Annotated in this window: 206 protein-coding genes, 6 tRNA genes and 2 riboswitches (2 of these 214 cut by a window edge); of the genes, 113 read left to right on the top strand and 99 right to left on the bottom strand. The window is 66.2% G+C overall.

Annotation, left to right across the window (positions count from 1 at the left end):
- Positions 1–1238, bottom strand: the 5' portion of a protein-coding gene (locus QZ647_RS01910; RefSeq protein WP_291270552.1) for an HD domain-containing phosphohydrolase. 13 nt of this gene lie to the left of the window's left edge; the window shows 1238 of its 1251 coding nt (coding positions 1–1238); it begins with the start codon at positions 1236–1238; its stop codon lies off the left edge, out of view.
- A 232-nt stretch (positions 1239–1470) separates the two neighbouring features.
- Between QZ647_RS01910 and QZ647_RS01905 the strand changes: the two genes are divergently transcribed.
- Entirely contained in the window at positions 1471–2541 is a 1071-nt protein-coding gene (locus QZ647_RS01905; protein ID WP_291270551.1) for a VanZ family protein, read from the top strand.
- On the opposite strand, the gene yihA is transcribed toward QZ647_RS01905, so the two are convergent.
- The 3 genes from yihA to QZ647_RS01890 are packed head-to-tail and all read right to left on the bottom strand — an operon-like array spanning position 2538 to position 5044.
- On the bottom strand, positions 2538–3125 hold the full coding sequence (gene yihA / locus QZ647_RS01900; RefSeq protein WP_291270550.1) for a ribosome biogenesis GTP-binding protein YihA/YsxC: 588 nt from the start codon (positions 3123–3125) through the stop codon (positions 2538–2540). The genes QZ647_RS01905 and yihA overlap by 4 nt on opposite strands.
- A gap of 42 nt (positions 3126–3167) precedes the next feature.
- Positions 3168–3854 carry a cell division ATP-binding protein FtsE gene (ftsE, locus tag QZ647_RS01895; protein ID WP_286354042.1) on the bottom strand — a complete coding sequence of 229 codons (687 nt, stop codon included), beginning with the start codon at positions 3852–3854 and terminating at the stop codon, positions 3168–3170.
- A gap of 17 nt (positions 3855–3871) precedes the next feature.
- Entirely contained in the window at positions 3872–5044 is a 1173-nt protein-coding gene (locus tag QZ647_RS01890) for an acetyl-CoA C-acetyltransferase (RefSeq protein ID WP_291270549.1), read from the bottom strand.
- A 110-nt stretch (positions 5045–5154) separates the two neighbouring features.
- Between QZ647_RS01890 and QZ647_RS01885 the strand changes: the two genes are divergently transcribed.
- Genes QZ647_RS01885 through QZ647_RS01875 form a run of 3 tightly spaced genes read left to right on the top strand, consistent with a single transcriptional unit; the run spans position 5155 to position 9046 of the window.
- Positions 5155–6060 carry a DUF4097 family beta strand repeat-containing protein gene (locus QZ647_RS01885; RefSeq protein ID WP_291270548.1) on the top strand — a complete coding sequence of 302 codons (906 nt, stop codon included), beginning with the start codon at positions 5155–5157 and terminating at the stop codon, positions 6058–6060.
- Between the two features lie 26 nt (positions 6061–6086).
- The gene (locus QZ647_RS01880; protein WP_291270547.1) at positions 6087–7766 is read left to right on the top strand and encodes an insulinase family protein; all 1680 of its coding nucleotides are present in this window, start codon (positions 6087–6089) and stop codon (positions 7764–7766) included.
- Entirely contained in the window at positions 7763–9046 is a 1284-nt protein-coding gene (locus QZ647_RS01875; protein ID WP_291270546.1) for an insulinase family protein, read from the top strand. The genes QZ647_RS01880 and QZ647_RS01875 overlap by 4 nt, the downstream gene beginning before the upstream one ends.
- Here QZ647_RS01875 and QZ647_RS01870 read toward each other — a convergent pair.
- Together QZ647_RS01870 and QZ647_RS01865 are read right to left on the bottom strand one after the other, a co-directional pair.
- Complete coding sequence (locus QZ647_RS01870; RefSeq protein ID WP_291270545.1) at positions 9043–9918, bottom strand: phosphoribosylaminoimidazolesuccinocarboxamide synthase; 876 nt, start codon at positions 9916–9918, stop codon at positions 9043–9045. The two genes, QZ647_RS01875 and QZ647_RS01870, sit on opposite strands and share 4 nt — an antisense overlap.
- Before the next feature lie 107 nt (positions 9919–10025).
- Positions 10026–11069 (bottom strand): tetratricopeptide repeat protein, encoded by a 1044-nt coding sequence (locus tag QZ647_RS01865; RefSeq protein ID WP_291270544.1) that lies wholly within the window; start codon positions 11067–11069, stop codon positions 10026–10028.
- Positions 11070–11179: 110 nt separating this feature from the next.
- On the opposite strand from QZ647_RS01865, the gene QZ647_RS01860 reads away from it, so the two are divergent.
- Positions 11180–11770 carry a hypothetical protein gene (locus tag QZ647_RS01860; RefSeq protein WP_291270543.1) on the top strand — a complete coding sequence of 197 codons (591 nt, stop codon included), beginning with the start codon at positions 11180–11182 and terminating at the stop codon, positions 11768–11770.
- A 77-nt stretch (positions 11771–11847) separates the two neighbouring features.
- Positions 11848–12609: a 3',5'-cyclic-nucleotide phosphodiesterase gene (locus QZ647_RS01855; RefSeq protein ID WP_291270542.1), complete on the top strand. Its 762-nt coding sequence runs from the start codon at positions 11848–11850 to the stop codon at positions 12607–12609.
- Between the two features lie 10 nt (positions 12610–12619).
- Here QZ647_RS01855 and QZ647_RS01850 read toward each other — a convergent pair whose 3' ends face one another.
- The 8 genes from QZ647_RS01850 to QZ647_RS01815 all read right to left on the bottom strand — a co-directional run bounded on the left by QZ647_RS01850 (position 12620) and on the right by QZ647_RS01815 (position 19295).
- On the bottom strand, positions 12620–12976 hold the full coding sequence (locus QZ647_RS01850; RefSeq protein ID WP_291270541.1) for an Hpt domain-containing protein: 357 nt from the start codon (positions 12974–12976) through the stop codon (positions 12620–12622).
- Positions 12977–13048: 72 nt separating this feature from the next.
- Positions 13049–13471, bottom strand: a complete 423-nt coding sequence (gene atpC, locus QZ647_RS01845; protein WP_291270540.1) for an ATP synthase F1 subunit epsilon — start codon at positions 13469–13471, stop codon at positions 13049–13051.
- A gap of 62 nt (positions 13472–13533) precedes the next feature.
- The gene (atpD, locus tag QZ647_RS01840; RefSeq protein WP_291270539.1) at positions 13534–14955 is read right to left on the bottom strand and encodes a F0F1 ATP synthase subunit beta; all 1422 of its coding nucleotides are present in this window, start codon (positions 14953–14955) and stop codon (positions 13534–13536) included.
- Positions 14956–14988: 33 nt separating this feature from the next.
- Positions 14989–15870 (bottom strand): ATP synthase F1 subunit gamma, encoded by an 882-nt coding sequence (gene atpG / locus QZ647_RS01835; protein ID WP_291270538.1) that lies wholly within the window; start codon positions 15868–15870, stop codon positions 14989–14991.
- Positions 15871–15874: 4 nt separating this feature from the next.
- Positions 15875–17443, bottom strand: a complete 1569-nt coding sequence (gene atpA, locus QZ647_RS01830; RefSeq protein WP_291270537.1) for a F0F1 ATP synthase subunit alpha — start codon at positions 17441–17443, stop codon at positions 15875–15877.
- Positions 17444–17479: 36 nt separating this feature from the next.
- Positions 17480–18022, bottom strand: coding sequence for an ATP synthase F1 subunit delta (gene atpH / locus QZ647_RS01825; RefSeq protein WP_291270536.1), 543 nt, complete (start codon positions 18020–18022; stop codon positions 17480–17482).
- Positions 18019–18780, bottom strand: coding sequence for an ATP synthase F0 subunit B (locus tag QZ647_RS01820; protein WP_291270535.1), 762 nt, complete (start codon positions 18778–18780; stop codon positions 18019–18021). The genes atpH and QZ647_RS01820 overlap by 4 nt, the downstream gene beginning before the upstream one ends.
- Before the next feature lie 2 nt (positions 18781–18782).
- Entirely contained in the window at positions 18783–19295 is a 513-nt protein-coding gene (locus QZ647_RS01815; RefSeq protein WP_291270534.1) for an ATP synthase F0 subunit B, read from the bottom strand.
- A 193-nt stretch (positions 19296–19488) separates the two neighbouring features.
- On the opposite strand from QZ647_RS01815, the gene QZ647_RS01810 reads away from it, so the two are divergent.
- A tRNA-Val gene (locus QZ647_RS01810) sits at positions 19489–19564 on the top strand.
- Positions 19565–19592: 28 nt separating this feature from the next.
- Positions 19593–19669: transfer RNA gene (locus QZ647_RS01805), tRNA-Asp, on the top strand.
- Between the two features lie 121 nt (positions 19670–19790).
- Here the strand turns inward: QZ647_RS01805 and QZ647_RS01800 are convergent.
- Entirely contained in the window at positions 19791–20192 is a 402-nt protein-coding gene (locus QZ647_RS01800; protein ID WP_291270533.1) for a nuclear transport factor 2 family protein, read from the bottom strand.
- Between the two features lie 99 nt (positions 20193–20291).
- Between QZ647_RS01800 and der the strand changes: the two genes are divergently transcribed.
- The 3 genes from der (at position 20292) to QZ647_RS01785 (ending at position 25914) form a co-directional block, all read left to right on the top strand.
- A complete protein-coding gene (der, locus tag QZ647_RS01795) occupies positions 20292–21872 on the top strand; it encodes a ribosome biogenesis GTPase Der (RefSeq protein WP_291270532.1) in 1581 nt (526 codons plus the stop codon).
- 83 nt (positions 21873–21955) lie between these two features.
- The gene (locus QZ647_RS01790; protein WP_291270531.1) at positions 21956–23212 is read left to right on the top strand and encodes an amidohydrolase family protein; all 1257 of its coding nucleotides are present in this window, start codon (positions 21956–21958) and stop codon (positions 23210–23212) included.
- A 272-nt stretch (positions 23213–23484) separates the two neighbouring features.
- Entirely contained in the window at positions 23485–25914 is a 2430-nt protein-coding gene (locus QZ647_RS01785) for a M4 family metallopeptidase (protein WP_291270530.1), read from the top strand.
- Positions 25915–25957: 43 nt separating this feature from the next.
- Here the strand turns inward: QZ647_RS01785 and QZ647_RS01780 are convergent, their stop codons facing one another.
- The 3 genes from QZ647_RS01780 to QZ647_RS01770 all read right to left on the bottom strand — a co-directional run bounded on the left by QZ647_RS01780 (position 25958) and on the right by QZ647_RS01770 (position 29509).
- Entirely contained in the window at positions 25958–27655 is a 1698-nt protein-coding gene (locus QZ647_RS01780) for a DNA repair protein RecN (protein ID WP_291270529.1), read from the bottom strand.
- A 67-nt stretch (positions 27656–27722) separates the two neighbouring features.
- Entirely contained in the window at positions 27723–28175 is a 453-nt protein-coding gene (locus tag QZ647_RS01775) for a helix-turn-helix domain-containing protein (protein ID WP_291270528.1), read from the bottom strand.
- 140 nt (positions 28176–28315) lie between these two features.
- A complete protein-coding gene (locus QZ647_RS01770; RefSeq protein ID WP_291270527.1) occupies positions 28316–29509 on the bottom strand; it encodes an amidohydrolase family protein in 1194 nt (397 codons plus the stop codon).
- 118 nt (positions 29510–29627) lie between these two features.
- On the opposite strand from QZ647_RS01770, the gene QZ647_RS01765 reads away from it, so the two are divergent.
- Both QZ647_RS01765 and QZ647_RS01760 read left to right on the top strand, forming a co-directional pair.
- Positions 29628–30650 (top strand): cysteine synthase family protein, encoded by a 1023-nt coding sequence (locus QZ647_RS01765; protein WP_291270526.1) that lies wholly within the window; start codon positions 29628–29630, stop codon positions 30648–30650.
- The gene (locus QZ647_RS01760; RefSeq protein ID WP_291270525.1) at positions 30647–31609 is read left to right on the top strand and encodes a transketolase C-terminal domain-containing protein; all 963 of its coding nucleotides are present in this window, start codon (positions 30647–30649) and stop codon (positions 31607–31609) included. The genes QZ647_RS01765 and QZ647_RS01760 overlap by 4 nt, the downstream gene beginning before the upstream one ends.
- A 4-nt stretch (positions 31610–31613) precedes the next feature.
- On the opposite strand, the gene QZ647_RS01755 is transcribed toward QZ647_RS01760, so the two are convergent.
- The 3 genes from QZ647_RS01755 to QZ647_RS01745 are packed head-to-tail and all read right to left on the bottom strand — an operon-like array spanning position 31614 to position 36777.
- Complete coding sequence (locus tag QZ647_RS01755; protein WP_291270524.1) at positions 31614–33305, bottom strand: tetratricopeptide repeat protein; 1692 nt, start codon at positions 33303–33305, stop codon at positions 31614–31616.
- On the bottom strand, positions 33302–35869 hold the full coding sequence (locus QZ647_RS01750; protein ID WP_291270523.1) for a tetratricopeptide repeat protein: 2568 nt from the start codon (positions 35867–35869) through the stop codon (positions 33302–33304). The genes QZ647_RS01755 and QZ647_RS01750 overlap by 4 nt, the downstream gene beginning before the upstream one ends.
- On the bottom strand, positions 35866–36777 hold the full coding sequence (locus QZ647_RS01745; protein ID WP_291270522.1) for a polysaccharide deacetylase family protein: 912 nt from the start codon (positions 36775–36777) through the stop codon (positions 35866–35868). The genes QZ647_RS01750 and QZ647_RS01745 overlap by 4 nt, the downstream gene beginning before the upstream one ends.
- Positions 36778–36910: 133 nt before the next feature.
- On the opposite strand from QZ647_RS01745, the gene QZ647_RS01740 reads away from it, so the two are divergent.
- The 6 genes from QZ647_RS01740 (at position 36911) to metH (ending at position 45808) form a co-directional block, all read left to right on the top strand.
- Positions 36911–37315 (top strand): response regulator, encoded by a 405-nt coding sequence (locus tag QZ647_RS01740; RefSeq protein ID WP_291270521.1) that lies wholly within the window; start codon positions 36911–36913, stop codon positions 37313–37315.
- An 84-nt stretch (positions 37316–37399) separates the two neighbouring features.
- Positions 37400–38473 (top strand): HEAT repeat domain-containing protein, encoded by a 1074-nt coding sequence (locus tag QZ647_RS01735; RefSeq protein WP_291270520.1) that lies wholly within the window; start codon positions 37400–37402, stop codon positions 38471–38473.
- On the top strand, positions 38470–39900 hold the full coding sequence (locus QZ647_RS01730) for a glycosyltransferase (protein ID WP_291270519.1): 1431 nt from the start codon (positions 38470–38472) through the stop codon (positions 39898–39900). The genes QZ647_RS01735 and QZ647_RS01730 overlap by 4 nt, the downstream gene beginning before the upstream one ends.
- Before the next feature lie 53 nt (positions 39901–39953).
- Positions 39954–40058, top strand: a riboswitch (SAM riboswitch).
- Positions 40059–40124: 66 nt separating this feature from the next.
- Entirely contained in the window at positions 40125–41990 is a 1866-nt protein-coding gene (locus QZ647_RS01725; RefSeq protein WP_291270518.1) for a bifunctional homocysteine S-methyltransferase/methylenetetrahydrofolate reductase, read from the top strand.
- Positions 41991–42096: 106 nt separating this feature from the next.
- Positions 42097–42384: a 2Fe-2S iron-sulfur cluster-binding protein gene (locus tag QZ647_RS01720; protein ID WP_291270517.1), complete on the top strand. Its 288-nt coding sequence runs from the start codon at positions 42097–42099 to the stop codon at positions 42382–42384.
- A gap of 1 nt (position 42385) precedes the next feature.
- Positions 42386–45808 carry a methionine synthase gene (gene metH / locus QZ647_RS01715; protein ID WP_291270516.1) on the top strand — a complete coding sequence of 1141 codons (3423 nt, stop codon included), beginning with the start codon at positions 42386–42388 and terminating at the stop codon, positions 45806–45808.
- 15 nt (positions 45809–45823) lie between these two features.
- Here the strand turns inward: metH and bamE are convergent, their stop codons facing one another.
- A complete protein-coding gene (gene bamE / locus QZ647_RS01710; RefSeq protein ID WP_291270515.1) occupies positions 45824–46330 on the bottom strand; it encodes an outer membrane protein assembly factor BamE in 507 nt (168 codons plus the stop codon).
- A gap of 215 nt (positions 46331–46545) precedes the next feature.
- A riboswitch (SAM riboswitch) is annotated at positions 46546–46654 on the top strand.
- A 121-nt stretch (positions 46655–46775) separates the two neighbouring features.
- Here bamE and QZ647_RS01705 point away from each other — a divergent pair.
- From QZ647_RS01705 to QZ647_RS01695, 3 genes are read left to right on the top strand one after another with little or no spacing between them, the layout of a single operon-like run.
- Positions 46776–48065, top strand: a complete 1290-nt coding sequence (locus QZ647_RS01705; protein ID WP_291270514.1) for an aminotransferase class V-fold PLP-dependent enzyme — start codon at positions 46776–46778, stop codon at positions 48063–48065.
- Between the two features lie 2 nt (positions 48066–48067).
- Positions 48068–49003, top strand: a complete 936-nt coding sequence (metA, locus tag QZ647_RS01700; RefSeq protein WP_291270513.1) for a homoserine O-succinyltransferase — start codon at positions 48068–48070, stop codon at positions 49001–49003.
- Positions 49000–50364 (top strand): aspartate kinase, encoded by a 1365-nt coding sequence (locus tag QZ647_RS01695; protein ID WP_291270512.1) that lies wholly within the window; start codon positions 49000–49002, stop codon positions 50362–50364. The genes metA and QZ647_RS01695 overlap by 4 nt, the downstream gene beginning before the upstream one ends.
- Before the next feature lie 6 nt (positions 50365–50370).
- Here the strand turns inward: QZ647_RS01695 and QZ647_RS01690 are convergent, their stop codons facing one another.
- Positions 50371–50601 (bottom strand): hypothetical protein, encoded by a 231-nt coding sequence (locus QZ647_RS01690; RefSeq protein ID WP_291270511.1) that lies wholly within the window; start codon positions 50599–50601, stop codon positions 50371–50373.
- Positions 50602–50705: 104 nt separating this feature from the next.
- On the opposite strand from QZ647_RS01690, the gene QZ647_RS01685 reads away from it, so the two are divergent.
- Together QZ647_RS01685 and QZ647_RS01680 are read left to right on the top strand one after the other, a co-directional pair.
- A complete protein-coding gene (locus QZ647_RS01685; protein ID WP_291270510.1) occupies positions 50706–51458 on the top strand; it encodes an SDR family oxidoreductase in 753 nt (250 codons plus the stop codon).
- An 88-nt stretch (positions 51459–51546) separates the two neighbouring features.
- Entirely contained in the window at positions 51547–52095 is a 549-nt protein-coding gene (locus QZ647_RS01680; RefSeq protein WP_291270509.1) for a hypothetical protein, read from the top strand.
- 83 nt (positions 52096–52178) lie between these two features.
- On the opposite strand, the gene QZ647_RS01675 is transcribed toward QZ647_RS01680, so the two are convergent.
- Together QZ647_RS01675 and QZ647_RS01670 are read right to left on the bottom strand one after the other, a co-directional pair.
- Entirely contained in the window at positions 52179–55469 is a 3291-nt protein-coding gene (locus QZ647_RS01675) for a S41 family peptidase (protein WP_291270508.1), read from the bottom strand.
- A gap of 100 nt (positions 55470–55569) precedes the next feature.
- Positions 55570–55962, bottom strand: a complete 393-nt coding sequence (locus QZ647_RS01670) for a YidB family protein (protein ID WP_291270507.1) — start codon at positions 55960–55962, stop codon at positions 55570–55572.
- Positions 55963–56120: 158 nt separating this feature from the next.
- Here QZ647_RS01670 and QZ647_RS01665 point away from each other — a divergent pair, with 158 nt between their 5' ends.
- From QZ647_RS01665 to QZ647_RS01630, 8 genes are all read left to right on the top strand, one after another.
- Positions 56121–56375: a GlsB/YeaQ/YmgE family stress response membrane protein gene (locus tag QZ647_RS01665; RefSeq protein WP_291270506.1), complete on the top strand. Its 255-nt coding sequence runs from the start codon at positions 56121–56123 to the stop codon at positions 56373–56375.
- Between the two features lies 1 nt (position 56376).
- Positions 56377–57321 (top strand): DUF4126 domain-containing protein, encoded by a 945-nt coding sequence (locus QZ647_RS01660; RefSeq protein WP_291270505.1) that lies wholly within the window; start codon positions 56377–56379, stop codon positions 57319–57321.
- A gap of 116 nt (positions 57322–57437) precedes the next feature.
- Positions 57438–59498: a M13 family metallopeptidase gene (locus QZ647_RS01655; protein WP_291270504.1), complete on the top strand. Its 2061-nt coding sequence runs from the start codon at positions 57438–57440 to the stop codon at positions 59496–59498.
- A gap of 9 nt (positions 59499–59507) precedes the next feature.
- Positions 59508–60098, top strand: coding sequence for an isochorismatase family protein (locus QZ647_RS01650; RefSeq protein ID WP_291270503.1), 591 nt, complete (start codon positions 59508–59510; stop codon positions 60096–60098).
- Positions 60099–60154: 56 nt separating this feature from the next.
- Positions 60155–60706 carry a uracil-DNA glycosylase family protein gene (locus tag QZ647_RS01645; protein WP_291270502.1) on the top strand — a complete coding sequence of 184 codons (552 nt, stop codon included), beginning with the start codon at positions 60155–60157 and terminating at the stop codon, positions 60704–60706.
- An 83-nt stretch (positions 60707–60789) separates the two neighbouring features.
- The gene (locus tag QZ647_RS01640; protein WP_291270501.1) at positions 60790–63636 is read left to right on the top strand and encodes a pitrilysin family protein; all 2847 of its coding nucleotides are present in this window, start codon (positions 60790–60792) and stop codon (positions 63634–63636) included.
- A gap of 130 nt (positions 63637–63766) precedes the next feature.
- Complete coding sequence (locus QZ647_RS01635) at positions 63767–65599, top strand: pseudouridine synthase (RefSeq protein ID WP_291270500.1); 1833 nt, start codon at positions 63767–63769, stop codon at positions 65597–65599.
- Between the two features lie 44 nt (positions 65600–65643).
- Positions 65644–66099: a hypothetical protein gene (locus QZ647_RS01630; protein ID WP_291270499.1), complete on the top strand. Its 456-nt coding sequence runs from the start codon at positions 65644–65646 to the stop codon at positions 66097–66099.
- A gap of 26 nt (positions 66100–66125) precedes the next feature.
- Here the strand turns inward: QZ647_RS01630 and QZ647_RS01625 are convergent, their stop codons facing one another.
- Positions 66126–66434 carry a 4a-hydroxytetrahydrobiopterin dehydratase gene (locus QZ647_RS01625; RefSeq protein ID WP_286354094.1) on the bottom strand — a complete coding sequence of 103 codons (309 nt, stop codon included), beginning with the start codon at positions 66432–66434 and terminating at the stop codon, positions 66126–66128.
- 46 nt (positions 66435–66480) lie between these two features.
- Between QZ647_RS01625 and QZ647_RS01620 the strand changes: the two genes are divergently transcribed.
- Positions 66481–67239, top strand: coding sequence for a 3-oxoacyl-ACP reductase family protein (locus QZ647_RS01620; protein ID WP_286354095.1), 759 nt, complete (start codon positions 66481–66483; stop codon positions 67237–67239).
- Here the strand turns inward: QZ647_RS01620 and QZ647_RS01615 are convergent.
- The 4 genes from QZ647_RS01615 to QZ647_RS01600 are packed head-to-tail and all read right to left on the bottom strand — an operon-like array spanning position 67211 to position 71762.
- On the bottom strand, positions 67211–68419 hold the full coding sequence (locus tag QZ647_RS01615) for a hybrid sensor histidine kinase/response regulator (RefSeq protein ID WP_291270498.1): 1209 nt from the start codon (positions 68417–68419) through the stop codon (positions 67211–67213). The genes QZ647_RS01620 and QZ647_RS01615 overlap by 29 nt on opposite strands.
- A complete protein-coding gene (locus QZ647_RS01610) occupies positions 68416–68796 on the bottom strand; it encodes a response regulator (protein WP_291270497.1) in 381 nt (126 codons plus the stop codon). The genes QZ647_RS01615 and QZ647_RS01610 overlap by 4 nt, the downstream gene beginning before the upstream one ends.
- Entirely contained in the window at positions 68793–71156 is a 2364-nt protein-coding gene (locus QZ647_RS01605) for a response regulator (protein WP_291270496.1), read from the bottom strand. The genes QZ647_RS01610 and QZ647_RS01605 overlap by 4 nt, the downstream gene beginning before the upstream one ends.
- Before the next feature lie 60 nt (positions 71157–71216).
- Positions 71217–71762: a YfiR family protein gene (locus QZ647_RS01600; RefSeq protein WP_291270495.1), complete on the bottom strand. Its 546-nt coding sequence runs from the start codon at positions 71760–71762 to the stop codon at positions 71217–71219.
- A gap of 270 nt (positions 71763–72032) precedes the next feature.
- Here QZ647_RS01600 and QZ647_RS01595 point away from each other — a divergent pair, with 270 nt between their 5' ends.
- Positions 72033–73295, top strand: a complete 1263-nt coding sequence (locus tag QZ647_RS01595; protein WP_291270494.1) for a TonB-dependent receptor plug domain-containing protein — start codon at positions 72033–72035, stop codon at positions 73293–73295.
- A complete protein-coding gene (locus QZ647_RS01590) occupies positions 73195–74085 on the top strand; it encodes a TonB-dependent receptor (RefSeq protein ID WP_291271919.1) in 891 nt (296 codons plus the stop codon). The genes QZ647_RS01595 and QZ647_RS01590 overlap by 101 nt, the downstream gene beginning before the upstream one ends.
- Here the strand turns inward: QZ647_RS01590 and folD are convergent.
- Positions 74082–74990: a bifunctional methylenetetrahydrofolate dehydrogenase/methenyltetrahydrofolate cyclohydrolase FolD gene (gene folD, locus QZ647_RS01585; RefSeq protein WP_291270493.1), complete on the bottom strand. Its 909-nt coding sequence runs from the start codon at positions 74988–74990 to the stop codon at positions 74082–74084. The genes QZ647_RS01590 and folD overlap by 4 nt on opposite strands.
- Positions 74991–75436: 446 nt before the next feature.
- Here folD and QZ647_RS01580 point away from each other — a divergent pair, with 446 nt between their 5' ends.
- From QZ647_RS01580 to hppD, 4 genes are all read left to right on the top strand, one after another.
- Positions 75437–76006, top strand: a complete 570-nt coding sequence (locus QZ647_RS01580; protein WP_291270492.1) for a ribosome maturation factor RimP — start codon at positions 75437–75439, stop codon at positions 76004–76006.
- A 1-nt stretch (position 76007) separates the two neighbouring features.
- The gene (gene nusA, locus QZ647_RS01575) at positions 76008–77336 is read left to right on the top strand and encodes a transcription termination factor NusA (protein WP_291270491.1); all 1329 of its coding nucleotides are present in this window, start codon (positions 76008–76010) and stop codon (positions 77334–77336) included.
- A 57-nt stretch (positions 77337–77393) separates the two neighbouring features.
- On the top strand, positions 77394–80507 hold the full coding sequence (infB, locus tag QZ647_RS01570) for a translation initiation factor IF-2 (protein WP_291270490.1): 3114 nt from the start codon (positions 77394–77396) through the stop codon (positions 80505–80507).
- 181 nt (positions 80508–80688) lie between these two features.
- Complete coding sequence (hppD, locus tag QZ647_RS01565) at positions 80689–81798, top strand: 4-hydroxyphenylpyruvate dioxygenase (protein ID WP_291270489.1); 1110 nt, start codon at positions 80689–80691, stop codon at positions 81796–81798.
- A 213-nt stretch (positions 81799–82011) separates the two neighbouring features.
- Here the strand turns inward: hppD and QZ647_RS01560 are convergent, their stop codons facing one another.
- Positions 82012–82719 carry a hypothetical protein gene (locus QZ647_RS01560; RefSeq protein WP_291270488.1) on the bottom strand — a complete coding sequence of 236 codons (708 nt, stop codon included), beginning with the start codon at positions 82717–82719 and terminating at the stop codon, positions 82012–82014.
- Between the two features lie 123 nt (positions 82720–82842).
- Between QZ647_RS01560 and QZ647_RS01555 the strand changes: the two genes are divergently transcribed.
- The gene (locus QZ647_RS01555) at positions 82843–83244 is read left to right on the top strand and encodes a type II secretion system protein (RefSeq protein ID WP_286354107.1); all 402 of its coding nucleotides are present in this window, start codon (positions 82843–82845) and stop codon (positions 83242–83244) included.
- Between the two features lie 39 nt (positions 83245–83283).
- Positions 83284–83805 carry a DUF4149 domain-containing protein gene (locus QZ647_RS01550; protein ID WP_291270487.1) on the top strand — a complete coding sequence of 174 codons (522 nt, stop codon included), beginning with the start codon at positions 83284–83286 and terminating at the stop codon, positions 83803–83805.
- 29 nt (positions 83806–83834) lie between these two features.
- Here QZ647_RS01550 and hflX read toward each other — a convergent pair whose 3' ends face one another.
- Positions 83835–85025: a GTPase HflX gene (gene hflX, locus QZ647_RS01545; protein WP_291270486.1), complete on the bottom strand. Its 1191-nt coding sequence runs from the start codon at positions 85023–85025 to the stop codon at positions 83835–83837.
- Between the two features lie 81 nt (positions 85026–85106).
- On the opposite strand from hflX, the gene QZ647_RS01540 reads away from it, so the two are divergent.
- The 5 genes from QZ647_RS01540 (at position 85107) to QZ647_RS01520 (ending at position 90529) form a co-directional block, all read left to right on the top strand.
- Positions 85107–86435, top strand: coding sequence for a PilZ domain-containing protein (locus QZ647_RS01540; RefSeq protein WP_291270485.1), 1329 nt, complete (start codon positions 85107–85109; stop codon positions 86433–86435).
- A gap of 9 nt (positions 86436–86444) precedes the next feature.
- Entirely contained in the window at positions 86445–87671 is a 1227-nt protein-coding gene (locus QZ647_RS01535; RefSeq protein ID WP_291270484.1) for an ABC transporter permease, read from the top strand.
- Positions 87668–88318: an ATP-binding cassette domain-containing protein gene (locus tag QZ647_RS01530; RefSeq protein WP_291270483.1), complete on the top strand. Its 651-nt coding sequence runs from the start codon at positions 87668–87670 to the stop codon at positions 88316–88318. Before QZ647_RS01535 ends, QZ647_RS01530 begins: the two co-directional genes overlap by 4 nt.
- A gap of 145 nt (positions 88319–88463) precedes the next feature.
- Entirely contained in the window at positions 88464–88862 is a 399-nt protein-coding gene (locus QZ647_RS01525; RefSeq protein ID WP_291270482.1) for a BlaI/MecI/CopY family transcriptional regulator, read from the top strand.
- Complete coding sequence (locus tag QZ647_RS01520; RefSeq protein ID WP_291270481.1) at positions 88859–90529, top strand: M56 family metallopeptidase; 1671 nt, start codon at positions 88859–88861, stop codon at positions 90527–90529. Before QZ647_RS01525 ends, QZ647_RS01520 begins: the two co-directional genes overlap by 4 nt.
- A gap of 144 nt (positions 90530–90673) precedes the next feature.
- Here the strand turns inward: QZ647_RS01520 and ruvX are convergent, their stop codons facing one another.
- Positions 90674–91111, bottom strand: a complete 438-nt coding sequence (ruvX, locus tag QZ647_RS01515) for a Holliday junction resolvase RuvX (RefSeq protein ID WP_291270480.1) — start codon at positions 91109–91111, stop codon at positions 90674–90676.
- 17 nt (positions 91112–91128) lie between these two features.
- Between ruvX and QZ647_RS01510 the strand changes: the two genes are divergently transcribed.
- Positions 91129–91608, top strand: coding sequence for a methylated-DNA--[protein]-cysteine S-methyltransferase (locus QZ647_RS01510; RefSeq protein WP_291270479.1), 480 nt, complete (start codon positions 91129–91131; stop codon positions 91606–91608).
- Here the strand turns inward: QZ647_RS01510 and QZ647_RS01505 are convergent.
- The 3 genes from QZ647_RS01505 to QZ647_RS01495 all read right to left on the bottom strand — a co-directional run bounded on the left by QZ647_RS01505 (position 91565) and on the right by QZ647_RS01495 (position 94315).
- Positions 91565–92254, bottom strand: coding sequence for an NAD(P)H-binding protein (locus tag QZ647_RS01505; protein ID WP_291270478.1), 690 nt, complete (start codon positions 92252–92254; stop codon positions 91565–91567). The genes QZ647_RS01510 and QZ647_RS01505 overlap by 44 nt on opposite strands.
- The gene (locus QZ647_RS01500) at positions 92251–93303 is read right to left on the bottom strand and encodes an MBL fold metallo-hydrolase (protein ID WP_291270477.1); all 1053 of its coding nucleotides are present in this window, start codon (positions 93301–93303) and stop codon (positions 92251–92253) included. Before QZ647_RS01500 ends, QZ647_RS01505 begins: the two co-directional genes overlap by 4 nt.
- Positions 93304–93397: 94 nt before the next feature.
- Positions 93398–94315, bottom strand: coding sequence for an oxidoreductase (locus tag QZ647_RS01495; protein WP_291270476.1), 918 nt, complete (start codon positions 94313–94315; stop codon positions 93398–93400).
- Between the two features lie 89 nt (positions 94316–94404).
- Here QZ647_RS01495 and QZ647_RS01490 point away from each other — a divergent pair, with 89 nt between their 5' ends.
- Together QZ647_RS01490 and murB are read left to right on the top strand one after the other, a co-directional pair.
- Positions 94405–94986, top strand: coding sequence for a TetR/AcrR family transcriptional regulator (locus QZ647_RS01490; protein ID WP_291270475.1), 582 nt, complete (start codon positions 94405–94407; stop codon positions 94984–94986).
- A gap of 24 nt (positions 94987–95010) precedes the next feature.
- Entirely contained in the window at positions 95011–95898 is an 888-nt protein-coding gene (murB, locus tag QZ647_RS01485) for a UDP-N-acetylmuramate dehydrogenase (RefSeq protein ID WP_291270474.1), read from the top strand.
- An 85-nt stretch (positions 95899–95983) separates the two neighbouring features.
- On the opposite strand, the gene QZ647_RS01480 is transcribed toward murB, so the two are convergent.
- Together QZ647_RS01480 and QZ647_RS01475 are read right to left on the bottom strand one after the other, a co-directional pair.
- Positions 95984–96376, bottom strand: a complete 393-nt coding sequence (locus QZ647_RS01480) for a YciI family protein (protein ID WP_291270473.1) — start codon at positions 96374–96376, stop codon at positions 95984–95986.
- An 81-nt stretch (positions 96377–96457) separates the two neighbouring features.
- Positions 96458–97705, bottom strand: a complete 1248-nt coding sequence (locus tag QZ647_RS01475) for an RNA polymerase sigma factor (protein ID WP_291270472.1) — start codon at positions 97703–97705, stop codon at positions 96458–96460.
- Between the two features lie 82 nt (positions 97706–97787).
- Between QZ647_RS01475 and QZ647_RS01470 the strand changes: the two genes are divergently transcribed.
- From QZ647_RS01470 to ftsZ, 3 genes are all read left to right on the top strand, one after another.
- On the top strand, positions 97788–98576 hold the full coding sequence (locus QZ647_RS01470) for an FtsQ-type POTRA domain-containing protein (protein ID WP_291270471.1): 789 nt from the start codon (positions 97788–97790) through the stop codon (positions 98574–98576).
- 93 nt (positions 98577–98669) lie between these two features.
- Positions 98670–99884 carry a cell division protein FtsA gene (gene ftsA, locus QZ647_RS01465; protein WP_291270470.1) on the top strand — a complete coding sequence of 405 codons (1215 nt, stop codon included), beginning with the start codon at positions 98670–98672 and terminating at the stop codon, positions 99882–99884.
- Between the two features lie 35 nt (positions 99885–99919).
- Positions 99920–101188, top strand: coding sequence for a cell division protein FtsZ (gene ftsZ / locus QZ647_RS01460; protein ID WP_291270469.1), 1269 nt, complete (start codon positions 99920–99922; stop codon positions 101186–101188).
- A gap of 1 nt (position 101189) precedes the next feature.
- Here ftsZ and aat read toward each other — a convergent pair whose 3' ends face one another.
- The 5 genes from aat to QZ647_RS01435 form a co-directional block, all read right to left on the bottom strand.
- A complete protein-coding gene (gene aat, locus QZ647_RS01455; protein ID WP_291270468.1) occupies positions 101190–101867 on the bottom strand; it encodes a leucyl/phenylalanyl-tRNA--protein transferase in 678 nt (225 codons plus the stop codon).
- Complete coding sequence (locus tag QZ647_RS01450; RefSeq protein ID WP_291270467.1) at positions 101849–104098, bottom strand: AAA family ATPase; 2250 nt, start codon at positions 104096–104098, stop codon at positions 101849–101851. The genes aat and QZ647_RS01450 overlap by 19 nt, the downstream gene beginning before the upstream one ends.
- Positions 104091–104408 carry an ATP-dependent Clp protease adaptor ClpS gene (locus QZ647_RS01445; RefSeq protein ID WP_286354129.1) on the bottom strand — a complete coding sequence of 106 codons (318 nt, stop codon included), beginning with the start codon at positions 104406–104408 and terminating at the stop codon, positions 104091–104093. The genes QZ647_RS01450 and QZ647_RS01445 overlap by 8 nt, the downstream gene beginning before the upstream one ends.
- Positions 104409–104427: 19 nt before the next feature.
- The gene (locus QZ647_RS01440; RefSeq protein ID WP_291270466.1) at positions 104428–104781 is read right to left on the bottom strand and encodes a PqqD family protein; all 354 of its coding nucleotides are present in this window, start codon (positions 104779–104781) and stop codon (positions 104428–104430) included.
- A gap of 205 nt (positions 104782–104986) precedes the next feature.
- Entirely contained in the window at positions 104987–107101 is a 2115-nt protein-coding gene (locus QZ647_RS01435) for an oligopeptide transporter, OPT family (protein WP_291270465.1), read from the bottom strand.
- Between the two features lie 152 nt (positions 107102–107253).
- Between QZ647_RS01435 and QZ647_RS01430 the strand changes: the two genes are divergently transcribed.
- The 29 genes from QZ647_RS01430 to QZ647_RS01290 all read left to right on the top strand — a co-directional run bounded on the left by QZ647_RS01430 (position 107254) and on the right by QZ647_RS01290 (position 138323).
- Positions 107254–108201, top strand: a complete 948-nt coding sequence (locus QZ647_RS01430) for a patatin-like phospholipase family protein (protein WP_291270464.1) — start codon at positions 107254–107256, stop codon at positions 108199–108201.
- A 20-nt stretch (positions 108202–108221) separates the two neighbouring features.
- Positions 108222–108986, top strand: coding sequence for an RNA methyltransferase (locus tag QZ647_RS01425; RefSeq protein ID WP_291270463.1), 765 nt, complete (start codon positions 108222–108224; stop codon positions 108984–108986).
- The gene (gene lnt / locus QZ647_RS01420) at positions 108980–110491 is read left to right on the top strand and encodes an apolipoprotein N-acyltransferase (RefSeq protein ID WP_291270462.1); all 1512 of its coding nucleotides are present in this window, start codon (positions 108980–108982) and stop codon (positions 110489–110491) included. The genes QZ647_RS01425 and lnt overlap by 7 nt, the downstream gene beginning before the upstream one ends.
- Positions 110491–110991, top strand: coding sequence for a GNAT family N-acetyltransferase (locus tag QZ647_RS01415; protein ID WP_286354135.1), 501 nt, complete (start codon positions 110491–110493; stop codon positions 110989–110991). The genes lnt and QZ647_RS01415 overlap by 1 nt, the downstream gene beginning before the upstream one ends.
- The gene (locus tag QZ647_RS01410) at positions 110988–111617 is read left to right on the top strand and encodes a Maf family protein (RefSeq protein WP_286354136.1); all 630 of its coding nucleotides are present in this window, start codon (positions 110988–110990) and stop codon (positions 111615–111617) included. The genes QZ647_RS01415 and QZ647_RS01410 overlap by 4 nt, the downstream gene beginning before the upstream one ends.
- Positions 111618–111889: 272 nt before the next feature.
- Positions 111890–112453: a cytochrome c3 family protein gene (locus QZ647_RS01405; RefSeq protein WP_286354137.1), complete on the top strand. Its 564-nt coding sequence runs from the start codon at positions 111890–111892 to the stop codon at positions 112451–112453.
- A gap of 17 nt (positions 112454–112470) precedes the next feature.
- Complete coding sequence (locus QZ647_RS01400) at positions 112471–112665, top strand: hypothetical protein (protein WP_291270461.1); 195 nt, start codon at positions 112471–112473, stop codon at positions 112663–112665.
- A gap of 4 nt (positions 112666–112669) precedes the next feature.
- On the top strand, positions 112670–115672 hold the full coding sequence (locus tag QZ647_RS01395) for a TAT-variant-translocated molybdopterin oxidoreductase (protein WP_291270460.1): 3003 nt from the start codon (positions 112670–112672) through the stop codon (positions 115670–115672).
- A complete protein-coding gene (gene nrfD, locus QZ647_RS01390) occupies positions 115662–117068 on the top strand; it encodes an NrfD/PsrC family molybdoenzyme membrane anchor subunit (RefSeq protein ID WP_291270459.1) in 1407 nt (468 codons plus the stop codon). The genes QZ647_RS01395 and nrfD overlap by 11 nt, the downstream gene beginning before the upstream one ends.
- Positions 117061–118203 carry a quinol:electron acceptor oxidoreductase subunit ActD gene (locus tag QZ647_RS01385; protein ID WP_291270458.1) on the top strand — a complete coding sequence of 381 codons (1143 nt, stop codon included), beginning with the start codon at positions 117061–117063 and terminating at the stop codon, positions 118201–118203. Before nrfD ends, QZ647_RS01385 begins: the two co-directional genes overlap by 8 nt.
- On the top strand, positions 118200–119363 hold the full coding sequence (locus tag QZ647_RS01380) for a hypothetical protein (RefSeq protein WP_291270457.1): 1164 nt from the start codon (positions 118200–118202) through the stop codon (positions 119361–119363). The genes QZ647_RS01385 and QZ647_RS01380 overlap by 4 nt, the downstream gene beginning before the upstream one ends.
- Positions 119360–120067: a cytochrome c gene (locus tag QZ647_RS01375; protein WP_291270456.1), complete on the top strand. Its 708-nt coding sequence runs from the start codon at positions 119360–119362 to the stop codon at positions 120065–120067. Before QZ647_RS01380 ends, QZ647_RS01375 begins: the two co-directional genes overlap by 4 nt.
- Before the next feature lie 8 nt (positions 120068–120075).
- Positions 120076–120921 (top strand): SCO family protein, encoded by an 846-nt coding sequence (locus tag QZ647_RS01370; protein ID WP_291270455.1) that lies wholly within the window; start codon positions 120076–120078, stop codon positions 120919–120921.
- On the top strand, positions 120918–122537 hold the full coding sequence (locus tag QZ647_RS01365; protein WP_286354145.1) for a cbb3-type cytochrome c oxidase subunit I: 1620 nt from the start codon (positions 120918–120920) through the stop codon (positions 122535–122537). Before QZ647_RS01370 ends, QZ647_RS01365 begins: the two co-directional genes overlap by 4 nt.
- Positions 122534–123136: a cytochrome c oxidase subunit 3 family protein gene (locus QZ647_RS01360; RefSeq protein ID WP_286354146.1), complete on the top strand. Its 603-nt coding sequence runs from the start codon at positions 122534–122536 to the stop codon at positions 123134–123136. Before QZ647_RS01365 ends, QZ647_RS01360 begins: the two co-directional genes overlap by 4 nt.
- Before the next feature lie 10 nt (positions 123137–123146).
- Positions 123147–123449: a cytochrome C oxidase subunit IV family protein gene (locus QZ647_RS01355; protein WP_286354147.1), complete on the top strand. Its 303-nt coding sequence runs from the start codon at positions 123147–123149 to the stop codon at positions 123447–123449.
- Between the two features lie 17 nt (positions 123450–123466).
- The gene (gene coxB / locus QZ647_RS01350; protein ID WP_291270454.1) at positions 123467–124411 is read left to right on the top strand and encodes a cytochrome c oxidase subunit II; all 945 of its coding nucleotides are present in this window, start codon (positions 123467–123469) and stop codon (positions 124409–124411) included.
- Between the two features lie 89 nt (positions 124412–124500).
- Positions 124501–125388 (top strand): protoheme IX farnesyltransferase, encoded by an 888-nt coding sequence (locus QZ647_RS01345; protein WP_291270453.1) that lies wholly within the window; start codon positions 124501–124503, stop codon positions 125386–125388.
- A gap of 72 nt (positions 125389–125460) precedes the next feature.
- A complete protein-coding gene (locus QZ647_RS01340) occupies positions 125461–128868 on the top strand; it encodes a hypothetical protein (protein WP_291270452.1) in 3408 nt (1135 codons plus the stop codon).
- A gap of 120 nt (positions 128869–128988) precedes the next feature.
- Positions 128989–129930 carry a GDP-L-fucose synthase gene (locus tag QZ647_RS01335; RefSeq protein ID WP_291270451.1) on the top strand — a complete coding sequence of 314 codons (942 nt, stop codon included), beginning with the start codon at positions 128989–128991 and terminating at the stop codon, positions 129928–129930.
- A gap of 193 nt (positions 129931–130123) precedes the next feature.
- Positions 130124–130987: a 3-methyl-2-oxobutanoate hydroxymethyltransferase gene (gene panB, locus QZ647_RS01330; RefSeq protein WP_291270450.1), complete on the top strand. Its 864-nt coding sequence runs from the start codon at positions 130124–130126 to the stop codon at positions 130985–130987.
- 52 nt (positions 130988–131039) lie between these two features.
- On the top strand, positions 131040–131930 hold the full coding sequence (gene panC, locus QZ647_RS01325) for a pantoate--beta-alanine ligase (protein ID WP_291270449.1): 891 nt from the start codon (positions 131040–131042) through the stop codon (positions 131928–131930).
- Positions 131931–131984: 54 nt separating this feature from the next.
- Complete coding sequence (locus QZ647_RS01320; protein WP_286354154.1) at positions 131985–132362, top strand: hypothetical protein; 378 nt, start codon at positions 131985–131987, stop codon at positions 132360–132362.
- A gap of 12 nt (positions 132363–132374) precedes the next feature.
- Positions 132375–132872 (top strand): hypothetical protein, encoded by a 498-nt coding sequence (locus QZ647_RS01315; RefSeq protein WP_291270448.1) that lies wholly within the window; start codon positions 132375–132377, stop codon positions 132870–132872.
- Between the two features lie 94 nt (positions 132873–132966).
- A complete protein-coding gene (gene panD, locus QZ647_RS01310) occupies positions 132967–133365 on the top strand; it encodes an aspartate 1-decarboxylase (RefSeq protein ID WP_291270447.1) in 399 nt (132 codons plus the stop codon).
- A 72-nt stretch (positions 133366–133437) separates the two neighbouring features.
- Positions 133438–133959 (top strand): MarR family transcriptional regulator, encoded by a 522-nt coding sequence (locus QZ647_RS01305; RefSeq protein WP_291270446.1) that lies wholly within the window; start codon positions 133438–133440, stop codon positions 133957–133959.
- The gene (locus tag QZ647_RS01300) at positions 133946–135829 is read left to right on the top strand and encodes a chloride channel protein (protein WP_291270445.1); all 1884 of its coding nucleotides are present in this window, start codon (positions 133946–133948) and stop codon (positions 135827–135829) included. Before QZ647_RS01305 ends, QZ647_RS01300 begins: the two co-directional genes overlap by 14 nt.
- Positions 135826–136623, top strand: a complete 798-nt coding sequence (locus QZ647_RS01295) for a UbiA family prenyltransferase (protein WP_291270444.1) — start codon at positions 135826–135828, stop codon at positions 136621–136623. The genes QZ647_RS01300 and QZ647_RS01295 overlap by 4 nt, the downstream gene beginning before the upstream one ends.
- A 173-nt stretch (positions 136624–136796) precedes the next feature.
- Positions 136797–138323, top strand: coding sequence for an Rne/Rng family ribonuclease (locus QZ647_RS01290; protein ID WP_291270443.1), 1527 nt, complete (start codon positions 136797–136799; stop codon positions 138321–138323).
- 28 nt (positions 138324–138351) lie between these two features.
- Here QZ647_RS01290 and QZ647_RS01285 read toward each other — a convergent pair whose 3' ends face one another.
- The 4 genes from QZ647_RS01285 to QZ647_RS01270 all read right to left on the bottom strand — a co-directional run bounded on the left by QZ647_RS01285 (position 138352) and on the right by QZ647_RS01270 (position 142773).
- On the bottom strand, positions 138352–139032 hold the full coding sequence (locus QZ647_RS01285; RefSeq protein ID WP_291270442.1) for an HAD family hydrolase: 681 nt from the start codon (positions 139030–139032) through the stop codon (positions 138352–138354).
- 33 nt (positions 139033–139065) lie between these two features.
- On the bottom strand, positions 139066–139566 hold the full coding sequence (locus QZ647_RS01280) for an LEA type 2 family protein (protein ID WP_291270441.1): 501 nt from the start codon (positions 139564–139566) through the stop codon (positions 139066–139068).
- A 1-nt stretch (position 139567) separates the two neighbouring features.
- Positions 139568–139915: a 6-carboxytetrahydropterin synthase QueD gene (gene queD, locus QZ647_RS01275; protein ID WP_291270440.1), complete on the bottom strand. Its 348-nt coding sequence runs from the start codon at positions 139913–139915 to the stop codon at positions 139568–139570.
- Between the two features lie 62 nt (positions 139916–139977).
- The gene (locus QZ647_RS01270) at positions 139978–142773 is read right to left on the bottom strand and encodes an SLBB domain-containing protein (protein ID WP_291270439.1); all 2796 of its coding nucleotides are present in this window, start codon (positions 142771–142773) and stop codon (positions 139978–139980) included.
- Between the two features lie 124 nt (positions 142774–142897).
- Here QZ647_RS01270 and QZ647_RS01265 point away from each other — a divergent pair, with 124 nt between their 5' ends.
- The 9 genes from QZ647_RS01265 (at position 142898) to QZ647_RS01225 (ending at position 154086) form a co-directional block, all read left to right on the top strand.
- A complete protein-coding gene (locus QZ647_RS01265) occupies positions 142898–144874 on the top strand; it encodes a nucleoside-diphosphate sugar epimerase/dehydratase (RefSeq protein ID WP_291270438.1) in 1977 nt (658 codons plus the stop codon).
- 197 nt (positions 144875–145071) lie between these two features.
- Entirely contained in the window at positions 145072–147255 is a 2184-nt protein-coding gene (gene pnp, locus QZ647_RS01260; RefSeq protein WP_291270437.1) for a polyribonucleotide nucleotidyltransferase, read from the top strand.
- A 159-nt stretch (positions 147256–147414) separates the two neighbouring features.
- Complete coding sequence (locus QZ647_RS01255) at positions 147415–148632, top strand: DegT/DnrJ/EryC1/StrS aminotransferase family protein (protein ID WP_291270436.1); 1218 nt, start codon at positions 147415–147417, stop codon at positions 148630–148632.
- 20 nt (positions 148633–148652) lie between these two features.
- Positions 148653–149303: a NeuD/PglB/VioB family sugar acetyltransferase gene (locus QZ647_RS01250; RefSeq protein WP_291270435.1), complete on the top strand. Its 651-nt coding sequence runs from the start codon at positions 148653–148655 to the stop codon at positions 149301–149303.
- Positions 149304–149324: 21 nt separating this feature from the next.
- The gene (locus QZ647_RS01245) at positions 149325–149573 is read left to right on the top strand and encodes an acyl carrier protein (RefSeq protein WP_291270434.1); all 249 of its coding nucleotides are present in this window, start codon (positions 149325–149327) and stop codon (positions 149571–149573) included.
- Positions 149573–150304: an SDR family NAD(P)-dependent oxidoreductase gene (locus tag QZ647_RS01240; protein ID WP_291270433.1), complete on the top strand. Its 732-nt coding sequence runs from the start codon at positions 149573–149575 to the stop codon at positions 150302–150304. Before QZ647_RS01245 ends, QZ647_RS01240 begins: the two co-directional genes overlap by 1 nt.
- A gap of 34 nt (positions 150305–150338) precedes the next feature.
- Entirely contained in the window at positions 150339–151748 is a 1410-nt protein-coding gene (locus tag QZ647_RS01235) for an AMP-binding protein (protein ID WP_291270432.1), read from the top strand.
- On the top strand, positions 151742–152842 hold the full coding sequence (locus tag QZ647_RS01230; RefSeq protein WP_291270431.1) for a hypothetical protein: 1101 nt from the start codon (positions 151742–151744) through the stop codon (positions 152840–152842). Before QZ647_RS01235 ends, QZ647_RS01230 begins: the two co-directional genes overlap by 7 nt.
- Before the next feature lie 2 nt (positions 152843–152844).
- Complete coding sequence (locus QZ647_RS01225; RefSeq protein ID WP_291270430.1) at positions 152845–154086, top strand: acyl-CoA reductase; 1242 nt, start codon at positions 152845–152847, stop codon at positions 154084–154086.
- Positions 154087–154120: 34 nt separating this feature from the next.
- Here QZ647_RS01225 and QZ647_RS01220 read toward each other — a convergent pair whose 3' ends face one another.
- The 45 genes from QZ647_RS01220 to frr all read right to left on the bottom strand — a co-directional run bounded on the left by QZ647_RS01220 (position 154121) and on the right by frr (position 208952).
- A complete protein-coding gene (locus tag QZ647_RS01220; RefSeq protein WP_291270429.1) occupies positions 154121–154492 on the bottom strand; it encodes a transposase in 372 nt (123 codons plus the stop codon).
- A 149-nt stretch (positions 154493–154641) separates the two neighbouring features.
- Positions 154642–155250, bottom strand: a complete 609-nt coding sequence (locus QZ647_RS01215; RefSeq protein WP_366526148.1) for a sugar transferase — start codon at positions 155248–155250, stop codon at positions 154642–154644.
- Positions 155251–155323: 73 nt separating this feature from the next.
- Complete coding sequence (locus QZ647_RS01210) at positions 155324–156349, bottom strand: polysaccharide biosynthesis protein (protein WP_291270427.1); 1026 nt, start codon at positions 156347–156349, stop codon at positions 155324–155326.
- A 64-nt stretch (positions 156350–156413) separates the two neighbouring features.
- The gene (locus tag QZ647_RS01205; protein WP_291270426.1) at positions 156414–157652 is read right to left on the bottom strand and encodes a glycosyltransferase family 4 protein; all 1239 of its coding nucleotides are present in this window, start codon (positions 157650–157652) and stop codon (positions 156414–156416) included.
- A 12-nt stretch (positions 157653–157664) separates the two neighbouring features.
- Positions 157665–158792, bottom strand: coding sequence for a UDP-N-acetylglucosamine 2-epimerase (non-hydrolyzing) (gene wecB / locus QZ647_RS01200; protein WP_291270425.1), 1128 nt, complete (start codon positions 158790–158792; stop codon positions 157665–157667).
- Complete coding sequence (locus QZ647_RS01195) at positions 158789–159916, bottom strand: NAD-dependent epimerase/dehydratase family protein (protein ID WP_291270424.1); 1128 nt, start codon at positions 159914–159916, stop codon at positions 158789–158791. The genes wecB and QZ647_RS01195 overlap by 4 nt, the downstream gene beginning before the upstream one ends.
- 98 nt (positions 159917–160014) lie before the next feature.
- A complete protein-coding gene (locus QZ647_RS01190) occupies positions 160015–161223 on the bottom strand; it encodes a glycosyltransferase family 4 protein (protein WP_291270423.1) in 1209 nt (402 codons plus the stop codon).
- Between the two features lie 2 nt (positions 161224–161225).
- Positions 161226–161897, bottom strand: coding sequence for a CatB-related O-acetyltransferase (locus QZ647_RS01185; protein ID WP_291270422.1), 672 nt, complete (start codon positions 161895–161897; stop codon positions 161226–161228).
- Positions 161898–161939: 42 nt separating this feature from the next.
- Positions 161940–162878 carry an NAD-dependent epimerase/dehydratase family protein gene (locus QZ647_RS01180; RefSeq protein ID WP_291270421.1) on the bottom strand — a complete coding sequence of 313 codons (939 nt, stop codon included), beginning with the start codon at positions 162876–162878 and terminating at the stop codon, positions 161940–161942.
- Positions 162879–162996: 118 nt separating this feature from the next.
- On the bottom strand, positions 162997–164181 hold the full coding sequence (locus tag QZ647_RS01175; protein ID WP_291270420.1) for a glycosyltransferase: 1185 nt from the start codon (positions 164179–164181) through the stop codon (positions 162997–162999).
- A 167-nt stretch (positions 164182–164348) separates the two neighbouring features.
- Positions 164349–165464 (bottom strand): N-acetyl sugar amidotransferase, encoded by a 1116-nt coding sequence (locus QZ647_RS01170; protein WP_291270419.1) that lies wholly within the window; start codon positions 165462–165464, stop codon positions 164349–164351.
- Between the two features lie 3 nt (positions 165465–165467).
- A complete protein-coding gene (locus tag QZ647_RS01165) occupies positions 165468–166232 on the bottom strand; it encodes an AglZ/HisF2 family acetamidino modification protein (protein WP_291270418.1) in 765 nt (254 codons plus the stop codon).
- Positions 166229–166852: an imidazole glycerol phosphate synthase subunit HisH gene (gene hisH, locus QZ647_RS01160; RefSeq protein WP_291270417.1), complete on the bottom strand. Its 624-nt coding sequence runs from the start codon at positions 166850–166852 to the stop codon at positions 166229–166231. The genes QZ647_RS01165 and hisH overlap by 4 nt, the downstream gene beginning before the upstream one ends.
- Positions 166853–167080: 228 nt before the next feature.
- Positions 167081–168418, bottom strand: coding sequence for an O-antigen ligase family protein (locus tag QZ647_RS01155; RefSeq protein ID WP_291270416.1), 1338 nt, complete (start codon positions 168416–168418; stop codon positions 167081–167083).
- 75 nt (positions 168419–168493) lie between these two features.
- Positions 168494–169732 (bottom strand): glycosyltransferase, encoded by a 1239-nt coding sequence (locus QZ647_RS01150; RefSeq protein WP_366526118.1) that lies wholly within the window; start codon positions 169730–169732, stop codon positions 168494–168496.
- A gap of 14 nt (positions 169733–169746) precedes the next feature.
- Entirely contained in the window at positions 169747–171288 is a 1542-nt protein-coding gene (locus tag QZ647_RS01145) for an oligosaccharide flippase family protein (protein WP_291270415.1), read from the bottom strand.
- Between the two features lie 160 nt (positions 171289–171448).
- Complete coding sequence (locus QZ647_RS01140) at positions 171449–172579, bottom strand: DegT/DnrJ/EryC1/StrS family aminotransferase (protein ID WP_291270414.1); 1131 nt, start codon at positions 172577–172579, stop codon at positions 171449–171451.
- Positions 172579–173214, bottom strand: coding sequence for an acyltransferase (locus QZ647_RS01135; RefSeq protein ID WP_291270413.1), 636 nt, complete (start codon positions 173212–173214; stop codon positions 172579–172581). Before QZ647_RS01135 ends, QZ647_RS01140 begins: the two co-directional genes overlap by 1 nt.
- 2 nt (positions 173215–173216) lie before the next feature.
- Positions 173217–174263 (bottom strand): Gfo/Idh/MocA family oxidoreductase, encoded by a 1047-nt coding sequence (locus tag QZ647_RS01130; RefSeq protein WP_291270412.1) that lies wholly within the window; start codon positions 174261–174263, stop codon positions 173217–173219.
- The gene (locus QZ647_RS01125; RefSeq protein ID WP_291270411.1) at positions 174263–175156 is read right to left on the bottom strand and encodes a hypothetical protein; all 894 of its coding nucleotides are present in this window, start codon (positions 175154–175156) and stop codon (positions 174263–174265) included. Before QZ647_RS01125 ends, QZ647_RS01130 begins: the two co-directional genes overlap by 1 nt.
- 210 nt (positions 175157–175366) lie before the next feature.
- Complete coding sequence (locus tag QZ647_RS01120) at positions 175367–179539, bottom strand: beta-propeller fold lactonase family protein (protein WP_291270410.1); 4173 nt, start codon at positions 179537–179539, stop codon at positions 175367–175369.
- 180 nt (positions 179540–179719) lie between these two features.
- Complete coding sequence (locus tag QZ647_RS01115) at positions 179720–184867, bottom strand: multicopper oxidase domain-containing protein (protein ID WP_291270409.1); 5148 nt, start codon at positions 184865–184867, stop codon at positions 179720–179722.
- Positions 184868–185419: 552 nt separating this feature from the next.
- Positions 185420–187045, bottom strand: coding sequence for a kelch repeat-containing protein (locus tag QZ647_RS01110; RefSeq protein WP_291270408.1), 1626 nt, complete (start codon positions 187043–187045; stop codon positions 185420–185422).
- A gap of 63 nt (positions 187046–187108) precedes the next feature.
- Positions 187109–188779, bottom strand: a complete 1671-nt coding sequence (locus QZ647_RS01105) for an ABC transporter substrate-binding protein (RefSeq protein ID WP_291270407.1) — start codon at positions 188777–188779, stop codon at positions 187109–187111.
- A gap of 11 nt (positions 188780–188790) precedes the next feature.
- On the bottom strand, positions 188791–189378 hold the full coding sequence (locus tag QZ647_RS01100; protein WP_291270406.1) for an SCO family protein: 588 nt from the start codon (positions 189376–189378) through the stop codon (positions 188791–188793).
- A gap of 174 nt (positions 189379–189552) precedes the next feature.
- Complete coding sequence (gene rpoC / locus QZ647_RS01095; protein WP_286354195.1) at positions 189553–193776, bottom strand: DNA-directed RNA polymerase subunit beta'; 4224 nt, start codon at positions 193774–193776, stop codon at positions 189553–189555.
- Between the two features lie 42 nt (positions 193777–193818).
- Positions 193819–198213 carry a DNA-directed RNA polymerase subunit beta gene (gene rpoB, locus QZ647_RS01090; RefSeq protein ID WP_291270405.1) on the bottom strand — a complete coding sequence of 1465 codons (4395 nt, stop codon included), beginning with the start codon at positions 198211–198213 and terminating at the stop codon, positions 193819–193821.
- Positions 198214–198586: 373 nt separating this feature from the next.
- Entirely contained in the window at positions 198587–198964 is a 378-nt protein-coding gene (gene rplL, locus QZ647_RS01085) for a 50S ribosomal protein L7/L12 (protein ID WP_286354197.1), read from the bottom strand.
- A gap of 55 nt (positions 198965–199019) precedes the next feature.
- Positions 199020–199508 (bottom strand): 50S ribosomal protein L10, encoded by a 489-nt coding sequence (gene rplJ / locus QZ647_RS01080; protein WP_286354198.1) that lies wholly within the window; start codon positions 199506–199508, stop codon positions 199020–199022.
- A 10-nt stretch (positions 199509–199518) separates the two neighbouring features.
- Positions 199519–200211, bottom strand: a complete 693-nt coding sequence (rplA, locus tag QZ647_RS01075) for a 50S ribosomal protein L1 (RefSeq protein WP_286354199.1) — start codon at positions 200209–200211, stop codon at positions 199519–199521.
- A gap of 116 nt (positions 200212–200327) precedes the next feature.
- A complete protein-coding gene (rplK, locus tag QZ647_RS01070; protein WP_286354200.1) occupies positions 200328–200759 on the bottom strand; it encodes a 50S ribosomal protein L11 in 432 nt (143 codons plus the stop codon).
- Between the two features lie 64 nt (positions 200760–200823).
- Positions 200824–201462, bottom strand: coding sequence for a transcription termination/antitermination protein NusG (gene nusG / locus QZ647_RS01065; RefSeq protein ID WP_291270404.1), 639 nt, complete (start codon positions 201460–201462; stop codon positions 200824–200826).
- Between the two features lie 13 nt (positions 201463–201475).
- Positions 201476–201670 carry a preprotein translocase subunit SecE gene (gene secE / locus QZ647_RS01060; RefSeq protein WP_286354202.1) on the bottom strand — a complete coding sequence of 65 codons (195 nt, stop codon included), beginning with the start codon at positions 201668–201670 and terminating at the stop codon, positions 201476–201478.
- 66 nt (positions 201671–201736) lie between these two features.
- Positions 201737–201812: transfer RNA gene (locus QZ647_RS01055), tRNA-Trp, on the bottom strand.
- 54 nt (positions 201813–201866) lie between these two features.
- Positions 201867–202016: a 50S ribosomal protein L33 gene (gene rpmG, locus QZ647_RS01050; RefSeq protein WP_286354203.1), complete on the bottom strand. Its 150-nt coding sequence runs from the start codon at positions 202014–202016 to the stop codon at positions 201867–201869.
- A 33-nt stretch (positions 202017–202049) separates the two neighbouring features.
- The gene (gene tuf, locus QZ647_RS01045; RefSeq protein WP_286354204.1) at positions 202050–203243 is read right to left on the bottom strand and encodes an elongation factor Tu; all 1194 of its coding nucleotides are present in this window, start codon (positions 203241–203243) and stop codon (positions 202050–202052) included.
- A gap of 52 nt (positions 203244–203295) precedes the next feature.
- Positions 203296–203370, bottom strand: a tRNA-Thr gene (locus QZ647_RS01040).
- Positions 203371–203435: 65 nt separating this feature from the next.
- Positions 203436–203511, bottom strand: a tRNA-Gly gene (locus QZ647_RS01035).
- A gap of 52 nt (positions 203512–203563) precedes the next feature.
- Positions 203564–203650: transfer RNA gene (locus QZ647_RS01030), tRNA-Tyr, on the bottom strand.
- Positions 203651–203807: 157 nt separating this feature from the next.
- Positions 203808–204554: a 23S rRNA (guanosine(2251)-2'-O)-methyltransferase RlmB gene (rlmB, locus tag QZ647_RS01025; protein ID WP_291270403.1), complete on the bottom strand. Its 747-nt coding sequence runs from the start codon at positions 204552–204554 to the stop codon at positions 203808–203810.
- A 2-nt stretch (positions 204555–204556) separates the two neighbouring features.
- Positions 204557–205927, bottom strand: a complete 1371-nt coding sequence (locus QZ647_RS01020) for an outer membrane protein transport protein (protein ID WP_291270402.1) — start codon at positions 205925–205927, stop codon at positions 204557–204559.
- Between the two features lie 134 nt (positions 205928–206061).
- Positions 206062–206352, bottom strand: coding sequence for a hypothetical protein (locus QZ647_RS01015; protein ID WP_286354207.1), 291 nt, complete (start codon positions 206350–206352; stop codon positions 206062–206064).
- Between the two features lie 29 nt (positions 206353–206381).
- A complete protein-coding gene (locus QZ647_RS01010; protein WP_291270401.1) occupies positions 206382–207530 on the bottom strand; it encodes a HAMP domain-containing sensor histidine kinase in 1149 nt (382 codons plus the stop codon).
- A 68-nt stretch (positions 207531–207598) separates the two neighbouring features.
- Positions 207599–208372: a TSUP family transporter gene (locus QZ647_RS01005; protein WP_291270400.1), complete on the bottom strand. Its 774-nt coding sequence runs from the start codon at positions 208370–208372 to the stop codon at positions 207599–207601.
- A 4-nt stretch (positions 208373–208376) separates the two neighbouring features.
- Positions 208377–208952, bottom strand: a complete 576-nt coding sequence (gene frr / locus QZ647_RS01000; RefSeq protein WP_291270399.1) for a ribosome recycling factor — start codon at positions 208950–208952, stop codon at positions 208377–208379.
- 92 nt (positions 208953–209044) lie between these two features.
- On the opposite strand from frr, the gene QZ647_RS00995 reads away from it, so the two are divergent.
- Complete coding sequence (locus QZ647_RS00995) at positions 209045–209902, top strand: alpha/beta fold hydrolase (protein ID WP_291270398.1); 858 nt, start codon at positions 209045–209047, stop codon at positions 209900–209902.
- A 37-nt stretch (positions 209903–209939) separates the two neighbouring features.
- Here the strand turns inward: QZ647_RS00995 and aceA are convergent, their stop codons facing one another.
- Complete coding sequence (gene aceA / locus QZ647_RS00990) at positions 209940–211214, bottom strand: isocitrate lyase (protein WP_291270397.1); 1275 nt, start codon at positions 211212–211214, stop codon at positions 209940–209942.
- Positions 211215–211365: 151 nt separating this feature from the next.
- Between aceA and QZ647_RS00985 the strand changes: the two genes are divergently transcribed.
- The 3 genes from QZ647_RS00985 to QZ647_RS00975 all read left to right on the top strand — a co-directional run bounded on the left by QZ647_RS00985 (position 211366) and on the right by QZ647_RS00975 (position 213952).
- Positions 211366–212823 carry a short-chain fatty acyl-CoA regulator family protein gene (locus QZ647_RS00985; RefSeq protein ID WP_291270396.1) on the top strand — a complete coding sequence of 486 codons (1458 nt, stop codon included), beginning with the start codon at positions 211366–211368 and terminating at the stop codon, positions 212821–212823.
- A gap of 76 nt (positions 212824–212899) precedes the next feature.
- Positions 212900–213358, top strand: a complete 459-nt coding sequence (locus tag QZ647_RS00980; protein ID WP_291270395.1) for an SRPBCC family protein — start codon at positions 212900–212902, stop codon at positions 213356–213358.
- Between the two features lie 132 nt (positions 213359–213490).
- Complete coding sequence (locus tag QZ647_RS00975) at positions 213491–213952, top strand: cache domain-containing protein (protein ID WP_291270394.1); 462 nt, start codon at positions 213491–213493, stop codon at positions 213950–213952.
- Between the two features lie 49 nt (positions 213953–214001).
- On the opposite strand, the gene QZ647_RS00970 is transcribed toward QZ647_RS00975, so the two are convergent.
- Both QZ647_RS00970 and purM read right to left on the bottom strand, forming a co-directional pair.
- Complete coding sequence (locus QZ647_RS00970) at positions 214002–215054, bottom strand: acyltransferase (RefSeq protein WP_291271917.1); 1053 nt, start codon at positions 215052–215054, stop codon at positions 214002–214004.
- A gap of 163 nt (positions 215055–215217) precedes the next feature.
- Positions 215218–216252: a phosphoribosylformylglycinamidine cyclo-ligase gene (gene purM / locus QZ647_RS00965; RefSeq protein ID WP_291270393.1), complete on the bottom strand. Its 1035-nt coding sequence runs from the start codon at positions 216250–216252 to the stop codon at positions 215218–215220.
- A gap of 89 nt (positions 216253–216341) precedes the next feature.
- Here purM and QZ647_RS00960 point away from each other — a divergent pair, with 89 nt between their 5' ends.
- From QZ647_RS00960 to QZ647_RS00910, 11 genes are all read left to right on the top strand, one after another.
- The gene (locus QZ647_RS00960) at positions 216342–217034 is read left to right on the top strand and encodes a hypothetical protein (protein WP_291270392.1); all 693 of its coding nucleotides are present in this window, start codon (positions 216342–216344) and stop codon (positions 217032–217034) included.
- A gap of 90 nt (positions 217035–217124) precedes the next feature.
- Positions 217125–217601: a hypothetical protein gene (locus QZ647_RS00955; RefSeq protein ID WP_291270391.1), complete on the top strand. Its 477-nt coding sequence runs from the start codon at positions 217125–217127 to the stop codon at positions 217599–217601.
- A 72-nt stretch (positions 217602–217673) separates the two neighbouring features.
- Positions 217674–218237, top strand: coding sequence for a GTP cyclohydrolase I FolE (folE, locus tag QZ647_RS00950; RefSeq protein WP_291270390.1), 564 nt, complete (start codon positions 217674–217676; stop codon positions 218235–218237).
- Positions 218238–218245: 8 nt separating this feature from the next.
- Complete coding sequence (locus QZ647_RS00945; RefSeq protein WP_291270389.1) at positions 218246–218629, top strand: hypothetical protein; 384 nt, start codon at positions 218246–218248, stop codon at positions 218627–218629.
- A 70-nt stretch (positions 218630–218699) separates the two neighbouring features.
- Positions 218700–219104 (top strand): hypothetical protein, encoded by a 405-nt coding sequence (locus QZ647_RS00940; RefSeq protein WP_291270388.1) that lies wholly within the window; start codon positions 218700–218702, stop codon positions 219102–219104.
- Positions 219105–219172: 68 nt separating this feature from the next.
- A complete protein-coding gene (locus tag QZ647_RS00935; RefSeq protein ID WP_291270387.1) occupies positions 219173–219607 on the top strand; it encodes a hypothetical protein in 435 nt (144 codons plus the stop codon).
- Positions 219608–219645: 38 nt separating this feature from the next.
- Positions 219646–220041, top strand: coding sequence for a hypothetical protein (locus QZ647_RS00930; RefSeq protein WP_291270386.1), 396 nt, complete (start codon positions 219646–219648; stop codon positions 220039–220041).
- A 282-nt stretch (positions 220042–220323) separates the two neighbouring features.
- Positions 220324–220791 (top strand): hypothetical protein, encoded by a 468-nt coding sequence (locus tag QZ647_RS00925; RefSeq protein ID WP_291270385.1) that lies wholly within the window; start codon positions 220324–220326, stop codon positions 220789–220791.
- A 64-nt stretch (positions 220792–220855) separates the two neighbouring features.
- A complete protein-coding gene (locus tag QZ647_RS00920) occupies positions 220856–221260 on the top strand; it encodes a cupin domain-containing protein (protein WP_291270384.1) in 405 nt (134 codons plus the stop codon).
- Entirely contained in the window at positions 221257–222282 is a 1026-nt protein-coding gene (locus QZ647_RS00915; RefSeq protein ID WP_291270383.1) for a hypothetical protein, read from the top strand. The genes QZ647_RS00920 and QZ647_RS00915 overlap by 4 nt, the downstream gene beginning before the upstream one ends.
- A 49-nt stretch (positions 222283–222331) precedes the next feature.
- A complete protein-coding gene (locus tag QZ647_RS00910; RefSeq protein ID WP_291270382.1) occupies positions 222332–222649 on the top strand; it encodes a hypothetical protein in 318 nt (105 codons plus the stop codon).
- Between the two features lie 14 nt (positions 222650–222663).
- On the opposite strand, the gene QZ647_RS00905 is transcribed toward QZ647_RS00910, so the two are convergent.
- Genes QZ647_RS00905 through QZ647_RS00895 form a run of 3 tightly spaced genes read right to left on the bottom strand, consistent with a single transcriptional unit; the run spans position 222664 to position 224424 of the window.
- Positions 222664–223560: a type II CAAX endopeptidase family protein gene (locus QZ647_RS00905; RefSeq protein ID WP_291270381.1), complete on the bottom strand. Its 897-nt coding sequence runs from the start codon at positions 223558–223560 to the stop codon at positions 222664–222666.
- A gap of 47 nt (positions 223561–223607) precedes the next feature.
- Complete coding sequence (locus tag QZ647_RS00900; protein WP_291270380.1) at positions 223608–223958, bottom strand: metalloregulator ArsR/SmtB family transcription factor; 351 nt, start codon at positions 223956–223958, stop codon at positions 223608–223610.
- Between the two features lie 7 nt (positions 223959–223965).
- A complete protein-coding gene (locus QZ647_RS00895) occupies positions 223966–224424 on the bottom strand; it encodes an SRPBCC family protein (protein ID WP_291270379.1) in 459 nt (152 codons plus the stop codon).
- 200 nt (positions 224425–224624) lie between these two features.
- Between QZ647_RS00895 and QZ647_RS00890 the strand changes: the two genes are divergently transcribed.
- The 8 genes from QZ647_RS00890 to bla all read left to right on the top strand — a co-directional run.
- Complete coding sequence (locus tag QZ647_RS00890) at positions 224625–225089, top strand: GyrI-like domain-containing protein (RefSeq protein WP_291270378.1); 465 nt, start codon at positions 224625–224627, stop codon at positions 225087–225089.
- Positions 225090–225216: 127 nt separating this feature from the next.
- Positions 225217–225522: a YciI-like protein gene (locus tag QZ647_RS00885; protein WP_291270377.1), complete on the top strand. Its 306-nt coding sequence runs from the start codon at positions 225217–225219 to the stop codon at positions 225520–225522.
- Positions 225523–225611: 89 nt separating this feature from the next.
- Positions 225612–226028, top strand: coding sequence for a DoxX family protein (locus QZ647_RS00880; RefSeq protein WP_291270376.1), 417 nt, complete (start codon positions 225612–225614; stop codon positions 226026–226028).
- A 4-nt stretch (positions 226029–226032) separates the two neighbouring features.
- Complete coding sequence (locus QZ647_RS00875) at positions 226033–226248, top strand: hypothetical protein (protein WP_291270375.1); 216 nt, start codon at positions 226033–226035, stop codon at positions 226246–226248.
- 4 nt (positions 226249–226252) lie between these two features.
- A complete protein-coding gene (locus QZ647_RS00870; RefSeq protein ID WP_291270374.1) occupies positions 226253–226789 on the top strand; it encodes an NAD(P)H-dependent oxidoreductase in 537 nt (178 codons plus the stop codon).
- Positions 226786–227271: a YaiI/YqxD family protein gene (locus tag QZ647_RS00865; protein WP_291270373.1), complete on the top strand. Its 486-nt coding sequence runs from the start codon at positions 226786–226788 to the stop codon at positions 227269–227271. Before QZ647_RS00870 ends, QZ647_RS00865 begins: the two co-directional genes overlap by 4 nt.
- 52 nt (positions 227272–227323) lie before the next feature.
- On the top strand, positions 227324–227515 hold the full coding sequence (locus QZ647_RS00860) for a hypothetical protein (protein ID WP_291270372.1): 192 nt from the start codon (positions 227324–227326) through the stop codon (positions 227513–227515).
- A gap of 26 nt (positions 227516–227541) precedes the next feature.
- On the top strand, positions 227542–227938 hold the start of the coding sequence (bla, locus tag QZ647_RS00855) for a class A beta-lactamase (protein WP_291270371.1). Its footprint extends 497 nt past the window's final position; the window shows 397 of its 894 coding nt (coding positions 1–397); the start codon lies at positions 227542–227544; its stop codon lies off the right edge, out of view.

The following is a 227938-nucleotide window of genomic DNA, read 5'->3' as shown; positions in this document are numbered from 1 at the left end:
GTCCGCAGGCCCGGCTGCGCAGCGATCATGGCCTCCTCGCCGCAGGCGGCGACCAGGGACACGAGCTCCGGTTCCAGGCGGCCCGCGGCCACCAGGTGCTCCAGGAAGCCCAGCGCCTGCTCGCGGTCCAGGCCCTTCCGGTAGGGCCGGTCCTGCACCATCGCCTGGAAGATGTCCGCCACGCGGAGGAGACGGGCCTCGATGGGCAGGGTCCTGCCGTCCAGGCGGAAGGGATAGCCGCTGCCTCCGGGTTCCTCGTGGTGGTAGGCGGCCCAGGGGGTGATCTCCTCGAAGCCCTTGATGTGGCGCAGGATCTGGTAGGTCTCGAAGCTGTGCGTGTTGATGATCTGCCGCTCCTGCTGATCCAGCGCGCCGGGCTTGTCCAGGATGCCGTCTGGAACCCGGAGCTTGCCCACATCGTGCAGAAGGCCGGCGATCTCGATCTTGGCGCAGCTGTCGGCGCTCAGCCCCGACCGCTCCGCCAGCAGCCGGGCAAGTCCCGCCACCCCCAGGGAATGCTCCGCCGTGAAGGGGCTCTTGGCGTCCACGATCCGCGAGAAGATCTCTGCGAGCTGCCGGAGGTCCCCCATGGAGGCCTCGTAGCTCGCCCCCTGGTCGAGGATGTCCTGGATGAAGGTTTGGACGGAGCGGGGCTCCAGGCGCAGCCAGAACGCCTCGGAGCGGGAGGCCTCCAGGAACAGCTCCACCAGCTCGGGAGCGAAGAAGGTCCCGGAACGCTGCTGGATCAAAGCCCGGATCTCCCCGGTGTGCAGGAGCACCGTGCCCGCCCCGTGGAACGGCGCGGCCAGCGCGTCGACCCGGTCGGCCAGGAAGATCAGGTTGGCCTGCCACGCCTGCATGGGCCCCACCCCGGAGGTGGGGACCTGGTCCCAGCGCGTGTGGTGGTACTTCACCGGCACCGCCAGGGCAGCCAGGGGCGGGAAGGCCTGCAGCAGCTGGTAGCCGATCTCGCAGTGCAGCGGAGAGCCCACCCAGTCGAACTCCGCCAGGAGGCTGCGGTGGACCTCGGTGGAGGACACGCCGATGTCGTGCAGCAGGCCGAGGTCGAAGAGGAAGGTCGCCTCCGCCTCGCTCATCCCCTTCTGCCTGGCGCATGCGTAGGCCACGATGCCGACCCGCTTGCCGTGGCCGACATCATTCAGGCCGACCAGATCCAGCGCGTCCGAAAGCGCGTAGGTCACATGCCGGAGATCAGCCTTGAGAGGTGCGGTGGACATGGCGAGTCGGGAATCGGCGGTGCCGGATCTGCATCATGATCCCTTCCCCGCCGCCCGGAGGGAAAACCCAGAGGACCCGGTGGGGATCTGTCCGTGGACGCCGACAGGTTTATGCCAATTGCTTTAAACAAGTAAGTTACGAATATATCATTCGCGCCGGGTTCATGCCCGCCCAAAGTAACGAGGCCCGGGGCCGGTTCGCTTCCCCGCCCCGCCTGTGGTTCGATGAATCATGCGCATGCGATGGCTCTGGATCCTTCCCCTGGCGGTGGCTGCGGCCATTTTTTCGCTGAGCGCGCAATCGCAATATCCGGGCGGCATCCAGCTGCCACCGCCCCTGGACAAATGCGCCCACGCCACCGTGTTCGGGGCGCTGGCGCTGGCGCTGGACCTGACCCTGCGGATCACCCGACCCGACCTGCCCCTGTACCGCCGCCACCTCCTGGTGCTGGCCGCCGTGTCCCTTTACGGCGCTTCGGACGAGTGGCACCAGTTCTTCGTCCCCGGCCGCGCCTGTGAGTTCGGCGACTGGGTGGCCGATACCACGGGCGGCATCCTGGCGCTGACCGCGGGTTCTCTCCACCTCCTGGCGACGCGGCGCCTGGGTGCCCTGTCCTGGTGGCGGGGCGAGAGGAAGCGGCCCGATCCCGCCCGGGAGCTCATCCTTGTGGCCGATCCCCACTGGGGCGCCACCCTCACGGGTCTGGACGCCGCCACCGCCGCCCACCCGGAAGCCGACTGGCTCTTCCTCGGCGATGTGTTCGATGTGTGGGTGGGTCTTCCGGGCATGGAGACCGAGGGTCAGCGGACCTTCCTCGCCTGGGTGGCGGCGCGCCGCGCCGCCGGCCGCTGGGTGGGCCTGTGGCTGGGGAACCGCGAGTACTTCCTGGATCCCCACGCCGCGCGGTTCGACCTGATGGGTGAAGGCATCGGCGGCACCCTCGAAGGCGAGGCCCTGACCTGGGAGCACGGCGACCTCATCAACACCGCGGACCGACAGTACCGGCTGTGGAACCTGGCCTCGCGCTCGGGCCTGCTGTGGCTGGTGTTCCGTCTCATGCCCGGTGGCACGGCCCGCCGGGTTTCCGCCTGGATGGAACGGAAGCTCCGCACCACCAACGCCGCCTACAAACTGGCCTTCCCCCGCGAGGCCTTCCGCGCCGCCGCTGAAGCGCATCCTGGCACGACCTTCCTCACCGGCCACTTCCACACCCGCGAAGGGGAGGCCAACGGCCTCGCCCTGCCCTGGGCGCATGAGGGGCGGTTCATGGTGTGGCGGAACGGTCGGGTCGAGGATCTCTAAAGATTCAGTAGGTCGGCCACTTCGCGGCGCAGCTCGGGAATGCCGGTGCCCTTGCCGGCGCTCACCCAGGCGATGTCGTTGGCGTGCAGGCCCAGGTCGGCCGCCACATCCTTGCGCTGCTTGAGGGCCTTGCTCGGCTTCACCTGGTCGGCCTTGGTGGCCACGATGCGGTGGGGCAGGCTCTCGGCGCGCAGCCACTCGATCATCTGGTGGTCCAGCTTGGTGGGACCCACTTCCGCATCCACCAGCACAAAGACCATGCGCAGCGTGGCGCGCCCCGTGAGGTAGCCCTCGACCATCTTCTGCCAGGTGGCCCGCTCGGCCGCGGGGCCGGTGGCGAAGCCGTAGCCCGGCAGGTCCACGATCCAGCGGTCGGGGCCGGTGAGGAACACATTGATGAGTCGCGTGCGGCCCGGCGTCTTGGACACCCGCGCCAGCTGCTTCTGGTTGGCCAGGGCGTTCAGCAGGGAGGATTTCCCCACATTGCTGCGCCCCACGAAAGCCACCTCCGCGTGGCAGACCCCGAGCTTCTTCGCGTCGGCCGCGGAAGTGACGAACTTGGCATCGGTGAGGGGTTGGGCCATGGGAATCCAGTCTGCAGCTTCCAGACTACCGCCAACCACGCCTCAGACTGTCACCAGGCTCGTGGGCGCGGGCTGGTCGAAGGCGATGCGGCCGTGGTCGAGGCCGATGACGCGCTTCTTCATGCGCTGGATGAGGCTGCGGTCGTGGGTGGCCACGATGACCGTGGTGCCCTGGCCGTTGATGCGCTCGAAGAGGGCCATGATCTCCTGGGCGAGGTCGGGGTCCAGGTTGCCCGTGGGCTCATCCGCCAGCAGCACCAGGGGATCGTTCACCAGGGCCCGGGCGATGGCCACGCGCTGCTGCTCGCCGCCGGACAGCTGCAGCGGGTAGCTGCTCAGCTTGTGCTGGAGGCCCACCATCTTGAGGGCCCGGAAGGTGCGCTGCTTCTGCTCGGCGGCGCTGACGCCCAGAACTTTGAGCACGAAGGCTACATTCTCGAAGATGGTGCGGCTGCGGATGAGCTTGAAATCCTGGAACACCACGCCCAGTTTGCGCCGCAGCAGGGGGATCTCCTTCTCCGGCATGGAGGCCAGCCGGTGGCCTGCCATCTGGATCTCGCCGCTGCTGGGCACCTGCTCGCGGAAGAGCAGCTTCAGCAGCGTGGACTTCCCCGCCCCGCTGGGCCCCGTGAGGAACACGAACTCCCCGGCCTCGATGCCGAAGCTCACATCCGCCAGGGCGGTGTGGATGCGGTCGTACTGCTTGCCGACATGGGTGAGGGTGATCATGGGAGCCCGATCCTCATCTAGAGGCGCTCGACCAGCATGGCCACGCCCTGGCCGCCGCCGATGCAAAGGGCGGCGAGACCGAGCTTCTTGCGCTCGTCCTGGAGCAGATGCAGGAGGGTCACCAGAATGCGGGTGCCGCTGGCCCCGATGGGGTGGCCCAGGGCGATGGCGCCGCCGCGCAGGTTCACCTTGGTGGGATCGAGCTCCGGCAGTTCCGCCAGCACGCCCAGGCTCTGGGCAGCGAAGGCCTCGTTCAGCTCGAAGAGGTCGATGTCGGCCAGCTTCACGCCGGTCTTCGCCAGGAGCTTCCGGATGGCGGGCACGGGCCCCAGGCCCATGGTGGCGGGGTCCACGCCTGCCTGGGCGAAGCCGAGGATGCGGGCGATGGGCTGGTGCGACTTCGCGGCGGCTTCGGTGGCCAGCACCAGGGCTGCGGCGCCGTCATTGATGCCGCTGGCGTTGCCGGCGGTCACCGTGCCGTCCTTCTTGAAGGCGGGCTTGAGCTTGGCCAGTCCCTCGGCGGAGGCGTCGGTCTTGATGTACTCGTCGCGGTTGAAGACCGTGTCGCCCTTCTTGCCCGCCAAGGTGACCGCGAACACCTCCCGGTCGAAGGCCCCGGCAGCCTGGGCGGCGGCGGCTTTCAGCTGGCTCTGAAGCGCGAAGGCATCCTGGGCTTCGCGCGTGATGCCGTGCTTGGCGGCGACATTCTCGGCGGTGATGCCCATGTGGGTGTCGCCGTGGCCGCACCAGAGGCCGTCCTGGATCATGCTGTCGACGAGCTGGGCGTGGCCCATCCGAGCGCCCCAGCGGGCCGCGGGCAGCAGGTAGGGCGCGTTGGACATGCTCTCGGTGCCGCCGGCCACCACGAAGTCCGCATCGCCCATCAGGATGGACTGGGCGCCGAGGGCGACGGCCTTGAGGCCCGATCCGCAGACCTGGTTGGGCGTATGGGCCGGCGTGGCGTGGGGCAGGCCCGCCTTGAGCGCTGCCAGGCGGGCCACATTCTGGCCGCTGCCGGCCTGGAGCACATTGCCCAGCACCACATCACCCACGGCAGCCGGCTCCACCCCGGCCCGGACCAGGGCCTCGGCGATGGCCAGGGCGCCCATCTGCACCGCATTCAGGGGTTTCAGGGCACCCCCGAAGGAGCCGACGGCGGTGCGGGTGGCAGAGAGGACATAAGCGGACATGGCGGACTCCCGGGGGGACCTTCCAGGTTAACCTGACTAAACGCCTCCGACCCCGGAGCGTGAACTTCTCACCCAGGCCCGCCCTGGTTCTTTCTCCCACGGGAGTCGCCATGACCGTTTCCAGCCGCTGGATCCCCCTATTATTGGTCGGGAGTGCGCTGCTGGCGCAGGTTCCGCCGCCCCCCCCACCGCCGCCCGCGCCCCCGGCCCCGCCAGCGCCCATGATCGGCGTGGACCTGCCGACGGGATCGCGCACGGAGCAGCGGACGGAGAAGTTGGCCCAGGGATCGAAACTCTGGGTCAAGAACCGCAACGGCGGCATCCGGGTGACCGGCTGGGAGCGGGATGAGGTGGCCCTCACCGCACAGATCCGCGACAGCGAGCGGCGCCGGGTTGAGCTGGTGCTCCAGCGGAAGGGACAGGACCTCGACATCGAGGCGGTCTTCCAGCAGCCCTCCTGGAGCTTCGGCGTCTACATCAGCCCCCGCTGCGAGATGACCCTGCAGGTGCCCCGGAAGCTTCTGGGCCACTTCCGCACCACCAACGGCACGGTGGCCGTGGAGAACCTCGAGGGCTACGCCCGCTGCGAGGCCACCAACGGCGCCATCCTCATCACCCGCGTCCGCGGTGAAGTACAGGTCGACACCACCAACGGCCCCATCGAGGGCCGCGGCTTGGCCGCCCGCCTCAGGGGCAGCACCACCAACGGCCGCATCGTGCTCGAGGATGTGGAGGGCGGCATCAACCTCGAGACCACCAACGGCAGCATCCGCGCCCGCAACCTGGACGGGTGGGGCGAAGGCATCCATCTCGAGTCCACCAACGGCAGCATCGAAGTCGAGCTGGGCAGGGCCACGGGCGACCTGGTCGCCGAGAACAGCAATGGCTCACTGGACATCAAGGTGCCCGGGGCCCAGGTGATCGAGATCTCCAAGCACAGCGCCCATCTGAAAGTGCCCGGACGGTCGCAGGCGATCCGCCTCGAGACCACCAACGGCAGCATCCGAGTCAAATAACGCCCTCCCGGGCTACCCTGGGGACCATGCGATTCCTGGTCCCGATCCTTGTCGCCATCTCCGGGCTTCTCACCCCCTCCAGCCTGCGGGCCCAGGCCCCTGGCTTGAGCGATGTCCAGGAACGGCGGCTGGCGAACGGGATCCGCCTCCTGGTCGTCGAGCGGCGCGACCTGACGGCCTTCCACGCGACCCTGGTCTTCCGCCGGGGCCGGGCCGAGGAGCCCCCGGCCCTGGCCGGCGCCACGGATCTGCTGGCCCGGGCCCTCTATGGCGCCACCTGGCCCGAGGACCTGGATTCCGCCCATGGGCCGGCCTCCCTGGATGCCCTCCTGCAGCAGGAGGAGGGCCTGTTGGAGGCCCTCCGCCTGGAGCGGCTGCGCCTACAGAAGGATCCTGCCACGGCCACCCAGGCCCCAGCCCTGGAGTCGAGTCTCCAGGCCCTGCAGGCCGCCCTGCGGGTCCGGTTTTCAGCCTCGCCTCTGGCGGACACCTACGCGGCCAGGGGTGGGCACCAGACCGCCAGCGCCGGGCCGGATGCCCTCGTGGTGCAGACTGAGCTTCCCACCGAGGCTTTCGAGTTCTGGTGCCGCACCGAGGCCCAGCGCCTGGCCACACTCCAGCTGAGCCGCTTCTCGCAGGCCCGCTCGGCGCTCATCGCGGACCTGCGGCTGCCCGGGCGCCAGGGCATCGCCCTGCTGCGGGGCGCCGCCCTGCCCGGCCACCCCTATGGCCGCGATCTGGCCGACAACCTGCCGGCGATCGAGGCCCTGCGCCGCTCCGACCTCCGGGCCTGGGCGCGGCATGCCTGCGGTCCGGAGCGCCTCATCCTAATCGTCGTGGGCAGCCTCGGCATGGATGCGGTGCGGCCCGTCGTGGAGCGCCACTTCGGCCTCCTGCCGGCCACCAAGGAGGTCGAGGATCCGATCCTCCCGGAGATCCCGGCGGACCTGGGGGATCGGCGGGTCCAGGCCGCCCTGGGGGCGGCCCCCCGCCTGCTGGTGGGCTGGCGCATCCCCCCCCGGGCCCAGGCCGACCACCTCGCCCTCTGCATGGCGGCCCAGCTGCTCGGGGGTGGCCGGTCAAGCCGCCTGCCCCTCAAGCTCGTGGCCCAGAAGGCCCTGGCCGAACATGCGGAAATCCAGCTGGATGTGCCCGGCGGCCGGCTGCGGGGCCTCCTGGTCGCCGACCTGACTCCAGCCGAGGGGCACAGCCTCGCGGAAGTGGAAGGCGCCTTGCATACGGAGATCCTGCGCCTCCAGCAGGAGCCCATCCCCCTGGACGAATGGCAGAAGGCCTTGGCCCGCCTCGAGGTGGATCACCTGGTCGCCCAGGATGACCCCGCCAACCTGGCCCGGAGCCTGGGCCTCGCCTGGGTCGAGGGCGGGGACTGGCGTCTCTCGGACCTGGAGATCCAGCGCCTGCGGACCCTCGGCCCCGAGGCCGTCCAGGCCGCGGCACGGACCTGGCTGAGACCCACCCACCGCACCACCGTCCTGCTGCAACCGGACGCTGACGAGGGCAAGGACCCGCTGGATGCCGAGATGGCGCGGGTCCTGAAGGCCCTGGCCGCCACGCGCATCGAGGACCTCGCCCAGCGCGAGCACCTGGTGGCCGAAGGCCTCCGGCAGCTCCGGATGCTCAATGCCAGCGAACGCCTCCGCACCCTCAAGCTGCTCGAGGCCCAGCTCGCTCCGGAGAAACGATGAGACCCCTGGCCACGGCCCTGACCACCGCCTGGGCCACCCTCGCCCTCCCGGGCCTGATCTGGGCCCAGTCGCCCGCGGGTCCCGTCGGCGTCCAACGGTTCACCCTGCCCAACGGCCTTCGCGTGGTGCACCTGGAGGATCACGAGCGGCCCCTGGTGCGGATCCGCCTCCAACTGGACCTGGAACCCGGCGACGGGCCGCCCGGCCGTCCCGAACTCGCGGTCCTGGCCCTGCGCATGCTCGACCAGGCCGATGCGGGATCCCTGAAGGCCCAGGACATCGATGAAGCCCTGGAGGGCTCGGGGATCCGGCTGGTTCAAGGGCTGGACCACGAGGGCATTTCCTGGCGCCTGGTGGCCCGGAGCCGAGACCAGGACCGGGCCCTCGGCCTGCTGGCGGACCGGGTGCTCCGGGCGGTCTTCGATCCCTTCGTCCTGGAGGTCCAGCGCCTCGCCTGCTGGCGGGAAGCCGGCCGCCTGGACGCTTCGCCCCATGCGCGGTTGCGCCGCGCCCTCGAACCGGAACAGTCGCTCCGGACGCCGACCATCGCCGGCCTGGGCGCCGTCACCCTGGAGGATCTGCTGGCCTTCCGGGCCCGGGCCTTCCGCCCCGACCGGGCCGTGTTGATCCTGCACGGCGACCTGGGTCTGGAACAGGCGAAGCGGCTCGTGTTGCTGAGTTTCGGCACCTGGACGGCCACGCCCCCGGCACCCCCGGCCTCCACCGCCCCTGCAACCAATGCCCCGACATCCACGGCCCCGGCCGCACCCACTCCGGCCGCCACGGTGCCGAACCCGCTTCTGGTCCCCGCAACCGGTGCCCCTCTGCGGGTCCAGGCCGTGGCCGCCGCCCCCGCCGACCTCGCGCCGGAGGCGGAAGCCCTGCTCATGCTGCTGCTGCCCGAGGATCCCGCCCTCTACCCCGTGAAGCTGCGAATCGAACCGCCGTGCCTGGTGGCCACGCTGGATGGCGAGACCTCAGCCCCCGCGGCCCGGGCCAGCCTCGGTGCGCGACTGGAAGCCCTGCGGCAGCGCGGGTTCACCGAAGTGGATCTGCGCCGCGCCCGCGCCGCCTGGACCGCGGGCCGCGCCCTGCTCACCCTGCATCCGGAGGCCCGGATCGCCGAGGCGATGAACGAGGTCCGCGGCCGGGCCGTCCATCCCGCCCGCCTGGAGACCCTCACCTTGGGAGCCCTGAACGGCGCCCTGCGGCGCTGGCTGGAGCCCGCCCGCCTGCGCCTCGGCCTGACGGGGGACCCCGGGGTCCTGAAGGAACGCTAGTCGATGCCGAAGCGGCCCGCGAGATCCAGGTAGCGGGCGCGGATGCCCTGAATCACAGCCTCCGGGAGGTGCGGCGCCGGGGGCTGCTTGTCCCAATCGGGCAGGGTCTCCAGGTAGTCGCGGAGGTACTGCTTGTCCAGGCTCGGCGGATTCTGGCCGGGCGCCCAGCTGTCGGCCAGCCAGTAGCGGCTGCTGTCCGGCGTGAGCGCCTCGTCGATGAGCAGCAGTTCTCCCGAGGCGCTGAGGCCGAATTCGAACTTGGTATCGGCCAGCAGGATCCCCTTCCGGGCCGCCAGTTCGGCGCCGCGCCGGTACAAAGCCAGGCTGAGGTCCCGCAACCGGACCGCCAGCTCCCCACCCACAATGCCGGCCATGCGCTCGAAGCTGATGTTCTCGTCGTGCCCCTCCTCAGCCTTGGTGGCGGGCGTGAAGATGGGCTCGGGCAGCCGATCCGCCAAGCGGAGCCCCGACGGCAGCGCCACGCCGCAGACGCTGCCGCCGGCCTGGTATTCCTTCCAGCCGCTGCCGGCCAGATAGCCTCTCACCACGCATTCCACGGGCAGGGGCCGGGTCTTCTCCACGATGACTGCGCGCCCGGCCAGGTCCTTCCGGTGAGCCTCCAGGGCCGCGGGCCAGCCGGGGTGACCGCGGAAATGGTTCGGCACCAGATCCTCCGTGGCCGCAAACCAGTACGACGCCACCGCGGTGAGGATGCGCCCCTTGTCGGGAATGCCTTCGGGCATCACGCAATCGAAGGCGCTGATGCGGTCCGTGGCGACGATGAGCAGCTCGGTCCCAAGGTCGTACACATCCCGGACCTTGCCCCGACGGAAAACGGGAAAGGGCAGGTCGGTGCTGAGCAGGACGGACATGGGGCTCCCCGGGGCAAACCTCATCATCGCAAGACCCGGACCGCCAGGCCAAGCAGACCCTGCAGAACCCGGCCGGACCTTCCGCCCTTCAGAGTCATCCACCGGGTTCAGGCCAGTTCAGGGAGGTGCCGCGGCGTGGGTGCGGACCAGTGCAGCCCGCCGGGCAGCAGGGCATAGCGGTTCATGACGCCCACCCAGCGGGCCAGCTCCGACTCGCGCACGGTCCCCTCGGGTCCGCTGAGCGGAAGCCCGAGAAATTGGACGAAGTCCTGGACCTCGGCCCCGGAGATGCCCAGCAGCGAGGGCAGTCCATCCAGCCCGTGGAGCCGGTCCCCGTCTGGGGGGACTAGGAGCCGGTAGTCGAAGGTCTCCCGCAGCACCGAGGCCGTGGCCGCCGGATCCAGCTCCTGCGCGGCGTCCAGGTGGGGAAAGGGATTCCCGCCCATCAGGCCGAGGGCCTGGGCCATGCCGAGGTGGGCCAGGAGGTGGACGGGATGGATCTTCAGCACGGCCTCGAAGGCGGCGCGGGCCTCCTGGGCGCGCCCCAGACGCAGCAGGGCCTCCCCCTGGCGCAGGTGCGCCTCCACGCGCCCGGGCTCCGCCTTGATCCACCGCTCCGCCACCGCGGCCATCTCCTCGGCCATGCCCTGGGCCCGGAAGAAGCTGGCCAGGTAGGCGAGGCTGGCCACATCCTTGGGCGCCAGCAGCAGCAGGCGGTCCAGGATCTCGGCGGCACGCAGGGTCTGCCCCTCCTGATCCAGCCGGTTGGCCCAGTCCCGGAGCACCTCCACCTGCCGTGGCACGGGATGGTTCGGGGTGGAGTGGGCCGGGTCGGCAGGATGGAGGAGCTGGGTCCGCACCCACAGGTAGCGCAGGGGATTGCGCCCCTCAGGAGCGGCCAGTTCCTCTTCGATGGCGTGGACGATCGTCTTGAGGCCATGCTCCCAGAGGGGGGGCACCGGCATCTGGACATGGGTCCGCAGCTCCCGGCTGAGGGGGTCCAGCGGGTTCCCCGCCCGGCCCAGGTGGAGCCTGAGGCGGATCAACTCCAGGCCGGGATCGGGGCCGGGCTGGAAGGCCACACGCAACGCCAGCTCCCCGGTATCGGGGTCGAAATCGTCCAGAATCAGGAAGCGCAGGTGGGCCCGCATCCCTGGAGGGTAGCAAAGTCACCCGGACCGTACATCCTCGATCCAAAGGAGGTTGACCGGGTGGGGTTCCGGGCCGATGATGCAGTATTCGTCTGATTTGGAGGCTTCCCATGCGAAAGACGCTGCTGTTCGTGCCCATGCTGGCCGTACTTCCAGCCTTCGGTGGCGAGGTGGGCCTCCTGCTGGACAAGCAGGTGGGCAAAGCCCAGGCCGCGTCGGGTGCCCTCGGCACCCAGAAATATGACGCCGTGAGTCCCACGGGTTTCGGCATCCGCGGAGGCTTCGATGTGCTCGACCTCAAGGTGGCAGCCCTCCAGGTGAACGCCACCTGGCACAACAAGACCACCGGCGACCTGACCTACGGCGGCACCAAGTACGGCGAGCTGGAGAACCAGTACTGGGCTGCGGGCGCCATGGTGAACTGGAAGCTCCTCGTCAATGTGGGCGCCGGCGTGGAGTACCGCTCCGAGAAGCTCAGCTTCCGCCCCACCTCCGGAGCCAGCACCGACAGCACCCTGGGCCGTCCCTGGGCCCGGGTGAATGTGGGCTTCAGCATCCCCACCCCCGTGGTGAGCCCCTTCTTCCTCTTCGAGGTGGCCGCGCCCCTCACCAAGAAGGACACCACCAGCACGCGCCAGGACCTCACCGAAGCCCTGGCACCCCAGGTCCAGATCGGCGTCTACGGCGGCATCCGGTTCTGACCTGAGCCACCGGGCGTGAAAGGGGCGCTTTCCAGCGCCCCTTTTCCGTATGATGGAGGCTCATTCTCCGAGGGACGATGGAACTCCGGATCCTGGGCTGCAGTGGCGGGGAAGCCGACGGCGAGCGCCTGACGGGGCTGCTGGTGAACGGCTGCGTGGCCATCGACGCAGGCTCCATCACGGCCGCCCTGACGGTGGCTGAGCAGGTGAAGATCCAGCATGTGTTCCTCAGCCACTCGCACCTGGATCACATCTGCACGCTGCCCTTCTTCACCAAGAACATCTTCGGCCACACGCACGAGGCCGTGGAGATCCACGCTCTGCCCGAGACCCTCGATGTGCTGCGGCGCCATCTCTTCAACGATGAGCTGTGGCCCGATTTCAGCGTGATCCCCAGTCCCAACGATCCCACCATCCGCTACACGGAAGTCGAGCCTGAGCGCTCGTACCATGTGTGCGGCCTCCACATCACCCCCATCCGCGTGAACCACCTGGTGCCCTGCGTGGGCTACAAGGTGGACGACGGGAAGGACGCCTTCATCTTCACCAGCGACACCGCCGAAACCGACCGCATCTGGGAGGTGGCCAACGCTACGCCGAACCTGCGGCTGGTCATCACGGAGGCCAGCTTCCCCAATGAGCAGGCCTGGCTGGCGGAAGCCTCCAAGCACCTCACCCCCGCCAAACTGGGCGCCGAACTCACCAAACTCAGCCGCGCCGTGCCGGTGAGGATCTATCACCTCACCCCCGGTGACAAGGCCACCATGCTGCCCCAGCTCGAGGCCCTGGGCGATGCCCGCGTGCGCCTGCTGACCCAGGACGAGCGGTTGGTCTGGTAGAAACCGGCGGTCAGGATTCCGGAAAGGCGTCCTGAAGCGCGGCCAGAGCCTCTTCGTAGGCGGCCGGCAGAAGCCCCGCCAGCGCGCGCGCCGGGTCGAGGCAACCCTCGCGGGCATGGGCCTCGATCTGGGCTGCGAGGCCCGCGAATTTCTGCAGCCCGAGGTTGCCCAGGGCCCCCTTCAGCTGATGGGCTTCCTGGATGACCGTCGCGGCATCTTCGGAGGCCAGTGCGGCCTGCACGGAGGCGATACGGGGGGGCGCATCCTCCTTCAGAAGTCCGATCAGCTCCTGCACCAGCTCCGGTCCCGCCCCAATGTCGAGGAGGTCCCGCAGCGGCCTGGGATCGAGAATCAGCAGATCAGACAAGAGGTCTCCAGAAAACGAGCGGATCCAGCATCACCCGGATCCGCATCATCAACCCGCTCTCGGCGGCCAGGCTCAGAATCCGTGACCGGCGGGGTGGCCCGCGGCCTGCAGGCGGGTGAGGCTGGCGTTGAGCTTGGCCTGGGCGGCGGCGATGTCGTGCTCCGTCTGGGCTTCCTTGAGGAGCGTGAGGGCCCGCTGGCGGGAAGCTTCAGCCCGCTCCAGGTCGATCATGTCCACCGTCTCGCTTTCGCGGGCCAGGATGGTGACACGGTCGGGGCCCACCTCAGCGAAGCCGCCGAAGACCGTGATCCAGTGTTTCTGGCCCTCCTGGATGTAGTACAGGAGGCCGTCGCCGACTTCCGTCATCAGCGGCGTGTGGCCCGGCAGGATGCCGTAGTACCCGCGGGCGGCCGTGGGGAACTGCACCTCGGCCACCTCGGCCGAGAACACCGGCCGCTCCGGGGTCACCACTTCCAATTTGATGGTCTGAGACATGGCGGGCTCTTTTCAAGGCTCGGAATCCGCCTGCGCGGATTCCGAGTTGGAGAAAGACAAGGCTATACGGCGGCCAGTTTCTCGGCCTTCTCGACGGCTTCTTCGATCGTGCCGACGAGGTAGAAGGCCTGCTCGGGCAGGTGGTCCCACTTGCCGTCGCAGATCTCGCTGAAGCCCTTGATGCTGTCCTCGAGCTTCACATACTTGCCCTGCATGCCCGTGAACTGCTCGGCCACGAAGAAGGGCTGGCTGAGGAAGCGCTGGATCTTGCGGGCGCGGGCCACCACGAGCTTATCGTCGTCGCTCAGTTCGTCCATGCCCAGAATGGCGATGATGTCCTGCAGTTCCTTGTACTTCTGCAGGATCGCCTTCACGCGCATGGCGGTGTTGTAGTGGTGGTCGCCCAGGATGCGGGGATCCAGCAGGCGGCTGGTGGAGGCCAGGGGATCCACAGCGGGGTAGATGCCGAGAGCCGCGATCTCACGGGAGAGGTTCGTGGTGGCGTCCAGGTGGGCGAAGGTGGTGGCGGGCGCGGGGTCCGTGTAGTCGTCCGCGGGCACATACACGGCCTGCACCGAGGTGATGGAGCCCTTCTTGGTGGAGGTGATGCGCTCCTGCAGCTCGCCCATTTCCGTGGCCAGCGTGGGCTGGTAGCCCACGGCAGAGGGCATGCGGCCCAGCAGTGCGGACACTTCGGCACCGGCCTGGGTGAAGCGGAAGATGTTGTCCACGAAGAGCAGCACATCCTTGCCTTCCACATCGCGGAAGTACTCGGCGACGGTGAGGCCGGTGAGCGCCACGCGGGCACGGGCTCCGGGCGGTTCGGTCATCTGACCGTAAATGAGCGCCACCTTGCTCTTCGACAGGTCGTTCTTGTCGATGACGCCGGAATCCATCATCTCGTGCCAGAGGTCGTTGCCCTCGCGGGTGCGCTCGCCCACACCGGCGAACACGGAGTAGCCGCCGTGGCCCTTGGCGATGTTGTTGATGAGTTCCATGATGAGCACGGTCTTGCCCACGCCGGCGCCGCCGAAGAGGCCCGTCTTGCCGCCCTTCGCGTAGGGTTCCAACAGGTCGATGACCTTGATGCCCGTCTCGAACATCTCGGAGGAGGTGTTCAGATCTTCATACTTGGGGGCTTCGCGGTGGATGGGCAGCGTCATCTTGTGGCCGATGGGGCCGCGCTCATCCACGGGGTCGCCCACCACATTGATGATGCGGCCCAGGGTCTCGGGACCCACCGGCACATTGATGGGCTTGCCGGTGTCGGTCACGATCTGGCCGCGGACCATGCCCTCGGTGGGCTGCATGGCCACGCAGCGGACGCGGTTCTCGCCAAGGTGCTGCTGCACCTCCAGCGTGACGGAGACACCAGCGATATCCGTGAGCAGGGCGTTCATGATTTCGGGCAGGTGGCTGCCGAACTCGACATCCACGGCGGGACCGACGATGGCGATCACGCGGCCTTGAAGGTTGGTTGACATGGGGGACCTCGACGAAGGAATGGGCAGAAGAGCTTAGGCGTTGGCGCCGGACACGATCTCGATGATCTGGTTGGTGATGCTGGCCTGGCGGATCTTGTTCATGGTCAGGGTCAGCTTGGCGATCATGTCGCCGGCGTTGCTGCTGGCCTTGTCCATGGCCGCCATGCGGGCGCCATGCTCGGAGGCGCTGCTCTCCAGCAGGTTGCGGAGCAGCTCCGTCTCCACGAAGCGGGGCAGCAGGGTCTCCAGCACCGCATTGGGATCGGGTTCGAGCAGGTGGGACACCTCGACGGCATCGCGGCCTTCGGAACGGCGGTCCAGCTCCATGGGGAAGACCCGGAACACCGTGGGCGTCTGCGCCACGGCACTGTTGAAGTAGTTGTAGATCACATAGAGCGCGTCGATCTCGCCCGCATGGTACTGAGCGGCGGCGCTTCCGGAGATCTCCGTCACCACCCGCTGGAAGCCCGTGAGCGGGAGGCCGAGGTATTCCCCGGCCGGCGTCATGTTGCGCTTCCGGGCCCATTCGGCCGCGCGCTTGCCCACCACATCCAGATGCACGATCTCGGCGGGGCACTCGGCCACGAAGGCGTTGGCGGCCTTGAGCACATTGGCGTTGAAGCCGCCGCAGAGACCCTTGTCGGAGGCCACGAGAACCACGCGGATGCGCTTCTCCTCGCGGGGGGACAGGAAGGCCTGGGCGGCGGGACCCGGCTGAATCTCGGCGTCACCCTTGATGCGCCCCACGACGCGGCGGACGACTTCCATCATCTTGCCGGCGTAGGGGCGCAGGGCCACCAGGCGCTCCTGAGACTTCCGCAGCTTGACCGCGGAGATCATCTTCATCGCTTTGGTGACCTGCTGGGTGTTCTTCACCGACCGGATGCGGCGGCGAATGTCCTGGAGACCGGCCATCGGACTAGGCTCCCGCGGTCTGGTTCAGGGAGGCCTGGAAGGTCTCCTTGAAGGCCGCCACCTGGGTCTTGAGCTGGGCCTTGGCGTCGTCGCTGAGCACCTTGGTGTCGCGGATGCCGCGCAGCACCTCGGGGGCGTTCACATCAAGGTAGGCCATGAACTCGGATTCGAAGCGGCGCACCTGGGCGACCGGCAGGTCGTCCGTGTAGCCGTTGGTGGCGGCCCAGATGATGACCACCTGCTTCTCCACGGCCATGGGCTGGTACTGGCCCTGCTTCAGGATCTCCACCAGGCGCTGGCCACGGTTCAGCTGGGCCAGGGTGGCCTTGTCGAGATCGGAACCGAACTGGGCGAAGGCCGCCAGCTCGCGGTACTGGGCCAGGTCGAGCTTGATGGTGCCGGCCACGGACTTCATGGCCTTCACCTGGGCGGAACCGCCCACGCGGCTCACGGAGATGCCCACATTCACGGCCGGGCGGACGCCCGCGTTGAAGAGGTCGCTCTCAAGGAAGATCTGGCCGTCGGTGATGGAGATGACATTGGTGGGGATGTAGGCGGACACATCGCCGGCCTGGGTCTCGATGACCGGCAGGGCCGTCAGCGAGCCGGCGCCGCGCTCGTCGCTGAGCTTGCAGGCCCGTTCCAGCAGGCGGGAGTGGAGGTAGAACACATCGCCGGGGTAGGCTTCGCGTCCGGGAGGGCGCCGCACCAGCAGGGAGATTTCGCGGTAGGCCGCGGCCTGCTTGGACAGATCGTCGTAGATGCAGAGGACATGGCCGCCGGGATTGTCCTTGCCGGCAGGCTGGCCATCCTTGCCGTGCCACATGAAGTACTCGCCCAGCGCCGCGCCGGTCATGGGGGCCAGGAAGAGCAGCGGGGCGGCTTCGGAGGCCGACGCCGCCACCACGATGGTGTGCTTCATGGCGTCGTATTCTTCGAGCGTCTTCACCACCTGGGCGATGGTGGAGCGCTTCTGGCCGATGGCCACATAGATGCAGATCACGCCGGTATCGCGCTGGTTGATGATGGTGTCCACGGCGACGGCGGTCTTGCCCGTCTGGCGGTCGCCAATGATCAGCTCGCGCTGGCCGCGGCCGATGGGGATCAGGCTGTCGATGGCCTTGAGGCCGGTCTGCATGGGCTCGTGCACGCTCTTGCGGTCCACGATGCCGGGGGCGATCTGCTCGATGGGGTTGGTCTTGGCGGCCTGGATGGGCCCCTTGCCATCGATGGGATTGCCGAGGGCGTCGATCACGCGGCCCACGAAGGCGGGGCCCACGGGGACGGACATGATCTTGCCGGTGCGCTTGACGGTGTCGCCTTCCTTGATGGCGGCGGCGTCGCCCAGCAGGATGATGCCGACATTGTCCTCTTCCAGGTTGAAGGCCAGGCCCATGACGCCGTGGGGGAGTTCCAGCAGCTCGCCGGCCATGGCCTTCTCGAGGCCGTAGGCGCGGGCGATGCCGTCACCAACGCTGATGACGGTGCCGACCTCGGCCACATCCACCTGGGCATCGAAGCCTTCGATCTGGCTGCGGATGATGCGGGAAATCTCTTCCGCGCGAATGTCCATGAAGTCCTCCAAACCTGCGAGTTGAAAGCGAATGAATTAAGCGGAGAGAAGCTGGGTCTTGAGCTGGCGGAGCTGGCCCTGGAGCGAGGCATCCAGGACCGTGGAGCCCACCTGCACCTTGAGGCCGCCCAGAAGGGTGGCGTCCTGGCTCCAGGTGAGGCGGATGGTCTTGCCCGTGCGGGCGGCCAGGGAGGCCACCAGCGCCTGGGCCTGGGCCTCGCTGAGGGGCTGGGCGCTGGCCACCTTGGCCTCGACGATGCCCGCCCGCTCGTCCACCAGATCCGCGAAGGTCCGGCGGAGCTCCGGAAGGAGGTTCAGGCGGCCGGCCTCGGCCACCACGCGGAAGAAGTGCCGCAGGGTCTGGCTGACCTTGGCCGTGGCGAGGATGGTCTCGAAGACTTCCGCCTTCTTGGTGGGGAGCACCAGGGGCGAGGCCACCAGGCGGGAGAGATCGGCATTGGCGGTCACGGCGGCGGCCACCATTTCCAGCTCCTGCTGCAGCTGGGGCACATTGCCCTGCTGGTCGCCGATCTGGAGAAGGGCCTTGGCGTAGCGCCGGGCGGTCAGGCGGCTGCTCACTGGGCGCCTCCAATCTGCTGAATGGCGCGATCAATGACCCCGCCGGCGGTCTTGGAGGCCTCGGGCCCCTGCAGCTTGGCCTCCAGGCGCTTGGCGGCACCTTCCACCGCCAGCTCCGCCACCAGGGCGCGCAGTTCCTGTTCGGCCTGGCGCTTCTGGAAGCCGATCTCGGCCTGGGCCTGGGCCAGGATCTGGACGGCCTCGGCCTTGGCGGCCTCGAGCAGGCGCTGCTTCTCGACCTCGCCATCCGCCTCGGCCTTGGCGAGAATGCCCGCCAGCTCGCCTTCGAGCCCGGCCATCTTCGCTTCCATGTCCTTCATCTGGGCCTCGCCCTCGGCCTTGTCCTTCGCCGCCTGGGCGAGCAGCGTCTCCAGCTCTTCCTTGCGGGACTTGAACATGACCGACAGGGCACCCTTCAGCATGAAGAACAGGGCGGCGCCATAGATGGCGAAGTTCATCAGCTGGACCAGGAAGGCGCCCAGGTTGCCGTATTCCTTGCCGAAGAGCTTCATGGCCGGGCCGTGGTGGGCCCCACCGTGGGTGTCGCCGTGTCCGGGAGCGGCTTCATGGCCAGCCTCGGGAGCCCCGTGATGGGCGGGTTGGGCGTCATGCCCGGCGGGCTGGGCCTCATGGCCGGCAGGCTGGGCTTCGTGTTTTTCGGCGGCGGGGGCCGCGTGGGCATCATGCGCCTGGGCCGCGAGCCCCAAGGGACTGAGCGCCAGCGCGGCGGAGAGGGTCAGTCGGGTCAGCATCGTCATGCTCAGGCCTGCTTCAGAAGGGACTGGGCCATGGACTCGGAGAGCGCATCCACCTGGGCCAGCAGGTTCTGTCGGGCTTCCGCCTGCTGGGCCTTCAGGGACGCCACTGCCGCCTGCCGTTCGGCCTGAGCCTTGGTGCGCGCCTCATCGAGAAGGCCCTGCTTCTCCCGGCCCGCGGCATCCGCCAGGGCCTTGCGCCGCTCGAAGGCCTGGGCGCGCAGATCCTTCAGGCGGCCCTGGTAGTCCTTCTGGCGGGCCTCGAGCTGCGCCGAGGCCTGGGCCTTGGCGTCACCGCCGGCGCTCAGGTCGCGGTCACGGTCCGCCATCACCTTCGTGATGGGCTGGAAGAAGACCACCCGGAGGTAGAGGTAGAGCACCACGAGCAGGACGATCACGAACAGGATGGCCGGCAGATCCGGCCGCATGGGATCCGGCATCTGGGCCAGGATGCGCGCCACGGGGCCGTCCCCATCCGGGGTTCGGAGCGTCAGATTCGCCAGTTCCAGCAGCGCCACAGGCCACCCTCCAGAAACATCCCTAGGCCACGGCCGATGGGTCGACCAGGGTCACACCGACACCAGCGTTGGTCCGCGGGAACCCCTGGCACGGAAGTCTTAAAACCTTACCAGACCAGTCTGGATCCCTCAACGCAGAGCTTTGGCCTTGACCCCTCCCGCATCGTGTGTGAACATCAGGGTTCGGCGATTCGGGCGATTAGCTCAGTCGGTAGAGCAGCTGCCTTACACGCAGCATGTCGGCGGTTCGAGCCCGTCATCGCCCACCAGTCACCTGGTGAAATGCAACAAACGCAAGGGGTTGTAGCTCAGTCGGTTAGAGTGCCAGCCTGTCACGCTGGAAGTCGCGGGTTCGAGCCCCGTCAGCCCCGCCAAAAAACGCGCCCCTTGGGCGCGTTTTTTTTGCGCCCCGGCCGCGCATGCGCGGCCGGGATCCAGCGTCGAGTGGGCTGGTCATCCCTGGTATCGGACGAGATGAAGGGCGGGACTGTCCCCCTAATCCCTCAACGACCACATCCGCACGATCTTCCCCGCCTTCACCTGGTAGATGGTGACCGCCACCAGGGGCCCCTTGCCCGCCCGGCCCTTGATCTTCTCCTTCTGGATCACGAAGTCGCCGGACACCATCTGGGCCTCGGCGGAGGCGTGAAGGTCCGGGTTCGCCTGGAAGCGCGCCGCATAGAGCTCCCGGAGGCGGGCCTTGCCGGTGGGGGCCGAGGTGCCGGGGATCTCGGAGACTTCGACCTCCTCCGCGAAGAGGGCCAGGAAGCCCTCCAGGTCGTGGGCATTGAAGGTCTCGATCTGCTTCTGCACCGTGGCGGTGGGGCTGAGGACCTTCGGGGTGGGAGCCGCAACCAGCATCGAGGAGACGATGAACATGGACAGAGGACGGATCATGGACACCCCGGGGACGATCGGTCCACTGTAGCCGCCCCTGCGAAATCCGCCCGTGCCCTTTCGCCCCATGCCCGATAGACTGGAAGGCTTGGAACAACTATGAAACTGCCCCTCGTCGCCCTCTGCGGACGCCCCAATGTGGGCAAGTCCACCCTCTTCAACCGGCTCACCCGCAGCCGCGCGGCCTTGGTCCACGACCTGCCGGGCATGACCCGGGACCGCAGCTACGGCCGCGTCACCTGCCTGAGCGAGGAGGGCGAGGCCGAGGAGGTCTTCGAGTTGGTGGACACCGGCGGCCTCGACTTCGAGGGCGACGATGTCATCACCCAGGGCATCACCCGCATGGCCGAGGCCGCGCTGGGCGAAGCCCATGTCGCCATCCTGCTGGTGGACGGCCACGACGGCCTCACCGCCGGCGACGAGGAGATCGCCGCGCGCCTGCGCCGCCAGGGCAAGCCCATCCTCCTCGTCATCAACAAGCTCGACGGCATGAAGGGTGGCGCGCCGGACGCCGGCTTCTACGGGCTGGGCTTCGACGAGGTGCTGGCCATCTCCGCCGCCCACGGGGCGGGCGTCCCCGAGCTGATCGAGGCCCTGCGGGCCCGCCTGCCCTTCCACCGCACGCCGGAGGAGGCCGAGAGCCATTCCCTGTCCGACGAGCTGCGCTTCGCCCTCATCGGCCGGCCCAATGTGGGCAAGTCGTCCCTCACGAACCGCCTGCTGGGCTATGAGCGCAGCCTCGTCAGCGAAGTCGCCGGCACCACGCGCGATACCGTGGACACGGTCTTCCATGTGAAGGACCGGGTCTACCGGATGATCGACACGGCCGGCATCCGCAAGAAGGGCAAGACCCACGAGGGTGCGGAGAAGCTCAGCATCCTCAAGGCCAAGCAGGCCATGGCCCGGGCCGATGTGAGCCTGCTCCTGCTGGACGCCGTGGAAGGTGCCACGCACCAGGACGCCGTCATCGCCGGCTATGCCCAGGAGGCCGGGGCCGCCGTCATCCTCGTGGTGAACAAGTGGGACCTCGTCGAGAAGGACACCCACACCATCTACGGCGCCGAGGAGGACCTGCGCCGCAGCCTGGGCTTTCTGCACCACGCGCCCATGATCTTCCTCTCGGCCCTCACGGGGCAGCGGGTGTCCAAGCTGTTCGGCATGATCGACACCCTCGCCGAGGCCCATGGCCGCCGCATTCCCACGGGCGAGCTGAACCGGTTCCTTCGCGAGACCGTGAGCGCCATGAGCCCCCACGCCATCGACGGCAAGCTCCCCAAGCTCTACTTCATGACCCAGGTGGGCGTGCGGCCGCCCAGCTTCGTGGTGAAGGCCAACACGGACCGCGGGCTGCACTTCAGCTATGTGCGCTACATGGAGAACCGCCTGCGCGAGCAATTCGGCCTGGCGGGCGTACCCCTGCGCCTCAGCGTCCAGAAGAAGAAGACCGGCGAGGGTGAGGAGCCGGAAGTGGCTCCCGTGCGCCGCATCCTGGATCCCGGCGAAGGCTTGAAGCCCTCCCGCAGCAACGAGTCCCTCCAGGCCCAGCGGGTGGACAAGGTCAAGGCCCGGCCCCGCCCCAAGAAGAAGGAAGGCCCCAAGCCCGCCGCCAAGCAGGCGCCGAAGAGGGGCAAGGGCGCGCCGCCCAAACGGATCCGGCAGAAGTCCACCAAGAAGGTGTAGGGGCGGAGAGCCTCCGGAATCATGGAAACGGGGCGCGCAGGATGGGGCTTTGGGCTATCGTAGGCCACCTCCCCGGAGCCCCCATGATCCTGCGCTGCCTCCTCGTCAGCCTTCTCGGCCTCACGCTTTCCGCCCAGGAGCGCCCGCTCGTCCTGAAGGCAGCGCGGCTGCTGGATGTCCGCACCGGGAAGGTGGAGACTCCGGGCCAGGTCTGGGTGAAGGATGGCCGCATCCAACCCGGCGCACCGCCCGCCGATGCGGACACGGTCGATCTGGGCGACCGCACCCTGCTGCCGGGCCTCATCGACTGCCACACCCACCTACTCATTCCCGCGGGCCTGGGCGAGCTGGGCTATCTCAAGCGCACCCAAGGGGCCCTGGTCCTCGATGGCGTGGTGAACGCCCGCAAGGTCCTCCAGGCCGGCTTCACCACGGTGCGGGATGTGGGTGCCTCTGCCGGCTTCGGTGATGTGGCCCTGCGCGAAGCCATCGCCCGCGGTGATGTCCCCGGCCCACGCCTGCTGGTGGCCGGTCCCGCCCTCTCCATCACAGGGGGGCACGGAGACCTCAACGGGTTCCCCCCCCACCTCCACACCCAGGACGACCACATCGTGGATTCCCCCGATGCGGCCCGGCACACCGTCCGGGAATGGCGCAAGCGGGGCGTGGACCTCATCAAGATCCACGCCACCGGCGGCGTGCTGTCCAACCATGACGACCCCGCCGCGCCCAGCTTCAGCCCGGCGGAGTTCAAGGCCATCGTCGACGAGGCCAACCGGCGCGGCATGGATGTCTGCGCCCACGCCCACGGCGATGCCGGCATTCTCGAGGCCACGGTGGCCGGCGTCCGTTCCATCGAGCACGGCAGCCTGCTGAGCCCCGCCACCGCCAAGGAGATGAAGGCCCGCGGCACCTTCCTCGTGCCCACGCTCTATGCCCTCGAATCCATCCTGCTGCCGGGGAACCCTTACAAGGTCCCCCAGGGTTCCCTGGCCAAGGCCCGCGCCATCCTGCCCCTGCGGCGAGCCGGGTTCAAGGCCGCCCTCGACGCCGGCGTTCCCATCGCCTACGGCACCGACATCGGCGTCTTCGAGCACGGCCAGGTGGCCATGGATTTCCGGTACCTCGTGAGCTACGGCATGACGCCCCTACAGGCCATCCAGAGCGCCACCCTGACCGCCGCCCGGCTGCTGCGGCTCGAGGCGGAGATCGGCACCCTGGAGCCCGGCCGCACCGCGGACATCATCGCGGTGGACGGCGACCCCCTGAAGGACATCACCACCCTCGAACAGGTGCGGTTCGTGCTGCGGGAGGGCCGCATCGTCCGCCGCGAGCATTGATCAAAACCTCCAATTGCGACTCCGAGATATGTTATTAATTGTTTTGAATAAATATATTTAGATGACATTTAATCAAATAGAATTGATTCTCATAAAAATTAACAAGCCTTAACTTGTGGGGCCCCGGGCGGGCCGGGAAGCTGACGGTCTCACTTCCGTTCTTTCTTCCCCCCCGTGATCCCAAGGTCTTCGCTTGCGAAGCCTGGGCGCCGTCCAGGCCGGAAGAGCCGGGGCGGTCGCGAACCCTCTTCCCCTTCCTGAAGGAGTTGCCCATGGCAACGACTAAGGGCCGCATGGCCCTGTCCTTCCTGACCGCGGCCCTCGCCGCCGGTTCCCTGACCGCCCGTTCCCCGCAGGAATCCCTGCGCGTGAACGCCGCCGCCGAGCGCCTCCTGGCCGAGCGCACCCAGCTGGGCCTGGATGCCGATCACGCCTTCCGGCTCCGCGACTCGCACTCGGATCAGCTCGGCCAGACCCATGGCCACTTCCAGCAGACCTACAAGGGCGTGAAGGTCTGGGGCGGCGACGCCATCACCCACACCGGCAAGGACGGCGCCGAACTCCCGCTGACCAACGCCCTGCACCGGAACATCACCATCAATGTGATGCCTTCGCTGAGCGAGGGTGAAGCGCTGGCGGCGGCCCAGTCCGACCTGGCCCCCAAGGGCCCCTTCGCCTACGCCCCGACCACGGAGCTGGTGGTCTATCCCGAGATGGTGGAAGTCACCCGCCCCGGAAAGCGCGCCCTCGATCAGCTGAACACCGACGATGTGACCCGCCAAGTGCTCCGGCACACCCTGGCCTACCATGTCCACACCGAGCTCGAGAACGAGGCCGATGGCATCCGCCACACCGACTACCTCGTGAACGCCCACACCGGCGCCATCCTGAAGAAGTGGAACACCCTCCACACCACGGCCGCCACCGGCACGGGCAACAGCCAGTACAACGGCATCGTCTCCCTGCCCACGAACTACACCGGCACCACCTATGAGCTGCGGGACATGACCCGCGGCACCGGCGGCACCTTCGGCAACAATGTGGTGACCAACTCGGCCCACGCCGCGACCACCTCCACGGCTGCCGGCACCCTCTACACGGACGCCGACAACACCTGGGGCGATGGCGCCAACTATGTGGAAGGTTCCTCCACCACCGCCGCCAACGGCGAAACCGCCGCGGTGGATGCCATGTTCGGCATGGTCAAGTCCTGGGACTTCTACAAGAGCGTCTTCGGCCGCAACGGCATCGACGGCGCCGGCACCGCCACCTACAGCCGCGTCCACATCGGCAACAGCTACGACAACGCCTTCTGGTCCGACAGCTGCTTCTGCATGACCTACGGCGACGGCTCGTCCTTCACCACGCTCACCGCCCTCGATGTGGCCGGCCACGAGATGAGCCACGGCGTCTGCGCCCGCACGGCGAACCTCACCTATTCCGGCGAGTCGGGCGGCCTGAACGAGTCCAATTCCGACATCTTCGGCACCATGATCGAGTTCTATGCCCGCGGCGGCTCCGGCGCCACCATCGGCAACACCGGCGGCAACTGGACCATCGGCGAACAGCTCGCGTCCACGCCCCTGCGCTACATGTACAAGCCCAGCCTGGATGGCTCCAGCCCCGACGCGTGGTCCTCGACCGTCGGCAGCCTGGATGTGCACTACTCCAGCGGCCCCATGAACCGCTGCTTCTACTTTCTGAGCCAGGGCGCCACCACCACGGGCAACACCAGCACCACCTACCTGCCCAGCGGCATGACGGGCATCGGCAACGACAAGGCCGCCGCCATCTGGTTCCGGGCCCTGACCACCTACCTCACCTCCAGCTCCAACTACGCCGCGGCCCGCACGGCCGCCATCAGCTCCGCCAAGGACCTTTACGGCGTTGGCGGCGCTGAGGAACAGGCCGTCTGGAACGCCTTCCACGGCATCAATGTGGGCGCCGCCTGGTCGGGTGGATCCACGGACACTACCGCCCCCACCGTCTCGGCCACCGAGTCCGGCACCAGCGGCACCATCACCTTCTCCGCCACCGCCTCGGACAATGTCGGCGTGAGCCGGGTGGAGTTCTATGTGGACGGCGCGCTGAAGGGCACGGATACCACCAGCCCCTACAGCATGACCTTCGACAGCACCACCCTGACCAACGGCAGCCACAGCCTGGTCGCCAAGGCCTATGACGCGGCCGGCAATGTGGGCACCAGCACCACCACCACCTTCTCCGTGTCCAACACCACCTCCGGCACCGAGCTGATCCTGAATGGCGGGTTCGAAAGCGGCGCCACCAGCTGGACCCAGACCAGCGGCGTCATCGGCACCTTCACCGGCCAGGCCGCCCACACCGGCTCCTACGACGCCTGGATGTGCGGCTACGGCTCCGCCCACACCGACTACATCTACCAGCAGATCGCCATCCCCACCACGGCCACGGGCACCCTGACCTTCTGGCTCCATGTCGACTCGGCGGAAACCACCACCACCACCGCCTACGACACCCTGAAGGTCCAGGTCCTCAACACCTCCGGCACCGTGCTCGCCACCCTGGCGACCTACTCGAACCTGAACAAGGGCGCGGGCTACACGCAGAAGTCGCTGAGCCTGGCGGCCTACAAGGGCCAGACCGTCCGCCTGCGCTTCTACGCCGTGGAGGACAGCAGCCTCCAGACCTCCTTCGTCGTCGACGATGTGAGTGTCAAGTAGGCTGAGCGAACCAGGAAAAGGGCCGCTTTCGAGCGGCCCTTTTTCATCCCTCCAGCAGCACCTTGGCGTGCTCCAGGGCCTCAGGGCGATCGGGATGGCCGGACAGGAGCCGCGCCAATTCGCGGTTGCGCGCCTCGCCCGCCACCCAGCCCAGGGCGCTGCGGGTGCGGCCGCCTTCGGTCTCCTTGTGCAGCCGGCCATGCCGGTCGGCGCGGGCCGCGACCTGGGCCAGGTGCGTGACGGCCAGCACCTGGTGGGCCCGCCCCAGCTCCGCCACGGCCTTGCCCACGGCCAGGGCCGTTTCGCCCCCCAGCCCCGCATCCACCTCATCCAGCACCAAGGTCAGGGCGTCCTTCACCCCAGCCCCCCGAATGCCGATGCCCGGCGCGAGACCGGCACCCACCAGGGCCAGCATGAGGCGGCTCAGCTCGCCGCCGGAGGCGATCTTGGCCAGGGGCCGGAAACCCTCGCCGGGATTGGGTTCGATCCAGATGGCCAGGGCTGAGAAGCCCTGTGCGGCCACGCGCACGGACCGGCCGCTCTGCTGCACCGGGCTGCCGGCCTCCTCCGCCAGCGACAGCCGCAGCTGAAGGCGCGCCCCCTTCATGCCCAGGCGCCCCAGGCGCTTCTGCACCTCGGCCTCCAGCTTCGGGATGGCTGCGGCCCGCTTCCCGTGCAGAACCTCGGCGGCGGCCCGGTAGGCCTCCACCACCTTGGCCAGGGCGGCCTCCAGCTCCTTCACGGACGCGTCCCCGGCCAGGAGAGCGCGCTGCTCGTCCCTCAGGGCCTGCGCCCGGACCACCAGTTCCTCCGGCTCGCAGCGGTGGCGGCGGGCCAAGCGCTCGTACTGGGCCAGCCGGGCCTCCATGGCCTCGATGCGGTCGGCCCCGGCGCCGGCCCAGCGGATGGCCTGGTCCTGGACCAGTGCCAGCAGATCCTCCAGCTCCAGGGTCACGGAGCGCAGGCGGTCCTGCTCGGCGATGGCGTCCGGCCAGTGGTTCACGGCCCGCACCAGCGCCTTGTGGGCCAGTTCCACCTTGGGCAGTCCGGCGTTCAGGGCCTCGGCGGCCTCGCGGAACGCCTGCTCGAGATGCACGGCATGACGCAGGGGCTCGCGGTCCGCCCGGAGCTGGGCCCACTCGCCCGGCTTCGGTGCCAGCTTGTCCAGGTCGGCCAGGGCTTCGGCCAGCTGCTCCAGGCGCTGCTCCCGCTCGGTCTCACTGCGGCGCCGGGCCTTCAGCGCGGCCTCGGCCGTGCGCACGGCCGCCGCCTCGATCTCCAGACTGGGCTCGATGCCCAGCACCTCGTCCACCAACGCCAGATGGCGCTCCTCGCCCAGCAGGGACTGATGATCATGCTGGCTCGTAAGGCGCATCCAGAGGCGTCCCGCATCCCGCAGATCCGCCAGGGAGCAGCTGGCCCCATTGATCCAGGCCCGGCTGCGGCCCGCTCCCACCTCCCGGCGCAGCACCACGGGCTGTTCCTCCGGCAGGCCCCGCTCGGCAAGAAACCCACGCCAGGCTTCGAAGCGCCCCTCCACCACGGCTTCGACCGTGGCCCGCTCCGCCCCGTGGCGCACTAGTTCACCGTCCCCCCGGGCTCCCACCAGCAGGGAGAGCGCGTCCACCAGCAGAGACTTGCCGGCCCCCGTCTCGCCCGTGAGCACCGTGAAGCCCGGGCCCCAATCCAGGGACAGATCCTCCACCAGGGCCAGGTTCTGGATTCTCAGCGATGACAGCATGGGACCAGTCTAACGGGAGGACGGGAAGAGGCCGGCCCCAGTCAGCTCTGGCCCAGTCGCTGCGGGGCTATTTCGAGGCGTCCTGGTTCCCCAGCTGCTCCAGCCGGCTCCTCGCCTCCCGCTTCCCGATCTTTCTCAATGCCGCAATGGCCGCCAGCTGGGCCTGCCGGGGACGGCTCTTCTCGGCCTCCCAGTGATAGATGGATTGACCGGAGACCCCGAGCAGCAGGCCCATGTCTGCGGCAGAGAGCCCCAGCTTCTTGCGCTGTGCGGCGAACCGCTTCGCACTGAAGCGAATGCGGGAGGTGCTTTCATCGTTTTCGGGGGGGGCCGGCCTTCCCAGAACCTGTTTGGAAACGCGCGCTTGCAGCTTCTCAAGCTGATCCGTCCGCCGCTTCAGCTGAGCGATCTCCGAGCGCGAGTGGCTCAAAGCCTTCTTGAGGCTCTCGAGTTCGTTGCGGATTTCTTTTCGGGCGAGGCGGAGGATCTCGGCCTTCAGCAGTGAGGCGATGTTGGGCATGTGGGCTCCCCTGGGATGGCGTGGTCCCTGCGTCCCATTTTGATCGCAATCCAGGTGAAACAAGACCAGTCATTTAGGTAGCGGCTTGCCAGGGCCCGGGGTCGTGTGGTGCCGGGTCGGCGCTTCTTGCCGATCGTCGATCAGAACAACCGGACGCTTCGGGCCGCCTCGTCGACGGCCAGTTCTCTCCAGGTTGGAGATCCCGGTGCGGGACCATAGCCTGCCAGCAGTTCCTCCAGGCTCAGGCGCTGGCCCTCGAACAGCGGGAAGAGACCCCACTGGGCCGCGTAGGCCAGGCCGTGGGGCATGCCGTCCGAACCGAAGAGCAGGTCCCGGCCCGGCCTGAACCCCACCTCATCGATGAGCATCCGGAAGGGGTTGTTCCGCGCCAGGCGCGGCTCGTCGAGGCGATCCGCATAGTCCGCGCTGTCGCTGGAGAAGTTCGGCTGCATGGAGAGCACCAGGCCCAGGTCCCGGGCCCGCCGCGCCTGCGTCCGGGTGATGAACTGGACATGTTCCAGGCGGACCAAGGGGAAGCGGAGTCCCTGCCGCTCCAGGTCCTCCAGCACATTCAGCGTCTGCCCGATGGCCCGGTCGCCGATGGCGTGGATGGCGACGGCCTTGCCATGGGGATGGGCGGCCGCCAGCATCTGCCTCAGTGCCTCGTCGGCGCGGAGGAGCAGGCCCGGCTCGCCGCCGAGGAACGGTTCGTCCAGGGCCGCCGTACGGGCGCCCAGGGCCCCGTCGGTGAAGAACTTCAGCCCGGCGCACTCGGCTTGGGCCTCGGCGGGCAGGGTCTCGAAGATCGCCGGGACGGTCCACCAGGGCATCCGGTCGGCCCAGCGCGAGGCGCGCATCGTCCGCCAGGCCTCCGTCCCCGTCAACAGCATGTCCTCCACCGCACCGATGCCCACGGCCTCCAGGCCCTGGATCCAGGTCTCCAGCTTGGCGGGCGTGAGCCCGGCGGTGCGCCCGTACAGGCCCAGGAGGCGCCCCAGGTTCCGCTCGCTCCAGTCGGCGTCGGCGCAGCGCTCCACCAGTTCGGGATCCGTGTCCCGGAGCAGCCGGGCCCCCTCCGGGCTGAGCCTCAGCCCGTGCAGGCTGAAGTTCACCAGAAGCACCGGGGGCAGGCCGGCCAGATCCGCCTCTGACAGGGGCAGGCGCCCGCTGTGCCAGCCCATGACCAGGGAGAGCCGGTCCCCCGGGAGCCCCCGCATCAGCTCCAGAGCCGCACCCGAGTCCGCGCAGGCCGAGAGGTCCGGCGTGCCCTTCAGGGCCGCGTAGAGGCTCACATGGGAATGGTGGTCGAAGAGAGTCTGGAATCGATGCGGCATGGAACCCCGGGGCCCCCACCGGAGCACCCTTGCGTGCGGATGGAGGGAACTTGAAGCCCCCATTGTGGCTCGGATCTAAGACCGGCGCAGCGGGCATACTGGTCTCGGGAGGATCCCCATGCTCTACCGGAAGCCCTGCGGAAGTGTGCTGGAGGCCATCGGCAACACGCCCCTGGTCCAGCTGCGCCGCGTCGTCGAGAACCTGCCGGTGGAGGTCTTCGCCAAGCTCGAGTTCCTGAATCCCATGGGGAGCAGCAAGGACCGCATCGCGAAGCACATGATCGAGGCCGCGGAGCGTGACGGCCGCCTGAAGCCCGGCGATCTCATCATCGAGAACTCTTCAGGCAACACGGCCATGGGGCTCGCCCTCATGGCCATCCAGAAGGGCTACCGGCTCAAGGTGGTGGTGCGCGACACCATCTCCCAGGAGAAGCTGAACCAGCTGCTGGCCCTCGGCGCCCAGGTGCACAAGGTGGACACCAGCCTGTCGCCGGAGCATCCGGACAGCTACAACAACATCACCCCCCGCCTGGCCCGGGAGACGCCCGGCTGCTTCTTCCCCGATCAGCACGGCAACCGCGAGAACAACGCGGCCCACTACCAGGGCACGGGCCCTGAAATCTGGGAGCAGATGGAGGGTCGCATCGACTACCTGGTGGCCGGCGCCGGCACCGGCGGCACCATCGGCGGCGTGGGCCGCTACCTGAAAGAGAAGGACCCGAAGATCAAGGTCGTGGCCGTGGATCCCGTGGGTTCGGTGTTCACGCCCCACTTTCGCGGCGAGGAGAACCCCAAGGCCGGCCCCTACCGCATCGAGGGTCTGGGAGACGAATTCCTCATCCCCACCATGGAGTTCGAACTCATCGACGAGATGTACCAGGTGTCCGACCGCGACGCTTTCCAGCAGGCGCGCAGGCTCGTCAGGGAGGAGGGCGTCCTCGGCGGCGGCTCCAGCGGCGCGGCCCTGTGGGCGGTGCTCCAGGTGGCGAAGAGCCTGCCCGCCCTGGGCCGCCCAGCGCGCATCGTGACCGTGTTCCCGGATGGCGCGGGCCGCTACCTCAGCAGCATCTTCAACGACGCCTGGCTCGCGGAGCGCGGCTTGCTGGATGGCGAGCGGGGGTTGCTCGAGGCGGGGGAATGACCGCCTTCTCGGGCACCTACCTCGAGGCCATCCGCCAGGCGCTCTTCGATGCGATGGCGGCCGATGCCCGGGTCTGCTGCCTGGGCGAGGACATCGGCGTCTACGGCGGGGCCTTCCGCGCCACCGAGGGGCTGCTGGAGCGCTTCGGCCCCGACCGCGTCATCGACACACCCATCTCCGAGCAGGCCATCGCCGGGTCGGCCATCGGCGCGGCCCTCATGGGGCAGCGGCCTGTGGCGGAGTTCCAATTCATGGACTTCGCGCTGCTGGCGTCGGACCTCATGGTGAACTTCGCCGCCAAGGCCCACTGGCGGTGGGGGCAGTCGGTACCCGCCGTCTTCCGCGGACCTTCCGGCGGCGGCAACGGCGGTGGCCCCTTCCACAGCCAGAACCCCGAAGGACACTTCCTGGGCAGCCCGGGCCTCAAGGTCGTGGCGCCGGGGACCGTGCGCGACGCCTACGCCCTGCTCCGCGCGGCCATTGACGACCCAGATCCCGTGCTGATCTTCGAGCACAAGCACCTCTACCGCCGCCTCAAGGATCAGTGGAGCGAGGCCCCCACGGCGCGGCTGGGCGAGGCGGCCCTGCGCAAGGACGGCACCCGCGCCTGCGTGATCACCTACGGGGCGGCCCAGCATGCGGCCCTGGAAGCCGCGGCCGACCTCGATGTCGCCGTGCTGGACCTGCGGACCCTCTGGCCCCTGGACGACGCCGCCATCGCGGACCTGGTGAAGCGCACCCACCGGGTTCTGGTGCTCACCGAGGCCAGCCTCACCTACGGCCCCGGCGCCGAGCTGGCCGCCCGCATTGGCGAAGCCTGCTTCAGCTGGCTCGACGCCCCCGTCATGCGCCTGGGCGCGGCGGACACGCCCACCCCCGCCAGTCCGCCCCTGGAGGCGGCCTTCCTGCCGGGCCCGGCCGCCGTGGCCTCGGCGCTCGAGCGGCTGCTGGCCTGGTAGCGAGCTACCAGCGCCAGGGACCGGCCACCCGGAGGCCCCAGCGGAAGCTCTGCTCGCGATAGGTGTTCGGGTCGGTCACGCTCACCGCGTTCAGGCCCGAGGTGCTGTCGGACCAGCCGAGCAGCAGCGTGATGGGACTGCGCCCGAGGCCCCAGCTCAGGTTCGCGGCGTAGCCCTTGCCGGTGGTCCAGGCCTGCTGATCCGTCACCTGGCGCCCCCAGCGCCCCTCCACCGACAAGGCGAAGCGGCCGTGCTCGAAGGCCGCGCTGCCCGTGGCGCCATGGAAGAGGTAGTGCCTCGGGTTCCAGAAGCCGAGCGGCAGCGTTTCCGAATAGCCCATGCCGCGGCTGGTGAGGCCGGCGGACAGGGTGACGGGCGAGAGGCGCCAACGGTGCTCATAGGCGCCGCTCCAGGTGGTCCGGCGGTTCCCCGCGGAGACGGTGGCGGTTCCGCCCTGGAGCCGGAGGACATCCGCGAAGCCGGCCAGGGTGAAGGCCAGGTCCGTGGCCTGGATGCCGACCCGCTGCGCCACCGCCTGGGGCGTGAAGACGATCACGCTCCGGCTCTGGGTCAGGTTCACCTCCGCGCCATGTCCCAGCCGCCAGAGGAGGCCCAGGCGGTGGAATCCGGCGGGATCCCCATCCAGCCCCGTGATGCGGCCCAGGTCGGCCGAGAGGCGCAGCGGCCCCAGGGGGTAGGCCACGGTGGCGGCCGTTTCGCGGGCATCGGATTCCGCGCCGCTCAGTTCCGCATGGTGCAGGGTGTGGCTCAGGCCGATGCTGCCGTCCCCGAGGGGCACCTTGGCGCGCACGAAGCTGTCCAGCATGCGCAGAGGCTCGCTGGTGAGGGTGCGGGACTGGCCGATCTCCGCCGAGGGGCCGTTCGTCTCGGCGGCGGCCCGGATCAGGTCCTCCGCGTCCCGTTGCACGGGGCTGCCCTGCCGGGCCAGCGGCGTCAGCTGCGCCAGCGCCGCGCGCCGGCGGCCTTCCGCCAGGCGGACCTGCCCTTCCAGGAGCTTCCCTTCGGGCGTCTCGCGGGTCTCCTTGGGCAGCCGGTCCACCTCCACCCGGGCCTCTTCGACCCGGCCGCTCCACAGCGACACCTGGGCCAGCCCCAGACGGGCGTCCCCCAGATCGGGATGCTGGGCCACCAGTTGCTGGAAGGCCCCGTGGGCCGCCTTCAGGCGGCCATCCCAGCTCAGCACGCGGGCCTGCATGAGGAGGGCATCCCGATCCTTCGGATGCGCGGTGATCCAGGTCGAGGTGCGGGCCAGCGACTCGCGGTAGCGGCCAGCCCAGCTCAGGTACTTGGCGCTGTCGAGGATGGCCCAGCGCTCGCCCTTCTGGGCATAGGGCTCCAGGGTCGTGAGGGCCACCTCGAACATCCGCCCCCAGCTCGCCATCATGGCCAGGTTCTGGTCCGCTTCCCGGGCCCGCCAGGGCGCGCGTTCCCGGAAGAGGCGCCAGGCCGTCACGCACTCCGGATACCGCTGGGCCCATCCCAGCGTCTGCGCCCGTTCGAAGAGGGCCGTCTCATGCCAGCCATCCTTGGCCAGCAAGGCATCGTAGCCCTTGATCGCCTCGTCCCAGTGGCTCTGGTTCCGCGCCTGTCGGGCCTGAGTGAGCAGCCGGCCCATCTCGGCGTCGCTGGGGGTCGGGGCCGCTTGAAGGGTGGCCGGGAACGGGAAGAAGATCATGGCGCGCTCGGTTTGGGTTGGGCCGGAAGGGCGGCGAAGGCATCCCGGACGGCTTCGAAGGCCTTCTTCCGGAAAGGATGCCAGCGGGGCTGCTCCCAGGTGGGCCAGGTGAAGAGGGGAGGAAGGGGGATGCCGTTCCGGTTCGCGGCGGGCAGGGTCTCGATGACCTCAACTGGCCCCTCGGGCCCTTTCCGGCTCGTCCGCACCAGGCTGGCGCGGAATCCGTCGGTGGTCACCGAGCCGTGGTCCTCCATCGAAAGCAGGTCCGCCGGATCCTGGAGCACCCGCCGTGAGCTCGGATCGGTGACATGGATCAGCGTCCAGGGGATGCGGACTTCCAGGAACCCGGGGCCATCCATCCATTCACCGAGCGAATCGAAGGCGGGATCGCGGCGGTCCTGGGTCCCCCGGTGCAGGGTTCCGATGTCGTAGCGGCGGGCCGGGTAGACCGTCAGGTCCTGCCCCACCCGCAGGCGGTTGGTCTCCGTCTGCATCTGGCGCCAGGGGCCGTCTTCATGGGCGATGGTGCGGGAAGGGCCCGGGTGGCGGTGGGGGGAGAACTCGTAGGGGGCATCCACCCAGACGCCGCAGCCTTTCGCAGACAGTTCCAAAGCGAATTCCATTCCCGCGCCGTTCCGCACGGGGACACCGAAGGGGAAGTGGTGGTTGCCCAGGTCCGGCCCCAGAGTGTCCAGCCCCAGCAGGAAGGCATCGCGGTTCCAGTCGACGGGCCCCTTCCAGAAGAGGCCCACATGGAACCAGCCCTCATCGGCAAAGAGCTTCACCTCCAGGGTCTCGTTCTTGAGGTAGGTGAGGATGTTCTTCCAGTCGTCGGACCGGCCGTCGATGAGGATGTTCGGCCCCTTGGTTCCGGGATGATGTCCGATCAACCCGTAGTTCTCCTCTGCATCCATGGCGTTGAACCAGAGGGGCTTCCGCTCGGGCGGCAATTCGATCGGCGAGACCTGCCAGGTCTTCTTGAACCACTCGTCCATCCAGGCGAAGACGATGCTCCCGGCGTACCCCGTGTCGTAGATGTTCCGGATCAGGCGCTTCATCAGGCGGGCCTGGTCCTTCTCCTCGAGGCCCCCGTGGGTCATGCCCTGGGGCTGCCAATGGGCCGGCATGCGGGAGGAACTGAGCCCGAACTCGGATATCAGCACGGCGTGCTTCTTGTGGTAGGCCCGGAGCTCTTGGAGATATCCCAGGTAGCTGTTGGGCCCCTCCTCATCCCGGGCCTTCGCGTACCCGGCGTCGAGGTTGATGAACTCGGGATAGTTAGGATAGACATGGTAGCTCGCGAACAGCCCCCCCCGGAACGCCGGGAGATCCGAGAACTTTTCCATGTCGATGGACACGCTGTCGTCGTCGAAGACTTCCGACTTCACTTCCTCTGTGTAGGGCAGGCCGAGTTTCTTCAGGATCCGCTGCTCTTCGATGAACGAGGTCTCGCTGGGATGCGTGATGGCATCCAGCGTGGGCCAGTTGGTGAAGGCCACCGGGCGCTGCACATGGTAGGTGTCGTGCTCGAGGCCGATGAAGGCGTCCAGGGCCTTGGCCATGAAGACTTCCGTCGCGTGGGCCCGGCGCACCTCCACGAACCGGCCCTTCCAGTCGGCTTCACCCGGATGCCGCCGGTTGTAGGCGATGACATTGAAGGGCTCCCACTCCCGGCCCAGGATCGTCCCGATCCACCAGCGGCTCACATCCGCACGGTAGTGCCCCCCGGCGGCCCCCGGCCTGGGCGGAAAGCTGGCGCGACCGTGCATCAGGTCCACCACGCGCCGCATGTCCTCGCGGTAGGCCGCAAACCAGGCGGGATCGCCGAAGTCGTCCCCGGGCGGAGGTTCCACCCAGACGCCGTGCAGCACATAGATCGGGTGCGCCGCCTTGAGGTTGTGCTCCCGCAGGGCCTCGTAGAAGGCCGGGGGGTGGATGGTGTAGAGGCGGAGGGCGTTGATCCCGAGCTGCCCCATCTCCGTCAGCCATCCGGCATAGACCTCCTTGCCCGGGAATTCCGTGGGGAACCGCCCCGGCAGAGCCGCGCCCAGGTTCACCCCCTTCAGGTAGACAGCCTTCCAGCCCGCCCCATCGCGGACCTGGAATCCGGCCGGAACGCTGCGGAAGGGCACCCGCAGCTCCGCGGGGAGGGGCGGAAGGGGTGGGATCGAGTCTTCCATCGGGGAGACCCGGACCAGAAGGGCCTGGAAGTCCTCGCGGGCCGGGTCGAGGCGCACCGCCTCCTTCGCCAGGCGCCGGGCCTCGGCGGTTCTGCCCAGGCGTTCCTGGCACAGCGCCAGGCCGTAGGCGGCATCCGCATAGGTGGGTGACAGCGACAGCGCTCTCTGGAAATGGGCCAGGGCTTCCGGAATGCGCTCCTGGCGCAGGGCCGTGAAGCCGGCCCCGACCAGGCCGTCGACATCCTGGGGAGCCTTGGCCAGGACGGCGTCGAAGGCCTTCCGGGCCGCTTCCAGGCGATTCTCCCGGAGCAGCCGGTGGCCCTCGGCGGGATCCTGGAGGAGACCGGCCAGGGCCAGGCAGATGGGCAGCCAGGCCAGGGTCATGGCGCGACCTCCTTGAGGGCCGTCTTCCCACCTTCGAGCAGGGCCTCCAGCCGCTGGACCTCCACCACGAACATGCCGCGCTTCCGCGCCAGGGAGCCGAGGTGGCTTTCGCTGTAGCCCATGGCCGACAGGTCCTCCGCGTAGATGGGATCCCGGTAGGCCTCTTCCGGACCCACCACTTTCCAGCCGTTGGCGTCCAGCATGCGGAGCAGGTCCGGCATGACGAGGGCGTTCAGGAGGTTGTGGTGGAGGAGGAGCGTGTGGACGGGATCTTTGCCGAGGAGCCGGTCACCCAGGTCGCGGTAGCCCTGGAGGACCTCGTCCAGGTGCCGCAGGTAGAGGGCCCGGATGGGCGCGATGTCGGCATCGGGCCGGGCCTGCAGCAGCTGCTGGAGACGCTCATTGAAGAGCCAGTCGTAGGTCGGGATGGTCACCGGCGCGACGCCGTATCCCAGGTCCTTCAGCATGGCCCGGGCGGCTCGCCGCTCCACCCCCGCCCTTCCCTCGCGCAGGTACGGGAACCGCAGCATGGGCCAGTAGCCCGGCACGCCGCGGATCAGGCGATCCAGGCGAACCACATCCTCCTTGAATCGGGCCAGGCCGATCTCCTCGAGGTTGGGGTGGCCGTAAGTGTGATTCCCGATGCGGTGGCCCGCCTTGCCCCAGGCCTCCAGCCACCGGATCCCCTCCGGACTGTCTCCGCCGCGGATGCCGTTGGCGAAGAGGACCACGCGCACGCCCTTCTCCCGGAAGGCCTCCAGCAGGCGCCGGTTCCGTTCATCGCCCGAGAGCCGCGGAGTCGAGCTGAGGTTGGGACCATCGTCCAAGGTGATGGACAGCGACTGGCCGGCCAGGACTGCGCAGCAGAACCCCCAGGCGATCGCTCGGATGGACGACAGGAAGCTCATGGATGGGCGACTCCGTCCCATGGGCGGATGCAGTCCTGGATGGGGGCGTGGAATCCTCGGGTCATGGTGGAACCAGGTGCTCCTAATCCATGGAAATCGACAGGTTTGATTCATATCTTGCTAGACTTTTTTCATGAGCCGACGCTGGCCAGAACATACCACGGTCCTGGTGGTCGAAGATGACCTCACGACCGCCCGGATCATTCAGGCCCGCCTGGAGATGGAGGGGCTGAAGGTGTTCGTGGCCCTCAATGGCGTGGAAGCCCTCGAGATCCTGAACCGCGAAGCCATCGATCTCATCACCACCGACCTCATGATGCCGTCCATGAACGGATTCCGGCTGGTGCAGGAAGTGCGGGACCTCCCGGCCCCCAAAGGGCGCACCCCCATCCTGCTCATCTCCAGCAACCAGAATGAACAGGACATGGTCCGCTGCCTCGCGGCCGGGGCCGACGACTACATGACCAAGCCGATCTCCGTGCAGGTGCTCATGGAACGGCTGTGGCGCCTCTTCGAACGCTCCCGCCGGGCGGGGTGATCCATCTTTCCCCTGTCCCAGGACCTTTTCCTTCCCGCTCTGCATGGGGCCACCGTCATCCTGCTGAGCCTCGTCGCCGGCCTGGTGCTGGTCGGGGCCATTCTGCAGGTGCGCCGGGACCGCCAGAACCGCCATCGCATCGCCTGCTACCAGGCCTGGGAAGTCCAGTTGACGGACTACCTCTTCAAGGGTGGCTACGAGCGCGGCTCCTTCGGGCCCATCCCACACGCCGACCGCTGGCTCTTCCGGAATTTCCTGGCCCGCTACCAGTCCACGCTCGCCGGCCAGGAGTCCGAAGTCCTCCGCCAGCTCTACCTGGGCCTGGACATCCACCTCTCCCTCCCCCGCCGCCTCCGGAGCCGGGACCCCCGGGTCCGGGCCATGGCCGCCCAGGAGATCGGCGCCTTCCGGCTGGACGAACTCACTGGGACCCCGCCCCCGCCCGTCGCCGACCGGCCCTGGCGCTGGAACCCGGGCGTCCGCATCGAGGGCTACCTCAACCTGGTCCTGCCCCTCCTCGACGATCCGGTCCCCTATGTGGCGCATGTGGCGGCCCGGACCCTCACGCACAGCCAGGACCTGCGTTTCGCCAGCCCCGTCCTCGCCTGGGTCATGCGCGAGGAGGTCTACCAGCGCGAGCGCCTGCTGCGGGTCCTGGAGGGTTTCGGCCCCAGCCTGCTGCCCTGGATGAAAGACCACCTCGAGTCCCCGGACCAAAACCCGGAACCCTGGATCCTCTTCGCGCTGCTGGTCGGTTCCCACCGGCACCGGGACTCCCAGCCCCGCCTGCTCTGGCTGCTGGAGGTCCCGCATGTGAATCTCCGGGTCTCGGTCCTGAAGTCGCTCATCATCCTCGCGGACCCGACCATCTATCCCAAGGTGCTGCCCTTCGCCTCCAGCCCCGTCTGGGAGATCCGCACCCAGGCGGCCCGGGCTCTGGGCGTGCTGGGGGGGCCCTCCGCCATTCCGGCCCTCCTCCCCCTGTTGGCCGATCGCGTGTTCGAAGTGCGCCGGAATGCGGCCCAGAGCCTCGTGGATCTCGGCCGGGCCGGGGTCTCGGCACTGACCTGGATCGCCGAGGATTCGTCGGCGGATCGCTTCGCCCGGGACATCGCGCGGGAGCGGCTCGAATGGGCGGATGAGCGGGGTCACCTGTGAGCTTCCGCGTGTTCGTCACCGCCTTCGCCCAGTGGGGCATCCTCGCCTATTTCCTGGCCATGAACCTCACGCACCTGGGGCTGATTCTCCGGGCTTTCTTCTCGATCCGGCGGCACTTGGATGAGGCCGAAACCGATCGCCTCGACACGGCCTTCGAGTCCAGCCACTTCAAACCCATGTCCCTGATCTGTCCGGCCTACAACGAAGAAGCCGGCGTGGTGGCGAGCGTCAACAGCCTCGTCAGCCTTCGCTACCCGGAGTTCCAGGTGGTGGTGGTGAACGACGGGAGCACGGACGCCACCCTCCAACGGCTCATCACCGCCTTCAAGCTCCAGCCCAGCCACCGCGTCATCCGCCAACTGCTCCCCGCGCAAGAGGTGCTCGGCGTCTACGAAAGCGCCTATGTGCCCAACCTGGTGGTGGTGGACAAGGCGAATGGCGGCAAGGCGGACGCCCTGAACTGTGGTGTGAACCTCGCCCGGTATCCCCTGGTGTGCTGCATGGACGGGGACAGCCTCCTGGAGAACGACGCACTGCTCCGCATCGCGCGGCCCTTCATGGACCGGCCGGACCTGATCGCCTCGGGCGGCGTGGTCCGGCCCGTGAACGGCTGCAAGGTCACGCCCATGGGCATCCGCGGCATCTACCTCCCGGACTCCTGGCTGGCCCGGTTCCAGATCGTGGAGTATCTGAGGGCCTTCCTCTTCGCCCGGGTGGGGCTGGCATCGCTGGACTCCCTGTTCATTGTCAGCGGCGCCTTCGGCGTCTTCCGGAAGGACCTGGTCGTGGCCGCGGGTGGGTTCGACACGGCCACCATCGGCGAGGACTTCGAATTGGTGGTGCGCCTCCACCGCTGCCTGAGGGACTGGAAGCGCCCCTACCACATCGCCCTGGTGCCGGATCCCGTGTGCTGGACCGAGGTTCCCGAACATTTCCGGGAATTGGGCCGCCAGCGCAACCGCTGGCAGCGGGGCATGCTCGAGACCATCTGGCGGCACCGGCGCATGTGCTTCAACCCGAAGTACGGCCGCATCGGGATCTTCTCCATGCCCTATTTCCTCGTCTTCGAGGCCCTGGCTCCGGTCATCGAGGTCGCCGGCTACCTCGTGTTCGCCAGCTCCCTCTGGACCCATTCCGTGGGCGGCACCTTCGCCCTCCTGTTCTTCTATGTCGCCCTCCTGCTCGGGGTGTTGAACTCCGTGGTGTCCGTGGTGCTCCACGAAATCAGCAGCCACCGCTACCAGGGCCTCAAGGCCTGGAGCATCTTGCTGCTCCTCGCCGTGGCCGAGAACTTCGGCTACCGCCAGCTGACCCTCTGGTGGCGACTACGGGGCACCCTCGACTGGATCCGCGGGAAGGATCAATGGGGGCACCTGAAGCGCCTGGGCCTCACCACGCACCCGGCCCCGAAGCCCCCCGAAGCTTGACGGTCGCCATCCCCCCAGCGCATGCTGTCCCCTCGATCTTTGGCAGTCCGATAGCGCTATCCAGAAAGGTGGAGGGAAAGGCCCTGTGAAACCTTGGCAACCTGCGAAAGCAAGGTGCCAACTCCTGCCCCCGGCATTGCCCGGGGGGAAGATACCGAACCGTCCCAGACTGACCCGAGACCCCCTGGATGCCGATCAACGGACTGCCCCTCCCAGGCGCAGCCATGACCCATCCCACCTTCCAGCAGGCCCTTGATGCGGGCGAATGCTTCCTCTTCGACGGTAGCACCGCCACGGCCCTGCACGACCGCGGGATCACGCTCCAGCGCAGCTTCGAGGAGTGCAACCTCAAGGCACCGGATCTGCTCCTGGCCATCCACGGGGAGTTCCTCGCAGCGGGCGCCCAGGTGCTCACCACCAACACCTGGGGCGCCGGGTGCCTGAAGCTCGCGGCCCGGGGTCTCGAGGGGCACATGGATGCCATCAACCGCGAAGGCGTGGCCCTGGCGAAACAGGCCATCACCCAGCAGAGCGCCCGCGCCTGGGTGGCTGGCTGCATCGGCCCGCTGGGCGTGCGGATCGAGCCTTGGGGCCCCACCTCCTTCGACGAAGCCCGCGCCCTGTTCCGCGAACAGGCCACGCCCCTGATCGAGGCCGGGGCCGATCTGATCGTCCTCGAGGCCTTCGAGGACCTCAATGAGATCCACCAGGCCATCCTCGCCGTGCAGGAGCTCGATGAGCTCCCCATCGCCGCGTTGATGACAACCAACGACGAGGGCCAGGCCCTCTTCGGGGCCGAACCAGATTGGTTCGTCAAGCAGCTGGACACCTGGGGGGCCCACCTGGTGGGCCTCATCGGCGGCAATGGGCCAGCCCCCCACCTGCGCCTGCTCGAGCGCCTGAAGGCCGTCACCGCCAAGCCCATCGTCCTGCAGCCGAATCCCGGCCTGCCCCACCTGGTGGACGGCCGCCTCATCTATGGCGCCAGTCCCGAATACCTGGGTGGATTCGCCGCCCGGGCCCTCGCCGCCGGCGCCCGGGGCGTGGGCGGGTGCAGCGGCACCACGCCCGCCCACATCCGCGCCATGCGCGGGGCCTTCCGCCAAGAGCGAGCCTTCGTCCAGGCTGGCGGCGGCTTCGAGCTGAAGCCCCACGAGCAGCCCCAGCCCGAGGTTCCCTTCGCCTACCGCAGCCGCTTCAGCCTCAAGCTGGCCCAGGGGGAATTCACCCACACCGTGGAGCTGGTGCCGCCCAAGGGCATGGAATACGAGAAGCTCGTGGCCAAGACCCGCCAGTGCCGGGCCCTGGGCGTGGACGCCATCAATGTGCCGGACGGCCCCCGCGCCATGGCCCGCATGTCCGCCCTGGCCACGGCCCTCATCATCGAGCAGCAGGTGGGGCTCGAGACCATCCTCCACTACGCCTGCCGCGACCGGAACCTGCTGGGCATGCAGAGCGACCTCTTGGGCGCCGCGGGGCTCGGCCTGCGCAACATCCTGGCCGTCACCGGCGATCCCCCGAAGCTGGGGCCCTACCCCCAGGCCACCGCCGTCTTCGATGTGGATGCCATCGGCCTCGTGAACATGCTCAAGCGCCTGAACACGGGGCTCGATCTCGGCGGCGCCGGCATCGGCAAGCCGACTTCCTTCAGCGTGGGCGTGGGGGCCAATCCCGTGGCGGCGGACCTGGAACGCGAGAAGGCCCGCTTCCGCTACAAGGTGGAGGCCGGCGCCCAGTGGGCCATCACCCAGCCCGTCTTCGATGCGGACACCCTGTTCCGCTTCCTAGACTTCACCGAGGCCCTCGACGGCAAGGGCGGAGTGCCGATCATCGCGGGCATCTGGCCCCTCAAGAGCCTGCGCAACGCCGAATTCATGGCCAACGAGGTGCCCGGCGCCTTCGTGCCGCCCTCAGTCCTCACCCGCATGGCGAAGTGGACCCGCGCCGAGGACCAGGTCAAAGAGGGTCTCGCCATCGCCCAGGAAGTCATCGAGATCATCCGTCCCCGCGTCCGGGGCCTCCAGCTCAGCGCCCCCTTCGGCCAGGTCGAGCTCGTGGCCCCGCTGCTGCCCAAGCGAGAGGCCCCATGAAGGAACCGAAAAAATTGTTCACCGCAGAGAACCCAGAGGGCGGACCAGAACCCTTTTTCTCTGCGCCCTCGGAGGTTAACCGTCCTTTTTCGTTTCAGGTCCCGGCATGTCGGTAAAGATTCACTTCCTTCTGGAAGACCTGCTGGTCGAAGCGCCGGCGGGGACGCCGCTCCAGCGCATCGCGGATGCCGCGGGCGCCGACATCACCTTCGGCTGCCGCACAGGCTCCTGCGGCACCTGCCGGGTGCGCATCGCCGAAGGACTCGACCACTGCGGCGAACCGGGCTCTGAGGAACGGGACTTCCTGAAGGGCCTGGACGCCCCCCGCGACCAGCGCCTCGCCTGCCAGGTGGTCATCACCGGCGATGTGGACATCGAGTATTTGGGGCTTTGACATGACGACCCTCGAGACGATCCTTCGCGACAAGGTGCTGCTGCTCGACGGCGGCATGGGCACCCAGATCTTCGCCCGCAAGCCCACGGCGGAGGACTATGGCAGCGCGGCCCTGGAAGGCTGCGTGGATCTGCTCACGGAGCGCCGCCCCCAGTGGATCCGGGAGATCCACGAAAGCTACTTCCGCGCGGGCGCCGACGCCGTGGAGACCAACACCTTCGGCGCCAACCCGCTGGTGCTGGGTGATTTCGGACTGTCGGACCGGGCCTACGACCTCAATGTGCAGGCCGCATCCATCGCCAAGGAGGTGGCCCGCAGCTTCGACCGGCCCCGCTTCGTCATCGGCTCCGTCGGCCCCGGCACCAAGCTCATCACGCTCGGCCATGTGGGGTACGGCGAACTGCTCGCCTCCTACCGCGTGCAGATGGACGGCCTGCTGGACGGCGGCGCCGACGCCATCCTCATCGAGACCTGCCAGGACCTGGGGCAGATCAAGGTGGCCGTCCGCGCCGCCCGAGAAGCCATGACCGCCAAAAGACGGAAGATCCCGCTCTGGGTGCAGGCCACCGTGGAGACCACGGGCACCCTTCTGGTGGGTTCGGACATCTCCGCGGTGCTCACCAGCGTGGAGCCCCTCGGCATCGATGTGCTGGGGCTCAACTGCGCCACGGGCCCCGACGAGATGCACTCGCACCTCCAGACCCTGTCGGAAGCCAGCCCCTTCCGCATCAGCTGCCTGCCCAACGCCGGCCTCCCGGAGAATATGGGGGGCCAGGTGGTCTACCCCCTGGATCCATCGGCCTTCGCGCCGAAGGTTCTGCACGCGGCCTCGGAATTCGGCTTGGCCATCGTCGGCGGGTGCTGCGGCACCACACCCGACCACATCCGGGCCCTGGCTCCGGGCGTCGAGCGGCTGAACCCGCCGAGGCGCACGCCGAAGCTGGAACGGAGCGCCGCCAGCCTCTACCAGAGCGTGACCCTGAGGCAGGAACCAGCCCCCCTCATCGTCGGCGAGCGGACGAATGCCAACGGTTCGAAGAAGTTCCGCGACCTGCTGGCGGCCGAGGACTGGGATGGCATGATCACCCTGGCCAAGGAGCAGCAGCGGGAGGGCGCCCACCTGCTGGATCTCTGCGTGGCCTATGTGGGCCGGGACGAGGTGCGCGATGCCGACGAGCTGCTGAGCCGCCTCGTCTCCCAGATCACCCTGCCCCTCGTCATCGACAGCACGGAGGTGCCCGTCATCGAGCGGGCCCTGCAGCGGTCCCCCGGCAAGTGCGTGGTGAACTCCATCAACTTCGAGGACGGCGACACGAAGGCGCGCAAGATCCTGGACCTCTGCAAGACCTACGGCGCCGCCGTGGTGGCCCTCACCATCGACGAGCGCGGCATGGCCAAGACCCGCGAGCAGAAGCTGGCTGTGGCGAAGCGCCTCCACGCCCTGGCCGTGGGTGAGTACGGCCTCGATCCCGGCGACCTCATCATCGACCCGTTGACCTTCACCCTGGGCAGTGGCGACGAGGAGTTCCGCGGTTCCGCGGTGGAGACCCTGGAGGCCCTGAAGCTCATCAAGGCCGAGCTGCCCGGCGTGATGACCATCCTCGGCGTGAGCAATGTCAGCTTCGGCCTGAATCCCGCCTCCCGCCATGTGCTCAATGCCCTCATGCTCTACCACGGCGTGAAGTTCGGCCTCGACATGGCCATCTTCAACGCCTCCAAGGTGATCCCCGTGGCGAAGATCGACCCCGAGGACCGCCGCATGATCGAGGACCTGATCTTCGACCGCCGCGCGGAAGGCTACGATCCCCTCAAAGCGGTCCTGGCCCGGTTCAGCGATCGCAAGGCGGTCGCGGCGGATGACCACCGCGAGGACCTTCCGGTGCTGGAGCGGCTGCACCGCGGCATCCTCGACGGCGAGAAGCAGGCCATCCTCGCGGATGTGGATGAGGCCCTGAAGGACCACGATCCGCTCGTCCTCATCAACGAGGTGCTGCTGGGGGCCATGAAGGTGGTAGGTGAGCGCTTCGGCGCCGGGGAGATGCAGCTCCCCTTCGTGCTGGAGAGCGCCGAGGCCATGAAGGAGGCCATCAAGCGCATCGAGCCCCATTTGCCCAAGGAATCGAACTACCAGAAGGGCCGCATCCTGCTGGCCACCGTGAAGGGCGATGTCCACGACATCGGCAAGAACCTGGTGGACATCATCCTCAGCAACAACGGCTTCGAGGTGAAGAACCTGGGCATCAAGCAGCCCATCGAGGCCATCCTCAAGGAACTCGAAGCCTGGCCTGCCGATGCCGTCGGGTTGTCGGGCCTGCTGGTGAAATCCACCGTCATCATGAAGGAGAACCTGCACTTCATGGAGGAGCAGGGTCTGAAGGTGCCTGTGATCCTGGGCGGTGCGGCCCTCACCCGGGATTATGTGGAGGGCGACTGCCGGCGTTCGTATGCGGGCCCGGTCTTCTACGCCGAGGACGCCTTCGAGGGCCTGCGGCACATGCAGGCGCTGGTGGCGGGGGAGACCGGCGTCCCGGCTCCTGCCCCATCCGCCTCTGTGGCAGGCGACATCAAGATCCTGAAGCGAGGAGGCGCGGCCGTGCCGCTGACTCCGCTCCAACAGAGCAGCTGGGTGCGGCATGACGGGCCGCCGCCGGAACCGCCGTTCTGGGGCGTGCGCGAGCGGGTGGATGCGCCGGTGGATCTGTTCGAGCACCTCGACGCCTTCGCCTTGATCCGCAACCGCTGGGGTTTCAGCCAGGGCAGCCAGAGCGACGAGGCCTTCGCCGCCGTGCTGCGTGATAAGGCCGTGCCCCAGCTGGTGCGTTGGAAGGAACGGCTGGCCGAGGCCCCGCTCTTCCACCCGAAGGCCCGCTACGGCTATTTCCCCGTGCGCGCCGAGGGGGATGCGCTGCGGGTACTCGATCCCGCCAACCATGCCCGGACGCTCGCGGTGCTCGGCTTCCCGCGCCAGGGCACGGGCAGGAGGCTTTGCATCGCGGACTTCTTCCGCGCCGACCGGACCGATGTGCTGGCCATTCAGCTCGTCACGCTGGGCCAGGCCGCCGCGGACCACGCGGCCAAGCTCTACCGGGAGGATGGCTACGCGGACTACTTCGCCTTCCACGGCCTGGCCACGGAACTGACGGAGGCCTATGCCGAGCGGATCCACGCCCGCATCCGCCGGGAACTGGGCATCGCGGCCAAAGACCTGCCGGGCCGCGCCCTCTTCGCCCAGGGCTACCAGGGATCCCGCTATTCCTACGGCTACCCGGCCTGCCCAGAGCTGGAGGGCAACGGCCCCATCCTGGACCTGCTGCGCGGCCAGGAGATCGGCGTCCACCTCTCTGACAGCCACCAGATGGATCCCGAATACAGCACCAGCGCCCTGGTGGCCTGGCATCCCCAGGCGCGGTACTTCTCGGCGTAGGGTTCTGGGCGCGCCTTACTGAGCGCGGGCCTTATCCATGACCTTCTGGCGGAGTTCCCGGAACTCGACTTCGGTGATGAGCCCATCTTTCTTCAGCTTTTCCAGCTTCTCCAGCTCGACGCGCAGGTCGAACGCCGGCCCGGCAGGGGTGGCCGGCTGCTTCAGGGGAGCCGCTTCCCGCATCTCCGGGTTCACCTTGGCGCGGGCCTCGGGAGAATTCCAGGAAGACCGCCCGGCCTTCAGGTCCTCAAGCGTTCCAAAGGCGTCCACCCGGCCATTCACGAACCGGATGTACTGGGTGCGGCTGTTGACCTTGATGGCCCCGTACCGATCGTAGGCTTCGTATTCATGCACTTCGGTGTCGTTGGTGACCTTCGTCCGGGTTGGATTCCCCACCCGCTCGATCACCTCCTTCTTGGTCATCCCCACCCTGAGCTTGGACACATCCAGATCCGGCTTGGTGCAGCCCAGGGACACAACGGCGGGAATCGCGATCATCAGGGCGGCAAGGCGTCGTTGCATGGCACGGCTCCAATCAGGGCAGGCCATCCATCCCGGGGAGGCGGAGCCTGATAAGAGCAGTGTGCCAGAGGCTGCCGTCCCGGGAGAGGCGCCCCGCTCCGATCCCTTTTGGGCGAAGCCGACGATGGCCCTTGCCAGGGGGCCTCCGCGGCGCTACCTTTTCTGACCGGCCCTTTGGGGCCGTTCTCTTACGAGATCCTTGTCAGTTCCATAGCGAGTTATCCAGAAAGGTGGAGGGACGGGCCCTGTGAAACCTTGGCAACCTGCGAAAGCAAGGTGCCAATTCCTGCCGCGATTGAGCAATCAACCGCGGAGAGATGTCGAGCTGTGTCGAACTGACGCAATCATCGAAGGGGCCCGAGAAATCGGGCCCCTTTTGCTTTTCCTGGACTTGCTTGGACAGACGAGGCCTCGGCCTTCTCACCTTCCTTCTCCAGGAGACGCCATGAGCGCCACCCCCGCCCCCCGCTTCGAAACCATCGCCCTCCACGGGGGCCACAGCCCGGACTCGGATACGAAGAGCCGGGCCGTGCCCATCTACCAGACCACCAGCTATGTGTTCGACAGCACCGAACATGGCGCCCAGCTCTTCAACCTGGAGGTGCCGGGGAACATCTACACACGAATCATGAACCCCACCACGGCCGTGTTGGAACAGCGCGTGGCGCAGCTCGAGGGCGGCATCGGGGCCCTGGCCACGGCCTCGGGCCAGGCGGCCATCACCCTCGCCCTCACCACCCTGCTGCGGGGCGGCGACCATGTGGTCGCCGGGAACAACCTCTACGGGGGCACCTACAACCTGCTGCACCACACCCTGCCCCGCACGGGCATCACCACCACCTTCGTGGACTCGACGAAGCCCGAGGCCTTCCGCGCCGCCCTCCGGCCCGAGACCCGCGCCATCTACATCGAAGCTGTGGGCAATCCCAAGCTGGATGTACCCGAGTTCGAGGTGATCGCCGCCATCGCCCACGCGGCGGGCATCCCGCTCCTCGTGGACAACACCCTGCCCAGCCCCTATCTGCTGAACCCCTTCAAATACGGAGCAGACATCGTGGTGCACAGCGCCACCAAGTATCTGGGCGGGCACGGCACCTCCGTGGCGGGCCTCATCGTCGATGGCGGCACCTTCGACTGGAAGGGTGGCAAGTTTCCCGAGTTCACTGAGCCCTTCGCCGCCTACCATGGCGCCGTGCTGGCGGATCTGGCAGGTCCGGCGGCCTTCATCACCAAGGCCCGCATCGAGGGGCTGCGCGACACCGGGGCGGCCCTGAGCCCCTTCAACGCCTTCCTCATCCTCCAGGGCATCGAGACCTTGCACCTGCGCCTGCAGCGCCACGGCGAGAACGCCCTGGCCCTGGCCCAATGGCTGGCGAAGCATCCCAAGGTGGCCTGGGTGAACTACCCCGGGCTGCCCGGCAACGAGAACCACGCTTCGGCAACCCGCTATTTCCGCAAGGGCGCGGGTTTCGGCGGCATCCTGACCTTCGGCGTGAAGGGAGACCTCCCGGCGGGCGGGAAGGTCATCGATGCCGTGCAGCTCTTCTCGCGCCTGGCCAATCTGGGCGATGCCAAGAGCCTCATCATCCACCCCGCCAGCACCACCCACCAGCAGCTGTCGGCCGAGGAGCGGGCGGCCACGGGCGTCACCGACGACCTGATCCGCCTGTCCGTGGGCCTCGAGCACATCGAGGACCTGATCGGGGATCTCGATCAGGCCCTCGCGAAAGCCTAGCCATGCCCGTCAAAGTCCCCTCCTCCCTGCCCGCCCGGGGTGTTCTTGAGGCGGAAAATGTGTTCCTGATGGAGGAGCCCCGCGCCCTCCATCAGGACATCCGGCCGCTGCGCATCGCCATCCTCAACTTGATGCCCACGAAGATCGCCACGGAGACCCAACTGCTTCGCCTGCTGGGCAACACGCCCCTGCAGGTGGAGGTCACGCTGCTCCACATGGCCTCCCACGAGGCCAGGAACACGCCGGCGGAGCACCTGCTGGAACACTACGCGTCCTTCGCGGAAGTGCGCCACCAGGCCTTTGACGGCCTCATCATCACCGGCGCCCCCGTGGAGCAGCTGCCCTTTGAGGCGGTGGACTACTGGCCCGAGCTCACCGAACTGCTGGACTGGGCCAGGACGCATGTCTTCTCCAGCCTCTTCATCTGCTGGGGCGCCCAGGCCGCGCTCTACCGCTATTACGGCATTCCGAAACAGCCCCTCCCCGAGAAGATGTTCGGCGTCTTCCCCCACCGGCTGAAGGTGCGCCATGAGCGCATCGTGCAGGGGTTCGACGATGTCTTCTTCGCGCCCCACTCGCGCCACACGGAAACCCGCCGGGAGGACATCCTGGCCGAACCCCGGCTGGCGCTCCTCGCCGAGTCGGATGAGGCCGGGGTCTACCTGGTCCAGTCCGCGGACCGGCGCCAGGTCTTCGTCACGGGCCACTCGGAGTACGACTCGGGCACCCTGCAGGGCGAGTACGCGCGGGACCTCGGGAAAGGTCTCCCCATCGGCCTCCCGCGGAACTACTTCCCGGACGACGACCCCGCCCGGGAGCCCCTGGTCCGGTGGCGGGGGCACGCCAATCTTCTCTTCTCCAACTGGCTGAACCACTGCGTCTACCAGGAGGCGCCCTTTGACCTGGGCACGCTCCCCGCGGAAGGAGGGCAGGCATGAGCCTGAAGGTCCTGAAATTCGGCGGCAGTTCCGTGGGCAGCGCCGAGGCGTTCCGTCGCGCGGCGGCCATCGTCTCCGAGGAGTTGCCCACAGGCGGCCTCGTGGTGGTCTCGGCCCTCCGGGGCACCACGGACCGCATCCTCGAGGCGTGCGCCGCCGCAGGCGGAGGTCACCTGCCCAGTGCGCGGGAGCATCTGGTCGCCCTGCGGGACCGGCACCGCCAGGTGGCCTCCGAGCTGGGCCTCTGGACCGAGGTCCGGCCCGCCTGGACGCCCCTCTTCGACCGGCTGGACCGGCTGCTCACGGGCATGGCCATGCTGGGCGAGGCCACGCCCCGAGGCCGGGACGCCGCCCTGGCCGTGGGTGAGACGCTGTCGGCCCACCTCGCCGCCGCCTGCTTCGGCGGCGCCTTCCGCGAGGTCCGCGAGGTGCTGCGGACGGACGCCCGCTTCGGCAAGGCCCGGCCCCAGCTGGCGGCCCTGCGCACGGCGGCGGCCCCCTGGCGCGAGTCCCTGGAGGCCGGGGGCCTCTGGATCACTCAGGGGTTCCTCGGCGCCACGGCGGAAGGCCACACCACCACCCTGGGCCGGGGGGGATCCGACACCAGCGCCACCCTGCTCGGCGAGGCCCTGGGAGCCGAGGAGGTGCAGATCTGGACCGATGTGGATGGCGTGCTGACGGCGGATCCAAGCCTGGTTCCCGGCGCCCGCCCCATCCCCCAGATGAGCCAGGGCGAGGCCGAGGCCCTCAGCGCCTTCGGGGCGAAGGTCCTCCACGCGGACTCCCTGGCCCCCGGCGCGCGGGCGGGGTTCCGCCTTGTGGTCGCCAACACCTTGCGGCCCGGGGCCTCCCGCACGGAGATCCTGCCGGTGCCGCCGCATCGCTCCCCCGGCGCCGTCACCTCCGTGGCCTACAAGGAGGGGATCAGCCTGCTGCGCTTCCCCGCCTCAGCCGGACTCGAGCCACCGCTCAAAGCCGCACGCAGCCTGGAGGAAGCCGGCGCCCTGCGCTTCGGGTTGATCGCCAGCCCCGCAGGCACCCTGCTGGCGGTGCGGCCGGAGACCCCAGCCGCCGCCGAGGTGCTGGGGACCCTCGCGGCTTCCGGCCTCGCCTGCGAATCCGGCTGGGCCGTCGTGGCCCTGGTGGGCGAGGGCCTGCGGGCCGATCCCCTGGCGGCCCTGCGCCACCTCGCAGCCCTGGGTCCAGAGCCCGTAGGTGGCCTGCTGACGGGCAGCAGCACCGTCTCCATCGCCTTCCTCGTGCCCGAATCCCGGTTGGGGGACCTCATCCCCCGCCTGCACGACCGCTGCGTGGATGGCCAACCCCCGCTCCGGATCCCGGAGCGCCAGAAGACCGGCTGATCGGCCTCAGCCCTGCCGCAGCAGCCAGGCCGTCAGGCGCAGGTGGAAATCCTCGGGATGTTCCAAGTCGGTCTCCCGCAGGCGGGCCGGGTGGGCGGGATCGGCCAACACGAGCGGGATCGCATCCACCAGGTTGGGCAGGCGATGGCCATCCGGCAGGGACCAGAGGGCCCCCCGGCCCTCACCTTCCCTCAGCTCCGACGCTTGCCGCCGGTCGCCCTGCGTCTCGCAGCCCATCGCTTTCTCCTGTGAATCCTAAAAGATAGGCCGCCGATCCCCCCGCGCCACCGGGCGGCATCCGGCCGCCTCCAGATCTGGCACCCTCTTGGAAGGGAGGTCCCATGACCCGCACCATCCTCATCACCGGCGGTTCCCGCGGCCTGGGTCGCGCCTGCGCGCTGCACCTGGCCCGCACGGAGTCCGCCCACCTGATCCTCCTCGGGCGGGACGCCGCGGCACTCGCCGAGGCGGCCACAGCCGTCCGGAAGGCCGGCGGCACGGCGGAAACCCACGAGGCGGATGTGACGGATCGCACCCGCCTGGCGGCCGTGGCCAAGGACCTCGGCCCGGTGGACGGGCTGCTGGCTGCGGCCGCCATCTCCGGCATGACGCCCGTGGACGGCGACTCCGACGCCTTTTTCGACCAGATCCTCGCCGCGGATCTGGCGGGGCCCTGGAACACCGTGCGGGCCTTCCTCCCCCACATGGGACCCGGCGGGCGCATCGTGCTGGTGGCCAGCGTCCTGGGCCGCTTCGGCGTGCCGGGTTACGGGGCCTACTGCGCCGCCAAGCACGGCGTCCATGGGCTCGCCAAGGCCCTGGCCCTCGAACTCATCGATCGGGGCATCGTGGTGAATGCCGTGGCCCCGGGGTGGGTGGACACGGACATGGCCCAGACCGGCCTCCGCCAGATCGCCGCCGCCACCGGGCAGACCGAAGCACAGACGCGGGCCCAGGCCGAGGCGGCCGTGCCCGTGAAGCGGTTCTTCCAGCCGGAGGAGATCGCCCACGGCATCGCCTGGCTGCTGGATCCCGCCAACACCATGCAGGTGGGGCAGTGTCTCAACCTCGATGGGGGCGTGATCCAGGTGTGACTTTTTCGGCGGCGCCTCTGACGCGACCGCCCTGCGGAATGTACATTCCCCCTGCGCGGATGCATCCCCGCGAGAACAGGGGAATGCCATGAGATCGCTCTCGGAATGCCCTACCGCCTCCCTGGCCTGGCGGCGGGGAGGCTACTCGCCGCCCGACTTCGCGTTGCAGGCGAACGGCGAGACCTTTGCCACCCTCACCTTCCTCGATGGGGAACGCACGCTGGCCCGCGTCGAAACGGCCGAAGGCGCCTGGACCCTCAAGCACCTGGGTCTCCTGGCGCCCGTCGTGACCCTGCGCGAGGAGGGCGAGAAGACGACTTTGGCCACCTTCCACCCCCACGCCCTCCGGCACGGGAAGCTCGAATTCCTGGACGGGGCTGTCTTCGACTGGACCTGGCATCCCGATGGCGGAGCCTTCCTGGATCCCGGGGGCATCGCCCTGGTCCGGCTCCACGCCTACCCGGGCCGGGACCTCACCTCGCCCGCGGGGCTCGAGCGCTGCGATGTGGACCTGAACCTGACTTCCTTCGCCCGGTTCAGGCACGCGTTGCTCGCCGCCTTCGGCTGGTATCTGGTCCTCTTCGACCACCAGAGGGAACGCGACGCCGTCGCCGCGGAGACTGCGCTGCGGCTGTGAGGGGTGAAGATCAGGCCCTGCCGATCCTCCCCAGGCCGCCCGGAACGGGAGCCTGAGGGAGGGTCGGTCGCGGTGGGAACGGCCTATTTCGTCCGCACCGGATAGGGCGGGCGCTGCAGCTTCTGGGGCGGGTTCTTCTTCAGCTCGGCCTTCATCAGGTCGATGGCCTTCTCCAGCTGGGGATCGCGGCCGGCGATGATGTCCTTGGGCAGCTGCTCCACCTCGATGTCCGGCGCCACGCCCTCGTTCTCCACCACCCAGCCCTTCTCGGTCCAGATGGCCAGGTTGGGGGCGGTGATGGTGCCGCCATCCATGAGGGTGGGGAAGCCCAGGATGCCCACGAGGCCGCCCCAGGTGGGCCGGCCCACCAGGGGGCCCAGGCCGAACTTGCGGAACATCCAGGGCAGCAGGTCGCCGCCGGAGCCGGCGGTCTCATCCACCAGCATGACCTTGGGGCCCTGGATGGAGGCCTGGGGCGACTTCAGGTCCTGGCCGTAGCGCATGGCCCACATGGCGGTGAAGGGCCGGCGGAGCAGGTCGATGTAGTAGTCCGCCACCTGGCCGCCGCCGTTGTAGCGCTCGTCGATGATCACGGCCTCTTTCTGCGCCTGGGGGTAGAAGTAGCGCTTGAAGTAGGTGTGGCCCAGGGTGGTGGTGTTCGGCACATAGACATAGGCCACGCGCCCCTCGGTGGCCGCCTGGACCTTGCGGAGATTCCCCTCCACCCAGTCCCGGTTGCGCAGGCCCGCTTCGCTTCCCACCGGCACCACGCTGACCGTCCGCGCATCCTTCCCCGCGGGATCGCTGCCCACGGTGAGTTCCACCAGCTTGCCGGCGGTGTTCTCGAACCGGGCATAGAGGTTTTCGGGCGCCTTCAGGTCGCGGCCGTTCACCGCCAACAGGTAATCGCCCGGCTTCACATTCACGCCCGGCTCCGTGAGGGGCGAGCGAAGCTCGGGGCTCCAGTTCAGGCCGCCGAAGATTTTCGCGAACCGGTACCGGCCGTTCGCCACCTCCACATCGGCGCCCAGCAGGCCGCCTGGGACGGGTTTGCCGGCATCAGGCAGGTCGCCGCCGCCTCCGCGGTGATGCCCCACGGCCAGCTCGGAACACATCCACTGGATGACCCGGTTCAGGTCGGCCCGGGTGCCCAGGTCGGGCAGGAAGGCCGCGTACTTGGCCTTCATGGCCTTCCAGTCCGCACCGTGCATGTTGGGGGCATAGAAGAAGTCGCGGTTGATGCGCCAGACCTCGTCGAGGATCTGGGCCCATTCCTGCCGGGGTTCCACCTTCACCTGCAGGCCCTCCAGGGCCACCTTGCCCTTGCCGGGCTCGGGCTTGCCGGCGGTGGGGATGATCGTGGCCGCTTCTTTCAACTGGTAGACGAGCTTCTTGCCGTCCGCCGACAGTTTGAAGGCGTCGGCCTTCTCCACCAGCACGGTCTCCTCCCGCTTCTTCAGGTCGAAGCGGCAGAGGGCCATGGGCTCGCTCCGGTTGAAGCGGTTCGCGCCGCCAGTCTGGCGGAGGTAGAAGAGCGTGCCGGCCTCGCCGGCCTGCAGGTCCGTGAAGAAGGCCGTCTTGGCGGCTTCGATGGGCACGATACGCTCGGCCAGGCCATCGAAATCGATGCGGACCTTCACCTCGGTCTTGGCGCCCTTCTTGTCCTCGGGCTTGCCGTTCTTCTCCTCTGCCTTGGCGGCCCCGCCCTCCTCGTCACTCTCCTTGGCCAGGGGCGAAGGGGTGTCCTTGGCCAGCACCATCAGGTAGAGGTTCCCACGCATGAGGGCGTCGGCATTGGACTGGGCGAACCAGTCCCGCACCGGCCCCGCGTCCGTGCTGGCGGTGAAGTAGAGGTACTTGCCGCTGCGGTCGAAGACCGGATCGCTGGCATCGGCCAGGCCGTCCGTCAGGGCCGTGGATTTGTCCTCCTCCACCGCGTACACATGGAGGCGCAGCATCCCGGATTCCGTGTTGCGGGTGTAGGCCAGGAACCGGGAATCCGGCGACCAGTTGTGGTTGAGGGTGGGCGCCGGCGTATAGAGCACCTCACTGGAGACGGCCTTCACCGCGCCAGTGCCCAGGTCGAGGATCCGCAGCGCGAGGGCGTTGTCGGTGTAGGCGATCTTCTTCCCGTCCGGCGACCACTTGAGGTTGTCGTAGAAGCCCGCCCCCTTCAGGGCGAACGACCGCACCTCGCCCTTCCCATCCTGCGCCTGGACCTTGAGGGCGTATTCGCCCCCGGCGTCCGACAGGTAGGCAAGGGCCTTCCCATCCGGAGACCAGGCGGGGTTCCGTTCGTGGGATCCCGGCGCGTTCGTCAGGTTGCGGGCATCCCCCTTCTCCGCGGGAACGCTCAGGATCTCGCCCCGGTATTCCACCGCCACCCGGCTGCCGGAAGGCGAGAGCTCCAGGTTGCTCGCCCACTTCGCCCCCGTGGCCCAGCGGCTCCGGGCCTCGGGCAGGTCTGCCGCCACGGCCACCTTCAGGCGGGTGCTCTGGCCCGTGGCCGGGTCGAACCGGTGAAGCCAGCCCGCCTGCTCATAGACGATCCGGCCCGCACCGTGGCTGGCGGCCAAGATGGGGAAGTCCTTATGCGTCGTCAGCTGCGCGACCACCTTCGTGGCCAGGTCATAGCTGAAGAGGTTGAACTCGCCCGCCCGGTCGGATACGAAGTAGACCTTCCCGCCGATCCACATGGGGTCGATGTCGTTGCAGCGGCCTTGAGGCTGATCTTGGGGCTGAGGGATCTGGACGACCTCGTGATCCTTGACCCGGTAGATCCAGAGCCGCGAGGCCGTGCCGCCACGGTAGTGCTTCCACTGGCGGAAGGCATCACTCAGCGGGTTGTAGACGATGTGGCTGCCGTCCGGCGAGTAGGTGGCCCGGGCCGCGTTGGGGATGGGCAGCTGGGTGGGCATGCCCCCGGCGAGGGGCACCGTGAAGAGCTGGGTGTAGCGCGTCGTGTGTACCGAGCGGCCCGAGGTGAACAGCACGGCCCTGCCATCCGGCGTCCAGTCCTGCACCACATCGGCACCCGGGTGCCAGGTGAGGCGCCGGGGCTCGCCACCGGCCGCGGGAATCACCCAGACATCGGCATTCCCCTCCAGCGCCGCCGTGTAGGCGATCCAGGCCCCATCGGGGCTGAAGCGGGGCGTGCCCACGCAGCCACCGCGGGTGGTGAGGCGCTTCGCGGCCCCGCCATCCGGCGCGCAGGTCCACAGGTCCCCCGCGTAGAGGAAGGCGACCTGCCGGGCGCTCACGGCCGGCTGGGCCACCAGCCGGGTGTCCTGGAGGTCCACCGCGGGGAGCGGCTGGACGAGAGCCGCGGCCATCACCAGGGCCAGGGGGTTCAGGGAGGAAGGTCGACGGGTCATGGGTCCATCCATAAGAAGACGAGGCATGATGGGAAGACCCCTCCACCATGCCTCCCGCCTTCTCCCGGGTCAATGACCCCCGGTTGGCGTCAGCCGGCCCTCAGCCGAGGAACCCCTTCAAGAGGTTCATGACATTCCCCCCCTCGGGCAGGTTGCCCTCGGGGCTGAGCTTGTCCACCACCTGGGGCAGGAGCCCGGCCAGGCCCGAGGCGGCCTCGTCGTGGGAGACGCCCAGCTGGCCCGCCAGCTGCTGCAGCTGGTCAGAGCCCAGCGCGGTCTGGATGTGCTCTGCGCTGATGGGCTGGTTCGCGCCCGTGCCGATCCAGGACGCCACCTGGTCCCCCAGGCCCTTCTCCTGGAGCTGGCCCAGCAAGCCCTGGAGGCCCCCGGGGTGGTTCTGGATGAGGCCCATGACCGCCCCCATGAGGGGGTTGTTGCCCTGTTCCTGGCCGCCCTGCCCCAGCAGGCCACCCACCATGTCCAGCAAACCCATGACGCCCTCCTTGGATGTCGGAGCCAAGGTTCGGTTAGATCGGGGGCCAAGCAAGCCTCCCGGAAACGATGGGGATGATCATCCGCCCATTCATTGACGCAGGCCCCCGCCCGGCGTAGGGTTGCACCGCACTGCCTCAAAGCCGGACGGGAGGTCCCATGCTCCACCTCATCTGGACCTGCATCATCGGTCTCATCGCGGGCGCCGTGGCCAAGCTGCTCATGCCCGGCAAGGATCCCGGCGGGTGGATCATCACCATGGTCCTCGGCATCGCCGGCTCCTTCCTGGGCACCTGGATCGGACGGGCCGTGGGCCACTACCAGGAAGGCCAGGGGGCAGGCTTCCTGATGTCCGTGGTGGGCGCGGTGATCCTGCTGGGCGCCTACCACCTCTACAAGAAATTCACGGCCTGAGATGGGCCCACTGCAGACCCTGGCGGCCATCCTCGGCCTCTCCACCGTCTCCGGCATCAACCTCTACCTCACGGTGCTCCTCGTGGGCGCGGGACAGCGGTTCGGCTGGATCCACGGCCTGCCGGCGGATCTGGCCATCCTCGGCCATCCGGTGGTGCTGGCCGTCGCGGGCCTCCTCTTCCTCCTGGAGTTCCTGGCGGACAAGGTGCCCTTCGTCACGCCCGTTTGGGACGGCCTCCACACCTTCATCCGCCCCCTGGGCGGTGCCCTCCTGGCCCTGGGTGCGGCCGGCGAGCTGCATCCCGTGGCCAAGGTGGTGGCCCTGCTGGCGGGCGGCACCATCGCCCTGGGCACCCACGGCAGCAAGATGGGGGTCCGGCTCCTGGCCCACACCACGCCGGAGCCCACCAGCCACAGCGTCCTCAGCGTGGCGGAGGATGTGGGCGTGGCCGCCCTGCTCGCCCTGGCCTACAGCCACCCCGCCATCGCCCTCCCGGTGCTTGGGGCGCTGCTGGTGGCCACGGCCTTCCTCCTGCCCCTGCTGCTGAGGGCCCTGGCCTTCGTGCTCACGGGTTTCCGCGGGGCGTTGCACGCCTTGTTCGGCGAGGGAGGCCGAGACGAAGTCCCCACCTGGGTCGAGCTGAAGGCCCTGGAACTGGCCCTCGGGGCGGCCGCCGACATCCTGCCCTGCTTCGCCCGCCGGGTGAAGGGGGTGCCGCGGCTCGGGGCCGCCTACCTGGTCTTGACCGAAGGGCGCTGGCACCTCGTCTACCGCCGCTGGTTCCGTGCCCGCAGCCTGGCTTTCGACGCGGCGCCGGGACCCGTGCGCGTCTTCCCTGGCTTGTTCTGGGATGCCGCCGTGTTCCTCCGGGACCGGAAGCCCCAGGTCGTGCTCGTCGGACGCGACTGGCGGCACGCGCTGCCAGCCGCCGCCCCCACCACCTGAAGCCTCGATGGGGTCTTCAGGCGACAGATATCCAACCACCAGGGGGTGAGTATCATTCTCTTCGCCCCCTGACGGGCGCCCTTTGTTCCACCTGCAATCCATCGGGGTTCTTTCACATGCATCGAGCTTTACCTTCCCTCACCTTCTGCCTGGCCGTCCCAGCGCTCGTGGCGGCTCCGCCCAAGGCCAGTCCGGCCCCGGCGGTGCACGGTCTCGACCTGGCGGGCATGGACCGCTCGGTCGCCCCCGGGAACGACTTCTTCGCCTACGCCAACGGGGGCTGGGTGAAGCGGACCGAGATCCCGGCGGACCGGGGCTCCTTCGGTGTCGGGCACGAGGTGGCCGACCTCACGGACCGGCGCACGGCCGCCCTCATCCGGGCCGCGGCGAAGGCCAAGGCCCCGGCTGGGTCGGAGCGCCGCAAGATCGGGGATTACTTCACGAGCTTCATGGACGAGCAGGCCATCGAGGCCAAGGGGCTGACCCCCCTCCAACCTGCGTTCCAGGCCATCAGCGCCATCCGGGACCGGAAGGACCTGGCCCACCACCTCGGCCGCACCTTGCGGGCCGATGTGGATGTGCTGAACGCCACCCACATCGACACCGCCAACCTCTTCGGCCTGTGGGTGGCCCAGGATCTGGATGAGCCCACCCGCTATGCTCCCTTCCTCCTGCAGGGCGGCCTGGGGATGCCCGAACGGAGCTACTACCTCGATCCCGCCGAAGGCATGGCGACCGTCCGCACCCAGTACCGGGCCCATGTGGCGGCCATGCTGAAGCTCGCGGGCCTGTCGGACAGCGAGCGGCGCGCGGCGGCCGTGGTGGACCTGGAAACCCGCATGGCCAAGGTCCACGCCAGCCGGGAGGACTCGGGCGATGTGCTGAAGGGGAACAACCACTGGAAGCGGGCCGATTTCGGCATCAAGGCCCCGGGCCTGGACTGGGAGACCTTCTTCGCCGCCGCGGACCTGAAGCAGCCCGAGGTGTTCGTGGTCTGGCAGCCGGGCGCCTTCACGGGCCTCTCCGCCCTGACCGCAGAAGTCCCTCTCGATACCTGGAAGGACTATCTGACATTCCACGCCCTCCAGCACCGGGCCCGGGTACTGCCCAAGGCCGTGGTGGACCAGTCCTTCGCCTTCTACGGCCGGGTGCTGAGCGGCGCCTCGAAACCCCGGGAGCGCTGGGTCTACGGCGTGGCCCTCACCAATCAGGCCCTGGGCGAGGCCGTCGGCAAAGCCTATGTGGCCAAATACTTCCCGCCCTCCGAGAAGGCCCGGGCCCAAGACATGGTGGCCAAGATCAAGGACGCCTTCCGCGCCCGCATCGAGGCGCTGACCTGGATGTCGCCGGCCACCAAGGCCAAGGCCTCCGCCAAGCTGGATGCCCTCAAGGTGGGCGTGGGCTATCCGGATCGCTGGCAGGACTACCACGAGCTCAAGGTCGTGGCCGGCGATGCCTTCGGGAACGCCGAGCGCGCCGAGCGCTTCGAGTACGCCCGGAACCTGCGCAAGCTGGGCCGGCCCATCGACCGCACCGAGTGGGTGATGACGCCCCAGACCGTGAATGCCGTGAACCTGCCCGTCATGAACGCCCTCAACTTCCCGGCGGCCATCCTGCAGCCCCCCTACTTCGATCCCAAGCGCCCCATGGTCATGGACTACGGCGCCATCGGGGCCGTCATCGGCCACGAGATCAGCCACAGCTTCGACGACTCGGGCTCCCTCTTCGACGCCACCGGCAAGCTGAACAACTGGTGGACGCCGGAGGACCTGAAGCACTTCCAGGCCTCCGCCAACCAGCTGGTGGCGCAGTTCGACGCCTATGAGCCCTTCCCCGGCCTCCACATCAAGGGCCGGCAGACCCTTGGCGAGAACATCGCGGATGTAGCGGGCCTCGCCGCCGCCTATGATGCCTACCGCCTGTCCCTGGGGGGCCGGGAGGCACCAGTGGTGCAGGGCCTGACCGGGGACCAGCAGTTCTTCCTCAGCTACGCCCAGAGCTGGCGCGAGAAGGCCCGCGAGCCCCTGCTCCGCCAGCAGATCCTCACGGATGGTCACGCCCCCGCCCCCTTCCGGCCTGCCACCGCGCGGAACCTCGATGCCTGGTACCCCGCCTTCCAGGTGAAACCCGGCCAGGCCCTCTATCTGGCCCCCGCGGACCGCGTGAAGATCTGGTAGGAGGACCCCATGCCCCTTCTCGATTCCAGCCGCAGCATCCTCGTCGTCATCGACCTGCAGGGCAAGCTCGTCCACATGGTGCAGCGCCCGGCCCCGGTTCTGGAGACCACCCGGCGGCTGCTGAGGCTGGCGGACCTCTTCGCGGTGCCGGTGGTGCTGACGGAGCAATACCCCAAGGGCATCGGCCCCACGGAGGCGAGCATCCGCGAGGCCTATGACGGACTGTCCACCCCGACCTTCTTTCTGGAAAAGACGGCCTTCGGCTGCTGCGGCGACGCAGGCTTCGAGCCCCTCCTCCAGCGGGCCCGGCCCGGACTCCCTCCCGAGAAGCGGCAGATCGTGGTGGCAGGCATCGAAGCCCATGTCTGCGTGATGCAGACTGTGCTCGAGCTCCTGGCCGCAGGTCACGAGGTGCACCTCTGCTGGGATGCCGTGAGCGGCCGGGGCGAGGAATACCGGAAGCACGCCCTGGACCGCATGGCCGCCGCCGGGGCCACGATCACCAACCACGAGTCCGTGGCCTTCGAGTGGGCCCGCGACAAAAACCACCCCCAGTTCAAGGCGCTGTCAGCGCTCATGAAGGAAGGGCAACCGGGTTGATCACGGCTCGCATCCGTGGTCATGCCGTTCCCGCTCTCTTTCCTGAGGCCGGCCCGGTGTCCGTGATGCTCTTCGGCGAGGCCCCGGGCCCGCGGGGGGCGGACCAATCTGGCATTCCCTTCTGGGGCGACGGTGCGGGCATCACCGTCTACCGCGCCCTGGTCGCCACGGGTCGGGCCGAGGTGCCCGAGACGGCCTGGGAGGACTGGGATGGCGCCCGCTTCAAGGCCCTGGGCCTGAGGCCGAGGCTCCTCGGCACCGCCCTCAGCAACGCCTACCCTGCCTGCCCCACCAAGGATGGCGAGCACTTCCATGCGCCTTCCAACAGGGACCTGCTGGCTCCCCCCAACCTCGCTCGGCTGGCGGCGGAGCTGGCCCAGGCCGCGGCAGGTGCCCCGGGCCAGCTCCGCGTCATCGCCTTCGGCAAGCGCGCGGAGTGGGTGCTCAGCCGCCTGCCTGGAGCCCCCGCCTTCGACCTCCAGCCTTTGCCGCATCCCAGTGCCCAGGGCCTGCTGCAGGGGGCACCCAACCGGGGCAAAGGAATGAAATTGGACGACTTGAGAATTGCCTGGCAGATGCAGCTCCAGACCCTGCTGGCCCCTTCTTAACAATTCTTAACAGCCCGGCGGTCGAAGACCCCTCGTATGCTGGGGCCTTCCCCCTGCGGAATCTTTCCCAACCTGGAGGTCTCATGCCCTTCTCCCGTCGACTCATCTTGCCCTTGTGCGGGGCTTTGGCCTTCGCGCTGGTGGCGGGAGACGCCCCCAAGCCCGCCACCCCCGCGGCAAAAGCCACCTCCAGGTCGAAAGCCCCGAAGGCCACCGCGCCCCAGGTGCCCCTGCCCGCCCCCGTCAAGGTGACCGCGGTGGAGGGCATCACCGAATACCGCCTGGCCAACGGCTTGCGCGTGCTGCTCTTCCCTGACGCCAGCAAGGCCACCATCACCACCAACATCACCTACCTGGTGGGCAGCCGCCACGAGAACTACGGCGAGACCGGCATGGCCCACCTGCTGGAGCACCTCGTCTTCAAGCCCAGCAAGCACTTCAGCGGCAAGGACGGCACGATGACGCCCGTGCAGGCCCTGAACAAGGTCGGCGCCCGCTTCAACGGCACCACCTGGCTGGATCGCACCAACTACTTCGTGACCTTCCCCTCCACGGACGAGAACTTGAAGCTGATCCTCGACCTGGAGGCGGACCGCATGGTCCACGCGAACATCGACCAGAACGACCTCTGGGATCCCGTTGAGAAGAAGGGCGAGATGACCGTGGTCCGCAACGAGATGGAGGGCGGCGAGAACAGCCCGTTCCGCATCACCCTCCAGCGCACCATGTCTACCGCCTACGAGTGGCACAACTACGGCAAGTCCACCATCGGCGCCCGCAGCGATGTCGAGCATGTGAACATCGACCGCCTTCGCGCCTTCTACCGGAACTACTACCAGCCGGACAACGCCGTGTTCCTGGTGGCCGGCAAGTTCGACGAGGCCAAGACCCTCGTGGAGATCAACGAACGGCTCGGCCGCATTCCCAAGCCCACCCGCATCCTGGAGCCCACCTACACGCTGGATCCCACCCAGGACGGTGAGCGCAGCGTCATCATCCGCCGGGTCGGCGATGTCCAGATGCTGATGGCGGCCTACCACATCCCGGCGGGCACCGATCCCGACTTCCCCGCGCTGGAGATCCTGGGACAGATCCTGGCGGACACGCCGGGCGGGCGCCTGCACAAGGCGCTCGTGGACACCAAGCGCGCCACCTTCGTCTTCCCCTTCGTCAACGGCACCAAGGAACCCGGCCTGGCCATCTTCGGCACCCAGCTGCCCAAGGACAGCAACGGGGAGGAGGCCAAGGCCATCCTGCTCAAGACGCTGGAGGAATCCGCCGCCCAGCCCTTCACCCAGGAAGAGGTGGATCGAGCCCGGCAGCAGATCCTGAAGCAGGTGGACCTGCACCTGAACGAGAGCGACCGCCTGGGCGTGGCGCTCTCTGAATACATCGCCGAGGGCGACTGGCGGCTCTTCTTCCTCCAGCGGGACCGCTACAAGCAGCTGACCGTGGCCCAGGTCCAGGCGGCGGCCACGAAGTATCTGAAGCGCGAGAACCGCACCCTGGGCCAGTTCATTCCCACGGAGAAGCCCGACCGCGCCGAGATTCCGGCCATGGTGGATGCCGCCGCCCTCGTGAAGGACTACAAGGGCCAGGCCGCCGTGGCGAAGGGCGATGCCTTCGAGGCGTCGCCGGCCAACATCGACGCCAGCACCCGGCGGTTCACCACGGTCGCGGGCATGAAGGTCGCCCTGCTGCCCAAGAAGACCCGCGGCGAGAGCGTCAACCTGCAGCTGGTCCTCCGCCTGGGCAGCGAAGCCAGCCTGAAGGACAAGGATGTCGCCGGCAGCATGGCCGCGCAGATGCTGATGCGCGGCAGCGTCAAGCACACCCGCCAGCAGATCCAGGACACGCTCGACAAGCTGAAGGCCGAGGTCTCCCTCTTCGGCGACGGGGAGAATGTCCGGGCCGTGGTCACCACCACCCGGCCCAACCTGTCGGCGGTGCTGGATCTGCTCGCGGAGATCGTGAAGGAACCCGCCTTCGACAAGGAGGAGTTCTCCAAGCTGGTCAGCGAGACCGCCGCCTCCATCGAATCCAACAAGAAGGAACCCGCCTTCCTCGCCCAGACCGCCCTGCGGATGCACCTGGATCCCTACCCCCAGGGCCACCTCCGCCATGTCATGGGCCTCGAGGAGAGCATCGCCGCGATCAAGGGGGCGAAGCTGGAGGACGCCAAGGCCTTCCACCAGGCCTTCTACGGCACCTCGGCCGGCGAGCTGTCCGTGGTCGGCGACTTCGACGCCGCCGCCGTCCAGGGCCAGGTCCAGGCACTCTTCGGCGCCTGGAAGGCCCATGAGCCCTTCCAGCGCATGCCCCAGCGGCTGAAGGCCGATCTGCGGCCCCTGAGCGCCAAGCTCGAGACCCCGGAGAAGGCCCAGGCCTTCTTCATCGCGGCCCTCCCCATGCCCGTGAAGGACAGCGACCCGGACTACCCTGCCCTGGTGCTGGGCAACCACCTCCTGGGCGGCGGGTCCATCAACAGCCGCATCGCCAACCGCCTCCGCCAGAAGGAAGGCCTGTCCTACGGCGCGGGCTCCCAGTTCCAGGCCAGCGCCCTGGATGCGGTCGGCCAGTGGATGGCCTATGCCATCTACGCCCCCGAGAACCTGGAGCGGCTGGAATCCGCCTTCCGGCAGGAGCTGGCCCTGGCGAACGAGAAGGGCTTCACCGCCGAGGAGATCGCCGCCGCCAAGACCAGCTGGCTCCAGTCCCAGGCCACCGGCCGGGCCCAGGATCGCCAGCTCTGCATGCGGCTCAACGCCGACCTGTTCAACGGCCGCACACAGGCCTTCCAGGCCGACCTCGAGAAGAAGGTCCAGGCCCTCAGCAATGACCAGATCCTGGCCGCCCTCAGGAAGCACCTCGATCCCGCCAAGCTGAATGTGGTCCGCGCAGGCGATTTCGCCAAGGGCGCCAAGAAGTAGCGTCCTCGTTCCGTCAAAAAGGGGGCGGCTATGCCGCTCCCTTTTCGTTAGGCATCAAGGCCTTTCCGTGATCTGCTAGGTGTCCGCTTGGCGTTTGCAAGGATGCTGGGCGATGACGGAGGGCGTCGCCATGGCACGCATCGAACGGGAATGGCAGGCGGAGCACGAAGGCGCGGCCCTGGCTTCAGAACTGCACAAGGTGATGGTGATCAGCCACCGCCAGGCCAAGGGTTTCATTGATGGCCGCTGCGTGACCGTGAACGACCAGCCGGCCGAGAAGCACGGCCAGCGGCTCAAGGTCGGCGACAAGGTCAAGGTGGCCTTCGACCCCGAACAGACCTACGAGGTGCTGCCCCCTGCCCGCAAGCTCCAGGCCGGCCCCTATGAAGCGCTGTGGGAGGACACCCACCTGCTCTTCGTATTCAAGCCCGCGGGCCTGCTCACCGTGCCGGCGGAAAAGCCGGGCGAACCCAGCCTGGCCGAGGCCATCACCGAATCCTATCGCCGCCGCGGCTTCAAGCGCTTCAATCTCTACATCGTGCACCGCCTCGACCGCTTCACCAGCGGTGTGCTGGTCTTCGCCAAGACCCCCGAGGCCCTCCACGGCCTGAAGAAGCATTTCGAGCTGCACCGCCTCCAGCGAGTCTATTTCGCCATCCTCGTGGGCGAACTGCCCGAAAACAGCGGCACCCTGGCGGGACATCTCATCGAGCACGCCAAGTCCCTGAAGATGTCCGTGGCCACGGTCCGCAAGGGCCCCGGAGGCGGCAAGCGCATGCCCGCCGGTGCCAAGGAGGCCGTGACCCACTACCGCGTCATCGAGCGCCTGCCGGGCCATACCGTGGTGGAAGTGAAGCTGGAGACGGGCCGCCGCAACCAGATCCGCGTGCAGTTCGCCGACCGGGGCTATCCCCTGCTGGGCGATCAGGTCTACGGCGTGGAGAGCCCCCTGCTCGACCGCCAGGCCCTGCATGCCGAGCTGCTGGGCTTCAAGCACCCCGTCACCGAGGAGCAGGTCACCGTCACCGCCCCCATGCCCGCGGACATGGAAGCCGCCCTCAAGGCCCTCCGCAACCAGGCCCGCATCGTCCGCGCCAGCAGCGGCGTGAAGGGCGAGGAGGGCATCTTCCAGCCCACGGAGAGCCGCGACCACAAGCTCAAGCGCGTGGCCCGCGCCAAGCGCTACGACGACCAGGAGGGTGCCCCCGCGCGCCCCATGCGCCCCCGGCGTGAGGATGGCGATGCCCGGCCCCGTCGGCCCGCCGGCCTGAGCGACCGCCCCGCCCGGCCCCGCCGCGACGGTGAAGACGAGCGCCCCCGCCGCACCTTCGGCGCCTCGGACCGTCCCGCCCGTCCCCGGCGTGAGGACGGCGATGCCCGGCCCCACCGCCCTTCCGGTCCGAACGATCGTCCCGCTCGACCCCGCCGCGACAGTGAAGACGAGCGCCCCCGCCGCACCTTCGGCGCCGCGGACCGTCCCGCCCGTCCCCGGCGTGAGGATGGCGATGCCCGGCCCCACCGACCCTCCGGCCCGAACGACCGCCCCGCCCGGCCTCGGCGTGAGGGTGAAGACGAGCGTCCCCGCCGCACCTTCGGCGCCGCGGACCGTCCCGCCCGCCCCCGGCGCGAGGATGGGGATGCCCGGCCCCACCGACCCTCCGGCCCGAACGACCGCCCCGCCCGGCCTCGGCGTGAGGGTGAAGACGAGCGTCCCCGCCGCACCTTCGGCGCCGCGGACCGTCCCACCCGTCCCCGGCGTGAGGATGGGGATGCCCGGCCTCGCCGACCCTCCGGCCCGAACGACCGCCCCGCCCGCCCCCGGCGCGAGGATGGCGAAGCCCGGCCCCGCCGGACCTTCGGCGCTGCGGACCGCCCCTCCGGCCCCCGCCGCGAAGGTCCCGCCGACCGCCCCACGCGCAAGCCCGTGCCCCGGATGGGAAAGTCCAAGCCGCGGAAACCCTAGCCTCGAAAGCCCCGCCTCGCCCCGTTCGTGATCTCCTTGATCCCATGAACGCCCTGTCCTGCCTTCTGCTCCCGCTGGCCCTCGCCGCCCAGGAACCGCCGGCCCTCGGCTTGGTCCCCGATGGGCGGCCGGAGCTGGGTGGCGACCCCATTGCGGGGATCCATCTGGCACCGCGGGGTTGCTGGGACGGACTGCTGCTCGGGAGCCCTCCGCGGCCGCTGCCGCCCGTCTCGCGGCGTACGCCCGAAGCCACGGTGGAGGTTTGGGACATCGCCCTCCAGGAGCCCCCTCGTCACCGGGCCTTCCGCCTGTTCCTGGGAGATTTCCGGGCCCGCCTGAACCGGGCCCTGGCGGTCCCCTCGTTCAGCCATGGCGCCATCGAGCTGGGCGAGTTCATGATGAGCGACCCCAGCCAACCTCAGTGGCTGGACTCAGTCAAGGTGCGGTCCCTCCAGGAGCGCTTCAACCGGCAGCTGCCCCACGGATCGCCGGTGCGGTAGCGGGAGAGCGGCCCGGAAAGCAGATCCTAGATATGCTCCTGGTACAGCCGGTCCAGCGCCTCGGCCAGATCCAGGTCCCGCTGGGTGACGCCGAGGCTGACATGGGTGGTGAGGACGGCCACCACCCAGCGGTAGCCGAGGGTGAGGTCAGGATGGTGGTCCACCTTCTCGGCATGTTCAGCGGCCGCCACCACGAACCCGAGGCCGCGGGGATAGGCGGAGAACACATAGCGCCGGCGGAGGGTCAGGCCGTGGGCATCGCCCTGCGCGACCCAATCGGGGTGCGCCTTCAGGAAAGCCTCCATGGCGTCGGGACTCACCAGATCCTTGGACATGCTCCCCCCCCTGCGGCATCCTAATTCGTTGCATCTGGATCTTGCCATGCCCTTCAACCAGCCACCCCTGCTCGGCCGCATCGCCTTCGTCACCGGGTCCTCCCGGGGCATCGGGCGGGCCATCGCCGTGGAGTTCGCCCGCTGGGGGGCCGATGTGGTGGTCCACGCCCACAAGAACCTGGATCTGGCCGAGGCCGTGGCGGAGGAAATCCGAGGTACGGGCCGCCGGGCCATGGCCGTGCTGGCGGATGTGCGCGTGAAGGCGGAGCTGGAAGCCGCCGCCGACCGCGTGAAGGCGGAGCTGGGCCCGGTGGACATCCTCGTGAACAATGCGGGCACCCGCCAGGACGGCCCCTTCATCCTCATGGGCGACGAGAAGTGGGAGGAGGTCATGAATGTGAACCTCCGGGGCACCGTCTACGCCACCAAGGCCTTCGTGCGAGGCATGATGAACCGCAAGTGGGGGCGCATCGTCAACATCGTCAGCCCCACGGGCATCATCGGCAAGGCGGGCCAGACCAACTACGGAGCCAGCAAGGGCGCGGTGATCGCCCTCACCCGCAGCCTCGCCCGGGAGATGGCGCCCTTCGGTGTGCTGGTGAACGCGGTGAACCCCGGCCTCATCCACACCGAGCTGACCCAGGATGTGCCCGAAGAGGCCCGCCGGCAGATGCTCGCCCCGACCATCCTCAAGCGGGAGGGCGAACCGGAGGAGGTGGCGGGCGTGGTGGCCTTCCTCTGTTCTGATTGGGCCAGCTACATGAGCGGGCAGATCATCAATGTGGATGGGGGCCTCTGTCCCTAGAGCCCTCCTCCACCAGCGGGATCTCCACCACGAAGGCCGCTCCCTGGCCAGGTTCGCTTTCGATCCAGACCTGGCCGCCGTGCAGCTCGACCATCTGCTTGACGATGGAAAGACCGAGCCCGGTGCTGTATTCGCCGCCGGTGGGAAGGGCGGAGAGCCGCTGGAAGGGTTCGAAGGCCCTCTCCAGGTCCGCGGGCGTGAAACCAGGCCCCTGGTCGCGCACTTCGATGCGGGCCCGGCGCCCAGCGCCGGTCACCTGGAGGCCCAGCTCCACCCGGACTTCGCGACCACCGGGGGAGTACTTAATGGCGTTGTTCACGAGGTTGTCGATGACCTGGGCCAGCCGGGTGCCGTCCACGGAGCCTTGGCACCTCGCGGCGGGTGCCGGGCCATGGAGGCGGATGTCCTTGCTCGCCGCATAGAGCTCGTTTTCCTGGATCACGCGACGAATCAGGTCGCCCAAGTCGGTCATCTCGAAGCAGGGGCTCACCTCGCCCACCTCCTGGACGGTCGCATCCAGCAGGCCGTTGATGATGTGGACCATCTTCTGGACCACATCGTGGACCCGCCCCGCCTGGGTGGCGATGCGGGCGTAGGAGCCTCCCGCCTCGGCCTCCATGCGGATGCCGTCGGAAAGCAGGACGATGCCGCCGAGTGGGTTCTTCAGGTCGTGGGCCGCGGTGGCGAGGAAACGGCTCTTCAGCTGGTTGGCACGAAGGAGCTGCTCATTGGCCGCCTTCAGCTGGGCGCTGATGGACTCCACCTGCTGGGTGTACTGCAGCTCCAGGTCCTGCAGCCGCTTCTTCTCCAGGCTGGCCGCGATGCGGGCCTTGAGGAGCTGCTGGTTGATGGGTTTCGGCAGGTAGTCCTGGGCCCCCAGCTGGATGCACTTCAGGATCGTCTCCTGTTCGTGGAGGGCGGAGAGCATGATCACGGGAATGCGCTTGAGCCGCTCATCCTCATGCATGACCTGGATCACCTGGATGCCGTCGATGCCCGGCATCATCACATCCAGGAGCACCAGGTCGTAGCTCCCGCTGCGGAGCTTCGCCAGCCCCTCGGCGCCGTCGACGGCCGTGGCCACCTCATGGCCCTCGCGCTCGAGGATGCGGGTCATCACCTCGCGGTTGGAATCCGCGTCATCGACCACGAGCAGGCGGGCTGGATTTCCATGGATCATGGCGCATCACCCTCGCGTCCCAGCAGCTGCCGGATCTTGGCCACCAGCCGGGTCAGATCCACGGGCTTGGTATCGTAATCGTCGCATCCGGCCTCGAAGGCCGCCTCCCGGTCCGAGGTCAGGGCCCGGGCTGTCAGGGCCACGACCGGAATCCCCTGAGTGGCGGGATCGGCCTTGATCCGACGGGTGGCCTCGAACCCGTCGATGCCGGGCAGCCCCAGGTCCATGAGCACCAGATCCGGCAGGGCTTCCCGGCAGAGGCGCACCCCTTCCTCGCCATCCGGCGCCGTCAGCAGGGTGAATCCGCGTCGTTCCAGCAGCCGGGAGATGGCATCCCGGTTCATCTCGTTGTCCTCGACCAGCAGGATCCGGCTCATGCTCGCCCCCCTTCCGGCATCAGGGCAGTACTCCGGCGGATGGTGCGCTGAACTTCCTCAACCAGTTCTCCCTTGGTGTAGAGGCCCTTCTGCATCACGGCCGCCACCTGGCTACGGCGCAGCCGCTCCTGCTCGGCGGTCCCGAGTTCCCGGGCGGTCAGGACCACCACTGGAATACCCGCCCACTCAGGGTTCGCCTGCTTCTCCGCCAGGAAATCGAAGCCGTCCATGCCCGGCATCATCAGGTCCAGGAGGATCAGGTTCGGAACCCCTTCCCGCAGAAGGTCGAGGGCCTCGGCGCCATCGGAGGCTGAACGGGACTCCCAGCCCTCGGCCAGCAGGATCCGCCGCAGGGTGTGCTGGGTCGCCTGGTCGTCCTCGACCACGAGCACCTGGAAGGGGGGCGAGGACGGCTGGAACTTCAGGAGCACCCCCGTGAGCTGGGCCCGGTCGATGGGCTTGAAGAGATACTCCGCCGCCCCCAGGGCCAGGCCCCGCTCGACCTCATCGAGGATCGTGAGCATCACGACCGGGATGGGTTCCAGCACCGGATCCGATTTGAGGGCCTTCAGCACCTCCCAGCCGTCCATCAGGGGCATCATCACATCCAGCACGATGATCCCCGGGTGGAACTCCCGGGCCATGCGCAGCCCCTCGGCGCCGTTCTGGGCCATCCGAACCTCGTAGCCGTCCCGGGCCAGCAGCCGGGACAGGGCCTCCAGGAGCGTCGGGTCGTCGTCGATGAGCAGGACTGGGCCCCTCGGCAAACTGGCCGCCGGCGTGCCCTGCCCGCTCAGCCCGCCAAGGGTGGAAGCCGGCTCAGGGGCCGGCGGCGCCTTCGGGGGCGACAGGGGCAGGAGCATGGTGAAGACCGAGCCCTTGCCCGCCTCGCTCCGGACGCGAATGTCGCCGCCCAGGATCTGACAGAACTTGCGGCTGAGGGCCAAGCCCAGCCCCGTGCCGCCGAACTGGCGGCTGGTGCCTTCCTCCGCCTGGATGAACTCGCTGAAGATCCGCTGCAGCTGATCCGGGCTGATGCCGATGCCCGTGTCCTCCACGGAGAGGTGAAGCCAAGGAGTCTCCGAGCCCGGCAAGGGATCCACGGCGGCCCGCACTTCGATGTGGCCCTCCCGGGTGAACTTGCAGGCATTGCTCAGCAGGTTGAAGAGGGACTGCCGCACCTTGATCGCATCCGAGTGGATCTCCTCCACATCAGGAGCGCAGGTGAAATGGAGCGAGTTTCCGTTCTTGGCGGCCAGGGGCTCCACGGTGGCGAGGACATCGCGGATCATGCCCGGCACATCGAAGGTTTCGCAGGAGACGGTCATCTTCCCGGCTTCGATCTTGGAAAGGTCCAGGATGTCGTTGATGAGGCTCAGCAGGTGGCGCCCGGCGGACTCGATGCGGCGCACATCCGGCAGGATCTCGGCGTGTCCCGCGGCCTCGGAGTCCTCGCGCACCAGCTCGCTGTAGAGCAGGATGGCGTTGAGGGGTGTGCGCAGCTCGTGGCTCATGTTCGCCAGGAAGGTGCTCTTGGCACGATTGGAGACTTCGGCCCGCTCCTTGGCGATGAGCAGTTCGTTGTTGGTCCGGACGAGTTCGCCCGTGCGGGTGGCCACCTGCTCCTCCAGCTGGCCGCGGTGCTCGGCCAGGTGGCGGTCCTGCTCCTGGATGCGCTCCAGCATCCCGTTGAACGCCCCGATCAGGGCCCCCAGCTCATCATCGGAACGGGACTGGGCCCGCAGGCTGTAGTCCCGGCTGGTGGATACCCGCGACGCGACGCCCGCGAGCTCCAGAACCGGCTCCGTGATCACCCGGGCCCAGCGCCGGACGAAGGTCGCGACCACGAGGCCGATCAGGAGCAGCATGCCGGCCAGGAACAGGCTCGCCAGGACCAGGCGTGCGTTCAGGTGGCTCATGTCCGAGGACAGGAAGACGAAGCCGGTGGGCTGCCCTTCCGGGTTGTGGACGAGCTTCGTCAGCTCGATGCGGCCCCCGGAAAACCAGACCCGGTCGCGGGCGGCGTCCAGCGGGTGGATGACCACGGGGCGCCCATCCGCCGGGTACGAGGCCAGCAGTTCCCCCGAAGCCATGTGGACCTGGGCCCGGGCGATGTGGCCGTGCGTCTTCAGGCTCTCGAGAATCTGAGTGGCCGGGCCCCCGTCGTGGAAGGCCACGAAGGGTGCCGTGTTGTAGGCGATGATCTCCCCGAGGGCCTGCAGATCCTGGGCCGCCGCCCGCCGCAGCGCGTAGCCCTCATACCCCAGGAAGGCCAGGGCCGAGAGCAGCAGGGCCGTGGTCGTCGTGGCGAGGACCAGCGTGATCACCTTGCGGCGGATGGATGAGGTCGGTGCGGTCAAAAACGGCTCCGGTGGCGTGGCGCGTCCAGGGGGCAGCGGTCAGGGGTCAGGGGGCAAGGGTCAGGGGATGGGTCGGGCCGGGGGGAGGATCCGAGTGTACGGGAGCAGGCGGGTGAGGGTGATCCCGGCGGCGGCGGCGGCGCTGGGGCTCACGGCCAGGCGGACGAGATGACCTTCCAGGACCAGGTTCACCATCACCCCCCGGCGGGCGAGACCCTCGTCATCGGAGACCGTCAGGACCTGGTGGTTCCTCGCCCAGGCCAGCACCGCATCGGCGCGGCCCGCCTCCGAGCGGCAGATGAAGATCGCGTGGCAGGGCCCCACATCGGCGGTCTTCGCCTGGTAGCGGACGCGGATCGGTCGGCGCTGGATGGTGCGGGCTCGCGCGTAGTCGTCCAGATAGGTCCCGAACGGGGACTTCCCCACCACCACGATGTCGATGGGCCACCCTGCCGGCTCTGGGCCCGTCGGCCACTGCACATAGGAGAGCACCTTGAGGAAGACCTCCGCCTTCAGCGCGTACTCCGGCACGGGGGCCTGGGCCTCGAGCCGGGGGCCTCCGACCGCCACGATCGCCAGCGCCAGACAGGCGGAGGTGCGTCTCATGAAACCGCCCGGGCGCGGTCAGGCTTCATGTTCATGGGGTCGATCCATGGACGCATGGGATGGGCTGCAGAATGGAGGTAGGAAGTGGTCTGAGATCCGGTCGCAGAATTCGTCCCGAAAAGACTTCGGGTGACCTGCATGGAACCGAGATTCCCTCCTGTTTCGGCGGACCCGGACCCGGACTTGATTCCAGCCCCCGGCGTCGGGATTCATGGATTCCATGTTGAACTGCCGAAAGGAACCCATATGAATCCCTTGACCGGAGGTCTGGTGCCGCGCGCCCGCCTGCTCCCCCTGCTCTCGCTGCCGCTCCTGGGACAGGACCCGCTCCTGCCCGGCCAGCAGCCCGACGACATGGCCCGCCTGCTGAACACCCCGGTCATCATCGCCAGTCGGCTCCAGCAGAACCAGGAGGAGGCGCCCTCCGCGGTCTCCGTGGTCACGCGGACGGACATCGAGCGGTACGGGTGGCGCGAACTGGCCGACATCCTCCGCACCCTGCCCGGCTTCGACTTCGGGAACGACGGCACGGCCCTCATCGGGCTGGCCGAGCGCGGCATCTGGGCCCACGAGGGCAAGGCTCTCCTGATGGTCAACGGCATCCAGGTGAGCCCCCTCCACAACGGGAATGTGAACTACTACGGGAGCTATCCCGCGGAGCTCATCGAGCGGGTGGAGGTGATCCGGGGTCCCGGCAGCGCCATCTATGGGCAGTTCGCGGGAGCCGCCGTCATCAACCTCATCACCCGCTCGGCGGAGGATCCCGAGGCCGGCCGGTTCACCCTGCGGGGCAGCAGCCTCGGCGCCGGCAACTTCGGCGGCGGGGGCTTCCTGGTCACCAACGGCCAGTTCTCCAATGGGGCGGCCATTTCCCTGAATGTGGGGTACCAGTCCAGCCCCTTCAGCCGCCAGCCCTATGTGGACACCTTCTTCACCGGCCGGAGCTTCAGCCAGGACCAGGGCAACACCCGCCGGGAGGTCACCAACCTCTTCGGCGAAGTCCGCGCCCTCGGCACCTCGGTGCATCTGGTCCGGGCCGCCTTCCAGGAGGCGCAGGTGGACGGCGGCGGGTCCGGCAACGGCAACCCCGTCTTGCCCGGCCTGCCCCCGGGAACGCTGGGAACGGCCTCGCGGATCGTCCAGGGAATCCGGGTGCAGCGCAGCTTCGCCTTCGACCACGGCCTCAGCCTCGAGACCCGGGGCGAGCTCCTGGAGAACACCGGCGGCTCGGTCTTTCCCCAGGATCGCAACTCCAACGGCGTGAACCATTCGGGAACGGAGCGCAGCCGCTTCGTCCTGGACGCCTCCCTGCATTGGAACCTGCCCTACCCCGGCGTGCTCATCGCCGGGGGCGGCCTGATCCAGGACCGCGAGCGCAGCGTGGATCTCCAGAACCACGGCGCTCCGCGATCCGAAGGATCCGACGGTCCTCCTGCCCCAGCAGACCCTCCAGACCCGGTACGGCTACCTCCAGTACACCCAGCAGGCCGGCGCCTTCGGGCTGACGGCCGGGGGCCGCTACGAGGACAGTGACCTGTCCAATGCCTTCGCCCCCAGGCTGGGACTCACCTTCGTCCAGGGCCGCTTCAACGCGAAGCTGCTCTATGGCGAGGCCTTCCGGAGCCCGACCCTCTTCCAGACCTACAGCACCTTCTTCGCCTTCAAGGGCTACCTGCGGCCCGAGATCATCCGCAGCCGCGAGCTGGAGCTGGGCTGGCGCCTGAACGGCAGCTCCGTCGTCCGCCTGAACCTCTACCGCATGAGCGTGACCCGCTCCATCTCCTTCGGCCTGGACAACTACAACATCTACTATGTGAACGCGGGCTCCACCCACTCGAAGGGGCTCGAGGCCAGCCTGGAAGTCCGGAACCAGACCTGGGGCGGGTTCGCGAACCTCAGCTACACCCGCCCCGATGGGCAGGTGGATCCCTTCTTCCTCGGCAGCGGCGGCAACGCCTTCCTGGGCATCTCCCCCCTGAAGGTGAATGTGGGCACCTACCTTCGCCTCGGGCCCGTGCAGGTGGCCCCGAGCCTGCTCTACGCCTCGGCCCGGGAAGGCCAGACCGCCCGATCGGCCCAGTCCGGCATCGCCCCGGATGACCTCCTGCCCAACCTGGTCGAGAGCGCCCCCCAGCCGGGCCGGATCCTCGTCAACTTGGCCCTGACCTGGAAGGAGTGGCTGGGCACCGGCACCGAGGCGCGGCTGTCCGCCAGCAACCTGGGAGCCGCCAACTACCCCATCCTCCAGCCCTACTATGGCGCCCACGCCCCCCTTCCGGCCAATGACCGGCTGGTGAACCTGGACCTGGTCTGGCGGTTCTAGCCGTTCGCCGCCTGCAGGGTATTGGTCAGGAGCCCGGCGATGGTCAGGGGCCCCACGCCGCCCGGCACCGGCGTCACGGCCGAAGCCACCTGCATGGCCTCGCCGAAGCGTACATCGCCGCAGAGTACCGCACCCTTGACCCGGAGGGTCTCCAGCTTCTTGGGTTCAGCCGCGAAAATCCGGGCGCCCAGGACCTCGTCCTCGATCCGGTTGATGCCCACATCCACCACCACGGCGCCGGGCTTGATCCAGGAGCCTTCCACCAGGCCGGGACGGCCCACGGCGGCCACCAGCAGGTCCGCTTCCCGGCAGACCTCCGGCAGGTCCTTGGTCCGGCTGTGGGCGATGGTCACGGTGGCGTGCTGCTCCAGCAGCATGAGGGCCATGGGCTTGCCCACGATCTCACTGCGACCCAGCACCACGGCCCGCAGGCCCTTGAGCTCCACCCCATGGTGGGCCAGCAGCGACATGCAGGCACTGGGCGTGCAGGGGCGCAGGCCCGGCAGGCCCTCCAGCAGCAGGCCCTGGTTCACGGGATGGAAGCCGTCCACATCCTTGGCCGGACTGATGCGGTGCAGGGCCCGCTTGGAATCCAACCCCTTGGGCAGGGGCAGCTGCACCAGGATGCCATCCACCTCCGGATCGGCATTCAGGCGGTCGATGAGGGCGTCCAGGTCCGCCTGGGGGGTGTCCGCGACCAGCCGGTGCTCGATGGAGATGATCCCCACCCTGCCGCAGGCGGCGGACTTGTTGCGGACATAGACCTGGCTGGCCGGGTCGTCGCCCACCAGCACCACCGCCAGCCCGGGGGCCCGAAGACCTCCCGCCTTCCGGGCCTCGACCCCGAGGCGCACTGCCTCCAGCATGCGGTCCGCGTGCGCCTTGCCGTCCAGGATGGTGGCCATGAGTCCCCCAGCCTCCATTGAAGCCCAGCGCGCCTGTGGTCCTCATCAAGAATTTAGGCAGGGGCACGGCTTGCCGGGGCCGGCGGAAGGTTCGCGCGGCGAGCCCCGAGATCCCCACCATACACGCATGGCTCGGGGCCCCAGAGAGGGATCAAGCATTGGCCCGGCTTTGCCGGGCCAATGCGCGGGGGCCCGGGAGTGTCCGCGCAGCGGGAACCCCCCGGAGAGCGATCAGCAGGAGCGCGGCTTGGCCGCGTTCCTGCGCGGGGGCCCGGGGGTGTCCGCGCAGCGGGGAACCCCCGGAGAGCACAGACCCATTAACTCGCCTTGAGATTCCTGGGAATGAGCGCTAGACTTGCCATTCAATTCGGCCATGGCCTCCCGGTCTCGGGTGCCAAGACTGGGTGGGTTCGGCCCACCTTTTTTGTTGTTCAACCGGAGCCTCAGTGGATCTGAAGAAAGTCCAGCCTCCCCTCGAACGCCAGCTGGCCCTGCTGGGCTACGAGCTGGTGCACCTGGAGACCGCCCGCGAGGGCCGGGACGAAGTGCTGCGGCTCTACATCGACCACCTGGATGCCGAGACCAGCCGGCGCAAGGTCACCCTGGACGACTGCACCACCGCCCACGAAGGCCTGGCCCTCTGGATGGATGTGGAGTTCCCCGACCTGCGCGAGAAGCTCGGCGTGGAAGTCAGCAGCCCCGGCATGGAGCGCCCCCTGGTCAAGGCCGACCACTTCCGCCGCTTTGCCGGGCGGCTCTGCCGCGTGCAGACCGCCGCCCCCATCAATGGCCAGAAGCGGTTCAAGGGCTGGATCGGCCCCGTGGCCGAGGGCAGCGTCACCCTCGAGGAGGACGGCGTCCTGAAGACCATTCCGGTCGAGGCCATCCAGAAGGCCCGGCTGGCACCCTTCGACGAAGAAAAGACCCCGCGGCCCAAGCACCTGGCCGCCCGTTTGACTGAACTACCGGATGCCGATGGCGTAGAGACAAGCGCCGTCGAGGACGAGGAGGCCTGAGATGGCGAATGTGGCAACGACCTTTTTCGACAGCGTGAAGATGATCGCCGCTGAAAAGGGGATCCCTGAAGAAGATGTGTTCGCAGCGGTGGAGGAGGCCCTCGCCAAGGCCGCGGACAAATACTTCAATGCCCAGGATTTCTACGGCAACTTCCAGGCCCAGATGGACCGGGAGACTGGCGAGTTCCATGTCTACGCCCTGAAGCAGGTGGTGGCCGAAGTCGAGGAAGAGGATCTGGAGATCAGCCTGGCCGAAGCCCAGCAGCTGAACCCCGATGCCGCCGAGGGCGACACCCTCTGGCTGCCCCAGGACACCAGCCAGCTGGGCCGTATCGCCGCCCAGGCCGCCAAGCAGGTGCTGGTGCAGAAGGTCCGCGAGGCCGAGCGCGAGCGCATCTTCACCGAATTCGCCGACCGCATCGGTGAGGTGGTGGTCGCCGAGGTCAAGCGCTTCGAGAAGAGCGCCATCATCCTCGAGATCGACCGGGTGGAAGCCATGCTGCGCCGCAGCGAGGCGCTGCGCGGTGACCGCTTCGACAAGGGCCAGCGCATCAAGGTGGTCATCGTCAGCGTGGACCGCAGCGCCAAGGATCCCCAGGTGCAGGTCAGCCGCACCGATCCGCGGCTGCTCATCAAGCTCTTCGAGAATGAAGTCCCCGAGATCCATGACGGCACCGTGGTCATCCGCAACTGCGTGCGCGAGGCCGGCGACCGCGCCAAGGTGGCCGTTCACAGCCTCGATCCCGATGTCGATCCCGTGGGCGCCTGCGTGGGCCTCAAGGGCAGTCGCGTGCAGGCCATCATCCGCGAGCTGAAGAACGAGAAGATCGACATCGTCCGGTATTCCGACGACTCCGCCCAGTTCATCGCCAATGCGCTGAACCCGGCCAAGGCCATCCGCGTGAACCTGGTGGACCCCGAGGGCCGCCGGGTGGAAGTGGTCGTCGACGACGAGCAGCTCAGCGTCGCCATCGGCAAGCGGGGCCAGAATGTGCGCCTGGCCGCCAAGCTCACGGGCTGGAACATCGATGTCCGCAGCGAGGCCGACAAGCGCCGCGAGGCCGAGATCGCCATGGGCCTGGCCTTGCCGGATGCCAGCGACGAAGCCGCCCCGGCCGCGGAGGCCGCCGCGCCCGCCTCCACCCTCCAGGATGCGATCCAGGTCGAGGGTCTGGACGCCGCCCTCGCGGACCGTCTGGCCGCCGCCGGATACCCCGATGTCAAATCCCTCTACACTGTTACTGCCGAGCAGCTGATGCAGGTGGAGGGCATGGATCAGGATCTGGCCTTCCGTCTCATCGATGCCGTGCAGGCTCACTTCGGGGAGTAGGCTGTAGTCCTGCAGCCCTTCCCGTTCCCCACCCCCAGGCCGAGGTAGTCCGCTTACATGCTGCGTATCAACCAACTCGCCAAAGAGCTCGGAGTCGCCAATCAGGAGGTCATCGAGGCCGCCGATAAGCGCCTGGGCCTCCAAGGGAAGAGCCATAGCTCCAACCTCACCGACGACCAGGCGGACCAGATCCGCCGGGCCTTCCAGGGCAAGCACAAGGGAGAGTCCGAGGCCCCGCCGCTCGCCCTCCACAAGCCCTCCGCCGCCGTGAAGGTGGTCAAGGCGCCGAACCTGCCGCCCGCCAAGGTGGAGGCCGAGCCCGCCAAGCCTGCCCCCGCGGTGCTGGTGAAGAAGGCCGAACCCCGCCCCGAGCCCCGACCGGAGCCTCAGGCCGAACCCGCCTCCGCGCCCGCTGCTCCTGCCGCCGTCCCTGCCCCCGCGCCGCAGGCTGAAGCCAAGGACGCAAAAATGGAGTCGACGGCCGCTTCCCCCGTGGCCCCCACGGCCCCGCAGCCTCCGGCTGCTCCGGCCACCGCCGAGCCTGTCCCGGCACCGGCCAAGGCGGAGGCTCCCCAGGAGACCTTCTCCCGCCTGAAGGTGTCCACGGGCACTCCCGCCCCGGCTCCCCGGGATGACAAGCCCGCCCGCTACATCCAGCTGCCTCCCGCGCGTCCCACGGGCCCCGCGGCCCCGCGGCCGGCTCAGGCTGCCCCCGCGGGAACGCCGTCCGGTTCGGGCCCCCGCCCCGAAGCGGGCGCCCGCCCCATGGTGCAGCGGCCCGGCCAGTCCTCCGTGCCTGGCAATGTGCAGCGCTCCGGCATGCCCCAGAAGGAGAAGGCCGTCCTGCCGATGGCCACCAACACAGGCCGTGGCGAAGTGCGCCACGAGGCGCCCGCGCCGGTCTCCCCTTCGCGGCGCCCCTACATCCCCCCCGCCATCACGGAGATGAGGCCCGACCAGGGCTTCAGCCGCATCAAGACATCGGATACTCCGGCCCCGGCACCCCGATCCACGGAGCCCGCCCGCTACATCCAGCTGCCCCAGGCCCGCCCTGCGCCCGGTAGCCGGCCGAGCGGACCCGGCAGCCGCCCCGGCGGCCCCGGTGGACGCCCCGGCGGTCCTGGCGGCCCCGGCCGTCCCGGCATGGGTTCGCGCCCTGGCGGTCCCGGCCGACCCGGCATGGGTTCCCGCCCCGGCGGCCCCGGTCGCGGTCCCTCCATCCCGGCCTCGGGTCCCATCGATCCCAACAGCCAGAAGGGCCCTGGCCGTGGCGCCCATGTGGGTGGCAAGAAGAAGAAGGGCGGCTATGTCCGGAGCAAGGAGGAGGAACTCGACCTCAAGCTCCGCCAGCCCCGCTCCCGTGCCCAGCAGGTGGCCAGCGAGTACATCGAGGAGGAGATCGGCATCGTCATGCTCTCCGAGGGCGTGACGGTCAAGGAACTCGCCGAGAAGTGCAACCGCCCCGCCAAGGATGTGGTGGCCAAGCTGCTCCACCGGGGCATCTTCGCCACCATCAACCAGCCCCTCGACACCGAGATGGCCAAGGACATCGCCCGCGAGTTCGGCTTCCTCGCCGACATCGTGTCCTTCGAGGAGGATGTCCAGATCGCCGCCGACGAGTCCGGCGAGGTGGTGGGCGAGAAGCTGCCCCGGCCCCCGGTCGTCACCATCATGGGTCATGTCGACCACGGCAAGACCTCACTGTTGGACGCCATCCGCAAGACCAAGGTGGCCGCGGGCGAAGCCGGCGGCATCACGCAGCATGTGGGCGCCTACCATGTGAATGTGAAGGACCCGAACACCGGCGAGCTGCGCAAGGTGGTCTTCCTCGACACCCCAGGTCACGAAGCCTTCACGAAGATGCGCGCCCGTGGCGCCAAGGTCACGGACATCGCCGTCCTGGTGGTGGCCGCCGACGACGGCGTCATGCCCCAGACCGTGGAATCCATCAACCACGCCAAGGCCGCGGATGTGCCGCTGGTCGTGGCGATCAACAAGATCGACAAGCCCGGCGCCAACCCGGACAAGGTCCAGCAGGGCCTGCTCCAGCACAGCGTCCAGACCGAGGCCTACGGCGGCGATGTGCCCGCCGTCCTCGTCAGCGCCAAGACCCAGCAGGGTCTCGACGAACTGCTCGAGACGCTCCTCCTCGTGGCGGACCTGAAGGAACTCAAGGCGGTCTACGACTGTCCCGCCGCCGGATCCATCATCGAAGGCCGCCTGGACCGGGGCCGAGGTCCCGTGGCCACCGTGCTCGTACAGCGAGGCACCCTGCGGGCCGGCGACATCTTCGTGGCCGGCGCCACCATGGGCCGTGTCCGTGCCATGTTCGACTACCTGGGCCAGCGCGTCACCGAGGCCGGCCCCTCCAGCGCCGTGCAGATCCTCGGCTTCGAGGAAGTACCCAGCGCCGGCGACAACTTCCAGGTGGTCGAGGATGAACCCAAGGCCCGCACCATCGTGTCGTTCCGCCAGGAGAAGGCCAAGCAGGCGGCCCACCTCAAGCAGCGCGCCACGCTGGAAACCCTGTTCAGCACCATCAAGGACGGCCAGGTCAAGGAGCTCGCGCTCATCATCAAGGCCGACACCCAGGGTTCAGTGGAGTCGCTGGTGGGCCAGCTCGAGCGGCTCAGCACCGACAAGGTCCGGGTGCGCATCATCCACAGCGCCGCCGGCACCGTCACCGAGAACGATGTGCTGCTCGCCGAAGCCTCCAAGGCCACCATCATCGGCTTCCACACCAAGGCCGAGAAGAAGACCGAGGAACTCGCCCGCGAAGAGGGCGTGGACCTGCGCTTCCACGACATCATCTACAAGGTGACCGAGGAGATCGAGCAGGCCATGGTCGGCATGCTGGACGCCACCGAGAAGGAGACCGTGCACGGTCAGGCGGAGGTCCGCCAGCTCTTCAAGATCGGCCGCACCGTCATCGCCGGCTGCTTCGTCACCGAGGGCAAGGTCCAGAAGAACCACAAGGTCCGCGTGAAGCGCGGCGAGGAGACCCTCTTCGAGGGCGCCCTGAAGAGCCTGAAGCGCTTCAAGGAAGATGTGTCCGAAGTGAAGAACGGCCTCGACTGCGGCATCGCCATCGACGGCTTCGACCTGCTGAAGGAAGGGGATCTCCTCGAGTTCTTCAGCAAGGAGAAGGTCATCGCAACCAGCCTCAGCTGACGACGATCCGAGCCCCATGCTGATTTCCAACGGGCCCGCTCTGCGGGCCCGTTTCCATTGATTTCCATATCTGACCCAATGGTGTTTAAACTATTGATTACACTCATGTAAACGATTATGGTGTGATCCCCGTCACGGACCTTCGACGCCAGACTGGGACATCCCCCCCGACGAGGATTCCATGTCCAGCCCCAGCTTCGCCCTCACCTCTCCCACGCCGTCGAAGCCCGCCAGCAATCCCATGGGGCTGCACCGCATCGACCATTTCCAGCTGACCGGCTCCATCGACCGCCTGGAGCCCCTGTACCGGCGCCTGGGCTTCGCCCGGATCGCCAGCGGCCGCCACCCCTGGGGCCGCCTGGTGCACCTGCGGCAGCAGCGCATGGACATCCTCATCTTTGAAGCCGACGCCTCCCACCCGGCCGGGCACTACTTCCAGGCCCACGGCGAGGGGGTCTGCGCGCTCAATTTCCTGGTGGAGGACCTCGACCTCGCCCTCGCCCAGGCCCGGGCCCAGGGCGCCCATGTGATGCTCGAGCCCCAGACCCACGCGCTCGGGGACGGCACCCTCAGCTTCGCCGCCATCCGGGGCGTGGGCGATGTCTGGAACTTCCTGGTGGAGCGCAAGGGTGAGCTGGGCGCCTTCTGGCCCGGCCTCGGGCCGGACCCCGCCGAGGCTCTCTGCGATCCAGGCCTGGTGCGGGTGGATCACCTCACGAACAATGTGGGCCCCGCCGAAATGGAAGCCCTGGTGGACTTCTACGAGCGCGTCTACGGCTTCGTCGTCACCCGCGAGTTCCACATCCGTGGCGCGCTGGGCACCGGCCTCGATTCCAAGGTGGTGCAGAGCGCTAACAACCAGGTGATCATCCCCATCAACCAGCCCACGGATCTGAAGAGCCAGGTCCAGGAATATGTGGATCGGCACAAGGGCCAGGGCGTGCAGCACATCGCCATGTCCACCAACGACATCTTCCACACGCTGCGCACCCTCCAGGCCCAGGGCTTCAAGTTCCTCCGGGTGCCCGACACCTACTACGAGCTGCTGCCGGGCCGCATCGCCAAGAGCGGCTACACCGTGCGGGAAAGCCTCGCCGAGGCCCAGGAGCTGGGCATCCAGATCGATGGCGACGAGAGCGGCTACCTCCTCCAGATCTTCACCGAAGACCAGCTGGGGCCGCTGTTCTTCGAGATCATCCAGCGGCGGGGGAACATGGGCTTCGGCGAGGGCAACTTCCAGGCTCTGTACGACTCCATTGAGCTGGATCAGAAGAAGCGCGGCGTTCTCTAACGCCGCGCCTGTTCCCCCGAAGCCTCCGATGGTCGGTCGCCCCATGGGCTTCGGCGAGGGCAACCTCTTCGCCCTTCGGGCTCAGACCTCTCCCGGAATGACTCGTGCCATTCGTTAGATTCGCCCTCCTGGTGAGGGAGGTTCGGCACCCATCGTCGTTCTCCAGGCTCTGTACGACTCCATTGAGCTGGATCAGAAGAAGCGCGGTGTTCTCTAGCCTTTCTTGCGGAAGTGCTTCACCAAGGCTTCGCCGTAGGCCTTCAGGCTGGCCTGGCGGATTTCGGCCTCGCTTCGGGATTCGGGAGGCAGCGGCTTCATCGTGGACCTCAGGTCCAAATGGGGCGTGTGCCGGCCAAAGAAGACCCCGGGGCTCCCGCTGTGAGCCACCACCTCTTCACCGAAGCGCGGCCTGCGTTCCAGCACATCCCACTCGGCGATGAAATACCAGGGGAGATAGCCCATCTCCTGTTCCAGACTCTGGTTGTCCTTGAACCAGAAGGGGCCGTAGGCGAGCCCCAGGAGACCTCCGGCACCGGTGGCGAGGGCGGCGGAACGAACGGTGGCCCAGGTGGTGAACCCGAAGGCTGGAATGAGCAGCCCCATCAGCGCCCCGCCGCCGGTCGAGACCAGCAGGGTCTTTCCGAGGCCCCGCCCAACATTGGGGTTGGGCCCTCCCTTCAGGGTGAGGCGGAAGATCCGGACGGGACCCGCCCCCTGGTCCGGGGCGTCGACCGGAACCCCCAATCCCTCGGACAGCTGGGCCACCAGGGCCCTTTCCTCGTCCGGGGTCATGCCCGGGACCGTCTGCACCAGCTCGATCCGCTGCACCGGGCGCTCCCATACGGCCGTCTCGGGACGCTTGCAGGCACCGCCCAGGACCATCAGAAGGCCTGCGAGGAGCAGGTTGACCTTGCGGGACATGGCGCCTCCGGAGATGCCCCAAGCATGCCACCTCCTCTGCGGTGGAGCCGCCCGGATCCAGCCGCCCCGGGCCGGAACGCCCACCTTCAACCGCCCGCCGGCCACCTGAGGTAAGGTAATTCCATGCGCCTCACCCCCTCCCGCCAGCGCGGCTTCACGCTCATCGAACTGGTCGCGGTCATGACCATCCTGGCCTTGCTGGCCACGGTGGGCCTGGCGGGTTATCGCCACAAGACGCAGATGGCGCGGGAGGCGGTGCTCAAGGAGAACCTCTTCCAGCTCAACCACGCCCTGGAGCAGTTCCGGGCGGACCGGGGCAAGTACCCCTCGAACCTCGGCGCCCTGCGGGAGCTGCACTACCTGCGGGACATCCCGGTTGATCCCATGACCCGCTCCAAGGACACCTGGCAGACCGAGCTCGAACCCCCCGATCCGGACAACCCCGATGCGGAAGTGGGCATCTTCCGGGTGCGCAGTGGCTCCACGGACAAGAGCGAGGACGGAATCCCCTACAACGAGTGGTAGGGGCCGCTTCGCCCTTCACCCTTCCTCCCCGGGACATCCATGAGCCCCAGCACCCTTCGTCGTCTTGATCAGGTCTCGGTCGCCCTGCTGCTGCTGTGGGCGGGAGCGGCCCTGGGGTTCGGCGCCTTCTCGGCCCCCCTCCTCTTCCAGGAACTGCCCAGCCGGGATGTGGCGGGGCGCCTGGCGGGCCTGACCATCGGGCGCCTGGACTGGGCGGCCTGGGTCGCTTTCGGTCTCGCGGGCCTGAGCTGGGGCGCCCGCTGGATGGCCGAGGTGAAAGAGGAGATCGTCGGTCCCATCCGCCTCTGGAGCGCCGCTTGGCTGGTGGCCCTGCTCATGTGCCTGGCCAGCACCTTCGTGGTCACGCCCAAGGTGCGGGCCATCCGCGCCCGCATTGGCGCCCCCATCGAGACCCTGGCGCCGGACCACGCCGACCGCGTGGCCTACAACAAGGCCCACGGCCTCAGCCGCAACCTGTTCTTCCTGAGGATCCTCCTGGCCATGGGTCTGGCGTCCACCGTGGGCATGCTGCCCCGGAAAGACTCGGCGCCCAAAGCCTGAGCTGCGGCGCCATCAGCCCCGCCCCCCCCTTAGGGAGCGGGAACGGGCTCGGGCAGTTCCCAGGCTTCCAGGGTCCGGGGTTTGGGGGGGCCGGGAATGAGCTCCCGGAGCCAGCCCCGGATCTCCCCGATTCCGGCGCCCTGGAGGGCGCAGGTCTGGATTGCGCCGGGGTGGCGCTTCTTCAGCTCCAGCTTCTGGGGGCGGTGGAGGCGATCCACCTGGTTCAGCACCAGGAGCCGGGGCTGGGCCCCGATGTCCTCGGGCTCGCAGCCGATCTCGCGCAGGGTGGCCCCCACGACCTTGAGGTGATCCTCCAGGTCCGGGTGGGCGGCATCGGCCACCACCAGCAGGGCGTCGGCGGTGCGGACTTCGCCCAGGGTGCTGCGGAAGGCCGCCACCAGCTGGTGGGGCAGCTTGCGGATGAAGCCCACGGTGTCGGCCACCAGGCAGTGCTTGGGCTCGGCGTCGCCCTCGCCGGTCTCGGGGTCGAAGTCCTGGCCCAGCCAGGCCTTGCGGGTGGTGGTGTCCAGGGTGGCGAAGAGCAGGTCCCGGGGCTCGCCCTCCCCGGTCAGGGCTTTCAGCAGGCTGGTCTTCCCGGCGTTGGTGTAGCCCACCAGGGCCACGCGGGGCATGCCCTTGGGCCGCCCCTCCCGCTGGGTCTTCCGCACCTGTTCCAGGTGGGCCAGCTCCCGCTTGAGCTGGCTGATGCGGGTGCGGATCATGCGGCGGTCCACTTCGATCTGGGTCTCGCCGGGGCCGCCGCGCAGACCCACGCCGCCGCCCTGGCGCTCCAGGTGGGTCCAGGCCCCCTTGAGGCGGGGCAGCTCGTATTCGCACCGGGCCAGCTCGACCTGGGCCTTGGCCTCCCGAGTCTGGGCCCGCTGCTCGAAGATGCTGAGAATGAGACCCGTGCGATCCAGACAGATGAGGTTCGTGAGCTTCTCGATGGCGTTGACCTGGCTGCCGCTCAATTCGTCGTCGCAGATGAGGTGGCGCACCCCCTGGCGGGCCGCCTCATCCGCCAGGGCCTCCAGCTGCCCCGAGCCGTAGAAGGTCCTCGAGGCGATCTGGGGGCGCTTCAGCCGCCGCCGGGCCCAGACCTCGAAACCGCAGCTGCGGGCCAGTTCCGCCAGCTCCAGCAGGTGGTCCTCGATGCGGTCCTCCCGGTCCTCGGGGCCCTGGCGGGCGATGAGCAGACAGCGCGGGAGGGATTCGGTCATGAGGCAAAGCTGCCGTGCCGGGCGGCAATAATCAAGCCCCCGCCACTCTGGACGATGCAGAGAAGCGGGAGCCGAGTCTGCATGGCCATGTTCGGGCTGAAAAAATCCAAGCCGTCGGAGGGATCCGAGGTGGTCCTCGCCTACCTGGAAGAAGCCCAGCGGGTGCGGACGGCGATCACCCTGATGGACGGCAATGGGCGGAGCGTGTCGGCCACCCTCGCCTCCGTGTCCGAGGAGCGGGTTGGCCTGAACCTCCAGGGCCCTCTGATGGCCGACAAGGGCGTGAACCTGAACCTTCTCTTCGTGCTGGATGGCCTGCGCTTCAAGGCGGTGGGCCGCCTCCTGGAGATGAAGCCGGGCTCGGCGGCCCTGGAGCTTCCCGCCGCCATCAGCCTGGCCGAGCGGCGGAAGAAGCCCCGGGCCCGCCTGAACGCCCGGGAAGGCGCCACGGCCACCGTGCTCACCGGTCTCTTCGATGGCGTGGGCATCAACGGCAGCGTCGAGAACATCAGCGAGACCGGGGTGTGCGTCCGCGTGGACCGGGCCATGGAGGTCAAGACCCAGCGGAAAATGCACCTGGGACCGAACCTGATGCCCGTGGGCCAGCCCCTCATGCTGGTCAAGCTCTCCAAGCTGCCCAAGTGCCCCACCATCGAGCTGGCCGGCACCGTGGCCTATGTGGACGCCAGCAACCAGGGCCTGCTCGTGGGGATCGCCTTCGAGTCCGGGAAGGAGTCCCTCCTGGCCCCCGTGCGGGCCCTGGTGGCCAGCCGGACCACCGCCATCCCCACCAGCGTCCCCCCCAAGGCCCGCCGCCAGCCCGAGGCCGACCGGGAGGCGGAAGAGCCCATCCACCCCCGGCCCGCCCCGAAGAAGGAGCCTGAAGCGGCTCCCGCGGCCGCCCCAGCGGCTGCCCCAGCGCCCTCCCCTGCGCCGCCCCCGGCAGCCCTCGCCACCCCCGAGCCGCCTCCCCCTGCCGCTCCGGTCGCACCCATCGATGAGCGCTCCCAAGCCCTCCTCCGCGTGAAAAAGCGGACCCGGGGCATCCTCCTGGCCATGCCCGAGGGGCCTGACCGGGACCAGCTGGCGGCCTTCCTCACCGAGGACGGCTACGGCCGTGTCCTCTGCGCGGCCACCCTCACGGACCTCCTGGACCACCTGGACCGCCCCGGCCTGAACCTGGTGCTGGTGGACGGCGGCGTGGCCGAGGTGCAGGGCCTGGGCCTGGCCTCCCTGCTGAAGCACCGCATGGAAGAGGACATGCCCCCCGTGATCCTGGCCGAGGCCTCGGTGGATGCGGACCTGGTGCTGGGCGCCCAGGAGACCGGGGTGGCCCAGATCCTCGTGAAGCCCTACGCCCTGGACCTGGATTTCCGCCGCATGATCGAGGAGCACCTGGGCATCGGCTAGTCTGGTCGCATGGCCTTGTTCGAACGCACCGTCGCTGAGCGCTACCTCAAGACCCACCGCAAGGGGGCCTTCGTGCGCACCATGGTGCGCTTCGCCCGCGGCGGCACGGCCCTGGGCGTCTTCGCCATGGTGGTGACCCTGGCCGTGATGAACGGGTTCCGCGAGGAGATCCAGGCCACGCTCTTCAGCGCCACGGCCCACTTCACCGTGTTCCACCTGGCCGGCGACATCCCGGATACCGAAGGCGCCCTGAAGACCGTCCGCGCCATCCCCGGCGTGCAGGCCGCCTCGCCCATTCGCCTGGAAAAGGGCCTGCTGCGCCGCACGGATAGCGAGGTGCCGCCCGAAGCCGTCGTGGTGAAGGCCGTGGATCCTGCCACGGCCCACGGCACCTCCAGCATCTTCGACTCCATGCAGCCCGTCCCCATCGAGCAGCTGAAGGAGGGCGAGATCGTCGTCGGCAAGGAGCTGGCCCAGCGGCTCGGCCTGAAGGTCGGCGACACCGTGGCCCTGGCCTTCTTCCGCCTGGAGCTGGGGCTGGGCGGCCAACAGCCCAAGGTGGCTGCCTTCCGCGTGGCCGGCACCTTCCACAGCCACAGCTCCGAGTACGACAAGGCCTGGGCCTTCATCCACCTCGGCGATGCCATGCGCATCGCCCGCTCCGAGGGCCGCGCCGAGATGATCGAGGTCCGCGCCCAGAGCATCGACGCCATCGCGGAGGTGAAGCCCCGGGTGTTGGAGACCCTCGGCCCCGCCTATCACGCCACAGACTTGCGCGAATCAAACAAGTCCCTCTTCGCCGCCCTCACGGTGGAGAAATGGGCTTTCGCCGCCATCCTCAGCCTCATCGTGCTGGTGGCCGCCTTCAACATCGTCGCCTCGCTCGTCCTCCTGGTGACCGAGAAGCGCCGCGACCTGGGGGTGCTGCTGGCCCTGGGTGCCACGCCGAAGCAGATCCAGCGGCTCTTCGAGCTGCAGGGGCTGCGCATCGGCGTCGTCGGCACGGCCTGGGGCCTGGGCATCAGCGTGCCACTCTGCCTGATCCTCGACCACTTCCGCCTGCTGAAGCTCCCGGCCGCCGTCTACGACTTCATCACCTACATGCCCTTCCGGCTCAAGCTGGTGGACCTGCTGCTGGTGGCCGTCTTCCCCCTGCTGGTCTCCTGGCTGGCGGCCCGCTACCCGGCCAAGAAGGCCGCCGCCCTGGACCCCGTCGATGCGCTGAGGGCGGAATGATCGGACAGCCCCTTTCCATTCAAGGCCTGCACAAGACCTACCCCGGCAACGCGCATCCGGTCTTCGACGGCTTCGACCTCGAGGTGGAGGCCGGCAGCCTCTGCGCCGTCGTCGGCGTCTCCGGCGTGGGCAAGACCACCCTGCTGAACTGCGTGGCCGGGCTGGATCACTGGGAGGGGGGCAGCATCGTGATCGGCGGGGATCCCGTGCCCGAGGGCGCCGAGACCCGCGCCCTCTACCGCCGCCGCCGCGTGGGCCTGGCCTTCCAGCAACCCCACCTGCTGCCTGAATTCACCGTGCGGGAAAACCTGCGCATGCCCCTGCTCATCGAGGGCGAAGTCTCCGGTGGCGGCGAGGCCTGGATCGGACAACTCCTGGCCACCGTGGGCCTGGGGGATCTCGGCGAGCGCCTGCCCGGCCAGCTTTCCGGCGGCCAGGCCGCCCGCGCCGGCCTGGCCCGCGCCCTGGTGCGCAAGCCCGCCCTCTGGCTGCTGGACGAACCCACCGGAAATCTCGACCCCGCCACCGCCGAGGAGGTCTTCGGCTTCCTCCTGAGCCTCCATGCGGAGCTGCGCCCCACCACCCTGCTGGTCACCCACAACCCGGGCCTTGCCGAGCGATGCATGCGGACCGTGCGGTTGGGGTAGGCTCCAACCCGGATGGTCGGGTCAATAATGTTCGTTTAAATATTTGATAAATAACCATTTGTATAAATATTTTACAAAGTACGGCGATTGCCGTTGACTATCACGGCAATCGCCGTACGATGATCACCGTAGTTCAGGAGCACCCATGCCCACCCATCCTTCCGAAGGCCTTCCCATCCCCACCGATGCCGAGCTATCGGTCCTCCGCCTGCTCTGGGCGAAGGGCCCTTCCACCGTACGCCAGCTGCACGAGGCGTTGTCCCAGGAACGCGACCTGGGCTACACCACGGTCCTCAAAGCCGTGCAGGTGATGTTGGAGAAGGGTTTGGTCAACCGGGACGACTCTGAACGCAGCCATGTGTACCGGGCTGCGGTGGCGGAAGGACAGACCAAGGGGCAGCTGGTATCCGACCTCATGGCGAAGGCCTTCGCCGGGTCGGCCAGCGAATTGCTGGTCCACGCCCTGAAGGCGGGGCAGACCAGCCCCGCTGAACTGGACGCCATCCAGAGCCTGCTGAATGAAGCGCGCCGGAGCCGGTCATGAACGGTCTCCTGCACGCCTCCTGGCTCCCGATGGTGGGATGGGCGATTCTGCATTCCCTTTGGGAAGGAACGCTCGTGGCCCTGGCCGCGGCCCTGGTGTTGCGCCAATTGCGCGGCGCTTCACCCCGCCTGCGCTACGCCGTGGCCGTTCTGGCTCTCCTGCTGATGACGGGGCTTCCTCTCCGCCATCTGGTGCCGCTCCCCTCGAGCACCTCGTCGGTCCTCCTCGTCCAGGGCCATCCAAAGCCTGAGGGGCCGGCCCTCAGCCAAGTCGTTCCCGCCCCGGTTCCCGCCCTGCGGACGCGTATGGCCAGGAGTCTCGAGCGGGCGATGCCTTGGGTGGTGGCGGTTTGGGCCATGGGAGTGTTCGTCAGCCTGCTGCGTTTGGCGGGCGGCTGGGCCTGGCTCCAGCGCTTGCGTTGGCGCCACTCAGAGTTGGCACCGGATGCTCTGCAAGGTCGACTGTTGGATCTTTGCCGCCGTGCGGGTCTGAAGCGGGCTGTGACGCTGCTCATCTGCGAGGGGCTCGTCGGCCCGAGCGTGGTCGGCATTCTCCGTCCAGCCATCCTCGTGCCTGCGGGCTGGTTCCTGAACCTGCCACCGGCCCATTTGGAAGCCCTGCTCGCCCACGAACTGGCCCATGTGCTGCGCCATGACTACGCCGTCAACCTTCTGCAGTCCCTGCTGGAAGTCGTGCTGTTCTATCACCCCGGTGTCTGGTGGCTTTCCCGCAGAATCCGCGCAGAACGGGAACTCGCCTGCGACACCTTCGCCGCTCACCTGGTGGGGGATTCCCTTCCCCTGGCCGAGGCGCTCACAACTTTGGAACTCCGCGGCCTCGGCCGCGTTCCCCTCGAACCCGCACCTGCAGCCCACGGAGGCTCGCTCATGGAACGCATTTCTCATCTTCTTCTACCTCCACGCCGGACATCCAGCGCGCCGGCTTTCGGTGCCATGGCAGTTCTGGCGCTGCTTCTGGTATCCGGTCTCCGATTGGCAGCCCAGGCGCCAGAACCAACACCAACGGTTCCCCTCGCCATTCCCAAATGGCGCATGCTCCCGTCGGGTGGGAAGGTGGGCAACGAAAACGCCGCCCTCTACATCCATTCCAGGAATGCCAAGGATCCCCAGGGAAAAGACATCCCGTACACCCAACTCCTGGACATCAAGGCCGATCAGATGCCCCTGAACCAGGTCTGGAAGGTCTTTGAACAAGTGGCCCGTGCCCGAGGGCCCTACATCGGAAGTGAAACCTGGGACAGCCGCGATGAGAGGGTCGTCGGACCGCGGGTGGACATCGATCTCACGGGAGCCAAACCCGAAGAAGTCCAGATTGCCCTGAATCGCCTGGCGGAAAAATTCGGCGAGGCCCCCTACCAGGCACCGGCTGGCACCGACCTGCAGAACTTCCGGGTGACCAAGCACACGCTGAAGGATGGCCAAATTTGCTTCGACCTTCATGCCCGGCAGGTGAGCCCTGGCTTTCTCGACCAGTTGCTGACGACGGCAAAGAGTGTGGCCACCAGTGTCGATGTGAAAGAAGTCGTGATGGGTTTCGATCGAGCGTCGGATACCTTCGCAGGTCCAAAAGTCGATGCGATCTTCGAAGGGCTCACGCTGCCAGAGCTTGAAGCGCGCATCCGGAAGCTTCAGGCAGAAGCGCAGTAGGACCTTGGAAGGCCAACCGGCGGAGCCAGGAGGAAGGGGATGAAGAGGGCATCTTCCCATCCCTTGCATCCCCTTCCTTCTGGGCGAACGAACCCAAAGGGCTGCTGAGGCGCTGACGGAGCCTGACACACGCCTCCGGTGGCCTCAATCCAATCGATCCGCCGGAATCCCCTTGCCCCGCCGCTCCTCCAGCAGCTCGCTCAAGATCACGGCAGCCGCCGCGGCATCCAGCAGGAGCTTGCGCTTCTCGGCCTTCACACCCCGCTCCCGCAGCAGGCGCTCGGCCTCGGCGCTGCTGAGGTGCTCGTTCACGAAGCGCAGGGGCAGGCCTGTGCGGGCAGCCAGGGCTTCTCCGAAGGCCCGGGCCGCGGGCGCGGTGGCGCTTTCGGCGCCGTCTTTGTGGCGGGGCAGGCCTATACACAGGGCCTGCACGCCCTCCTCCCGGCACAACCGGGCCAGGCGGTCGAGGGTGCGATCCTGCTCCTGGAGCCACACCTCGAAGGGCGAGGACAGAATCTCTAGCTCGTCCGAGAAGGCGAGGCCGATCTTCTTCGTGCCGTGGTCGATGGCGAGCCAGCGCATCCTGCCATCCTAGCCCGATGCCCGTCCGTTCCCTCACCTTCGCCACGGCCCTGGGCCGGCTCCGCCTGGCCTGGACGGCGGAGGGCATCTGCCTGGTGCGCTTCACGGATGCCCTCGACCGCGAAGAGGCCCGGGAGGCCCCGGCCTGGGTCCTGGAGGCCATGCGCCGGCTCATGGTGCATCTGGCGGGGAGCCCACAGGACCTTCCGAACATCCACCTGGACCTCTCGGGTCTCACCCCCTTCCAGCGCCGGGTGGCCGAGGTGCTGCGCGCCACGGCGCCGGGCCAGACGCTCACCTACGGCGAGGTGGCCCTGCTGGCGGGCCGCCCCGGCGCGGCCCGGGCCGTGGGTCAGGCCGTGAAGGCGAACCCTGTGCTGATCCTCGTGCCCTGCCACCGCGTGGTGGCCGCGGACGGCCCCGGCGGTTGGAGCGCCTTCGGGTCGCCGGAGGTCAAGGCGCGGCTGCTGGCCCTGGAACGGCCCCCAGGGCAATGAGGTCAGCGGCCTCGAGAATCGCCGTGGGCGCCCCGTCCCGCACCATGCGGAGCATGGCCCGGCCCAGCTCCTCGGTGGTGATGATGGCCTTCGGAAACAGCCACCGCAGCAGCGGGAAGCAGGGGCCCATTACGGTGTAGATGGCCTGGTACCAGCCCGTCCGAGACCGGATGCCGTGCAGGGGCTGGATGAGACCGGGCCGGGCGAGGTGGACGGCCCGGAAGGGCAGGCGCCGCAGGTCGTTCTCCGTCCGCCCCTTCACCCGGGCCCACATGGTGCGGCCCTGCTCCGTGCTGTCCGTCCCGGCCCCGGACACATAGACGAAGACCATGGACGGGTTGAGCCGGGCCAGCATCGTCGCCGCAGCCAGCGTCAGGTCGTGGGTTAGGCGGCTGTAGTCGGCTTCGCCCAGCCCCGCCGCGGACACGCCCAGGCAGAAGAAGCAGGCGTCGAACCCCGCCAGCTCCCGCTCGATGGGGCCGTAGTCGAAGAAGTCCCCGTGGACGATCTCCCGCAGCTTGGCGTGCATCTGTCCAGAGGGCTTCCGCACGAGGGCCACGACTTCCGCGACCTGCGGGTCCCGCAGGCACTCGCGCAGCACGCCCTGGCCGATCATGCCCGTGGCGCCGAAGAGCAGGATCTTCATGGGAGACCTCCCTGGAATGCGGCCGGTCGACCGTCCAGCGTGGCACGGATGGGAACTTCCGCCCCGGTCTTCCAGGGCAGCGCGGGCCACCAGCGCTGGAGGGGCGGCGCCTCGGGCTCGAAGCCCTCGCCGGGGCGGGGCAGCGCCACCGTGGCACCGACCTGGCCCGCCGCCGCCAGCACCCGCTCCACGGGTTCGGTCCAGCCATGGGCGGCCAGGTCGAAGAGGCCCCAGTGGATGGGCAGGAGCACGCGGCCCCGCACCATCCCGTGGGCCGCCACGGCCTGTTCGGGGCCCAGGTGCCAGTCGGGCCAAGCCGGGTTGTAGGCACCGGCCTCGATCATCGTGAGGTCGAAGGGGCCCAGGCGCTGTCCGATGTCAGCCAGGCCCGGGAACATGCCCGTGTCGCCCGAGAAGTAGACCCGGTGCCGGGCACCCAGGAAGGCGAAGCCGCCCCACAGGGTCCGGTCCTTGTCCCGCAGGCCCCGGCCCGAGGCGTGCCGCGCCGGCACCAGGACGACTTCCAGACCGCCCACCCGTTTCGACTGCCACCAGTCCAGCTCCGTGATGCGGGCCTCCGGCACGCCCCAGCGCACCAGCCGCGCGCCGACACCCAGGGGCACCACGAAGCGCGTGTCCCAGTCCTTCAGGCGGCGCAGGGTACCCTCGTCCAGGTGGTCGTAGTGGTCGTGAGAGATGGCCACCACCTGAGGCACGGGCACCTCCTCCAGGGGGATGAGGGGGGCATAGAAGCGGCGCGGCCCAGCCCAGCCCACGGGCGAGGCCCGTCGACCCCACACGGGATCGGTGAGGACGCGCGTGCCATCCACCTCCAGATACACCGTGGAATGGCCCAGCCAGGTGGCCTGGAGGCCCCCGGGTGACTCTGTCTCCAGGCCGCCCCGGGTGGGATGAATCACTGGAAGGGGTTCCCTGGGGGTCGAGTTCCCATCTCGGCCCAGGAGGCTGCCGAGCGCTCCCCAGGTGTCGTTCCAGAGGGGTTGGGGATTGCGGAAGCGCCCGTCGCGCCACTGTGGGGATCGTTCCATGCGAGGACTCCGGATCTGGTCGAGAGAGGAACCGGCGGCCCACCGGCCGCCGACCGCGAGAGCCGCCAGCAGCAGGGCCCCGGCGAGGCCCGTTCTAGACGGGATAAACCACCCCCGTGCTCTGCTCGGAGCGTCGCCACATCCAGCGCTGAAGCCCTTCGTCGCGGGAGAGGGCGTTGGACTCCACCCGCACGGGTGCCCCCTTCATCTCCCGGAAGCGCGAGGGGCCGAAGTAATCACCGCCCCTCACGGCCGGATCCGTGGCCGCACGCAGCAAGGGCTGGGCCCCGCCGAAGGCATCCTGGCTCAGCAACGCCTCCAGTCCCAGGGCCCGCAGCCCGCGGATCCAGCCTGCGTGGCGTTGAAGCTCGGTGCGGGCCCAGCCTGGATGGGCTGCCACGGAGAGCGTGTTCGATCCCGCCGTCGCCAGCCGGCGTTGCAGCTCGTAGGTGAAGAGCAGGTTGGCCAGTTTCGACTGGCCATAGGCCGCCCAGGCCCGGTAGCCGCCGTCGAAATGCATGTCGTCGGCGTAGATGCGCCCTGCGCGATGGGCGCCGCTGCTCATGGTCACCACGCGGGACCCCGGGCTGGCCATCAGGCGCTCCAAGAGCAGTCCCGTGAAGGCGAAGGGGCCAAAGTGGTTCGTGCCGATCTGGGTCTCGAAACCGTCTTCGGTCCTCCCATAGGGCGGGACCATGACGCCGGCATTGTTGAGGAGCAGGTCCAGCCGGTCGAACCGCTCCAGGATCTCGGTGACCGCCTTCCGCACGGAGGCCAGGGAGGCCAAGTCCAGGGCCTGGATCTCCACCCGGGCACCCGGATGGAGCGCCACGATGTGGCGCGCTGTGGCCTCGGCTTTGGGCAGGTCCCGGCAGGCCAGGATCACTGTGGCCCGGCAGGCCGCCAGCATCCGGGCGGCCTCATAGCCGGTGCCGGAGGTGGCCCCGGTGACCACGGCCACCCGGCCGGTTTGATCAGGGACCTGCGACCAGTTCCAGTCTTCTCGCGCCATGTCGCTCTCCGGGCTTCGTCTGACATTGTGACGAATAGTGTCAATGAGCCATGATTGACATTCGGACAAAATTTGTCAATCCTGTTTTCATGGGAAACGAGAAGAAGACCCGGATCCTGGAAGCCGCTGAATCCGTCTTCCTTCGCTTCGGATTCCGCCGGACCACCATGGGCGACATCGCCTCGGCCGCGGGCGTGTCCCGACCTGCCCTCTACCTGCTCTTCTGCAACAAGGAGGAGCTCTTCGAGGCCGTGCTCCACGCCCATGTCGCCCGGACCCTGGGAGAGATCCGCCAGGGCCTCGCGGCGCACCCCACCCCCGAGGAACAACTCCGCTTCGCCTTCGAGCTCTGGGCCGTGCGGCCCTTCGGCCTGCTCGCCGCATCCCGGGAAGCCGGAGAGCCCATCCATGCCGGCCTGGCCTTCGCCAAGGAGGCCATCGACCAGGCCATTGCCGCCTTCGAGACCGATCTGGTGACCATCCTCGCGCCCCTGGGCGCGACGGCGCCCGCCCGGGCCCTCCCGCCCGAGCAGATCGCACGCGTCCTCACGCGCGCCGTCCACGGCTTCAAGGAATCCGCCACGAGCCCCGAGGAACTCCGCGCCATGATCGACGGATTGCTGGAGATGGTGCTGGCCTCCCTCCGGCCCGTTCCAAAGGCCGGTGCCTGAAGCCGGTCGTCCATACTGAACCTGATGACGCGCCCCCTGCCTGATGACCTGTTGAAAGTCCCGCATCGCCGGGATGTGCCGTTTGCGCGCCTCACCACGCTGGGAGTGGGGGGTCTCTGCCGCTGGCTCTTCGAGCCGACCACGGAAGCCGAGGCCCAGGCCTTTGTCCGCGCCTGCCTCCGGGAGGGCCTGCCCTGGCGCGTGCTCGGCGGCGGCTCGAATCTCGTGGTGCTGGGCGACCTCGACCTGCCGGTGCTCCGATTGGCCTTTCCGAAAGAGATCCGCCGCGAGGGTACGCGCCTCACCGCCCCCGCCAGCCACGGCCACATCGCCCTGGCCGAGGCCGCTGCGGCGGCGGGCCTCTCAGGGCTGGAGTTCGCCAGCGGCATCCCGGGTTCCCTGGGCGGCGCCATCCGCATGAATGCGGGGGCCTACGGCCGCGAATGGGTGGAGGTGCTGTCGTGCTACCGCTTCCTCACGCCCGAAGGCGACCTGGTGGAAAAGGCCCCGGATCCAGGCGAGTTCAGCTACCGCTGGAGCTTCCTCACCGGCGGGCGCGTGGTGCTGTCGGCCACGGCCGCACTCGCGGAGGGCGATCCGACCGCGATCCGCGCCCAGGTGGCGGAGTACCGCGGGAAGCGCGGCACCAGCCAGCCCCTCTCGAAGCGCAACGCCGGCTGCATCTTCAAGAACCCGCCGGGCCTGAGCGCCGGCCGCCTCATCGACCAGGCGGGCCTCAAAGGGCTGCGCATCGGGGATGCCGAGGTGAGCCCCGAGCATGCCAACTTCCTGGTGAACCACGGCCACGCCACCGCCGCCGAGTTCGCGGAACTGATGGCGCAGGTCCGGACGAAGGTACGGGAGGTCCACGGCGTGGATCTGGAACCCGAAGTGGAGATCTGGCGCGGCTGAGTCCAGGGCATCAACCCTGGGCGCCCTCCAGCCCGCGCTGATGAACCCCGGCGCAGGCTGGAGGGTTCCTTCAGGCATGGTCTGTCTACTTGGATGCGGAACGCCGGAGCTCGCTGTCGCGGATCATCTGGGTCAGGTCCGCCGCCGGCCGGATCTCCCAGGGCCCCATCTTCAGGCCCGGGTGGTTCGAGATCAGATGGATGGCGTGGTTGAGGTCCCTGGCCTCCAGCATCAGAAGGCCGCCCAGCAGTTCCTTGGTCTCGGCGTAGGGGCCGTCCGTCACGGACACCTTGCCCTTCTCGTAACGCACCATGGTGGCGGTCTCCGGGCCCTGCAGCCCCTCCCCGCCGGCCCAGTGACCATCTTTTTTCAGGCCCTCATCGTAGGCGCAACACGCGTCGATCATGGCGTTCTGCTCGCTTTGGGAGAGGGTCGTCCAGTGCTGGACATCGAGGTACCCGAAGCAGATGTATTTCATGGTGGCTCCTATGGGGGTCGATCTGACCGCCTTCATTCCCTGGTCGTTCGGGCAGGGGCCCTTTCGACAGGGGGCTTCCATTTATTTTTGAAGCTCGGCCACCCGCCGCTCGAGGAACCGCCGCTCGGGCCCCTGCTGGACCTGCTCAAGGGCCTGGCGGTAGGAGACGAGCGCCTCTTCCATCCTCCCCAGGCGGCGGCAGAGGTCCGCGCGAACGGAGTGCACCAGGTGGTATCCCTCCAACTCGCGGCGCGCCAGAAGGGTGTCGACGAGGTCCAGCCCGGCCTGGGGACCGTCCCGCATGGCCACGGCCACCGCCCGGTTGAGGTCCACCACGGGGGAAGGCGCAACCCGGGCCAAGAGCGTGTACAACCCGATGATCTGGGCCCAGTCCGTGGCCGAGGCTCCGGTGGCCTCGGCGTGGACGGCGGCAATGGCGGCCTGAAGCGTGTAGGAGCCCACTCGATGGGACGCCAAGGCCCGTTCCACCAGGGCCTTCCCTTCGACGATCAAGGCTCGATCCCACAGGGAGCGGTCCTGGTCCTCCAGCAGCACCAAATCCCCCTCCGATGAGACCCGCGCGACCCTGCGGGATTCATGCAGCAGCATGAGGGCGAGGAGGCCCATCACCTCTGCCTCTGGCAGTAATTCAAGGAGCAGCCGTCCCAGGCGGATCGCCTCACCTGAGAGGTCTGGACGCGTCAGCGTCTCCCCCGAGGAGGCGGAGTAACCTTCGTTGAACACCAGGTAGATGACCTTCAGCACCGCGTCCAGCCGGTCCGGCCATTCGGTCCGGCCCGGGATGTCATAGGGAATGCCCGCGTCACGGATCTTCGCCTTGGCCCGGACGATCCGTTGCGCCAGCGTGGATGGGGCGGTGAGGAAGGCCCGCGCGATGGCCTCGGTCGTCAGGCCGCACACTTCCCGGAGGGTCAGCGCGGTACAGGCTTCCGGGGGCAGGGCCGGATGACAGCAGATGAAGATGAGCCGCAGACGGTCATCTTCGACACCTTCCTCCTCCACCCAGTCCGGCGGGCTCTCGTCGGGCGGCTCCGCCAGGGTTTCAAGTGAGGTGTTGAGGCGTGCGGTCCGCCGCAGGCGGTCGATCGCCTTGAAGCGCCCCGTGGACACCAGCCAGGCACGGGGGCGATCGGGCACGCCGTCCCGGGGCCACACTTCCAGTGCGGCCGCGAAGGCATCGTGCATGCCGTCTTCGGCCAGGTCGAAATCCCCGAGCAGTCGGATCAGGGAGGCCAGGATGCGGCGCGACTCCGAACGGAAGATGGAATCGAGAAGATCCGGAATGCCTCCGGGGGCGGTCGAGGCCATGGGGCTCCCTTCTGCTCCGTAGAGGATAAAGGAAGCTTCCCGGCCCTCCGGATCATCGCCTTCAGGCGGTAAACTGACCCTCATGTCCATGCTTCCCCGCACCCGCCCCAAGCGGCCCTGGCTCCCCTGGGCCCGGGCTGGGATCACCGTGGTGGTGCTGGGGGCGGCGGGCTGGGGTCTGCTGGAGCTGGCGACGCGGTACCTGGGGCTCCAGAAGCTCGTCATTGAGCAGGTGAGCGTGAGCGGCTGCCGGGGCGAGCGCCAGGGGGAGGTCCAGAAGCTCGCCGAACAGCTGGTGCTGGGCAAACCCCTCTTCTGGGTGGATGCCGAGGAGCTGCGGTCCCGCATCGAGGCCAAGCGCTGGGTGCGCGGCCTGCAGATCCGCAAGGACCCCCCGGACCGCCTGAGCCTCGTGGTGGAGGAACGCCGGCCCGTCCTCTGGCTGGTGCGGAGCAACGGGGTGTTCCTCGTGTCGGACGATGGAATCCTGCTCGATCGGGTGAATCAAGCCAACTTAAGCCCCATTCCCGTGGTGGTGGATGCCGCCAGCCAGACGGATCAGGGGTTGGCCCGGCTCGTGAGTGCTGCCCGGGCTTTGCGGGAAAAGCAGCAGGGCTTTTATGAACGGGTCATCGAGCTGCGATGGAGCCCCAAGGGGCCTGTGGCCTACATCGAGGGCCTTCCGGCACCGATCTATCTTTCCCGTCAGGATGTGACGAAAAATGTTCCCAATTTCCAGGGACTGTTCGTAGACCGCCTCTCCCAGCGCCCGGATCTGGCCCGCCTCCGGTACATCGATCTTCGCTGGGACGACGAGGTGGCCGTGGGCGAGCCGGAAGAGGCCCCCGCCCCGGCCAAGACCCCGCGCTGACCTGCAGCGGAAGAAAGCGGCGTTTTTTCCGCGCGCAAAGACTCGAACCGGACGCAGAACTGGTGTACACCTAGAGCAAGGAAAAGGATCTTCATGCCTCAGCGTGCCGTTCTTCTCGGGCTCGACCTCGGTGCAAGCAAAGTGGTGGCGGTGGTCGCCGTCCAGGAGGAAGACGGGACCCTCAATGTGACCGGGACCGGCCAGGCCTCGCCCCAGGGCGGCTTCACCCAGGGCCAGATCACCGACATGGATCTCTGCACCCGCGCCATCGTGCGGGCCGTGGAGGAGGCCATGAGCACCGCCGGCCAGACCAAGGTCGACGGCATCCGTGTGGCCGTGGACGGCATCCAGTTCAAGGGCGAGAACCTCCGGGACTCCATCACCATCTCCAGCGGCGACAAGATCATCACCGCCGGGGACCGCGACCGCGTGCTGGAACAGGCCACCAACGGCTGCAAGCTCGCCAAGGAGGAGCTGGTCCTCCACCGCATCCCGCAGATGTTCCACATCAAGGGCCAGCGCGACATCCGCAATCCCGTGAACATGTTCGGCGAATCGCTGGAGGCCGAGGTCCGCATCATCGTGGCCCCGAGCCCCGTGATCATGAACATCCAGCTGGCGCTCAAGAACGCCGGTCTCCACGGTGCCGAGCTGATGTACTCGCCCCTGGCCAGCGCCGAGGCCATCCTGAGCCGCGAGGACCGTGAGAACGGTGCGGTGGTCGTCGACATCGGCGAGCACCTCACCCACCTGGGCATCTTCCTCCACGGCACCCTGTTCCATTCCGCCGTGATCCCCATCGGCGGCATGCACTTCACCCGCGACCTGGAGATCACCAAGCACCTGGGCGGCATCGCCGCTTCCGAGCGCATCAAGATCCGCTTCGGCACCGTGCTGCCGAACCAGGTGCCCGCGGAGGAATCTGTCGAACTCGAGGAGGAGGGCCGCCTGGTCTCCCGCCGCGAGATCGCCGAGGTCCTCCAGGCCCGCGCCGCGGAGCTGCTCAACCTGGTGCTGGCCGAGATGGGCCGCACGGGGCTGATGCACGAGATCCACGGCGGCGTGCACCTGGTGGGCGGCGGTGCGCTGCTGACGCACCTGGCGATCCTGGCCCAGACCCTCCTGGGCCGCCCCCGCGTCGTGCTGGGCCGCATCCTGGGCGTCACCGGCCTGCCCCAGGCCACCGGCAACCCCTATTTCGTGAACGCCCTGGGCGCCGTGAAGGCCCTGGCCCGGGACATGAGCGAAACCCGCGGCAAGCAGGACCGGGGCGATGGTTTCCTCGGCCGATTCAAGAAGATGTTTTGAACCCCGTTTTTGCGATGTCCCATTCGGGAGCCCCGATGTCTGAGACCCCCTTCCTTCCCTGCCCCCACAGCTTGCCCGGCGCCAACATCAAGGTGATCGGCGTGGGCGGCGCGGGCTGCAACGCCATCAACCGCATGATCGACAGCGGTGTCACCGGCGTGCAGTTCATCGCCATGAACACCGACCAGCAGAGCCTCGCCCAGAGCAAGGCCCACCTGAAGCTGCCCCTGGGACCCCAGAGCAGCCGCGGCCTGGGCGCGGGCGGCAGCGCCGAGCGCGGCGGTGTGGCGGCCGAGGAAAGCCGGGAGGAAGTGCTGGCGGCCCTCCAGGGCGCCGACATGATCTTCATCACGGCCGGCATGGGCGGCGGCACGGGCACCGGAGCGGCTCCCGTGCTGGCCAGCTACGCCCGCGAACTGGGCGCCCTCACCGTGGCCGTGGTGCTCACGCCCTTCGCCTGGGAAGGCCGCAAGAAGGGTGACCTGGCCCTCTCCGGCCTGGCCAACCTGCGCGATACGGCCGATACCGTCATCGTCGTCAGCAACGAGCGGCTGAAGAGCGTCTGCGACGCGCGCGTCACCATGAAGGAGGCCTTCCGCGTGGCCGACGGCGTGCTCATCCAGGGCGTGCGGGGCATCGCGGATCTCATCCTCAAGCCCGGCATCATCAACGGCGATTTCGCGGATGTGGAAGCCGTCCTCCGCAACGGAGGTGAGGCCCTCATCGGCACCGGCGCGGGCCGCGGCGAAGAGGCCGTCATGGACGCCCTGCGCAAGGCCCTGGCCTGCCCCCTGCTGGAGCGCGCCCAGAGCGGCGCCGCCGCCAATGTGATGGTCTCCATCACCGCCGACTGGGAAGTGATGGAGGCCTCGGCCATCGAGACGGCCATGCACTACCTGCAGGATCACTACAGCGGCCGGCCCGACATCAAGGCCTGCACCGTGGAAGGCGAGGGCATGGAGGACCGCGTGCTGGTCACCGTGCTGGCCAGCGGGTTCGACCAGGAGGAGCAGCTCCTGGAGGAACGCCGGAACAGCCTGCACCTGAGCGGTACCGCAGAGGGCGTGCCCAGCGCGGCCTACGCCCCCATCGCCTCCGTGGCAGCCATCAGCCAGCCCCTGCCCACGACGGTGGTCAGCGGCCGTGTCTATGGCGAAGTGCCGGCCGGTGAGCAGCAGGGCCCCACCCCCACCCGCCTCCTGCCTCAGGCCCCCACCCCCAGCGGCGAGCTGCCCGGCGGCAACGACGACCTCCATGTCCCCGCCATCATCCGGCTGGGCCAGGGGCGGTTGCCCATCGAGTAGGTCAGGCGGACCAGCTCCCCACGCGGCTCTCCAGGCGCAACGCCTCCGCCAGCTCCGCCAGGAACAGGCTGCGCGGCACCGACTGGAAGCCATAGCCCATCAGCCCCTCGTGGGGCAGCTGGCCATCGATCAGCGTGAAACCCCAGGCCGCGAGCCGCGCCTCCAGGGCCTGGAGGGCCGCCCGGCTGGCCTCGGGCTCGAGGCTGAACATGCTCTCCCCGAAGAACGCGCCACCCAACGACACGCCATAGAGGCCACCCTTCAGTTCGCCGTCCCGCCAGGCCTCCACGCTGTGGGCGTGGCCTGCGCGATGCAAGGCCCCATAGGCTTCGCGCATCTCCGGCGTGATCCAGGTGCCGTCCTGGCCGGGTCGCGGCACCTGGGAGCAGTGGCCGATGACCTGCGCGAAAGCCGCATCGAAGCGGATCTCGAAGGGGCGGTGGCGCAGGCTTCGCCGGGTCCGGGCCGACAGGTGCAGGTGGCCGGGCCGCAGCAGGGCCCGCTCCGGTGGCGACCACCAGAGCAGGGGATCGTCCTCGCCGTACCAGGGGAAGATGCCGCTGCGGTAGGCCAGCAGCAGGCGCTCCGCGCTGAGGTCGCCGCCGATGGCCAGCAGCCCGTCCTCCGCCAGCTCCGGATCTGGGAAGACCAGGGCCTTCGTCAGCCGAAAGACAGGCACAGCCGGCCGTCCTTGAGGTCCACCTTGGCTTTGCCGCCCTTGACCAGAGGCCCGAAGAGGATGGCCTCCGCCAGGGGGCGGCGCAGCTCGCGCTCGATGAGCCGGGCCATGGGGCGGGCGCCGAAGGCCGGGTCGTAGCCCTTCTCCGCCAACCAGACCCGGGCTTTAGGGGTACAGGTGAGGGCGACGCCCTTCTCGGTGAGCTGAGTCTCCAATTCCCGCAGGTGCTTGTCCGCCACACGCTCCATGTCCGGCCGGCCCAGGGGCGCGAACTGGAGGATGGCGTCCAGACGGTTGCGGAACTCGGGGCTGAAGGCTTTTTCGAGGGTGCCGGTGGCCGAGCGCCGTGCGCCCGCCTCGGCGAAGCCCACCTGACGGGCCGACAGCTCGCGGGCGCCGACATTGGTGGTCATCACGATCACTGTATGCCGGAAATCCGCACTGCGGCCATGGCTGTCCGTGAGCGTGGCGTGGTCCATCACCTGCAGCAGCACGCCGAAGAGATCCGGGTGGGCCTTCTCCAGCTCATCCAGCAGCAGCACGGCATGGGGCTGTTTGCGCACGGCGTCCGTGAGCAGGCCGCCCTCCTCGTAGCCCACATAGCCCGGTGGCGCGCCGATGAGCCGGGCCACGGCATGCTTCTCCTGGTACTCGCTCATGTCGAAGCGCAGGAAGGCGATGCCCAGGGCCCTGGCCAGCTGCTTGGAGAGTTCCGTCTTGCCCACGCCCGTGGGGCCGGCGAAGAGGAAGCAACCCATGGGCTTCAGGGGATCGCGCAGGCCTGAGCGCGCGAGCTTGATGGCGCTGGCCACCGTTTCGCAGGCCTGGTCCTGGCCGAAGATCTGGCCCTTGAGGACGGTCTCCAGATTCGCCAGGGCCTCGCGGTCATCGGCACTGACGGATGCCACGGGCACGCGCGCCATGCGGGCCACCACGGCCTCGATCTCAGCCGGGCCCACCTTCTTCACCCGGTCTTTCTTCGGCAGCAGTTTCTGGGCGGCCCCGGCCTCGTCCACCACATCGAGGGCGCTGTCGGGGAGGCGGCGGTCCGGCAGGTGCTTGGAGGCCAGACGCACCGCGGCTTCCAGGGCTTCCTTCGAATACCTCACGCCATGGTGCGCCTCGTAGGAAGCTTTCAGGCCCTGCAGGATGGCCAGGGCATCCGCCGCGGAAGGCTCGTTCACCTCCACCACCTGGAAGCGGCGGGACAGGGCCCTGTCGCGATCCAGGGAGCCCTTCAGGTCCTGGAAGGTGGTGGCGCCGATGCAGCGCAGGTCCCCCGAAGCCAGGGCCGGCTTCAGCAGGTTGGCCGCATCCATGGCGCCCCCGCTGGTGGCGCCCGCGCCCACCAGGGTGTGCAGCTCATCGACGAAGAGGATCGCACCGGGCTCGTTGTCCAGGGCCTTCAGCACGGCCTTGAGCCGCTCTTCGAAATCGCCGCGGTAGCGGCTGCCCGCCAGCAGGGCGCCCAGATCCAGGGAGAAGATGCGCGCGGTCTTGAGGGGGTCGGGGACATCCCCCTCATGGATGCGGCGTGCCAGGCCCTCCACGATGGCTGTCTTGCCCACGCCGGGCTCGCCCACCAGGAGCGGGTTGTTCTTGCGGCGCCGGCAGAGCACCTGGGCCATGCGGGTGATCTCCGCGTCCCGACCCACCAGGGGATCCAGCCGTCCCGCCGCGGCCCGGGCCACGAGGTCCGTGGCATAGGCCTCCAGGGGATTCTCGGCGATGGCGCCCCCCTCCTCTTCCTCCTCTGGAGCCGCCTGCTTCTTGGCTGGAGCCTTCGGCGCCGCAGGCCCATGGCTCAGCACCTTCAGCAGGGCCAGGCGCCGCACGCCGTGCTTTTCCATCAGGTGTCGCGCGGGGCTGGACTCCTCCTCCAGGAAGGCCGGCAACAGCTCACCCCCCTGCACCGTGCGCCGGCCGGAGCTGAAGGCGTGGACCAGGGCCCGCTCCACCACCCGCACGAAGCCCAGGGTGCTGTGGGGTTGGATGGCCTCGTCGCCGGGCACGGACTCGAACTGCCGCTCCAGCACCGATTCCAGGTCCCGGCGCAGGGCGTCCAGCTTCACGCCGCAGCCCTTCAGGGCCTTGGCCGCATGCGCATCGTCCAGCAGGGCCAGGAGCAGGTGCTCCAGAGCCACATCCTCGTGGCGGCGGGCCTTGGCCAGCTCGAAGGCCCGCTGGAAGGCCTGGTTCAGTTCGGCACTCAGTTGCGGGGCGTCAGGCATCTTCCGCCTCCACGGTCAGCAGCAGGGGGAATCCTTCGCGTTCCGCCAGCTGACGGCCCCGCTCGGCGCGGGTCTCGGCCACATCCTTGGTGTAGGTTCCCGCAACCCCCACGCCTGCCTGATGGACCGCCAGCATGATGGCGGTGGCTTCCGGCTCCGCCTTGTGGAAGACCGTCTTCAGCAGCCAGACCACGAACTCCTGGGTGGTGTAGTCGTCGTTGTGGAGCAGCACCTTCCACATCCCCGGCTCGCGCAGCTTCGCTCGCTTGCGGGTGAGGACCTGGCCCTCCTCCTTCACCTGCCTGGCCATGGGGCATGCCTCCAGGGCATCAGGATAGCGGGTCAGGCCGGTGGAACAGGTTCAGGAACTTGCCCCGGGCGAGCTCGCGGATGAAGAGGGCCGTGCGCAAGGTCGTGTCGGGTTCTCCGGGAAAGGCCTCGGCTACGGCCTGGGCGATCTCCGCCACGCTGCGCCGGCCATCGCAGGCCTGCCAGACAGCCGTGCCCCGGGCATCCAGCTTCACGCGGAAGGCGGGCTTCTTCATCATTCGCAGCAGCCAGGCCCATCGAGGGGACAGGATCTTCGGGCGGATCAGGGTCAGGTTGCCGCCCTCGCCGGGCTCGGAGGCCAGGGACGGCACCGGCACGAGGGCCAGGAAGGTCTCATCGGGGAATGGGTTCATGGATCACGCAACGGTGGGTGGCCGGCAATGGCCAGGAAAACATGGAACCGCGGGGGGCGCAGAGCACTCATAGAGAAGATCCGAAGGGGATTTCAGGACTCCGGCCCCATAAGGCTTGGGTTGGTTTGGCCTGCGCTCTCTGTGGTTGAACCGCTCTAAACAAGCGGGGCGCGGTCGCCCGCGCCCCGCTTCGATTCACTTCGACCTAGAAGTTCGCGCTGGGCGGCGCGGGCTCGTCGGCTTCGCCGGCGTTGTCGAGGGGCACCTTCACCAGGTAGATGGCAATGCCCGCCAGGATCAGCAGGCTGATCCAGAACATGCCCGGGTTGGCGAAGATCTTGTACTTCACCTCGAAGAAGGCGAAGGACGCGAAGAGAAGTCCCACGAGGGCCTCGCCCGCGATGAGGCCCGCGGCCAGCAGCACGCCATTGTTCTCCACGCGCACCTTCTGTGCCTCATTCAGGCCGCGCTTGGCGCCGAACATCTCCACGGCGCCCTTGATGAGGCCGCCCAGGAAAATGGCGAAGGTCGTCTCCAGCGGCAGATACATGCCCACCGACACCAGCATGGGGCTCTTCACCTGCATGAGAATGAAGGCGAGGCCCATCATCATGCCGACGATGATGAGTGGCCAGGCCATCTTGCCTTCCACGATGCCGCGGCTGAGGAGGGCCATCAGGCCCGCCTGGGGCGCGGCCAGCTGCTTGGAGCCGAAACCGGCGTCCAGCGAGAGCACGGCTTTCTTCTGGTCCGCGGGCAGCTGCTTGACCTGGTCCAGGGTGTAGGTCTTGCCGTCCGGGGCGGTGACGACCTGCACCTGCTGGGCGGTGAGCTCGGCGATGCGCTTGGTGCCCTGGGCGGTGATGTCGCCTTCGTGCAGCACCATGAGGGGAATGAACAGCACCACGGAGGCCAGCGCCACACCCAGGATGTCGCCCATCTCCATGCGCCAGGGGGTGCCGCCCAGGATGTGACCGGCCTTGAGATCCTGCAGCATTTCGCCGGCGACGGCGGCGCTCACGCACACGATGGCCGCCACGCCCAGCACAGCGGCGACGCCCTCCTGGCCCTTCACGCCCAGCATCACCATCACCAGGGCGGTGACGACCAGGGCCGTGAGCGTCAGACCCGAGATGGGATTGTTGCTCGAACCCATGATGCCGACGAGGTAGCCGCTGATGGCCGCGAAGAAGAAGCCCAGGATCACCATCACCAGCGCGGCGACGAAGGACACCAGGCCACCCACATGGAAGATCTTCCAGGTGACCAGGAAGGTGACGGCCGCAGCGAAGCCGATGCCGCCCAGGACATAGGTGAAGGGCAGGTCCTTGTTGACGCGGTCCACCACATGGTCGCCCGCGGCGGCCTTCTTCACATCAGAGACGGAGCGGGTGAGGCCCGTGGCGAGGCTCTTGCGCATCTTGAAGAGGGTGAAGCCGGCGCCTACGAGCATGCCGCCGATGGCGATGGGGCGGACGATGAACTTCCAGACCGAGTACGAGAGGGCGATCCAGTCGCCTTCGGGGGCACCTTCAGGCAGGACACCCGGGGCCAGGAAGTAGGTGATGATGGGCACCAGCAGGCCCCAGGCGATGATGCCGCCGGAGAAGTTCAGGGCGCCGAGCTTGGGTCCGATGATGTAGCCCACGCCCATGTAGGCGGGGCTGATGCCGGGGGAGCTGAGCAGCATGCCGCCGGCCACCTTGGCCTTCCAGGTGCCCACGAGGTTGATGGTGGTGGTCTTGAAGGCCGCGAACTTCTCCCAGGTGCTGGCGAAGACGGAGATCTGGACCAGGGCCTGGACCGCGGCGCCGATGCCCATGGCGCCGAAGAGGAACTTGGTGCCGCTGCCGCCCCGTGCGCCGGCCTTGTGGATCTCGGCGGCCGCCACGCTCTCGGGATAGGGCAGCTCGGCGTCCTCGACCATCACGCGGCGGAGCAGGGCCACGAACATGATGCCGAGCACGCCGCCCGCAAACATGATGAGCGAGCTGGTGACATAGTTGCCGGCCGTGAAGAACTTCGGCCAGATGCCGCTGATGACGAAGGCGGGCACGGTGAAGATGGCGCCGGCGGCCACGGACTCACCGATGCTGCCCACGGTGCGGGCCATGTTCTCTTCCAGGATGGTGCCCTTCATCAGCTTGATGAGGGCCATGCCGATGACGGCCGCGGGGTAGGTGGCGGCGATGGTCATGCCGGCCTTCAGTCCGAGGTAGGCATTGGCCGAACCGAGCACCACGGCCATGACGAGGCCGATGAGCACCGCCCGCAGGGAGAACTCCCGCAGGTTCTGGTCAGAGGGGACAAAGGGTTGCATCGGTGCTCCTGAAAAGGCGCGAAGAGGAAGAAGAATGCCGGATGTAGCGGATAGTCTAATACCGAATCCGATCCGGTAGGCACCGCCCCGGCCGCACCCATGGCCGGATTCCGGTCACGAAAAGTCCGTTCCTGTTCATGTAAGGAGGCCGCATGCGTCTGGCAAACACCCTTGCGATCGCGGGTCTGACCTTTCTTTTTGCCTGTCAGACCACGCCTCCCATCACCGTTCCCCAGGTCCCCGTCGTCCAGGCGCCCCAGGTACCGCAGGGGCCTCCGCCGAAACCCAAGATCGCCCTGGTCCTGGGCGGGGGCGCGGCCAGGGGCTTCGCCCATGTGGGCGTCATCCGGGCCCTGGAGCAGGAGAAGATCCCCATCGACATGGTGGTCGGCACCAGCGTCGGCGGGCTCATCGGCGCGATCTACGCCTCGGATCTCAGCAGCTTCGATCTTGAGTGGACCGCCTTCCAGCTCGAGAAGGACGACCTCTTCGACTTCGGCGTCCTGAACGCCGTCACCGGCATGGGCTTCGCCAAGGGCGACAAGCTCGAGGCCTGGGTGAAGAGCCACATCAAGACCACGAACATCGAGAACCTGAAGCTGCCCTTCGCCGCCGTGGCGACCGACCTCAACTGGGGCTACAAGGTGGTCCTCGACAAGGGCCCCGTGGCCCGCGCCATCCGGGCCAGCGCGGCCATCCCGGGCGTGTTCCCGCCGGTCCAGCACCAGGGGAAGATCCTGGTGGACGGCGGCGTGGTGGACAACATCCCCATCTCGGTGGCCAAGGCCAAAGGTGCGGATCTCGTGATCGCCGTGGACATCAGCGGGAATGTCGGGAACACGAACATCACCAACCTCCTGGGCGTCTCGCTCCAGGCCACCAACATCATGTTCGCCCTCAATGTCGAGCACGCCAAGCGGGAGGCCGACATCCTCATCGCGCCCGCGGGCATCGGCGATGTCGGAATGCTCGACTTCACGCAGAAGAAGCGCTGCATGCAAGCCGGCATCGAGGCCACGAGGCAGGCCGCGCCGGCCATCCGCAAGGCCATCGACGCCTGGGTCGCGGCACACACGCGGCCAGTGACTCCCGTTCCCTGATCTTCCCGAACCCAGATCCCATGCCCCTCCTCACCAGCAAGGCCAACCCCCGCTTCAGGGCCCTCCAGGCCCGCCTCAAGGCCGGCGGCTCCCGGCGCGAAGCCACCCTACTGCTGGGTGAGAAGCTCATCGAGGCCTGGGCCGAGGCCCGGCAGACCCCCGCGGGAAGTCGGCTGCATCCGGCCCTCTGGCTGCGCCTCGAGCAGGCCGGGCCCCACCCCCTGGCGGCCACCCTCGGCGTGGAGACGCAGGTGCTGGGCGAAGCCCCCATGCGGGAGCTGACCGACGCGGGCAGCCCCCCGGACCACGCCCTGCTGATGGACCTGGGGGCCGAGCCCACGGGACCGCTGGCGCCCCGGATCCTCGGCGCCTGGGGCATCCAAGACCCCGGCAACCTGGGGGCCCTCCTCCGCAGCGCCGCGGCCTTCGGCTTCCACGAAGTCCTGCTGGGCCCCGGCTGCACCGATCCCTTTCACCCCAAGGCCCTGCGGGGCAGCATGGGCGCCGCCTTCCTCCTGCCCTTGCGCCGGATGGAGGTTCTTATCCCCGATCCAGGCCACTGGTACGCCCTGGATGGCGGCCCCGGCGCCGTGGCCCTGGCCGACGCCGACCTGTCCGAGCCGCTGCGCCTCTGGGTCGGCAACGAGGGCCACGGCTGGCGGGGCGTGGCCCTGCCCGAGGGCATCCAGCGCCTCGCCATCCCCATCCAGGGCGTGGAAAGCCTCAATGCCGCCGTCGCCGCCGGCATCGCCTGCTATGAAGTGGCCCGGAGGTCCAGGTGCTGAAGGTCCCCCCCCTGCTCCGCCCCCTCAGCGCCCTCATCCTCTCCGGGGTCTTCGTGCTGGCCTTCCGGTTCCCGGGCGCCCTCGGCGGCGGGCTGGAACCGATCATGGCCCTGCTCTTTCCCCTGCTGCTGCTGGACGGACTGTACAAGGGGCGCCACGCGGCCTGGACCTGGCTGACCCTGCTGGCCGGCCTCCTCCTCCTTTATGTGTGGGTACCCCAGACCCTCGCCAGCAAGGGGGGGCTGCCCTTCGGGCTGGCCCTGCTGGGCACCGTGTTGCTGAGCCTGTGGGAAGCCACGGGGCTCTGGCTGGTGGCCGTGGGTTCCCGTGCGGCGTTCCGGCGCCTCGGTCCCGGGGCCGCCACCTGCTCCGCGGCCCTCCTCCTCCTGGGCTGGGAGACCTGGGGATTCCATGTCTATCCCTGGACCTGGGGGGCGGCCTTCGGCTCCCTGCCCTGGACTGCGCGCGGCGCGGCCTTCCTGGGCGCTTCGGGCCTGTCCGCCCTGGCCTGGGGGGCGGGAGCCTGGGCGGCGGCCACCCTGACTGGAGGCGGCTCGCTCCGCCGGGCCATGGCCGGCCCGGGGCTGGTCCTCGCCTTCTTCGCCCTGGCGGGCGGCGTCTGGTACCTGCTTCCCCGGGACCCGGCGCGGACCGTGGATGTGGCCATGATCCAGCCCAACTTCCCGCCCGGGCAGCGCTGGCTGGGAATGGAAGCCGAGATGTGGCGGCGCAGCGATGCCCTTCTGAAGGCCCAGGGCTGGCCCCGGGCCGGCCGCCCCACGCTGCTGCTCTGGCCCGAAAGCGCCATCCTGGGCCGGGACGACCGCCGCCCGGATCCGCGGCTGGAACGGGAAGCGGCCTCCCGCGGCGTGGCCTGGCTCTTCGGCACGGAGGGCGGGCCCTACAACCTGGTGCGGGGCGAGGCGCCGGGTCGCCCCCCCTTCATTTTCGCCAAGACCGAGCCCATGGCCTTCGGGGAGCGGACGCCGGGGCCCGAGGCCTTCCGGCGCTGGCTGGACCCCCGGCTGGGCTTCATCTCCCAGGAGGCCGGCCGCCTGACGAAGGATTGCGTCTTCGAAGTGCCCTCCGCCCAAGGCGATCTGCGCGTCCACCCCCTCATCTGCAGCGAGGCCCTGATGCCCGAGCGGGCCCGCCGCGGGCTGGCCCTGGGCCGGGCCGACCTGCTGAGCAACCACACCAATGACGGCTGGTTCGACCGCAGCATCGCCACGGACCTGCACGCGGCCCAGATCCGCCTGCGGGCCCCCGAGCTGGGCGTGCCCCTGCTGCGGGCCACCCTCTCTGGCAAGTCGGGACTCTTCCGCGAGGATGGCCGCTTCGAGCTGTGGGGTGAGCCCCTCAGCCAGGGCGCCTATGCGAGGGAGCTCCAGTGGCGGCCCGTGCGCACACCCGCCCGGTCCCCCTGGCTGGTCCCCGTCCTGATGGCCGGACTGGCCCTGGGAACCCTGCTGCTAGGATGGAAAGCCCAACCCAGGAAGGCCTGATGGATCGCGATTTCCTCGTACCGGAGCCCTTGTCGACTGTCCACGGCACCGTGGCCTTCTTCGACGAGACCTGGAGCGTGGACCCCCGCGAACTTCAAATCTTCTTTCAGGCCGAAGAGGTCTACTGGACCGCGGACCGCACCATCGGGCAGTGGCGGCGGTTGCTGGCCTGCTCCCGGATGCTCACCGCCCGGCTGGTGCCGGAAGGGCACCGCGGGGGGCGGCTGGTGGGTGCCACCCGGCTCTGGTCCGATCACGCCTACGAAGCCAAGCTCTACGATGTGGTGACGGCCCGGGACCTGATGGGTCTCGGCATCGCCTCGGAGCTGGTCAAGTGGGCCCTGCGACACCCCTGGGTGGGCGAGGTGCAGCGGTTCGTCCTGGAAACCCGCGACGCGGCCGACTTCTACCCCCGGTTCGGTTTCCGGATGGGCCAGGAGGTCGACAGCTACCACATGCGCGTGGGCCTTCTCGAACTCAGCCAGCGGGGGCTCCGATGACCGAAACGCTGCCCGGCGTGCCCGAGGCCGCCCTGCAACCCCTGATCCTCGCCAGCGGCAGCCCCCGGCGCCGGCACTGGCTGGAGGCCATGCGCATCCCCTTCGAGCTCCAGCCCCCTCAGGTGGACGAGACCCCCCTGCTGGATGAGGAACCTGGCGACCTGGTGCTGCGCCTGGCGGAGCTGAAGGCCGAAGTCGTGGCCCGGCGCAATCCCGGCCGCTGGGTCATGGCCGCGGACACCACAGTGGCCGTGGACCACCACACCTTGAACAAGCCCGTGGATGTGGAGGACGCGGTGCGGATGCTGACCCTGATCCAGGGGCGGGCCCACCAGGTCCACACCGGCTTCTGCCTCCAGAAGAACGACACCACCCACAGCTTCGTCGATACCGCCCAGGTCTTCTTCCGGCCCCTGACCGAAGCGCAGATCCGCTGGTATGTGGGCACCCGTGAGCCCATGGACAAGGCGGGGGCCTACGCCATCCAGGGGGTGGGGGCCCTCTTCATCGAGGCCGTGGAGGGCAGTTTCTCTACGGTGATGGGCCTGCCGGTGGAGCGGATGGGGGCCCTCTTCTTCCACCTGGGCCTGCTCAAGCCGTGGATGGGGTTCCCCCAGGGTTCCTAGGGAACCTGGAGTTCCGGACCTCCTTCCTGGAGGAAATCGCCCCCTCCAAAAAGGAAGAAGATAAACCACCCCAAAATCCCCTTAACGCTTGGAACTTCCTCAGAAAAAATGGGTAAACAATCGTGGTCGCGTGATCTATCATCGTGATCTGCGACACAAACTGCCGATCGTCGCTTCCAGGGGGACACCCTCCTGGTCTATGGGATTGTCGGGTTTTAGATTTGAACACCGTCAATTCCCTTTCGTGAGCCAGCACTTTCATGAGGTTGGGCATGCACCAGTTCGACCGAGCGTTCCGCTTCGTCCTGCCCGTCGCGGCGGTGGCGATCCTCGCCACCGTCCTCTCGGTGGGCTGGCTCACCCAGCCGGACCGGTTCGCCAAGGGCTACGCCCCCGAGCAGCCCATCCCCTTCTCGCACGAACTCCACGCCGGCACCCTCAAGATGCAGTGCCAGTACTGCCATTCGGGCGTGGACAAGTCCCGCCACGCGGGCATCCCGAGCGTGGATCTCTGCATGGGTTGCCACAAGGTCACCCGGACCGACCGCCCCGCCATCCAGAAGCTGGCCAAGATCGCCGCGTCCGGCGAGCCCCTGCCCTGGCAGCGCGTCCACACCCTGCCCGACCATGTCTTCTTCGACCACCGCCCCCATGTGAACGCCGGCATCGCCTGCCAGAGCTGCCACGGCGAAGTGCAGACCATGAAGGTGATCACCCGGGAGATGGGCATGCGCATGGGCAACTGCCTGGCCTGCCACCGGGATCCCCATGCCGCGCTGCCGCCGGGCTCGAAGATCACCAAGGGCGCCGAAAACTGCGCCGCCTGCCACCGCTAGGCCCGGAGGTCTGAACGATGGCCGACCTGAACCGCAAGCCGATCCTCGACCGCCTGACCGCCCTGGTGGCCGGCCCCTTCTTGATGGGGCGCGAGGCTCTGAGCCTGGCCTTCCTGCCCGACAAGGACGCCCCTCCGGAGATGCCGCCGAAGGAAACCCTCCGCCCCATCCCCATCACGCCCCCCGAACACGCCATCAAGCGCCGCGGATGACCCGATGAAGACACGACTTCCCGAACACGGCCCCCTCGAGACCCCGCGCTTCTGGCGGACCCTCGAGGAACGCATCGAAACGCCGGAGGCCCAGGCGGCCGCCCACGACGAGTTCCTCCCGGGCGCCGGACCCACCAGCTACGACGATGTCCACGGCCTGCCCGTCCAGAGCGGCTTCTCCCGCCGCGACTTCCTGGGCCTGGTCACCGCCAGCGCCGCCCTGGCCGCCACCGTCGCCTGCGACCGCAAGGGCCAGGGCACCGTGGTGCCCTACACCAAGCGCCCGGTGGAGGTGGTGCCCGGCGTGGCCAACTACTACGCCAGCGCCCACCAGGAAGGCCGCCGCGTCTATCCCGTGCTGGTGAAGACCCGCGAAGGCCGCCCCATCCACCTCACGGGCAACGACGAGCACCCAGGCGTGAAGGGCAAGACCAGCCCCCGCACCATGGCCGATGTGCTGCGCCTCTACGACCCCGACCGCCTCCGCGCCCCCAAGGCCGAGGGCCGGGTCATCGGCTGGACCGAGGCCGAGACCCGCCTGAACGAGGCGCTGAAGGGTGCCAAGGCCTCGGGCAAGCCCGTGCTCCTGGTGTCCGGCGCCGTGGCCTCGCCCACCCGCAAGGCCCTCCTGGCGGACCTCAAGGCTGCCCTGCCCGTCCTGGAGCACCTGGCCTACGAACCTGCCGCCGGCGATGCCGCCGAGGAAGCCGCCAAAGCCAGCTTCGGGCAGCCCGTGGATCTCCAGCCCCGGCTGGCCAAAGCCAAAGTCATCCTGTCCCTCGGGGCCGACTTCCTGAACGGCGAGGATCCCGAATCCCTGGCCGCCTGGGGCGCCCAGCGCCGCCTGAAGAGCGCCCAGGATCCCATCAACCGGCTCTGGGTCCTGGAAGGCCCCCTCACGCTCACGGGCACCAACGCGGATGTGCGGGTTCCCGTTTCGCCTTCGCGGCTCGGGGCCGTGGCCTTCGCCCTGGCGAAGGAACTGAGCGCCAAGGGTTTGTCCCTGCCGGCCGGCACTGACCTGTCCGGAATGCCCGCGGGCGCGCCCGCGGACATTCCGGCGGCCACCTGGACCAGCCTGGTGAAGGACCTCCAGCATGCCGGGCAGAACGCCGTGGTCCTCTGCGGCGCCCAGATGCCCGTCGAGGTTCACCAGGCCGCCCACCTTCTGAACGCCCTGCTGGGTTCGGAGGCTCTCGCCATCAGCCCCGCCGAGCCCCTGGCCAGCGTCAAGGACCTCGAGGCCGCCGTGCAGGGCATGGCCACCGGTCGCTACGCCGCCGCGATCTTCTGGGATGTGAATCCCGCCTTCACTTACCCCAAGGCCAGCGCCTGGAAGGAGGCCGTGGCCAAGGTGCCCTTCCGCGCCTGGATCGGCCAGGTGGAGGACGAGACCTCCGCCCAGTGCCAGGTACTGTTGCCCGAGAACCACTGGCTGGAAAGCTGGGGCGACTTCAGCACCCCCGGCGCCGCGGTCCTCCAGCAGCCCACCATCGGTACCCTCTACGACACCCGCCAGGGCGAGGACATCCTCCTCGGCGCCCTGAAGGCGCTCGGCGCCTCCACGCCGGACGGCTACCACGCCTACCTGCAGGCCCGCTGGAAGAAGGATCTCCCCCTCGGCACCTCCTTCGAGCAGGCCCTTCACGACGGCCTCGTGAAGACCGACTCGAAAGGCGCTTCGCCAGCCTTCAAGGGCGCTTCGGTGGCCTCTGCCGTCAAGCGGGCCGCGGAATCCAAGGCCGATGGACTGGAGCTGGTGCTCTTCCCGGGCTTCGCCACCCATGATGGCCGCCACGCCAACAACAGCTGGCTGCAGGAGACCCCGGACCCCATCACCAAGATGACCTGGGACAACCCCCTGGCCATGTCCGTGCAGGACGCCCAGGCTCTGGGCATCCAGGAGGGCGACTTCGTCACCCTCGCCGTGGACGGCACCACCCTGCGGCTGCCCGCGGTCATCCAGCCCGGCCAGGCCAAGGGCGTGCTCGCCCTGGCACTGGGCTACGGTCGCAGCACCGGCGGCGTGGCCAAGGGCGTGGGCGCCAACGCCTACCCGCTCCTGGGCCTCGATCCCGCCAGCGCCAATGTCCGCAAGGGCGCGCGCCTCGCCAAGGCCGGGGGGACGAAGGAACTCTCCCGCACCCAGAGCCACCACCGCATGGAGGGCCGCGACATCGTCCGCTCCCTCACCATGGACGAGTTCGCGCACAACCCCCAGGGGCACCACCACATGCCCGAGCTGGTCTCGCTCTACGAGGACCAGAAGTTCCCCGACCACAAGTGGGGCATGGTCATCGACCTGGCCGCCTGCACGGGCTGCTCCGCCTGCGTGGTCGCCTGCCAGTCGGAGAACAATGTCCCGGTGGTGGGCCCCGAACAGGTGGCCCGCGGCCGAGAGATGCACTGGATCCGCATCGACCGGTACTACGAGGGCGAGCTGGAGAACCCGAAGGTCGTGCATCAGCCGATGCTCTGCCAGCACTGCGACAACGCGCCCTGTGAGAATGTCTGCCCGGTGAACGCCACCAACCACAGCCCGGACGGCCTCAACCAGATGGCCTACAACCGCTGCGTGGGCACCCGCTACTGCGCCAACAACTGCCCCTACAAGGTGCGCCGCTTCAACTTCCTCGAGTACACCGCCTACAAGACCGAGCCTGAGACCCTGGCCAACAACCCCGAGGTCACGGTCCGTCCCCGCGGCGTCATGGAGAAGTGCTCCTTCTGCGTGCAGCGCATCAACGATGTGAAGATCCGCGCCAAGGGCGAGAGCCGCGCCATCCTCGACGGCGAGATCACCACCGCCTGCATGGCAGGCTGCCCCTCGGACGCCATCGTCTTCGGCGACCTGAAGGATCCCAAGAGCAAGGTCGCCCAGCTGGTGGCCGCCAGCCGCGCCTACCGCGTGCTGGAGGAAGTGGGTGCCAAGCCCGCCATCTCGTACCTCGCCGACCTGAAGAACCCCGCCGACAAGGCCACCGTGGGAGGTCCCCATGCGCACTGATGCCGCCATTCCCGCCGGCGACATCCCGGCAGGCCTGGTTGAGCCGTCGCTGTATGTGGGCAAGGTCACGCCCGGCAGCCTCGACGACCAGGTGCTGGCCTTCCCCGAGACCAAGCCCCCCAGGAAGTGGTACTTCGCCCTGGCCATCACGCTGACCGCCGCCCTGATCGGTGTCGTCAGCATCGGCTACACCTTCTACCTGGGCATCGGCGCCTGGGGCAACAGCAGCCCCGTGTTCTGGGCCTTCGACATCATCAACTTCGTGTTCTGGGTGGGCATCGGCCACGCCGGCACGCTGATCTCGGCCATCCTCTTCCTCTTCCGCAAGCGCTGGCGCAACGCCATCGCCCGCTTTGCCGAGGCCATGACGATCTTCGCGGTCATCTGCGCCGTGATCTTCCCGCTGATCCATGTGGGCCGCCCCTGGCTGGCCTACTGGCTCTTCCCCTACCCGAACCAGCGCGCCCTCTGGACCAACTTCCGGTCGCCGCTGCTGTGGGATGTCTTCGCGGTGAACACCTACTTCTCCGTGTCCCTGATGTTCTGGTACCTGGGCCTGATCCCCGACATCGCCTCCATGCGCGACCGGACCACCAGCAAGCTGCGGAAGGTCATCTACACCGTGCTGGCCATGGGCTGGCGTGGGGCCGCCTCCCACTGGCAGCACTACGAGAAGGCCTACCTGCTGCTGGCAGGCCTGGCCACGGGCCTGGTGCTGTCCGTGCACTCGGTGGTGAGCTTCGACTTCGCCACCTCCGTGGTGCCTGGCTGGCACATGACCATCTTCCCGCCCTACTTCGTGGCGGGCGCCATCTTCGCCGGCTTCGCCATGGTGGTGATGGTGCTGGTGGTGGTGCGCGAGACCATGGAGCTGAAGAACCTCATCACCATGCGGCACCTGGATGTGATGAACAAGGTGATCCTCTCCATGAGCTGCATCATGGGCTACAGCTACATGATGGAAGGCTTCACGGCCTGGTATTCCATGAACGAGTTCCTCCACCACGGCTTCATGAACATCATCACGGGCACCTACGGCTGGGCCGGCTGGGTGACCATCAGCTGCAACATCCTCATCCCCCAGATCCTCTGGTTCAAGAAGGCCCGGGCCAGCTACTTCTGGATGATCCTGGTGGCCACGGGCGTGACCATCGGCATGTGGTTCGAGCGCTTCGTGATCATCGTGATCTCGCTGCACCAGGACTACCTGCCTTCCGCCTGGCGCATCTACAAGCCCACCATGGTGGACTTCGGCATCCTCCTAGGCACCTTCGGCATCTTCTTCACCCTGGTCCTGCTCTTCGCCCGGGTGCTGCCGGTCATCGCCACGACCGAGGTGAAGGCCATCCTGCCGGACGCGCAACCTTCTCACCATGGAGACGACCACCATGTCTGAGACCTCCTACGCCGTCCTCGGCACCTTCGAGACGCCCGATGCCCTGATGCAGGCCATCCCCAAGGTGCGCGCCAGCAAGCTCGGCACCGTCGAGGCCTACACGCCCTACGCCATCCACGGCATCGAAGAGGCCCTGGGCCTCCGCCGCTCCCCCCTGGGCGGCATGGTGCTGGTCATGGGTGTCCTGGGCGCCCTCACCGCCTTCGGGTTCCAGTACTGGATCAGCGCCATCGACTACCCGATCATCACGGGCGGCAAGGCCCCGGACTCCTGGGAGGCCTTCATCCCCATCATGTTCGAAGTGACGGTGCTCTTCGCCACCTTCACCGCGGGCCTGGGGATGCTGTTCCTCCTGAACAAGCTGCCCTTCTTCGGGCACCCGGTGCTGTCGTCCAAGTCCATCAAGAGCATCACCCGCGATCGGTATGTCCTGGCCCTGGAAGCCGAAAGCGAGGCCTTCGACAGCGCCGCCGCAGCCGCCGCCCTCCAGGCCGCCGGGGCCTCCCAGGTGGAGATCCTGCCGGCACCGGACCGGAGCCCCTTCCTCACGAGCGACTACATCCTGCGGGCGGCTGGGGGCATCTTCACCGCCTGCCTGGGCGCCGGTCTCGTGATGTACTTCGCCATCAAGCTGTTCCCGGTGGTGGCCCCCATGAAATACATGCAGGACCAGCCCCGCCTGAACGCCCAGAAGGCCTCCAGCTTCTTCAAGGATGGCCATGGCATGCAGCGGCCAGTGGCCGGCACCGTGGCGCGGGGACACCTGCCCACCGCCACGGGCACCCAGGAGGAAGCCGCCACCCTGGCGAACCCCCTGCCGCGCACCCGGGAAGTCTTCGCCGCAGGCCGTCAGGCCTACAAGAACCGTTGCGAGGTCTGCCACGGCTCCGTGGGCGACGGCGTGGGCAGCCTGACCGCCGCCTATGGTGGCAAGCCCGCCAACCTGCAGGCCCAGCAGTTCCGCGATTACCCCGACGGCAAGATCTACTGGGCCATCGTGAACGGGAAGAACGCCATGCCGTCGCACGCCGCGGACCTCAGCGAGTCCCAGCGCTGGGCCGTGGTGCATTATGTGCGGGCCCTGCAGCGCGCCCAGAACGCCAAGGACGAGGACCTGAAGGTGGCCATTCCATGAGCCAGAACCCCATGAGTCAGAACAACAACACCTCCAACCTGCTCTGGGGGGCCACGGCCCTCGGGGCCCTGGGCGTGGCCGGCGCCTACTTCGCCGCCGGTCCCGAGCGGTTCTGGGCCAACTGGATCCTCTGGTTCGTGCTCCTGTTCACCCTGGGCCTGGGCTCCCTCTTCATCGTGGCCCTGGAACACCTGGTGAGCGCCAAGTGGAGCGTGCCCGTGCGCCGCATCCCCGAGCGCCTGGCCACCCTCCTGATCCCCGCCATCCCCGTGGGCCTCATCGCCCTGGCCGCCATTCCCGTCCTCTACCCCGGGGCCCGGCCCGAGGCGGCCCACCACCCCATCCTGGCGGGCAAGGCCTTCTGGCTGAGCCTTCCCTTCTTCTCCGTCCGCACCCTCATCGCCTTCGCCCTCGTGCTCCTGGGCCTGGGCGTGCTGGTGGGCGGTTCGCTGAAGCAGGACGCCTCCAAGGACCCGGCTTTCAATGTCCGCGCCCGCAAATTCGCCCCCGCCTTCATGGCGATCTTCGCCCTGGTGATCACCCTGGTGGCCTTCGACTGGATCTCCGGCCTCACGCCCGAGTGGTACAGCGACATCTTCGGCGTCTATGTGTTCGCCGGGGCCTTCCTCAGCGGCCTGGCCGCCACGGCGCTGGCGGTCCTCTACCTCCAGGACCAGGGCCGGCTCGAGGGCGTGCGCGGCGACCACCTCTACAACCTGGGCGGCTTCCTCTTCGCCTTCACGGTGTTCTGGTCCTACATCGGCTTCGCCCAGTACATGCTCATGTGGTACGCCAACCTGCCGGATGAGGTCATCTACTACAAGGTCCGCCTGGCCGGCGCCTGGCGCGCCATCACCATCTCCCTCGCCCTCCTGCATTTCGTGCTGCCCTTCTTCGCCCTGGTGACCCGCGATTCGAAGAAGGACCCCAGGCGTCTGCGCCGGGTGGCCCTGCTCATGCTGGGCGCCCATGTCCTGGACATCTACTGGCTCATCTTCCCCGTGCTCGGCGCCAAGCCGCACTTCTCCTGGCCCGAGCTCAGCTTCGCCCTCTTCTTCCTGGGCGGGATCCTCCTCTGGGTCCGCGGCGCCATGCAGAAGGGCGAGGACATGCCCGTTGGCGATCCCTTCCTGCGCGAGGGCCTGGAGTTCCGCCTATGAAGATCCACGATTACCTCTCCTCCGAGGAGCTGAAGCGCCTGGGCTCCGCCCTGCTGGTGGTGATCTGCTTCATCTTCATCGCCGGCTTCTTCGCCTTCACCGTCCTACCCGGGCTGCGCTACCAGGCCCACACCACGCCGGACGCGCCCATCCAGGCTGTGCAGGGCGAGACGGGCTGGCTGGATCCCACCGACTATCCCGCCACCGCCCGGCAGGTCATCCCACCCATCGATCCGGCGACCGTGATGACGCCGAATCCCGCGCTCATGGCCCGCGGCAAGGCGCTCTACGCCCAGACCTGCGCCACCTGCCATGGTGTGGATGGCAAGGGCGATGGCCCCGGCGGCACGGGGCTCACCCCCAAGCCCCGCAACTTCACGGTCAAGGCGGCCTGGAAGAACGGCACCCGCGTGGAAGACATCTACAAGACCCTGGAGGAGGGCATCAAGGGCAGCTCGATGGTCTCCTACGCCTACCTCTCCAAGAAGGACCGCATGGCCCTGGCCCATGTGGTGCAGTCGCTCGGAGCCTATGACCACGGCGCCAGCGACCCCAAGGCCATCGCCGCACTGGAGAAGCTGTTCGCCAGCGCCGGCGAGGTGATCCCCAACCGCATCCCCGTGTCGCGGGCCGTGGATCTCCTCTGCCGCGAGTATGAATCGGCCCGGGCCGAGGCCAAGCCTGCTGCCCCGGTACAGCGTTGAGGCCCGCCATGTCGAAGCTCCCGACCCGTTCCCCTTGGACCAGCCTGGTGCTGGCCGCGGCCCTCTTGGGGGGCCCCCTCCGGGCCCAGGCACCAGTGCCGGCACCGACATCGGCGCCGACCGATCAGGCCGCCCCGGCCTTCACGCCCCAGGAAGTGGGCGTGGACGAGAAGCTGGGGGCCACGATCCCCCTCGACCTCGTCCTGAAGGCGGAGGATGGCCAGCCCGTCACCCTCCGTTCGCTCATCGACAAGCCCACCATCCTCACCCTGAACTACTTCCGCTGCGCGGGCATCTGCACGCCCCAGCTCAGCGGCGTGGCCGAAGTGCTGAACCGCACCCAGGCCGAGCCCGGGAAGGATTTCCAGGTGCTCACCGTGAGCTTCGATGAGCGGGATGAGCCCGAGATCGCCGCCCAGAAGCGCACCAACTACCTGGGCGAGATCACCCGGCCCTTCCCGCCCGCAGCCTGGCGTTTCCTCACCGGTCCCGCCGCCACCACCAAGGCCCTGGCCGATGCGGTCGGCTTCAAGTTCAAGCGCGTGGGAGATGACTTCGTCCATGCCGGCGCCATCATCTTCATCAGTCCCAAGGGCAAGGTGACCCGCTACATGTATGGCACCACCTATGTGCCGGCCGATCTCCAGATGGCTGCCCAGGAGGCCGCCCGTGGCGAGGCCCAGCCCACCATCAACAAGTTCCTGAAGTTCTGTTTCAGCTATGACCCCGCAGGGCGCAAGTATGTCCTGAACACCACGACCATCGGCGCCACCGTCATCATCCTGGCGGCCCTGGTCTTCGTGGCCACGCTCGTCCGCCGGGGGCGCAAGACCAAGTCAGAGGAGGGCGAATGAGCACCCACGCGTCCACGGCACAGCCCAGTTTCCTGGTGGACACGGGTGAGCGGAAGGGCCTCATGGCCTGGCTCACCACCACCGACCACAAGCGCATCGGCCTGCTCTACCTCTACTCGATGGTCAGCTTCTTCCTGGTGGGCATGGGCATCGGCTTCGTCATGCGCCTGGTGCAGCTCACCACCTTCCAGAAGCTCATCACCGCCCAGACCTACAACGCCCTGTTCACGCTCCACGGCGTGATCATGATCTTCCTGTTCGTGGTGCCGGGCCTGCCGGCGGTCTTCGGGAACTTCTTCCTGCCCATCCTCATCGGCGCCAAGGATGTGTCCTTCCCGCGCCTCAACCTGGCTTCCTGGTACTTCTACATGGCCGGAGCCATCCTCGCCGTGCTGGCCCTCTTCACCGGGGGCGGCGCCCCCGACACGGGCTGGACCTTCTATGCGCCCTTCAGCCTGAAGACCGGCACCAATGTGAGCCTCGCGGTCTTCGCCGCCTTCGTGCTGGGCTTCTCGTCCATGCTCACGGGCATCAACTTCATCACCACCATCCACCGCCTGCGCGCCCCCGGCATGAAATGGTTCCGGATGCCGCTGATGTGCTGGGCGCTGTACTCCACGGCCTGGATCCAGCTCCTCGCCACCCCCATTGTGGCCATCACCCTGCTGCTGGTCATCCTCGAGCGCTTCTTCGGCATCGGCATCTTCGATCCCAGCAAGGGCGGCGATCCGCTGCTCTACCAGCACCTCTTCTGGATCTACTCGCACCCGGCCGTCTACATCATGATCCTGCCCGCCATGGGCGCCATCACCGAGATCATCCCCACCTTCGCCAAGCGCACCATCTTCGGCTACAAGGCCATCGCCTTCTCCAGCATGGCCATCGCCGGCGTGGGCAGCCTGGTCTGGGCCCACCACATGTTCACCAGCGGCATGAGCAGCGTGGCCACCATGGTCTTCTCGCTGCTCACCATGGTCGTGGCCGTGCCCAGCGCCATCAAGGTCTTCAACTGGGTGAGCACCCTCTACAAGGGCTCCATCGACTTCCAGCCCCCCCTCTTCTTCGCGCTCACCTTCATCTTCCTCTTCGCCATCGGCGGCCTCACGGGCGTCATGCAAGGTGCCCTGGCCATCAATGTGCACATCCACGACACCTACTTCATCGTCGGCCACTTCCACTATGTGATGTTCGGCGGTACCGGCTTCGCGTTCTTCGCCGCGCTGACTTACTGGTTCCCCAAGATGGTCGGGCGGATGTATTCCAAGAAGGCCATCTACGCCTCTTGGTTCCCCATGTTCATCGGGTTCAACATGCTTTATTTCGGCATGCTGATCCTCGGCATGATGGGCATGCCCCGCCGCTACTATGTCCACCTGCCCCAGTTCCACACCATGCATGTGGTGGCTACCGTCGGCAGCTGGCTGCTGGTGCTCGGCCTCCTGATGTTCTTCGGAACCCTGCTCTACGCGCTCTTCCGGGGTCCCAAGGCCGAGGACAACCCCTGGGGCGGCGTGACCCTGGAATGGACCATCCCCAGCCCGCCGCCGCTTGAGAATTTCGAGACCATTCCCACCGTCACCCATGGCCCCTACCACTTCGAGCAGGAGACCAAATGAGTGAGCATGTCCACCGCGACGATTTTGGTGCCCGGCTTGGCATGTGGCTGTTCCTCGTCACCGAGATCATCCTCTTCGGCGGCCTTTTCATCGGCTATTCCTACATGCGCTACCGCTACCCGGCGGAGTTCCACCACGGCGGCTCGGAACTGAACGCCACGCTGGGTGTGATCAACACCCTGGTGCTGCTCACCAGCAGCCTCACGGTGGTGCTCGCCATCGTGGCCATCCAGCGTGCGGAAAAGAAGCGGGCCATGGCCTTCCTCGGCACCACTCTGGCCCTGGGCGCCACCTTCCTGGTGATCAAATCCTTCGAATGGGGCGCCAAGTTCCACCACGGCCTCTATCCGAATTCCCCACACCTGGCGACGCTGCCGCCGGGCGAACAGGTCTTCTTCGGCCTCTACTTCACGATGACCGGCCTGCACGGACTGCATGTCATCGTCGGGTTGTCCCTGCTGGGCGTCATGCTCTGGTGGGTGGCCACGGACCGCATCCGCCCGGATCGCTATGTACACCTGGAGAACAGCGGCCTCTACTGGCACCTCGTGGATGTGATCTGGATCTTCCTCCTCCCGCTGTTCTACCTCGCCGCGTAAGGGCACGACCATGAGCGAACACGCCGCACACACCGCCGACCACACCCAGGAACACCCCGGCTACGGCACCTTCATCAAGGTCTGGGTGGCCCTGCTGATCCTCACGGGCTGCCTGGTGGGCGTCAGCCATCTGGGCCAGACCGCCGCCGTCTGGGGCCTGCTCACGCTGACGCCCCTCAAGGCCGGCCTGGTCTTCTACTTCTTCATGCACCTGAGGTATGAAGGGCCGCTCTTCAAGATCGTCATCCTGGTGACCCTGGGCACCCTGCTGATCTTCTTCGCCCTGCTCTTCTCCGACGTCGCTTTCCGCTGAGGCTTCCCATGGATTGGATGAACCAAGCCGCCATTTCGGCCCAGAAGTCCGACGCGGTCTTCTTCTATGTATTCGGCCTCTCGGTGGCGTTCCTGATCTTCATCACGGCGCTGATGATCTACTTCGTGGTGCGCTACAGCAAGAAGCGCCACCCGAAGGCCGAGCAGATCGAGGGCCACCTCGGCCTCGAGATCCTGTGGACCACCATCCCCCTGGTGCTGTTCCTGTCGATCTTCTACTACGGCTGGACCAACTACGAATACATGAACCAGGCGCCCCGGGATGCCATGGCCGTGAAGGTCACCGCCCGCCAGTGGAGCTGGTCCTTCGAGTACCCCAACGGCAAGAAGAGCAAGGTGCTCTTCGCCCCCATCCACAAGCCCATGAAGATGGAGGTCCGCAGCGCCGATGTGGTGCACGGGTTCTTCGTCCCCTCGTTCCGCCTGAAGATCGACGCCGTACCGGCCCGCACCAACACCACCTGGTTCCAGGCCACCAAGCTCGGCTCCTACGACATCGAGTGCACCGTCATCTGCGGCGTGGACCACAGCCTCATGCTGAGCAAGGTCATCGTCGTGCCCGAGGACGAGTTCAAGGCCTGGTACTTCGGCGGCGAGGATGCTCCCGAGCCGGGCAAGAGCATCCGTACCGCCGAGGCCCATCCCGACCTCAAGGACCTGCCCCCGGGCCTCGCCGTGCTGACCGCCAAGGGCTGCCTCGCCTGCCACTCCGTGGACGGCAAGCCCAAGGTGGGCCCCACCCTCAAGGCCCTCTACGGCAAGGAGCAGGAGATCCTCGTCGCCGGATCGTACAAGTCCATCACGGTGGATGAGGCCTACCTGCGACGGGCCATCACCGATCCCATGGATCAGGTGGTGCGCGGCTATCCGCCCGCCATGCCCAAGACCCCGCTCACCGACCAGGAACTCACCGAGGTTGTGCGCTACATCAAGACCCTTTAAGGATCCGGGGGACCGGGCTTGCGCCCTGCACCCCGCCCCCCCGCCCAGCCACGCTGGGTTTTGGCTGAACCAGGAGTGATCATTTGAGCGTGGCCGCCCTTCCCCTGTCCAAGCCCAGTCCGATCTCCACCCTCCTGGAGCTGACCAAGCTGCGTATTTCCGGGGCTTCCACCTTCACCGCCGCCGCCGGCTATGTGGCCTTCCTCCGGGGTGCGAACGCGGGCCTCATCACGACCCTGATCGGCATCCTGCTGCTCGCCATGGGCTCCAGCGCCCTCAACGAAGTCCAGGAATGGCGGCATGATGCGCGGATGCCCCGCACGGCCGGCCGGCCCATCCCCCATGGCGACATCTCCCCCGGCCGGGCCGCCCTCGTCGCTGGGGTCCTCGCCGTGTCGGGCTTCCTGACCCTGCTGTTGGCCCACAACCTGGCTTCCGCGCTGCTGGGGGCCCTGGCCCTGGCCTGGTACAACGGGTTCTACACCCCCCTGAAGCGCATCAGCGCCTTCGCTGTGGTGCCGGGTTCCCTCATCGGGGCGCTGCCCCCCGCCATCGGCTGGACCGCCGCAGGCGGGAGCGTGGCGGATCCCTCCATCCTGGCGCTGGCCTTCGTCTTCTTCATCTGGCAGGTGCCCCACTTCTGGCTGCTGGTGGGCCTCCATGCCGAAGGCTATGAGGGGGCTGGCTTCCCCACCCTGGTGACGGTCTTCGGCCGTCCCCGGCTGTCGCGGCTGACCTTCACCTGGATCTGCGGCACGGCCGCAGCCTGCGCCCTGCTGCCCATCTTCCGGGTGCTGGTCTCACGCCCCGCTGAGATCATGCTGGGCCTCGGCGCCCTCTGGCTCATCGCCGGCTCCCTCCCCCTCCTGCGCCCCGGCCAGGACGCCCCCCTCTACCGCCGCGTCTTCATGAACATCAACCTGTTCGCCCTCATCCTCACCGCGGCCGCGATCCTGGATCCGTACTTCGCGCGTTAGGGCCAAGAGGGGCCTGCGGTAGACTGCGGCCATGCCGCCCATGCCCTTCGTCGCGTCCCCGGGGAACCCTCCGTGGAGGTGACGCGCTTCCTCGGAACCCACCGGTACACCGGGTTGATGGACCTGGGCCAGGGGCCGGGCTGCACCTGGCACCTGGTGCGGCGGGAGATCGATGGATCGCGGTTCCTGGCGCAGGTCTGGTCGCCTTTGCCCCCGGACCGGGATCTGGACCAGATGCGGGATACCTTCCTGGCCCGCTTCCTGGACGCGGGCCCTCTGGACCCGGTTCACGGCCACTTCGGATTCGACGACGAGCGGGCCTGGTATCTCCAGGCCCTCCACGGAACGCCGCTGTCGCGGCTCTGGCCCAGCTGGGGGGAAGTCCAGCGCGAAGCCCTGTTGCGCCACCTGGCCCAGCAGCTCGCCCAGGACCTCCATCCCCGGTTCCTGCACCCCGAAGTCATCACTTTCCGGCCGGGCCTCACCCAGATCCCGCGGGTCCTCGGGGAGCCGCCCTGGGGGCTGGCCGTGGTCCCGACCCTCCTGCCCAGGACGGCCCCGGCCCCGGCGCTATCCGAAGAACAACCCTGGCTGCAGGCTCGGGATCTGTCCGAGCCCATCTCGCGGCCGCTCCGGGGCCGCAGCCAGGAACTCCCCTACCTGAAGTCGCTCATGCTCGGGTTCAGCGCGCCCATCCCCATGGAGCGCATCGTCCTGCTCCAGGGCGAGGAGGGCGTCGGCAAAGCCCATCTGGCCGCCTGGGCCTGCGCCGTGGCCGAAAGCGAGGGCATCTGGGTGCACCGCCTCGAGGCCTCGGCGGATGAATCCGCGGGCCGCTTCCTCACCCGGCTTCTCGAGGCCGTGCTGGCGGGCAGCGAGGTGGACCTCTATGCCGAGCGGCCCGGAGCGGCCAAGGCCCTGGCCCTCCGGCTGCAGGCCTTCTCCTTCCTCACGGGCGGCCGGCACCCGAATCGCCAGGAGGCGGGCCCCGACCCAGAGGAACTGAAGGCGGCCCTGGAGGTCCTGGATTTCGCCAGTCTCCACCACCCCCGCCTGATTCACCTGTCCGACCTCGACCGCGCCACCCCCGAGGTCCTGAGTCTCGTACGGGAGATCGTCCACGCCTCAGGAACCCCCTGGCTCCTTTCCCTCACGACGGGGGCCCAGGGTGCCGGACTCAGGCCCCTCATCGCCGACCTCCGCCAGGAGAGCGCGGCGGCATTGGTGGGCGTGAACCGCCTGGAGGACGAGGATCTCCGCCTCGTCCTCCAGGATCTGCTGGGCCGCCATGCCCTGCCCGGCGATTACCTGGCGGGCCTGGTCATTCAGAGCCTGGGCAACCCGGGGCTGCTGCGGAATCTGCTGGAGCTGGCACAGCAGGAGGGGGCTCTGCTCTGGGAGCAGAACCGCTGGATTCCCGTCCCGGGTCGCCCCCCCACCCTCCAGGCCGAGGACGACCTCATCCGGCAGATCTTTCTGGGCCGCCTTCAGCGCCTCACACCGGCCTCGGCCACCCTCGTCCGTCTGCTGGCCCTGGCCGAGCGCCCCTTGCCGGTGGCTGCCCTGGGACGCCTGTTGGGCCTGGAGGGCGATCCCCTGGAGGACGCCCTCCAGGGCGCCGTGGGCTCCCGGCTGGTGCAGCTCCGACAGGACCAGGTCACGATCCCCGATCCGCGCTGGCGGGAGATGGTGCTGACCCGCACCCCCCTTCCCGAGCTGAAGCGACTGGCCCGGGCCCTGCTCTCGGTGATCCAGGAGCAGGGTGGCGTCGCGGCCCATTCCGTCACCCTCCAGGCCCTGGCTTCCGACGAGGCCACAGCCTTGGCCGGGGCCCTGGAGGCCCTTGACCAGAGGCCGCCCGGCACCCCCTCGGAAACGCTGCGGATGGTGGAGCAGGCCCTGCAGTTGGACCCTCGCCCCTGGGACGAGGCGAGGCTCCGGGAACATCTGGCCGAGGCCTGGGCCCGGGGCACACCCCCGCCTGGCGAAGGTCCTGCCAGACCCTCCGGAGAGTTGGCCCTCGAAGCCCTGGACCGTGCGCTGGAGGCCCTGGGCCGGGCCGCCGCCCACGAAGGCGTGCGGCTGGCGGAGGCCCGCCTCCACCGCAAGCGCGCCATGCTGCAGCTCCAGCTGCGGCGGCCCGCCGAGGCTCAGGAGGCCATCATGGCCGCCGCCGAGCGCCTGGTGGACCACCCGCTCCATCCCGAGCAGCCCCGGTTGCGGCTGGCCCTGGGCGAGCTCCACCTGCTGCAGGGCCACCTCACCAAGGGGATCCGCGCGCTGGAAGAAGGCCTCCATCCTCCGGCCGGCCGACCCCAGCCCCAGGATCAGGCCGCCCTGCTCACGACCCTGGGCCGGGCCCTGGCCGCCCAGGGGCAGTTCCAGCGTTCGGTCACCCACCTCCAGTCGGCCCAGCGGCTGCTGGAGCACGATCAGGATTTCCGTCATCTCGTGCCCGTCCAGATCGCCCTGGCCCAGGTGCACCTCATGCAAGGACAGGCCGAGCCCTGCGTGGCCCTGCTGCGCGAGGCCCTTCAGACAGCCCGCCTGGAGGGCGACCTGGCCCTCCAGGTCCAGGCCCACTTCGCCCTCGGCACGGTCCGCAGCCTCCAGCAGTTCCTGGGGCCGGCTCTCTCCCACCTGGACCGCGCCCTGGAGCGGGCCCAGCGGCTGGGCGAGGGCGCCCGGACGGTCATGATCCAGCTCTGGCGGGCCCGCACCCTGGCCGCCCTGGGCGACCCGGTGGCCGCCGATCATGCTCAATTCGAAGCCACCGCGATTCCGTCTCCCGTGCTCTCCCCCGAGGAACGGGGGGATCACACCCTGCTGCAGGGCGACATCGCCCGGTTCCGCAGCGCCTGGCGCGAGGCGGGCCGGTTCTTCAAGGCCGCGGCGGATCACTTCGAAGCCAACGGAATGCTCTGGCGCCACCGGCTCGCCCAGCTCCGCCTCAGCCAGGCCGTGGCCCGGGAATCGCGCCAGGCGCGCCAGGAGGCTCCCGAGCAAGGCTGGGCCATCCTCGAAAACCTCAAGGGCCCTGTGGAAGGCTCAGGATCGCGCTGGCTGGACCTCGAATGGCACCGTGCCCACGCCCTGCTGCTGTCCACGGTCCCCGCCTCCGAAGCCGTGGCGGAAGAGGCCCTCCGGGCCTGGAGCGAGGTGCTGGCTGCCGCCCGCGAGCTGCAGTTCCCGGCCCAGGTGCTGGAGGCCAGCGCCGAAGGCGCCCTCCTGCTGCTTCAGCGCGGCGAGAAACTGGGCGCGCGGTCCCGCCTGCAGGATGCCTTCCCCAGCTTTCAGCAGCTCTGGGCCCGGCTTCCAGACACCCACGAGACCTCCTTCCTCGGCCGCGAGGACCTGCATCGTTTCCGCCAGACCGTCGAATCCACGGGCCTGCGCTTCATCCTCCCCGAGCGCGCCGACCCCCTCGTGGACTGGACCCCCACCCAGGTCAACCTGCCGGCGTATTCTGATCCCGACTGAACGGCCCGACCCAACCAAGAGGTGCCTCCTGCGGCATGGCCGCGAACGGAACGGACGCGATTGATCGAACAGTAAGAATGGTCAAATCACTTTTTTATAATCATATCGCCCGAGGCCACCATGCAGCATCAAAGCCGGATTCTTGTGGCGGGCTACCGGGGGCTGGTGGGGAGTGCCATCGTCCGCCGCCTTCGGGCGGAGGGGTTTGAAAACCTCATCCTCCGAAGCCATGGCGAATGCGACCTCGAGAATCAGGGCGCCGTCTTCAAGCTGTTTCTGCAAGAAAAGCCGGAATTCGTCTTCATGGCTGCGGCGAAGGTGGGCGGCATTCTGGCGAACTCCAGCTATCCGGTGGATTTCATCCGGTCCAACCTCATGGTCCAGAACAACATCATCGACGCCAGCCACTTCTCCGGTGTTCAGAAACTGCTTTTCCTGGGAAGTTCATGCATCTATCCGAAGCTGGCCCCCCAACCGATCAAAGAGGAATACCTTCTGACCGGTGATCTCGAACCCACCAACGAGTGGTACGCCATCGCCAAGATCGCCGGCATCAAGATGTGCCAGGCCTACCGGGCCCAATACGGTCTAAATGCCATCTCCTTGATGCCAACCAACCTCTACGGCCCGGGGGACAATTTCGATCTGAATGCCTCTCATGTCCTCCCTGCCCTGCTCCGCAAATTCCACGAGGCCAAGCACTCTGGCGCTCACGAAGTGATCATGTGGGGCACCGGCACGCCCAGGCGCGAATTCCTGCATGTGGATGATCTGGCCGATGCCTGCATCCACCTGATGCAGGTCTATGATTCCCCAGAGATCGTCAATGTTGGAACCGGCGAGGACATCACGATTCGCGAACTGGCCGAGCAGGTGAAGGAGGTCGTGGGTTTCGAGGGTCAGATCATCCAGGACCCCACCAAACCCGACGGCACCCCACGCAAATTGCTGGATGTCTCCCGACTTCATCAGTTGGGGTGGCGGCACCGCATCACCTTGGCCGAAGGCATCCGCAGCACCTACCAATGGTTTCTGGAAAACCAGACCACCGTCCGGGCCTGAGGGGCCGCAATGCCGTGAGGTCCCACCCGGTTCGATGGCCTCAGGGCCTTCACAAAAATGACGAGTGGAACCAGGACGGGCCCGCCGAAGCAACGCACGGCCTAGATGGAGTCATTCGCGCCTTTTGAGGTCTGTCTTCGCCTTTTAGTGGTCTCATGGAGGGCACGGCTTCGACCCCCCAGCGGAGACCCCCATGAGCCACCAGCCCGCCGAAACGCGCGCCCGCGTCACCCTTCCCCAGCTCCATACCTGGCACCATGCGGGACGGAAGCTCGTGATGACCACGGCCTACGATGCCGTCACCGCCCGCATCGCGGATGCCGCCGGGGTGGACATGATCCTCGTGGGCGACAGCGTGGGGAATGTGTGCCTGGGCTTCGAGAACACGCTGCCCGTCAGCATGGCCATGATGAACCACCATCTGGAGGCTGTGGCCCGCACTCAGCCCATGGCCATGCTGGTGGCTGACATGCCCTACCTGAGCTTCCACCTGAGCGTGGAGGACACGCTGCGGAACGCCGGGGGCTTCCTCCAGCGAGGGGCCCAGGCCGTGAAGCTCGAGGGCGGGGCCAAGCGCCTGCCCATGATCCACGCCCTGCTGGACGCCGAAATCCCTGTCATGGGGCACCTGGGGCTCACCCCCCAGAGCGTGAACCCCATGGGGGGCTTCAAGGTCCAGGGCAAGCAGAAGGGCGATGCCCTGCGCCTGCTGGAGGATGCCCAGAGGCTCCAGGAGGCCGGCTGCTTCAGCATGGTGCTGGAGGGCATTCCGGCCGACCTGGCGGCCAAGGTGACGGAGACCGTCGAGATCCCCACCATCGGCATCGGGGCCGGTCCCCACTGCTCGGGCCAGGTGCTGGTCTTCCACGATGTGCTGGGCCTGCTGCCTGGGACCTCCCCGAAATTCGTCCGACGCTATGCCGAAGGATTCCAAGACCTGCGTGATGCCCTGGCGGCCTGGGCCGAGGATGTGAGGGGGGGAGGGTTCCCGGATGGGCGGGAATCCTATACTCTTCCAGAAGCTGTTCGTCCGGTTTTGACCCAGTGGCACCCCTGATTGCGCCCTTGGTAAACTGACAGGCGCTTTCTGAAGGATCCCGTTTTTGTCCATGCGAGTTGTCCGTACTATCGCCGATCTGCGCGCCCTTCTGAGACCCTTGCGGGACGAAGGCAAACGCATCGGGTTCGTCCCCACCATGGGCTTCCTGCATGAGGGCCACGGGGCCCTGATCCGCCAGAGCGCCGCCCGTTGTGATGCCACCGTCGTGTCCATCTTCGTGAACCCGACCCAGTTCGGCCCCGGCGAGGATCTGACCAGCTACCCCCGGGACCTGGAGCGGGATCAGAACCTGTGCCTGGAGGCCGATACCACGGTGCTCTTCCTCCCCGAGGTCGCCGAGATCTACCCCACGGGCTTCCAGACCCATGTGGAGCCCGGCCGCCTGGCCGAACCCCTCTGTGGCCGCTTCCGGCCCGGCCACTTCCGCGGCGTCGCCACCGTGGTGGCCAAGCTCTTCAACATCGTGCAGCCGGACCTGGCCTTCTTCGGCCAGAAGGATTTCCAGCAGACCGTCGTCATCCGGCGCATGGCCCGCGACCTGAACCTGCCCGTGGATGTGGTGGTGGTGCCCACCATCCGGGAGGCGGACGGCTTGGCCCTGAGCAGCCGCAACACCTACCTGGATGAGGACGCCCGGCGTCGGGCCCTGGGCCTCAGCCAGGGCCTGCTGTCTGCCAAGGCCGCCTTCGAGGCCGGCGAACGGCAGGTGGCCAAGTTGATGGACCTCGCCCGCGGCCCCTTGTCCGGCGTGGATTCGATCCAGTACCTCGAGTTGGTGGATGTCCAGGCCCTGGAGCCCCTGCAGGGTCAGGTGGATCGCGCGGCGGTCCTCTGCGTGGCGGCCTTCGTGGGTGGCACCCGCCTCATCGACAATGTGGTCCTGGCCCCTTCGCCGGTGGATGCGGGCCTGAACACGAGCCTGAGTCCCCAAAGCGTCTAGAATGGAGCCGTCCCTGGCCGATCCCCGGCCGGGCGACCCATTCCGGGAGGATCCATGCTCGTCCCGATGCTGCTCGTCGCCAGCCTGCTCGCCATGCCCCAGGGGCGCGGCCACGATAAACACGGCCAGGGCGGCCCTCCGGGGCTCGCCAAGAAAGATGGGGTCCCCCCGGGCCTGGCCAAGAAGGGCGGCCTCCCCCCCGGCCTCGCCAAGAAATTCGGCCCCCGGCTTCCCGAGCGGCCCTACATCGCCGTGGACCCCCGCTACCAGGACCGCGCCTGGTTCCTGATCGATGGCCGCTGGGAACTCCGCAAGGGCTTCTCCGTGGGCCTCCAGGCCGAGGTCCGCGACTGTCTGCGCCTGCCGATGGCCCCTCCGCCCGTCCCCCTGCCTCGCGTGGGCGTCGATCTGCATGTCGTGCTGTTCAACTAGCGAGGAGGTTCCATGCTGCGTCCCCTGCTGAGCGCCGCCCTGATCGCCACTTTCTCCCTGGCCGCCCTGCCTGCCAGCGCCCGGCCCGATGACCACCGCCGCGATCAGCGGGAAGATCGCCGCGATGATCGGCGGGAGGATCGCGAAGACCGGAAATACTGGAAGGAACGCGACAAGGCTGAGCGCAAGTATTGGAAGGAAAGGGAGAAGGAAGGCCGGAAGCACGACCGCCACCGCTACGATGATGACGACCAGGGGCGCGGCCACCACCGGCCTCCCGCCTGGATGGACGGGTACTGGCGTCCCGGTGATCAGCGCCGCTATGTGGCCCTGGTGCCTGGCGACCCCTCTCGCATGTATGTCTTCCTCGAAGGGCGGTGGGTGCTGCGTCAGGTCCGCGACCCCCGGGCTCGCCTGGATCTCGAAGGCGCCTTCCGTCTGCCCATGGCCCCGCCTCCGGTCGCCCCACCCCGGATCGGCCTGGATCTGCATGTGGTGCTGTTCAACTAGCGTTGGTCAAAAATCGAGGATGGACCCAGGGTAATCCTGAGCCCATCCTTATGCGTTGGCCGGGACTCCGGACGGAGCCTGGACCGGAGGATGCATGCTGCGCCACTTCCTGCTCGGAAAGATCCATCGCGCCACCGTGACGAGGGCCGATCTGGACTATGTGGGGTCGATCACGCTCGATCCGCTGCTCATCGAAGCCGCCGGCTTCATGGAGAACGAGAAGATCGACATCTACGATGTGACCAACGGGTCGCGCCTGTCCACCTATGTGATCCCGGGAATCCCGGGCTCGGGCGAGGTGGGCATCAACGGGGCCGCCGCCCACCTGGTGCAGAAGGGGGACCTGGTCATCATCGCGGCCTACGGCTGGATGAGCGCGGAGGAGGCCGAAACCGTGGCCCCCAAGGTGGTCTTCGTGGATGAGCGCAACCGCATCACCGAACGCCGCACTCAGGAGCGGACACCCCTCTGCATGAGCGCGTTCACGGACTGACCGGGCCGAGATGGGACCGGCTTCCTTGCCGTGGGCCTTGCCGACCCGCCTGCGTCAGCCTATGCTCCAGGAATGAATGGGATCCCAAGCAATCTTCCCGACACCGACCCCACGGTCCGGCGCGTCCTGGATGCCCTCCGGTCCATCGTGCGCGAACTGCGGCTCGCCTCCGCCTCCACCGCGAAGCACCACGGCCTGAGCAGCGCCCAGATCTTTGTCCTCCATGTCCTGGGGAAGGACGGGCGGCTGTCTCTGGGTGAACTCGCCGACGCCACCTTCACGGATCAAAGCTCGGTCTCGGTGGTGGTTCGGAAGCTGGAAGAGAAGCAGTTGGTGGTGAAGGCCGTCGCGGGCCACGACCGCCGCCGGCTGGACATCAGCCTCTCCCCGGAAGGGCGCGGGATGCTCCTGGCGACTCCTCCGCCGATCCAGGACACCCTCATCCGGCGGATGGAGGCCTTGCCGGCGGCCAAGCTGCTCCAGCTCGCCGGCCTGCTGGAGGCCCTGGCGCCCCCCAGCCCGGAGCCGCCCCCGATGTTCTTCGAGGAGCGTAGCAGCCAGCACGGGAAGGAGGCCGCTCATGGCACGCCCTGAGCCGGTCCCAACCCCTCCGCAGCCGCCCCCGGGCGAGCCGCGGCCAGCCGGGGCCGACCTGCCGCCCCCGCCCGGCGCGACCCGCACGCCCCGCATCACCGCGGTCCTGGACGGCCGGGTGGCGTTCATCGGCCTGCTGGCGACTGCCCTCGGCCTGGCCCTGGGGCTCATCGCCGAGGGCCTGCTGAGGCTGATCGGGCTGGTGACCAACCTGGCCTATTACCACCGCTTCTCCGCAAGCTTCACCTCCCCGGCCGGCCACCATCTGGGCTGGAGTGCCCTCTTCGTTCCCGTGGCGGGAGGTCTGATCGTCGGCCTCATGGCCCGCTACGGCTCCGCAGCGATCCGGGGCCACGGGATCCCGGAGGCGATGGAGCAGATTCTCCTCAACGAGAGCCGGATCCCACCCCGGATCACCCTGCTGAAGCCCCTCTCCGCCGCCGTCGCCATCGGCACCGGTGGACCCTTCGGCGCCGAAGGGCCCATCATTGCCACCGGTGGCGCATTGGGATCGCTGGTGGGCCAGTTCATCGCGATGAGCGCCCTGGAGCGGAAGACCCTCCTCGCGGCCGGCGCGGCCGCCGGCATGGCGGCCACCTTCGGCTCTCCTGTATCAGCCGTGGTGCTGGCCGTCGAGCTGCTGCTCTTCGAGTACCACCCGCGGTCCATCATCCCGGTGGTGCTGGCCAGCGTGGCGGCCACGGCCGTCCGCTATTCACTGGTGGGGTCCGCCCCGGTCTTCTCGATGCCGGCCCTGGCCTCGCCCACGGGAGCGGCCCTCGGCCTCTACATCGCGGTCGGGGCCCTGATGGGCTTGGCTTCCGTGGTTGTGACCAAGGCCGTGTACCACATCGAGGACAGCTTCGAACGCCTCCCCATCCACTGGATGTGGTGGCCCGCCCTCGGCGGCCTAGCCGTCGGGCTGATCGGCCTGTGGGTGCCCCGCACGCTCGGCGTTGGCTACGAGAACATCCAGGGGGTCCTCTCCGCCCAGCTCGTGGGCACCACGCTTCTCACCCTCCTCGTGGCCAAGTTCCTCTCGTGGGCCATCGCCCTGGGCAGCGGCACCTCCGGAGGCACCCTCGCCCCCCTCTTCACCCTCGGGGGGGCCCTGGGGGCCCTCACCGGTGGCCTCCTCGCGACCCTCTTCCCCACCCTCGGAGTGGAGCCTCGGATCTGCGCCCTGGTCGGGATGGCGGCCATCTTCGCCGGCGCTTCCCGGACCATGCTGGCCTCCGCCATCTTCGTGTTCGAGACCACGCTCCAGCCGCTGGGGCTCCTGCCCCTGCTGGGCGGGTGCGCCGCCGCCTACCTGGTGTCGGCCCTGATCATGCGGCGGAGCATCATGACGGAAAAGCTGGCGCGCCGGGGCGTGCGGGTCCCCGAGGAATACGCCTCTGATTTCCTGGATCAGCTGCTGGTGCGGGATTTCGCCTCGCGGGATGTGCTGACCCTGAACGCGGACGACACCCTCCAGGCCGCCCGGACCTGGCTGGAGGCCGACGCCCGCGGAGCGGCCCACCACGGGTTCCCGATCATCGACGGCGCGGGCCGCGCCCTCGGTGTCCTCACCCGCCGCGACCTCCTGGATCCCGCCCGCGCTCCGGACGCGCCGTTGCGGTCGCTCATCGGCCGCCCATTGGCCGTCGCCCTGGAGGGCAACTCCCTGCGGGAGGCGGCGGACCACATGGTCCGGGAGCGGGTCGGCCGCTTGCTGATCCTCGACGACGCCCAACGGGTCGTGGGCATCCTCACCCGGAGCGACCTGCTGGAAGCCCATGCCGAGCGGCTGCGCCACGCAGAGCGGGCCCTGGCCCGGGAAGCCGGGGCGACCAGCGCACCCCACCCGCTTCCCGGAGAGACCGGATGAGCCCGCCCGGGGCGGACCATCAGGACCCCGGCGTGGCCTCAAGTGTGCGGTGGCTCCACTACGCCCTGCCCGTCGCCCTGGGCGGGTCGATCCCCGCCGTCGTCCACCGGGTCACCGGCCAGGCCCTGTTCCTGCCTGGCCTGGCGTTCCTCCTGCTGGGGATCGCCGCGGCCTACGCCCTCGATCGCCTGCTCGACGGCCCGGAAGGCGGGGAGGGTGCCCGCTTTCGGCCCCTGCTCGCGGCCTGTTTCAGACTCTCCGCCATCCTGGGGGTCGGCCTGATTCCCTGGCTCCCTGCACAGAGCCTCGCCCTGGTGCTGCTCCTCGGGGCCTCGGCGCTGGGCTATCGCCGCTGGAAGCGGCTCCCCTTCGCCAAGGCGCTGGGGGTGCCCCTGGCCTGGACCTGGGCGGGCATGACCCTGCCTTTCGCGCCGCATTCCTGGTTCGGGTGGCGCACCCTGCTCGATCCCGTCGCCCTGACCCTGTTCCTGCTGCTGGCCGCGGGTTGCCTGCTCTGCGACCTGAAGGACGAGGAGGCCGATGGCAGGGCCGGCATCCGCAGCTTCCCGGTCATGTTCGGCGCCCGGTGGACCGCGGTCCTCGCGATGATCCTGGCCGCCGGCGCGGTGCTGCGTGCCGGGGCCGCCCATCGCCCGGGCCTGGCGGCCAGCGGGACGGCCCTGATCCTCCTGGGGTGCTTCCCCCGGTGGACCGCCCGGGGCGTTCGGGGAGCCCTGGTGGTGGATGCGGCGTTGATCCTTCCAGGTGTACTCACCCTCACGCATCTTGTCTGATGCAAACAAATGACTCTGCCCCTGAAACAATTGAATCCGACTCCGGAACCTTCGACCGTTGGCGCGGCATCCAAGGGTCATGGTAGAAATGACCTACCCTTCGGCCTGGGACGGCCCTGGGGCCCGCGGTCCGGGCAAGGCGCCCCTCCGCACGGTTCTGAAAGGTTGGTTCCATGGAAGTCCGCAAGTCCCTGGTGGTCAATTCGACCCCGCTGGAGACGCGCATCGCGTTGCTTGAGAACGGCCAGCTCTGTGAGCTGTTCCTCGAGCGGACGATGAACAAGAGCCAAGTCGGGGATGTGTACAAAGGCCGGGTGGCCAAGCTGCTCCCCGGCATGCAGAGCGCCTTCGTGGGCATCGGAGGCGCCAAGGATGGCTTCCTCTACCTGGACGACCCCGTGGCCCAGCGCCTGGGTGCCGACCTGTCCGCCGACGAGGACGGCGAGGAGGCCACCGAGGACCTGCCACCTCCGCCCCCGCCCCTGCCCCCCCTCAAGGAGGGTGAGGAGACCCTGGTCCAGGTGGTGAAGGATCCCATCGGCTCCAAGGGCCCGCGGCTGTCCCGCCATCTGAGCTTCCCCGGCCGCTTCCTGGTGTTCATGCCGGGCATCGACCACATCGGCATCTCCCGCAAGATCACCGATCCCGAGGAGCGGGAGCGCCTCCGCGACCTCATCCGCAGCCACACCCAGCCCGGCGAGGGCTTCATCGTCCGCACCGCTGCCATCGGCGAGAAGGACGAGGATCTGGTGGGGGATGTGACCTTCCTGCGCCAGATGTGGCAGGAGATCCAGGCCAAAGCCGACACCGTGCCGGCGCCCGGTCTGGTATGGCAGGACCTGCGCCTGCTCCAGAAGGTCATGCGCGACATCTTCCGCGAGGAGGTCTCCACCTTCTGGGTGGATGACGCCGAGGCCCACCAGGAGGTCCTGGCCTTCGTGGAGAAGCTCCACCCGGAGTGGGCCAACCGCGTGAAGCAGTTCACCTCGGACCTGCCCATCTTCGACGCGTTCGGCATCGAAGCCGAAATCGACTCGGCCCGGCAGCCCAAGGTCTTCCTCAAGCACGGGGGTTCCATCGTGCTGAACCAGACCGAGGCCCTGGTCAGCGTGGATGTGAACACGGGTAAGTTCGTCGGCAAGAAGGATCTGGAAGAGACCGTCTACCTCACCAACCTTGAGGCCATCCCCGAGATCGTGCGGCAGCTCCGCCTGCGCAACCTGGGCGGCATCGTGGTCATCGACTTCATCGACATGGTGGACCCCACCCACCGCGATGAGGTGCTGGCCCGGCTCCAGGAGGAACTCAAGCGGGACCGCAACCACGCCCGGGCCGGCGGCATCTCCGAATTCGGGCTGGTGGAGCTCACGCGCAAGCGGACCGGGCCTTCCCTCGAGCGGCTGCTCACCCAGCCCTGCCCTGTCTGCAATGGGGCCGGCCGCACCCAGAGTCCCGAGACCTCCCTGCTCAAGGCCTACCGCGAACTCGTGCGGCTGGGGGAGCGGCTGCGCGGCGCCGATGTGCGCCTGACCGTGCACCCGGAGCTCGCAGGAACCCTGCACCAGGAAGCCCGGGAGGGCCTCATGCAGCTGGCCCGGCTCCTCGGTGCCCGCGTCCAGTGGATCGAGCGGCTGGATGCCCCCCGGCACGCCGTGGTCATGGACCTCCAGCTGGCCGGTTCCGACTCGGCGACGGCCTGAGCGGCCGGCCAGCTCCGGCCCCTGCCTGCTACCCGAGACAGGTCGGGCAGCGCATGCCGGCCTGGAGGTTCTCGATGAGCTCCGGCACCCGATCCAGACTCCGCACTTCGTAGAGCGGCGCGTCGGGGTGGTGATCGGGCCGGGGTTTGGCTTCCCGGTTCACCCAGATGGCGGTCCAGCCTGCGGCCAGGGCTCCTTCCACATCGTCCACCCAGCTGTCGCCCACCATGGCGAGGTTGCCGGGGAAGAGGCCCAGGCGCCGCTGCACGGCCTCATAGGCCGCAGCCTCGGGCTTGAGGGCCCCCAGGTCGGCGCTCCGGTGCTGGAGCCGGATCCGGTCGGAGATGCCCAGGCGATCCAGCAGCTCCAGGCCGAAACTCTGCGTATTCGACAGCAGGGCCACCCGGGCCAGGTCGCGCACGGCGCCCACGGCCTCCGGCGCGCCGGCGAAACACTGGGCCTGGTCACCCGCCTCCCGGAAGGCCTGGGCCATCGCCTCCACCTGCGCCTCATCCAGGCCCGCAGGCTCGCGCCAGGCCTCCAGAAAGGCCTCCACCGAATCGTAGGGGCGGATCATCCCATCCCGCATGAGGGGGCCGTGCAGATGGATCTGCTCCGGCCTCATCAGGCCCTTCAGTCGCTGGAAGGGGCTGCCCGCCGGGCTGAAGACCAGCGTATTCCAGAGGTCGAAGACGACGGCGCGGATCATGTCAGGCAGTGCGTCGCGGGCGGTGAATGAGCCTCATCGGCCGCTCTCCTTGCGGGTGCGGAAGGGCACGCCGAACTCGATGCCCAATACCTCAAAGCGGGCCTCACCCACCAGGTTCCAGGTGGCGGGCTCGTGGCGCAGGACCGCTCCGGACAAGGGCCCCCAGGCCGACCTGAGGTCGGCATATCCAAGGACCACATCCACGCGCAGAACGCTGCGGCCCTTCGGGGCGAGGTCGGCGCCTTCAGGGAAGCTCACCGATCCGATGCCATGGTCACCACCCTGGGCCGCCAGTCGGAGATCCCCGCTCACCCGTCGGGTGCGGAGTCGCTGATCGGAGGGGTTGTCCACGCCCACCTCGAGCCTCAGCCGGAGCCGGGACTGCTCAAGTGGAAAGGCCAGCTCCACCTGGGGTTCCACCCGATCCAGGGTGAACCGCAACTGACGGGCGGCTTCCTCATAGCGCAGGGCGGGATTGATGGCGTCGCAGCCGACCAACAGCACCAGCGCGGGAAGGGCCCAGAGGCGTCGCATGTCAGGCTCCGCGGTAGATCACGCAGTTATCGGTCGTTTCAAAGACTTCGATCTGGCAGAGCTGGGGCAGGAACGGCTTGAGCTGCTCCCAGATCCACACCGAGATGTTCTCCGCCGTGGACAGAGGGATCAGGTCGTTGAGGAAGCGGTGGTCCAGCTTCGAGATCACCTTGTCCACCACCACCTTCGAAAGGTCGTCGAAATCGATGATCATGCCCGTGTCGGGGTTCACGGCGCCTTCGAGCAGCACGAAGAGCTTGTAGCTGTGACCATGCAGGTTCCGGCACTTGCCCGGGTGGTTGTAGATGAAATGGGCGGCTTCGAACCAGTACTCTTTGCGCAGGATCATGGCACTCACGATGAAAAGGCCCCGCATGGGCGGGGCCTTTCATTCTACCAGCAGGGCCGGGCCTATTTGACGGCGTTCAGGATCAGGGCCAGCGGCGTCAGGGCCTGGAGGTTCTCCTGCCAGCTGGAGTCGCGGCGGAACCGCTGGGGCACCAACACCGTGTCACCCGGTTCCACGGCCTTGCCCTCCACCCAGGAATCGAGGATGCGACCATCGGCCTTGAGCAGGCGGATGTTCGAGGTGTCGGCATTCCGGGTGGTACCGCCCGCGAGCTTGAGCAGGTCGCCCACCTTCATGCCCTTCCGCACCTTGTAAGTGGCAAAGGGACTGGCGGTTTCGCCCACCACATAGGCCGCCTCGGTGGCCCGGGGGATGATGATCTCATCCCCATCCTGCAACTCCACATCCGAGAGGGCCTCCCCCTTCAGCACCCCGCTGAAATCCACCACCATGCGGTTCAGACTGCCGGCCAAGAGGCCGTGGAGCAGGGGGTTCTTCAGCAGCTGGCCCGAAAGGGGCTGGCGCTTGGTTTCGTTCAGGCGTTCGAGGATCTCGTTGATGCCCTTGGCCGTGGGATCCTTCCCCATGAGGCCGGATTCCTCCGCCGCCCGCTGCAGGGAGGCGTCCTGGGTGCTCATCCGCCGAAGGAAGATGCCCGCCTGGGGCATGGCCTCCGCAGTCAGTCCGCCGGCCCGCTGGATGAGCCCGCTCAGCGAGGGCTTGGCCGAATCCAGCGTGTACGACCCCGGCCGCACCACCTGCCCCGTGATTCGCACAGTGCGATGGATCTTGTAATCGGGCTTCTCGAAGAGGCTCAGCTGATCATCCGATTGGATGCGGGGATTCACGGTCTCATCCAGCAGCGTGATGGGGCTGGCGGTTTCCGTGGAAAGCAGCTTGGCCAGATCGAGTCGGATCACCTCGCTGGGCTTGCCGTCCTTGCTTCGGGCCAGCTCGGCGACCAGGCGGTCTGCCGATTTCGCGGGCACACCGGCGCGGAAGATGAGGTCCGAAGCCCTCATCCCATCATGGAAGGCGTAGGTGCCGGGCCGGGCCACGGGCCCCAGCACCGTGACGAGCTTCGGCAGGCGGAGATCTTCCATGCGGAACAGCTCCACCCGGTCGCGGTCCTCCAGCAGGAGGTTATGCGTGGCATCGCCCGCCAGGGCCTTGTCCACATCGAACGCCAGGAACCGGCTCGTGCCATCCACCGCCGTCCGCACCACCTCTCCCCGGGCCCGATAGGTATCCGGCAACACCTGGGCTTCCCGGCGGAGCAGATCGCCCACTTTCAGCCCCTCGGTGCGGGCGAAGACGCCGGGCACCCGCGCCCAACCGCTGATCTGGACCACGGGCCCCGTGCGCTCCCGGCGGGGGAGGGCCGATAGCACATCTCCGCGCTGCAGGGCCAGATGGTTGGCCGAGTCCAGGGACACATCCTGACCGCTGAGGGTGCCCGCGGCGTCCCGGCGGCGGAGGGTCAGCGTCCCGGGGCCCGCCTCGGGGGCGAACCCGCCCGCAAACCGCAGGGCTTCGGCCACGGTCTCTCCCGCCCGAAGTTCAAACTGCATGCGAGGGGCCGCGCCAGTCGATTCCCAGCGCCGCAGCCACTCCGGCAAGGATTCGCTCGCGTCCTGGGGGAACACGGGGAGTTGGGTCTCGGGGTTGATTCGGACGCGGTGGTCACCCAGGGGCGCTTCCTTGAGGGCCACCAATTGACGCTTCAAAAAGAAAAGCCGATCTTCCAAAGCGGCTCGTTCCGTCAGGCTGAGCACGGGGGCCTGAGCCATTCGGGTCCCCAACGGCGCGGCGGTCCGGGGCTCACGATCTTGGCTCTGGAGGTCTGCACTCTCGCCACCCTCCACGATTCCAGCCCCCTGACCCAGCGACAACTGGGCCTCGATGGCCTTCATTTCACGCTGAGTTCGCTCCCGCTGCTCCTTCAAGGGATCCAGATCCAGGTCCTCAGGCTCGACGGCCTCCCCCTTCTTCTGCTTCATCTCCGCCGGAGCGGCCACCACCCGCTGGAAGGCGCCCTCCAGCAGTACCTGGTTCTGGGCCAGGGGCACGAAGACGGTGTCGCCGTTCTGGAGGGCCACATTGGGGTTCCCCAGGCCTTCGGCCCGGAGCGGATAGAGGTCCAATCCGGCCACCTTGTGCCCGCCCCGCATAACGCGAATGTCGCGGTAGCTGCCGACCGCGGTGGGCCCCCCGGCCAGACTCAGCACATTGACCAACGAACTGAGGCTCGATACCAGATAGCTGCCGGGCCGGTAGACCTCACCCATGACAAAGACCCGCACCTCGCGCAGCTTGATCACCTGCAAGTCCACCGAGGAGCGCGAGAAATTCCGGCTCACCAACCCCTGCACCGCCGCCTTGGCCTTGCCCAGCGTCAGGCCGCCCACCTTGGCCGTGCCTACCTTCGGGATCACGATCTCACCCCGGCCGTCGACCTGCACCGGGAGGTCGAAGGTCGCGCTGCCGAAGACATTGAGGTTCAGCCGGTCGCCCGTGCCCAGCACATAGTCCTCGGCAATGCCCCCTTCCGTGGCGGCCGAACCGCGCTGCCGCACCTGGAACAGATCGGCGCCGAAACGGCGCGGCCCCTTCTCCCGGCGTTTCAGAGTCCGGATCTCCTCATCCAGCTTTTCGTCTTCGCTTCGCTGGCGGGCGGCGTCTTCAGGTGTCGGAGCGTTGGTGGGCAGCGCTGTCGGCCGCCCGGGTACGGCATCTGCCGCGCCCACCCCTTGGGCCCCGGCGGCCTGCTTCAGAGCCTGGAGGTCCAGCCCCTGGGGAAGTTGAGCGAAGAGGGCCGAGGTGAGAATCGCCGCGCCGCCCAGAAGGTTAAATCGCATGACATCTCCAATGAATTCACATGAAATCCAGCATTGACAAGGGTTCAGGTTATCATGAGCCCGCAGCTCTTTCAGCCACCCAAGCACACCCGTGTATTCCTCTATTGATGAGCCGTCTCGAGCCATGAACCCTCCCCCTGCCTACCGGTCCTCACTTCCGCCTCCATCCACCCTGGACCAACCCCTGCTTCGGCAAGGGGTCAAGCTTGTTCTGGACGGCGGGGCGGCCTTGCTGGCTTGGATGCTTTGCGAGCGGGTCTTCGTGGGGGCCCACCTGACGCCGCATGGGGCCTTGAAGTGGACCCTCCTGGCTCTGGCCGTCAACCTCGTCTTCCAGCTGACCCGCCAGCACTACCGCCTCATCGGCTTCCGGGACGCCGTCCGGCTGGCCCTGGCCACCACGACCCTGCTGGTGCTGAGCGCGTTCGTGACGGTCCTGGCCCGCGAACTCCACTCGGTCTTCGATCTGGAAACGGCCCTGGCCTCCGCCCTGACCACCGGCGGATTGTGGCTCACCCTCAGAGGGGCCATCCGAGCCCGCCACGAACGGGACCTGGGCATCGATCAGCTGCCGGATGGGGCCATCCCGCACCGCACCCTCATCGTCGGGGCCGGCCGGGCGGGGCTGATGATTGCCGAGGAACTCAAGCGGCATCCCGAGTTGGGGACTCGAATCGTAGGCTTCATTGATGATGCCCTCGACAAGCAGGGCATCCGCATCCAGGGGACCCGGGTGCTGGGTCCGTCCCGGCTGCTTCACCAGATCATCCGGAAGGAAGAAGCCACTCAGGTGGTGCTGGCCATTCCCAGCGCCCCTGGTTCCGTGATCCGGCAGCTGACGGATGTGGTCCGCTCCGCCGGGATCGAGGTCAAGACCACACCAGGACTCTTCAACCTGCTGGGATCGCGGGTTTGGAAGCCGGAATTGCAAGATGTCTCCATCGAGGACCTCCTGCGGCGGGAGCCCGTGGAGTTGGACCAGAGCTCCCTCAACCTCGTGCTTGAAGATGCCGTGGTGCTCATCACCGGAGGCGGTGGGTCGATCGGGGGCGAAATCGCCCGCCAGGTAGCCGCCTTCCGCCCCGCCCGGATCGTCCTGCTGGGGCGCGGCGAAAACAGCCTGTGGGAAACCGAACGCTCCCTCCGGAGCCTCTTTCCCAACCAGGGGCTCTCCCTGGAGCTTTGCGATGTCCGCAATCCGATTCGCCTCCAGCAGGTGTTCAACCGCTGGAAACCGCAGGTGGTGTTCCACGCCGCGGCCCACAAGCATGTGCCCTACCTGGAGGCTCATCCCGAGGAGGCTGTGGACAACAATGTCTTCGGAACCCTGAATGTGGTGAACGCTGCCTTGGCGGTGGGCACCCACACCTTTGTGAACATCTCCACAGACAAGGCCGTCAACCCCACCAATGTGCTCGGGGCAACCAAGCGGATCGCAGAGTCCCTGGTGCTCCGGGCAGCCCGACGGGCTCCTGAAGGAACGCGCTATGTCAGTGTGCGGTTCGGCAATGTCCTGGGGAGCCGGGGGAGCGTCATTCCCATCTTCAAGGAGCAGATCCGCGTGGGTGGACCCATCACCGTGACCCACCCGGACATGACCCGCTACTTCATGACCATCCCCGAAGCCAGCCAGCTGGTGCTCCAGGCGGGCATCCTGGGTGACACCGCCAAGGTCTATGTCCTGGACATGGGCGACCCCGTCAAGATCGTCGATCTGGCCACGGACATGGCGCGCCTGTCCGGACTGCTGCCCGGGCAGGACATCGAGGTGCAGTTCAGCGGCATCCGGCCCGGCGAGAAGCTGTTCGAAGAACTCTTCACGCAGCAGGAGGAGTCCCGCACGGGGGTCCATCCCAAGGTCTTCAACGCCAATCCGGAAGAACTGGATGACGACCTTCTGGAAGAAGGGGCTGCGGCCCTCCGCCTTTCAATCATGGAGGGGGAGGGCAGGCGCCAGGCCCAGATTCTCCACTGGCTGCGACTACTCGTGCCGACCTATGCCCCTTCGCCCAGTGGCCTGGGACGCTATTCGGAAGAGGTCCGCGACCGCCGCGGTTCGGGCGCCCATGCCATCTATGTGCCCAAGGCCCAGCAGGCCTAAAGCGCCTGAAGGCTCAGCGTGTTATGCTGATCCTGCCGATTTCCACCTGCTCCCCTTCGGCGGCGACCTCTGCAGGAAGCCCACCTCCCCTCCTGGTTCAGGATTTGGCGGACGGGTTTCATGGAGCGATCGCGGGAGACCCGGACGCTGAGCCGGGCTCAGGGGAGCCCATTGGGCCCGAGGGCCCAGGAGCTTGCATGAACGCACTGAAATTCAACCCCACCACGGTATCGGTGGACCTGGGCGACGCGCCCATCAGCCTCGAAACCGGCCGCATCGCCAAGCAGGCCCACGGCGCCGTCGTGGTCCGCCAGGGCGACACCATGGTCCTCGTGGCCGTGTGCTACGGCACCCCCCGGGAAGGCATCGACTTCTTCCCCCTCACCGTGGACTACCGCGAGCCCGTGCTGGCGGCCGGCAAGATCCCCGGCGGCTGGTTCAAGCGCGAGGGCCGTCCCACCACCAAGGAAACCCTCACCAGCCGCCTCATCGACCGCCCCCTGCGCCCCCTCTTCGAGGAGGGCTACAACGGCGACACCATGATCACCGCCCAGGTGCTCAGCTACGACGGCCAGCACGCTCCCGAGACCCTCGCCATGGTGGGCGCCTCCGCGGCCCTCATCATCAGCGAGATCCCCTTCGTGAACCCCGTGGGCGGCGTCCGCGTGGGCCGTGTCAACGGCCAGCTGGTGGTGAACCCCACCGTCGAGCAGCGCGCCGAGAGCGATATCGACCTCCTGGTGGCCGGCACCTCCGATGCCCTCGTGATGGTGGAGTGTGGCGCCAAGGAAGTCCAGGAAGCTGACATGGTGAAGGCTCTGGCCTTCGGCCACGAGCAGATCAAGACCCTCGTGAAGCTGCAGAAGGACCTGCAGGCCAAGGTTGGCAAGCCCAAGGTCGCCGCCGCCAAGGCCGAGCGCAACGAGGCCCTCTACCAGGAAGTCGCCGCCGCCTTCGCCGAGAAGCTCTTCGCCGCGCTGACCATGAAGGTGAAGATCGAGAGCTACAAGGCCATCGACCTCCTCAAGAAGGAAGCCGTCGCCCAGTTCTGCGCCGACAAGCCCGAGCTGAAGAAGGACCTGGTGGCCTGTTTCGACGAGCTGAAGGAAACCCTCTTCCGCAACGCCATCCTCAAGCAGGGCGTCCGCCTGGACGGCCGCAAGTTCGACCAGATCCGCCCCCTCAACATCGAGGTCGGCGTCCTGCCCGCAGCCCATGGCAGCTGCCTCTTCACCCGCGGTGAGACCCAAGCTCTGGTGACCGCCACGCTGGGCACCATCCAGAACACCCAGATCATCGACGGGCTGGAGGAGGAGTACAAGAAGAAGTTCTACCTCCACTACAACTTCCCCGGCTACAGCGTGGGTGAGTGCAAGCCCAACCGCGGGCCCGGCCGCCGCGAGATCGGCCACGGCATGCTGGCCGAGCGCTCGATCTTCGCCGTGTTCCCCACGCCCGAAGAGAACCCTTACACCGTTCGCGTGGTCTCGGACATCACCGAGAGCAACGGTTCGTCCTCCATGGCCACCATCTGCGGCGGCACCCTCGCCCTGATGGATGCCGGCATCAAGCTGAAGTCCCCGGTGGCGGGCGTGGCCATGGGCCTCGTCAGCGATGGTGACAAGTTCGTGGTGCTGTCCGACATCGCCGGCCAGGAAGACCACTACGGCGACATGGATTTCAAGGTCGCCGGCACCGAGAAGGGCATCACCGCCCTCCAGATGGACATCAAGATCGGCGGCATCACCACCGAGATCCTCACCAAGGCCCTCGACCAGGCCAAGGCCGGTCGCCTGCACCTGCTCGATCTGATGGGCAAGGTCCTCGCTGCCCCCCGCGCCGAGTTCGCCAGCAACGCCCCCCAGATGCACAGCATCCAGCTCCCCAAGGAGAAGATCCGCGATGTCATCGGCAAGGGTGGCGCCACCATCCGCAACATCATCGAGGTGAGCGGCTGCGAAGTGAACATCGACGACGACGGCCTCTGCCAGGTCGCCGGCCCCACCCAGGAGAAGCTGCAGGTGGCCCTCAAGATGATCGGCGACCTCATCCAGACCGCCGAAGTTGGCAAGACCTACCTGGGCAAAGTGGCCAAGGTCGTCGAGTTCGGCGCCTTCGTGACCATCCTCCCCGGCCTGGACGGCCTGCTGCATGTCAGCGAACTGGCCCACCACCGTGTCGCCAACCCCGCCGATGAAGTCAGCGAAGGCCAGGAAGTCATGGTCAAGTGCATCGGCATCGACGAGAAGAGCGGCAAGATCAAGCTCAGCCGGAAGGCACTCATCCCAAAGCCTGAAGGCGCCGATGCCGAGCCCGAAGGCGAAACCATTGCTAACGATGAACCTCGTCGCGATCGTCGGCCCAGGCCCCGGCGGAGTTAATTCCCGGGCCCCTGCCAAGGTCCATGAATCGGGGCTCCTATTGGAGCCCCGATTCATGGACCTTGGCAGGGCCAGTCTCTAAGGTCACAATCCCTGTTCCCATTCTCCATGGGCCGCGCAAATGCGTCATTATTACCTATTGTCTGGAGCCCTCCCGGTATGACCAAGCTACCCCACACCCAGCTCCCACTTGGTTCATCTCACGCAGTGCCAGCCTTTGCTCCTTGGCCCTTCTATGCCGAGGATGAGGTTGATGCCGTGGCTCAGGTTCTCCGAAGCGGGAAGGTGAATTACTGGACTGGGGAAGAAGGCCGCCGTTTCGAGGAAGAATACGCTGCAGCCGCCGGCTGCCGATACGCCGTCGCCCTCATGAATGGCACGGTTGCCCTGGAACTGGCTCTGCATGCCCTGGAGATCCCAGCCGGGGCAGAAGTGATCACCAGCCCCCGCACCTTTATCGCCAGCGCTAGCGCAGCCGTAGCCCGCAGGTGCACGCCTGTGCTTGCCGAAGTGGATCCAGACAGCGGGAACATCACAGCCGAATCCATCGCCAAGGTCATAACTCCCAAGACCCGCGCCATCATCGCTGTCCACCTCGCCGGCTGGCCCTGCGACATGGACCCCATCATGGCTTTGGCCAAGAAGCATGGGATCAAGGTGATCGAAGATTGTGCTCAAGCCAATGGCGCAACCTACAAGGGCTGCCCCGTTGGCGGCATCGGCCATGTGGGTTGCTTTTCCTTCTGCCAGGACAAGATCATCACCACGGGTGGCGAAGGCGGAATGCTTACGACCAACGATGAGCAGGTTTGGCGCCGAGCCTGGGAGTACAAAGACCATGGCAAGAGCTACGATGCCGTCTACCATCGCCAACAGGCCCCCGGATTTCGTTGGCTGCACGAGTCCTTCGGAACCAACTGGCGGATGACCGAGTTGCAGTCGGCTGTCGGCAGGATTCAGCTGCGGAAATTGTCCGAGTGGACGCGACTGCGAAAGGCCCATATGAACCAGCTGTTTGATGGGCTTGCAGGTCATCCCGCACTGCATATCCCAAGGGCGGATGGAGACTTTGGCCATGCTGCCTACAAGGCCTATGTCTACCTCAAGCCAGAGACTCTCCACCCCCAATGGACTCGAGACCGGATCATGACCGAGGTGACAGCCACGGGTGTGCCCTGTTTTAGCGGCAGCTGCAGCGAAATCTATCTGGAAAAAGCATTCTCGACGCTCCCCAGTGGCCAAGACTGCTCATTCCCCATTGCGAAACGCCTCGGCGAAACGAGCCTGATGTTCATGGTTCACCCAACCTTGACTGAGGCCTCCATTGCCTCGGCCGTTGAGTCGCTTCGGCACGTGCTTTCTCGTTCCTGCTTCTAGCGCCATTCTCGAGGATCTTAGTGAAATCATTGGTCATCATCGGTGCCGGAGGACTGGGCAAGGAAATCGCTTGGTCCTATGGGCGATCCATGGGGCAGTCCGGGGAATTCAATCTCGTGGGCTATTGTGACGACAACCCGGCGCTGGTCGGTCAAACCCAACTCGGCCTGCCTGTTCTCTCGCTGGAGGCATTGCTAAAGGACCCCCACACAGATGGGATGCACTTCATCTGTGCCATCGGGAACAATGCCGTCCGGAAAACCCTGGTGGATCGTTGCCTGAGCAGCCAGTGGCAGCCGCTTTCCATCATTGACCCCTCGGTGATCCTCGGGCTGGAAACCCAAATCGGAGTCGGGACCTATTTGGCCCCTGGATGCATCATCTCCAATCAAACGGTCCTGAAAGATCATATCATCGTGAACCTCCATGCATCCGTAGGGCATGACTGCCGCGTCGAGATGTTCGCCCAGCTCTGTCCCGGTGCCCGGATCAGTGGCAACTGCATCATCGAGACGGGGGCTTTTCTCGGCACCAATGCGGCCCTGGCTCCAGGGCGACACATGGGCCACAATTCAATCCTGGGCGGCGGCAGTTTCTGTGCGGTGGACATCCCCGATTCCACGACAGCCCTTGGAACACCTGCCCGCCTGGTCCCCGTCAAACCAGCCTGAATCCGTATTCAAGGAGGTCATATGACCAATGCCGAGAACCTGAACAAACTCCAAGTCTGTTTCACAACGGCCCTGGGTGTTCCAGCCGAGGTGGTTACCGAGACGCTTGCCTACAATTCCATTCGCGAATGGGACTCCCTTGGTCACATGAACCTGATGAGTGAACTCGAGTCCGTCTTTGATGTCATGTTGGATACCGACGACATTCTCGGTTTGAGCTCGGTCGGCAAGGCCAAAGAGATCCTCACCAAGCATGGCGTGACCTTCTAATGCTCAATGGGAAAGTCGCCCTCATCACAGGCGCCAGCAGAGGCATTGGTGCGGCGATCGCGTCGGAATTCGCTCGTGCGGGTGCGATCTTGCATCTCTGTGCACGCAGCCAGGAACTGGAAACCCTGGCTCAGCAGTTGGCTCTTGAGACTGGTGCCGAGGTCCATGCCCACATTGGAGATGTCTGTGATGACGCATTCCTCCGGCAAACCATCGTACAGATCAAGAAGCAGCATGGGCAGTTGAATGTCCTCGTCAACAATGCCGGAGTCATCCAGCAGGGGCTGCTGGGAATGATCTCCATGGGCCAGACCCGCCAAACTTTCGATGTCAATGTCATGGCCATGATCAACTGGACTCAATTCGCCCTCAAGATCCTGCCTTCCGGCTCCAGCATCGTGAACATCGCCTCCATTGCCGGCACACGGGGCATGGAGGGCGTTTCCGCCTATGCCGCCTCCAAGGGTGCCGTACTCGGATTCACGCTGGCCATCGCCAAGGACCTCGCGCGAAAGCAGATTCGAGCCAATGCCATCGCCCCAGGTTTCATCGATACCAACATGACCCAGGGCGTCACTGCCGACTGGTACCAGAAACGAATCGATAGCATCGGCATGGGTCGTATCGGTCAGCCGGAAGATATCGCAAAGGTGGCTTTGTTCCTCGCGTCTGACCTCTCCGCCTATGTGACCGGCCAGGTTATCGGTGTTGACGGCGGGATGATCGCCTGAATTCCTCTTCAAATGGACTCACGAATGGATTGCCATGCTTGACCTGATCAAGAGCCAAGACCCTGCCGCAGAGGCACTGGTTGATGTGACTCGAGGCGAGCGGCTGACATATGCAGGACTCATCGCCAAAGTGGTTCAAGCAGCCGAAGTCTTGACGCATCTGAACCCACACCGGGGCGTTGTGTTCCTTGGCGCAAGTCCGACCACTGATTTTGTGGCTCTTTATTTGGCCTGTCTTAAACAAGGCATGCCTGTTTTGTTGAGGGATGCCCGGGCGCCCGCACAAACGCTGCTTGAGACCTACCTTCCCTCGCTCGTTCTTGAACCGTTGAATGAGTTGCCATCCACTCCGGATCCGAAACTCTCCAAATTCAACCTTCTGTCCTACTCCGTCAAATCAGGTGGACCTGCTTACGCCGTGCATCCGAATCTTGCGGTCATGCTGACCACCTCAGGATCCACGGGAAGCCCCAAGCTGGTTAGGTTGACCCAAGGGAATCTAAAGGCCAACGCCAAGTCCATTGCCTCATACCTGCACCTCGGTCCAGGCGAGCGCGCCATCCAAAGTCTTCCGATGCATTATTCCTACGGCCTATCGATCCTGAATTCACATTTGGGCAGTGGCGGGACTGTCGTCCTCACACCAGATTCCTTCCTTCGTCCGGAATTCTGGAAGCAGGTGGATACAGAGGCCTGCACTTCGTTTGCCGGCATCCCCTATATGTATGAAACCCTGCACCGAATTCGGTTCAATCCCAAAAAGCACCCGACCCTTCGTTCGCTGACCCAGGCCGGTGGGGGACTGAAGCGTGAGCTCATCTCTCACTTTCATGGCCTCTCGGTGGCAGCGAATATTGATTTTTATGTCATGTATGGCCAGACCGAGGCATCGGCTCGGATTTCCTACCTCCCTCCAAGTCAGCTCGAGAGGAAACTGGGAAGCATCGGCATTCCCATCCCGGATGGGCGCCTCAGCCTGAGACCTGTGGATGGCCTGGAAGGCCAGCATGAACTGATCTATGAAGGCCCAAATGTGATGATGGGTTATGCAGAATCGATAGCGGACTTGGCCAAGGGGGACGAGCTGCTTGGTTCCCTGGCGACTGGGGATTTGGCCACAGTGGATGAGGACGGCTTTTTCACCTTGGTCGGGCGGCTCAATCGGTTCGCCAAGCTGTTCGGCAACCGAGTAGGGCTCGAAGATCTCGAGCGAATGGTTGAGCGAGACTTCAAGTGTTCTGCCGCAGCCATTGAAGGGGAGAACCAGCTCTTCCTGTTCCTCGAAACACTCCATGATGCGATCCCTGATTCCATAGCCCTTTCCATCTCCAAATCGCTGCAAGTACCTCCGAACAGCATCAAGATCATCCATCTCGATGCCATCCCCAGGAGCAGCAGCGGTAAGATGGATTACTTGGCGCTGAGAGGGCTGAAACCATGCTGAGCCCTGCCGCCGACCTGCTGGAATTGCCACCCTTCGGACTTTCCCAAGCAGAGAAGGTTCAAAGGCTGCTGCCCAAGCTCACTGCGCTGACGGATCACCACATTGATTCTTGCGAGTTATACCGGGACATCATTCGGCGCGTATTCGGGTACACCAAAGGGACTGCCATCACTCGCATGGAAGATGTCCCCTTCCTGCCAGTGAGTCTCTTCAAGGAATACACCCTCAAGAGCATCCCGGATGAGGAGGTTCTGAAAACCCTGACCTCGAGTGGCACGACAGGCCAGCAGGTCAGTCGCATTTTCCTGGATAAGGAAACCGCCCGTATGCAGGCCGCAGTGCTCATCAAGGTGGTGCAGCATTTCCTGGGTCGCGAACGCTTACCCATGATCGTTTTGGATCATCCGGGCGTGGTCAAGGACCGCACTTCCTTTTCCGCCAGGGGCGCCGGGATCCTCGGCATGGCCCAATTCGGTCATCGACCCTTCTACGCCCTGCGTGAGGACCTAAGCCTGGATCTGGAAGGCCTGAAAGACTACATGGCCCACGCCAAAAGCCAGCGCATCCTGCTTTTCGGGTTTACATTCATGGTCTGGCAGGGTTTGGTGCAGGTACTGGAAGCGCTCGGGGAGCGTATCGACCTACCCGAGGCGATCCTGATCCACTCCGGCGGCTGGAAGAAGCTGCAAGATCAGTCCGTCAGTGCAGAAGCATTTAGAAAGCGCGTTCTGGAAACAACCGGAATCCGGAATGTGGTGAACTTCTACGGCATGGTGGAACAGGTTGGTGGGGTCTACTTCGAGAATCCGCTCCACAGCCTTCATGCCCCCATCTATTCCGATGTCATCATTCGCGATCCCGCGACCCTACAGCCCCTCCCTGATGGTGAAGTGGGGCTGATCCAGGTTCTGAGTGCCCTGCCCACCAGCTACCCGGGCCACAGCCTGCTGACCGAAGACCTTGGCGTCATCCGTGGAGTCGATGCACCTTCCTTGCAGATGGGCGGGAAGCACTTTGAGGTCCTTGGTCGTGTTCCGAAGGCGGAAATCCGCGGGTGCAGCGATACCGTCCAATCGCCCTCAGGAGGAGGATGACCATGAGTGTCACCACCACCCACTGGACGCAAAGGGTGCACATACTCGCCCCAACGGTCTCAGCCGACCTCAAGTCCTTTCTCGAGACCAGGGTGCCCCCTGCAGAGCCCTTCGCCGCGCATCGCATTGACGCCCTTGCGGCCTTGTCCGAATACCTTCTCAAGGGCTCCCCAACGCTCCGTCAAGATCCGGCAAGCGTGGCCACCGCGTTCTGGCTCCGGAAATCAAACCTGATTAGACTCCGCGACGCGCACAGAGCCAGGACCGCTGGGAATCTCATCTGGGTTCCAGTGGGCCGAGTCTTTCATGTGGCCCCCTCGAACATCGACACCCTTTTCCTTTACTCGTGGGCCCTTGCCTACCTGGCGGGCAATCAGAATGTCGTTCGGCTTTCTCGCGAGCAACCCTTTCTGGTGGGCGAACTGTTAAAGGCCATCGGGGAGGTGGCCCTGCGCTTCCCGGATCTCGCAACAGCCAATCGTTTCGTGACCTACGAACATGATGCAGCCCTATCCGGTGGCTTTTCGGATTGGTGCGGCCACAGGATCGTCTGGGGTGGGAATGAGACGGTTCAGGCCCTGCGTGGGGTGCCCCTGAATCCCCATGCTAGCGAGCGCAGCTTTGCGAGCAAGTATTCCTACGCCATGATCAAAGCAGCGTCCTACTTGGCTCTGGGGCAGACAGAGCAGGAGAAGCTGGCGAGCGCCTTCTATAACGACTTCTTCTGGTTTAATCAGGCGGCTTGTTCATCGCCCCAAGTCCTCTTCTGGTGTGGTTCAGCCTCAGAAGTGGCAAGTGCTACCCCGGTATTCCTGGAAAAGCTGCAGGTCGAGGCTGCCCGGCGCAATCACTCGACTTCGATCCCCCATGCCTCCAAACGGGCCAATGCTGCCTTTGATCTAGCCGCAAGGGCCGAGGTGAGGATCGATTTCAGTCACCCTTCCTTGGTGGTGGCGACCCTGGAACAGAACCACCTGTTGGACAAGGCCACCTGTGGCGGGGGCTTTCTGCGTATGATTCGCCTGGACTCCCTTGAGGAGCTCACCTGTCACCTGGATGATGGGGACCAGACGCTGACTCATTTCGGGTTCGAACCAGGCGAGCTCACCCATCTGGCTTATCAAGGTGGTTCCTTGGGCCTTGATCGAATCGTGCCCATTGGTGAGGCCTTGGCCTTTGAGCCCATCTGGGATGGCTATGACCTGATCGAGGACTGTCTTCGCCGCGTGACTCTGCGCACCTGAACTTAGTCGGCCCTGAAAAACCCACCGCGCGAGGTCAGAAGGATATGAGAAGCGGCCTGAACCCCGCCTGAGGTTCGAGGAAGGCGATCAGGGCGCTGATGGTCCGCCTCACCTCGCCTATGAGCAGACGCAAAAGGGCCCAGAGGTGGGCCACCCAGCCCTTCGCCACCTGTTCATCCGACAGTCCGTAGGTGTGCTTCAGCAGATGAAGGCCCGCCATCAACCGGACCGGAATGCCAGGACGCCCTAGGTCGAGCACATTCATGCGGCCGAATTCCGCCGTCAGATCCTCCCAGGGGATCACCGCCGCCAGCCGCACCAGCTCGTGGTTCGGGTCCAGCGCCAGGTCCAGCTTCCAGCCGATCACCAGCTGCTCGCTCGTTGTCCGCCTCGGTTTCGGCTTCATCCGTACACCAGAAAATTGGGGGTCCCCCCTCACTTTCTGGTGTACCAGACATGCCTGAAGTTCCCGCAAATTCCTGCCAAATCTATATTTTGGACTTATTCAGGGCCGACGAACTTAGGCCTTGCTGAGTCGGGAAGGCCGCAGGATTTTCAGCTTTTCGGGGGAGGATTGGTCCCTAAGAATTCTGGCATGGTCGCGGAATCAGCGGCACTGATGCCATCCCGGCGGACCACCTTCCACGCGGTCAGAAAGAGGATTCTGAGGTCCAGCCAAAATGTCTGATGGTCAACATACCAAACATCGAGGCGAAATTTTTCCTCCCAACTCAGAGCATTTCGCCCGTTCACCTGGGCCCAGCCCGTAATCCCCGGCCGGACCTCGTGCCGCCGGGCTTGCTCCGGAGAATAGCGCTCTAAGTACTGCATCAGCAGGGGACGTGGTCCAACTAAGCTCATATCCCCGAGGACCACATTAAAGAGTTGTGGCAGTTCATCTAGGCTCAGCCTCCTCATCCACCGTCCCAGGCAGGTGAGGCGGTCGCGGTCAGGGAGCAACAGGCCATCCACATCCCTGGATTCATTCATGGTCCGGAACTTGTAGACCTGAAAGAGGCGTCCCCGATATCCCGGCCGAACCTGCCGGTAGAGAGTTGGCGTCCCCATGCCCCAGCGAATGAGGACCCACAAAAGGACCAGGATGGGCCAGATCAGCAGGAGGAGCAGTGAGCTGACCGTCAGATCCAAGCATCGCTTGACCAGGTTGGACATGTTCAACAGAGACCCATTCATAGCCGCATTCGATCGATGGAGACTACCGGAACTGCAGGGATCCTCAAAGGGCCCTGGCGGCGCGAACGCAATCCAGGGTCTGCAGCAGCGTCTGGATTGCGGGCAGATCCAGGCGCTGCGCGTTATGGGAATGGTATTCCTCTGCTTGGCTCAGACTAAGATCCCCATCTGTGAAATATTTCCCGTAGTTCAGATCTCGGGCATCGGCTGGAACACGGTAGAAACCACCCATGTCCTCCGCACGAACCATTTCTTCCCTCGACACCAGAGATTCGTATAGCTTTTCGCCATGCCGGGTTCCGATAATCTGAATGGGATTCTCCACTTTCAACAATTCTCTAACCGCCTGAGCCAGATCTCCCATGGTCGCCGCAGGTGATTTTCTGATGAACGTATCCCCATTTCGACCGTGCTCAAACGCAAACTCGACCAACTCCACCGCCACATCGAGATGCATCAAGAACCGGGTCATTCTGGGATCCGTCACCGAAAGGGGTTTCCCAGCGCGGATTTGATCCAAAAAGAGTGGTATGACCGAACCTCTCGAGGCCATAACATTGCCGTAGCGGGTTACGACAATGGTGGTTTGCCCTTCTACCAAATTGCGTGATTCCGCAATCGCGACCTTCTCCATGAGGGCCTTGGAGATACCCATAGCATTGATGGGATATACGGCTTTGTCAGTGCTGAGGCAGATGACCTTCTGGATGCCTTCACGGATGCACGCATTCAATAGATTGTGGGTGCCCATGACATTGGTGCGCACAGCTTCGACCGGGTAGAACTCACAGGATGGCACCTGCTTGAGGGCCGCCGCATGAAAGACATAATCCACCCCCCTCAGAGCTGAGGACACGCCGTCCGGCTCCCTGACATCACCAATGTAGTACTTAATCCGGTCATCGTGATACTCATGGCGCATATCATCCTGCTTCTTCTCGTCCCGGCTGAAGATGCGGATCTCGGCGATATCGGATTGAAGGTATTTACGCAGAACCGCATTACCGAATGAACCCGTTCCTCCGGTAATTAGCAGTTTCTTTTTCGATAGGCCGGCAAGAGGTGGCATGCGTGGCTCCGTGGTATCTGAATGGATCATGATTAAAAAGGAAAAAAGGGGGGTATGTCCGCCCCTAACTGAATTGGGACCTGCCACTCAGGGTTCGGTCGAAAAAACGAAGAAAGGCCTTCGTTCCAACGGAAAGAGACAGCCGATCTTTATAGAATTCGCTGCCTCTCCTGCCGATCTCGCGTCGTTCCTCCGTGGACAGGTTCAGGACCGTGAGTACGGCACCCGCCAGGGCTTCTGGACATTCTGGTTCGAAGCAGAAGCCCGCTCCAGCCTCCTTTACCAACTCCGCCCCATCCCCGCGGACTCCGCACAAGAGCGGCCTACCAACCGCCAGGTAGGCTTGAATGCGAGAAGGAATGGTAATCGCGAACAATGGATCATCCTTGAGGTGGACCAGCAATGCGTCCGCACGGTGAAGCAGGGCGCCGATCTCATCCATCGGCCTTCCCGGCAAGAAGAGGATATTCTTCAACCCCAGCGAAGCCATTCGTTTTTCCAGGCGAGGCCGATCCACGCCGCCACCCACCAGCACAAACTGCACCTGTGGTGCAGGGCCTTGAAGGAGCTGGGCCGCTTCCAGGACCACATCCAGACCTTGCATCCGACCCATGTTGCCTGCCATCACCACATTGAAACGACCCTCCAGGAGGCTTTCCTCCTCCGGCCTTGCTGACCCAGGCTGGATCTGGATCTCATCGCACCAGTTCGGGATGACCTCCACCTTTTCCTCGGGTACACCTCGAGCCATGAGGACTCGTTTCAATCCTGGCGACAGCACCACGATCCGAGCGGAACGGCGGTACAGAAACCTGCACCATGCTTCCAAGGCCGGAATCATGGCCTGGAATTTGGCAGGGAGCATGCCTGAGGATGTGACAGAATCCGGCCAAAGGTCCTGAATATCCAGTACGAACGGGACTCGTCGGATCATCCCGATCACCCAAGCCGGCACTCCTATGGTGGCATTGCCGTGGTAGGCGTAAATGACATCAGGTTTCCGGACCACCCAAGGGCCCATCAGCGCTGCGGTGCCCGCAAAACTCAGGTAGGAGGCCATTCTGCGGAACCCGCCCGAATCATGGCTCGGAAACAGAGGCACCCGAGTGACTCTTATTCCACCGAGGTTTTCTCTTTGTAGAAGCTTCATCCTGTAGCCGGGGTACAACTTCCCCAACGGGTAGTTGGGAAAGCCCGTCAGTACCTCAACAACATGCCCTTGCTTCATCAGCTCGTGCGCGAAGAGCAGACCCTTGAACGTAGGTTCCGGGTCGAAATATTGGGATAGGATGAGGATGCGCACGGCTGCGAGGTCTCAATACTGGCGCCACACCACACGGTTGACATAGTCCGCATAGCTGAGGATCACCCGTGCCACCGTCTGGCTGACATGAGGCGCCGTGTAGTCAGAGACTATGCGGGATTGCCTCCTGTCACGCGTGCGCGATTCGAGCATGGCGAGAGCTTGGTCCACCCGCCCCCAGGCCAGCCCCGTCATCATTACAGCCCCCTCTTCCATGCCCTCGGGTCGCTCATGGGCTTCTCGCAGGTTTAGGGCCGGCAGATCAAGGATGGACGATTCCTCGGTAATGGTGCCGCTGTCGGACAGAACGGCGGATGCCGACTGCTGGAGACGGATATAGTCGAGGAACCCCAGAGGCTTGAGGAGATCCACCCGAGGATCCAGGGTCAACCCCAGCGCATCCAGGCGTGCCCGGGTGCGTGGGTGCGTAGAAACGATGATACGCTTTCCACGGCTGAGTGCGAGCTGGTTGAGCGTATCCACAAAACGGACCAAGTTCGGTTCGGCATCGACATTCTCTTCGCGGTGGCAACTCACCACAAAGTAGTTGTCCGGCTGAAGGGCAAGGCGGTTCAGCACATCCGAGGCGCCAATGCGCGCCATGGCGTGATGCAGCACCTCGAACATCGGGCTCCCCGTCTTGATAATGCGATCAGGGGGGAACCCTTCGCGGAGGAGGTTTTCCCGAGCGTGGTCACTATATGGTAGGTTTATATCCGCGGTGTGGTCCACGATCTTGCGATTGGTCTCTTCAGGCACCCGCTGATCGAAGCATCGATTCCCCGCCTCCATGTGGAATATTGGGATCTTGCGTCGCTTGGCAGGAATCACTGCTAGACAGCTGTTGGTATCTCCGAGAACGAGCATCGCTTCGGGCCGGAATTCTTCCAGAACAGGGTCGATGCGGGCGATGATGTTACCAATCGTTTCAGCCAAACCGCCACCCACTGCCCCTAGAAAGTAGTCGGGCTTGCGAAGGGTCAAATCTTCGAAAAAGACCTGATTGAGTTCGAAATCATAGTTCTGACCGGTGTGGGCCAACCGATGATCGAAGTCCTGCTCCAACTGGGCCACGACTCTGGACAATCGTATGATTTCGGGGCGGGTTCCGACAACCGTGAGGACGCGTAATTTGCTCATTGATTCAGAATAACCGGTTCAGGGTACGTATCGGAGTCGGAAGGATTAAAAATTTCGTGGCTCCAAAATAATGTCAGAAGATCTCGGGTGCCTACATTGGTGATTTCATGCGCGTGGAATGTCGGCATATCCACGAAACAGGGCTCGGCTCCGCTGACCCGGAACACCTGAACCTCCATGGAAAACAAGCGCCGAATCCTGATTTCCGCTTCACCGGATACCACAAGGAATCGTTCCACCTTCCGATGATGGTAGTGCCGTCCACGGGTGATCCCTGGATGCGTTGAGGAAAGGAAAGCCTGCCCTCCATGCTGCGTCTTCACGGCTTCGAAAAGCCCGCCACGAGTGTCGGTATGCAGCCGCAGCGGCATTGGGTAGCAGGTCGGGTATAGGTAGGAGCGGAGCGTATTGAAGCAATCCAGATGAAAGGGGTCCGAGAGGTCAGGGATGATACCTTCCGCGTAGGATCCGTATAGTGATTTGAGATGGGCCAAGAGGACGGAGACCTGCATCGGAATACCTTCAATCCGAACGGCACCCGAAGTTTCCGTGTCCAGTGCCAGTTCCATAAATCGTGATGCCGCCCTCTGTGCGTGAATAAGCTCCACTCGGCCATCCTGAAGAATCTGTGGTTCCTCTCCATTGGCAAGCTGGTGGCAAAAAGTCGCGAACGCACTGTTGTAGAAGGGCCGCCCCCCCTCGCCGAAGAGATGCGGAAGGACCACATCCACATAGCGCGCGCCTCGATCCTTTGCCCACATCGCAAGTAGAGCCGAAGCCTCCCGTTTAGATTGTCCGAAGGGGCTGTCACCAAAGCTATGGGTGGAGTTGGCAAACAAGATCACCGGAGCCTCACCGAGGCGATCCAGCGCTCCCGCCAAATTACGGGCCAGTTTCAGATTGGTTTCGTAGACCTCTGCTTCAGGGCCACGGTTCATGCCGGCCAAATGGATGACAACGCCTGCCGAACCGATGGTCTCGCTCAAGGATTCCAGCGAATCAAAGGATTCATCCGGAACTTCGATTACTTCAACGGAAGGCATCTGCTTCGCCCAACACCGGAGATGCCAGCCAAGAAAACCTGACGAGCCCGTTATGGCAATTTTATTCAATGTTTTGGTCATCAACTACTTCCTCATGCGGACAAGATCCCCAAAATTAAGAATAACGCCGACCTAGCTCCCATAATAGCGCTGGCCCGAAGAGAGATGGAATCTCCCGGCTATGAATTGGCGCACTCATCGGTCGACCGAGCCGCGTTCAGTTCCAAGTATTTGGCAACGACCCGCTCTGCCTCCAAACGATAGGACATCTCTCCCGTGGCAAGAGAGATGGCTCGCTCCCGCATACCGTCCAGGATCTGCCCATTCGCCGGGTCGGTCAGGATTCTCAACCACTGTTCGACTTCTTCGACCATGTCTGTGTAGATATACAAACAATTTCCCTGGTTCAAATGTTCATGTCCCGCCCGTTTCCTGAACAGACCTGGCAGCCCCGCCGCGATCGATTGCTGCCATAGAACGGATTGCCCACCGAGAAAAGCAGCCAAGTCCGAGGCAAGGAAGTACCTGTTGATCGCTTCGGTATTGCACCAGCCCACGAAGTGCACCCGGGGCACCCCTGCCCCAAGTTGGGCTGCATACGATTCAAAACCGGGGTCTGGGGTTCCGAAAACAACCAGATGGACCCTCTCCCTGTTAAGCCCCCGGAGGGCTTCTGTGAGAAGTTCAATTTTGCGGACGGGGTTGATTTTCCCTCCAGTAACGATCAAGAAGTCACTCGGAGCCATCCCCAGCTGCGTCCGCACCAATTGTCGGATGTTTTCCCGTTCTGCTTCATTGGTCGATACAACATCCATACCAAGATAGAGATACTCTATTTGTCTAGGATTTATACCATATAATTCTTCACAGAGTTCCTTCACCGATGATGAAATACAATAAACTTGGCTAACAGAAGGCAAGCAATACTGAATGATAGATCTCCATATGGTTTTATGGAGAATCACTCGAGAAAACCAGGAATTGGCCGTGTTATAGTATTCCGAATGAAAATCAATGAACAACTTTGATTTATCATGTTTATCCACATATGACTTAGAAGCCAGTAGGGAAAGCGATTGTCCACCATGATGGTAGACGAGGTCAGGGGCAATTTCCTCTAACAGAGATGGCAATGCAGGATAATAGTTTAGTTTTTGCAAAATTGAAAAACTGCAATTAATTCGAATAATTTTTACTGATCCCACCATATATGGAGTATCACAATTTGTATAATCTATTTTGTTCTTTAAATAGTATGGCAGTTTGTTTCGCGATCCAATAACAATCACTTCGTGACCAAGCTCCGCGTGGTGCCTCGGAAGCATGTTCTCCTGATAATTCCATCCATCAATATAGGGGGCTTCTAAACAGATATGGACGATTTTCACGATCAATCCTCGTTTGAATATTTTGGATAATATTCATGCTGAACAAAAGCAGAAACATTTTTAAAAAAGGGTAATAGGTTCTTCAATTCGTCACAATCTTTACGCCACCAATTCGTCGCTTCGATAGCCTTAATGGTTTCAGCAGAGAATCGATTCCGGATCAATCGAGCCGGCACTCCCCCCACAATGGAATACGGGAGGACATCTTTGGTGACAACGGCTCCTGCCGCGATGACAGCACCATGACCAATTTTGACGCCACTCATCACAATCGCATTTGCGCCAATCCAAACATCATGGCCAATAACGACTTCTTTGTAATCGAATTCGACAGCCTGATCACCTACCCAATCTTCCCTAAAGGCATTAAATTGACTGTAGAAGAGAGGGGAGGTAGAGACCATGTCCACTGGATGACTGCCTAGACCGATTTTCACTCCAGAAGCGATAGAACAGAATCGTCCGATGTTTGCGCCATAAACCGTGGAACCGTACCCAATGTAGGAATACCTCCCCATGCGCATTTTTTGAATATTGCAAAACCTATCTATATAGTTCGGCCCCTCAAAGGAGCAGTCTGAGGACACATATGTGATTGGCGATACACGAATTCCTTTGCGTCGGTTCTTTATTAAAAAAAACCAACCAACTAATAATTGCCAAAATCGCCTCATCTCAATTGACTCCGTGTCGCGTTAAAAAATTCAAACACATTACTACGCCAATTTATGATCCATTTCACCCTTTGCCCAAGCCACATACTCACCGACTCCACGGGCAAGATCCACTGATGGCTTATAGCCAAACGCCATCCGAGCAGAGGAAATATCGGCCAAGCTATCTCTCACATCACCGGAGCGAGTTGGTCCCGTTGTGGGGGAAAACTCCAACCCATTGGCCCTTAGAATTCGAATCAAATCATTTATGGTCACCCTTGTACCGCTTCCAATATTGAAAACCCCTGTTACTTCTGTCGCCAGTGCCGCCTTCACATTGGCCTGGGCCACATCCCTTGCATGCACAAAATCTCTAGTCTGTTGTCCGTCCCCGTAAACCTCGATGTCTCCACCCTTCAACAAGGTGAAAACGAACTTTGGTATGACATTTCCATACGCATCAAACCGTTGCCTGGGTCCATATACATTAAAATAGCGAAGGCAAACGGCTCGAATATCGTATAACTGGGTGTATGCGAGACACATTTTTTCCGCGGCGAGTTTGGTAACGCCGTACGGTGTTTCAGGCACTAGGGGGTGGTCTTCCGCGATGGGCAGGGTTTTCAATTCACCGAAAATACCAGCGGAAGACGAATAAACGATCTTTTCGACCCGAGCGGCCCGACAAGCTTCGAGCACCTGAATGGTCCCAAGGAGATTCACCTGGGCATCTCTGGAGGGATTGTCGAGCGACCGCTTATTCCCGACCGAAGCCGCCAAGTGGAATACGGTATCGACGCCCGCTATGGCATGAATCACCGCACTCGCATCACAAACATCTCCCTGGAGGAACTCCACCCTGCGCAGCCCATCCAGGTTGTCGACGGTTCCCGTCGAAAGGTCATCAAGAACCCTCACAGATACGCCAAGATCTAGCAGCGCGCGCACCACCGTCGAACCGATGAAGCCTGCTCCGCCCGTCACCAGTGCCTTTTTCATATTCTCCTCGAAGATGTACCCGCTGATGCGGTGGGCTATGTTCATTCTCTGCAAAGCCGTAAAACCCCTGTGAGATCCCAGGCTTAAGAATTTTGTAAATAGCTAGACAAAGCCATGGTTACCCTATTCGTTCATCAGTGCAAGCCAGAAAGTAAAGGGCCATCAACTTGGAATAGAAGGCGTCTGCCCCGTAAGATCCTAGGCACTGCTCCTGGATGGCCCTTGGATCATGGCTCTCCTCTCGCATGGCTGACAATCCAGCGGAAAGCGCCTCCACATCAATGTCCACCAGCCGCCCGCAGCCCTCCCCCACGACATCCTGGGGTCCTCCACTCTTCGTAGCAAGCACGGGTTTTCCGAAAGCCATGGCTTCGATCAGAACCACTCCGAAGGTCTCCACCAAGCTCGAGGAGACAAACGCATCGCATTGGGACATTTCTTGGACGACCTGCTCTCGCGTGAGAGGGCCGAGGAACTCGACCTGGGACTGAATCCCTAACTGTCCCGAAAGGGCCCAGAGCTCCGATCCTAGAGGTCCGCCACCCCCCAGCCTAAGGCGGACCGAGACATCTCCCCTGAAAGCCGTGGCGAACGCCCTCAGCAACAGCTGATGATTTTTCACAGGGATGAGCGCTCCGATAGCAAGAACTGTGTATCCAGCTTTGGGCGAGGGCTTGCTCGAAAGCACTTCGCGTCGCGCCTGAACCTCAATAAACGGGTCCAATAGATTACCCAGAACTCGGCACTGCCCGCCCCAGTTGGGAACCGTAGAAGCTACGCGCTCGGCCAGTCTAGAGCCCACCGCACTCACCGCTGCCGCGGCGCCAATGACTTCTTCGATATCGCCTAGGTCCCCGGGGGAGAAGGATTGGGTGAAAAATGTGGAGCTATGCTCGGTCAATACCACCGGAATACCGGCTTCCCGACCAAATCTGGCTGCGACCACCCCCCCGTAAAGGCAATTGTGGGCATGGATCACATCAGGCCTACCGTAGGTGGCCACATAGGACGCCACCAAAGCCTCGGCCCTTTGGATGACTTGCTGCCGGAACAGGTTCTGGGCAAATCGGGCCGGAAGAAGGGGCCAGGAGAACTGCCGAAAAACGGTCAGCCCTGCAGATTGTTCTCGGGCCTCATAGGGGAACCCCTCTAATAGAAAGCGCCATGGTATCTGCCCTGATGACACGATCCCAACCTGCTCGCCTCGTGCAGATAGAAGCTCGGCTTGGTGCCTCTGAAAGATCCCGAGAAGCGGCAATTTGGGCGGGCAGTACAACTCGCTTGGAAGGATGAGAATGTGCATACGAGATGTGCTCCCTGCAACCGATCCTTAACAATGTCAACCAAGAAGCACCTAGATGGAGAGGGACTCGCTCGGTCTGCAGCACTCCCGAAAATCCAGGGTCCCGACACCGGCGGCCATGCACATCGTTACCCGCGGGATGCTCTCTTCAATCTACCCGTTCCGCCCTATTTCAGGAATTTCCTGATCCGCGTAGCCCAATCGGAAAAGAGCAAGGACTTGTATGAAGGGAATTCTGTATGGCGCCGAGGAGGACTGGCAATGATCCGCTCGAGTTCAACAACTTCGATTTCCATCTTATTAGCTACAAAATTAAGCTCTAGGTGCATTCGGTCGTCATCATAGGGAGGTTTTTCCAGAGCTACGAGAGCCTGATCTCGTGTCATTGACCCCGCCAGCACCAGGCTAGAGTAATGAGCAAGTCGCTTATCAAATCCAAATTTTTTCACCAGATAATAGGATTGAAAAAATTTGGTAAAGAGTGACTCATGGTGTTTTCCACCATAGTCCCTCCATCCCAATTCGGCCGTGATCAATTCCTTGGCCTTATCTTTATCGTATTCCAGGTTGTTCAGAATATCGTAGTATGTAATTTTCTTAAAAGCATAATAATAAGCAAGTTCTAGGATGCTACAAGTTGGAAATGTTTTCAGTTTGACTTGGCCGTACTTTTTGTGGATCGCTTTGATGTGGCGAAGATCAATAGCAGAATAGCCCCAAGCCTGAGGAAGAACCGATTCGGTGGCGATATTCAGTCCTCTTACGATGGTCCTCACCCCAAAGGCGTTTGCGGCCTTCAATAACACTGCAATGATCGCGTGATCCTGGGGAATGTCGCAATTCGGTACGCCAGACCTAAAAAAGCTCAATTGAAGATCCCGCATTTCGTCCCATTCCACGACGTTCGTAAATAGGTCGATCCCCAATCGGTCTACGATGTTTTCAATATTGGAAACAGCGAGTTCTGAATTCCAACCACCGTCCATGTGCACCGCCAAGGGTCGCAGTCCAAGTTCCTTGACTTTCAGAGCGATATAAGAACTGTCCACCCCGCCGCTCAAGCCGATGATGCAGTCGTATTTTTTGCCCCGCCCTTCTGCCTTGACCCGTCGGATCCGCTGTTCGAGTGCCTTTTCACGCTCTCCTGCAGGCAGAATGTACCGACTCCGAATTTGATCATGGAAATGGCAGTGATTGCAGACGCCATCAGAATCAAACACGATTTCCGGATCAGAAGTGTCCATTACACAGCGCCTGCAACGCTGAAACGAGGCTGAAGGCATGTCTTAGGCCCTTTTGGAAAGTGCGGCTTGGACCGCTGAGTCCTGCGGGTAATTGATGAGTACCGCACGGAGCGGGCCTTTGTAGACAAACAGGCTTCCGGCTGATACCGCATGCGCCCCACCCGACTGCCAAGCATCGAGCAGGTCGCCCAGGGACCCAGCTCCACCTGAGGCGACCAACGGAACCGCCAGCGCCTGGGACATCGACCGAATCAGGGGCAGATCCATGCCCTTCATTGAGCCTTCGCGATCCACATCATTCAAAATAATCTCGCCAGCTCCCAGGGCGACCATTCTTTGAGCGAAGGCCACGGCGTCTTCTTTCAGCTTTCGCCTGGCGTTGGCATAGAAGACCCGTCGATTCCCCCACAGGTCCGTCTTGACATCCACTGACACGACAATGCTTTGGCTGCCAAATCGTGCGGATGCTTGGGAAACCAACTCAGGTGACTCCACCGCGGCCGTCCCGATGACCACCTTTTCGATTCCGATTTGGAACAAAGTCCGGATATCTTCCAGCCTCTGCACGCCACCGCCATAGGCGATGGGCATGAAGGCTTCGGAGACGATTTTTCGGATGTGCTCGTAATTGATCCCGGCGGTGGCGGCATTAATGTCCAAGAGCGCCAGTTCGTCCACTTCCTTTTCATTGAAGATCCGCACAGCATTGATCGGATCACCGATGTAGCGGGGATTTCGGTAGTGAATCGTCTTGACGAGTCGCCTGTTCTCCAACAGCAGGAAGGGGATGATTCGAAACGGTTTCACAGGCCCCCCTGTGCCTTCGCAAACCGAGAGAGCAGATCCAGCCCGAATCGGTGACTCTTCTCTGGATGGAATTGCACTCCTAGAACATTGCGGTGTCCAATGGCACTCGCGAAGGAATATCCGTAATTGCTGACCCCAATCATGTACTCTGGTGCACAATCCACATGATAGGAATGAACGAAATAGAATCGGAGTTCTTCTTCCGTCAGCGGAAGAATCGGGTTGACCTGTGTGGTCGAGACAAGGTTCCAACCCATGTGCGGGATCTTCATATCCAGCCCCAGGTCTACCTGCCGGAATCGAATGGTTTTTCCGGGAATCCAGCCGAACCCATCACAGTTCCCTTCTTCACTGGTCTCGGTCAGCAATTGCATGCCCAAGCAAACGCCAAGAATTGGCACTTCGTCTTGCTCAACACGCCTCCGGAGCGCATCCGCAAGGCCAGATCGTTTTAGGTTGTCCATAGCTTGATCGAATGCACCAACCCCAGGGAGGATGATTCGGGATGCCCTAAGCACATCCTCTGGTTTTTCGGTGATTAGCGAATCGATCCCTGCCCGCTTGAGCATGTTATGGACCGACCCGAGATTTCCCATTCCATAATTCACAATTATAATCATTTATCGGATACCCTTCCCCAAAATGGGCTAATACATATCCCACGCTTACTCATATCCGAACGATCGCCAACCATCTCCATAGAATATATTAAATGGAACCGGCTTTCGGGTGAAGATGTGCGCAAACGGTTCTCCTTTGTCATTCGCCCAGAATCAGCTTGGATGGGTTTATCATATAAAAAATTCAATAATACCGCAAATTCCCCTCCCTACGAAGAAAAGGCTGATTCATCGTGCATCTCCGGAGGTGTTGGATGCTGCAACCTTAACCTGTCCCTTGGTATGTGCCTCCAACCAACTCCCCATCATCACCCATGTGGCCAGCAGCATCCAATTACACGGTTGGCCGATGAACGCACTATTGCAAGAAGACGCGAACCAGTAACCGATGAGAGAGGTCAACGCGATGTCCGAAGTCAGCTTCATGGAAGGATCGTTTAGATGGATGGCCGTTTTTCGAGATCGCCAAGCAAGCGCACCAAAGCGCAGAACCCATCCCAATAGCAACACCGAAACCACGAGTCCATATTGGCTAAAGATTTCGGTCCAGAAGTTGTGCGGAGAATGCGCTCCAACAGGGAAGGGGACCAAGCGCTGAGAGACATAATACGGAAACGCTCCGGCCCCTACACCCAACCCCCAGGAATGAAGTCCCATCCATATACCATCTACAATCAATAGAAGCCTTGAGGGAGAAGTCCCATCCAGCCCTACTTCTTCTCCTAGTCGAAGGAATTTTTCTACAATAAAAACATCGGTACCCGATAACGAAAGAATCACAGCTAGAATAATAATAAAAAATAGACCTAAATACAGAATGGATCGATGCCCCTTATTCCGCAGAAGCACAAGAAACCCTAGACTCACCAGTTCTCCAAGGACTGCGAGCCTAGAAGATGTAAATATCAGAAATATCAATATCATAATAATAATTATAATAATTACAATTTTTGTTAATATTTTTTTCGCATCGAGATATAACCAAAAAACAAATGAAGAGGCCATTATAATAAAAGCACCGTAATTGTTTGGGTTACCAAATGTGCTCAGACAATGCCCTGTGGCTGCCAGGTAATCCAATGCTTCCCCTTCGATTCCGCCATTTGGGAGATGGTTGAATGTCAGAAGTTCCCATCCAGCAATTAACCCAGTTACCACTGCAGCCCAAACCCACCCTAGCCTAAGGGCATTGAGCCCCTCCATCCGAGGACCTTCCAACCCCAACAGACTTAATACGAGCAAGAACCCAAGAAGTATTGAGAAGAGCTCCTTTACTCCTTCAATGATATTTGGTGACCATAATATACTTACAAGCCCCCATATCATCCAAATGATCCCAAGTTGGATAAACATCCGAGCAGAACGCGAGGGGCGAAGCGCAGCATGCCGATGGCACAACAGAATCAGGAAGCTCCCTAATACTACGAATCGAAATCCATAGAGTGTCGCGAAACCTATATTCAAAGGAAATAAATAAATCCCGACAGCTGCAATTATAGGAAGCGATGTAACAACTCCCCTTGAAAGGGATGGCATAGGCTCAAAGTTAAGTACATCCTCCTTCATCGCTGCTCCAACACCTTGGCCCGCCCTCGGCTAGAAAAGATATATGCCCCCTCTACCCTAAGTACTTGACCGCGGTCACTCGTCACGCGTGCTAAATCGTGAAATCTTTTCACCCCAGGGAAGTTGTGCAGCATCACGGACTTCCTGTCGCAAGATATCCGTGATGCGTGCGCCGGCAAAAATTTTGGCCGCCTTCAAGGCCTTACTCCTTAATCGAACCAGGGCAGCCCGGTCCTTGGTCAGGTCTTGAATGGCTTCGGCCAATATTGCAGGATTGCGGTCGCTCACCACCCAACCACACTGGTGCTCTCGAAAGAACCGAGCCAGGAAATAATGCTCGGGACAATGAACAAGGATGGGTCGACCAGCCACCAGATACTCAATTACCTTGGTCGGAAAGGCTGTTGCAAGTTCTTGCTCTGGCGTGCCGGATTCTTCTGGCCAATTCAAGCATACCCCTAAGACACCCTGATGCTGAAGGGCCTTGAGATACTCGCCTCGGTCTGCGTATTTCACGATCGATAGGCCTTTGCCAACCAGTCCGAGCCGTTCGAGATAAGCTTGGCCTGCCCCGGTTGCGAGTACCAATTCCAAACGGGCCACTCGAGAGGCGTCCAACAGACGTCGAAGGGAGAGATGATTCACATCGTATACGGATCCCCCGACAAAGACGGTGTCGGCGATCATGATGGGCTCTGGTTTCAACTCAAGGGGTTCCGGGTAGATGATCTGCAAGCACCGCGTGGCAAGGCCGAGGGTGGCCTGATAGTGGTCGGCCATCCCTTGCCCCGTCACGAGCACCGAGGCGGCCTCTTTGAATACGGCTTGCTGGAGTCTGCTTGCCGCCTCCGACTGGCTGGTATGGGCCCAGACTTCATCTAGCAGATCGTGGAAGTAAACAAGGAGGGGGGTACGGGTTTCCCTGGCCGCAACCTGAGCCGCCTTGAGCATGTGCATATCCGGGTACACACCCAGAATCAGCTTGGGTGTGAGCCTCTTCGCCAAGCGCACCGCCCATCGCTCCAACCAAGGTTGCCGCAGCCGTCGCCACCAATCGCCACCCCTGGATCGGAAGCGTCGCCCTGAATGGAGGCGAAAGAGACGCACTCCCAGGAGTTTTACATCCAAATGCTTCGAACGCTGTTCATAAGTCACAATAGTATAGCTTGATGGATCAAAGCAGGAGAGGAGGTTGCGCATAACCACGGCACTGCCTTGGGTCGGCAAGAAGAAGGCGGAGGTGAAAACAAGGACATGCCCACCCGGCAGAAGGTCAGGACGCGGAGCAGCTGGAACGGCAAATGGGTCCGACATGCTAAGGCGAGTCCTCATGCGAATTTTCGATGGAGCACTGCTATGTAACCAAGCATATCTTTACGCACTCGTGAATCCAGTAACATGGTGATGGCGAGACCTAGCCCCCAGATAGATATCCCCGCTCCTGTTAACCAGAGCAATCGACTGGTCGCACCCCAGCGAGAGAGGGGAATAGGGACTAACCACGCCACCAGAAGAGCGAGTCCCATCAAGAAAAGCCAAAGGGTGAGAGCGCGCACCGCCCGCCAAGTGCCTGCCAGAGGTAGCAGATTCTCCTGGTGGATTATGAAAAGGAAGTAGACCGCCCCAATCATCCATGAAATTCCCGAGGCATACACCGTAGCGATGGCGCCGAATTTGGCCAACCCGAGAATCGTCATTATCACATTCAGAACAAGGCCAACCGCCACATATTTTGATTCCAATTCAACTCGCCCGATCCCGCGACACATAGAGGCCCCGGCCGCGGTCAACGCGACAACGAAAAGATAAGTACAGGTCATGAATACGATCAACGGCGTTGCTTCGGGTACAGACCGGCCAAGCCAGGCATAGATGAAAGCCCTGTGGACAGTGATAACCCAGAGGGCTAACAATCCTGCAAATAGAGGCACCACTAACATGAGATCCATGTACAACCGCTGGAGCCCCTCCACATCTCCACGCGCGTGCTTGGATCCAGCTGCGGAGATGCTCGGGCCAAAAACGAATGTGCTCGCCTCAGTGACGAGCGCCGCAATCCGACTGGCGATGGCGTATATTCCCACAAATTCTGCGGAGGCAAACACCCCAAGCACCAATTTATCAGTCTGATCTCTTAGTGCCGCAGCTAGATAGCCGAAAGCAAGGAGTAGATAATAATTTTTTAATTCCACGAATTCAGTGTAGGTCGGAAAAACCAAGGTGCATTTTAATTGAGGAAAATATTTTTTTGAAAAAATCATGAATGATATAAAATTTAATACTAACATGGCTAAATGACCAAAGAAGAGAGACCATAAGCCGAATTTTAGGATAATCATCGCTATCGATATGACATAGAATATCAGTTGATTGACCGTGCGAATCATGGTCGTGGTTCCCATTTTCTGATTCGAATCGACAATGGTTGCCAAAACCTCATTAATTCCTCCCACGAGAGCGAGAAAAATCAAACTCGGCATTACTCGAGCAAATATGGTTCTGATGCCAGAGTCTAAATGGAACCGATCAGCGATCCAGTCCCGCCCCCAAATTGCTGGTATAGAAATAATTATAAATATGCAAATAACTATAAAAAAAGCGATCCCTATATATCTATTTGCCCCTTCCCAATCGCCTCGGCCAAAGGCACCCGAAAGCTTCCAAAGAAGAGTTCCAACCAAGGGTCCCGTGAGGATGGTACAACTGGCCACCATTGCAGCCAATATCTCCCAGGTACCATAACCCGAAATCCCCAGATGCTTGACAAGAAGGCGGATGGATAGAAAAGCCGAAGCAAACACCACAAGGCGACTTGCAAATATGATCGCCCCATTATTGATAACCGCTGAAAAGGAATCTCTGGAAGACATCATGCTCGAAGCCCGCAAGGAAATAGGGGGCCGGCTATTGAGAAAATAATTTTAGCCATGTACGGCCCCTTTAGTCGTCTTCCCTGCAGGGGCATGTTTGTCCCTGGTCTAACGACCAAATCGATAGCGCCCATCGAGGTCGCTTCGGCCGAAGAATCGATCATGCATGCGATCCCGCCAACGCCTTGCGTACGACCTCAATGATGCGGTCCTGGTCCTTTTCGTTTAACTCGGGGAAGATCGGAAGGCTGAGAATTTCCGAGGCGACACGCTCGGTTACGGGCAGCGTGCCGGATGGAATCTCGAGGTGAGCGCAGGCCTTCTGCAGATGCAGAGGCACAGGGTAATGGATTCCGGCCTCGATGCCCTCGGCCTTCAAAGTCGCAAGAACCTGATCCCGGTTTGGCACACGCACGACATAAAGGTGGAATACAGGAGTGCACCCAAGCCCGGTAGCGACACGCCGCAGGTTCGGTAGGCCCATCAGCGCAGCGTCGTACCTGGCCGCCACATCTCGACGCTTGGCGTTCCATCGGTCCAGATGGGGCAGCTTCACATTCAAGACTGCGCCCTGAAGGCCGTCCATCCGGGAATTTCGCCCTTCGAAGTCATGGGTGTATTTGGTAGCGCGCCCATGATTTCTCAGGCTTTTCAACCAATCTGCGACTTCTGCATGCCGGGTGGTGATCGCCCCCGCATCACCATAGGCACCTAAGTTTTTGCCAGGGTAGAAGCTGAATGTCGCGGCATCACCCATCGATCCAGCGCGCCGTCCTTTGTACTCGGCTCCGTGCGCTTGGCATGCATCCTCCACGATCTTGAGGTCGTGTTTTTCGGCCAGCGCCAGAAGAGGATCCATATCGACCGTCTGACCATACAAATGCACAGGGAGGATGGCCTTGGTCCGACTGGTAATGGCCGCTTCCACTTTGGAGGCATCCATGAGCAGGGTTCCATCCTGCACATCCACAAAGACCGGTTTCGCGCCCAATTCGCTTATCCCTTCCACGGTAGCGATGAAGGTATGGGAAACCGTGATGACCTCATCACCTGCTCCCACCCCCACAGCCCTGAGGGCCATGCCTGTTGCATCGGTGCCGTTAGCTACGCCGATGGCCTGCACCCCACCACAGAAGGCCCCAAACGATGTTTCAAAAGCCTCCACTTCAGGTCCAAGAATGAAGGATGTGCGATCAATCACCCCGGCCATGGCAGCATCGATTTCAGGCTTGAGGGCGAGGTATTGGGCTTTGAGGTCCACAAGGGGGATCTGGTTACCATGGGCGCTCATTAGATGACTCCGGGATAGACGGCTTCGTGGGTATCAGGATAGTGAAGATCAGCAACAAGGCCACGGACCACAGCTGGATTCCCGGCCACGATGGTGCCTGGAGGCACATTCTTGGTCACCACACTTCCTGCGCCCACCAGGGCTCCCTCACCAATGGTGACGCCCGGTAGGATGGTGGAATTTGCTCCGATCTTAGCCTTTTTCTCTACATGCACACCCGCGAGCATCTCCTTGGTGCGGGCGGATTGAGGAAACCTCGCATTGGTGAGCACCACATTGGGTCCCAACCAGCACCCATCCTCGAGCACACTAAATTCGGGGACGAAACATTGGCTGTGGACGCGCACCCCTCTGCCCATCGTGACCTTGAACTCCAAGACGGTGCCCGAACCAACCGAGCAGTCGTCTCCGATCACACAATCTTCGCGCACCAGGGCCCCGTGGCCGCACTGGAATCGAGCACCGATCGCTGAGCCTGCATATAAAACACTGTGGGAACGTATGACTGAATTCTCTCCGATTGAGAGCTCGAATTGACCAGAAACCGCTCCTTTGGGAGGGCGCCCTAACACCACAAATTCGTCCACTTGGACATCAAGCCCCAACTTAACATTGAGATGAATCCGGGTCTCCATCGTTATCTCCCCAATCGGACAGACTGGGGAACATATCTCAGATGAACTTCTTCTCCGGTGGCTGCGGATTCATAGAGCGCGTTAATGATCTCTAGGGACTTGCGCCCTTCCAGCCCGTCCAGCATGGAGCGCCGGCCCGAAGCGAGACAGTCCAACATGTCTTCATAGAAAGGCTGGTGCCCAAACCCATAGACATTTGGCGGATTGGTTATGGCCTTCTGAGCTGCTTCATCCTCGGGAGTCGGATCTGTAAAGCTCCAAGTCACCATGCGATTGACGCTGAAGCCTCCGACCACCACAGATCCCTTTTCGCCAAGAATAGAAATACTCCCTTCCAAGTCTTTAGGTCGAGTGGCCGTGGTGGCTTCGATCACTCCCAGAGCGCCGCTCTTGAACTTCAACACAGCCACACCGGTATCCTCAGCCTCGATGTTTACGAGTCGCGTCGAGATGTAGGACTTAACGGACTCCACTGGACCTAGTAACCACTGCAGCAAATCGATATGGTGACTGGCCTGGTTGGTAAAGACGCCCCCATCAAGCTTCCAAGTCCCCCGCCAGGGCGCTTGGTCGTAGTAATCCTGCTCACGTGACCACCGGACCCGCACTGTACCCAACACCATCTTTCCGAACCTGTTCTGATCTACGGCACGACGGAGTTGCTGGATGGCTGGATTGAACCGGTTTTGTTTCACGACAAAAAGCCTGGTTCCATGGGCTTCGCATGTTTCGACCAGTTGGTCTGCGTCATCTAGCGTGAGCGCCATTGGCTTTTCGACCACTACCACCTTAACATGAGGCGCCAGCAGGCTGCCCACGAGAGGATGAGTTCCTGACTCTGTGAGAATGCTGACAATGTCAGGCTTCTCGCGGGTGACCATCTCCAGCGCATCTGTATAGTATGGAATGCCGAGCGGCTGCGAAGTCTCCCGGGCCAAGTCTTCTATGAGATCGCAGACCGCAACAAGCCGCAATCCTGGCAGTTGTGTCACCACCTGCACATGCCTTTTGGAGATTCGGCCACAACCCACTAATGCAATCGTCTTCATCACATTTCTCCAGACTCAGCGTTCGATCCATCAAACAATCGATTTTTAATCCACTCCCGATTTGGCCATCCCCAAGCCAAGAGCCCAGAGAAGAGAAATAGCCATGCAACAATTCGGCTTCGCACCGGTCCACTTTTCTCGATAGGCAAGCTTCCCGGATCCAGCACATTGAGAATAGGTATATCGTTTTTCTCTTCCAGTAGTGCTTGTTCGCGATTCATTGCAATGGTGCTAACGAGTTGCTGGCGAAGGCGAAGGTCGGTTTCCAGGCGAGTGCCTCTGAGTCGTACGGCAGGGTCACCGCTGGTCTGGAAGTTCCGGTTTCCCTCAAGGAAGTGGCGTAGGGCATCCTCTGCCACATCCATCTCCCGTCGGGCGTCGGAGAGGCGCGCTTCGGCGAAAGCAGCCTTTGCGCCCCCCCGGGTTCGCCCCTTCTCCTGCAGGAATGCCTCGAGAAGTTTTCCAGCCCGCTGCACAATTAATTGTGAGAGTTCGGGGGACTTGGTCTCAGCAGTGATAGAGATGACTTTCGACTTGAGATCCCGAGAGACAATCAAGACGGCATTTATTCCCAGGACCGCCCGATCCATATTCTCAGCTTTCAGGTAGCCATAGAGGGTGCCCTTCTCGATCCGCTCGGCCCCGAAACGCCAAGACCGAATGTGATACTGGAATTCAGTTTGGAGCAGTTGTTCTTTCAACCAGCGGCTATTCAAGACATCCACGAAATTGGCGTCGCTGCTGTCTCCACCGGGCACACTCACGCCGAAGGCGGCAGCGGCGCTGGCCAGGCCCCCGAGATTTCCAGACAGCCCCTTGGATTCCACGGGCAACAGGCGCGCCTCGGACCGGTAGTAGTTCGGCATGAAGAGGGTGACGATGGCTGTCAGCAAGCCTGCCGCCAATGCCCATTGGAGGGGCTTCTTCAGGCTGGCCTTGAGGTCCAGGGTGGGCGCTTCGGACGGCTGAGACATAAGGGGACAGGCTACCAGAATCTCGACAGGGAATCCCCGGATGCTCTTGTGCTGGATGGCACAAAACAGGGCGGAGCGGGCCGTGCCCCGCTCCGCCAACCTTTCTGTTCCTTGAAGATTATGGGACTCCTACTGCACCGTTCCCACCACGGCCACGGATACGGGGGAGGCCCCAACGGTGTGGAAAGTGGGGCTGAGCAGTACGCCGGTGGCGGGATCGATGGCGCCGACGGCGATCCGGTTGCCCCAGTAGTCGGTCATGAATCCCCACAGGCCGTTGCGGCTGACCATCAGGTTGTCGGAACCGGTGCCGCCGAACAGCGCATAGGTGCTGCCGGTCAAGGGGGAGAGGGCGCCGGTGACCAGGTTCAGGGCGTAGGCTGCGTAATCGTTGTCCGTGGTGGACAGGGTGATGTAGATGACGGGTTGGGTGGGGTTGGCGGAGACTCCATGGAAGGTATCCGCCTGGGTCGTGCCCGTGTCGGTAGCGGCCAGCGGCATGAGGCCGCCGGTCTGCAGATCCAGGTAATAGCCGTAGACAATGCACTCCTGGGCCGCGCCCCCGGCGGCCCCTTCGCTCTTGGTGAAGAGATACTCCCCGCTGTGGCTGAGGGCCAGGGCCAGCGGGCCCGTGCCGGTGGGCAGGGTGGTGCCGCCGTTCAGGCTGAGGGCCCCGGTGGCGGGATTCAGGTCGAAGACCTGCAGCTGGTCGGAAGTGCGGCCCACCGTGAAGAGCAGTCGGCCGGAGGGGTGGATCAGCACCTCGCCCGTGCCTCCGGAGGCGGCGACGGAGCCCAGGGGGGTCAGGGCTCCGCTGACGGCGTTCAGACCATACGAGGAGATCAGGCCATCGCACCGCACATAGACAAACTGACCGGTGGGATCCACGGCCGAGGCCCAAGGATTGGGATCCGTGGGATAGGCGGCCACTTCCGTCAGGTCACCCGTGGCGGAGTCGATCTTGAAGACGGTGAGGGTATTCGGGCGCTGGTTGAGCCCATCCCCGTTGACCGCGAAGAGGAACTTGCCTTCAGGGTCGCTGATCACATGCAGCGCGGGGGTTCCGTCATCGAAGGGCGAATTACCCAGCTCCGCGAGCGCGCCGGTGGTCTCATTCAGGGAGAACCCGGAGATGCCACCGCCGGAGTTCGCGACATACACGAACTTGCCGGTGAAAGCCTTCACCGTGACCGTCATCACGGCCGTGGTGGTGGCGCCGACGGCGTTGGTGGCCGTGAGGGTGTAGGTGGTGGTTGCCGCGGGGAACACGGCGATCTGGCTGCCGCTGGTGACGGGGCCCACACCGTGATCGATGACGCCATCCCCCGTGAAGGTGAAGGTCAGCAGGCTCCCCTGGCCCTGGGTGAGGGTAGCGGGGCCCGCCTTGAAGGTGCTGATGTTCGGCAAGGCGCCCACGGTGACCGTCACCGTATCGGTGGTGGGGTCCCCGGCCGGGTTGGTGACCGTCAAGGTGTAGGTCGTGGTGCTGGTGGGATGGACCACAGAGCTGCCGCCGCTGGTGACAGCCCCCACACCCTGGTTGATGAGACCGGTTCCTCCCGCGAAGGCATAGGACAGGGTGGAAGCGCCGCCCGACGCCACATCGGCGGGGCTGGCCGACAGCTGCGAGATCGTCGGGAACGGCACGATGGCGCTGCTGGCGTTGCCCGTGGCGGAGGCTCCGGCCGCATTGGCGGCCTTGCAGCTCAGGAAGACGGACCCGGTTCCCCCTGCCGAGAAGGTGATGGTCGTGCCCGTGGTTCCAGAGGTGATCGTGCCGCCGGAAATGGTCCAGGTCAGCGTCATCCCCCCTTGGGCGGGCACCGACGCCGCATAGCCGCCCTTGCCGGCGGTCACATAGGCTGGCGTCGAAATGACCGGCGCCGTGGGCGCCGGGACGATGGCGCTGCTGGCGGTTCCCGGAGCGGAGGCGGTTCCGGCCAGGTTGGTGACGGTGCAGCTGAAACCCACGGTGCCGGTGGCCCCCGCGCGGAAGGTGAGACTGTTCGTCCCGTTCCCGGACACGATGCTGCCGTTGGTCAGCGTCCAGGCGTACGAGGAGCCGGACTGGGCGGGAACGGACTGGGCCGTGCCCACCTGATTGGCCGTGATGTTGGCCGGGACGGTGAGGACCGGCGTGGTCGGGGCCGGCGTGATGGTGGAGCTGGCCGCACCGGGGGCGGAAGCCGTGTTCGCCGCATTGGTCACGGTGCAGCTGAAGGTCACAAAGCCCGATCCCCCGGCCGTAAAAGTGATGCTGGCCGTTCCCCCACCCGCCGTGACCGTGCCGTTGGTGACGGTCCAGGCATAGCTGGAGCCCGCCTGGGCCGGGACCGAGGCCGTGTACCCGGTCTGGCCCGCCGTGACATAGGCTGGTGCCGTGACCGTGGGCGTCGCCGGCGCGGCCACGATGGCGCTGCTGGCAGTTCCCGTGGCGGCGGTGGACGCCGCATTGGTGGCCACACAGCTGAGGCCCACGGACCCCGAGGCCCCAGCCGTGAAAGTGACGCTGGCGCCGGTGCTGCCCGAAGTGATCGTGCCGTTGGTGATGGTCCAGGCGAACGACATGCCGCTCTGGGCGGGCGTGGATGCCGTGTAGCCGGCCTGCCCGGCGGTGACATTCGCAGGGGCCGTGATGACCGGGGCCGTCGGGGCGGCGGCGATGGCCGCGCTGGCCGTTCCGGGCGCCGAGGCGGTGTTGGCGGCGTTCGTGACCACGCAGTTCAGACTCACAGAGCCCGAGGCGCCGGCCGTGAAGGTGATGCTGGCTGTTCCCACACCCGCCGTGACCGTGCCGTTGGTGACGGTCCAGGCATAGCTGGAGCCCGCCTGGGCCGGGACCGAGGCCGTGTACCCGGTCTGGCCCGCCGTGACATAGGCTGGTGCCGTGACCGTGGGCGTCGCCGGCGCGGCCACGATGGCGCTGCTGGCAGTTCCCGTGGCGGCGGTGGACGCCGCATTGGTGGCCACACAGCTGAGGCCCACGGACCCCGAGGCCCCAGCCGTGAAAGTGACGCTGGCGCCGGTGCTGCCCGAAGTGATCGTGCCGTTGGTGATGGTCCAGGCGAACGACATGCCGGCCTGGGCAGGCGTGGAGGCGGTGTAGCCCGTCTGCCCCGCCGTGACATACGCCGGGGCGATGACGACCGGGGTGGCCGGGGCGGCCACGATGGCCGCGCTGGCGGTGGCGGCCGTGGAGGGAGTGCCAGCGGCGTTCGTGACCACACAGCTCAATCCAACGGAACCCGAGGCCCCGGCCGTGAAGGTGATGCTGGGGGTGCCCGCACCGGCGGTGATCGTGCCGTTGGTGACAGTCCAGGCGTACGAGGAACCCGCCTGGGCCGGGACCGAGGCCGTGTAACCCGACCGTCCCGCCGTGACATTCGCCGGAGAGGTGATCACCGGCGAGGTGGGGGGGGCCACAATGGCAGCGCTGGCCGCACCGGCCACCGAGGTGGCCCCGATCCCATTGGTCGCCACGCAGCTCAAGGCGACGGAGCCCGCGGTCCCCGCACTAAAGGTCACGGAGGCACCCGTGGGGCTGGAGGTGATCGTGCCATTGGTGATCGTCCAGGCGAGCGTCATGCCCGCCTGGACGGGCGTGGAGGCGGTGTAGCCCCCCTGCCCCGCGGTGACGGTGGCCGGCAGCGTGATTACCGGCGTCGAGGGGGCCGCCACGATGGTCGAGCTGGCGCTGCCGGCCGTGGATGCGGTGCCGGCTGCGTTGGTGACGACGCAGCTCAACCCGACGCTTCCCGCGGTGCCTGCCGTGAAGAGGATGCTGGGGGTCCCCGCGCCGGCGGTGACCGTGCCGTTGGTGAGGGTCCAGGCATAGCTGGACCCGGCCTGGGCCGGAACGGTGGCGGCATAGCCCCCCTGCCCGGCCGTGACCTGGGCCGGAGCCGTGATGGCGGGCGTGGTGGGCGCGGGCACCACGACCACCTGGGCCGTGGCGGTGGCCGGCACGCCGGCGCTGTTCGTCACGGTGAGGGTGTAGGTGGTGTCGGTGGAAGGACTGACCGACACGGCCACTCCGCTGGCGAGGGCGCCGACGCCCTTGTCCACCGTGCCGCTCCCGTTGGCGAACACGCCGGTCAGGGTGGTGGAAGCCCCGGCCGTGATGGGGCTCTTGGCGGCGGCGAAGCTGGTGATGGTCGGAGCCGGAGGGGGCGGAACCACTGTCGTCCCGCCGCCGCCTCCGCCCCCCCCGCAAGCGATCTGCAGAAGCGTCCCCAGCCCTCCCAACGCGATGGCCACGAGGGCCTCCCGAAAGGTGTTCCGCCGGATGAGGGTAGAGGACATGGGCGACTCCCTGGGCCCCGGGCTGCGATCATCCCGAGGGAAATCCATGATTTGAAGGTCGTGATGCAAAAAAATGGGGAAGGAATCGCTCCCTTCCCCATCCGTGGTTTGATGCCATCAAGCAGGTTGGGTACTGGAACCGCAGTCCCCGGGCGGATCGCTCCGCCCGGGGGGAACGGGTTACTGTCCGTTGAACCTCAGCCCGGTCACATTGGTGATCAGGTTGGTGTAGCTGAAGGTCGCGGGCGTCCAGACATGCATGCCGCCATCCGAAGCCGAGAGGCTTCCGGTCCAACCGGTGGGGACCTGGAGCGTGAAGTTGCCATTGGCATCCGTGACCGTGGAGCCACCCGTGCTGAGGGTGATGGTCACGCCGGGAAGTCCGACATTCTGTCCGTTGACCTGGATCCTCGCCCGTCCGGAGATGGACTGGATCGTGGTGAAGTTCTGGCTCAGGGCGGCCGCCAATGGCGTGCTGACGGTCACGGAAGCGGGGCTGAACGAGTAGCCGCGCAGGGTGGGCGTGATGGTGCCCGTCCAACCGGCCCGGACATAGAGGCTGTAGGCACCGGTGGCATCCGTGTTGACTGCGCTACCACCGTTGCTGAGGGCCACTCGCACACCGGCCAGGCCCGTGCCATTGGAAGTGATGGCGCCGGATACCAGGAAGGTCTGGCCTGCGGTGAAGTTCTGGCCCGCAGGGCTGGCAGTGACATTGGTCAGGTTCCGCTGGCCAGGAGAGAAGACCCAGCCCACCAGGGACGGCGTGACGGATCCGCTCCAGCCAGAGGGGACATAGTGCGTGTAGAGGCCGTTGACATCCGTAACGGCTGTGCCGGCGCCGTTGCTGAAGGTCATGGTGACGCCGGCCAGAGGCACGGGCGGCACGGCGTTGGTGGTGACGAGGCCGTAGACCGCGATGGCGTTGACGGCCGTGAAGTTCTGGTTGGGCTGATTCACGGTGCTGCCCACCAGGTTCAGGGACAGCGGAGTCAGGAAGTAGCCCGCCTTGGCGGCCGTGATGGTGCCGGTGTAGGGCGAAGCGACGACCACGGCGTAATTGCCATTGGCATCCGTGGCGACCGTCTGGCCCGTGCTGAAGGTGATGGTCGCACCGGAGAGGCCCACCGCATTGAGGGTGACCTGGCCCGAGACGGTGATTACGGCGGTGGCGGCAAAGTTCTGGGCCGTCTGATCCACCACGGTGGCGGCGTAGGTCCGAGAGGCCGGGGTGAAGATGAAGCCGGCGATCGAGGGTGTCAGCGTCCCGCTGAAGGGGGACGGCAGGGTGAGGGTGTAGCTGCCGGCGGCGTCCGTGATGGCGGTCTGGCCGGTGCTGGCGGTGAGGGTGACCCCGGCGAGGCCGGTGGCGCCGTTGGTGACCGTCCCGGAGAGCGTGACGATGGCGGCGGCGTTGTAGTTCTGGACGGTCTGGTCCACGGTGACCGCGGCATAGGAGCGCGAGGCCGGGGTGAAGGCGAAGTCCAGCTTGGAGGGCGTGATCGTGCCGGTGAAAGGCGAGGGCAGGATCATCGTGTAGTTGCCGGCGGCATCGGTGGTGACGGTGGAGCCGGTGCTGGCCGTGAGGGTGACGCCCGCCACCGGGGTGGCGCCATTGGCGATGGTGCCGGAAATGGCCACCACGGCCGTGGCCGCGTAATCCTGGGCCGCCTGGTCGGTCACGACATTGGTGTAGGTGCGGGAAGCCGGAGCGAAGATGTAGCCGGCCAGGGTGACGGTGGCGGTGCCGGTCCAACCGCTGTTGACGACGGCGGAGTAAGCCCCGAGGGCATTGGTGACGGCGGAGCCGCCCGCGTTGCTGAGGGTGACGGTGGCGCCGGCCAGGGGCAGACCGCCGACGGTCACAGTGCCGCTGAGGGTGGCCACGGCACGGGCCTGGAAGTCCTGGCCCGTCTGGTTGGCGTTGAGGGCAGCGTAGGTGCGGCTGGCGGGGGTGAAGGCGAAGCCCGCGAGCGCCGGCGTGATGGTGCCGGTCCAGGCATAGGGGACGGCCACGGTGTAGGCGCCTGCGGCATCGGTGGTGGCGGTCGTCGTGGTGACGCCGGCACTGGCGAAGGTGAGCAGCACACCAGCCTTGGGCAGGTTGCTGACGCCGTCGAAGGTGAAGACGGTGCCGGAAATCTGGACCGTGCTCGGGGTGTTGACCCCGGCGATGTTGGACGGGGCGGAGTCGCCCGCCTGGTTGTAGGCGATGACCTGGTAGTCGTAGAGCGTGCCGGGCACCACGGTGAGGTCGCTGTAGCTCCTCACATTGGGAACGGCGGTGGCGATGGTGACGAAGGGATCGGTTCCCGAACGGCGCTGGATGGAGAATCCGGTCTCGTCCGTGGCGTTGTCCGTCCAGGCGAGCTCAGCCCGGCTGGGGGCCGACAGGGCGGCCGTGAGTCCGGTGGGGGCCGAGGGCGTGGAAGTGGCGACGGTCAGCACCATGGGGCGCATGAAGTCGTTCTCTTCGTGGCCGAGGATGTGGCAGTGCCACACATATTCCCAGCCGAAGTCCTTGGCAGCGTTGCTCACGCTGATGGGATTGCCATCCACCGGGTTGGTGACGGTGATGTTGACATTGTCCGGCTGGACGACATTGGGCGAGCGCAGGCTGTTGGGCAGGGCGAAGGGCAGCCGGGGGGACAGGGGCCGGAAGGCGACGACGATGTCTTCCAGCGGGTTCATCTTGACGGTTTCCTTCCAACCGATCTCGTTGGCGTCCGGCAGGCGCACAGCGCCGTCCCAGCCCACGCGGTTGACGATCTGCACATCGAAGAGATGGAAGTGCACGGGGTGGGTGTCCACGCCGTTGTGGGTGATCTTCCAGTACTGGGTGGTGCCGTCCACCAGCTGCTCGGTGGCGGGATCCGCATATCCGAGGGGGATGGTGGTCTGGATGTTGAAGTTGGTGAAGGGCATTTCCACGCCGAGGGTGGCGTTCATGCGGCCGTAGTCCAGTTCGAACAGCTCCTGGATGGCCTTGGAACCCATGTAGGGCTGGATGAGGTCGCCGTTCTCCATGGAGGGGAAGGGCGTGCGGAACTGCCAATCCTGGATGCGGGCATAGACATCCTTGGCCACGGCCTTGTTCAGGGCGCTGTTGTAGGCGACCTGGGGCACGATGGGCAGGTGCTGGGACTCGGCGAAGGCGCTGTTGGAGGTCGCAGTGGACTGGAACGCCGCGTTGAGGGCCGCCATGTCGAAGGCCGGATCGGGCGTGGCCGCGGCCACCTCGAACAGCATGAGGGTGCGCGTGTTGGGGCCGAAGCCAGGCAGGGTGGGCGCCGCGCCGCCGGTGTCGGTCTGGTCGGGGCAACCGGTGTAGTAGTCGAAGCGCGTATCGAAGGCGGGCACGGGGGCCGGAGAGTCGTTGTAGAGGATGAGCTTCTGGCCCGCGAAGGCCGAGAAGTCCACGATCACATCAGCGCGCTCCGCGGGGCCGAGGAAGAGGGCCTTGTCCTGCACATTGAGCACCACGATGTCCCGGCGGTTGTAGTTGTAGCCGACGGGCTGCGGGGCGATCACCACGGGCGAGGGAAGGTAGCCGCTCTCGTTACCGATCTGGATGAGGGAGGGGCCTGCGGTGGTGGGATCAGGCACGCCGCCCAGGCGGCCATCCGTGGGCCAGGTGGCCGGCCAGGTGAGGTCGGCCGGATCGTGGGGAACGGCCGGCACCATGGAGACTTCCGTGCCCGAGGCATCCGCCTTGAAGAAGGACAGGTTCCAGAACCGGTCGTTGGCGGCATTCAGGATGCGGAAGCGATAGGCCTTGGGCTGGACGGTGATCTTGGGATAGGGCGTGCCGTTGATCACCGGCGTATCCATGAACGCTTCGGGGACCAGCGAGGGATTGGGCGTGCCGGGGTACTCGGTGCCGTTGGGGTCACCCGGAATGGGCTCGGCGCCGTGCTGCAGGCCGGCGGCGGCGGTCACCGGGGGCCAGAACCACGGACCGTAGTCCCACCGGCCCATGCCGTTGGCGCCGGAGATATCGGCGGGGTTCTGGTTGACCATGTAGACATGGGGATACCAGAGGCTGCCGTCACCGCCGTACTTGGTCACATCCCAGGTGGGATCGGTGCCGCCCATGACACCCACGGTGCCGAGGGTGGCGGTGTTGACGAAAGTCTTGTCCTGGATGATGAGGGGGATGCCATAGCGGTAGACGCCATTGGGATCGCCGTTGCTGGGGATGACGCCCGCGTTGATGAGCTTGTCGTCCACCGGGTCCACGATCATGTACCCGGCTGCCTCGCCGGCATACACATTCAGGCGGGTGAGACCGAAGGAGTGGTCGTGGTAGAACATGAACCGCCCGCTCTGCTGGTTGGTCCAGTAGTAGGTGGCGATGCCGTCCCCGGGGGTGCCGGCGCCCATGTCGGGCACATTCTGGAAGGAGGCGCCCTTCGGGTAGCTGGTGACTTCCCCGGCGGGAGTCACCCACTGGTGGGGCGTGCCGTCGCTGATCCAGGGGTTGAGGCCGCCGTGGAGATGGAACTCGGCGCGGTTCTGGGTGTAGAGCCCGGTACCGATGGCGGCGTTGCCCAGGGGGCCCACGCCGGCGCCCATCATGGTGGTATCCACCGGGATGAACAGGTCACCTGCGGTGCCCGTGGGCAGCTGGTTGAACATCTTCACGCGCACGGGCCGATCGCGCTTGGCGATGATGACGGGCCCGAGGTAGTTCGAGCTGTTGGCCCCGTTCGCCGTGCTTTCGGCGGAGGGATTCAGGTCCCGGTAGCCGCGGAGGCGGGTGGGGTCCAGCTCGGAGTGCAGCTTCTGGGTGTACTGCTCGACGGCGATCTCGTAGTAGTCGGAGCCGTCGTTGAAGACGCCGGGGATGGGCTTGGCCACGGGGATGAAGTTCCCCAGGTTGTTGGCATTGGCGGCGCCCAGGCCCGGCAGCGTATCCACGAACTTGTGGATGGGCTTGGTGTTGTGCCAGTTGCTGGCGGTGCCAAACATGTAGTCGGGCTGCGCCAGCTGGAAGCCGGGGCCGGGAACGGCCAGCTGCTCCGCACCCTTGGGGGCCAGGCCCGCGGTGCCCTTGGACGCCAGCGCGTTGAGCGGATTTTGGCCCAGGGCCAGGGGATCGATCTTCCCGCCCTTGGCCTTGAGGGCAGCCTGGGTGCGGGCCGCGGCGGCCGCCCGGGCGTTGGCCAGGGTGCGCCGGCGGGTGGCCCGCTCGACGATGGCGTTCTTGTCGCCGCCCTTGGTGGGGGCCGCCGTGCGGTTGGCCACCTCGGTCGTGTCAGCCTGCAGGCCGAACCCCGTGAACAGGGCCGCGGCGAGCGCCAGCAGACGGTTGAGCCTCTTCAGCATGGTGCACCTCGCTTGGAAAATGGAACTGAATGGAAGATCGGAGCGGCGAAGACCGGGTAGAGCCGTCAGCCCTCACGGCCCTGAAAACGGGCCGGGTGCGACGATTTGTCGTAGGTGAATGAAAGGTTCAGCTGAAACCGGATTCATACCTATGGGGAGTTCCCCCCATCGGATGGGTAGGAATCATGTAAATGCGGGTCGCCCGACCCGACCTGCCCAGAGTGGGTCTTAGAATTCGCACGGGCCGCGCTGGAAGCGCCGGGCGAGCATGGCTAGGACGGGGGCCCGCAGGCATGGTGGTTCCATGTCGAGGGCCCCGGACGACGCCAGGCGGCGTCCGCCGCCCCAGCCCGGATGGACGGTGGCCAGCCGCGCGCCCAGCCGCGTCACCGCGCTTGGACGATGTCCCGCATCGCCCTGCGTGCGCTTCCTCGCTGGATCACGCGGCTGGCCATCGTCGCGGCTCGCGGGAATTCTAAGACCCACTCTCCGGCTTGGGAAGGCGACCCGCTCATCGTGAAGGTCATTGCGAAGGCCTGGAATGGCCCGGGATCAGTAATAGAGTTCGGCGCTGGCCAGGTAGCCGAAGCCACCGCCACCCGCGACCAGCACCTTCCCGCCCGGAAGGGCCGTGGCCGTATGCGCCTCGCGCAGGGCCGTCAGGTTGCCCGTGGCGATGCAGAGGCCCGTGGCCGGATCGAAGAGTTCGGCAGCGGAGAGCACCGCGCCCGGCGACCCGGCGCCGACGCCGCCTGCGATGTAGACCGCGCCCGTGGGCAGGAGGACGGCCGTGTGCCAGTGGTCCCGGGCCGTGACCAGGTTGCCCGACGCTGCGAAGGCGCCCGTGGCGGGGTCGTACAGCTCGGTGACGAGCGTCGCAGCGCCACCGACGATGAGCACCTTGCCGTTCGGCAGCAGGGTGGCGGTGTGGTACGCCCGGGCCGAAGCCAGGCTGCCCGTGGCTGTGAAGGTCCCGCCGGCGGGGTCGTAGAGCTCGGCCGTCGCCAGTGAGCTGGACCGGAAGCCGCCGGCCAGGAGGACCTTGCCGTTGGCCAGGAGGGTGGCGGTGTGGGTGGCCCGGCTGGCGAGGGGCGCATTGGCCGTGGCCGCGAAGGTACCCACAGCGGGATCATAGAGCTCGGCCGTGGCGAGGTACGAGCCCAGGTTGCGCCCGCAGGCCACCAGCACCCGGCCATCTGTGAGCAGGGTGGCCGTGTGGTCGGATCGGGCCGCCCCCAGGCTGCCCGTGGCCGTGAAGGTCCCGGTGGCCGGGTCGTAGAGCTCGGCGCTGGCCAGGGCCGTGCCGAAGCTGCTGCCCCCGCTGATCAGGACCTTGCCGCTGACGAGCAGGGTCGCCGTATGCGACTGCCGGGGCGTGACGAGGCTCCCGGTGGCCTTGAAGGTCCCCGTGGTGGGGTCGTACAGCTCCGCGCTGGCGAGGCTGAAGGTCCCGTCGTAGCCCCCGACCACCAGGACCTTGCCGTTGGCGAGCAGGGTGGCCGTGTGGAAGGCCCGGGGTGCGACCAGGCTGCCCGTCACGAGGGAAGTCCCCGGGCCGCCCTTGGCCACCACCGTGAGCTTGGCCAAGCTGCTGGTGACGCGGCCGCCAAAGGTGTCGGAGACCTGGACACTGAAGGTGCTGGCATCGTCTGCCAGGACGGCCGCCGGTGTGGTGTAGGAGGCGGAGGTGGCGCCGGAAATGGCGACGGCGTTCCTCAGCCACTGGTAGCTGAGGGTGCCCGTACCCGCGGCCACGACGGTGAAGGTGGCTGTCTGGCCCACCACGATGGACTGGTCCGCCGGCTGGGTGGTGATGGTGATGGGAAGAATGGGGTCGTTGACGGTGATGCTGAGGCTCACCGTAGCGCTGCCGGCGCTGTTGGTCCCCGTCACGGTGTAGCTGGCGATGGCGGTGGCGGCGGTGGGCGTCCCGGTGATCACCCCCGACTTGGCGTCGAGGGCCAGACCCACCGGCAGGGCGGGGCTCACGGAGTAGGCATCAATGGCGCCGCCGCCGTGGGTCGGGGTGTTCGGCGCGATGGCCGTGCCCGTAGTGTAGGTCGCCGGGTTCGTGCCGTAGCTGAGGCCCGTGGGCAGCTCGACGGTTTCACGGCACCCCAGCCCGAGCAAGGCCAGGCCAAGGAACATCGCCCACAACCCGCGCCCGATCGCACGCATGAACACCCCAATCAGAAGAAGGAGAGCACCACGGAAGAAGGATAGATCATACGGGGATTCCGATTAGTGAATCACCCATTCGCTCTTCCGGATGAGTCGCGGCTCGGGGCCGGGGCTGAGCTGCATGATGAAGCAGCCCTTGGAGGCGTAGCGCTGGCCGGGGCCGAAGCTGAGGCGCAGGTAGTCCGGCAGGACCTGGTCCCGCTGCATGCTGAGGCGATCCATGAAGTTGTCCCGGTAGAAGTTCCGGTCCATGTCCATGAGGCCCTGGCGCAGGATCTGGATCATCGAGTAGGTCCGGGTGGAGATCCGCGTCTCCGGGCGGCGCTGGGTCAGGCCCGCCAGCAGGCTATCGGCGTACTTCGAGGCGTTGGGTTCATCCTTCGGATCCCGGTAGGGATAGGTGAACCAGGTGAAGACCCGGGCCTGTTCCGGCAGGGCGTACACCTGGGCGCCGAGCAGGCGGGACGACATGAAGACCGCCCCGGGCCGGTCGGACTGGCCCGCCAGGCTTTCGATCGCCTCGAAGGCGCCCGGGCCGGTCCACAGCAGAACCACGGTGGGCTTCTCCTGTTGGACCAGGCTGCGGAGGACGGCCGGGCTGAGGGTCTCGCCCTTCGCCAGCCGGATCTCCTTGGTGGGCCCCTGCCCCAGCTCATTCCAGGTTTCCCGGAATCCGGTGGCGAGGGCCTTCGCCTCGGGTCCGTCCTGGGTGATCTGCAGGATCCGCGAGGATGACGCAGATTCTGCAAGCCCGTGGAGGTAGCGGGCCGCCGCCTGGCCTTCCTGGTAGTAGCCCTTGGAGAAGTACTGGGTGTACCAGTCGACCTCGGACACCACCGGCAGGTCGGTGAGGGGGAAGAGGCAGGGCAGCTGGTGGCTTTCGCAAAAAGCGTGGATGGGCTTCCAGTCCCCGTAGGAGATTCCGCCCAGGAGGGCGAAGACCGGTTCCTTGGCCAGGTAAGCCTCCAACTGGCGGGTCCAGGTGTCCGGGGCCCCCGTCAGCCGCCAGACGGAGAGGGCGAGCTTGCGGTAGCTGCCGCTCATCTCATTGCCGCCCACGCCCAGGTACATGCGGTTGCCGAAGCCGTTGGAGATCTGGTTGTGCCGGGCCACATAGTTGTTCATGGGCACGAGCATGGCCTGCTGGTCTTCGGGACGGACCTCGTCCGTGATGACCGTGGCGAAGCGGATGGTGGTGGCATCCACCCCCGGCGACAACTGGGCCGAGAGCGAGCGCAGATACTTGATCAGAAGGGCCATGTCAGGGTCCTTCAGGTAGTAGCGGGGCATGATGGGGTGCAGCTCCCGGCCGCCGGGATCGATGCCCGTCCGAAGGACATGGGCCAGCGCCTCGTCCGTGTAGGCGGGCCGGGCGGGCGGGTTCTGCAGCTTCAGTTCCTTCCGCTCCTCCGGGCTCAGGTTCGGGAATTTCCAGTAGCGCGGCTGGGCGAGCCGCGCCCCGTTGGTGGCGAGCGTGACGATGCCGCCCTCCCAGGAGCCGAGCCCCCCCCGCAGGTGGCAGCTCACGCAGGTGAAGGAGGTTCCGGCCACGGGAACATCGCCACTCACCACGGCCTGCATGGGTTCGCCGGAGGGGAGGATGCCCTCGCGGTACATGCGCTCGCCCTGGGCCAGGGCCGTCGTCAGCTTATCCGCCGGTGCGGCCGCAGGAGCCGTCAGGGCGAGCAGGCCCATGGCCAAGGCGAAGGTCCTCTTCAGGATGGGCTTCAACCTCGGCCCGCTCACAGGATCCCCGCCTTGCGGCATTCGGCCACGAATTCCGAGGAGCTCATGAGACCGAAGATGCGGATCCACTTGCCCGTCTTGGGATCCCGGATGTTGGTCAGGGGAAAGTGGGACATCTTGTTCGGGATGTAGGCGTTGAAGGCCCGCATGACCTTGTCGATGTCCTCTCGCTTGCCCGTGAAGAAGTCCCAGCCCGGCCGGGCCCGGTAGCGCTTGAGGTAGTCGCGCATCACCTTGGGCGTGTCGTTCTCGGGGTCGATGGAGATCGAGACCAGGTGCACCTTCGAGCCCGCCGGCAACTTGGTCTGCAGGTTGGCGTAGCCCGCGGACAGGACCGGGCAGATGGTCGTGCAGGTGCCGAAGATGAAATCCACGATGACGGGCTCGCCGGATTCCAGCATGGCCTTGAGGTTCACCTTGGCCCCCTCCTGGTTCACCAGGGTCACCTCGGGCACTGCGTAGCCCTCGAGGGTGCGTGTGTAGGGCGGCGGGGCCTGGGCGGACAGAACCCCGGGCCAGGCGGCCCAGCTCGCGAAGACCAGTCCGGCGATGCGGCCTCTGAGTCGATTCCTGCGTCCGTTCATGCCTCGGTTCTCCCTGGATCCTGCGGCGGCGACACGATGGACCCGGTTCCAGACCGGGCCGTTGGGGTGATTTTTTACATCACACCATGAATCCGCGCAATTGCCTCGGGCCAGATCAGAGCCATACGAGAAACGGCCCGCCGAAGCGGGCCGTTTCCGGGAAGCATCTGGAGCCTACAGGTCTTCGCCGTCGATCTCGGTCATGCCCTGGAGTTCCTCGACATGCTGCGCCATGCGGGCGTATTCGTCGTCGAAGTCCTCGCCGCCCTGGAACTCGTTCAAGGTGGGCTCGGGATACTCGCCCTCCTCGATCTCCAGGTTGCGGTAGTGGGCCATGCCGGTGCCCGCGGGAATCAGGCGGCCCAAGATGACATTTTCCTTGAGACCGCGCAGGTAGTCCACGCGGCCTTCCAGAGCGGCCTCGGTGAGGACGCGGGTGGTCTCCTGGAAGCTGGCGGCGGAGATGAAGCTCTCGGAGGTCAGCGCGGCCTTGGTGATGCCGAGCAGCAGGGGCTCGCAGGTGGCGGGGGTGCCGCCGTCCTTGAGGGCCTGCTCGTTGATCTCCTTGAAGCGGTGCTTGTCCACCTTCTCCTCGACAATGAGCGGGGTGTCGCCCACATCGGTGATCAGGACCCAGCGCATCATCTGGCGGATGATCACCTCGATGTGCTTGTCGTTGATGACCACGCCCTGGGCCCGGTAGACCTCCTGCACTTCGTTGACGAGGAAGGCCTGGAGAGCACGATCGCCCTGGACCTTGAGGAGATCGTGGGGGCTGACGGCGCCCTCAGTGAGCTTCTCGCCGGCGCGGATCTCATCGCCGTCCTGCACCTGGATGTGCTTGCCGCGGGGGATGAGGTACTCGCCCTTCTCGCCGGTCTCCGCCTCAACGACCACCTTCTGGTTGCCGCGGACGCGGTTGCCGTACTTCGCGATGCCGGTGACTTCGCTGATGATGGCGGGTTCCTTGGGCTTGCGGCCCTCGAACAGCTCGGTGACGCGCGGCAGGCCGCCCGTGATGTCGCTGGTCTTGGCCTGCTGGCGGCTGGTCTTGGCGATGACATCGCCGGGCAGCAGTTCCTGGCCCTCTTCCACTTCGACATAGGCGCCGGTGGGAATGTTGTAGCGCTTCAGCACCTTGTGGTTGTCCCCCTTGATGTTGATGTGGGGGTGGATCTTGTCGTCCGTGGGGTCGATGACCTTCTTGCGGAAGTTGCCGGAGATCGGATCCTTCTCTTCCTGGTAGGACACATTGACTTCGAATTCCTTGAAGTCCGCGATGCCACCCACTTCGGTGAGCAGCACATCGTTGTACGGATCCCACTCGGCGAGCACGGTGCGGGGCTCGACCGTCTCCTTGTCCTTGACCTTCAAGATGGCGCCGGAGGTGATCTTGTAGCGCTCGCGCTCGTTGCCGTCCGCATCGGTCACCAGGAGGTAGCCGTTGCGGGTGAGGGCCACGATCTCGCCCTTGCGGTTGACGACGGTCTTGCCCTGCAGGCCTTCGTACTTCACGACGCCCGCGATCTGGGCCTCGTGGGTACTCTTTTCGGAGGTGCGGCTGGCGGCGCCGCCCACATGGAAGGTACGCATCGTGAGCTGGGTTCCGGGCTCACCGATGGACTGGGCCGCGATGACGCCGACGGCCTCACCGAGATCCACCAGACGGCCGGTGCTGAGGTTCAGGCCGTAGCACTTGGCGCAGATGCCGCGACGCGCCTCGCAGGTGAGGGTGGAACGGATCTTGACCTTGGGGATGCCGCTGGTCTCGATCTTGAACGCCAGATCCTCGGAGATGAGGGTTCCCGCAGGGGCCCGGACGATCGTGGGATCGTAGGGATCCACGATGTCCTCAAGGCAGACGCGACCCATGATGCGGTCGCGCAGGCGGGAGCGGATGGTGCCGTCGCTGTTGACAATGGCTTCCACCTCGATGCCGCCGAGGGTTTCGCAATCGTCCTCATTCACGATGACATCCTGGGCCACATCCACCAGCTTGCGGGTGAGGTAGCCGGAGTCGGCCGTCTTCAGCGCGGTGTCCGCGAGTCCCTTGCGGGCGCCGTGGGTCGAGATGAAGTACTGAAGAACCGAGAGGCCTTCCTTGAAGTTCGCGGTGATGGGCGTCTCAATGATGTCGCCGCTGGGCTTGGCCATGAGGCCTCGCATGCCGGCGACCTGGCGGATCTGGGTCTTGGAACCGCGGGCGCCGGAATCGGCCAGGATGTAGATGGAATTGAGGAAGGTGTCGTTCTCGTTCCGCTTTTCCAGTTCCTTCATCATGTCGCTGGCCACCTGGTCGCTGGTCTTGCCCCAGACTTCCAGGATGCGGTTGTAGCGCGTGGAGGAGTCAAGGCGGCCCTCATAGGCCTCCTTCTCGATGGCGCGGACATCCTCGGTGGCCTTCTTGATGAGCTTGCCCTTGGTATCGGGCACGACGAGATCGTCGATGCCCACGGATACGCCGGCGCGCATGGCCCACTGGAAGCCGGAGTCCTTCATCGCGTCCAGCATGCGGATGGTGACTTCGGGCCCGTTGAGCTTGTAGGCGCGGTTCACGAGGGAGAGCAGACCCTCCTTCTTGAGCAGGCCGTTGATGAAGGGCAGCTCGGCGGGCAGCGCGCGGTTGAAGAGCACGCGGCCCACGGTGGTGGTCTTGATGGCGTTCTTCACGGTCTCGGCGGGCGCCTCGAAGACTTCCTGCTCGGAATTCTTCTTGGGATCCTTCGCGTGCCAGGCCTCGGTGTCCACCCACTCGCCGGTGTAGCGGAGCTGGATGATGGTGTGGGTGTCCACCACGCCGGCATCGTAGGCCGCCACCACATCGTTGACATTGCCGAAGACCATGCCCTCGCCCTTGCGGCCGAAGCGCTTCTTGGTCAGGTAGTAGCCGCCCAGCACGATGTCCTGGGAGGGCACCACATTCGGGCGGCCGTTGGCGGGGTTGAGGATGTTCTGCGTGGACATCATCAGCACCTTGGCCTCGATCTGGGCCATGGGGCTGAGGGGCACATGCACGGCCATCTGGTCGCCGTCGAAGTCGGCGTTGAAGGCGGTGCAGACCAGCGGGTGCAGGCGGATGGCCTTGCCTTCCACCAGCACGGGCTGGAAGGCCTGGATGCCGAGGCGGTGCAGGGTCGGGGCGCGGTTCAGCAGGACCGGGTGGTCCTTGATGACCTCTTCCAGGACATCCCAGACCTCCGGACGGCCCTCCTCGACCATTTCCTTGGCCTGGCGAATGGTGGCCGCGTAGCCCTTGTGCTCGAGCCGGTTGAAGATGAAGGGCTTGAAGAGCTCCAGCGCCATCTTCTTGGGCAGGCCGCACTGGTGCAGCTTGAGGTCGGGACCCACCACGATGACGGAACGGCCCGAATAGTCCACGCGCTTGCCGAGCAGGTTCTGACGGAACCGGCCCTGCTTGCCCTTGAGGGCGTCGCTGAGGGACTTGAGGGGGCGGTTGCTGACGCCGCGCAGGAGACGACCGCGCTTGCCGTTCTCGAACAGCGCATCCACGGCTTCCTGCAGCATGCGCTTCTCATTGCGCACGATGACATCGGGAGCCTTCAGCTCCAGGAGCTTCTTCAGGCGGTTGTTGCGGTTGATGACGCGACGGTAGAGGTCGTTCAGGTCGGAGGTGGCGAAGCGGCCGCCATCGAGGGGCACCAGGGGGCGCAGCTCAGGGGGCAGCACGGGCACCACGTCGAGGATCATCCACTCGGGCTTGTTGCCGGAGCGGTGGAAGGACTCGGCCACTTTGAGGCGCTTGGCGATCTTGCTGCGCTTCTGGGTGGAGGTTTCCTTCTTCATCAGGTCGCGGAGCTCAATGGTCAGAGCCTCGATGTCGACCTGCTTGAGCAGCTCCTTGATGGCCTCGGCGCCCATCTGGGCCTTGAAGCCCTCGCCGTGAAGGCTGCGGTACTCGCGGAACTTATCCTCGTTGAGGATCTCGCCTTCCTTCAGACTCGTGCCGCCGGACTCGGTGACGGCATAGGCCTCGAAGTAGAGCACGCGCTCCAGGTCCTTCAGGGGGATGTCCAGCAGGTATCCGATGCGGCTGGGAACACCCTTGAAGAACCAGACATGGCTGACCGGGCTGGCCAGCTGGATGTGGCCCATGCGCTCGCGACGCACCGACTTCTTGGTGACTTCGACGCCGCACTTGTCGCAGGTGACGCCTTTGAACTTCTGCCGCTTGTACTTGCCGCAGAGGCATTCCCAGTCGTTCACGGGTCCGAAGATGCGGGCGCAGAAGAGGCCATCGCGCTCGGGCTTCAGGCTGCGGTAGTTGATGGTCTCGGGCTTGGTGACTTCGCCCTTGGACCAGGAGCGCATCTTGTCCGGGCTGGCCAGGGACACCCGGATGCACTCGTAGGCGTTGATGTTCTGCTGCTCAGGATACATGGGGACCTCTCAGGATTCGTCGGGAAGGAATGCGGAAGGAGATCAGCCTTCGATGGAGAAGGCGACAGGTTCTTCTTCCGTCAGGCCTGGATCCAGCTCTTCGCGCGTGAGCATCTCGACATCGATGCAGAGCGCATTGAGTTCCTTCTTCACGACGTTGAAGCTCTCGGGGAGGCCGGGATCCTTGATGGTCTCGCCCTTGATGATGGCCTGGTAGATCTGGGTGCGGCCGTGCATGTCGTCGGACTTGTAGGTGAGGAGTTCCTGCAGCACATGCGCTGCGCCGTAGGCCTCGAGCGCCCAGACTTCCATCTCGCCGAAGCGCTGGCCACCGAACTGGGCCTTGCCGCCGAGAGGCTGCTGGGTGATGAGGCTGTAGGGTCCAATGCTCCGGGCGTGGATTTTGTTGTCCACGAGGTGGTGCAGCTTGAGCATGTAGACGCAGCCCACATTCACGGGCTGCTCGAAGGCCTCGCCGGTCATGCCGTCGAAGAGCTTGGTCTTGCCGGTGACATCGGGGCCCAGCTTGTGGTTCTTCTCCCAGGCCTGGGTGAGGAAGCCCTTGATGTCGGCTTCGCGGGCGCCGTCGAAGACGGGCGTGGAGAAGTGGACGCCGAGGGTCTTTCCGGCCCAGCCCAGGTGGCACTCGAGCACCTGGCCGATGTTCATTCGGGAAGGCACGCCGAGGGGGTTCAGCACGATGTCCACCGGGCGGCCATCGGGCAGGTAGGGCATGTCCTCCACGGGGAGGATGCGGCTGACCACGCCCTTGTTGCCGTGGCGGCCGGCCATCTTGTCGCCGACCTGCAGCTTGCGCTTCACGGCCACATAGCACTTCACGGTCTTGAGGACGCCGGGCATGAGCTCGTCGCCCTTGAGCAGGCGCTCCATGCGCTCGTTCAGGATGTCGCGCAGGACCTTGAGCTGGCTCTCGGTCTTGTCGAGGATGTCCAGCACCTCGGTCTCGATGCGGTTCTTGCCCGCGGCGACGGACACCTGCCGGAAGCGGTGGTAGGACACGGCCTCGAGCATGTTCTGGGTGAGCTTCTTGCCCTTGGGCAGCAACTCCTTCTGGCCCTTGTCGTCCATGAGGGCCTCGGAGAGCTCCTTGCCCTTGAGCAGGGTCACGATCTTCTTCTTGGCCTCGGCGCGGATGATGCGCTCTTCGTCCGAGAGATCCTTCTCCCACTTGGCGATCTGGTCGCGCTCGATCTGCTGGGTGCGCAGATCCTTCTCCTGGCCCTTGCGGGTGAAGACCTTGATGTCCACCACGGTGCCTTCGATGCCGGGGGGCACGGTCAGGCTGGCGTCCTTCACATCGCTGGCCTTCTCGCCGAAGATGGCGCGGAGCAGCTTCTCCTCGGGGCTGAGGATGGTCTCACCCTTGGGCGTGACCTTGCCCACCAGGATGTCGCCGTGCTTGACGGTGGCGCCGGTGCGGATGATGCCGCTGTCGTCGAGGTTCTTGAGGGCCTCTTCACGGACCTGGGGGATGTCGCGGGTGATCTCTTCGGGGCCCAGCTTGGTGTCGCGGGCGTGGACCTCGAACTCCTCGATGTGAATGGTGGTGTAGAGGTCTTCCTTCACCACGCGCTCGGAGATCAGGATCGCGTCCTCGAAGTTGTAGCCGCGCCAGGGCATGTAGGCCACGACGAGGTTGCGGCCCAGGGCCAGCTCGCCGTGGTCGGTGCAGGGGCCGTCGGCGAGGATCTGATCCTCGGTGACATATTCACCCTTTTTCACGAGCGGGGTCTGGTTGAGGCAGGTGTTCTGGTTGGAGCGGGCGAACTTCACCAGGGTGTAGATGTCCACGCCCGATTCGATGCCCTCGGTCTCGGGATCGTCCTCGACGCGCACCACGATGCGGTTGGCGTCCACGGTTTCGACGATGCCGGAGCGGCGGCACACCACGCAGGCGCCGGAATCCTTGGCGGCGACATACTCCATGCCGGTGCCCACGATGGGGGCCTCGGTGCGGATGAGGGGCACGGCCTGGCGCTGCATGTTGGCGCCCATGAGGGCGCGATTGGCGTCATCGTTCTCGAGGAAGGGAATCAGCGAGGCGGCCACGGAGACCACCTGCTTGGGACTCACATCCATGAGGGTGACCTTGTCGCGGGAGACGATCTTGGTCTCGCCGGCGACACGGACGGTCACATCCTCTTCCGTGATGGCGCCGTCCTTGTCGACGGGCACATTGGCCTGCGCGATGACATGCTCGTCCTCCTCCCAGGCGGAGAGGTAGAAGGCGTGCATCTCGTACTTCGCGGGGCGCTTGCCGCCCTTGGCCAACTTCTTGTTCTCGTCTTCCAGCTCGTCGAGGCGCACCACATCCATGTAGCCGAACTTGGAGTCGCCCACGCTGGTGACCTTGGCGAAGTGGACAATGCGGCCGTTCTCCACCTTGAGGTAGGGGCTCTCGATGAAGCCGAACTCGTTGATGCGGGCATAGCAGGAGAGCGAGCTGATGAGGCCGATGTTCGGGCCTTCAGGCGTCTCGATGGGGCAGATGCGGCCGTAGTGCGAGGTGTGCACATCGCGCACTTCGAAGCCCGCGCGGTCGCGGCTGAGGCCGCCCGGTCCAAGGGCCGAGAGGCGGCGCTTGTGGGTGATCTCGGACAGCGGGTTGGTCTGATCCATGAACTGGGAGAGCTGGCTGCTGCCGAAGAACTCCTTCATGGCCGCGATGACCGGCTTGCTGTTGATCAGGTCATGGGCCTGCAGGGGGCTGTTGGGGTCCTGCGCGATGCTGAACTTCTCCTTGATGGCCCGCTGCACGCGCACGAGGCCCACGCGGAAGCCGTTCTCGAGGAGCTCACCCACGGACCGCACGCGGCGGTTGCCCAGGTGGTCGATGTCGTCGGCGCGCACGGGGGCGATCTCGCCGATGTCCTGGCGGGTGGTGTCGTATTTCTTGAGGCGCAGCAGGTAGTGGACAGTGCGGATGAAATCGTCCGTGCCCAGGGTGCGGAACTCCAGGTCGGTGTTCAGGCCCAGCTTGGCGTTGATCTTGTGCCGGCCCACCTTGCTGAGATCGTACTTCTGGCCATCGAAGAACATGCCGTAAAGCAGCTTCTTGCTGGATTCCAGCGTGGCCGGCTCGCCGGGGCGGATCTTCTTGAAGAGCTCCTTGGCGGCTTCCTCGCTGTCCTCGGTGTGGTCCTTCGCCAGGGTCTCGGAGAAGACCTTGCCCGTGGCATCAGCTTCGGGGAAGAAGACATCGAAGGACTGCACATCATTGGCCAGGAACATCTCGAGGTGCGTCTGGAGGAAGGGCTCGTTGGCCTCCATGAGCACTTCGCCGGTGCCCATGTTCACCACATCCTGCAGCAGCACGGCGCCGTCGAGCATCTCGCGCTCGACCGGCACATCCTTGATGCCGGCCTTCTCCATCTGCTCGAGAACGCGGCGGGTGATCTTCTTGTCCTTGGCGAGGATCTCTTCCTTGGTCTTGGGGTGCTTCACGGCCTCGCCGAGCTTGCGCCCCGCCAGCAGGTCGCTCAGGGCCACGCTCAGCTTGCCCTTCTTGAGGAAGAAGGTGGCCGGCGTGTAGAAGTGCCGAAGCATGGGCTCATTGGAGTTCAGGTCTTCGCTGAACAGGCCGAGGGCGCGCATGAAGGTGGCACCCAGGAACTTGCGCTTGCGGTCGATGCGGGCGTAGAGGAGACCCTTGGAATCCAGCTCGAACTCGATCCAGGAGCCGCGATAGGGAATGATCTGGGCGCTGTAGAGGCTCTTGTCCGGCGCGATGCTGAAGAAGACGCCCGGGCTGCGGTGCAGCTGGCTCACGATCACGCGCTCGGTGCCGTTGATGATGAAGGTGCCGCGGTCGGTCATGATCGGCAGGTCGCCGAAGTAGACTTCCGAATCCTGGCTCTGCTTGAAGCGGCGGTTGCCCTTGTCGTCGCGGTCGAACTGATTGAGACGCACGCGGATCTTCAGGGGCGCGGCCATGGTGGCGCCGCGCTCGACGCACTCGTCCATGCCCATCTTCTGCTTCATCGAAACGGGCTCTTGGCACACATCGCAGATGGTCGCCGCATTCTTGTTGCGGGTGCCGCACTTGGGGCAGTCCACCGTGGGATCCTTCGGGTGGTCCGACACGATGTTGTGGCCGCACTGCTTGCACTGGGTGCGAAGGTGCTCGAGACCCAGGTACTTTTCGCACTTGCAGGCCCAGTGACCCACGGTGTAGTCGAGGAACTCGACTTCCAGCGTGGCATCGCTGCCGTCGGGGTTCTTGCCGTTCTGCACGGGGAACATCGACTCGAACACGGCCTTGAGGCCGCGCGTCTCCCGCTCGCTGTGGAGCAGGTTCATCTGGAGGAACTCGTCGTAGCTGCGCTTCTGGATGTCGATCAGGTTGGGGATGGGAACCAGGGACCGGATCTTCGAGAAGTTGTGGCGCTGGCGGTAGATGTTCTGCTGAACACTCATGGTTCGCTCCAGATGCAGTTGGCGGAACCTTCTATGGACGACACGCGGCGATGTGAGACGATGCTGCGTGCCCTAAGCAAAGACGGTAGAGCCTCCGGAACCTCGGCCCCGGAGAAGGGGATCAGTAAAGGGTCTGAGGACGAACGCCACCCGCAGGCACACCGATGGCCCCTCCCCCACCCATCGGCGGAAGGAGCGGCCCAGCAAGGTGATTGGCGCTGCGGCGGGAGGTTGTTCGCAACCAGGAGCCTTTGAAGAGGCATCGACCACCCGGGATTCGGGCGGAAGGAATAATCGTACCATGTCCAGACAAAATCGCAAAGCGCAAGGTGCGAAACGCACCCTACGCTTTGCGTTAGTGCTGTAAGAAAAACTACTTGACCTCGACCTTGGCGCCGGCGGCCTCGAGCTTTTCCTTGATCTTGCCGGCCTCGTCCTTCGAGATGCCTTCCTTGACGGCCTTGGGGGCGCCGTCGACCAGGTCCTTGGCTTCCTTCAGGCCCAGGCCGGCGACGATCTCGCGGACGGCCTTGATGACATTGAGCTTGTTGGCGCCGGCCTCGGTCAGGATGACATTGAACTCGGTCTGCTCTTCGGCAGCGGCGGCCGGGGCAGCACCGCCAGCGGCGGGAGCGGCCATGGCGGCAGCGGACACGCCGAAGCGGTCCTCGAGGGCCTTGACCAGGTTGGCCAGGTCAAGGACGGTCATGGTTTCGATTTCAGCGATGAGCTGATCGGCAGTGAGAGCCATGATGGCCTCCAAAAATTCGAAAATGGGTTTTGGGTTCGGGGTTGAGCAGCTGGTCCTACTCGCCGGCCTTCTGCTTGCGGATGCCCTCGAGGGCGACCGCCAGACCGGAGATCGGGTAGGTCATGAGATAGAGCAGCTTGGCGATCAGGACATCGCGGCTCGGCAGTTCGGCAAGAACCTGGAGCTGCTGGGCGTTGATCAGCTTGCCATCCATGACGCCGGCCTTGAAGGTCGCGGCGGGGTTGTCCTTCAGGAAGCCGTTGACGGCCTTGGCCAGGGCGACCACATCTTCACTGGTCGTGGCAATGGCGCTGGAGCCCTTGAAGGAATCGCCCAGGGCCTCGAAGGAAGTGTCCTTCACAGCCAGGCGGAGCAGGGTGTTCTTGCTGACACGGTACTGGGCCTTGCTCTCCCGAACGCTCTTGCGGAAGGCAGTGTCCTTGGTGACGACGAGGCCCTTGAATTCGATCACGACGGCCGAGGTGGCGGACGCGAAGGTTTCCTTGAGTTCGGCGACTTCGGCGATCTTCTGATTCTTTTCCATGGTCAGCCTCCTACTTCTCAACGCTTGTGGTGTTGAGGGTGACCGAGGGGCCCATGGTGGAGGCGATATACATCGTCTTCACATATTTACCCTTCGCCGTAGCGGGCTTGGCCTTGTGGACGGCATCAATGAGCGCCTTGGCGTTCTCTTCCAGCTTCTCGACGCCGAAGGAGAGCTTGCCGACCGGTGCGTGGATGATGCCGGTCTTGTCGACGCGGTACTCCACCTTGCCGGCCTTGATCTCCTTGATGGCCTTGACCACATCGAAGGTCACGGTTCCGGTCTTGGGGTTGGGCATGAGGCCACGGGGGCCGAGCACCTTACCAAGCCGGCCGACGCCCTTCATCATGTCAGGGGTTGCGACGAGGGCATCGAAGTCGAGGAATCCGCCGGCGATCTTCTCGACCAGCTCGTCCCCGCCCACAATCTCGGCGCCCGCAGCTTCCGCTTCCTTGATCTTCTCGCCGCCTGCGATGACCGCCACCCGCATCGTCTTGCCCGTTCCGTGGGGCAGTACGATGGTGCCGCGGACCATCTGGTCCGCGTGACGGGGGTCGACGCCGAGCCGCATGTGGACTTCAACCGTCTCGTCGAACTTGGCGTAAGCCGTGTCCTTGACGACGGTGAGGGCGTCCTTCAGCTCGTAGGGGCGATCTTCGATCTTGGCCGCGGCAGCCCGGTACTTCTTTCCAGGTTTTGCCATATTGGCTCCATCCGAACGATCTCCCGCGATGACGGTCGCGGTGGCCGGGATTGCCGCACGACGCAGCTCTCCAACAAAAAATGGCTTGCGCGGGCCGAGACCCGCGCAAGGGAAGGTTAATCGATGACGTCGACGCCCATGGAGCGCGCCGAGCCGGCGATGGAACGGACGGCGGCCTCGAGGCTGCCAGCCGTGAGGTCGGGCATCTTCACCTTGGCGATCTCCGCGAGCTGCGCCTTGGTGATCTTGCCGACCTTCTGCTTGTTGGGCGTGGGGCTGCCCTTCTCAAGGCCGAGCTTCTTCATGATCAGCACGGCGGCCGGAGGGGTCTTCAGGATGAAGCTGAAGCTGCGATCGGCGTAGACGGTGATGACGACGGGGAGGGTGGTGCCCTTCTCGACCGCGCCCACGGACTTCGCGTTGAACTGCTTCACGAACTCCATGATGTTGACGCCGTGCTGGCCCAGCGCGGGACCGACGGGAGGAGCCGGGGTGGCTTCGCCCGCAGGCAGCTGCAGCTTGATGTAGCCAGTGATCTTCTTTGCCATGTCTTGTTCTCCCGCGACTGATTCCGGCACATGCCGGCGACGGCCGCCTTGAAGGGTGGATCAGCTAGCGCTTTTCCACCTGGATGAAGTCGAGCTCCACAGGGGTGCTGCGACCGAACACCGTCACCATCACCTTGATGGTGGAGCGTTCTTCGTGGATCTCATCCACATCCCCTTCGAAATTGGCGAAGGGGCCATCAATGATACGGACCTTTTCGCCCTTCTCAAAGTGGTATTTGGGCTTGGGCTTCTCCTGGGTCTCTTCCGTGTGGTGCATGATCTGGCGGACCTCGTCGTCCGTCAGGGGTGTGGGCCGCTTCTTGTTGGCCCCCACGAAGCTGGTCACCTTGGGGGTGTTCCGCACCAGGTGCCAGTCCGCATCCGCCATCTCGACGGAACCTTCGGGCTTGCTCTCCACCTGGATCTGGACCAGCAGATAGCCCGGGAAGGACTTGCGCTTCTTGACGACGCGCTCCTTCTTGCCGGACTTGGCGTCGACCTTCATTTCCTCATAGGTCTCCTCGGGGATCTGGATGTCCCCGAAGCTGCCTTCGCGCTCTTCCATCTTGATGCGCTGGCGCAGGTGCTCCATCACCTTGGCCTCGTAGCCCGAATAGGTGTGGATGATGAACCACTTCAACTCGCGCCCCTGCGGCTGCGCCGGGGTCGCCGTGTCTTGTGGGGTGCTCACGAGATCGGTCATGGCTGCCTCCGGCTCAACGGGCCTTCAGGAAGAAGTACGCGAAGCCCTTGGAGAGGAACCAGTCCACGGACCACAGGAAGGCCCCGACGAACACCGAGACGATCACCACAGTCCAGGTGGAGGTCAGCACTTTTTCCTTGCTGGGCCAATCCACCCGGTCGAGCTCTGCGAACAGATCTCTGGCCTGTTGTTTGATGGCTCCGATCACGATGGACCCCGTGGAAAGGATTCGGTCTGAAAAACCCGGCCCCGAGCGAGATCGCCGGGGCCGGAATGGCAGGGGAGACAGGGTTCGAACCCGCGACCTGCGGATTTGGAGTCCGCTGCTCTACCAGCTGAGCTACTCCCCTGTGGGACCGCCCGGCTTCTGGTGGGAGCCGGGCGGGAACCCTCGGGACCGGAGGCTACTTCGCCTCGCGGTGAACCCGGTAACCGCCACAGAAACGGCAGAACTTGTTGAATTCAAGCTTGCCTGTGGTGGTCTTCTTGTTCTTGGTGGTGCTGTAGTTCTTGCGCTTGCAGTCTTGGCACTGCAAGTGGATGATGTCGCGCATTGGGACCTCCTAAGTCGGAGGGCGGACTGGTTTTTAGGCCAGGATCTCGCCCACATTGCCGGCGCCCACGGTGCGTCCACCCTCACGGATGGCGAACTTCAGGCCCTTGTCCATGGCGATGGGCTGGATCAGCTCGACCGTCAGGGTGACATTGTCGCCGGGCATCACCATTTCGCGGCCGGCCTCGAGCTCGATGGAACCGGTCACATCGGTGGTGCGGAAGTAGAACTGGGGACGGTACTTGTTGAAGAACGGGGTGTGGCGGCCGCCCTCTTCCTTGGTCAGCACATACACCTGGGCGTTGAACTTGGTGTGGGGGGTGATGCTGCCGGGCTTGGCGAGCACCTGGCCGCGCTCCACATCCTTGCGCTCCACACCGCGGAGCAGGATGCCGGCGTTGTCACCAGCCTGGCCCTGATCCAGGGACTTGCGGAACATCTCGACGCCGGTCACGACCTTCTTGACGGTGTCCTTGAGGCCGATGATTTCGATTTCCTCACCGACCTTCACGATGCCCTGCTCGATGCGGCCGGTCACCACGGTGCCGCGGCCGGTGATGGTGAACACATCCTCGACGGGCATGATGAAGGGCTTGTCGATGGCGCGGACGGGATCGGGGATGTAGGCGTCCACGGCATCCATGAGCTCGAGGATGCAGGCGCAGTCAGCGTGCTCGGGGGTGTCGGCGTGATCCAGAGCCAGACGGGCGGAACCCTTGATGATGGGGATCTCGTCGCCGGGGTACTGGTAGGAGGACAGCAGGTCGCGGATTTCCATCTCGACCAGCTCGGCGAGCTCGGGATCGGCGATGTCGATCTTGTTCATGAAGACCACGATGTAGGGCACGCCGACCTGACGGGCGAGCAGGATGTGCTCACGGGTCTGGGGCATGGGGCCGTCGGTGGCGGCGACCACGAGGATCGCGCCGTCCATCTGGGCCGCGCCGGTGATCATGTTCTTCACATAGTCGGCGTGACCAGGGCAGTCCACATGGGCATAGTGGCGCTTCTCGGTCTGGTACTCGACATGGGCGGTGTTAATCGTGATCCCGCGGGCCTTCTCTTCGGGCGCGGAGTCGATCTGATCGTAGGACTTCGTCTCGCCGCCGAACTTCTTCGCAAGGATGAAGGTGATGGCCGCGGTCAGCGTGGTTTTGCCGTGGTCCACGTGGCCAATGGTGCCGATGTTGACATGGGGCTTGGAACGATCGAATTTCTCTTTGGCCACGAGTGCCTCCTGAAAGGTGGGAGAGAAGATGAAGGGGAACTGTGCGAAAGGGTGGAGCCCACAACCGGGCTTGAACCGGTGACCTCTTCCTTACCAAGGAAGTGCTCTACCACTGAGCTATGTGGGCTTTGAACCTTCCCGCCGCGAGGCGGGGGGCCTTGCCGTCAGCCGGGGTTCGGCGGACGGGGAGGGTGGAGCGGGAAACGGGGTTCGAACCCGCGACATTCAGCTTGGAAGGCTGACGCTCTACCAACTGAGCTATTCCCGCGGTGGAATCCCGAGAACAGGATCCAGCGATCTGGAACGGGTTCCAGTTGGACTGGTGCCGAGAGAAGGATTCGAACCTCCGTAACGCGTTGCGTGGCAGATTTACAGTCTGCTGCCATTAACCACTCGGCCATCTCGGCATGTTTGTCCGGCGCCCCTCCCGGGGCTTGTCAATCATCCCTGGAGCGCCCCTGGAGGCGTCCCTCGAAGCTCCTTGCGAAGCCGCGTGTCAGGGTCACTGCGAGGCAGGGCTTTCCTGACAGGGAACTCGAAAGATATCACGCCCCCAGAGCCCCCTCAAGGGGAAACTTCGGGACTGGCCTGCCCGCGGCGCGCGATCACGCGGAAGAGCGTGACCGCAGCGGCGGCCGAGACATTGAGGCTCTCGATGCCGCCGGGCATGGGGATGTGCAGCAGCCCATCGCAGCGCTCGCGGATCTTCTGGTGGAGGCCCTCACCCTCGGCCCCCATCACCAGCACCGTCGCGCGGTCGAAGGATTCCTTCAAATAGTCGCGGCTGCCCTCGCCTGCGGCCAGGCCGTAGATCCAGCCCCCGGCCTCCTTCAGGTCGTCCAGGGCGCGGCCCAGGTTCACCACCCGGCAGACCGGCACGCGGCCCGCCGTACCGGCACTGGCGCGCACCACGGTGTCGTTCACCGCCGCCGAGCGCCGCTCGGGAAGGATCACACCGTCCACCGCGGCGGCGGCGGCGGAGCGCAGGATGGCGCCCAGGTTGTGGGGATCGGTGACGCCGTCCAGGGCGAGGATCAGCGCGGCGTCGCCCTTCTCCTTCACGGCGGCCAGCACATCCTCGAACTCCGCGTAGGCGAAGGCGCCGCCCTCGCCCAGGACGCCCTGGTGGCGCTGCCCCTGGCTACGCCGGTCGATGCCCTCCATGGGTTCGCGGTGCACCACCACCCCTGCGGCGCGGGCCTCGCCCACGAACTTCGCCAGCCGCCCGAAGGCCGCGGGCGCAATCCAGACCGTGTGCAGCTCCCCACGGACCAGGGCCTCCTCGCAGGCGTGGGGACCGAGATAGCGCATGGCTAGAAGGTCTTCTTGAAACCGAGGGCCAGGAGATGCCCCATGCCCTCCATGCGCACGCGGGTGCCCGTGGCGCGGAAACCTGCGGCACTCCACACGCCGTCGAGGCGGCGGGTGTCCTGGTCCTCGCTCTGGCGGTACTGATAGCCGAGGCTCAGTTCGCCGCTCCAGATCCGGTACCCGGCACCGATGGAAAAGGCGGCCGTGCGCGAGCCCCCCAGCAGGGGTTCCGCGGCTGATTCTTCCACCGAGCGCTGGTCGAGGGAGAGGCCCCCTCGGACAGTCCAGAACTTGCCAAGTTCCACTTCCACGGAGGCGCCGAGGCCCAGGTGGCTCTTGCCCTGGGGCAGTTCCGACGAGGCCGACGCGGGTCCGCTGGGGGTGGAGACCACCGCGAAGGCCGGCATGCGCAGGCTGGCGGAGGTCCAGCGGAGGTCCGCTTCCCAGGTGATCATGGGCGTAGCGCGATGCCGGAAGCCCACCGAGGTCTGCGACGGCAGCTCGAGCGTCCGGCTGCCGGCCTGCACGGGGGTCGAGGCGCCCAGCAGCGCGGTGGCCCGCGGGGCGGTGCCCAGGGGCGCGAGGCTCAGGCCGTCGTTGGCGTAGAGACCCAGGCTGGCATCGCGGAAGCCCGCGCTGAGCTTCAGGTCGCCCTTCAGCCCGGACTGGTGCGCCGCACCCAGGGTCCAGCGGGGATTGATGGCCCAGCGCAACCCGAGTGAATAGCTGGGGACCGTCTTGTTCCCCGACTGGGCGACCCGCTGCTCGACCAGCCCCTGCACGGGATTGATTCCAGAGGTGGGCTGCGAGGGATCGAGCGGCACGCCGAACCGCATGACGCTGCTGGATTCAAAGCTCAGGCGAGCGGCTCCGAGCCCCAGGCCGAAGGACAGATTCGGGCTGAGGGCCCAGGCCATCTGCCCTTCCAGGCGGCGGGCCGACAGGTCGAGGCCATCTCCGAGAAAGCGGCTGGGCGCATCGTTCCGGAGGCGCCCATGGCGCATGAAGGGTTCATCCAGCTTCAGTCCGAGGCTGAAGGAGGGCGAGAGGCGGAAGGCCGCGCCGAAGGCGCCGATGCCCCGGTTGCGGTCCGTGCTGAAGGTGGTGCGCTGATTGGATTCCAGACTCTGCTGGGTGGAGGCGAGGTCGAGCCCGGCCGCGAGATAGAAGCCCCGGTTCTCCCGCAGGGAGGCCAGCAGCGCGGGATTGGTCGAGGCCGCTTCCAGGCTGTAGCCGTAGGCCACCTGGGCGCCGCTGCGGGCGATGCCCACGGGATCCGCGGCTGGCAGGGCCAGGCTTTGCGCCGCCATGGGCAGGGCGGCCGCGCCCAGCATCAGTCCCGCCCCGATCACACCACGAACCGCCTGCGCCATATCGCCACGCCTCCGAGACACGCTATTTGAATGGCCCGAACCCCGAAAGGGTTCAAGCCCAAGGTTCCAGGATCACCAAAAGCACCCGATTCACCAAGAGGCGTTTCCGGCCGGGGCCGGTCCAAAACGGAACCCTACCGCTCCGATTCCCCCATGAAGCGCACCAGCACCCGATCCACCAGCTCCCAGACCTCCAGCAGGGCGGCCAGGCACATGACCAGGCCGAAACCCAGCGCCAGGGCCCGGCCCCAGGGGCCCATGAGCGCCCGGCACAACTCGGGCCAGTGCCAGAACGCGGGCGGCAGCTTCAGGCGGCCATAGAACGCCAGGGTCGACAACAGCATCCCGCCCCAGAGCAGGTAGAAGAATCGCAGCGCTCGGAAGAGGATGTCCCAGGCGAAGGGACGAGGGCGAGAGGCGGGCATGGAGGGACCAGCATAACCTGGGTCGGGGCTCATCCACCCGGAAGCATGATGAAGAAGCGCGTCCCGTCCTCCCAGCCGGTGGTGAAGCCCACCTTCCCGCCCAGCACCGTCTCGCCCAGCACCTTCATCCCGTAGGTGCCCAGCCCCCGCCCGCGGGCCGCCTTGGTGCTGAAGGACCGCTGGAACACCCGGTCCGCCACCTCCGGCGGCAGGTACCCGGGGTTCTGGACCACGAAGGTGGGCTGCCCCGACCGCAGCTCGAACCAGAGCCGCGCCTGCCCTCCCGTCGGCATCGCCTCCAGGGCGTTCCGCACCATGTTCGTGAGGATCCGGTTCAGGATCGCCGGGTCCGTCCGCAGGACCGGGGCGTCCGACGCCGGCGTCAGGCAGATCAGGCGCGCCTGGGACTCCGCATCCAGCGATCCCGCGAGGTCTTCGATCAGCTTCCCGGGCGTCGTCTCGCGGAGGTCCGGCACCAGCTCGTTCCGCTCGGCCAGCAGCAGGCGCCGCTGCGACTCCACCTCCTCCGTGAGGCAATCGGTCATCTCGAGGATCCGCGTGGCGATGGCGGTCGCGTCGGAACCGCTTCCCTGAAGCATCTCCGTCCATCCCTGAAGCCCGTGCAGGGAGTTCACGAGGTCGTGGATGAAGATGTGTTCGAGGGACTCCCGCCGCTTCTGGGCACTGATGTCCTTGAGCGTGAGCAGGAGGAGCCGGTGTCCTGCCACCACCAGCGGGCGGGCCCGCACCGAGAATTCCCGGGCCTCCCAGCGGCCCTCCCGCTGGAGGCTGAGGAGGCATTCCCCCGAGGAAGGCTGCTGCGAGTCCTGGGCGGCCAGCACCGCGAGGAGGGCCCCGCAGCCCTGGCAGGCCCGGGAGGAACCGCAGCCATCCGATCCCTCGGCCCGGTGGACGCAGTGGAAGGCCTCACCCACCCTCAGGCCGAGGAAATCACCGGGGTTCTCCTTCGCGATCCCCTCCAGCAGAAGGGGGTTCGCAGCGAGAATCTGGCGCTGCGCATTGAGCACCACCGCGTAGCTGTCCACGGCCTCGAGCATCGCGTGGACCAGGGGTTCGTCCAGACAGAAGCTCGCCTGATCCTGCAGCTCCAGGGGTGCGGCCCGTCCGGAAGGGACGAAAAAGCTCGCCTTCCCCTGCCCTTCCTCTCCTTTTTTCACGGTGGCCTCGTGCCGGGAGTATGCCCTGCGCTCCAGCCCCTTTCAAAGCTGCAATATCTTCCCCACGGTCAGGAGAACAGGACCTGCCAGCCCAGGCGGAGGATGAGGGCCCCCACCACCGCGATGAAGAGGCCGCGGACCCAGCCGCTGCCCCGGTTCAGCGCCATATGGGCACCGAAGTAGCCCCCCACCCCGTTGGCCGCGGCCATGCCGAGGGCCACCGAGGGAATCCAGCTGCCGTGCCACACGAAGAGGCCCATGGAGGTGATGTTGGAGGCCCAGTTCACGCTCTTGGCCAGGGCAGAGGCCCGCAGGAAGTCGAAGCCCAGCACCGCCACGAAGAGGAAGATCAGCAGGGAGCCGGTGCCCGGGCCGAAAAATCCGTCGTAGAAGCCCAGCGCCAGCGCGATGGCCGCCGCCAGGCCCCGCTGATGGGTGAGGCCATAGCGGGGCGCGTGCAGGCTGCCCAGTTCGGGCTTCAGCAGGGTGAAGGCCAGCATGGCCACCAGCAGGATCAGCAGCAGCGGCCGCAGGAAGTCCCCGTGCATCCGGTAGGTGAGCCACACCCCCGCCGAGGCCCCCACGGCCGAGGCCAGGACCGGCCCCACCATCTCGCGCCAGGCCAGCGTCCCCGAGCGCAGGAACTTGCCCGCGGCCATGGTGGTGCCCGTGACGGCCACCACCTTGTTGGTGCCCAGCAGCGTGGGCAGCGGCGTGCCCGCCGGCAGCCCCAGCATGAGGGCCGGCACGGTGATCAGTCCGCCTCCGCCCACGACCGCGTCGATGAAGCCTGCCAGCAGGGCGGCAAGCATGAGGAGGAGGAGTTTGGGAAGGCTCAGCACCGGCTCAGACTTTGAGGATCTCCGCTTCCTTGTGCTTCATGGCCTCATCGACCTCCTTGATGTGGGCGTCCGTGAGCTTCTGGATGTCGTCCAGGGCCTTCTTCGCGGCGTCCTCGGAGATGTGGCCCTCCTTGAGCTTCTCGAGCTTCTTCACATCCTCGTTGGCATCCCGGCGGATGTTGCGCACGCCGGTCTTGATCTCCTCGCCCAGGCGGTGAAGCACCTTCACCAGCTCCTTGCGGCGCTCCTCCGTGAGCATGGGGATGGGCAGGCGGATCACATTGCCGTCATTGCCGGGATTGATGCCCAGCTCGGACTTGAGGATGGCCGTCTCCACGGCCTTGATGGCGCTCTTGTCGAAGGGGGTCACCACCAGCATTCCCGCCTCGGGCACGGACACGGTGCCCATCTGGTTCAGGGGCACCATGGAGCCGTAGTACTCCACATGCACATTATCCAGGAGGCTGGCGTTGGCCCGGCCGGTCCGGATGGTCGCCATCTCCTTCTTCAGCGCCTCCACAGACGCATGCATGCGGCGCTTCGTCTCCTGCAGGATGGCATCGGGGGTCTGGGCGGTCATGAGCACCTCGAAAGAACGGGAAGCCTTCCTTTATACCCCATGAATCGCCGGGTTCCACGCGTGCTAGAGTGGGGCACTTTCCCGAGGTACCCATGCGCATGCTCCGCCTGCTGGCCCCCTTGGCATCCCTGGCCCTGACATTGGCCGCCGCCCCTGCCACCACGGAGATGGCCCTCACGAGCGCCGATGGCTTCGCCCTCAAGGGCACCCTCACCCTGCCCGCCGCGAAGGGCAAGGCCCCTGTGGTGATCCTGGCCCACCAGTTCGGCGCGGCCCGCTCGGGCTGGGCGCCCCTGACCGAGCGCCTGGCCGCCCGCGGCATCGGCACCCTGGCCCTGGACCTGCGCGGCCACGGCGCCAGCACCCTCAAGGACGGCGCTGAGGTGAAGGTCACCGGCGACTTCATGGCCTCCGCCAAGGCCGTGGGCTTCGACAAGATCCCCGCTGATCTGGCCCAGGCCGCCGCCTGGCTGCGGAAGCAGCCCGGCGTGGACGGTCGCCGCATCGGCCTCGCCGGCTCCAGCGTCGGCGCCTTCTCGGCGCTCCTGGCCGCGCCCGAGGTCAAGCCCGTCGCCATCCTCAGCCTCAGCCCCGCGGGCACCGGCGCCTTCGGCGAAGGCTCCCGGGAAAGGCTGAAGGCCGCCCTGCTGCGGGGCCGGGCCTCCACCCTGGTGCTGGCCTCCGCCGGCGATAAGGACGCCTTCGAGAACGCCCAGGCCGTGAAGGACCTGCCGGGCGTGGCCGTGAACATCAAGGACGGCGACGAGCACGGCTTCGCCTACTTCAAGGAGCGGGCCGACCTCATGGCCGTCTTCTTCGGCGAATACCTCATCTACCACCACACGGGGCAGGCCTATGCCGCCGCCGGCGCGAAGCCCGCCGCTCCGGCGGGGACCGTCATCAACGACAAGACTGTCGCCGACAAGAAGGCCGCGGACGCCTCGAAATAGCGCGTCCACGGCCCTTCCAGCCAAACGGATTCCTCGCCTAGTGGAACTGCTGGGCCTCCGTGGAACCCGCCAATGCCAGGGTGGAGGCCAGGCCGCCGCTGATGGCCTGGGCCACCTCGTCGAAGTAGCCAGTGCCCACTTCGCGCTGGTGCTTGGTGGCGGTGTAGCCCTTCTCCTCTGAAGCGAACTCGGCCTCCTGCAGCCGGGAGTAAGCGGTCATGTGCTCGGTGCGGTAGGCGTTGGCCAGCTCGAACATGCCGTGGTTGAGGCTGTGGAAGCCCGCCAGGGTGATGAACTGGAACTTGTAGCCCATGGCCCCGAGTTCACGCTGGAAGGCGGCGATCTCATCGTCCGACAGCTTCTTCTTCCAGTTGAAGGAGGGCGAGCAGTTGTAGGCCAGCAGCTTGCCGGGGAACTCGGCGTGGACGCCCTCGGCGAACGCGCGGGCCTCCTTCAGGTCCGGCGTGGAGGTTTCGCACCAGATCAGGTCCGCGTAGGGCGCGTAGGCCTTGGCCCGGGCGATGGCCATGGCCAGCCCGCCCGTGATGCGGTGGAAGCCCTCGGGCGTGCGCTCCCCCGTGAGGAAGGGCTGGTCCCGCTCGTCGATGTCCGATGTGATCAGGCGCGCGGAGTCCGCATCCGTGCGGGCGATGATGAGGCTGGGCACATCCATGACATCGGCCGCCAGGCGGGCCGCCACCAGGGTGCGGATGAAGTGGCCCGTGGGAATGAGCACCTTGCCGCCCAGGTGGCCGCACTTCTTCTCGCTGGAGAGCTGGTCCTCGAAGTGGACGCCCGCGGCGCCCGCTTCGATCATGCCCTTCATGAGCTCGTAGGCGTTGAGGGGGCCGCCGAAGCCCGCTTCGGCGTCGGCCACGATGGGCAGGAACCAGTCGCGGCTGATGCCGCCCTCGCCGTGCTCGACCTGGTCGGTGCGCTGGAGCGCGTTGTTCAGCCGCTTGACCAGGGCCGGGACCGAGTTGGCCGGATACAGGCTCTGGTCCGGGTAGGACTGGCCCGAGAGATTGGCGTCCGCCGCCACCTGCCAGCCGGAGCAGTAGATGGCCTTGAGCCCGGCCCGGGCCATCTGCACGGCCTGGCCGCCGCTGAGGGCGCCCAGGGCCCGGGTGGGCTCATCGTTCTGGAGGAGCTTCCAGAGCTTGCGGGCACCCAGCCGGGCGAGCGTGTGCTCGATGCGGAGGCTGCCGCGAAGCTTCTTCACCGTTTCGGCGGTGTAGGGCCGGGTGATGCCCTCCCAGCGGTGAGCGGAGAAGTCGTCCTCGATGGGGGGGACAGGGAACTTAGGGGTCATGAATCACCTCGGAAAAGTTGGGGAGTGGCGTTGTGTCAAAGATTGACTTATTCTTTGACCAGTCAATGAACAGCTGATTTGATAGGGGTTGAACTGAAAATTTCAGTCAATCGTTTCTTTGGATTTTGTAAATTTATGTAAACGAGGTCCCATGCCCTCTGCCGCTCCCACCAAGCCCGCCGCCCGCCTCGGTGCCAAGATCCGCCTGCTCCGCCGCCAGGAGGGCCTCAGCCAGGTCCAGCTGGCCGAGGCCCTGGGCATCAGCCCCAGCTACCTCAACCTCATTGAGGGCAACAAGCGCCCCCTCACGGCCCCCCTGCTCATCCGGCTGGCCCAGCAGTTCAAGCTGGACCTCAAGGCCCTGGCGCCGGAGGAGGACCAGCGCCTGTCCGATGACCTCATGGAGGCCTTCGGGGATCCCCTCTTCGAGCCCCTGGGCCTCCAGGCGCAGGATGTTCGCGAGCTCGTCCAGAACAACCCCCAGCTGGCCCGGGGGGTCTTCGAGCTGTACCGCGCCTACCAGCACGCCCAGGACGGTCTCGGCACCCTGGCCGCCAAGCTCAGCGATGGCCAGGGCTTCGACCCGGAGGCCACGCGGCTGCCTTCCGAGGAGGTCGGCGACTTCATCCAGCAGGCCATGAACCACTTCCCGGAGCTGGAGCTGGCCGCCGAGGCCCTGTGGATCAACGCCGGCCTGGAGGCCGATGCCCCCTACCCTGGCTTGGCGGCCTGCTTCGAGGCTCGAGGCATCGCCGTCCGCATCCACCGGGTGTCGGAAGGTCCCGGCCTGTTGCGCCACTTCGACCCGGACCGCCGCACCCTCAGCCTGTCCGAGCTGCTGCCCCAGCGCAGCCGCACCTTCCAGCTGGCCCACCAGCTCGCCCTGCTCGACCACAGCGACCTGCTGGACCGCCTCACCGCCCACCCGCTGCTCCGCACGGGCGCCTCCCGCGCCCTGGCCCGGGTGGCGCTGGCCAACTACTTCGCCAGCGCCGTGCTCATGCCCTATGACCGCTTCCTGAAAGCGGCCCGGACCGAGCGCTACGACATCGAGATCCTGGCCCGCCGCTTCCAGGCCAGCTTCGAGCAGGTCTGCCACCGCCTCACCACGCTGCGCAGGCCCGGCGCCGAGGGCGTGCCCTTCCACTTCCTGCGCATCGACATCGCCGGCAACATCTCGAAGAGCTTCTCCGCCTCGGGCATCCGCTTCGCGCGCTTCTCCGGTGCCTGCCCCCGCTGGAACGCCCATGCGGCCTTCCTCACGCCGGGCCTGATCCGCACCCAGATCAGCGAATTTCCCGATGGCCGCCGCTACTTCTGCATCGCCCGCACTCTGCAGAAGGACACCGGCGGCTACCGGGGCCAGCACGCCATGCAGGCCGTGGGGCTGGGCTGCGAGATGGGTCACGCCAAGGATCTCATCTACGCCGACGGCCTGCGCCTGGATCAACCTCCGGTCCCCGTGGGCGTCACCTGCCGGCTCTGCGAGCGCACCGACTGCGAGCAGCGCGCCTTCCCGCCCCTGCAGCAGGCCTTCAAGGTCGAGGAGAACCTGCGCCGCACCAGCTTTTATGCGCGAATCGAGGGGGAGGGGCGAACTCGCAACTAAGGGCTCGAAACCGAGGGCCCGTGACGCCCCTCCCACCACCGGCATCCCATTTCGGACCCCTCTCCCGGAGCCAGCCATGAGCGATGCCCCCTCCACCGTCCGCTTCCATCGGGTGCTCCGCGCCACGCCCGACAAGATCTACCGGGCCTTCCTCGACCCGGATGCCATGGCGAAGTGGCTGCCCCCCTATGGCTTCACGGGAAAGGTCCACCAGATGGACGCCCGGGTGGGCGGCGGGTACCGCATGTCCTTCACCAACTTCGGCACCGGCAGCACCCATGCCTTCGGAGGCACCTACCTGGAGCTGGTGCCCTCCCAGCGGCTGCGCTACGCCGATCGCTTCGACGATCCCAACCTCCCCGGGGACATGCAGGTCACCGTCAACCTGCGCCCCGTGAGCTGCGGCACGGAGGTGGACATCGTCCAGGAGGGCATCCCCGCCGTCATCCCCCCGGAGCTCTGCGTCCTCGGCTGGCAGGAATCCCTGGCCCAGCTGGCCCTGCTGGTGGAGCCGGTCATCCCCGACGGGGCCTGAGAGGTTGCCCCCGGCGTTCCGACCCGCCGGCCCTTTTGACCCCGGTCAAGACCTGCCCGCTGCATCTAAACCCGGGCCAGGGCCAACCGATCTCCCAGGTATGCGCCGCGTACGGCGCCCACCGGAGATGCCATGCATCCAAGCAAGTTGATCGTCCTTCTCGCCGCCCCGGCCCTGGTCTCCACCCTTGGCGCCCAGACGCTCAAGCACGAAGATGCCGTGGCGTTCCTGAAGGAAGCCGTCGCCTACTACCAGACCCACGGGCGGGCGGCGGCCCTGCGTGAGTTCACCCTCCCCAGCGGCAAGTTCCGGCGCGCCGGTGGCGAGCTGTACATCACGGTCTACGATCAGAACGGGAAGTGCCTGGCCCATGGCCAGGAGCCCGGCAAGGTGGGCGTGGACGCCCTGAACTCCAAGGATCCCGACGGCAAGCCCTTCATCCGGGAGCGCATCGAGACGGCCAAGGCCAAGGGCAAGGGCTGGCAGGACATCCAGTACAAGGATCCCAGGACCGGCCGCCCCGCCCCGAAGGCTATGTACTTCGAGCTGCACGACGGCCTGGTGTTCGGCACCGGCATCTACAAGAAGGGGTGAGGGCCACGGGCCCTGCCGGAAAGCGCTGACCTGCGGATCAGTTTGCGGGTCAGCGCTTTTCCTTGGGCCGCCCCAGGCGCCCCAGGGGTTCTTCGATCCAGCGGTGCGCCGCCCAGGCGGCGAGGATGGCCAGCGCCAGGGCCAGGCTGAATCCCAGGCGGCCCGTCCCGTGCGGCGCCACCAGCTTCATGGTGAAAGGGTGCAGCAGGTAGAGGCCGTAGCTCCAGGCGCCGAGCCGGGCGAGGCCCTTCCCGAACCACCCCGGTTCGCCGTCGCGCGTGAAGGCCGCCAGGGCCACGAGGCCGGTCACCACCAGCAGGTAGCGGTAGCGGAGCCAGCCGGTGAGCACCGCCAGGTGGTCGAAGAACTGGGGGGTCGGCTTGATCAGCACCCACACCAGCGGCAGGGCCAGCAGCAGGGTCATCTTGGGGTCGAGCCGCTGCTCCGTGCGGGCGTGCAGCCCCGCCAGCAGGGCCCCCCAGGCCAGGAGGAAGAGCTGGTTGGGGGCCATGACATAGGTGTGGAAGCGGTTCCACGGCTCCTGCGCCATGACGCCGTGGAGGGTCGAGGGCAGGCTCCAGGCCCAGAGGCCCAGGGCCAGCGCCACCAGGAAGGCGAGCCCGCCCTTCTCCCGCAGCCACGCCAGCGCCGGATAGGCGAAGTAGAGCAGGGCCACCAGGCCCACATACCAGCCGCCCGTCACCAGCGCATGGTTCGGGTGGATGGCGCCGAAGGTCAACGACAGGTTCTCGGCGATGAACCGCCCGGACGGCTCCGGTCCCATGCCCAGGTGGAACGCCACATTCAGGGCGCAGACGACATAGAACACCGGCGCCAGGCGCAGGAAGCGGCGCAGCCAGAAGCGCGTGGGGCCCTCCTTCTGGAGGCGGGGCCAGGGCGTGGTGCGGAACAGCACGAAGCCGCTCAGCACGAAGAAGGCCGACACGCTGTAGTTGCCCAGGCGCGCCATGGCGATGTTCGCGCCGCCGCCCGACTGCGAGATGTCGAACCACACCCCCAGGTGGTACACCGCCACGCAGAGGGCCAGGATGCCGCGCAGGGGATCCAGCAGGCCGAGGCGGGGAGGCACTTTCACAGGCACTTCGGCCAAAGATCCTCCACCGTCATGGGCACTCAAAGCAGAACACCGATCAAAAGCTGATGAACACCGATCAGGATAGGGCCCAAAACCGCAGCTCAGCCCATTCATTCTCGGTGTTCAGCCTTCCTTTCGCGGTGCCTGTCGGTGTTCCGCTTGGGTGTGGCTAGCGGTAGGCCACCACGCCCGAACCCTTCACCAGGCGACCCAGCACCCAGGCGGGTTCCTCGGCGGCGTGGAGGTCCGCCAGCACTTCCTCCGCCTGGTCGGCCTTGGCCACCAGCACCATGCCCACGCCCAGGTTCAGGGCCTGGCGGGCATCGTCGATCCCCAGGCCGCCCTTCGCCATCAGGAAGCGGAAGAGGGCCGGGATCTCCCAGCTGGCGGTGTCGATCTCGGCATCGAGGGTCTTGGGCAGCACGCGGGGGAGGTTGTCGGTCAGGCCGCCGCCGGTGATGTGCGCCATGGCCACGAGCTTGTGGGCCTTCACCAGCGGCATCACCGGGGCCAGGTAGCTGCGGTGGATGGCCAGCAGGGCGTCCGCCACCGTGCGGTCGGTGCCAGGCAGCAGATCGGTCACCTGGAGCTTCTCCAGCTCGAAGCAGACCTTGCGGGCCAGGGAGTAGCCGTTGGTGTGCAGGCCCGAGCTGGGCAGGCCGATCAGCACATCGCCCTCGCCCATGGCGTCGAGGCGCGGCAGCAGGTCGGCCTCATCGACCACGCCCACGATGGTGCCGGCCACATCGACCTCGCCCTCGGCATAGACGCCGGGCATCTCCGCCAGCTCGCCGCCGATGAGGGCCGAACCCGAATCCTTGCAGGCCGTGGCCATGCCCTTGACGATCTGCTCGATGACTTCCGGTTCCAGCTGCTGGGCCGCGATGTAGTCCAGGAAGAAGAGGGGCCGCGCACCCTGCACCAGGATGTCGTTGATGCAGTGGTTCACCAGATCCTGGCCCACCGTATCCCAGGTGCCGGCCCGCCGGGCCACCTTCATCTTGGTGCCCACGCCATCCATGCTGCTGACGAGGATGGGTTTGGCCTCGGGGAACCGGGCGTCGAAAAGGCCGCCGAACAGGCCGATGTCGCTGCGGACACCGGGGGTCTTGGTGGCCCTCACGAGGGGCTTGATGCGCTTCAGCGCCTCGTCCTGGCGGTTGATGTCCACGCCGCTGGACGCGTAACTGACCTTCTCGCTCATGACCCCTCCGCAATCGACCATGATCCCACAGGGTTCTTTCCCGGCCGACGCCAAACCTCCCCGCGGAAAAGGCCTATGTTGGGGGTGCCATGGATGCCCTCACGGTCAGTGCCCTCGGCCCCGCCACCCTCGGTGCGCTGGGTGCCCTGCGGCCCGTGCAGCCCCTGGCGACTCCTCCCGCTCAGGATGGAAGTGCTTCCGCAGCCACCCTTTCCGTTCAGGACCTGGCCCAGGCCCTGTTCCAGCGGGCCCTCCAGACCGCCGTCCTGTCCCCCCTGGCGGAGCCCACCGGGGGCAGCCTCGGCCTGGTGCAGGAAACGGCTGCCCCCCTGCTGGCGGCCCTGACCGCCCCCCAGGCGGCTGCGCCCGCCACCGCTGCACCGGATGCCACCACTCAACCGGCGGCCGTGGCGGCCACCGACACGGCCCCTGCGGCCACCACCGCCCCGCCTGCCAACCCGCCCGCGGCCGTTCCCGCGGAAGTCCCGGCCACCCAGGATGCCTTCGCCCAGGGCTCGAGCCTGGAGTTCGCCCTCCAGACCGCGCTGCGCTTCGGAGCCGGGGTCGGCGCCCCCGCGGCGCCCGCCTTGGCCGCCACGCCGGGCGCTGAACTGGTGCGCGATGCCACGGCGGTGCTGCGCACGGGGAATCTGCAGCCCCACGCCGGCGGACCCGGTCCCGAAGCCTTCGCACGGCCCCAGGCCCCCCTCCACCAGGTGCTGCGGAGCTACCAGGTGGTCCCGGCCACCGAGGCCTCGGTGGGTTTGGATCTCACGGCCTGACCCGGCTGTATTTACCGATCTTGTTCCGGCCCCCCGGGCGCCTCATCCTTGCGGGTGGACCGGCCGATGAGGCGGTGGGAAGGGGAAGGCATGGACATGAGCGTCACGGGCGTCCTCAGCGCCTACGCCTACCAGAACACCCTCGCCCGGACCGGAAGCGCCAGTCAGGCCCTCAGCCAGGGCATGGCCACGAGCCAGTCCCAGGTCGCCCAGGCCGCGACCCTGCTGAGCAGCGCCGGGCCAGTGGATCCCGCCTCCGCCCTGAGCGGAGGGTCCAGCAGCTCGGCCCTGGTGTCCCTCGCCTATGGCGCCTCGGCTTCGTCCGGGAACGGCCCCGGGGCCGTGCAGGCCATGCTGGCCTCCCTGGGCGGCGGCACCTCCGCCCTGCTGGCCCCCTCGACGGACGGCCTGCCGGTGTCGGCGGCGGCTCTCACGCCTGCCTCCACCACGGCCGCCCTGGTGCGCTACGCCTACGACCAGAGCCAGGACCCCAAGGCCGCCGAGCAGCAGGCCATCACCGCCGGCCAGCAGGCGCTGCTGAGTTCCGGCCTAAACCTGCTGGGGTGAAGGTCCCTGGCTGAATCTCGCTGGGTCCGGTCGGGTCTGGCGGAGCCCGGCTAGGCGTAGACTGACCGGACCATGTCCGACCCGATGCCCCCATCTTTCGACCGTGCCGCCGCCGAGGCCGCCGTCCGCGCGCTGTTGCGGAGCTTCGGACAGGATTCGGACGCGCCGGAGCTGAAGGACACGCCCGCCCGGGTGGCCGAATTCTGGACCGAGCGGCTGGCGGGCTACGGCATCAACTTGGCCACCGAGCTGAAACCCCTGCCCGGTGACCTCTCCCCCGTGCCCGTCATCCTCGAGCGCGTCCCCTTCGTGAGCACCTGCGAGCACCACCTGGCGCCCTTCGAGGGCCACGCCACCATCGGCTACTTGCCCGGAGAAGGCGGCACCGTGGGCCTCAGCAAGCTCGTGCGCGTGGTGCAGGCCTATGCCTGGCGCCTGCAGGTGCAGGAGCGCATGGCCCAGCAGATCGCCGACGCCCTTCGCACCCACCTGCGCCCCGCCGCCTGGGGCGTGCAGCTCGTGGCCGTGCACACCTGCATGGGCCATCGCGGCGTGAAGACCCCGGGCGTGCCCGTGCGCACCACCCTCATGGGCGGCGCCTGGGAGCAGCAGCCCCCCGTCCCCTTCCGCCTCTGAGTGCCGCCATGTTCCGCGTGACCTCCGATCCCCACCGGAACCGGCTCTACATCACGCTGTCGGGCCATCTCGAAGGCACCGAGCGCCAGGAGAGCCTGAAGGCCATCCTTGCCGAGGCCAGCCGTCTGGACCCGGGCTTCGGCGTGGTCACCGACATCTCCGCCCTCCACCCCTCCGACCAGGAGGGCTTCAAGGACTTCCTCCGCGCCAAGTCCGCCCTGAAGCTCCGGGGTGTCGGCCCCATTGTCCGCGTGGTGAAGATCCCCCTCAGCCGGATGCAGGTGACCCGCGTCTCTGAGGCCGCCGGGTACGAAGCCCACAGCTTGGACAGCCTCGAGGCCGCCGACCGGCACCTGGATGCCCTGCAGGCCGGATCGGGCCCCAACGCTTGATCCCCGGCCGTCGGGGGATTGGGCGCATCATGGTGTCCAAACGATCCTCGATTCATGGGTGGGCGCGCGCATGAAAGCATTCCTGCGATCTCTGGGGGCGGTGGCGGCCGGTCTGACGCTGGCCTTCGTCCTGGTCCTCGGCGTCGAGCTGTTCAGCTCGGTGGTCCATCCCTTTCCCGTCCCCTTTGATGGCGACATCCCCGCCCATGTGCGGCGCTACCCGGGCTGGGTGCTGGGTGTGGTGGTCTTCGCCTGGGGGGCGACCTTCCTCCTCGCCACCGGGGTCGCCTCCCGGATCGGGAGCCGGAGGACGGGGACGGTCGTCGGGGGCCTGCTGGCCTGCGCGTTGCTGTTCAACCTGGCCATGCTGCCGTATGCGCCCTGGTTCAAGGTCGCCATGATCCTGGCGTGTCCCTTCGCCTGCTGGGCGGGCCTCCGGCTGGGCCAGGCGCGCGTCCCAGCGGACGGAGCATGAGGGTCCGATGAGGATCAGCCCCACCCCCGCGGGCCGACCCCCCGGCTCCTGTCCCCTGGAGGCCCACCATGGCCAAGGTTCTTCGCCTGCTCCTCGCGGTGCTGCTCGGGTTCGTCGTCGGCAGCCTCGTCAACGGGGGCCTCATCCTCATCAGCGGCAAGGTCATCCCCCCGCCGGCCGGGGCTGATGTGACAACCACCGAAGGGTTGAAGGCTTCGCTACACCTCTTCGAGGCGAAGCACTTCATCTTCCCCTTTCTGGCGCACGCGCTGGGAACGCTCTCCGGCGCCTTCGTGGCGGGCCTGCTGGCGCCCAACCGATCCGCCCTTCCCGCCTATGGGGTGGGCGGACTCTTCCTGCTGGGCGGCGTGGCCAGCGTCCTCATGCTCCCGGCCCCGGCCTGGTTCAGCACCCTCGACCTCGTGCTGGCCTACCTGCCCGCCGCGTGGCTTGGGCAAGCCTGGGTGGTCCGCGTTCATAGTGACGAAAATAGCGACCTTTAATTTATTGTTAATTCTATTTTATTTAGGACGCTCACACCATGAAACAATTAGAAAACAAGAATCCTGATATCGAACGCGAGTTCCGCCAGTTCGAGCATGTCTACAACACCTACTTCAATGCGAAGATCACCGAGTCAAACAGATACCCATTGGATGATCCGAGAAGAGTTGAGGCAGATCTAAGCGAACTAGAAAAAGCTCATTTGAATCTTCTACAAAGCAAGCTCAGCGCGACAATCGCGCAAGAAAAATTGAAAGGGATGGCTAGGTCTGCCTCGGAAAATGCAAGTTTCAGTAATAAATTGTTATTTCTTAACATCCTCATTGTCATTGCGACAATAACATACACATGGATTACATGGTGGTCGGCATCTGCAGTGCGAGAGGGTAATGAGATTCAACGACAAATTTATTTGTTTCAAAAACCTAAATGAAACATTTTCTTAACTCTCAACTCTGACCCTACCTACATTACCGCCTTTCTCTCTCATGCCCTTATCTCTCTACTTAGGTCAATACTTTCAAGCCAGGCCAGTTCCCTTCACTTCCTCGTCAGATCGACCATAATTCACTCATTTGGCACTAATCATGTTCATAAGCCCACAACGGCATGATTTCATCCTCTAATCGCCCTCATTCCCTCTTCCGCCGTTGCAAGTCGCCCTTCAACCATGGCTTTCTGCATCGTTCTCTTCTTCTGCAGGTCTGGAGGTCACATGAGAGGGATCGCTTCGGTACTGAGCCTGGGGCTGGGCTTGGGGTTGACGGTGGGCTGTTCGGTCACGGGGAAGCTCTACCCGGTCCAGACTGCGCCGGTGCCTGCACCGGGCGCGTCCAGCCAGCCCCTGATCGCCAAGGTGGCGTTCGTCGGGCTCGGCAAGTCGGGCACGATCTCGGTGCCGCTGGCGACGGGCGAGGTATGCATGGGCCCCTATTCCTTCATCGAACCCAACCCCGCGACGCTAGACAAGAACACCCTTTCGGCGGCCTGGGATCAGGTCTACGGGCCGGGCTACTATGTGGCGCATGTCCTCGGCATGTACCACGCGGTCACGGAGCTGAGGGGCAGCCAGGGCACCATCCTGTGGATGGATTTCTACCGGACGCCCGGCGAGGGGCGGGGTTCCCAGATCCTGGGCGTGGCCAAGGACAATCGGTCGAACCTCTACAAGCTCGTGTTCTGATCTCCCAGCCCGAGCCGCGGCGCCCGGCCCGACCCCCCGCCTTCACCGAGTTCCTGGAGCCCTCATGCTGACCCGCCTCTCCCCCGGGACCGCCGCCCGCGCCCTGACCGAGTTCTGGTCTCCCCGCGTGATCGGCGAGCTTGATGATGCCTATGTGAAGGTGGCCAAGCTGCACGGCTCCCTGACCTGGCACAGCCACGAGCACGAGGACGAGCTGTTCTTCATCCTCATGGGGCACTTGCGGATTGAGCTGGAGGACGGGGCCGTGGAGCTTGGCGAGGGCGATCTGTTCATCGTGCCCAAGGGCACGCGCCACAACCCGGTTGCCGAGGAGGAGTGCCATGTCCTGCTCATCGAGCGGAAGACGACCCTGCACACCGGGGAGGTGACGATGGAGAAGACCCGCACCCTCGCCGAGCAGCTGCGCCCCCTGCCGCTTCCGGGCGCCGTCGGAGGTGACGAATCTTGAGGCGGGCCGCCTGGGGTGCCGCGGGCTGGAGCTGGGCGCTCCTCCAGAGGCTCCGGGCGCTCCGGCCTGAGGTGGCACGACCGGAAACCCCGCCAGCGGCGGACCTGGGGGAGGGCTTCCTCCTGGGCGCGAACCTCCCGTGGCTCTCCTGCGGCAACGATTTTGGAAGCAACGCCTGGCATCCCGAGGGGGGCATCGCGGCGCCGGGAAACCTCGCGCGGACCCGGCAGGCTTTCGCCGCGCTGAAGCAGGACGGGATCACCTGCCTCCGCTGGTTCCTGTTCGCGGATGGGCGCTCGGGCATCGCCACGGATCCGGCCGGACGGCCCCTGGGCCTGGATTCCCGCGTCTTCCCCGACCTCGACCTGGCCTTCGCCCTGGCCGCGGACCACGGCCTTCGGCTCCTGCCCGTCTGCTTCGATTTCCTCCTCTGCGCGCCGGCCCAGTGGACCCAGGGGGTGCAGCTGGGGGGCCGAAGCGCTTGGCTCCGCGACCCGGACCAATGGCAGGCCCTGGAGGACCGGGTGCTGGCGCCCGTGTTCCAGCGGTACGGACGGCACCCCGCCCTCCTCGCCTGGGATCTCTTCAACGAACCGGAGTGGGCCGCGTTCGGAATGGGGTGGGAGGGGACCGGCGTCCCGCCCTGGACGCTCCGGGCCCGCCTGCGGCGGATGGCGGAGCTGGCCCATCGCCACGGAGACCGGCCCGTGACCGTGGGGCTCGGCACTGCCCGGGGGCTGCCTCTGGTGCGCGGCATCGGCCTGGACCTCTATCAGATCCACTGGTACGACCTGCACGATGCGGTCTCTCCCCTGGACCGCCCGGTGGCGCACCTGGGCCTGGACCGGCCCCTGCTGCTGGGGGAGTACCCCACCCGGAATTCCCGCCTGAACCCGGCCCAGATCGTGGCGCTGGCCCGCCAGCATGGCTACTGCGGGGCCCTGGCCTGGTCGGTCCTGGCGGAGGACGCGTCTTCCGGGTTGCCCTCGACGGTCCGGCTCTCCGGCGCGCCGCCCTCCTGAAGGCCCGAGTGGACACGCCCTGGCGCATCGCTTCCGGTAGCATGGCCCCATGTCCCTCCCCACCCCGGAACTCAGGCTCGGCTACGAGCTGTTCTCCAAGCTGCTGACCTGGGCGGCGGGCAAGCGCCAGTCCAAGCGGCTGGAGGCACTGAAATCGGCGGCCTTCCAGGAGCTGCTAAAAGGCGAGGGCGCGGATCTGGAGCTGGTGGCCTCGGTGCTGAAGGAGATCCACAAGGCGGCGGACACCTCGGCCAAGGCCATCCGCCTGGAGAGCCTGTACGACAGCGCCACCCAGCCCCCCGCCAAGGCCAAGAAGCCCGAGCGGCGCCGCAAGCCCCCCAAGAAGGAGCCCGGCTCCAAAGGCTGAAGATCTGAGCCCGCCTAAGCCGACTCGGGGTGCCAGGGCTCCGGCACGGCGCCGATGGGAGCCGCGCCGCGGCCTTTCCAGCACCAAAGCAGGGCGATGCCCACCAGGACGGCGATCACGCCGAAGACGCTGGCTTCCAGCCCGAAGGCCCCGCCGCTCATCCACTCCGGCCGGCCCTGGAAGACCGGCCGCACCCAGCCGTGCGGGGCTGTGGTGCCGCTGACCCCGAAGCCGAGGACCGTGCCTTGAGTCCAGTTCCAGCCCAGGTGGATGCCGATGGGCAAGGCCAGGCTGCGGGTGCGGAGATAGCCCAGGCCCACGAACACGGCGGCAAGGGCGATGTCGAGGGTGGCCCAGAGCTTCGTCGCGCCGTGCATGCCGGGGTTGCCCCAGTGGGCGAGCCCGAAGAAGAGGGCGAGGATCACCTGCGCGGGCCAGGCGCCCACGCCGTCCAGCAGGCGCTGGAAGACGAAGCCCCGGAACAGGTTCTCCTCCCAGCAGGCCACCAGCGCGAACACCACGAACCCCCGGCTGAGGGCCCGAAAGCTGCGGGCGGGATCCAACTCCCAGGTCACGCCACCCACGCTCCAGAGCAGGCCGGCCGCCAACACCATCACGCCGATGCCCAGCAGGGTGCCCCAGGCGAATTCCCTGGCCCACCGGCCGTCCAGCCGCCACCCGGTGCTGGCGAGGGACTCCTTGCGCAACCGCGTGCAGATCCAGGCCGCCAGCAGGGACAGCCCGAAGAGCAGCCCCACCACCCAGTCCCCGCTGCGGAGGCCGAGCCGCTTGAGCCCGGGGACCAGAAGCAGCTGGAAGCCGGCGAGGCAACCCGCCAGGAGGGCGAGGTAGATGAGCGCCCACCAGCCGTTTCGAAGGCCCTTGTCTTCATTGAAAAAGAGGGGCTTCATGCGGGTCTCCGGGCTGAAGTTGAGCTACGCCCGGAAGCTGGGATCGTTTACGGGCGCTCGACGAAGACCCGGAGGCGATCCAGGGCGTCGTCCCACTGCCGCGAGATGCGCTCGAGGTACCGGTGCGCATCATCGAGGCGTCTGGGTTCGAGCTCCCAGATGCACTCGCGCCCCTGGCGTCGGCTTCGTACCAGGCCGGCTTCGGACAGCACGCCGAGGTGCTTGGTGATGGCCTGTCGGGACACGGCGGCGGAGCGGCTCAGACCCGAGATCGAGAGGGGTCCACCGGAGCAGAGGCGGGCCACCAGCTGCAGCCGCGTCCGATCGCCCAGGGCCGCGAAGAGCGGGGCGGCCTCCCGGACGGGGATGTGGACGGGGATCGGGACGGGGACATGCATGCCGCCCTCACCCGGCGACATGGCGCTGGAGGTTGCCCAGCTGCTCGGCCCACCCCCCGCTGTTCATCCGGAAGGCCGCCTCACGCCGGGTCGCGGGGATCTGGTCGAAGCCCGATTCGACCACCGTGAGCCGCGTCCCCTCGGGCACCGCTTCGAGCCGGAACTCGACGAGCGTGGTGGGCTCGCCCGAGTAGTCCACCCCCGGATCGACCGCGGCGGGGTGCCAGCGGAACGAGAACAGCCTCTGGGCCACCATCTGCTCCACCCATACCTCCATGGTGAGGTGCTCGTAGCCCGGGTAGGTGATGGGGCCCCTGGTGTGCTGGCCGGGCAGGAAGGGGCGCTCCAGCTTCACCCGGAACCAGGCGCCGAAGGCCTCGGCATCCACGAGCGCCTGCCAGACGCGCGCCTGCGGCGCCCGCAGGAGGATCTCCTTCTCGATGCGATCGAGGCTCGATGGGCTCACGGGCCACCTCCGAAGGGCAAGTTAGCCCGCGCCCGATCAAGTACAACCATTGAGTTGCGCTATTTCATTCTTTTCTTTTTTTGTTTCAATCAAGATATTTAAAGTCAATTATTTATATAAACAAAACACCCTCTCCTTGGCAGAATTTACAGGCGAGATCGCGCCGCGGCCTTATGGTTCATTCCACCCAGGGAGGACCCATGCTCGAGGCCCCGAGGATCCTGCACATCGTGGCCCAGTCCGCCGCCATCATCCGCTTCACCATCCCCCGGGCGGAGATCCAGGCCGTCATGGGCCCCGGCCTCGCCGAACTGATGGCCACCGTGGCCGACCAGGGCCTCGCCCCCACCGGGCCCTTCTTCTCGCACCACCTGCGGATGGATCCCGAGCGCTTCGACTTCGAACTCGGGGTGCCCATCAAGGGAACGGTGGTTCCAGCGGGCCGCGTCATGCCCGGGCACCTGCCCACGGCGACGGTGGCCCGGACGACCTACCAGGGCGGCTACGAAGGCCTGGGATCCGCCTGGCGGGAGTTCGAGGTCTGGATCGCCGCCGAAGGCCACACGCCCGCGCCGGACCTCTGGGAATGCTATGTCGCCGGCCCGGAATCGGGGCCCGATCCGGCCACCTGGCGCACGGAACTCAACCGCCCCCTGGTCCGCTGAGGGGGCGCATTTCAGGGCGACCCGGAAAAATCCTTCCTCTCCCCGGGCACCAAGACGCTCCTGGCCCCATCTTTATCGGCTAGCAGTCGCCCATTCCGGGATCGGTCTTTCTCCCCCGAGGTCCATCATGCATTTCCTTCTGGTCTACGAGGTCGGCGCGGAATACCTGGAACGGCGGGCGGAGTTCCGGGACGAGCACCTCGCCCTCGCGTGGGAGGCCCACGCCCGGGGTGAGCTGCTGCTGGGCGGAGCCCTGGCCGAGCCCGTCGATTCGGCCCTCCTCCTCTTCCAGGGGGATTCGGCCGCGGCAGCCCAGAAGTTCGCGGCGGCGGATCCCTATGTGCTGCACGGCCTGGTGCGCCACTGGCGGGTGCGCCCCTGGATCACAGTGGTGGGGACCGAGGCCGGCGCCCCGGTGCACCCAGGCCTCTGACGACCGAGAAGCGCCTCTGACCCGTCAACCGGCCGCTGCGGCCGCCCAGATTTCCGACGGCGCGGGGCGAGGGGGAGGAAGGTGCAAGAATGTCCTCACAACCTCTCCGGGAGATCCTCATGAAGTGGCTCGGCAAGTATTCGGATGAAACCTATGCGCTGCTGCGGATCGTCTCGGGCCTGCTGTTCGCCTTCCACGGCGCCCAGAAGGTCCTGGGCCTGCTGGCCGAGCACCAGCCGCCGGTGGGATCGCAGATCTGGATCGGCGGTGTCCTCGAGCTCGTGGGCGGCCTCGCCATCCTGGTGGGCTTCCAGACCCGCCTGGCGGCCTTCCTCTGCAGCGGCATGATGGCCGTGGCCTACATGCAGTTCCACTGGAAGTTCCAGTTCGGCGCCGCATTCTGGCCAGCCGTGAACAAGGGCGAGCTGGCGGTGGTGTTCTGCTTCCTCTTCCTCTTCATGGCCTGCCGGGGCGCCGGGAAGTGGAGCCTGGACAAGGCGGAGTGAGCCCATGCGGCTGAAGCCCCTTGCCGGCCTGATCCTCCTGCTCCTCGGCGCGGCGTCGCTCGCCTGGCCGGAGTTCAGCTACACGAAGGACAGCCATGACGCCAAGTTGGGCCCCCTGGAGTTCACGGTGAAGGAGAAGGAAACCGTGCGGATCCCCGTCTGGGTCGGCCTGGCGGCCGTGGCCGTCGGCGCGGGCCTCATCTGGCGCCGGAAGGATTGAGCCGGTGCGCATCCTCGCCCTGTCCGGAAGCCTCCGGCCCCAGTCCCTCAACACGCTGCTGCTGCAGGAGGCGGCCCGCCTGGCGCCCCCCGATCTGGAGATCCGGCGCTGGGAAGGCCTGGACGACCTACCCCACTACAGCCCGGAGCGGGATGTGGAGCCCCTGCCGGCGTCCGTGGCGGACCTGCGGGAGCGCCTGCGCGAGGCGGACGGCCTGCTGATCTGCACGCCGGAGTACATCCACGCCATGCCCGCGGTACTGAAGAATCTGCTGGAGTGGGTGGTCTCCTCGGGCGACTGCGTGGGCAAGCCCACCGCTGCCTGGAGCGCCTCACCCTCTCTCGAAGGCGGGGCCCGGGCCCATGCGTCCCTGGTGCACACCCTGGAGGTGATGTCAGCCCAGGTCGTGCCCGAGGCCTCGCTCTCCCTGCCCCTGGCCCGCTCGGGGCTGGATGCCCAGGGTCGGCTGCTCGATCCGGTGCAGGTCGCCCGGCTGCAGGCCTCCCTGGCGGCCTTGGCGGCCGCGGGGCGGCAGCCATGAGCGGAATTCAGATAGAGCCTCCCGACATCCGCATCTTCGTGGATGCGGATGCCTGCCCCGTGAAGGAGGAAGTCTTCCGCGTGGCCACGCGGTGCGGGCTGAAGGTGCTGCTCGTCTCCAACTCGCCCCTGCGGGTGCCGCGCAATCCGCTGTTCGAGTCGGTGGTGGTGGCGAAGGGCCAGTTCGACGGCGCCGACGACTGGATCGTCGAGCAGATCACGGCCTCGGACATCGCCGTGACGGCCGACATCCCCCTGGCGGCCCGCTGTCTGGAGAAGGGCGCCCGGGCCCTGGATGCCAAGGGCAAGGTGTATTCGCCCGAGTCCATCGGCGATGCCCTGGCCAGCCGCGAGCTGATGACCCACCTGCGGGCCATGGGCGAGATGGGAACGGGCCCCGCCCCGTTCACGGCGCGGGACCGCTCCACCTTCCTGCAGCGGCTGGACGACCTCATCCAGGCGCTTCGGCGGACGAGGCGGTAGACTAAGGCCTCAGGCTGGATCAGCTTCAACCTCTTTCGTGATCGGACTCGCCATGGCCAGAAAGCCCAACTACAACTTCGAGAAGCGGCAGAAGGACCTGGCCCGGCAGAAGAAGAAGGAAGAAAAGCTGCAGAAGAAGGCGCTGAAGAAGGATGCCCTCGGCAACGACATCCCGGAATCGGAGGGGGATGAGGACGGCGGCACCGAGGGCGGTTCCGGCGAAGGCCAGCCTGCCTCCGAGTAAGAGGTCATCGCCAAACCCGCGGCCCCATGCACCCGATCTTCCCTCTAGCCACCGCCGTGATCCTGCTGGGTCTGTCCCTTCAGGGCGCGCCGCCGGCCTCCAACCTCGTGAAGCGCACGGATCCAGCCCGCCCGGCCGCGGCGCTGGCCGCCCTGGAGACGCGGAGCGGGGGACGCCTCGGCGTGGCCGCCCTGGACACGGGCTCTGGGCGCTGGCTCGACTACCGGGCCGGTGAGCGGTTCCCCCTCTGCAGCACCTTCAAGGTGCTGCTGGCAGGGGCGGTGCTGGCCCAGGTGGACGCGGGCCGCGAGACCCTCGACCGGACCCTCCCCTACGGCCCGGCAGACCTGCTCGACCATGCGCCCGTGACGCGGGCGCGGGTGGCCGAGGGGAAGCTGAGCGTGGAGGAACTCTGCGCCGCCG

Source organism: Geothrix sp., assembly GCF_020622065.1.
In the GTDB taxonomy this organism is placed as follows: Bacteria; Acidobacteriota; Holophagae; order Holophagales; family Holophagaceae; genus Geothrix.
The sequence above is the reverse complement of the archived record's forward strand: the minus strand, read 5'-3'. Positions and strand labels throughout refer to the sequence as shown.

Coding starts and splice junctions, on each gene's coding strand:
- QZ647_RS01280 (WP_291270441.1), bottom strand. CDS start 139,566: ATGCGACGCCTCTGGGCCCTTCCCGCGCTGGTGCTGTTGGTCGGCTGC.
- QZ647_RS01225 (WP_291270430.1), top strand. CDS start 152,845: ATGAGTGTCACCACCACCCACTGGACGCAAAGGGTGCACATACTCGCC.
- QZ647_RS01315 (WP_291270448.1), top strand. CDS start 132,375: ATGCTGCGTCCCCTGCTGAGCGCCGCCCTGATCGCCACTTTCTCCCTG.
- QZ647_RS01285 (WP_291270442.1), bottom strand. CDS start 139,032: ATGATCCGCGCCGTCGTCTTCGACCTCTGGAATACGCTGGTCTTCAGC.
- QZ647_RS01765 (WP_291270526.1), top strand. CDS start 29,628: ATGCTCTACCGGAAGCCCTGCGGAAGTGTGCTGGAGGCCATCGGCAAC.
- QZ647_RS01745 (WP_291270522.1), bottom strand. CDS start 36,777: ATGAGCTTCCTGTCGTCCATCCGAGCGATCGCCTGGGGGTTCTGCTGC.
- QZ647_RS01720 (WP_291270517.1), top strand. CDS start 42,097: ATGTCGGTAAAGATTCACTTCCTTCTGGAAGACCTGCTGGTCGAAGCG.
- QZ647_RS01410 (WP_286354136.1), top strand. CDS start 110,988: ATGACCGAAACGCTGCCCGGCGTGCCCGAGGCCGCCCTGCAACCCCTG.
- QZ647_RS01495 (WP_291270476.1), bottom strand. CDS start 94,315: ATGGCGCGAGAAGACTGGAACTGGTCGCAGGTCCCTGATCAAACCGGC.
- rplK (WP_286354200.1), bottom strand. CDS start 200,759: ATGGCAAAGAAGATCACTGGCTACATCAAGCTGCAGCTGCCTGCGGGC.
- QZ647_RS01195 (WP_291270424.1), bottom strand. CDS start 159,916: ATGACCAAAACATTGAATAAAATTGCCATAACGGGCTCGTCAGGTTTT.
- QZ647_RS01115 (WP_291270409.1), bottom strand. CDS start 184,867: ATGCTGAAGAGGCTCAACCGTCTGCTGGCGCTCGCCGCGGCCCTGTTC.
- infB (WP_291270490.1), top strand. CDS start 77,394: ATGCTGCGTATCAACCAACTCGCCAAAGAGCTCGGAGTCGCCAATCAG.
- QZ647_RS00885 (WP_291270377.1), top strand. CDS start 225,217: ATGCATTTCCTTCTGGTCTACGAGGTCGGCGCGGAATACCTGGAACGG.
- QZ647_RS01135 (WP_291270413.1), bottom strand. CDS start 173,214: ATGGAGACCCGGATTCATCTCAATGTTAAGTTGGGGCTTGATGTCCAA.
- ftsE (WP_286354042.1), bottom strand. CDS start 3,854: ATGATCACCCTCACCCATGTCGGCAAGCAGTACGACCGCATCCACACC.
- wecB (WP_291270425.1), bottom strand. CDS start 158,792: ATGAGCAAATTACGCGTCCTCACGGTTGTCGGAACCCGCCCCGAAATC.
- folE (WP_291270390.1), top strand. CDS start 217,674: ATGTCCGACCCGATGCCCCCATCTTTCGACCGTGCCGCCGCCGAGGCC.
- QZ647_RS01655 (WP_291270504.1), top strand. CDS start 57,438: ATGCATCGAGCTTTACCTTCCCTCACCTTCTGCCTGGCCGTCCCAGCG.
- QZ647_RS00940 (WP_291270388.1), top strand. CDS start 218,700: ATGAAAGCATTCCTGCGATCTCTGGGGGCGGTGGCGGCCGGTCTGACG.
- QZ647_RS01775 (WP_291270528.1), bottom strand. CDS start 28,175: ATGCCCAACATCGCCTCACTGCTGAAGGCCGAGATCCTCCGCCTCGCC.
- QZ647_RS01430 (WP_291270464.1), top strand. CDS start 107,254: ATGCGTCTGGCAAACACCCTTGCGATCGCGGGTCTGACCTTTCTTTTT.
- QZ647_RS01610 (WP_291270497.1), bottom strand. CDS start 68,796: ATGAGCCGGATCCTGCTGGTCGAGGACAACGAGATGAACCGGGATGCC.
- atpG (WP_291270538.1), bottom strand. CDS start 15,870: ATGGCCGGTCTCCAGGACATTCGCCGCCGCATCCGGTCGGTGAAGAAC.
- QZ647_RS00955 (WP_291270391.1), top strand. CDS start 217,125: ATGGACATGAGCGTCACGGGCGTCCTCAGCGCCTACGCCTACCAGAAC.
- QZ647_RS01780 (WP_291270529.1), bottom strand. CDS start 27,655: ATGCTGTCATCGCTGAGAATCCAGAACCTGGCCCTGGTGGAGGATCTG.
- folD (WP_291270493.1), bottom strand. CDS start 74,990: ATGGCCACCATCCTGGACGGCAAGGCGCACGCGGACCGCATGCTGGAG.
- QZ647_RS01685 (WP_291270510.1), top strand. CDS start 50,706: ATGACCCGCACCATCCTCATCACCGGCGGTTCCCGCGGCCTGGGTCGC.
- QZ647_RS01725 (WP_291270518.1), top strand. CDS start 40,125: ATGACCCATCCCACCTTCCAGCAGGCCCTTGATGCGGGCGAATGCTTC.
- der (WP_291270532.1), top strand. CDS start 20,292: ATGAAACTGCCCCTCGTCGCCCTCTGCGGACGCCCCAATGTGGGCAAG.
- QZ647_RS01375 (WP_291270456.1), top strand. CDS start 119,360: ATGAAGATCCACGATTACCTCTCCTCCGAGGAGCTGAAGCGCCTGGGC.
- QZ647_RS01470 (WP_291270471.1), top strand. CDS start 97,788: ATGTCCATGCTTCCCCGCACCCGCCCCAAGCGGCCCTGGCTCCCCTGG.
- rpoC (WP_286354195.1), bottom strand. CDS start 193,776: ATGTATCCTGAGCAGCAGAACATCAACGCCTACGAGTGCATCCGGGTG.
- nusA (WP_291270491.1), top strand. CDS start 76,008: ATGGCGAATGTGGCAACGACCTTTTTCGACAGCGTGAAGATGATCGCC.
- QZ647_RS01385 (WP_291270458.1), top strand. CDS start 117,061: ATGTCTGAGACCTCCTACGCCGTCCTCGGCACCTTCGAGACGCCCGAT.
- QZ647_RS01875 (WP_291270546.1), top strand. CDS start 7,763: ATGAGACCCCTGGCCACGGCCCTGACCACCGCCTGGGCCACCCTCGCC.
- hppD (WP_291270489.1), top strand. CDS start 80,689: ATGTCCAGCCCCAGCTTCGCCCTCACCTCTCCCACGCCGTCGAAGCCC.
- panB (WP_291270450.1), top strand. CDS start 130,124: ATGAGCCACCAGCCCGCCGAAACGCGCGCCCGCGTCACCCTTCCCCAG.
- QZ647_RS01230 (WP_291270431.1), top strand. CDS start 151,742: ATGCTGAGCCCTGCCGCCGACCTGCTGGAATTGCCACCCTTCGGACTT.
- QZ647_RS01020 (WP_291270402.1), bottom strand. CDS start 205,927: ATGGCGCAGGCGGTTCGTGGTGTGATCGGGGCGGGACTGATGCTGGGC.
- QZ647_RS01520 (WP_291270481.1), top strand. CDS start 88,859: ATGAACGGTCTCCTGCACGCCTCCTGGCTCCCGATGGTGGGATGGGCG.
- murB (WP_291270474.1), top strand. CDS start 95,011: ATGACGCGCCCCCTGCCTGATGACCTGTTGAAAGTCCCGCATCGCCGG.
- QZ647_RS01130 (WP_291270412.1), bottom strand. CDS start 174,263: ATGAAGACGATTGCATTAGTGGGTTGTGGCCGAATCTCCAAAAGGCAT.
- QZ647_RS01675 (WP_291270508.1), bottom strand. CDS start 55,469: ATGACCCGTCGACCTTCCTCCCTGAACCCCCTGGCCCTGGTGATGGCC.
- QZ647_RS01670 (WP_291270507.1), bottom strand. CDS start 55,962: ATGGGTTTGCTGGACATGGTGGGTGGCCTGCTGGGGCAGGGCGGCCAG.
- QZ647_RS01405 (WP_286354137.1), top strand. CDS start 111,890: ATGCACCAGTTCGACCGAGCGTTCCGCTTCGTCCTGCCCGTCGCGGCG.
- QZ647_RS01760 (WP_291270525.1), top strand. CDS start 30,647: ATGACCGCCTTCTCGGGCACCTACCTCGAGGCCATCCGCCAGGCGCTC.
- queD (WP_291270440.1), bottom strand. CDS start 139,915: ATGATCCTGCGCAAAGAGTACTGGTTCGAAGCCGCCCATTTCATCTAC.
- ruvX (WP_291270480.1), bottom strand. CDS start 91,111: ATGCGCTGGCTCGCCATCGACCACGGCACGAAGAAGATCGGCCTCGCC.
- QZ647_RS01140 (WP_291270414.1), bottom strand. CDS start 172,579: ATGAGCGCCCATGGTAACCAGATCCCCCTTGTGGACCTCAAAGCCCAA.
- QZ647_RS00910 (WP_291270382.1), top strand. CDS start 222,332: ATGTCCCTCCCCACCCCGGAACTCAGGCTCGGCTACGAGCTGTTCTCC.
- QZ647_RS00975 (WP_291270394.1), top strand. CDS start 213,491: ATGCATCCAAGCAAGTTGATCGTCCTTCTCGCCGCCCCGGCCCTGGTC.
- QZ647_RS01790 (WP_291270531.1), top strand. CDS start 21,956: ATGATCCTGCGCTGCCTCCTCGTCAGCCTTCTCGGCCTCACGCTTTCC.
- QZ647_RS01425 (WP_291270463.1), top strand. CDS start 108,222: ATGCCCCTCCTCACCAGCAAGGCCAACCCCCGCTTCAGGGCCCTCCAG.
- QZ647_RS00880 (WP_291270376.1), top strand. CDS start 225,612: ATGTCCTCACAACCTCTCCGGGAGATCCTCATGAAGTGGCTCGGCAAG.
- QZ647_RS01480 (WP_291270473.1), bottom strand. CDS start 96,376: ATGAAATACATCTGCTTCGGGTACCTCGATGTCCAGCACTGGACGACC.
- QZ647_RS01450 (WP_291270467.1), bottom strand. CDS start 104,098: ATGCCTGACGCCCCGCAACTGAGTGCCGAACTGAACCAGGCCTTCCAG.
- QZ647_RS01880 (WP_291270547.1), top strand. CDS start 6,087: ATGCGATTCCTGGTCCCGATCCTTGTCGCCATCTCCGGGCTTCTCACC.
- ftsA (WP_291270470.1), top strand. CDS start 98,670: ATGCCTCAGCGTGCCGTTCTTCTCGGGCTCGACCTCGGTGCAAGCAAA.
- QZ647_RS00930 (WP_291270386.1), top strand. CDS start 219,646: ATGAAACAATTAGAAAACAAGAATCCTGATATCGAACGCGAGTTCCGC.
- nusG (WP_291270404.1), bottom strand. CDS start 201,462: ATGACCGATCTCGTGAGCACCCCACAAGACACGGCGACCCCGGCGCAG.
- QZ647_RS01550 (WP_291270487.1), top strand. CDS start 83,284: ATGAGCCCCAGCACCCTTCGTCGTCTTGATCAGGTCTCGGTCGCCCTG.
- yihA (WP_291270550.1), bottom strand. CDS start 3,125: ATGGCCCAACCCCTCACCGATGCCAAGTTCGTCACTTCCGCGGCCGAC.
- QZ647_RS01175 (WP_291270420.1), bottom strand. CDS start 164,181: ATGCACATTCTCATCCTTCCAAGCGAGTTGTACTGCCCGCCCAAATTG.
- QZ647_RS00890 (WP_291270378.1), top strand. CDS start 224,625: ATGCTCGAGGCCCCGAGGATCCTGCACATCGTGGCCCAGTCCGCCGCC.
- QZ647_RS01255 (WP_291270436.1), top strand. CDS start 147,415: ATGACCAAGCTACCCCACACCCAGCTCCCACTTGGTTCATCTCACGCA.
- QZ647_RS01740 (WP_291270521.1), top strand. CDS start 36,911: ATGAGCCGACGCTGGCCAGAACATACCACGGTCCTGGTGGTCGAAGAT.
- QZ647_RS01380 (WP_291270457.1), top strand. CDS start 118,200: ATGAGCCAGAACCCCATGAGTCAGAACAACAACACCTCCAACCTGCTC.
- QZ647_RS01535 (WP_291270484.1), top strand. CDS start 86,445: ATGGCCTTGTTCGAACGCACCGTCGCTGAGCGCTACCTCAAGACCCAC.
- rlmB (WP_291270403.1), bottom strand. CDS start 204,554: ATGCGCTATCTCGGTCCCCACGCCTGCGAGGAGGCCCTGGTCCGTGGG.
- QZ647_RS01855 (WP_291270542.1), top strand. CDS start 11,848: ATGGAACTCCGGATCCTGGGCTGCAGTGGCGGGGAAGCCGACGGCGAG.
- QZ647_RS01370 (WP_291270455.1), top strand. CDS start 120,076: ATGTCGAAGCTCCCGACCCGTTCCCCTTGGACCAGCCTGGTGCTGGCC.
- QZ647_RS00945 (WP_291270389.1), top strand. CDS start 218,246: ATGTTCCGCGTGACCTCCGATCCCCACCGGAACCGGCTCTACATCACG.
- QZ647_RS01110 (WP_291270408.1), bottom strand. CDS start 187,045: ATGCGTGCGATCGGGCGCGGGTTGTGGGCGATGTTCCTTGGCCTGGCC.
- QZ647_RS01355 (WP_286354147.1), top strand. CDS start 123,147: ATGAGCGAACACGCCGCACACACCGCCGACCACACCCAGGAACACCCC.
- QZ647_RS01395 (WP_291270460.1), top strand. CDS start 112,670: ATGAAGACACGACTTCCCGAACACGGCCCCCTCGAGACCCCGCGCTTC.
- QZ647_RS01290 (WP_291270443.1), top strand. CDS start 136,797: ATGGAAGTCCGCAAGTCCCTGGTGGTCAATTCGACCCCGCTGGAGACG.
- atpC (WP_291270540.1), bottom strand. CDS start 13,471: ATGTCTCAGACCATCAAATTGGAAGTGGTGACCCCGGAGCGGCCGGTG.
- QZ647_RS01415 (WP_286354135.1), top strand. CDS start 110,491: ATGGATCGCGATTTCCTCGTACCGGAGCCCTTGTCGACTGTCCACGGC.
- QZ647_RS01510 (WP_291270479.1), top strand. CDS start 91,129: ATGCCCGTCCGTTCCCTCACCTTCGCCACGGCCCTGGGCCGGCTCCGC.
- QZ647_RS01695 (WP_291270512.1), top strand. CDS start 49,000: ATGAGCCTGAAGGTCCTGAAATTCGGCGGCAGTTCCGTGGGCAGCGCC.
- QZ647_RS01890 (WP_291270549.1), bottom strand. CDS start 5,044: ATGTCCGCTTATGTCCTCTCTGCCACCCGCACCGCCGTCGGCTCCTTC.
- QZ647_RS01860 (WP_291270543.1), top strand. CDS start 11,180: ATGCGAAAGACGCTGCTGTTCGTGCCCATGCTGGCCGTACTTCCAGCC.
- QZ647_RS00920 (WP_291270384.1), top strand. CDS start 220,856: ATGCTGACCCGCCTCTCCCCCGGGACCGCCGCCCGCGCCCTGACCGAG.
- QZ647_RS01180 (WP_291270421.1), bottom strand. CDS start 162,878: ATGAAAAAGGCACTGGTGACGGGCGGAGCAGGCTTCATCGGTTCGACG.
- atpA (WP_291270537.1), bottom strand. CDS start 17,443: ATGGACATTCGCGCGGAAGAGATTTCCCGCATCATCCGCAGCCAGATC.
- panD (WP_291270447.1), top strand. CDS start 132,967: ATGCTGCGCCACTTCCTGCTCGGAAAGATCCATCGCGCCACCGTGACG.
- QZ647_RS00905 (WP_291270381.1), bottom strand. CDS start 223,560: ATGAAGCCCCTCTTTTTCAATGAAGACAAGGGCCTTCGAAACGGCTGG.
- QZ647_RS01800 (WP_291270533.1), bottom strand. CDS start 20,192: ATGATCCGTCCTCTGTCCATGTTCATCGTCTCCTCGATGCTGGTTGCG.
- QZ647_RS00875 (WP_291270375.1), top strand. CDS start 226,033: ATGCGGCTGAAGCCCCTTGCCGGCCTGATCCTCCTGCTCCTCGGCGCG.
- QZ647_RS01665 (WP_291270506.1), top strand. CDS start 56,121: ATGCTCCACCTCATCTGGACCTGCATCATCGGTCTCATCGCGGGCGCC.
- QZ647_RS01635 (WP_291270500.1), top strand. CDS start 63,767: ATGGCACGCATCGAACGGGAATGGCAGGCGGAGCACGAAGGCGCGGCC.
- QZ647_RS01360 (WP_286354146.1), top strand. CDS start 122,534: ATGAGTGAGCATGTCCACCGCGACGATTTTGGTGCCCGGCTTGGCATG.
- QZ647_RS01445 (WP_286354129.1), bottom strand. CDS start 104,408: ATGGCCAGGCAGGTGAAGGAGGAGGGCCAGGTCCTCACCCGCAAGCGA.
- frr (WP_291270399.1), bottom strand. CDS start 208,952: ATGACCGCCCAGACCCCCGATGCCATCCTGCAGGAGACGAAGCGCCGC.
- rplJ (WP_286354198.1), bottom strand. CDS start 199,508: ATGGAAAAGAATCAGAAGATCGCCGAAGTCGCCGAACTCAAGGAAACC.
- QZ647_RS01220 (WP_291270429.1), bottom strand. CDS start 154,492: ATGAAGCCGAAACCGAGGCGGACAACGAGCGAGCAGCTGGTGATCGGC.
- QZ647_RS01615 (WP_291270498.1), bottom strand. CDS start 68,419: ATGATCCATGGAAATCCAGCCCGCCTGCTCGTGGTCGATGACGCGGAT.
- QZ647_RS01770 (WP_291270527.1), bottom strand. CDS start 29,509: ATGCCGCATCGATTCCAGACTCTCTTCGACCACCATTCCCATGTGAGC.
- rplL (WP_286354197.1), bottom strand. CDS start 198,964: ATGGCTCTCACTGCCGATCAGCTCATCGCTGAAATCGAAACCATGACC.
- hisH (WP_291270417.1), bottom strand. CDS start 166,852: ATGATTATAATTGTGAATTATGGAATGGGAAATCTCGGGTCGGTCCAT.
- QZ647_RS01170 (WP_291270419.1), bottom strand. CDS start 165,464: ATGCCTTCAGCCTCGTTTCAGCGTTGCAGGCGCTGTGTAATGGACACT.
- metA (WP_291270513.1), top strand. CDS start 48,068: ATGCCCGTCAAAGTCCCCTCCTCCCTGCCCGCCCGGGGTGTTCTTGAG.
- rpoB (WP_291270405.1), bottom strand. CDS start 198,213: ATGAGTGTTCAGCAGAACATCTACCGCCAGCGCCACAACTTCTCGAAG.
- QZ647_RS01600 (WP_291270495.1), bottom strand. CDS start 71,762: ATGAGACGCACCTCCGCCTGTCTGGCGCTGGCGATCGTGGCGGTCGGA.
- QZ647_RS01905 (WP_291270551.1), top strand. CDS start 1,471: ATGCGCATGCGATGGCTCTGGATCCTTCCCCTGGCGGTGGCTGCGGCC.
- QZ647_RS01885 (WP_291270548.1), top strand. CDS start 5,155: ATGACCGTTTCCAGCCGCTGGATCCCCCTATTATTGGTCGGGAGTGCG.
- QZ647_RS00935 (WP_291270387.1), top strand. CDS start 219,173: ATGGCCAAGGTTCTTCGCCTGCTCCTCGCGGTGCTGCTCGGGTTCGTC.
- panC (WP_291270449.1), top strand. CDS start 131,040: ATGCGAGTTGTCCGTACTATCGCCGATCTGCGCGCCCTTCTGAGACCC.
- QZ647_RS00900 (WP_291270380.1), bottom strand. CDS start 223,958: ATGCATGTCCCCGTCCCGATCCCCGTCCACATCCCCGTCCGGGAGGCC.
- QZ647_RS01680 (WP_291270509.1), top strand. CDS start 51,547: ATGAGATCGCTCTCGGAATGCCCTACCGCCTCCCTGGCCTGGCGGCGG.
- QZ647_RS01625 (WP_286354094.1), bottom strand. CDS start 66,434: ATGTCCAAGGATCTGGTGAGTCCCGACGCCATGGAGGCTTTCCTGAAG.
- ftsZ (WP_291270469.1), top strand. CDS start 99,920: ATGTCTGAGACCCCCTTCCTTCCCTGCCCCCACAGCTTGCCCGGCGCC.
- QZ647_RS01335 (WP_291270451.1), top strand. CDS start 128,989: ATGCAGCATCAAAGCCGGATTCTTGTGGCGGGCTACCGGGGGCTGGTG.
- QZ647_RS00980 (WP_291270395.1), top strand. CDS start 212,900: ATGAGCGATGCCCCCTCCACCGTCCGCTTCCATCGGGTGCTCCGCGCC.
- QZ647_RS01475 (WP_291270472.1), bottom strand. CDS start 97,705: ATGGCCTCGACCGCCCCCGGAGGCATTCCGGATCTTCTCGATTCCATC.
- QZ647_RS00925 (WP_291270385.1), top strand. CDS start 220,324: ATGAGAGGGATCGCTTCGGTACTGAGCCTGGGGCTGGGCTTGGGGTTG.
- QZ647_RS01295 (WP_291270444.1), top strand. CDS start 135,826: ATGAGCCCGCCCGGGGCGGACCATCAGGACCCCGGCGTGGCCTCAAGT.
- QZ647_RS01235 (WP_291270432.1), top strand. CDS start 150,339: ATGCTTGACCTGATCAAGAGCCAAGACCCTGCCGCAGAGGCACTGGTT.
- QZ647_RS01145 (WP_291270415.1), bottom strand. CDS start 171,288: ATGTCTTCCAGAGATTCCTTTTCAGCGGTTATCAATAATGGGGCGATC.
- QZ647_RS01185 (WP_291270422.1), bottom strand. CDS start 161,897: ATGAGGCGATTTTGGCAATTATTAGTTGGTTGGTTTTTTTTAATAAAG.
- atpD (WP_291270539.1), bottom strand. CDS start 14,955: ATGTCAACCAACCTTCAAGGCCGCGTGATCGCCATCGTCGGTCCCGCC.
- hflX (WP_291270486.1), bottom strand. CDS start 85,025: ATGACCGAATCCCTCCCGCGCTGTCTGCTCATCGCCCGCCAGGGCCCC.
- QZ647_RS01820 (WP_291270535.1), bottom strand. CDS start 18,780: ATGACGATGCTGACCCGACTGACCCTCTCCGCCGCGCTGGCGCTCAGT.
- QZ647_RS01120 (WP_291270410.1), bottom strand. CDS start 179,539: ATGTCCTCTACCCTCATCCGGCGGAACACCTTTCGGGAGGCCCTCGTG.
- coxB (WP_291270454.1), top strand. CDS start 123,467: ATGAACCAAGCCGCCATTTCGGCCCAGAAGTCCGACGCGGTCTTCTTC.
- QZ647_RS01435 (WP_291270465.1), bottom strand. CDS start 107,101: ATGCAACCCTTTGTCCCCTCTGACCAGAACCTGCGGGAGTTCTCCCTG.
- QZ647_RS00865 (WP_291270373.1), top strand. CDS start 226,786: ATGAGCGGAATTCAGATAGAGCCTCCCGACATCCGCATCTTCGTGGAT.
- QZ647_RS01155 (WP_291270416.1), bottom strand. CDS start 168,418: ATGAAGGAGGATGTACTTAACTTTGAGCCTATGCCATCCCTTTCAAGG.
- QZ647_RS00985 (WP_291270396.1), top strand. CDS start 211,366: ATGCCCTCTGCCGCTCCCACCAAGCCCGCCGCCCGCCTCGGTGCCAAG.
- QZ647_RS01865 (WP_291270544.1), bottom strand. CDS start 11,069: ATGCGGGCCCACCTGCGCTTCCTGATTCTGGACGATTTCGACCCCGAT.
- nrfD (WP_291270459.1), top strand. CDS start 115,662: ATGCGCACTGATGCCGCCATTCCCGCCGGCGACATCCCGGCAGGCCTG.
- QZ647_RS00860 (WP_291270372.1), top strand. CDS start 227,324: ATGGCCAGAAAGCCCAACTACAACTTCGAGAAGCGGCAGAAGGACCTG.
- QZ647_RS01530 (WP_291270483.1), top strand. CDS start 87,668: ATGATCGGACAGCCCCTTTCCATTCAAGGCCTGCACAAGACCTACCCC.
- QZ647_RS01750 (WP_291270523.1), bottom strand. CDS start 35,869: ATGACCCTGGCCTGGCTGCCCATCTGCCTGGCCCTGGCCGGTCTCCTC.
- rpmG (WP_286354203.1), bottom strand. CDS start 202,016: ATGCGCGACATCATCCACTTGCAGTGCCAAGACTGCAAGCGCAAGAAC.
- QZ647_RS01015 (WP_286354207.1), bottom strand. CDS start 206,352: ATGCCCGCCTCTCGCCCTCGTCCCTTCGCCTGGGACATCCTCTTCCGA.
- QZ647_RS01305 (WP_291270446.1), top strand. CDS start 133,438: ATGAATGGGATCCCAAGCAATCTTCCCGACACCGACCCCACGGTCCGG.
- QZ647_RS01630 (WP_291270499.1), top strand. CDS start 65,644: ATGAACGCCCTGTCCTGCCTTCTGCTCCCGCTGGCCCTCGCCGCCCAG.
- QZ647_RS01870 (WP_291270545.1), bottom strand. CDS start 9,918: ATGTCCGTCCTGCTCAGCACCGACCTGCCCTTTCCCGTTTTCCGTCGG.
- QZ647_RS01785 (WP_291270530.1), top strand. CDS start 23,485: ATGGCAACGACTAAGGGCCGCATGGCCCTGTCCTTCCTGACCGCGGCC.
- QZ647_RS01755 (WP_291270524.1), bottom strand. CDS start 33,305: ATGATCTTCTTCCCGTTCCCGGCCACCCTTCAAGCGGCCCCGACCCCC.
- QZ647_RS01150 (WP_366526118.1), bottom strand. CDS start 169,732: ATGTCGGACCCATTTGCCGTTCCAGCTGCTCCGCGTCCTGACCTTCTG.
- QZ647_RS01500 (WP_291270477.1), bottom strand. CDS start 93,303: ATGGAACGATCCCCACAGTGGCGCGACGGGCGCTTCCGCAATCCCCAA.
- metH (WP_291270516.1), top strand. CDS start 42,386: ATGACGACCCTCGAGACGATCCTTCGCGACAAGGTGCTGCTGCTCGAC.
- QZ647_RS01690 (WP_291270511.1), bottom strand. CDS start 50,601: ATGGGCTGCGAGACGCAGGGCGACCGGCGGCAAGCGTCGGAGCTGAGG.
- QZ647_RS01555 (WP_286354107.1), top strand. CDS start 82,843: ATGCGCCTCACCCCCTCCCGCCAGCGCGGCTTCACGCTCATCGAACTG.
- QZ647_RS01270 (WP_291270439.1), bottom strand. CDS start 142,773: ATGCGATTTAACCTTCTGGGCGGCGCGGCGATTCTCACCTCGGCCCTC.
- QZ647_RS01210 (WP_291270427.1), bottom strand. CDS start 156,349: ATGCCACCTCTTGCCGGCCTATCGAAAAAGAAACTGCTAATTACCGGA.
- pnp (WP_291270437.1), top strand. CDS start 145,072: ATGAACGCACTGAAATTCAACCCCACCACGGTATCGGTGGACCTGGGC.
- QZ647_RS01240 (WP_291270433.1), top strand. CDS start 149,573: ATGCTCAATGGGAAAGTCGCCCTCATCACAGGCGCCAGCAGAGGCATT.
- QZ647_RS01525 (WP_291270482.1), top strand. CDS start 88,464: ATGCCCACCCATCCTTCCGAAGGCCTTCCCATCCCCACCGATGCCGAG.
- aceA (WP_291270397.1), bottom strand. CDS start 211,214: ATGACCCCTAAGTTCCCTGTCCCCCCCATCGAGGACGACTTCTCCGCT.
- purM (WP_291270393.1), bottom strand. CDS start 216,252: ATGAGCGAGAAGGTCAGTTACGCGTCCAGCGGCGTGGACATCAACCGC.
- QZ647_RS01505 (WP_291270478.1), bottom strand. CDS start 92,254: ATGAAGATCCTGCTCTTCGGCGCCACGGGCATGATCGGCCAGGGCGTG.
- QZ647_RS01490 (WP_291270475.1), top strand. CDS start 94,405: ATGGGAAACGAGAAGAAGACCCGGATCCTGGAAGCCGCTGAATCCGTC.
- QZ647_RS01705 (WP_291270514.1), top strand. CDS start 46,776: ATGAGCGCCACCCCCGCCCCCCGCTTCGAAACCATCGCCCTCCACGGG.
- QZ647_RS01560 (WP_291270488.1), bottom strand. CDS start 82,719: ATGTCCCGCAAGGTCAACCTGCTCCTCGCAGGCCTTCTGATGGTCCTG.
- QZ647_RS00960 (WP_291270392.1), top strand. CDS start 216,342: ATGGATGCCCTCACGGTCAGTGCCCTCGGCCCCGCCACCCTCGGTGCG.
- QZ647_RS01300 (WP_291270445.1), top strand. CDS start 133,946: ATGGCACGCCCTGAGCCGGTCCCAACCCCTCCGCAGCCGCCCCCGGGC.
- QZ647_RS01365 (WP_286354145.1), top strand. CDS start 120,918: ATGAGCACCCACGCGTCCACGGCACAGCCCAGTTTCCTGGTGGACACG.
- QZ647_RS01245 (WP_291270434.1), top strand. CDS start 149,325: ATGACCAATGCCGAGAACCTGAACAAACTCCAAGTCTGTTTCACAACG.
- bamE (WP_291270515.1), bottom strand. CDS start 46,330: ATGCAACGACGCCTTGCCGCCCTGATGATCGCGATTCCCGCCGTTGTG.
- QZ647_RS01620 (WP_286354095.1), top strand. CDS start 66,481: ATGCCCTTCAACCAGCCACCCCTGCTCGGCCGCATCGCCTTCGTCACC.
- QZ647_RS01440 (WP_291270466.1), bottom strand. CDS start 104,781: ATGAACCCATTCCCCGATGAGACCTTCCTGGCCCTCGTGCCGGTGCCG.
- rplA (WP_286354199.1), bottom strand. CDS start 200,211: ATGGCAAAACCTGGAAAGAAGTACCGGGCTGCCGCGGCCAAGATCGAA.
- QZ647_RS01660 (WP_291270505.1), top strand. CDS start 56,377: ATGGGCCCACTGCAGACCCTGGCGGCCATCCTCGGCCTCTCCACCGTC.
- QZ647_RS01400 (WP_291270461.1), top strand. CDS start 112,471: ATGGCCGACCTGAACCGCAAGCCGATCCTCGACCGCCTGACCGCCCTG.
- QZ647_RS01540 (WP_291270485.1), top strand. CDS start 85,107: ATGGCCATGTTCGGGCTGAAAAAATCCAAGCCGTCGGAGGGATCCGAG.
- QZ647_RS01640 (WP_291270501.1), top strand. CDS start 60,790: ATGCCCTTCTCCCGTCGACTCATCTTGCCCTTGTGCGGGGCTTTGGCC.
- QZ647_RS01265 (WP_291270438.1), top strand. CDS start 142,898: ATGAACCCTCCCCCTGCCTACCGGTCCTCACTTCCGCCTCCATCCACC.
- QZ647_RS01650 (WP_291270503.1), top strand. CDS start 59,508: ATGCCCCTTCTCGATTCCAGCCGCAGCATCCTCGTCGTCATCGACCTG.
- QZ647_RS01320 (WP_286354154.1), top strand. CDS start 131,985: ATGCTCGTCCCGATGCTGCTCGTCGCCAGCCTGCTCGCCATGCCCCAG.
- QZ647_RS01100 (WP_291270406.1), bottom strand. CDS start 189,378: ATGAACGGACGCAGGAATCGACTCAGAGGCCGCATCGCCGGACTGGTC.
- QZ647_RS00995 (WP_291270398.1), top strand. CDS start 209,045: ATGCGCATGCTCCGCCTGCTGGCCCCCTTGGCATCCCTGGCCCTGACA.